Raw genomic sequence first — 230,686 nt, 5'->3', positions numbered from 1 at the left:
CGCGCCGCGTGTCGGCAGGCTCGAGAAAAATGGGCGTCCGCCATGAGCAATCCTGCAAGGGCCGAGACCGTGCTTGCGCTGCAGCGCTTCGGCATGGGGCCGCGGCCGGGATCGATCGCCGCAATGGGCTCGGACCCGCGCGGCGCGTTGATCGCCGAGCTCGACCGGCCGCTCACGCTGACCGCCGCCGCTGGGCTTCCCACCAGCGCCAAGGCCTTTCGCACCGTGGCCGACGCCAACGCCCGCCGGACGGCGCGGGTCAAGCAGGCGCAGCAGCAGGCCAAGAAGCAGCAGATGGCGGCGGCCGCGCCGGCGATGTCGGAAGACCAGGCGCAAGGTCAAGTGCAGGACAAGGACGCCGCCGAGATGGCGGCCAAGCAGGCGGCCGACGCCGTTCCCGATCCCGGACGTCCGATGTACTTGCAGGAAGCCAAGCTGCGCACCGAAGCCGCGCTCGCTGCCGAGATCGGTTTTGCCGAGCGGCTGGTGTGGTTCTGGTCCAACCATTTCTGCGTCTCGGCCAACAAGATCCAGAGCATGTCCGGCGCCTATGAGCGCGAGGCGGTTCGCGCCAATGCGCTCGGCCGTTTCGTCGATCTGCTGCTCGCCGTCGAAGGCCATCCGGCGATGCTGTTCTATCTCGACAATCTGGAATCGATGGGCGCCAACTCGATCGCCGGCATCAATCGCAGCCGCGGCCTCAACGAGAACATCGCGCGCGAGATCATGGAGCTGCACACGCTCGGTGTGCGCACCGGATACACCCAGGACGACGTGATCAGCTTCGCCAACGTCATGACCGGCTGGACGCTGGTGCCGCCGGGCGCCGATCCCCAGCACGGCGGCGAGTTCACCTTCAATCCGCGGCTGCACGAGCCAGGCGGCCAGACCGTGCTCGGCAAGCGCTACGAGCAGGAGGATGCCGAGCAGGGCCGCGCCGTGTTGCGCGACCTCGCCGCGCATCCGGCGACCTCAACCCACGTCGCGACCAAGCTGGCGCGGCACTTCGTCGCCGACGAGCCGCCGCCGGCTCTGGTCGAGCAGATGGCCAAGACCTTTCGCGACACCGAGGGCGATCTCAAGCAGGTCGCAATCGCGATGGTGTCGTCGGACGAGGCGTGGCGTGGACCGCCGTCGAAGCTCAAGCGTCCCGGCGAATGGGTCGTCGGCATGGTGCGCGCGACCGGCATCACGGTCGTCGATCCCGTCCTCTACACCGGTGGCCAGCAGCTGCTCGGCGAGCCGCTATGGCGTCCATCATCGCCCAAGGGCTATCCGGACGACGAGGCGAGCTGGATCGACGGTGTCGGCCGGCGGCTCGACGTCGCCAACAATTTTGCCGAGCGCGTCACCGGCATGGCCGATCCGCAAGTCATCATCGAGGACGTCTTTGCATCGGAGATTGCGCCCGAGGTGAAGCAGGCGGTCGACCGCGCCGAGAGCCGCCAGCAGGCGCTCGCGCTGCTGTTCATGTCGGCGGATTTTCAGAGGAGGTGAGCATGGGCCTTGATCGTCATCTGCCCACGCGGCGCGAGCTTCTGGCCGGCTCCGGGGCGCTGTTCGCATGGAGTCAGATGCCGCGGATCGCGCGCGCGGAAGGGCGCGATCCGCGCCTGCTCGTCGTCATCCTGCGCGGCGCGCTCGATGGCTTCGGCGCGGTGGCGCCGGTCGGCGATCCCGACTGGGTCGCCCTGCGCGGCGATCGCGCGCTGCTGCTCGACGGCAAGCCGGCGGCGCTGCCGCTCGATTCCTTCTTCGCGCTCAATCCGGCGATGCCGAACCTGCATCGGCTCTACAAGAGCGGCAAGGCCGCGATCGTCCACGCCACCGCGACGCCCTATCGCGAGCGCTCGCATTTCGACGGCCAGGACGTGCTGGAGAGCGGCTTCACCAGGCCCGGTGCGACCGCTTCGGGATGGCTCAACCGTGCGCTGCTGGCGATGGAGTCCGGCGGGCGGGTCGATCCGCGCGGCAGCCGTGCGCTCGGCATCGGCTCGGTGACGCCGCTGGTGGTGCGCGGCTCCGCGCCAGTGATGACCTGGGTGCCGCAAAAACTCCTGCCGGCGAGCCAGGATACGCAGAACCGCCTGCTCGATCTTTACCAGCACACCGATCCGAAGCTCGCGACCGTGCTGCAGGCGCGCATGAAGCTCGCCTCGCTCGACGGTGCGAGGGGTACGGGCGATCCGATGTCGGACGATCCGACGCTGGCGCCGCCGGGCATTGCGCGCGTGCGCGCCTATTTCACTGAAGCCGCCGGCACCGCCGCGCGCTATCTCGCCAAGCCCGACGGCCCGCGTGTCGGCGCAATGGGTTTCGTCGGCTGGGACACGCACATCGCCGAAGGCGCGGCGTCGGGCCAGCTCTACAATCTGCTCGGCGCGCTCGACGGCGCGTTCGCGGCGATCGAAAGCAACATGGGCGAGGTGTGGCACGAAACCGTGGTCGCCGTCGTCACCGAGTTCGGCCGCACCGCGCGCATCAACGGCACGCAGGGGACGGACCATGGCACGGGCACGGTTGCCTTCCTCATCGGCGGCGGGCTCGCCGGCGGCCGCGTGATCGCAGATTGGCCGGGCCTGAAGGCGGCGCAACTGCTCGACGATCGCGATCTCAAGCCGACCACGGATCTGCGTGCCGTGCTGAAGGGCCTGCTCAGGGATCATCTGCGTGTCGAGGAGAAGGTGCTCGCCGAGACGGTCTTCCCTGATAGCGCCGAAATCAAACCGATGGGAGGCCTCGTGGCCTAAAGAGCGATGTGCACATTGACGCAACGCGAACTTGATTTTCTTGCCAGTCTGAAGACCAGCTGGCGACAGCTCTATTGGCGTGAATTCGCGCGCATCCTTCGAGAGAGCGCGCAGTCGGGCTACGCCAGCGCCGAAATTTGCTCGGCGCCGCGACAGGGGTGACGGGAGACTTCGAATGCGGCGGCGTCAATTCATTTCACTCCTCGGCGGAGCCGCACTCGCGCCGTTCTCTGCGTTGCCGGTCTACGCGAACCCGCCGGAAGGCTGCGGTGGTCCGCTCGATCGGGGCGACGGCTGGCCGGTCGGCTCCGTCAACGACAACAGTCTCGTCAATCGCGAGGCGCTGTGCGGGATGGCGGATCGCCTCGTCTCCAGCGATGCCAACATCCATGCCGTGCTGGTCGCCCGCAATGGCAAGCTGGCGTTCGAGAGCTACTTCAAGGGAGCCGACGAAATTCCCGACTCGATCTACGGCCGCCGTGTGGAAACTCTCGCCTTCGATGCCGACACGCTGCACAACGCGAAGTCGGTCTCGAAGAGCGTTGCGTCACTCGCCGTCGGGATCGCGATCGATCGCGGGCTGATCCGCAGCGTCGACGAACCGATCTTCAGCTTCTTCCCCGAACTGTCCGACCTGCGGTCCCCCGAAAAGGATCGTATCCGGTTGGTGCACGCGCTGACCATGTCGATGGGCCTGAAGTGGATCGAGGCGACTCCTGCAACGGGCGACTACGACAACGACGAGTCGCGCATGCATATGGCATGGGATCCGTGTCGTTACGTTCTCGGTCTTCCCGTGACGGCCGCGCCGGGGCAGGAATTCTTCTATAACACCGGCGCACTCACTCTGGTGTCGGCCATCATCCGCAAGGCGACCGGACGTCCTCTCGATGAATTCGCGCGTGAGGCGTTGTTCGAGCCTTTGGGGATCACCAGCACGACGTGGGCTCGGTACCGTGGAGACACCGATGCGGGAGGAGGGTTGCGACTGCGGCCGCGCGACATGGCAAAGATCGGCCAGCTGGTCCTTGCGGGCGGCCGCTGGAACGGCCGCGGGATCGTTTCCAAGGCCTGGATCGACGCCTCGACTGCTGAGAAGATCAAGGGGACGGACAATCAATCCTACGGATATCTGTGGTGGCTCGGCCAAGCGCGCGTCAACGACCGGAAGATCAACTGGATCGGTGCACTGGGGCGCGGCGGGCAGTCGATCCGCATCGTGCCGGAGCTCGATCTCGTCGTCGCCGTAACGGCGGGCTACTACCAGGACTACAGCTCGCAAGCGTTTCGATTGCAGTTCGGCGTTTTCAGGGACGTCTTGCGCGCGATCCCCCCTCCGGCCTGAGCCGCAGCTGCCGACTCCGGCGGCGGGTTCTGTCCCGATTCAGGACAGTCACTGTGGTGGAATCGTCACAGCTGGCGCGAAACGGCCGCGGCCCCAGAGCCGCTTTTGTTCCGACAAGGTTCTGCCCTCATTCCCCACGGAAACTTGGGGTTGTTCGGAGGGCGCATCATGTCTCGCATTGCAAGTGCCGAAACTGCCCGGATGTCGCTGGCTAGCTCGAGCCGGCTATTGCTCGCGGTCCTGGGGGCCGCATCGCTCGCCGCCTGCGCGCAATCGCCGGTCGGCCGTCAGAAAGCCGATCTCGCCGGAACGACCCGGCAAGCCGCGGTGGAGCGCCCGCACAGGGTGGCGGCGCTGCATCCACGTCCGATCAGCCGGGCGCGCAGCTCCGAGGGTAAACAGACAGCTTCGCACGGCGTCGCGAGCTTCTATTCGGATACGGAGACCGCGAGCGGCGAGAAGTTCGACAAGAACGAATTGACCGCGGCGCATCCCACCCTGCCGTTCGGCACCAAGCTGCGCGTCACCGAGACCTCCTCCGGCCGCTTCGTCACGGTCAGGGTCAACGACCGCGGGCCCTTCGTGCGCGGACGCGTGGTCGACATCTCGCCTTCCGCCGCCGAGGCGCTCGGCATGGTCGACAAGGGCATCACCAATGTCAGGCTCGAGGTCGTGCGATAGGGCACGCGTTGCGAACGATGCGGCGCGCTTAACCGGCTGTTAGCGGCTTTTCGAGCACCATGGCTGTCCGCACAATTCGGGGCTTTGGGGGAGGCGGCGCTTGAACACGATCCAGCATCTCGAAGATCAGGCTGCGCGTGCCGAGCGGCTCGCCAAGCGGATCACGGATACGCTGACGATCGAAAAGCTGCTGACCTTCGCCGGCGAACGCCGCCGCGAGATCGAGGTCATCGCCGGTAAGCACCGCCGCAACTAAGTCCCGCGTTCCATGCTCCGATCGCATCCGCCCTCGCCGGAAGGCGCGGAACTTCTCCTTTTTCCCGGCGTCATTCCGGTGATGCAAGAAGGAGGAGGACATCATGGGTTTTGGACGAGGTGCTTTGCTTTGGTTGCTTGGCGTGCCGCTGCCGATCGTTCTGCTGCTGGCATTGTTCTGGCACCACTGAGGTGACGACACGAAAAGCGCCGCGGGAGCGGCGCTTTTTTGTTGGGCGCGATGTGCAACGTTTGAGGTGCGATGCGCCCTCAGCTATGGCTCTCGACGAAGTCGCTGAGATAGTCGGGCAGCTCTATGCCATAGATGTCGCAGCGTGCCTTTATCGCGCCGGCGACCTCGGTCGAGATGTCTTTGATCCAGTGTTCGAGCGTGTTGAACGAGATCACCTTGACGGGATCGTTGAAGCAGCCAGCGACGAACTCGCCGATGGTGGCTTCGAGATCGCTGCGCTCGATGCGGATTTCAGTCGCAATGTCGAGACGGTCGACGACGACGAAGAGGGTTTGGTCCGCGCCATAGGGCACGACGGGAGATGCAACGCCAGCTTCAAGCATGTGAGGCGCTCACGAGTTGACTTCCGATCTCCGACAACGGGAAAAACCGGAAGAAGGTTCCTACGCACGTGCTTGTGAAGGCCGTCAGAGAAATTCCCGCCAGCGTGATAGTTCGATGACGTGTTCGGGGGAGAGAACGGCGGTAACCAGCGGCGGCTGCGGCGCCGTGCGGATCTCATAGAGATGCCGGGTCGCCGCCGGCTTTTGCATGAAGGCCGAGATGCATTGGTCGAGCGTCCCCTCGCTCACCTGGTAGGGCTCGCGGTCCGGTCGGCGCTGGTTGCCGAGTGACGGCCATTTATGCAGCGCCGCAAGCGCGCCGAAATCGACTTTTGACTCCGCAACAACGTCCCCCATCGCCCTGCCTCACGCAAAAGACGACCCCAGCACACGTGCTCGCGTGCCGGGGCCCATACACCTGTCGCTGCATCTCAATGCCACCAGCCCCAACGCGGCATCCGGGAAAAGGTTCCCGGCTCATCGGCTACGGGGAAGGGCTCAAGCGCTCGTGATCTTCGGAATTTGCAATATCCAGCCGACAAACGCCATTACGCGGGGATCTTTGGCCATTGCCGCGGGCCAGCGCACGATTTGAGCCTTGCTCGACGGCAAGTCCCACGATTGCGGAAGCACCCGTACCAGCCTGCCGTCCTTGAGTGCATCCTGGACCAGCAGCGAACGCGCGAGCACGATCCCGTTGCCGGCGAGGGCCGCGGCTATGGCGGTGGCTATCGTTGCAAAGCGTATCTCGGCGGGTGGCGGGCGGCCGAGACCCAATCGTTCGAACCAGGAGGTCCACGACCATTCGACCCCGCGGTCTTCGCCGATCCGGCCCTTGTGCAGGAGCGGCAACGATTTGAGGCGCGTCACGTCGGTCAGCGGTTGCTGGCCAGGCAGCAGGCGTGGGTGGCAGACGGGGTAAACATGCTCGCGAACCAGCAAACGCTGCGTCGACGTTGGCCTCAAGCCCGCTGCTGGTTGCCACACCACCGCGACGTCAAGATCGGTCGACCTCGCATGTGCGTCGGCGTCACGTACGGCCAGCTCGACCGGTATGCCGGGATGTGCTTGCGCAAAATCGGGCAAGCGGCGCACGAGCCAATAGTCGGCAAGCGCTGCACCGACGCCCACTTTCAAGGCCGGAGGCGGAGCGGCGGCGCGACAAAGCGCACGAAAATCCGCCATCCTGTCGAGCAAACCGGCCAACTCGTTCGAGAGGGCAATGCCGGCGGGCGTGGCGCACAAGCCGCTCGGCTGCCGAACGAGGAGGGGCGTCCCGACGAAGTCCTCGAGCTTGCGGAGCCGATGGCTGACCGCGCTCTGCGTGAGCCCGAGCTCCGCGGAGGCGCGCGTGACGCTCGCATGTCTCAAGGCTGCCTCGAACGCAATCAGACCGTCGAAGGGAGGAAATGAACGCATTGCATCATCATGAAACATTTTCATGCCGATGTGAATGCATTGCATTGGCGCAGGCTTCGCCCCGGCATGCATATCGGTACCAGACGCTTTCACGATGGGGCAACGATGATCACGCCTGAACCCGACATGCAGTCCCCACGTCGTTGGCACGACCTGCTGCCAGCGATGGTGCTCGGCATGGCGGCCTTTCTGACGCAATTCGACGTAACCGCGGTTGTTGTCGCGATGCCGGCCATGGCCGCCGAACTCGGTTTCGGCGGCACTGCCTATGCCTGGGTGATGGATGCCTACAGCCTGGCATTTACCGGCGGGCTGCTCGCCGCGGGCGCGCTGGCCGACAAGTATGGACGCCGACGCGCTCTGCTTGGCGGCAACGTCGTGTTCCTGGTCGGATCGATAATTTGCGGCTTCGCGGCGGGTGGTCCGATGCTGTGGGGCGCGCGTGCAGTTCAAGGCCTCGGCGCGGCGTTCGTTATCACGGGAGGCATTGCGCTGCTTGCGAATGCCTATGCCCGGCCTGACGAGCGCGCCCGCGCCTTTGCATTCATGGGCGTGCTCTCGGGCACCGCCATGGCGCTCGGACCAGCGCTCGGGGGACTTGTCTCGGCCTGGTTCGGATGGCGCTGGATCTTCCTGGCCAATATCCCGCTTTGTCTGCTCACGCTTCTGGCCGTTCCGCGGCTGGTCGCAGAATCGCGTGATCCTGCCGGCCGCCCGCTGGACTGGAGCGGCGTCGTGCTTCTCACGTTTGCGCTTGGTCTTGCGATCGAGAGCCTGCTGAGGGGAGGTGCAATGCCGGCCCGGATTGCAGCGGGCCTCGGGCTGAGCGCGTGTCTGCTCGCCATCTTCGTGATGCAGCAGCGGGGCCGGCCCGTGCCGATTTTCGACCCCGCCGTGTTCATTCGACCGGTCATGGTCGGCATTTCCTCGCTGCTGATTGCTGTTTCCGTTGGATACTGGGCGGTTCTCGTCTATCTGCCGCCGTTCCTGAACGCAGCGTTCGGCTGGTCAGGTCCGTCCGTTGGCTTCGCAATGCTCTTCGCGACGTTGCCGATGCTTCTGCTGCCGCCCTATGGCGCTCGCCTCGCAACACGCTGGGGCTGGCGCCGGCTGTTCGCGACGGCGATGCTGGCGCTGCTGGCGGGCGATCTCATTCTGGTCCTGGCCGCGAGCGGCTGGCTCCCGAACGCGCAAGTCGTTCTCGCTGCTGCGGCAACCGGAATGCTGTTGGCCGGGATTGGCGCAGTCCTCGCGCATCCGCAACTGTCGAGCGCGGTCGTTGCGTTGGTGCCTCCGGACCAAACCGGCATGGCCTCGGCGGTCACCGTGGTCATGCGGCAGGCCGGATTTGCGCTCGGCATCGCAATGCTCGGTGCGATCCTATCGGACGAAGCATCGGCTGCCGGTTACGCATGGCCCTGGCTTGTTGCGGCGATTGGATCAGCAGGCGGCCTCGTCGCCGCATCGATGTTGCTGCCTGACCAGCAGCCGTAGCTGTATCTGGTGGAGACAGCCGGCTGCCGGGGCCACACCAATCGCCACGCCGGCCGGGAAACGGTTCCCGGCCGCGCCGTTTTCCGGTTCAGCTCGCGGCCGCCGCGATCCTGTGCCCCGGGCTGTCATGCTCCTGGCTGCTCTCGCCGCGGCGGACCTCCGGCGGCAGCCCGGCAAAGCGCCGCAAGGCCTCCGCCATCTGCACCCGGCCCGACACGCCTGTGATCACCACGTCCACCATCGCAAAGGACGAGTGGAAGTGGCCGCGTGCCTTGAGCTGCTCGACCGGGACGCCGGCGGCCGCCATTGCCTCGGCATAGGCGACACCCTCGTCCCGCAGCGGATCGAACTCGCAGGTGACCACGAGGGCCGGCGGCAGGCCGGCGACCTTGCCGCGCAGCGGCGAGACCCGCGGATCGGTGCGGTCGGCCGGTGAGCAATAGAGGTCCCAGAACCAGTACATCAGCGAGCGCGTCAGGAAGTAGGCGGTCCCATTGTCCTCGTAGGAGGGGCGATCGAAGCTGCAGTCGGTGACCGGGCAGACCAGAAGCTGGCCGGCGATGGCAGGCCCGCCGCGGTCGCGCGCGAGCTGGCAGGTGACGGCAGCGATGTTGCCGCCGGCGCTCCAGCCGGCAACCAGAACCGGGCCCGGCTTGCCGCCGAGTTCGGCGGCGTGCTCGGCGATCCAGCGCGTGGCCGCATAGCCGTCTTCGGCGGCGGTCGGGAAACGATGCTCAGGTGCGTGGCGATAGCCGACGCTGACGAACATCATGCCGGTCCGCCGCACCATGTCGCGGCAGAACGGCTCGTCCGATTGCTCGTCGCCGAGCACCCAGCCGCCGCCATGGAAATAGACCACGACCGGATGCGGTCCCGGCGTTGCGGGCTTGTAGACACGGTAGGGCAACACACCGTCGGCAATGGGCAGGGTGCCGTCGACGATCTCGCCGATTGGCCGCCCCGCGGGCCGGCCCTTGTTGAACTCGTTGACGAAGGCGCGTGCGCCTTCCGCGCCCATTGACTCGATCGGCGGCAGGTTGAGAGATGCGAGCAGGTTCAGCACCAGCCGCACGTCCGGCTGCAGGCGCACCACCTCGCCGTCATTGCATTGCGCGGCGCCATTGGGGCCGGTGAGCTTGAAGCCGAGCATGCCGCGGCTGACCACCTCGTCGCAGATGCTGCGGTAGGGGCCGACGCCGCCGGTGTAGGGCATCAGCCCCTGCACCTTGCCGGGCACGTTGGCGCCCGTGTACCAGGTGTTGGCGAGCCGGTGCAGCGTCAGCATCGAGCAGTCGGCCATGTGCCTGTTCCAGCCGGCCTGAGCCGTCTCGGTCGGCTCCATCGTGGTGAAGCCGGCATCGCGCAGCGCGGCAAGGCGATCGACTACCCAGTCGGCATGCTGCTCGATCGACACCGCCATGTTCGACAGCACCGATGGGCTGCCGGGGCCGGTGATCATGAAGAAGTTCGGAAAGCCCTCGACCGTGAGGCCGAGATAGGTCTGCGGCCCCTGCGCCCAGACATCGGACAGCGACTTGCCGCCGCGCCCGGTGATCGGATGCACGGCGCGGATCGCGCCGGTCATCGCATCGAAGCCGGTTGCGAACACGATGACGTCGACGTCGAAGCTGCGGCCGTTGGTGGAGATTCCGCTCGCGGTGATCGCCTTGATCGGCTCCTTGCGCAGATTGACCAGCGTGACGTTCGGCCGGTTGTAGGTTGCGTAATAGTTGGTGTCGAGGCAGGGGCGTTTCGCGCCGAACGGATGGTCGTCCGGCATCAGTGCCGCGGCGGTCTCGGGGTCCTTCACCGCGGCGCGGATCTTCTCGCGGATCAGGTCCTGGACGATCTTGTTGCCGTCGAGGTCGACGGCCTGGTCGGCCCAGAGCTGCGTCAGGATGTGGACGAGGTCGCCGGCGGCCCAGGCGCGTTCGAACCGCTCGCGACGCTCGGCATCGCTGAGCTGCCAGCTCACGACCGTCTGCTGCGGGTAGGGCACGCCGGCCATCGACTGCCGTGCCTGCTCGCGATAGGCCGCGCGGTCGCTCTGCAGCAGGCTCATGCGGTCCGCGGGCGCCGGGCCGTTATGCGCCGGCAATGCGAAATTCGGTGTGCGCTGGAAAACGGTCAGATGCGCGGCCTGCTCGGCGATCAGCGGGATCGACTGGATCGCCGACGAGCCCGTGCCGATCACGGCGACGCGCTTTCCTGTGAGATCGACGCCGTCATGCGGCCAGCGCCCGGTGAAATAGACTTCGCCCTTGAAGTCCTTGACGCCGTCGATCTCCGGCGGCTTTGGCGCGGAGAGGCAACCGGTGGCCATGATGTAATGGCGGCATGAGACCGGCGCGCCATGGTCAGTGGTGATGAGCCAGCGCTCCGACGCTTCGTCCCATCTGGCTTCGGTGACCTTGGTCTTGAAACGGATATCGCGGCGCAGATCGTAGCGATCGGCGATGAAGCCGAGGTAGCGCAGGATCTCGGGCTGGGTCGCGTACTTTTCAGACCAGGTCCAGGCGGTCTCGAGCTCCGGATCGAACGTATAGCTGTAGTCGATGGTCTGGATGTCGCAGCGCGCGCCCGGATAGCGGTTCCAATACCAGGTGCCGCCGACATCGCCGGCCTCGTCGAGCCCGACCGCCGAGAACCCTGCCTTGCGCAGGCGATGGAGAAGATAGAGGCCGGCAAATCCGGCGCCGACCACGGCGACATCGACCTTTTGAGCGGTTCCGCGCTCATCGGAGGCACGTGTGGCGACCATTGCGTCAGGCATGGTGTTCCTCCCGTAGGTTTTGTTTTGGCGGCAGGCTATCGCCGCAGGCTCAGCTTGTCATCAGAGCAAGTGCAATCTTAGGGTGGTCGTTTGCGGCGGCTTCGTGACCGCGCGAATGTTGCGGCACCACACGCACCGCGATGCACAATGGCCGTGATAGCCCGGGGTAATCAGCCATCATCCTTCTGTGTATGCTTGCGCTTACAAGCCACGCGTACCGCCCGGGCGTCATGACAGAGTTGAGTGAGCGAACCAAAGCGAACATGGACGTCGTTCTCGAGCAGACGTGCCGGCAACTGCCGCATGGCGGCGATCACGACAGCCGCAGGTTCATCGCCGAGCGCCTGATCGAGGCGGCGCAATCCGGCCACTCCACGCTGGGCGAGCTCGGCATCGTCGCGCGCCGCGCGCTCGCCGAGCTGATCGGCAAAGGCGGCTAGGCGCAGGCGCGAGGCTTGCCTCGCCGACGGCTCCGGACATAACCTGCCGGAATCCTTCATCGAGATCGTTTCGAAGATGCGGGCCCTGCTTGCATTCGTTGCGGCTATCGCAGTCCTGTGTGGCGTCGGCTCGGCCGTCGCCCAGTCGGTCGGACAATTTCCATTCGCGCTGACGCGGGAAGGGCAGATGCTCGGCGCCGTGGAGGGCGAGGTGGCCTCGTTCAGGGGGCTGGCTTACGCGGCGCCGCCGGTCGGGGCGCTGCGCTGGCAACCGCCGCAACCGACGACCGAAAGCTCGGAGATGCGCACCGCCTACGACTACGGCGCGCCGTGCCTTCAGCCGGCGTTGCCCGTGGCGAGCGAAGATTGCCTGACGCTGAACGTGTTCCGTCCTTTCGGGGTCGATGGCCCATTGCCGGTGATGGTGTTCATCCATGGCGGCGCGTTCGCCACGGGGACCGCGAACGATCCGCTGTTCGATGGCGCCAAGCTGGCGCAGGCGGGTCTCATTGTCGTCACCGTGAATTATCGCCTCGGCGCGCTCGGCTGGCTCACGTATCCCGCGCTGTCGAACGCCGGCTCCGGAAATCTCGGCCTGATGGACCAGGTCGCCGCGCTGCATTGGGTGCACGACAACATCGCGGCCTTCGGCGGTGATCCGGGCAACGTCACTCTGTTTGGCAGCGATGCAGGGGCGACATCGATCGCGCTGCTGATGCTGTCCGCGCCAGCGCGCGATCTCTTCCACAAGGCCATTCTGCAATCGGTGCCAGGCCGCGCGCGGCTGCGTTCGGCAGAAGAGGCGGAGGCCATCGGCCGGCTCTTCGTGGCCGCGCTTGGGCCGAAGACGGATCTGCGCGCAGTCGAGCCGCGGCGCCTGCTGGCCGCCGAACAGCAATTGCTGGAGAAATCACCGCGCAGCTTTGCACCGATGATGGATGGACGTCTCGTGACCGAGGACCTCGCCGCAGGTTTTGCGGCCGGACGCCAAAGCCGCATTCCCTTGATCATCGGCTCGAATGAGGACGAGACCGGCTTGGAGAACGAGACCGCGATCAAGGAGGAGCTTGCGCCGCCGGGCACGAGTAGCGAGGAATTGCGCAAGCTCTATCCCGATCTCACCAGACCGTCGGATCTCGCGGCAAAAGTCTACACCGACAAGGTCTTCTCCGAGCCGGTGCGGCTGCTGGCCCGCCTGCACGCGGCAAGCGGCGCGCCGACCTTTCGTTACCGCTTCGCCTATGTGCCGGAGGCGCGCCGCGCCAATCCGGACATCGGCCACGGGCGCGAGCTGCAGTTCATCTTCGGCGCGGAAGGCGTGCCCGGTGCGGGCATCCTGTCGCGGCGCGACCGCGAGGTCGCAAGCCGCATGCGCGCCTACTGGATCAACTTCGCCCGAAGCGGCGATCCCAATGGCCCTGGCCTCAATGGTCCCGACCTGCCGCGCTGGGACGCGGCGGGCGGCGATCGCCTGCTGCTGATCACGAACGACGGCATCGCGAGCGGCGACGATCCGATCGCGGAGCCGTCTCGACCGGCTGGCAAATGAGGGCAGGAGATGAATCGGATTTAAGCCGCGAGCTCGACGCGCGGCGCCGGGCTGAGCCGGTCTTCCTCCAGGTAATCGATCGCGCCGTCCTTCTCGACGGCATAGAATTGCAGGCCATCCCGCGACTTGAAGGCGGCGCGGACGACACCGCGGCGGCCCTTATCACTGTTGACGACGTCCCCCAGCGCAAACTTCCTCATCGCACGTCTCACTTGTCTTCAAGCCGACTGCTTCGGCCCCGCCGGGGATTCTGGGCGGCAAATCGTTAACGACTTGCTAACCATGCTGCTTTGCCTATGCTCATCGCCAATCGTGCGGACCGTAAGCACGCGCCTGTTGTCAACGAGACGAGCCCGATGACGCGATTTCCGACCCTGTTCCTGTCGCATGGCGGCGGCCCCTGGCCTTTCATGGAGGACAGGCGCGTGCAATATGCCAAGACCGCCGAGGCGTTCGCGAACTTGCCGCAGCTTCTGCCCGAGAGGCCGAAGGCCGTGCTGGTCATCACCGGTCACTGGGAAGCCGACGCCTTCACGGTGTCGACCTCGCCGCACCCGCCGATGGTCTACGACTATTACGGTTTCCCCGAGCATACCTACCACCTCAAATATCCCGCGCCGGGCAAGCCCGAGCTCGCTACGCAAGTGAAGGCGCTGCTCACGCATGCCGGCCTCGATTGCCGCGCAGATCCCGATCAGGGTTTTGATCACGGCACGTTCGTTCCGCTCGGGCTGATGTATCCGAACGCCGACATGCCGATCGTGCTGCTGTCGCTGAAGTCCAGCTATGACGCGGCCGAGCACGTCAAGGTGGGGCAGGCGATCGCATCCTTGCGTGACGAAGGCATCCTGATCGTCGGCAGCGGGCTGACCTATCACAACATGCGCGGCTTCAACCGTCCGGAGTCCAAGCCCGTCTCGTATGATTTCGAAGCCTATTTGAACGAGGCGATCAGCAACCCCGATGCGACGCGCCGCAACGCGATGCTGGTCGATTGGGAGAATGCGCCGAGCGCACGCCTTGCGCATCCGCGCGAGGACCATCTGCTGCCGCTGATGGTGGCGGCCGGTGCGGCCGGAAGCGACGTCGGACGCCGCGTCTTCGTCGACGAGGTCGCGCATGTGGCGATGGCGTCGTACGTGTTTGGATGATCTTCTCCCTCTCCTCGCAAGCGGGGAGAGGCGAAGAAAGCCTCACCCGTATCTTAGCTTCATCACCAGGATGCCGCCGGCGAGCAGCATGGTGACGGCGTTCGAGGCGATCAGGGGGCCATCGCCCGAGAGCAGGCCGTAGATCAGCCAGAGCGCGAGGCCCAGCACCATCACCAGGAACATGCCGAGCGAGATGTCGCCGGTGGAGCGGGTCTTCCATACCTTGATGGCTTGTGGCGCGTAGGCGACGGTGGTGCAGGTGGCGGCGGCAAAGCCGATCAGCTTGGTCAATAGCGGGTCCATGCGCGCTCTATAGCATGGATTCGGCCATGCCTGGAGCTTCGTTCCGATTTCATCGGAACGAAGCTCCCATTCTTGTTCTGACGCGTTTTCTTGACGCGAACCGGTGCCCGCCTCGCTCGAAAACGCTACGCCCCGCGGGCCGCCATGAGATTTCGATACAGCGCGGCATAGTCGCCGGCGCGGTTGCGCCAGGAGACGTCGGTCGCAAGGCCGCTACGTTGCAGGCGGCGCCAGGTCAGCTTGTCGTGAAAGGCGGTGTTGGCCTTGCGCAGCGTGCCGGCGAGGGCATCCGCCGTCACGGGGGCGAACTTGAAGCCGGTGGCATCGCGGCCGGACGCGTCGGCCGCGCCGATATCGACGATGGTGTCTTCGAGGCCGCCGACGCGGGAGACGATCGGCACGGCGCCATAGCGCAGCGCACAGAGCTGGGTCAGGCCGCACGGTTCGAAGCGCGACGGCACGATCAACGCGTCCGAGCCGGCCTGGATCAGATGCGCCAGGATCTCGTCATAGCCGATCACGACGCCGATCCGGCCGGGATTGGCGCGGGCCGCGGCCTGATAGCGATCCTGCAGATCGCGCTCGCCGCTGCCGAGCAGCGCGAGCTGCATGCCTTCGCGCAGGATGGTTGGGATGGCTTCCAGCAGGAGATCGAGCCCTTTCTGCCAGGACAGCCGGCTGATGACGCCGAGCAGCGGTGCTTCGTCCGAGGAATCGAGGTTGAACTGCTGCTGCAGCACCGCCTTGTTCGCGGCCCGGAATGTCAGGTCCTCCGCGCCGAAGCGATAGGCGATGTGCGGATCGGTTTGCGGATTCCAGACCTCGATGTCGATGCCGTTGAGAATGCCGCTCAGCACGTCCGACCGTTCACGAAGCAGCCCGCCGAGCCCCATGCCGCCTTCGTCGCTCTGGATTTCCTTCGCGTAGGTCGGCGACACCGTGGTGATGCGATCAGCAAGGCGCAAGCCGGCCTTCAAAAAGCTGATGCCGCCAAAATATTCCAGTTCGTTGACGTTGAAGGCGTGCCAGGGCAGGCCGATCGATCCGATCAGTTCGGGCGCGAACTTGCCCTGATAGGCCATGTTGTGAATGGTCATCACGGTGCCGGGCCGCGGACGATTTTCGTAGTGCAGATAGGCCGGCGCGAGCCCCGCCTGCCAATCGTGGGCGTGCACGACGACGGGCACGAACGCCGGCACGAGGCCATGGCCGATATCGGCCGCCACGCGCGACAGCGCAGCGAAGCGCACGCCGTTGTCCGCCCAGTCGACGCCATCGGTGGTAACATAGGGGTTGCCCGGCCGTGCATAGAGATGCGGCACGTCGAGGACGAACAGGTCGAGCCCGGCATGCGAGCCCGCCAGCAGCCGTCCGGGGCCGCCGAAATAATCCGGCCAGCGCCGCAGCTCCTCTGTGCCGGACAAAAGGCGCATCACGTCGGGATAGCCCGGCAGCAAGGTGCGCATCTCGACGCCATGCGTCTTCAGCGCAACCGGCAGCGCGCCGGCGACATCTGCGAGGCCGCCGGTCTTGACGAGGGGGTAGACTTCAGAGGCGACCGCAAGGACGCGAACAGGCGTCATGTATTGAGCCTGTCGATCATCGGCTGGGTGATCAGCGAGATGCCCTGCTCGGTGGTGCGGAAGCGCTTTCCGTCGACCTCGGGATCCTCGCCGACGACGAGGCCTTCCGGAATCTCGACGCCGCGGTCGATCACGACGTTCCTCAAGCGGGCGCCGCGGCCGACACTCACGTAAGGCATGATCACGGCATTCTCGACATTGGCGTAGGAGTTGATGCGCACGCCGGTGAACAGCAGCGAGCGGCGCAGCGAGGCGCCGGAGATGATGCAGCCGCCTGAGACCAGCGAGCTCACCGCCTGGCCGCGCCGGCTCTCCTCGTCATGGACGAATTTCGCCGGCGGGGTGATCTCCGCATAGGACCAGATCGGCCAGGCGCGGTCGAACAGGTCGAGCTCGGGCACCACGTCGGTGAGGTCGATATTGGCGGCCCAATAGGCGTCGACCGTGCCGACGTCGCGCCAATAGGCGCGGGTGTCGCTGCCGGAGCGAACGCAGGAGGTCGAGTATTGGTGCGCCATCGCGCGGCCGTTCTTGACGAGGTAGGGAATGATGTCCTTGCCGAAATCGTGGTTCGAGTTCGGGTCCTCGGCGTCGCGCTTGAGCTGGTCGAACAGGAATTTCGCGTCGAACACGTAGATGCCCATGCTGGCGAGCGAGACGTCGGGCTTGCCCGGCATCGGCGGCGGATCTTTCGGCTTCTCCAGGAACTCCTGAATCCAGCCGTTCTCGTCGATGTGCATGATGCCGAAGCCGGAGGATTCCGACCGCGGCATTTCGAGGCAGCCGACGGTGACGTCGGCGCCGCTCTCGACGTGCTGGCGCAGCATCACCTCGTAGTCCATTTTATAGATGTGGTCCCCGGCCAGCACCACGATGAAGCGGCAGGCGTGGGATTCGATGATGTCGATGTTCTGGTACACCGCGTCCGCCGTGCCGACATACCACATGGTCTCGGAGACGCGCTGGCTGGCGGGGAGGATGTCAAAACTCTCGTTGCGTTCGGGGCGGAAGAAGTTCCAGCCCATCTGAAGGTGCCGGATCAGGCTGTGCGCCTTGTATTGGGTCGCCACCGCGATACGGCGGATGCCCGAGTTCACCGCGTTCGACAGCGCAAAATCGATGATGCGGGACTTGCCGCCGAAATAGACCGCCGGCTTGGCGCGGCGGTCGGTCAGCTCCAGCAGACGGCTGCCGCGTCCTCCGGCCAAGACAAATGCCAGCGCTTGACGGGCAAGCGGCTCGGGTCTCGCGGCACTCATGTGATCCTCCCACAATTCTGGCGCTCGCCAGAAGCCTCCCCGGCCGCGCACATGGAACCGATAGTAATGGCACGAATAGTAAATCGTGAAGGTGGTTGTTGGTTGCGAATGCACGGGAAGCTTAATGCTTTGCCGGGTGATCGGACCTCAGCCACCGTCGTGCGGGTGTCACAGGCGACGACGTCGCCCGGCACCGGGTTGATCAGAACGGAAACAAGCGTCTTGTGCGGTGCACGCAAGCTCCAGGCTTTGAAATTCTACGCTTTGACTTGGCGCAAGGATGCCCGATCATGACGCTGCGATCCTTTTCCAAGCGAAAGGACAGACAGGGAGTAAGACGATGAGGATCTGGAAGACGGCAATTGCCTGTTCGCTGGCCGGCGCGGTCGTGGCGGCCCAGATCGGGCAGGCCACGGCGGCCCCGATGCCGACCAATGTCGCGGCGATGAAGGCTGCGGCCGGCGACAACGTCGCGCAGGTGCATTGGCGTGGTGGCGGATGGGGCTGGGGTCTTGGCGGTCTCGCGGCCGGTGCGATCATCGGCAGCGCCATCGCCGCGGGGTCTCCTTACGGCTATTACGGCTACGGCGGCCCTTATTACGGCGGCTACGGCTACGGATATCCGGGCTACGGCTATGGTTATGCCCCGGCCTATTACGGCGGCTACGGCTACGCCCCGGTCTATCCGCGATATTATCGGCCCTATCGCCCGTACTACAGCTATGGCTACTACCGGCCGTACCGCGTCTATCACCGTCACTATTATCGCAGATATTGGTGAGACCGCGCGGCTAGAACGAGAGCCAAACGATCAGGCTCATGCATGCGGCATGCATGAGCACGATCGCGGCGAGATGCAACGGGCCGGGCTCGAGGCGAAGCCGGTGCATCCCGCCGCCTCCGCCTAGTTCGATCCTGCGGCCGCAGCCGTAAAGCTGCGGTCGACGGCTTTGCTGACGTCGAGCTTCTTCGGCAGGATGCCGTAACGCGTCGAGCGGTCGGAGGCTTCCTGTACCTCCTTGATCACATTCTCGTCGATGACGATCGGGCTGGTGCGCTGCGCGGTGTAGGCCGACAGCAGCACGTCCTCCGGCAGTTTTGTTAGTTCGGCCGTGTTCTTCGCGTAGTCACCGAGATGGTCGAGTGACCATAGCCGCGCCTTGTTCAGCCGCTGCACCAGGTCCTGCACCGCGGCGCGCTTGGTGGCGATGGCGTTGTCGGAGGCGACGATGAAGGTGATGGTCGGCGTCAGCCCTTCGCCGTCGGCGATGACGCGGGCCTTGTCCTTCAACCTCGCGAACGAGACGTAGGGCTCCCACACCGCCCAGGCGTCGATCGAGCCGGCGAGCAGCGCGATCTTGGCATCGACCGGGCCGAGCGGCGCGAAGGTCGCGTCCTCCAGCTTGATCTCTGCCTTCTCCAGCGTTGCGTCGATCAGGAACTGGCCCCAGCCGCCGCGTGTGCCGGCGAGGCGCTTGCCCTTGAGGTCGGCCGCCGATCTGATCGGCGAGTCCTGGCGCACCAGAATGGCCTGGGTCTTCGCATCCGAGCGCGTGCCGCCGATCGCCTTGATCGGCGCGCCGGCGGCATAGACCGAGAGGAACGAGAGATCGCCGGTGTAGCCGACGTCGAGCGCGCCGGCATTGAGCGCTTCGAGGATCGGCGCGGCCGCGGGGAATTCCGACCACTCGATCTTGTAGGGCAGGTCCTTCGCATAGCCGGAGATTTCGAGCAGCGAGCGATTGCCGCCTTTCTGGTCGCCGACGCGCAGCACGACGGTGTCGGCGGCGAGCGATGCGGCAGCTGACGATAGCATGATGGCAGCGGCGAGCAGCGATGTGGCGAGCCGGCGCGTGATGGAATGGTCGTGAGAGTTGATGCTCATTGGATCCGTCTTGTTGCGTCGCTCACGATGCGTGAGCGGACGATGCAGCGAGACGCTCGAGTCTATGAGCGCGCGGTACGCCGTCAATGAAATGGCCAACCGTATTGTGCGTGCTTCAGGCAATGACGTTTCAGCGGAGCGTCGCTTTCGAGAATGCGCAGCGTGCGCGGCCGAAGCTGCACAGAGCTGCGGCAGCCGATGGGGTCGCGGTTTACCTTGCGTGCCGATGTATCCGCGAAAATCCTTTCATCGCTCCCGCATGCGCGGGTGGAGAGAATGACTTCCCTTCGCGCAACATTCGAAAATCCATTTCATTGACGATGCAGCGAACGCGCCGCATGATTTGCCCATCGCATCAACGCGGCGCGGGAAGCGCCGACGGAACAATTTTCTCTCAACGCAGCTCCGCACGGAACATGCGCAACGCGACCCGTTGCGCACACGGCGGAGCCGTGCCAGCAGGAGCCAGGGGCAGATGACCAACGACAACGAGCGCAGCGGATCGACACTCGACCGGCGCCACCTGCTTCAGGCCGGGCTTGCGGCGGCTTTCGCAGCGCCGCTCGGCGCGCTGGGCGCGCAGGCTTTTGCGCCGCGCGGCATCGCGCCGGGGATCGACCTTTCCGAGTTTCCGCTGTGCCGCACGGCCTCCGACGCGCCCGCGCTCACCGGCGCGCCGCGCAAGCTGAAGCTGTCGTGGAATGCCGGTGCCGTCTGCCTCGCGCCGGTGCCTGTCGCAATCGAGCACGGCTTCTTCCGGAAGCGCAATCTCGACGTCGAGCTCGTCAACTATTCCGGCTCGACCGACCAGCTGCTCGAGGCCATCGCGACGGGCAAGAGCGATGCCGGTCTCGGCATGGCGCTGCGCTGGCTGAAGCCGCTGGAGCAGGGGTTCGACGTCAAGATCGCCGCCGGCACCCATGGCGGCTGCATGCGCGTGCTGTCGCGCGCGGATTCCGGCGTCTCGAAGCTCGCCGACCTCAAGGGCAAGATCGTCGCGGTCGGCGATCTCGCCGGTCCCGACAAGAACTTCTTCTCGATCCAGCTGGCCAAGCTCGGCATCGATCCGGTCAAGGACGTCGACTGGCGCGCTTATCCCGGCAACCTGCTCAATGTCGCGGTGGAGAAGGGCGAGGTGCAGGCGTTCCTGTCGTCCGACCCGCTGGCTTATCTCTGGCTCAAGGACACGCAATACAAGGAAGTCGCTTCCAACCTCGACGGGGAGTACCGCGAGAAGAGCTGCTGCATCCTCGGCCTGCGCGGCTCGCTCGTGCGCGAAGAACCTCAAGTCGCGCGCGCCATCACCCAGGCGCTGCTCGATGCCGCGATGTTCACCGCGCAGAATGCGACCGTCGCGGCGAAGTCGTTCCAGCCCTATGCGCCCAAGGCGGCGACGCTGGCCGATATCGAGGGCATGGTGCGCTACCACACCCACCATCATCATCCCGTCGGCGACATCCTGAAGCGCGAGCTCAAGGCCTATGCCGACGATCTCAAGAGCGTGCAGGTGTTCAAGCAGAGCACCGACACCGCCAAATTCGCGGAGCGCATCTATGTCGACGTATTCGCTGTCTGACGGACTCGCCTCCGGCGCGCCGCGCACCTCGCGCGCGCCGCTGCTGGCGAGCTGGATCCGGGAATCCGGCACTGGCGCGCTCGCCAGCATCGCCTGGATCGCCTTCGGGCTATCCTGCCTGTGGTGGCAGGATGTCGGCGACTGGTCGCGCACGCATTCGCTCGGCATCGCCGCCTTCATCATCGCGGCGATTGCGCTGTTCGGCACCGTCGGGGCCGACTATCTGGGAGCGGCGGGACAGGCGTTGCACAAGCGCGCGCCGTGGCTGGTCGCGCTCGGGGTGTTCCTGACGGTCTGGGAGGTCGCGACCGCAAAATTCGCCTGGCTGCCGCTGCCGTTCTTCCCGCCGCCGCAGGCGATCATCGAGGTCTATACCGACGATCTGCCGAAGCTGCTCGACAGCGTGTTCGCGTCCGTGAAGCTGCAGCTCGGCGGCTATCTGATCGGCGCGACGGTGGGCTTTTTGACCGGCGTCTCGATCGGCTGGTCGCGCGCGGTCGGCTATTGGGTGCATCCGGTGCTGCGCTTCATCGGCCCGCTGCCGGCGACCGCCTGGCTGCCGATTGCCTTCTTCACCTTCCCGTCGAGCTGGAGCGCCTCGACGTTTTTGATCGCGCTGGCGACCGGCTTTCCCGTGACGGTGCTGACCTGGTCGGGCGTCGCTAGCGTCAGCAACGCCTATTACGACGTCGCGCGCACGCTGGGGGCAAAGCCGTCGTTCCTGGTGCTGAAGGTCGCGATCCCCGCGGCGCTGCCGCACGTCTTCGTCGGCCTGTTCATGGGGCTCGGCGCGTCCTTTGCCGTGCTCGTTGTTGCCGAGATGATCGGCGTCAAGGCCGGGCTCGGCTGGTACCTGCAATGGGCGCAGGGCTGGGCCGCCTATGCCAACATGTACGCGGCGCTGATCGTGATGTCGCTGCTCTGCTCCGGCGCGATCACGCTGCTGTTTGCGATCCGCGACCGGCTCCTGGTCTGGCAGAAGGGGACCGTCAAATGGTAGCCGCAGCTCTTGCCGAAGCCGTAACGCATCCCGCCGCCGGCGCCGCGCTCGATATCGAGCAGGTCAGCCACGCCTTCGATATCGACGGTGCCGAATTGCCCGTTCTCAGCGATGTCAGCATCTCGGTGGAGCCCGGCGAATTCGTTGCGCTGCTCGGCCCCTCCGGCTGCGGCAAGTCCACCTTGCTGCGGCTCGTTGCCGGGCTCGACAAGCCCAAGGCAGGAAGGCTGCGGGAGGACGAGGCGCGCATCAGGAGTCCGCATCCTTCGCGTGTGGTCGTGTTCCAGGATCCGACGCTGTTTCCCTGGCGGTCGGTCTGGGACAACGTCGCCCTGGGCCTCGAGGCCCAGGGCATTTTGAGGAGCCAGCGCCAGCGCGTCGATGACGCGCTCGACCTCGTCGGGCTTTCGTCGTTCCGCAACGCCTATCCGCACCAGCTCTCCGGCGGCATGGCGCAGCGCGTCGCGCTGGCGCGGGCGCTGGTCAACGATCCCAAGATCCTGATCCTGGACGAGCCGCTGGGAAAACTGGACTCGCTGACCCGCATCACCATGCAGGCCGAGCTCGTCGCGCTCTGGCAGCGCAAGGGCTTTACCACGCTGCTGGTGACGCATGATGCCGAGGAGGCGCTGGTGCTCGCCAACCGCGTCATCGTGTTCAGCGAGCGTCCCGCGCGGGTGAAGGCAGACATTCGCGTCGATCGTCCGTATCCGCGCCATCGCGGCGATCCGTATCTGGCTGACCTGCGCCGCCAGATCCTTGGCTTGTTGGGGCTGGACGCCACATGGTGACCTCCATAGCCAAGGGCCGCACGGCTCACAGCGAGCCCGACTACATCGCCGGCGCAGCGACGCTTGCCACAAGCTTTGCCGCGCGCGCGGCCGAGCACGACCGCACCGGCGGCTTCCCCTTCGAGAATTTTCGCGAGCTGTCGGAGGCGGGCTTGCTGTCGCTGACCGTGCCGGCGGTCCATGGCGGCGCCGGTGCCGGCGCGCGGTATGCCGCGCGCGTGCTCGGCATCCTCGGCAAGGCCGATCCGTCGACCGCGCTGGTGCTGTCGATGCATTACATCAATCATCTCGTGATGGCGCGTAGCCCGAATTGGCCGGCGCGGCTGTCGCGCAAGCTCGCGCGCGAGAGCGTCGAGGGTCTTGCACTCATCAGCGCGCTGCGCGTGGAGCCGGAGCTCGGTTCGCCCGCACGTGGCGGCCTGCCGGCGACGATCGCGCGGCGCACCGAAACTGGCTGGCACCTCTCCGGCCACAAGATCTATTCGACGGGATCGCCGATCCTGAAATGGTACCTGGTCTGGGCGCGCACCGACGAGGCCGAGACGCGGGTCGGCCAGTTCCTGGTGCCCGCCGGCCTGCCGGGCACGCGCATCGTCGAGACCTGGGATCATCACGGCCTGCGCGCCAGCGGCAGCCATGATGTCATCTTCGACGACGTCGTGATCCCGCTCGATGGCGAGGTCGATGTGCGCAAGCCGGCGGACTGGCGCACGCTCGACGTCACGCAAGCGACCGTCCACACCGTCTTCGTCGCCGCGATCTATGACGGCGTTGCGCGTGCCGCGCGCGACTGGCTGATCACGTTTCTGAAGCAGCGCGTGCCCGCCAGCCTCGGCGCGCCGCTGGCGACTTTGCCGCGCGCTCAGGAGATCCTCGGCGCGATTGAGGCGCGGCTTGCGGTCAACGCGCGGCTGATCGACACGTTCGCCCGCGACTTCGATGACGGCGTCCAGCTCGCCGCGAGCGAGTCCAACGTCATCAAGCTCACCGTGACCAACAATGCCGTTGCCGTGGTCGAGGATGCGCTGTCGCTCACCGGCAATCACGGCCTGTCCCGCGCCAATCCGCTGGAGCGGCATTATCGCGACGTGCTGTGCGGCCGTGTGCACACGCCGCAGGACGATTCCACGCGCATCGGCCTCGGCCGCCTCGCACTGGGCCTCTAGGACCTCAACAGGGAGACGATCATGTCGATCGAGTTCATCGGCTTCATCAGCAACAACAATTCGTCGGAAACCGTCGTTCGCGAAGGGCCGGTCCTCAATCCCACCCACATCGAGACGGTGGCGAAGGCGCATGAGAATGCCGGCTTCGATCGGGCGCTGCTGGCATTCCATTCGACCTCGCCCGACGCGCTCCAGGTGGCGCAGCACGTCCTGAACACGACGTCCCGGCTCAACGTGCTGATCGCGCAGCGGCCCGGCTTCACCGCGCCAACATTGCTGGCGCGGCAGTTCGCGGTGCTCGATCAGTTTTCCCGCGGCCGTGTTGCCCTCCACGTCATCACTGGCGGCAACGCGACCGAGCTGCGGCAGGACGGCAACACGCTCGACGACAAGGACGAGCGCTATGCCCGCACCTCCGAATTCCTCGACGTGCTCAAGCTGGAATGGACCAGCGACAAGCCGTTCACCTACAGGGGCAAATATTACCAGGTCGAGAACGCGTTCTCGCAGGTGAAGCCCTATCGTCCCGAAGGCATCCGCGTCTATTTCGGCGGCGCCTCGGATGCGGCGATCGACGTCGCCGGCAAGCACGCCGATACCTTTGCGCTGTGGGGCGAATCCTACGCGCAGGTGCGCGACGTGACCTCGCGCGTCCATAACGCGGCGGTGCGGCAGGGGCGGCCGACGCCGCGCTTCAGCCTGTCGGTGCGGCCGATCATTGCGCCGACCGAGAAGCAGGCCTGGGAGAAAGCCGAGGAGATTCTGGCGCGGGCCACTGCGCTGCAGGACAAGACCGGCTATCGCAAGCCCGCCGACGGCCATGCCACGGCCGGCGCCCGGCGACTGCTCGCGCTCGCCGACCAGGGCAGCCGGATCGACAAGCGGCTCTGGACCGAGATCGCAAAGCTCACCGGCGCCAACAGCAACACCACGGCGCTGGTCGGCACCCCCCAGCAGGTGGCGGAGATCTTCGGTGATTATTATGATCTCGGCATCAGCCATTTCCTGATCCGCGGCTTCGATCCGCTGATCGATGCCATCGACTACGGCCGCGAGCTGATCCCGCTGACGCGCGAGCTGGTTGCCAAGCGCCAGGCGGTCCGCGGCGAGGCCGCAGAATGATCCGCCTCATGCTGGCCGGCGCGCTGCTGTTCGGTTCATTCGAGCTGGCGGCGGCGCAAACCACTCTGCGCGTCGGGGACCAGAAGGGCAATGCGCAGGCCGTGATGGAAGCGGCCGGCGTGCTCAAGGACGTCCCATACAAGATCGAGTGGAAAGAGTTTCCCGCGGCCGCGCCGCTTCTGGAAGCGCTCAGCGCCGGCGCGATCGAGACCGGCCTCGTTGGCGATGCGCCCTTCACCTTTGCCGCCGCTTCCGGCGCGCCGGTGAAGGCGATCGCGGCCATCCGGCAGACGCGCGAGGGGCTCGCCATCCTCGTGCCCGAGAACTCGCCGATCAAGAGCTTTGCCGATCTCCGGGCTAAGAAGATCGCGACCGGCCGCGGCTCGATCGGCCATCAGCTGATCCTCGCGGCGCTGGAGAAGAACGGCTGGAGCGCGAGTGACGTGCAGATCGCGTTCCTGGCGCCGTCCGACGCCAAGATCGCCTACACGCAAGGCTCGGTCGATGCGTGGTCGACCTGGGAGCCTTATGTGAGCCAGGAGGAGGTGCTGTTCAGGTCGCGCCGCATCATCACGTCGGAAGGGCTTACGCCAGGGCTGAGCTTCCAGGTGGCGCGGCCCGAGGCCATCCGCGACAAGCGCGCGGAGCTGACCGACTTCATCCGCCGCCTCACCGCGGCGCGGGCGTGGTCGCTGAACAACATCGACAGCTACGCCGCGACCTGGGGCAGGCTGATGAACATCCCGACCGCCGTGCCGCAGAACTGGCTGTCGCGCGCAAAGATCCGCATCGCGCCGATCGACGACGGCGTGATCGCGGACGAGCAGGCGACGATCGACCTCTATTTCCGCTGGGGACTGATCAAGCAGAAGCTCGATGCCGCGGAGATCGTCGATCGCTCGTTCACGGACGCGATTGCGAAGGCGGGGTTGTAGCCCTTTTTCTCGGTGGCAACGCCGCTTCTTCCCCTCTCCCCTTGTGGGAGAGGGTGGCTCGCCGCGTAGCGGCGAGACGGGTGAGGGGTCTCCCTCCGCGTGCTCACCTCTCACAGTCGAGTTCACGGGTAGATACCCCTCATCCGGCGCTTCGCGCCACCTTCTCCCACAAGGGGAGAAGGAGAAACGCTCTCACGAGCACCTCAAGGACTCGTGAGGAGAGGCGATGGTTTCCAGCGCAATCGCCTTCTTCGAAATATTCCTTCTGCATTCTCTCCGCCCGACAACACTCTCATTGCTATTTGCACCGCACCTCTTGCGGCACGGTGCGCTCCCGCAAAAATCAATCCGACGACCACATCGGGAGACCGGCCATGGGCCTGCAAGAAACAAAAATCGAATCGCTTCCCTTCGTCACTGCCGAACTCAACTATCTCGCGCCAATCGACGGCAAGCCGCGCACTTACGCGTTCGATCCGCCGCCGGGTGAGCCGAAAAGCACCTCGCTGCCGGAGCCGCACCAGGTCCCGATCTTCGATGCGCGGCTGATCGCACAGAATTTCTCGCTGGACCGCGAGGGCTTTGCGCTGGTGCGTCACCCGACGCAGGTGAAGGATTTTTACAACGACGAGGACATCCGCAGCGTTTACTATCCAGCGGTCGAAGCGTTCCTGCGCGCGACGCTGAAGGCCGACCGCGTCTTCATCTTCGACCACACCGTGCGCAAGCGGGTCGAAGGCGCGCCTGATATCCGTGACGGCGGGCCGCGCCAGCCGGCCACGCGCGTCCATGTCGACCAGACCGCAATCTCCGGTGCCAACCGCGTGCGCGAGCATCTGCCCGACGAGGCCGAGGAGCTGCTGAAAGGCCGCGTGCAGGTGATCAATCTGTGGCGGCCGATCCGCGGCCCCTTGCGCGATTCACCGCTCGCCATGGCCGACGGCACGACGGTGGCGCCGGAAGACCTCGTCGCTTCCGACCTGATCTATCCCAACCGCCGCGGCGAGACCTATTCGGTGAAATACAATCCGAACCACCGCTGGTTCTATTTCCCTGAGATGACGCCGGACGAGGCGCTGCTGCTGAAGTGCTACGATTCCGCAACCGACGGCCGCACCCGCTTCGGGCCGCACACCGCGTTCCTCGATCCGACCACGCCGGCCGATGCGGCGCCCCGCGAAAGCATCGAGGTCCGCACGCTGGTGTTCCACCGGCAGTAACAAAGTGTGATGGCATTGCCGGGCATCGCCCGGCAATGCTCCCGGAACTTTGAGGAACAAAGCGACGTTTGCAGGGCCGGGCAGGGAACCGGGAGGGTGCCGTGCAAGCGCAGACGACGCTATTGGTAGCTCTGGCCAGCTTTTTGCTTTTTGCCTTTTCTGTTGCCCACGCTGAAAGCGGGCTTGCTTCTTACTACGGATACGCAAAAGCCGGCAAAGGCGGCGAGCTGACCTGCGCCCACCGCACGCGCCCGTTCGGCACCGTGCTCAGGGTGTCCTACAGCGGACGCACGATCCAGTGCCGCGTCAATGATCGTGGCCCGTTCATCCGCGGCCGCATCGTCGATCTCTCGGTGCCCGCCGCCCGCGCGCTCGGCATGATGAGCGCCGGCGTGGTGCGCGTCTCGGTGGATTAGGCCTCCAGGCGCGCTATAGTGCCGCCCATTGCAAAGGGGGCGCTATGGCCAGGATCAGGGTGGGACTCGTCGGCTGCGGCTTCGTGTCGGAGCTGCACATGTATGCGTTCCGGCGCGTCTATGGCGTTGACGTCGAGGTCGCGGCGGTCGCTGCCCGCGGCGACAAGGTTGTCGCGTTCGCCCGCCATCACAATATCCCGCGTGTTTACCGCAGCTTCGCCGAGCTGATCGCAGACCGCGATCTCGATGTCGTCGACATCTGCACCCCGCCCAATCTTCATGCCGAGATGATCGTCGCCGCCATGCAGGCCGGCAAGCATGTCATCTGCGAAAAGCCGTTCGCCGGCTATTTCGGCCGCGAAGGCGATCAGCAGCCGATCGGCAAGCACGTGCCGAAGGCGCTGATGTATGAGCGCGTGATCGAGGAGATGGACAGGACGCGCGCCGCAATCGAGCGCACGGATAAGCTCTTCATGTATGCCGAGGACTGGATCTATGCGCCGGCCGTGACCAAGACCGCCGAGATCATCAAGGCGACCAAGGACAAGATCCTGTTCATGAAGGGCGAGGAGAGCCATTCCGGCTCGCACGCCGCGCATGCTGCGCAATGGGCGATGACGGGCGGCGGCTCGCTGATCCGCATGGGCTGCCATCCGCTCTCGGCCGTGCTGTATCTGAAGCAGGTCGAAGCCAAGGCGCGCGGCGAGCGCATCCGTGTCGCCAGCGTCACCGGCGATGTCGGCAACGTCACCGCCGGCTTGAAGCCGGAGGAACGCAGCTACATCAAGGCCAATCCCGTCGACGTCGAGGATTGGGGTACGCTCACCGCAACCTTCTCCGACGGCACCAAGGCCACCGTGTTCTCCGGCGACATGATCATGGGCGGCGTGCGCAATCTGATCGAGACCTATACGAGCGGCGGCTCCCTGTTCGCCAACATCACGCCGAACAATCATCTGATGAGCTACCAGACCAGCGAGGAGAAGCTCGCGAGCGTCTACATCACCGAGAAGGTCGACCGCAAAACCGGCTGGCAATATGTCTGCCTCGAGGAGGAATGGACGCGCGGCTATTTGCAGGAGATCCAGGACTTCATGGAGTGCGCCACGACCGGACGCCAGCCGCTGTCGGATCTCGCGCTAGCCTATGAGGCGATCAAGGTGAACTACGCCGGGTATTGGGCGGCGGAGGAGGGGAGACGGGTGGTGTTGTAAATCACCACGCACGCCGCGAACCCTTCTCCCCTTGTGGGAGAAGGTGGCGCGAAGCGCCGGATGAGGGGTTGCTTCAGCGAATGCGAAAGCGAGAGGGTTCACGCGCGGAGACAACCCCTCACCCGTCTCGCCGCTACGCGGCGAGCCACCCTCTCCCGCAAGGGGAGAGGGTGTACCCCGCCCGTGCCCCCCCTCACGCCCCGTAGGTCGAGCCCTTCGGCAGCGGGAAGACCGGGTCCTGCGTACGAATGTTCGTCGGCCACACCACGGAGATGTGCTCGCCGGCGTTCTGCATCACGACCGGCGTCGAGCGTTCGTTCTGGCCGGAGAGCGGCGTGCCCGGTGGGAAGAATTTCACGCCATAGCCCTGGATCGTGCCGCCGGCGGGGATGTCGACGTCGAGCGCCGCTTTCCGGATCGCCTCGGGCTCGAAGCTGCCGTACTTCTCCTTGGCGACCGGCAGCACGTGGTTGAGCAGCACCCAGGTCTGGTTGAAGCCCATCGAGCAGTGTGGCGGCACGTCGGTGGCGCCGGTCTTGGCCTGGTAGCGACTGACCATGGTCTTGATCAGATCGCCCATTCCGGGCGCGAGCTTGGCGGGATCGAGCAGCTGCGCCGGCACCGGGTCGATGTTGCAGAAATTGTCGATGTCGGCGCCGAAAGTGGCGCGCAGCTTGTCGAGCTGGCTGTAGCCGGCGCCGGCTCCGAACAGCATCTTGAAGCGCAATCCGCTCTCGCGCGCCTGGCGCAGGAACAGGGTGATGTCGGGGTTGTAGCCCGCATGCGAGATCACGTCGGCCTTGGCGCGCTTGATCTTGGTGACGAGCACCGACAGGTCGGGCGCAGAGGCCGAATAGCCCTCGCGCAGCACGACCTGGATGCCAGCCTCCTTGGCGTAAGTCTCGTCGGCAGAAGCAACGCCGACGCCATAGGGGCCGTCCTCGTGGATCAACGCGACCTTGACCTCCTTCGGGTCCATGCCGAGCTTGGCTTTGGCATGCTCGGTGAGGAAGCTTGCAAAGGCTTGGCCGTATTGATCCGAATGGATCTGCGCGCGAAACACGTATTGCAGGTTCTTGTCCTTGAACACGGCGGTCGAGACCGCGGTCGTGATCCAGAGGATCTTCTTCTGCTGCTCGACCTTGGCCGCGAGCGGCACCGCATGCGAGCTCGCATAGACGCCGTTGAGGATGTCGATCTTCTCCTGGCTGATCAGGCGTTCGGCCTCGTTGATCGCAACGTCGGGCTTGCTCTGCGAATCCGCGGCGACCGGAGCAACCTTGTATTTGCCGCCGACACCGCCCTTCTCGTTGACGAGATCGATGGCGATCTGCGCCCCGATCGACGAGGCGACCGAGCCGCCGGCGGCGAAGGGGCCGGTGAGGTCGTAGATCAGGCCGATGCGTAAATTCTCGGCTTGTGCCTGGGCGCGTGTCCAATCGAGGCTGAGTGCGGCGGCGGCAGCCGCCGAGGTCTTCAGCAGCTGCCTGCGTGAAGTCGGCATCCTATCCTCCCTCAAAACCGTCGTTCGATCTTGTTGTTGTTCGCGAAGTATGGGGAGCGGGACGGTGGAAAGTCAACATCGCGAAAGTCGGGGTCCGTCTTCGACGGCGTGGAACGCAATTGCGAAATGACCGCGAGGGGACCATGCCGACGATCGCTGCGCGCGCTATTGCGCCAGGCGCCGCGCCAGATAAGGCGCGGTCTTCCCGCCGGCCTTGGCGACCTGCTCGGGCGTCCCCGATGCGACGACACGGCCGCCTTCGTCACCGGCGCCAGGTCCGAGATCGATGATCCAGTCGCTGTGCGCCACGACGTCCATGTCATGCTCGACCACGATCACGCTGTTGCCGCCGTCCACGATGCGTTCGAGCTGTGCGATCAGGCGCTCGACGTCGCGCGGGTGAAGGCCGGTGGTCGGCTCGTCCAGGACATAGAGCGTGTGGCCGCGTTGCGGACGCATCAGCTCGGTCGCGAGCTTGATGCGTTGGGCTTCGCCGCCCGACAGCTCGGTCGCGGACTGGCCGAGGCGGATATAGCCGAGCCCGACCTCGCGCACGACCGACAGCGACCGGTTCAGCGCGGAATCGCCCTCGAAGAACTCGAAGGCCTCGTCGACGCGCATCGCCAGCACGTCCGCGATGGATTTGCCGTTGATCTTCACCTCCAGCGTCTTGTCGTTGTAGCGCGCACCCTTGCAGGTCGGGCAGGGCGCGTAGACGCTGGGCAGGAACAACAACTCGACGCAGACGAAGCCCTCGCCCTCGCAGGTCGCACAGCGGCCCTTGGCGACGTTGAAGGAGAAGCGGCCGGCGTCGTAGCGGCGCGACTTTGCCTGCGGCGTCGCCGCAAACAGTTTTCGCACGTGATCGAACAGGCCGGTATAGGTCGCAAGGTTGGAGCGCGGCGTGCGGCCGATCGGCTTCTGGTCGACGACGACGAGGCGGTTGACGTGGTCGAGGCCGGCTACGATCTTGCCGCCCAGCGTCTCGACGGTCGGCGCCAGGCTGTCGTCGTCGCCGTCGGTGGCAAGCGAATGGCCGAGATGCGCGGCCACGGTCTCGACGAGGAATTGGCTGATCAGGCTGGATTTGCCGGAGCCCGATACGCCGGTGATGCTGGCGATGATTCCGAGCGGAATGTCGACGTCGAGGCCGCGCAGATTGTTGCGGGTCACGCCCCTGAGCTTCAGATGTCCTTCCGGCTCGCGGCGGACCGTCGGCAGCTTCTTGCGGGGATGCGCGAGATAATGCGCGGTCCGCGATTGCGCGATCGCGCCGAGCCCCGCCGGGGGCCCGCTATAGAGAATGAGCCCGCCGCCGTCGCCGGCGTCCGGGCCGACATCCACGAGCCAGTCCGCGTGCCTGATCACTTCTATCTCATGCTCGACCACGAAGATGGAGTTGCCGACACCTTTCAGCCTGTCCAGTGCGCGCCGCAGCGCCTCAGTGTCGGCGGGATGCAGGCCGGCCGACGGCTCGTCGAGCACATAGACGACGCCGAACAGGTTGGAGCGGACTTGCGTCGCCAGACGCAGCCGCTGCAATTCGCCCGGTGACAGCGTCGGCGTGCTGCGTTCGCAGGCGAGATAGCCGAGGCCGAGATCGAGCAGGACGGCGAGGCGCGCCGACAGATCCTCGCAGATGCGCCTGGCAACAACGGTCTTCTCCGATTTGTCCGACGAAGCTCTCGCAAATGGCTTGATCACCTCGTGCAACTGCTTGAGCGGCAGGTGCGACATCTCGGCGATGTTGAATCCTGCGAACCTCACCTTGAGCGCCTCGGGCTTCAGCCTTGTGCCGTGGCAGGTCGGGCAGTCCCGCGTGATCATGAATTGCGCGACGCGGCGCTTCATCATCGCGCTCTCGGACTTGGCGTAGGTCTGCATCACGTAGCGCTTGGCGCCGGTGAAGGTGCCCTGATAGCTCGGTTCCTCCTTGCGGCGTAGCGCCCGTTTGACCTCGGCGGCATCGTAGCCGGCATAGACAGGAACGGTCGGCTGCTCCTCGGTGAACAGGATCCAGTCGCGGTCCTTCTTGGGCAATTCGCGCCAGGGCTTGTCGACGTCGTAGCCCAGCGTCGTCAGGATGTCCCGGAGGTTCTGGCCCTGCCAGGCACTCGGCCAGGCCGCGACAGCGCGCTCGCGGATCGTCTTGCTGTCGTCGGGCACCATCGATTTCTCGGTGACGTCGAGCATCCGGCCGATGCCGTGGCAGGTCGGGCAGGCGCCCTCCGGCGTGTTGGGCGAGAACGCCTCCGCATAGAGCATCGCTTGGCCGCGCGGGTAATCGCCGGCGCGGGAATAGAGCATCCGGAGCAGGTTCGAGATGGTGCTGACGCTGCCGACCGAGGACCGCGTCGTCGGCGCCCCGCGCTGCTGCTGCAGCGCCACCGCCGGCGGCAGGCCTTCGATGTCGTCGACCTCGGGGATCTGCATCTGGTGGAACAGGCGCCGCGCATAGGGCGACACCGATTCCAGATAGCGCCGCTGCGCCTCGGCATAGATCGTGCCGAAGGCGAGCGAGGATTTCCCGGAGCCCGACACGCCCGTGAACACGACGAGGACGTTGCGCGGAATGCGGACGTCGACATTCCTGAGGTTGTGCTCGCGCGCCCCCCGGACCCGGACGAACCCGTCATCCTGCGTCAGGCTTTCGGTCTGCTTTGGTCGATCGTCCATCTCGCGCCTCTCATCCAAACAGGGGTAACGGCAAGATCGCAGGATAGGTCCTCCCATGCCAGCGTGGCGCCTGCGGTCTGCACGAAGCGAAGGCCCGCCGCGGTGATCGCGGCGGGAGCGATGCGAGGCCGGCGGTCTCACCGCGCGTCAGATGATGAAATCCGTGGCCTTGAGATCGGCGGCGTGGATTCCGGTCAGCGTGATCGTGTCATCGCTCGTCAGGTGGATCACGGCGTTGCCGGAGCCGTCGTTGCCGATCAGGCTCCTCAACGCGCTCCATCCCGCAAGGCCGTAATCTTGCAGGTCGATGACGTCGTGCTCCGCTGCAGTGCTGCCCGCAGCCGCGTTGCCCTGATCGAAATCGTGGATCACGTCCTCGCCCGAAGCCGTGTTGAAGACGAACAGGTCGTTGTTCGGTCCGCCCCAGATCTGATCGTTGCCGCCGCCGCCGTTGAGGACGTCCCGGCCGCCTGCGATCGAGCCGCCCACGGCGGGGGCGTAGGTGCGCGCATCGCCATAGAGCCAATCGCCGCGATTGCTCCCGTAGAGGATGTCGTTGCCACCTTGTGCGTTGCCGGACATCTGCGAGGCATCGCCGACCAGCGCGATGGAGATCGAATCGGGATTGCCGTCGACGGTTGCGATCGGGACGTCGTCTCCGCCACGTGTATTGTCGCTCATGTAACCGCCATCGCCGAGAAGCGATGCGCCGCCGGACCGCGTGTCGACAGCGGCCGTATAGATCAGCATGTCATTGCCGCCGCGCGCATTGCCGATCATGGATATCAGGGCATCACCGGACATCGAAACGTTTCCAGAGAGGCCGGCCTGGACCACGCTGATGACGTCGTTGCCGCCTTGGGCGTTGTCGCTCATGAGCGATCCGGAATCGCCGCTGAACGCACCATACGATCGGTCGCCCATCTCTGCCGTGATGAGGTCATTGCCGCCCTTGGCTTCACCGGTCATGGCGATTTCGGCGTCCCCCGAGAGGTAGACGTTCGCAAAGGTCGCGCGCGTGGCCTCGACATGCAGCACGTCGTTGCCGCCGTGGGCCTGGCCGGACATGATCTGCGCGTCCCCGTCAAGGTATGTATAGGTCAGGCGACCCTGGACGGTCGCGACGAGAAGGTCGTTACCGCCATGCGATCGGCCTTCCAGGATCGTCTCGTCACCGACGAACAGCAGGCTGCTGGGCCCGTCATCGACCGTTGCGATCATGATGTCGTTGCCGCCGTGGCCGTCGATTTGAAGTCCGGGGTCTCCGAACTCGATCACGAGTTCCTGGCTTCCAACGCTGACGATGATCGTGTCGTTTGGCATGCGGCGCATTGCGCAACTCCCACTTCATGCCCGAGGCCGGCTGGAGATAGCGTCATGCTTTCACGCCGCGCCACGGTTCTGCTGCGCGACCTATCTTCGTTGCTATGATGGCGGAGATTTGCTCGACGGTCGGGAAGCGACGGTCGGCGTGTCGCGGTATCGTCACAAAACGCAAAGACTCCGCGCCGGCGCTTCACGCCGGCGCGCTCGCTCGTGGAGGGGTGCCGCTCAGCCCGGCCCGGCGCCTTGCGTCGCCGTGTACACGGCGTAGAGCGATTGGCTCGCGGCCATGAACAGGCGGTTGCGCTTGGGGCCACCGAAGCAGACGTTACCGCACACTTCCGGCAGGCGGATGCGGCCAAGCAGCTTGCCCTCCGGCGACCACACCGTGACGCCGCTGTAGCCGACCGCGCGGCCGGCATTGCTGGAGGCCCAGAGATTGCCGTTGACGTCGCAGCGCAGGCCGTCCGGTCCGCATTTCACGCCGTCGATCACGCAATCGCTGAACCTCTTCAGGTTCGACAGCTTGTTGTCCGTGCCGACGTCGAACACGAAGATCTCGCCCTTGCCGCCAGCGCCGGTGTCGCCCGGCCCTTTGCCGGTCGAGGCGATGTAGAGCTTCTTGTAGTCGGGCGAGAAGCAGAGCCCGTTCGGGTCGGGCACCTGGTCCTCGGTGACGACGAGGTCGATGCGGCCGGAGGGATCGATGCGGTAGCAATTGGTCGGCAGCTCGCGCTTGCCCGGCACGAAGCCGGCCGGCTGGCCGATCCGCGGATTGAGCTTGCCGCCCGCATTGCTCGGGCCGCCCGCGACGTCGGGCTCGCCTTCGTAGAGCTGGCCGCCATAGGGCGGATCGGTGAACCAATAGCTGCCGTCGGGATGCGCGGCGATGTCGTTCGGCGAGTTCAGCTTCTTGCCCTGATAGGACTCGGCGAGCACCGTGGCGGTACCGTCATGCTCGTAGCGCGTCACCCGCCGCGTCAGGTGCTCGCAGGAGAGCTGGCGGCCCTGGAAGTCGAAGGAGTTGCCGTTGGAGTTGTTGGAGGGCGACCGGAAAACGCTGACGCGGCCGTCATCCTCGGTCCAGCGCATCTGCCGGTTGTTGGGAATGTCGCTCCATAGGAGATAGCGGCCCTGCGCGCTCCACGCCGGGCCTTCGGCCCAGAGCAGGCCCGTATAGAGACGCTTGATCGCGGTGTTGGGCTGGGCGAGGTCGTTGAAGGACGGATCGACCGCGATGATGTCGGGGTCCCAGAAATAGGTCGTCGGCGCGCCACCAGGGCCGAAATCGCGCGGCGGCGTCGTGATCGTCGTCGGCGGTGCGGCAGGCCCGGTCTGGGCCAGCGCGGGGCCCGCCAGCGTGGCCGCGGCGCCGAGCGCCAGTCCCCCGACAAGCGTTCGTCGTGAAAGCGCAGCATTCTGCGCACGCTGCTCCTGCTCAGGAGCCTCCTGGCGTGTCATCGTATCCTCCCGGTTATGTTCGGCCGGCCGGTTGATCCGGCCAAGCGAGGCGGAGGTTAGTCCGGTCCGCGTCCGGTTGCGAGGGGTTGACTTGAAACCGCTGAGTGATCGCAGGTCGCAATTTCGTCACCTTCGAGTGCGTTTGGAGTGCAGGGCGCTAGGGGGATAAAGCTGGAGCTCATTGTGCAAGCCGTCGTCCTGGTTGTCCTTGTCTCGTTCGCATTTGCGGCTGGCTATTTCACGCGGGACCACGTCTCGCGAAAAAGGCGGGCGGAGGCACGCCGCTGGCGCGAGTACACGGAGCCGGACTGGCTCGCAGCCCATGCGCCGGCCAACACCAACGAGATCGTGAAGGCCGGCACTGCTGCTCCCGTGGCGACCGGCGAGCTCGGCCAGATGCTGAACCGCTGGGAGAGTAGGGCGCGCGCCCGCCGCACTGGCACCGCGTAGGCGTCTCCCTCGCAAATCTTGCAGCCTGGATGGAGCGGAAGCGAAATCCAGGACCGTGTTCCCGCATTGCGCGTCGCTCCATGCGGGCTGCGCCCTCGTGCAGCGGCCGTCGAGCTATTAGGTCACGTATGTTGACCATCTTTTGGCGTTGCAGTTGCGGCCATTTCTCGTCTAGAAACGGGCGCATCGAGCCTCCCGGCAACCAACCGTCAACGGTTTTGACCGAGGATTTGAGGCTCAAACGGGTCCGGCAATGCTGATTCGCGGCCAAATCGAGGGGATTTCGGGGGAGGTGGCTCAGGCCGCCGCCACGATCCCGGCCGCGTCGCTGCCCACCCTCCTTATTGGCGGCCTTCTTCTTACTTGCCCCTGAGGGCCGGCTGGGCGCCATGCGCCTGGGCGCTCAGGGGTTGGTCGAGATCACCGGACACCTCAAGCGCCAAGGAATGAACGGCGCAAACGCTCAAAAGGAAATCTAGGAATGGCCACCGTGAACAAGTCCGAGAAGGACCGCGTCATCATTTTCGACACCACGCTGCGCGACGGCGAGCAGTGCCCCGGCGCCACCATGACCTTCGAGGAGAAGCTCGAGGTCGCCGAGCTTCTGGATGATATGGGCGTCGACGTCATCGAGGCCGGCTTCCCCATCACCTCGGAAGGCGACTTCCAGGCCGTCAGCGAGATCGCCCGCCGCTCCAAGAATTCGGTCATCGCCGGCCTGTCGCGCGCCCATCCCGCCGACATCGACCGCTGCGCCGAGGCGGTGAAATTTGCAAAACGCGGCCGCGTTCATACCGTGATCGCGACCTCACCGCTGCACATGCGGGTGAAGCTGAACAAGACTCCGGAGCAGGTGATCGAGACCTCGGTCGCCATGGTCGCGCGCGCCCGCAACCAGATCGACGACGTCGAATGGTCGGCCGAGGACGGCACCCGCAGCGAGATGGATTTTCTCTGCCGCATCGTCGAAGCCGTGATCAAGGCCGGCGCCACCACGGTGAACATCCCCGACACCGTCGGCTATACGGTGCCGGAGGAATACACCCACTTCATGAAGACGCTGATCGAGCGCGTGCCGAACTCGGACAAGGCGGTGTTCTCCGTGCACTGCCATAACGATCTCGGCATGGCGGTGGCCAATTCGCTGGCCGGCATCACCGGCGGCGCGCGCCAGGTCGAGTGCACCATCAACGGCATCGGCGAGCGCGCCGGCAACGCCGCGCTCGAAGAGATCGTGATGGCGATCAACGTGCGCAACGACAAATTCCCTTACTGGAACAAGATCGACACGACGCAGCTGACCCGCGCCTCGAAGCTGGTGTCGGCGGCGACCTCGTTTCCCGTCCAGTACAACAAGGCGATCGTCGGCCGGAACGCCTTCGCGCATGAGAGCGGCATTCACCAGGACGGCGTGCTGAAGGACGCTTCGACCTACGAGATCATGCGCCCCGAGATGGTCGGCCTGAAGCAGTCATCGCTGGTGCTCGGCAAGCATTCCGGCCGCCACGCCTTCGTGCACAAGCTGGAGGAGATGGGCTACAAGCTCGGTCCGAACCAGCTGGAGGATGCGTTCACGCGAATGAAGGCGCTCGCCGACCGCAAGAAGGACATCTACGACGAGGACATCGAGGCGCTGGTCGATGAGGAGATGGCGGCCTCGCACGACCGCATCAAGCTGACCTCGCTGACCGTGATCGCCGGCACCCATGGCCCGCAGCGCGCGACCATGAAGCTCGACGTCGACGGCCAGATCAAGATCGAGGAAGCCGAGGGCAACGGCCCGGTCGATGCCGTGTTCAACTGCATCAAGCGCCTGGTGCCGCACGAGGCCAAGCTCGAGCTGTACCAGGTCCACGCCGTCACCGAAGGCACCGACGCGCAGGCGGAAGTGTCGGTGCGGCTGGCGCAGGACGGCCGCTCGATGACGGCGCGCGCGGCGGATCCGGATACGCTGGTGGCTTCGGCCAAGGCCTATCTCGGCGCGCTCAACAAGATCGTCATGAAGCGCCAGCGCGACACGGTGACGACGGCCGCGGCGAGCTGACGAACGAAGCTGCGAGTTGTTGCACCTCTCCCGCAAGCGGGAGAGGGGGCGCAGAGGTGCTCGCGGCGTGCACCATGAATGGCTGCCCTGCTAAGGGCCAATAGCGAGCGTGCAGGCGAGCCGCTATTGATGCAGCCGGCATAAGATTGGCTACCCGGCACCGCCGGGCGGCCCAAACAAACAACAGGGAGAAACTATGCGCACCTTGGCGATCGCTGCGTCCATCGCGGCTCTGGCACTTGGCTTGAGCGGGCCGGCACTGGCCCAATCACCGATCATCATCAAATTCAGCCACGTCGTCGCCACCGACACGCCGAAGGGCAAGGGCGCGGAGAAGTTCAAGGAGCTCGCCGAGAAGTACACCGGCGGCAAGGTCAAGGTCGAGGTCTATCCGAACTCGACGCTCTACAAGGACAAGGAAGAGCTCGAGGCGCTGCAGCTCGGCAGCGTGCAGATGCTGGCGCCGTCCAACTCCAAGTTCGGGCCGCTCGGCATCCGCGAGTTCGAGGTGTTCGATCTGCCCTACATCCTTCCGGACCTGAAGACGCTGCGAAAGGTGACGGAAGGGCCGCTCGGCACCAAGCTGCTCAAGCTGCTGGATGCCAAGGGCATCACCGGCCTTGCCTATTGGGACAACGGCTTCAAGCAGATGAGCGCGAACAAGAAGCTGATCACGCCCGCGGACTACCAGGGCGTCAAATTCCGCATCCAATCCTCGCGCGTGATCCAGGCCCAGTTCAAGGCGCTCGGCTCGCTGCCGCAGGTGATGGCATTCTCGGAAGTGTACCAGGCGCTGCAGACCGGCGTGGTCGACGGCCAGGAGAACACCTGGTCGAACATCTATACCCAGAAGATGCACGAGGTGCAGAAATACATCACCGAGACCAATCACGGCTACATCGGCTACGTCGTGATCGTGAACAAGAAGTTCTGGGACGATCTCCCGGCCGACATCCGTGGCCAGCTGTCGAAGGCGATGAAGGAAGCGACCGATTTCAGCAACGCGCAGTCGCAGAAGGAGAACGACGACGCGCTGGCCGAGATCAAGAAGAGCGGCAAGAGCGAGATCATCAAGCTCACGGCCGAGCAGGACGAGGCGATGCGCAAGGCGATGGAGCCGGTCTACAAGGATGCCGCCGGCCGCGTCGGCCAGGCGCTGATCGACGAGTTCGTGAAGGAAGCCAAAAGCACGACGAACTGACCGCCACCGGCGGCCAGGGAGGGCTTCCGCGCACCGCACGGAAGCCCTTTTTTGTTGCAAATCGTTTCAGTTTGCATCTGAACGGGCATTCACGGCGGTACATTTCTACAAGAGCGCGCTTCCTGTCCAAGTTGTAAGTTGCGCGACAGCCTGCTCGCGCTCATCCTCGCGGGCATCCTTCCGGAGGAGGCCAAGATGAAGAAATTCACCATTGCCGCCATCGCCGTGCTCAGCATCGCCGGCTCGGGCGCGGTCTATGCCCAATTTCATCGCCCGTGGATGGAGCACGTCCGCCACATCCGCATGAACCCCGAGGACCGCGCCGCCTTCGTCGATGCGCGGATTGCCGCCGTCCATGCCGGCTTGAGGCTCAACCCCGAACAGGAGAAGCTGTGGCCGCCGGTCGAGGCGGCCGTGCGGGAGTTCGCCAAGCTGCGCATCGACCGTGCCAATGCGCGGATGAATGCCGCACCCGACGACGCGTCGAGGGATGCCGATAGACCAGAGGATCCGATCGCCCGCCTGCGCCAGCGCGCCGAGGACATGGGGGCCAGCTCCGCCGCCTTGAAGAAGATCGCCGATGCCGCCGATCCGCTCTACAAGACCCTCGACGAGGGCCAGAAACGGCGCCTCGCCGTGCTGACCCGGCACCGCGGCCCGTTCGGCGGCGGCGAGGACGGCCCGCGCCACCACCACTTCATGGACGGCATGGACCGCATGATGGAACGGGGCATGGACCACTTCCACCATGACCGCTTCGACCGTGACCGCGGTCCCGACCGGGACCGGGAGGGCCGGCTCTGAACGGACCGGCTCTCGCGCCGTGAACCCTGGCGAAGCCGCTGGAATCCAGCGGCTTTTCGCATTTCCGGTCCTCTGGACGAGACCTTGGAAAACTTGCGTCCGATCGCTTGCCAGACCCGGATCGCTTTGCTAAACGACCGGCCTCGCAAGGCATTGACCGCCTTTCGGGCGCATAGCTCAGTTGGTAGAGCAGCTGACTCTTAATCAGCGGGTCCCAGGTTCGAGCCCTGGTGCGCCCACCACTCTCAAGGCATTGGCCCGCAAGGGCTTTTTTAATTTGCGCGACGGAACAAACGGGCTCTCGTGCGACGCTTTTAGTGGTCGTACGTCGCACGCCGTGCGACGAGTCGGATAATTGGGAGCGTTCTTGCCGGGCGCGGGCGATGGTAGATGGCAAACCCCGCGCGTTTACAGACGACCCAGTGCCGAAGCGCTCGGCTCGTTGAAGGAATGAGTCGAAGCACAGAATGCGAGATTGGCCGCGCGCTGCGCGACCTTAGGCCGGAGCCCATGCTCCGCTGAAACACCAGCCATAAGGCCTACTGGTCTCTGTTCAGCCTTTCATGCCTTCCTTACGGACCTGCAATTCAAGTCTGTCGATGCCGGAATCGGCGCGAGCCGCATTCCGGGCGCGGTAGTGCTTCACGATGGTCTGCGCGCTTCGGTATGAATGCCCAGTGATGTCGCAAATCGTCAGCAAGTCGCAGCCAGCTCGATCGAGAAGCATGACGCAGGTATCGCGCAGATCCTGGTCGTGCTTTTGGTCGAGTTCGCCGGCGCCGTTTACAAACATCAGCGCAGGACAGGGCTTCAGGCGCCATGCCGTCTCATCGCTATTGCTGTCGCGTGCGGCCTGCGCACCCAGCCATTCCGCTAATGCGCTCTTGCGCTGGTCGACCGCTCGAGCGCGCTGCGCCTTATTCTCCTCGTCGAGAGGAAAAGGGGCGAACAGCCTATCGACATCTTTAATCAGTTCGGCGCTCAGTCGCTCTGCGCGTACAATTGCCTGGCGCGCGCTGTCGCGCGCGAGAAAGCCAAAGATCGCGACGGCCCGGGCGGTCGACACCCAACGGCGATAGGTGCTCTCGTCATAAGGCTCGCCATTGTCCTCATTGACCACGAGTTCAGGTGGCACCTTATCCAGTTGAAGCCGAAGCTTGAGCTCTTTTACGCGTGCACGCGAGGCATTCAGCCGTGCGCTGAGTTGTGGCGCCTCTTTGATGTCGACAAGTTCGCCAGTCTTGCTCTGCCGGAACGCGTGACGGCCCTCAACGTCGCTCTCATTGCGCATAATTAGACGGTCAGTCTGGCGCTGCCCGGTGAACAACGCCAGATGAAAGCTATCGCCGACCGAAGGCCGTTCGATCGCATCGGCTGCGGCGACCCATGCGGTGAATTCGGGCATCGTAACCTGGACGATGCGTCCCTCTGGATGATCGAACTCCATGCCTTCTCGCGGGTTGGGTCCGAGACGCCACAAGGTGCTTTCTTGCCCCCAAGTGAACGCCGCTGAGAGCGTCGCTATCATAGAGAGGGCCATATGATGGCCGCGAGCCGATTTCGCATAGTTATAGAAGGCGCGGAATTCCGGTTTGCCGATTGACGTCGGAGTGGCAGTCGCGATCGCCTCGAGTTCTCGTACGGGCTCGGCCAAGCCGAGCAGCCTGGCGGCACGGATTTCGGCGCGCATCTTCGCCGCGGATTCGCGTGATTGCGGTCGGTACAAGATAGCGGAGATACACTTGCGATAGGAAGATTGCGAGGCGGCCGACAACGATTTGAACTCAACCGACTTGCTCCAATCGTCCAGAAGATCTTCGATCGTAGAACGCTTCCGGATGGTAATTTTCTTCGGTAGCTTGCCGGCGCGGCGCGCCGCCTCGATCTCCGACTTTCGCTTGTCTGAAAAGTCTGAGGCTTCTTGGAGATTGAACCAAGCACCGACCGGACGGCCTTTTTCATCGTACGGCGGATGGCGCAAGTCGGCATCGACAAAGCCGAGAGCTCTGGCATAAGAGCCGTGCGACGAGCGAGGACGGCCATTACGCCACTTCACATGGGGAAATTTGGGATCGGCCATAAAAGCCTCAGTGCCAGTAAGAGATGGCACCCATTGGAATCTAGCGCGATCTAGTCTGTCAAGAGTCGTACTGGCGGTAAGCTCTCCGCAGCCGCTCGCGGTGATCCTCGTCGCTTGCTGCTGGCGGCGGCGCGAATGCGTCATTAGCAATTGTCTTTGGGCGCATAGGATGATGTCGCGTAAGCCAAGCATCGAAGCCGGTGCGTTCCCATTTCAGCGGTCCTCGCTCGCTGATCGGCGAAGGCAAGCCATCCCGCTCGTGCCTGAGGCGGCGCGTGCGATAGAATGTATCCAGAGAGACGCCAATCGCCGCTGCGACCTCGGTCGAAGAATAGGGTGGCTGCATGTTCTCGGGGCGCAAATGCATAATGCCTCACCGCTCTTGGCCTTTTGACCAGAGCCTTGGTGAAGCAAAATGAGCAGATAAGACTAGAACAGAAAAGCATTCCCCATCGCGCGGAGGGAATTCGGCTTCTTTGGAGTACGAATAGGATGCCCCGGTGCTAACATGTCCGACATTCGTCCGTCGCTTTCGCGGATTCTTGTAACTGCTGCGGCGAACGAACCGCGCAGCACGAGGGCGCCGACTTCACTGGCCCGGTCAGCGGGCTCGAAAGTCCATCGCTAGACTCATCAACGATGATCAAGCGGATCGACTTTTCCCTCTCAACGCTGAAACAGGGGTTCGATTCCCCTAGGGAGCGCCAGAAATTTCAATGACTTAGATCCGGTTTGCGGAAGTCGTCGAATATCCGTTGAATAAGCAATGGCGAACGTTTGCGAACTTCGACACGCTAACCAGTAGCATATTCCTGCTTTCATCGCTGGTGAGAGTTCACTGCCTTCGACGCGCTGCCTGTGGAACAGGAGGTCGGTGGTTCGAGCCCACCCAACTGTACCACCACTGCTGATCCCCCTGCAGTTCCAGTATGTTGCTGATAGACCAGACGTTTTTGCGCCTTGCAAAATACAAAAGGCGCTACAAATGGCATTGCGTATGGCTGGTCTGGTTAGAGCGAAAGGTGGCGGGTTCATTGCCCGCAAAAGTATCCCCGCTGATGTCCGTGATGAATATGCGCGGCTGTACAAGGTGCGATGGGAGAGCTGGCTCCGGAAATCTGGACAGGGCGATAAGTGGAGTTTCTGCCTGATGGCGGGCAAGATTGACCCGCGAATCAGGAGAGACGATGAGCAGACGAACCCGTCGGCACCACGCACCGGCATTCATGAATGCCGGTGCGTGGTGCCGACGGGTTCGTCTGCTCATCGTCTCTCCTGATTCGCGGGTCAATCTTGCCCGCCATCAGGCAGAAACTCCACTTATCGCCCTGTCCAGATTTCCGGAGCCAGCTCTGGTCTCAGTTTTTTGGAAGCCGCCCACATCAAGGATGTTGTGTCCATACTTCGATGGCATGAAAATCCGAGAGACCAGATCGCCGCGTTTCGGACTCTCATACTCTTAGATGGTGTTGGCAAAGCCACTGCCCTTCGAGTTTTGAACGAATTCGGCGGGATGTCCCCGCACAGGTTATTGAGGCGCGCAGATGTGCCTGGAACGGCCCAAAAGCAGGTCCGAGTTCAGGCGGCTTTTGACAAAACTATCGGAGTCTGAATGGCCTACATCTTTGACTCGCACGCTGAAATGGTACCGCGGCCACCTCAAGCAAAAATGTGAGGACAGACTAGAAAGCAAGCTCACAGACCTTGAACAACTGACAGTTCTCGGACGTCAGTTCGGATCCTGCCGAGAATTCTTGGCTGACTTTGTGTTGGATATCCCTGCGGCTGCTGAGAGACGGTTTTCGGAGGGCAACCCTGACGACGTTTTGACTCTCTCGACAATCCACAGCGCAAAAGGAATGGAATGGAGGTCCGTCACAATTCTCAACATGATGGAAGGCTGTATTCCATCCGTTCGGGCGAAAAGTAGGGCGGCTCTGGAGGAAGAGCGTCGTCTTTTGTATGTCGCCATGACCAGGGCCAGAGATAGGCTCGAACTGATCTACCCGAGACGAAACTTCCAAGTTGGTCCTCGAAACATACCCACGGCTATAGTGTTTTCTCGCCCGTCCCAGTTAATGGGAGCGGTCGGTCAGCCATCATCCAGATCACGGTACTCGAGTTCCTTTCGCCGGTACATCTGGAATGTATCCGAGCTGCTGCTCGAGAGCGGCCAGGGCCTGGCGAGCTCCGTCTAGCGTCGCAGTCGCCTCGTTAAAGAGCTGCCGCGCCTCATTTAATTGAGTGACCGCTCTTGCGCCAGCATTAAAGAGCTTTTTCCTTGTTGATGGAGGTCGATCCTCGAGTACTGCGCGCTCTAGGTCTGGGAGCATGCTCATGAGCGCTCGATGTGTGCGTGCTTGCGCCTTTTCAGAGTTCGCGGCAGCGGCTAGCGCGTTACGATAACGCCGTACCGCCTCGATGGTCCTCTCCTCAAGATGGGAATCGTCGCTCAATGGCTCGTTCTCGCTACTTGCACGGTCGAAGCCGCATCGGGCGTCATGCTGGTTCGATGACAGATCGCTCTCAACCTCCTTTTGGCCGTACAATCTGACGCTACGTGCGCTTCAAGCTTGTTGGGTAATTATTACTTTCGTCGCCCTTCATCAGATTGCGCATTGGCGCTAGTTGCTAACAGCGCAGACCAGCGGGCATCGAACTTCGAACATTGCCCCCTCAGCGCTAGACAACATGAGCGTGCACGAAGTGCCTGATGAGCCTCTTTCGCATTGGGCTCGTAAACACTCATCCCGAAGTTGATCATGCATCCAATCGGACGATCCGCCCAGCCGACCACCTCCCGCACCGATCTTGGTCCGATTCGTTTCGTTAGAGCTCAGCCGCTCTGCTTGGCTGATAACCTCGTTGTCACCAGAAACCCGTGAGAAGGTGTCGAAACATTCGGTATCAGCTGGAGAGCTGGCCGGATTGTTCGCGCTGTTTCCGAAGCTGCGCGAAAAAAGCCGTGCTAAGACCTGGCATAACTATCCGATCGTCTTGATTCAGCAGGCCGGCCTTGACGGCTTCTGGGTTCAGGTGCTTGAAAAAGAAGGGGTTTCGAAAACCACCCGAGAATTCATCCTCCGATGAGGCAGTGCGAGTACGGGCCGCAGAGCCGCTATCATGCGGATTGCGCGGCTCGTCGTGATAGACCCAGTCCGCGACCTGCCGCGCGACAGCACCTGCCCGACCACGAACTGGAATGCTCAAGGAGGAGTCATTGATGGCAATTTACCTGATCGACAGTATCGCAACGAGGTCCCTTCCTTGATTGTCAGTTTAGAACGCTCTCCGCTTAGACGTGTGTGTGGGACGAACGAAGAGTACGTTGCGGCTGCGTGGGCGGCGGGAGAGCCATGCGCTCACGGCGTAAATTGTGCCGATGATAGCGAAAGCGATCGACAGCAAAAAGAAGAATAGCATCGCGTGAACCTCTTAATTGTTGAAGGTTGGTCTGGCTGCATGTGTGGACGCGACCCGCGCAGCGCCGAATTAAGCCAGAGGCCAATCTCTCATACAACGTGACGTAACGTCAGGTTCAAGCGCCGGGCGAGAAAAAGGACGTCATGGCGGTTCGTCTTCGCCTGATCGTGCGGGTTCCTGGGACTCAGCAATGGCGACAACGCTGTCATGGCCGAGCGAGCGGATCAGGCGAGAAGGCAATAGCGAGTCGGATCGGGCCTCGTAACAGTGAAGTGGACCCTATGCTGAGGACCACCGGGTCTGGTTTCTTAAGTGGAGCTTGCTGCCGTTCGTTCTTGCCAATACTTTACGCTACAGTTGCTTGCTGCTGTCCTGGCTGTGGGGATGTGGGCAACGCGCAGCGTTGTCCAAGCTTCTCGCTTGCGAGAAGCGTCATATCCACAGCCTCTTCGCCGAATGCGCCGGTGACACCTGCCCACCAGACCGCCATCCGCGCGCGGTTTTCCAGCGCCTGATGGGGGCGCTGGAAATTGTAAAACTCGATCCATCGGGCGATTCCGGCTTTGGCCTCGTGGCCATCCGAATAACCCTTGAGATAGATGTCCTCGTATTTGAGCGAGCGCCACAGCCGCTCGATGAACACGTTGTCCATCCAGCGGCCGCGACCGTCCATCGAGATCCTGCCGCCGGTGGCGGCCAGCGTGCCGGTGAAGGCGGCGCTGGTGAACTGGCTGCCCTGGTCGGTATTGAAGATCTCAGGCCGGCCGAAGCGCGCCAAGGCCTCTTCGAGCGCAGACACGCAGAACGATGTGTCCATCGTGTTCGACAGGCGCCAAGCCAGCACCGCACGGCTCGCCCAATCGATGATCGCCACCAGATGTAAAAGGCTGGCCGATCGGCACATAGGTGATATCGGCCGCCCCCACTTGATTTGGCCGGTCGATCACCATATGGCGCAAGAGATACGGGAAGATTTTGTGTCCCGGCGCCGGCTTTGTGGTTCTGGGCTTTGGTCCCAGCGCCGCGATGCTCATCTTGCGCATCAACCGCTGCACGCGCTTGCGATTGATGCGACAGCCTTCGCCATTGAGCATCGCCGTCATCCGCCGAACGGCCAGGCCGTGAACAGCTGGTCGATCCGTCGCATCAGCTCAAGGTCGTTGTCATTGGCCGGCCGCGGCGGCCGATACGCTCGATCGCGCAACGCTCAGCAGTTGGCATTGCCGGCGGATCGATAGATTCTCATGATCGCGCTGAAGCAATCCTCGGCGACCCGGCGCGCTCATCTTCCGGACCTCCTGGCTAAGAAATCTCGCTCGACCGTCAATTGTCCGATCTTGGCGTGGAGCTTCTCGACCTCCAGTTCGTGGGCCGCCTCGCCATCACGACCAGTGCCCGGGTCGAACGCCCAAACCGCTTGATCCTGAAGCTGTTTCTTCCAGGCATAAATCTGGTTCACATACACACCTGGTAGCGCTGCGCCAGATCCGTCACGTTGATTGTTCTCGCAGCGCCTCCAAGGCGATCTTTGCCTTCAGCGCCGCATCGATTGTCCGTCTCGTCTTCTTCATGGTCCGCTCCGTTTATCAAAACGGAACGGCATCCGCACCACCTAAGCCGCCGGTGCAAAATCCGGCGTCCACTTCAAGGAAGTCTATGCGTCCAACCGCCGGGACAATCTTCCGCCCTGATCCCGTCGCGGCAGATCCCACGCGCACGATCGTGACACTCATTCACGGCAGCCTCCCAGGCCGCCAGATCACGCTTCCGGACGGCACTAAGATCGATGAGAGTAGTCATCGCCCGATGCCCGCCAGGGCATCGCTCTCGATCGATCAACGCTGGCGGACTGGGTTGTACATTGAGAGCTGCCACTGGTCAGCCATATGGATGTACAGTTGCAAAGTGCGGTCAGTTGCGGCGTCGAGTTTGTGTCAGCAACCAGTCCTGGTAGGTGCGTCGCGCGTCTTCCAAGAGATAGAATCGCTATGTGCCGGGGCTGGCCAGCCGCGGCTACGAGTATCTCAAGTCTTAGAGAAGCAGCGGATGCGAGCTCCCCAAACGATCCAATTTCTCTTTGGGCCTACAGTTGGTCGGACCGTCAGATTTTGTTGCAGTGGCCAGGCAGTCGCGCACAGGATAACTCCGAGCAGGCACGGGACAGGGTGCTCGCTTGTCCATTCTAAATGTCTCACGATGTTAGCGCTCGATCAATATTCCCAGAGAGCTCGTTCTGAACCGATGGTGTGATACGACTATGCTGCCCAATTCTCAGCAGGCCCGAGATGCGGCCTATCAGCTCCACGCCTACACAAACGCGCGGTCGCACCAACAGACCGGACCGCACATAATTGACCGCGGCGAGGGCCCCTATGTCTTCGACACAGCGGGAAAGCGCTACCTCGATGCGATGGCCGGTCTCTGGAGTGCGGGACTTGGCTTTAGCGAGAAGCGGCTCATCGAAGCCGCGCATCGCCAGATGCAAGTCCTCCCTTTCTATCACACCTTCGCATCACGATCGAATGGGCCTTCCATTGAGCTCGCCGAGAAGCTCGTGAAGATGTCTCCAGTGCCGATGAGCAAGGTGTTTTTCACAAACTCCGGTTCGGAGGCGAACGACACGGTACTGAAGCTGATCACTTATCGTTCGAATGCATTGGGCCAGCCTCAGCGCAAGAAGGTCATCAGCCGGCTGCGTAGTTATCACGGCGTAACGATCGCCACGGCCAGCCTAACCGGATTCTCGGACATCCACCGTTCTTTCGATCTACCGCTGCCCAACATTCTGCACACTGGCTCCCCGCATTTTTACAAAGAAGGGCGTGCCGGAGAATCGGAGGAGGCCTTTGCGACGCGCCGAGCCGAGGAGCTCGAGTCACTGATTCGGCACGAAGGTCCCGATACCATCGCAGCATTCTTCGGCGAACCGGTAATGGGCGCGGGCGGCGTCATCGTTCCGCCGCCAAGTTACTGGGACAAGATCCAAAAGGTACTAAAAAAGCATAGCATCCTTTTGGTTGCCGATGAGGTGATTTGCGGCTTTGGCCGGACCGGCAAAATGTTTGGTTGCGAAACCTACGACATCGCGCCCGATGTGATCGTAGTTTCGAAGCAGCTCACGTCCAGCTATTTTCCGCTCTCGGCGATCATAATGAATGATTACATGTTCGAACCAATCGCGGACGAGAGCAATAAGGTTGGAGTGCTCGCTCATGGATTCACAGGCGGCGGTCACCCGGTCGGAGCCGCCGTCGCGCTCGAAACTCTTAAACTCATCGACGAGCGGGGGCTGATTGCGAATGTCGGCCGAATAGGCGCCTATATGCAGGAACGGCTGCGTACGCTCAGTGACCATCCGCTCGTTGGTGAGGTTCGCGGCGTTGGCCTTATTGCGGCAATCGAGCTAGTGCTGGACAAGGAGAAGAAAGTCGCCGCTACTACTCCGGGCGACGTCGGCAGGATCGCGGCCCGGTTGCTGCACGAGCGAGGGATTATCTTGCGGAATGTAGATGATACGTTGGCGATGTGCCCACCTCTAATCGTCGATAAGGACCAAATCGACGAACTTGTCGATGGGATCGCGGGCATGCTCGACGAGCTTAGGGCGACCGTCGTCAATCTAGGGCGAGCCTGACGAGCCTTCACCCGATCCGTTTATGCCGTCTCAAGTCCAATCGCCTGGAGGAGACGTCTTGCAAGCTCTGACAGGATACGTCGGAGTCGGCGCTGCCGGAGCAGTCTGTGCCGGCGGCTTATGGTTCGACACATTTACGGCAGCCGCACTCTCTTGATCTGCATCTGGGATCGCTTGCCCTCGCGACTCCTGCTTAGGCTTGCGAAAAACATCAACTTAGTCATTCGCTTGCCGAGGTCTATCTGACGATCCCGAAGCTACGAAGGCAGGCCGCATACTCCAGCATACGCTCGCGCTGACGCACGTACGCTCGCAGTTCGGCAATCTGCCCGTTCGGGCTGAAAGCTGGCACGCCGCAACCGGAACGAGCCGCTGCTACCATTCCGCGTCGCTCACATCGGTCCTGCGCCCCAGCACGTGCTTGCATCGCACGCGTTGACAAGCAACATGGTAACGCCCGTGCCACCGAAGCATGTCGGCCGCTCCCTTCCGGCCACAGTCTAGAAGTTACTCGTTTCTATCCTACAGGGGGCGCAGCGCCGCGTTGTTCGCCATTAGGTCCTGTGAGACAAATTGAAGGATTTCGCCGAGGGAGGATTTCTGGTTCATCGTAGCCGCCAGGAGCGAGGATGAAGCAGAAATCCGGACGGGGCAAAGCGCCGGCAGACCAAGTGCTAAACGACATTCGGCGCCAGACCCGCCGGCAGTATTCGGCGGAAGAGAAGATCCGCACTGGAGGGTTGCGCGGCGAGGAGAACATCTCCGAGCTTTGCCGCCGAGAAGGTATTGCCGCCTCGATGTATTACGGCTGGTCCAAGGAGTTTCTCGAGGCCGGCAAGCGCCGCCTGGCCGGCGACACGGCGCGAGCTGCGACCTCCGGCGAGGTGAAGGACCTCCGCCAAGAGGCTGCCGCCTTGAAGGAGGCCGTGGCCGATCTGACCCTGGAGAACCGTCTGCTCAAAAAAAGTATGAACGGAGATGGGGAGGACGAGGCATGAGATATCCCGCCTCCGAAAAGGCCGAGATCATCCAGCTGGTCGAGCAATCGCATCTTCCGGCCAAACGCACGCTGGACAAGCTCGGTATTCCGCGCGCCACATTCTATCGCTGGTATGATCGCTACCGCGAGGGCGGCGTTGAAGCGCTGGCCGATCATCGGTCTCGACCAGACCGGGTCTGGAATCGCATCCCCGACGATGTGCGGGGCCATATCATTGACCTGGCGCTGGAGTTACCTGAGCTGTCGCCACGCGAGTTGGCCGTGCGGTTCACCAACGAACGAAAGTACTTTGTATCCGAGGCGTCAGTCTATCGGCTGCTGAAGGCGCATGATCTCATCACCAGCCCGGCCTATGTGGTGATCAAGGCCGCGAACGAATTCAAGGACAAGACGACGGCCGTCAACCAGCTCTGGCAGACCGACTTCACCTACCTCAAGATCACCGGATGGGGGTGGTACTATCTCTCGACCGTGCTTGACGACTTCTCGCGCTACATCGTGGCCTGGAGGCTTGGTCCCACCATGTGCGCTTCCGATGTCACAGCCACCCTCGACCAGGCACTCGCCGCCTCCGGTCTTGACCACATCGCCGTCGCGCACCGGCCAAGGGTGCTCAGCGACAATGGTTCGAGTTACGTGTCGGATGATATGGCCGAGTGGCTCGACCAGAAGGGCATGCAGCACGTGCGCGGCGCTCCGTACCATCCTCAGACTCAGGGAAAGATCGAGCGCTGGCATCAGGCAAGGTCATCGCGAATCTCTCACCGGCGTAGTTGGAATAATGCAAGGCAAGACAGCCACGGTTTGGTGACCAACTTCTGGCCGCTGCTGGACGCGATGCATAGGCAATGACAGCCTGCGCCTAGTGCGAAGGTGGTCGGCTTCACGCGCGGGCACCATAAACCTTGGTATCGTTCCATGCCCCCTTTAGATGCCCGGCGTTTCCCTACGTTCAATTGAGCCGCCGATGACGATTGTCTTATTTTCAGGGTGTGCGGTAGCGCCCCGCTATCGCTGCCCTCCTTGGGCGTTCCTCCCTAGACTTGGGCCGCTTGCGGCAACGTAGGCGGCCCTTCTTTCTTAAGCGCTAAGTTGATGCCGTCAGGCGGCGTGGTTCCACGACGTAAGCGCGTCTGCGCGGCGGCGATCAGGGTGAGACTCCAGCGACAATCAGGATGAGACTGCGCCGATGGGGACGGACCGAAGCGAGGGCGTAGCCCGACCAGAGGACCGTCCCCATCGGCGTCGCGCGTTTTTGGACCCGTCTGGCGGCCGGGTGCGGCTGGTGCAAGCTGTTGATTCGTCTCGACAAGAGGGAATCGATGCCTTGCCTGGCCTCCACATCACCGACCACCAGATGAGATGGGATGGTTGCCGCCCTCCCCAGATGGCATCGTAATGTGCCAAGAACGCAGTGTTTGAACCACGAAGCGAAGAGGACGGCAAATTGATGGATACGGTGATCGGAGTGGATCTGGCCAAGAATGTGTTTCAGCTCCACGGGGCGTCAATGGCGGGACACTTGAAGTTTCGAAAGAAACTGTCGCGGCTTCAGTTTCGGAAGTTCATGGCGGGGCATCCATCGGCAGTGGTGGTGATGGAAGCCTGTGGCAGCGCCCACTATTGGGCACGGGAGATGGTCAAGCTCGGCCATGAAGTGAAACTGATCGCTCCCCAATATGTGAAGCCTTTTGGTGCGCCCCGACGGCGCGTATTACCAGTGGAGGAAGGATCCACCCAGAGAGTTGTCGATTGATCTGGTAGCTGACGAGCGGTTTGGACGAGCAATCGGACGGATCGAAGCCTCGTGACAAAGGTCGCTTTAGGCGGCCGAGCAATCCAGCGGGCCGTAACGTGAGTGAAGCCTGAGCACGCCTCGAAAGTTACGATGTGGGCCGACCCGATCGTATGGCGGGGAAGGCCGTGCGGACAGGGAAGCAATCGACGCACGCACCTGTCTGGTTCACCGGGGTAATGGGCATGGCACGTTGGAAGGGTAGTACGGGTAATCGGGGGAGACCCGTCTGGTCGAAGGTCGCGCCTTCAGCATTGAGTAGTCGATGGACCGGACGGGAGTCGGACAGGGTCAAAGGTACCGATGACACCGGGTAATTCCGGCGGAGGAAAGGACCCTGACTTCAGGTGCGCTTTTGAAGATGGCGAGGGAAAGGGTAGATTGGCGATGAGCCTTGAAACGCCCGATAAGATCAGGAGCCTTCAGAGAAAGCTTTATTGCAAAGCGAAGGCGGAGCCTGCCTTCCGCTTCTACGTGCTGTACGACTGCCGCGAGGACATTCTGAGCCATGCCTACAAGCTGGCCCGCGCCAACGCGGGTGCGCCGGGAGTGGACGGAATAACTTTCGAACAGATCGACGCGTCGGGACTCGAAGCATGGTTGGCTGGCCTGCGCGCGATGAACTCGTCACGAAGACCTATCGGCCCGATCCGGTGCGGCGGGTGATGATCCCGAAGCCCGGCGGCGGCAAACGTCCGCTCGGTATCCCAACAATCCGGGACCGGGTCATCCAAGCTGCTGCAAAGATCGTGCTGGAACCGATCTTCGAGGGGGATTTTGAGGACGGAGCTTATGGATATCGCCCGCGCCGCAACGCGGTCGATGCCGTCAAGGAAGTGCACCGGCTTATGTGCCGGGGCTACACAGATGTTGTTGACGCCGATTTGTCGAAATACTTCGACACGATACCGCACTCGGACCTCCTCAAATCGGTGGCCCGACGCATCGTCGACTGGAATGTGCTGCGGCTGATTAAGTTATGGCTGCGAGTACCGGTCGAGGAGCGGGATAGCAACGGGAAACGGCGCATGAGCGGCGGTAAGAGTAACAAGTGTGGCACGCCACAGGGCGGTGTCATCAGTCCGCTGCTCTCTGTCATCTACATGAACCGGTTCCTGAAGCATTGGCGTCTCAGCGGTCGGCGTGAAGCATTCCATGGCCAGATTATCTCCTATGCCGACGACTTCGTCATTCTCAGCCGCGGCCACGCGGAAGACGCATTGACGTGGACGAAAGCGGTGATGACCAAGCTTGGGCTGACACTCAACGAGATTAAAACCTCCGTGAAGAATGCCCGATTGGAAAGCTTTGACTTCCTTGGGTACACGCTCGGACCCCGTCACTTCCGCAATGGGGGGCGGTGGTATCTTGGCGCGGCTCCGTCGAAGAAAAGCGTGCTGCGGATCAAGAGGAAGGTCAGCGAACTGCTGACGCCGGGCAACAAGGGCGCTTGGCCCGAAGTACAAGCACGACTGAACCGCCTTCTGCGCGGCTGGTCCGCTTACTTCAGCTATGGCTCGCTTGCTACGGCTCATCAGGCCGTTGATCGACACGTCTTTGACCGCGTGCTCGCCTTTCTGCGCAGACGACATAAGACGCCAGGACGTGGCGTCAGACGGTTCTCTGATCAGATCTATGGGAACCCTGGCGTACTTGTGCTGAACCGCGTGCGCAAAGTGTCGCCGACGTGCGCCTTGTGACGAAACCTGTCGGAAAGCCGGATGCGGGAAAACCGCACGTCCGGTTTGATGAGCGGGGAGAGGAAACGGAACGCGCAACAAGCGCATCACCGCGCCTCTCCTCGACTCTACTACGAAGAGGAGCTAAGAATGACGCCGCTGACGCGGCCGCGATCTGCGAAGCGGTCACCCGTCCCAATATGCGGTTCGTTCCAATCAAGAGCGTCGAGAACCAGGGCTTCTTGATGCTTCATCGTGCAAGAGGCTTGCTGGTCTGCCAACGCACCATGACGGCTTGCGCCATTCGGGCTCACTTTGTTGAGTTCGGAATCATTGTCGGGCAAGGCCGGCAACGGGTGGATGGTCTGGTGGGTTTGTTGGATGACAAGGAACTGACGCTACCGGCCCACGCCCGCATCGCACTAGCCGTCCTTGTGAACCAAATGAAGGAATTGGACCGGCAGGTCGAGGCCATCGAGCGCGAGCTGGCTCAGATCCAGCGAGTAAATCCGATGGCGAAGTTGCTGTCCTCGATTCCCGCGATCGGTCCCATAACGGCCACCGCTCTCGCCGCGACCGTGCCGGACGCGACAATGTTCCGCTCCGGGCGGGAGTTCGCGGCCTGGCTTGGCCTGACGCCTAAGCAGCATTCCACCGGCGGGAAGGATCGGCTCGGCCGAATTACGAAACAGGGCGATTCCTATCTCAGGCACTTGCTTGTCATCGGAGCACGTAACGTAGTTCGGTACCCAAAGGCACGCTCCCGGGTTGGAGGCGGCTGGATCGAAGCCCTGCTTGAACGGCGTCGGCCCATGGTCGTCGCCATCGCCGTTGCCAACAAGTTGGCCCGGATCGTCTGGGCGATGATGACGACCGGGGAATTCTATCGGCCTAAGCTCGCGGCCTGACTTTCCGCGTACGTTGGCCACCTTATGGTGTGAGGGCAAATGACAGCATGATGGACATTGGCGGAGCTGGGGATCGAGCAAGCCCGAAGAGCTTTAAGCGCAACAAGCGCGACCCGTTGATGAGGCCTCGATCCGCGATCTCCATCAGGGCCAGCGGCCATGGCATCGGTCGCATTAACAGGCCGTATACATGAACGCACCCGACCGGTATCCAAAGTGCTGTAAAAACCTCTTGCACCCGCGGGGCCGTCTATACATGAAGCTTTCGATGAAGCCATTCTGCATGGGCTTGCCCGGAGCGATATAATGCCAGGCGACGCGGCTCCGATCGGCCCAGGTCAGGATGGCGTTGCTGGTAAGTTCGGTGCCGTTGTCGCTGACCACCATCTTTGGCTTGCCGCGCTCCATGACCAGCCGATCCAACTCCCGCGCCACCCGGGCCCCGGAGAGCGAGGTATCGGCCACCAGCGCCAAGCACTCGCGGGTACAGTCATCGACCACGGTCAAGATGCGGAAGCGGCGGCCATCCGTGAGCTGATCGGAGACGAAGTCCAGTGACCAGCGGTCGTTCGGTGCCATCGGCACCGTCATCGGCGCCCGGGTCCCGATCGCCCGCTTGCGGCCGCCACGGCGGCGCACCACCAACTTCTCTTCCCGGTACAGCCGGAATAGCTTCTTGTGGTTGATCGCAAAGCCCTCCCGCTTGAGCAGAACATGCAGGCCGATAGCCGAAGCGGCGGCGCTCCTGGGCGATCGCCTTCATGCGCTGGCGAACGCCGGCATCATCCGCTCGGGTCGTCCGATATCTCATGGTCATGCGGCAGCAGCCGATGGCTTTAGCGCCCTTCGACTTTTCAAAGAAAGCCAAGAAGCCCTCCTCGATGACTTGCCGATGGAGCACGACATCACGCGCTTCATCCGTCTTCACCGGCCCCGCCTCGGGCGTCACGTGCAGCACCCACAGCTTGCCTTCGCGGCGAAGGTCTTCCTTGCGAATCTGGATCATCTCGCCCACGCGGGCGCCCGTGAAGGCGCACAGCCACGGCACCGACCGCTTGGCCGCCCCCAGCTTCGGGGCTTCCCGGCCGGGCACGAACTCGCGGGCATGCTTCAGGATGGCGATGGCCTCCGAATCATAGAACCCCTTGGACCGGAGCTTGCGCGACTTGCCGACCTTGATGGTGATCCCTTCGGCCGGATTGCTGGGCAGCCGACGATTGACCACCGCCCAGCCAAACACCGTCTTCATCCCCGCAGGTCGCTGTCCTTCACGGTCTTCGGGCTCACCACGACGTAGCGTCGCCCTCGTGCAAGCGTTTCGGAAGGCGAATCTCCAAACAAAGCTCGATAGTTCCCCGAAAATTCACCCACATTCCAGACGCCCTGGGCTGACGCAACTGACTCGACGGTCTGCCCGGATAGCCGCTTGAAAATGTCTGCGGACGAACTGCATCGTTTTGGATCTGGCGTAACGATGCAGACTTACCCGTGCATGGCACAAGCCGCGGAATGCAAGGTACGCACCGAGACGTTCAAATTCTGGGCCAAGGCTTCACTATCTAGCAGCTGGCCACCCGCGGTTGCTGCAATTCCGTCCAATAGATCGCATCTGCATCGAGCGCAAAGTGATCCAAGCCAATTTTTCTCGTCCACGACGGGATCAGAAGTGGTCGATGTCCAGAAGCCATAAGGGCGCATCGGATTAGCTCTCCCCAGTTCGAGAGTTATGTCGCGCGCTAGCTGCGATGAGCCGGACCTGGAGTCTTCGATGAGATCCAGCTCTCTACCAGTTCGCTCAGGATTCCCAGCGGGAGCGCGCCGCTGCCGAGAACGACGTCATGGAATTCGCGGATTTCGAACGCCTGACCCAACTCGGTGCCGGCCTTGCTTCTCAAGGCGAGCAGGCGCTGCATGCCCACTTTGTAGGCCGTAGCCTGGCCAGGCAGGACGATATAGCGCTCCACACCGCCGATGATTTCTGACTCGGGGTTCGGGGTGACTTTGCGCAGGTAGTCGATGGCCTGCTGGCGTGTCCAGCGCTTTGCATGAATGCCAGTATCAACCACAAGGCGCGTAGCGCGCCACAGCTCAAGTACAAGCCGACCGAAGTCGGACATCGGATCGGTATACGCGCCCATGTCCTTGGCGAGCGCCTCCGCATACAGTCCCCACCCTTCCGCGTAGGCAGTGTACGAAGAAAACTTCTGGAACGTGGGAACGCCGGTCAGCTCGCTTGCAATAGCCAATTGCATGTGATGTCCCGGCACACCCTCGTGATAGGCGAGGGCTTCGAGTTGAAAAGTCTTCAGTACCTCCATTCTGGATAGGTTTATATAATAGATGCCGGGCCGGCTGCCATCTGTCGCCGGCGGCTGATAGAAGGCGAGACCCGCCGACTCCTCGCGGTAAGCTTCAACGCGCTTGACCACAAGAGGCGCCTTGGGAAGCTTTCCGAAAGAACGGTCGAGCTTGCGGTACATATCGTTCATGACACGTGTCGCTTCACGGAGATAGGTGCTCCGCCCCTCTTCTGTGTCGGGATAGACGAGTTTGGGATCCTTCTTGACGTGCTCGAAGAAAGCGCCGAGGTCACCGTCAAAGCCAAGCGCGTCCTTTATCTTTTCCATCTCTCCGTGAATTCGGGCGACCTCCTGCAGGCCGTATTCGTGGATCTCCGTCGCCGACAGGTCTGTGGTGGTCATGTGCTTGAGTGCCAGTGCGTAGAACTGATCCCCGTCGGGATGCTTCCAGGCGCCATCGTCCGTACTTGCCAAAGCCTCGAGCCTGACCGATGCCGTGATCAGGTCAACATAGGCAGGCTGGACAACCCTGATCATCGCCCGGATGGCTGCATCGATAAGCCGGGGCTTTTTCGCATATGATATAGGGAGCGCCGCAACCTTTGCGCGGAAATCCGCAAGCCATGTCGAGTCCTGCCCTGAAGGGTGAAAGGGCACGCCGCTCAGGAGATTGCGACAATCGCGGATGACCTTGTCGTAAACGAACCTCGGAGCGAAGATTCCCTTGCGCGCTCGCAGTTCGACGCCATCTATGACTTGCGCGACTAACTTGCGGACGCCCTCGAGGCGAGAGATGTAAGCCTCGGCATCCTCGATCGCGTCGATAGGATGGTTGTTGAGCAGGAAAGCCGGGATGGACGATTGCCAGCCTTCCATTTGGTTCAGCGGGTAGCTGTGGTGCCGGAACTTGCTGGCCTCTAACTTCGTCACGCAGTCGTTCTCGAACAGCCAGTAGCTCAACCGCGCCGCCTGCGGCAATGACTTCGGATCGAAGTCAGCGCGCAGGCGCTCAAGGTCCCGACCTACCTCTGCGATCGCGTCATTCTGCGCGGCTTCATCGATCTCATCCCAGAGATGCTGGCGATCCTTTCGAGCGAGCAAGGCGGCCTCATTCGTCGGGCTGCGCCGGATTTGCCGTTCGAAAGCCTGTTCGAGAAAGGCGCTGAGTGCGTCAGTTTGCGGATCGGCGTCAACGGACTGGGGCAGGGCGGGCTTGCTCATGCTCACGGCTCCTCGCTGAAGCTGCGCAGAGTTGACGTGGGACGGGCGAGGCCTTTGCCAGCCTCAGCGCGTGCCTCAACCAAATAGGTGCACAAGTCATCGACCAGACGCTGCGCATCATCAAGCTCGACCAGCGGGTTCGTGACCACGATGCGCAAGGCCCCGATGTCGACGATGTCCGATTCGGGCTGGTTCGGATCGTTGCGGACTTTAACTGCCGAAAGGTGCCTGTCGATATTCACTAGGAACTTCGAGCGCTGGAGTACCTTCTCTCGCACCGCCCGAACCAGGCCGTTGACATCGCGTCGCGTTTCGCTGTCCTCCGGGAACGGTGCGACCGCCATGGCGTTCAAATCGACGCGATGGAGGACTTGGAATTGTTTACTCGTAGCGAACGCCTTGTTCAGCTCGCTGGCAAACTTCAACAGATGATTGACCATCTGCTTATAGCCATCGACACCGATCGTCTTCAGGGCGAACCACAACGCGGCACTCGGCCCGCCTGGCCGCGAGCCCTCAAGCGTCGGCGCAAGCGGACCGAGGTAAGGCGCTTGATGATAAATCTGCTCGCGAAAGCCTCGATCACGGAAGACAACCGCACCGCATGGATAGTGAAGGAAACCCATCTTGTGCGGATCGATGGTGAATGAGTCGATCGCGTCGAGCTTGTTCATTTTGGTCTTGACGTCGTCGCTAACGAAGGCAAATCCGCCGGTGGCAGCATCGACATGGATGTACACGTCTTCTTCCCGGAGCAGATCGACAGCCTCGGTGTCCACGCGCTCGATCGTTCCTGTGTCCGTCGTGCCGAGCGTAAGGATGCTTGCTATCAGTGGCACGTCGAACTCGAAGCAGGAATAGAGCGTCTTCATGATGTCCGATCCGAGGGGTTGCAGGCCGAACGGATTCTGCTTGCCACTGTAGAAGTCTACGAGCTCGGCAGCGCCGAGCTTGCGATCGGCAGCCACGGCTGTATGCAGGCGGCTGCGCCACGGTTCGTGACGTACTCCTTCCAGAAAGCGCTCCTGCCTGAAGGCTTCCGCCGCCATGGCCTCGTCGTAGCAGACGGGCACGCGAACGAGATCTTCGTGGCCGAGGCCGAGGAACCAGAGTGCCTTCTCAATCGAGTAATGACTTGCCGCCGTTCCGAGCACAACTCCCGGCTTGAGCCCGGCAATTCCTCGCGAACCGACGCGGCTAGGGCGCGGCCGATTCAGCTTGTCGTAGGTGTAGTCTCGCGCAACCAGCAGCGCAATCATGTTAGCAACCGTTCCGCCCGATACGACATTGCCCAAAAACCGCTACTTTCCACCAGACCGAAGAGATTCTTCGCCATCCATGCGACGGCCTCGTGCTCCATCGCAGTCGTCGCCTTGGACACCTCCTCCACGATGTTGTTCGGGTTCTGGATTGACGCCACGAAGCTCGCGAGCGTCGAGGGGACGAACGGGCCTGGGTGAATATTGACGTAGTTGCGCCTATTGAAGCGCAGACCCTCAGCAAGGCGCCTCAACAATTCAGGCAAATGCTCGTAGCTAGGCGGAAGCGGCGACTCGCTGGCGCGCCTCAAGATGGCCGCTTGAAGCGCCGCAATCTCCTCGGCAGTCGGGATCGCACCATCCGGATCCCACCAGCCGGATAGAAAGGGCAGAACATGCTCCTTGAATACTTCGTTAAGTGCGCCAAGGGCCACGTTGGGATCATCGCCAAGGAACGCTGTCGCTTTATCCATGTCTCTCACTCATCTACATGCCTGCGCGCTACCCGACTGAAATGCTAGAGCCTCACCGCGATAAATGTCGCCACGAGCCCCGCGGGTCGGACCTCGCCGTTTTCAATGTAAGATGCTGTCCTGATGACAGAGCCGACAATGGCGGGGCGTTGATCAACGCCGTGTGGCCAGGCAGGGACGAGATATCCCGCATAATCATAGACCCAACCCGGATTGTTCGCGCCGGTACCGGTCGCTTGCATACGCACGGCTGCTGGAAACCCGAAACCGCAGCTGCCTCGGAGCCGGACTTCGTAGCCATCGCCGAAAGTGCCGGTCCCCTCAAGGCCAAGTGGGCAGGCCCGCTCGATCCTCAGCTCGCCCTCGCCAAACAATAGCTTGTTTAGGTCATCCAGCTTTTGCGGCTGATTGTAGAAGCTGCGATACTTCCACGACCCGACGAATGGATTTATCTCCATAGCAATTCTCTTCTAACGGCACTGAGTACGCGCATAGATATGATGAATGACGCCGCTCTTTTGCACCACGCTCACGGCGTGCTCGAGCTTTTGCGTGTAGTGAGGGTCGCCGTGGTGGTGACCGTGATCGTGCGCGTGCTCGTGTCCATCACCGCCGTCGTGATGATCGTGGGCGCAGGCAAATGATGCGAGCGCAGGCCCGGTCGGCAGAACGCCGTGCCAAGTTCCCAACCAGTGCGGCTCCACCCTAGAAGTATGAAAACCGATTCTTATACCATTGGCGATCATCCAATCCGAGATTCGATCATCGACCCAGCCGTGAATGCGCCAGAAGATCGGGTTGACGTGTGCTGCATAGCCGTCTGCGAGGAAGTCGTACATGGGATCGTCCCATTTGGGATCGATCCTGATAACCCCGCCAGTGCTTCCGTCCCCCGATGTGTCGGGACGAATACCGCCACTCGGCTTGGCGGACCAGCGCATGTGCATGGCATCGTGGATGGTGGCTTCGATCATACTGCCGAACCGGCCAAGGCTCACCGAGCGCAGGAAATCGGGATCGCGAAACATGCGCTCCTCTGCCAGATGGCGTTGACCGTCCTAATCATCTGCCTATGCATGAACAAGAAGTCTTCGCCGGCATGGTTGTCGAGCACGACATTGGTTTCCCAATCAAGATGCGACGCGCGGCGGCATCCACCCAAGTTTATCGAGATCGGATCGCGTGGCAGCCGGATAGCGAGCCCAACCGTTTCGTGTTTGATGCCAAAGATAGTGATGCATTCTGTGGGCTCTGCTCGCCATCACGGTGATGACCTCACTAGGCAAGGCTACGTTCTGCGGTACTTTTAACATGTAGCGCTCCCGCTGGTATGCTTAGACACTTGGTAGTTGACAGCCGTCTCAGTTGACGATGCAGCTGCAAGCTGCCAACGCGCCTGCCGCTTCTGCTGGAGTGCCTACATTCTGGCTACGACGGCATAGATGTCGAAAGTCACAGCCTCCGCGCGAGGGGGCGCTATTCCCGGTCTACATCAACACGGTCGGGGGCATTCGCAATGCCGACCCCAAGCTGATCGAGCTTGGAAAATCCTACGGCCTCGGGCGTTCCGAAGTGGTTTTATCCATCATCCTTCCGGCGGCGCTTCAGCCGATCCTGGTCGGTATGCGCTATGCACTTGGTGTGGCCTGGCTCACGCTGGTGGTGGGTGAAACCATCGCCTCACGTGATGGCGTCGGCTACCTGGTGCAGAATGCCCGTGAGTTGCTGCGTATCGACAGCATCGTGCTGGCCATCATTCTCTATGCCATCGCAGGCTGGCTGTCGGATTTCATCACGCGGCTGATCGAACGTCGGCTGCTGCGCTGGCATCCGAACTATGCTGACGGGGTGAAGGCATGAGCGGCGCCAGCGTCAGCCTGCGTTCGGTCAGCAAATCATTCGCCGGGCGCAAGGTCCTTGAGAAAGTCGATCTCGACATCGCGGCGGGCCAGTTCGTTTCGATCATCGGGCCGAGCGGCGCCGGCAAGTCGACGCTCCTTGGTCTTGTGGCGGGGCTGGACGCGCCCTCGCGTGGCCGCATCGAGCTCCGGACGACCAGCGGCGGATGTGCGGCTGATGTTCCAGGAGGACCGTCTGCTGCCGTGGCGGACTGTGCTCGGCAACGTGTTGCTGGGCATCAGGGGCCGAAAGCACGAGGCCGCGTGCATCCTCGAGGCCGTCGGGTTGCAGGGGCGCGAAGGTGAATTTCCGGTCGGGCTGTCCGGCGGACAGCGCCAGCGTGTGGCGCTGGCGAGGGCGCTGATCCACGAGCCGGATCTGCTGCTGCTGGACGAGCCGTTCGGAGCGCTCGACGCCATCACTCGCGCTGCGATGCAGTTGCTCTTGGGGCAGTTACTCATTGCGCGGCACCGGACCGTCGTGCTGGTCACGCATGACGTCGAGGAGGCGTTGCTGCTCTCCGATCGCGTGCTCCTTGTCAAGGACGGCGGCATCGCGCGCGATCTGATCTTCGACCAGTCGCGTCCGCGGCATCGTGGAGCCTCGGTGATGTCGGCTCTGAAAGAGGAGCTGCTCGACGGCCTGCTGACGGCCGAGCGCGATTTGGCCACTGTTGCATAATAAAGCGAAAGGATGACGATATGACTTTTGGTGGTTCGACGCGCCGTCGCAGTGCTGTCGATCGGTGCGGGATTTGCCGCGGCCGCGACCGGTGCGGGTGGAGCACCGCGAGCGAATGCCGCCCACGCCGTGCCGCAGCAACTGACCGTCGCGGTCATCGGCGACGGCCGCACCGGCGTCTGGGCATCGCTGCGGGCGGGCGTGGGCGGCCGCAATCTCGAGCAGGAGCTCGGCACCAAGGTCGTCTGGCAACCCGGCTTCACTGCATCGCTGCCGGTGATGGAGGCGATCAAGGCCGGTTCGGTTGACTTCACCTTCGCGACCGCTACCGCAGTCGTGAACGCTGTTCCGGCGCGCGTTCCGATCGTGCCGCTTGCGGCCTACCCGTTGCCGGTCGATGAGGTCGACTTCCTGGTGCAGGCCAATTCCTCGATCAAGACCGCGGCCGATCTCAAAGGCAAGAAGATCGCCCATCAGAACGGCACGACGGGCACCTACAGCCTGATCAAATACCTGGAGACCGCCGGCCTCAGATTGTCTGATGTGCAGGCCGTCAGCCTGAGCGGGGCGGATGCGTTCACGGCTTTCGCGCAGGGAAGCATCGATGGCTGGATTCACTGGCAGCCGGCCACGGCGCTGGCGCTGACAAAGCTCGGCGGCAAGGCCCGCCTGCTGCCTGATGTGAAGACCTACGATTACGCCTTCTACGTCGCGCGCAGTGACGTCGCGGTGAAGTATCCGCAGCTCTTCGCCAAGTTCGTGAAGATCATCCGTGAGACCCAGGCTTATATCTTCGCGCATCCGGCCGAATCCGTCGCGCTATGGGCCTCGCAAGGCGGCTTTCCGCCGAACGGGACTGAGCAGGCCGTCTACGAGAAGCTTGTCCGCGATGCCAGGCTGTCCGAGTCGACCGCGGTTGCGCTCAAGCCGATCGATGAAGCGGCGGCAGCATCGACCCAGGATCTCGCCGACAATTTCCACGCGCTCGGCGTGCTCCCGAACAAGGTCGACGTCCGGTCGTTCCTGCTTGGCACGCAGTTCGACACGGCGAAGAAGGCCGTCGCGCTGGAGCTCGGTGCCTAAGCGTCGACGCTGATAACACGAGGGAAGCATCATGAACGCTCAGACGGGCGAGACGGTGTCGATCACCTCTGCCACCATCGGCCAGTTCGGCCGCTATTTGCTCACGGCAAGGACGAACCATTTCGTCTCGGACCAGCGCGTGGCCGTCGGGGGCCCCGGCGAGGCGATCAACGCCGGCGAATTGCTGCTGTCCTCGCTCGGCAGCTGCTCGCTCGGGCTGATCCAGAAGACAGCGAAAGAGCAGGGGATTGTACTGCGGGAGGCCGGATCCGAAGTCTCGTTCCGCCGTCACGCGACCGATCCGACGCAATACGAATGGATTCGTATCGCGGTGCGCCTGTCCGGCGTGACGGCGGGCGAGGCCGAGACGCTGGTCGCCGGCTTCACCGCCAACTGCCCGATCTACAATACGTTGAAGCGTGGCGGTCCCGTCGAGATCTCCTGGACTGTGAGCTGATCATGCCTGACAAGAAACTGCACCTCGCCGCCTTTGTCTCCGCAGGTCCCGTCTCCGGCAGCCATGCCGGATGGCGGCATCCGGAAGCGAATGGCGATCTGTTGTCCGCTGCGTACTATCAGAATATCGGCCGGCTGCTGGAGCAGGGGCGCTTCGATCTTCTGTTCATCGCCGACATCCTCGCGATCCCCGACACGCTGGGCAGCAGCCTCGACAGCCAGCTTCGCTATGGCGCGCTGGGCGCGCTGCGGCTCGATCCGCTGGTCGTGCTCTCGATCATCGCGGGCGCGACCAAGCATCTCGGTCTCGGCGCCACCATTTCCACGACCTACGCCCAGCCTTATGTGCTGGCGCGCGCGCTTGCGACGCTCGACCATCTCAGCGGTGGCCGCGCCGCCTGGAACATCGTCACCTCGTTCCAGGAGGCGGAGGCGCGCAATTTCGGCCTGACCGAGCAGCTTTCGCGCGAGGGCCGCTACGAGCGCGCCGACGAATTCCTCGAGGTTGTGACCAAGCTGTGGGATTCGTGGGAAGATAGTGCGCTGGTCCGGGATCGCCAGACGCCGCTGTTCGCCGACCCTGCGCGGGTGCACCGGATCGATCATTCCGGCAAATGGTTCAACGTGCAGGGCCCGCTCAATGTCAGTCGGCCGCCGCAGGGGCGCCCAGTCTTCATCCAGGCCGGCGCCTCGGATCGTGGTCGCGATTTCGCGGCGCGATGGGCTGAGATCATCTTCGTGACGCCGGGCCTGATCGATGTCGCTGTCGAATTCCGCAACGACCTGCGCGCCCGCGCGGCCCGTTTCGGCCGCGACCCCGATACGATCAAGGTGCTGCCCGGCATCGTCCCGGTGATCGGCGACACGGAGAAGCAGGCCAAGGCGCTGCACGACCAGCTCCACGAACTCTCGCATCCCGTGTCGGGCCTCTCGACCTTGTCCTATCATCTCCGCGTCGATCTCTCGCGTTTCCCGCAGGATCAGGTCCTACCCGAGAATCTCGACGTTCCCGGCGTCGAAGGGCATTACCGCGAGGTCTCCGAACTGGCGCGGCGCTCGGGCCTGAGCCTCGCCGAACTAGGACAGCGTTATGGCGCGGGGCGAACCACCAGCGGCTTCGCCGGCACGCCCGGTGCGGTGGCCGATCGCATGCAGGAGTGGTTCGAGGCCGGCGCCTGCGACGGCTTCATGTTGCAGGTCCCATATCTTCCGCGTGGGTTGGAGGTGCTGGTCCACAGTCTCGTGCCGGAGCTGCAACGTCGCCGCTTGTTCCGGACGGAGTACGACGGCTCGACCTTGCGAGATTCGCTCGGCCTGCCCCGCCCGGCGGGCTGAGGGACTGCTTTGCATACTCGACAGCGTCGAACGTTCACCCGGCCGAGTTCCAGAATGATTCTTCTTTAATTTGAGCAACTTGGCAGACTACGCTTTGTTTCCTATCGGACGCCGCGCGTTGGCTTGCTCGTCGGATACCACCTCTTCCGAGCCAATCCCGCAGCGCGCCCTCTTGGCTTGTCGACGGGCCTAACGCATCAAATACGGCGCTGCTGATCGCCTGCTGCTGGCTGCGCAGATGATCTTCGAGAAGTTTGTGCCGCGTAATGTAGCCGGCGTTTACCCCGGGAATGGCATGGTTCATCAAGAGCTTGGCGTCGACCTCGGATACGCCGGCCGCGGTTGCGAGCGTACGGAAGTTCTGACGGAGGTCGTTGCCCCACTTCGATAGCATTTCCCGGTCCTCTTTTGTTTCCGCCAAATGCCCCGATGCGCTGTCGGCGGGAAACACCCACTCTTGTGCTTGCAGAGGATAGATGTGCCGAGCAAATCGGATTGCGCGGACGAGGCAAAGGATCATCTGTCGCGACAGGGGAATATCGAAGGCCTTCTTCTTGCCACCCTTCGGTTTGGCGATGTGCAGAGTGCGGCGCCGAAAGTCGATGTGTTCCGGCTTGGCTTCCTGGAGAGCGGTAGGCCTCGAACCGCATAGGAGAGTGAAGAGGTGGAACTCTCTGCGGATCGGGTTGTCGAAAGTGGCGAGCTGCGCAAACCAGCCCTTCAAGTCAGCCGATCCCATGCCGGTATTGCGGCGCTGCTCGACATTCCAGTCGACCGCATCGGCTGGATTATCTGACGGCAGCGACCTGTTCGTCTTCCGAGCATGATTGTAGATGGCTCGCAGGGTCCGCATGCTTCCATTGGCAATGTAAGGCCCGTTATCTCGTGTGACTTCATCGTGCTTCTTGGCCACCCGAGCCGGATCGGTTGCGAGCTCATGGAGGGTGGTATCGAGCCATTCCGCAAAAATCCGTTCGACGTGATCGCGTAGCCCTCGATGGTCTTTTCGCTGCGGTTCTTCCGGATAAGATGCGCATCGAGATACCGTTCCCAGGCCTGCCTGAGAGTGATACTCGCGACCCTCCCGCCAATTGCCATCGCCGGATCGGGATGCGGTGCTTCGGTTTGTTTTTCGTCCTTTGGGTGCCGTCCGCGGCTAATCTGGGCCAAGTACTCCTTGGCAGTGGCGCGCGCAGCGCGGGTCGACATCTCACCAGCATCGCCAATGGAAACCCTAATGGATGAAGCCCGCTTGCCACCGCGTCTCAGGTCACCTTGGACGGTAAAGGTTCTCCGTCGCTTTCCAATGACCACGAAAAAGCCCTTCAGTTCTGTATCACGCGCTAGGTACCAGCCTTCTTTCGGAGCGGGTAATTGAGCGATTGCCTTGTCGGTGAGAGAAATTCGAATATCGGTCATTACGAGAGTCCACGGCCGCCAAAACGGTTTTCAAACGGTGTTGGCGGATTGAGCAGTTGGGAGGTTTGAGTTCGACGGAGCGCGAAACTATGCGAGAAACACCTACAAACAAAGGGCTTCTCCAATACTCATCGTAGCGGCGTACATCTAGAAACTGTGGCGAAGGGATAGTACTGAACTCTTAATCAGCGGGTCCCAGGTTCGAGCCCTGGTGCGCCCACCAAACAAATCAAGCACTTACTAAGACAAACCGTTTGAGAAGGCCGAACTAAAACGGTTTTTCAAACGGTGTTTTTCGGAGCCTATTTAACAGTCGGCTCTCCACAATGTGACCGGCGTAGGAGCGCACGGATCCCTGCGAGGTCTCAGTAAGAGCTTCTTCCGTCGAACTTACGATTTTTCAAACGGGTGGGTCGGCCCTCTCAAGGCTGAAACAGGGGTTCGATTCCCCTAGGGAGCGCCAGAGATTTCAACGACTTAGCACTTGCATTGAAAAGTCGTCGAATATCCGCTGAATAAGCGCCGACGAACGTTGGCGAACTCCGCCACACTAATTCACGGAGCCGACCACGCGCAGGTTCGCGCGCACGATCCGACAGCTCCGTGCGCAATTTCGAGCGACGGTGATAGCCGCAACGATGCAATCCGCCACAAAGCACACGAAGTGCTCGCACCTACTTGGCTGCGCTCCACGCGTTGAATGCGCGATGTTTACGGTGCGCAAATGCAAATGAAGTTCGCATCTTCGGCGGAGCAACCGAGTTCGCAAGTCCCGCGCTGACGTGGCTGGCCATGTTGCACTGGCCGGCGGCAAAAAATCCCGGCTTGATGCCCGGCGGAGCGTCGTTGGGCGCGCCGGTCGCCCGGATTATTTCGGCTTGGACTCCAGATTGAGGCTCACCGTATCACAAGCGCAGCGCAGCGACATCGGTTTGTGGCGTGGCGTCACAAACAACCAGCTTTCGCAGCTCTCACATCTGAAGCATTCAAGCAGCTCGCGAAAGGCGTTAGCGACCGGCGCGAAGTCGCGCTTGCCGAAATTCTCCCATTCGTTGTAATGCACGGCCTTGTTGATGGCCCATTGCTCGACCGAGGACGCCGCGTTCGACGCGGAGAGCTTGGCCTTGAGCGCGGTCGCTTCGGCCTTCCCCTTTTCATTTCCCCAGGACTGCGCGGCGTCGGCGGCCTTTGCGCAGATCGTCTTGAAACGCGCAAGCACCGGCGGGAGAAGATCGTTCAGTTCGTAGCCGCCATCGCCGCGAAACACTACCGCGGCGCCAAGCTGGTCGGCCAAGTGCCTGGAGACGTATTCGAGATGTCGCCGCAGAGCCGCGGCCGCTACCCCGACTTTGTTCTTATCGAGCGCGGTCTTGATCTCGTCCCAGACCTCGACGTTCGACTCCACGAGCGGACCGGTATCGATGGTCCAGCTGTGAAAACGGAGTGAGGTCTTGCCGGTAACGAGGCCGGCGGACTTCATCTGTTCCGCCCAGGTGCGGTCGTGCGTGGTAATGACGAACTGCGTGTCCCTGAAATGCGTCTTCAGCAGCTTGCAGAACTGATAGCGATGGCCGGTATCGACGGACATCACAACGTCGTCCAGCAGGGCGAAGGTGAATTGATTGCCGAACAGGCGCTTCATCAGGGCGAGGTAGAGGCACACGCCCATACTGTCCTGATGGCCTTCGCTGTGAAAGGCGCCCGGCGGATAAAGGCCGCGCTCGAAAAAATTGACGTCGAGGTCGAGCTTGCCGGCGCTGGGCGAAAGCTTTGCGGTAAACTCACCCTCGTCATCTTCGTTGATGAGCCGATAGAAGGTGCTGAAATCCTGCTGCACGTTGTCGTACAAGGCCTCCAGCTCGGCGTCCATGACCTCGCAATAGGTCGTGTAGGCGCACGTCGCAGCTGCGACCGCGATGTCGGCGGCCTTGTCCGCGCGCATGGTCTCGCGGAAGTCGGCGAGCCTGATTTGCGCGGTGCTGAGAAAAGTCTGAGCATCGACTGTGGCCGTTTGATCGGGTAGCTCTGTGACCATCTTTGCGAAGCCGGCCGCGGCCTCGTCAAAACCTTCCGGCACCGCATGCCACCCGCACGCGAGGCGTTCGCTGATGCTGCGAAGCCCATCGAGTGAACGGAAGCTGCCCTGCAGCGTGGCGAGCTCCGTGGTCCACTGGTCGATCGCGGCGGCGAATGCCTCATCCTCAAGCGTCGCGGCAAGTCTGCGGATCGCCGCGAGCTGCGAGAGCCAGCCCGACACGGCATGGTCGAGAACGTTGGCGTTGGCGAAGAGATCTTTCTGCAGGCGTTGCGCTTCGTCGGATTTCTCGAGCTTGATCGCGAGGTGATTCCGCAGGTGCCGTTCGCTCTCCCACGAGCTATCGCAGAGCGGGCATTGCGGGCCGTCGATCAGTTCGATGCCTTGCTCGACAAGGGTCCGGCGGCGGAGCGAAGTCAGCAGCGCCGGATCGCCCGCGAGGGTGCTAATGATCGCGAGCAGGGCGGCGACCTCGCCCTTGGCAAGCTCGGGAAGCTGCCTGCGGGTGGCGGCCATCGCTGTAAGGTCGCGCAGGGCCGATTGCTTGTTGAACGCTGGCGTGGGGTGACCCGAAGTGAGCCCGGCGTCAAGCCTGGTATCTGGCGTCAGCTGATCGAGTAGGGGCAGACCGAGAAGCTTGCGGCGCGCGTTCGCGGACGCGAGCAGATCATCGATCTTGACGCTCGGGATCTGCATATGGGTCAGCAAGCTGCTGCGCGCCGCCTGAAACTGGGCCTCGGCTGTTCGCTTTAGCGCATTGACCCGGTTCTGCGCGCTATTGAGTACGGACCGCTTCTCGCCAATCTCCTCGAGCTTGAGGATGGTTTGGACCTCCTCGGCGCGCCGCGACGGCTCGACCAGGATGAAGCGCAAGATGTCTCGGCGGGACAGCGCGATCTCGGGATGGTCGGCAAGCTGCTCGAAGGCGGCCTTGATGTCAGGGTCAGCCGGTTCGATTTTGGGCTTTTTGGGTGCTGAGACCTTGCGGGTGATCGTCGCCGATTTCTTGAGGGCCGGGAAATAGACCTTGAGCTTGACGAGTGCTGCGTCCGGAAAACGGACGCGATCGACATGCGGAGCATGCTCGGCGATGGAGAGCGATTTGGTACCGGTGCCGGTCAATCGGCTGATACGGCCGGTCAGGCCAAATTCGACGGCGTCGATGACGCCGCTCTTGCCGGACCCGTTCGGGCCGGAAATGGAGAACGTCTTTTGATCGAAAGCGATGTCGAGGTTGCGGATACCGCGCATCTCCTCGATATGCGCGTGTTCGAGGCGGATCACGTGATGTCGCTCCCGGCCGGCGTGGCGAAAACCGTCACCAGTTCATCGGTCTTGATCTTTTTGCCGGAGGCGAAAAGCTCCTCCAGCTTCGCGATCATTCCAGCATCCACGTCCTTCGATTGACGCAGCTTCTCGAAATATTTGGATGCGATGATCGCTTGCAGCGTCGGCACGTCAATGCTCCCTTTCGGTCCGATGATCGACGGTCGATTTATTAGCGAGCCGTGGCCCAAACTGCCAGAGGAAGAATTGCTGCGCAGCAACGAGAGCGGGCGGTTCTTGCGAGGATAGGGTACGGAGGCTCGCATAAACTTGGCCGCCGCATTGTGAGGGATGCCAGGCTGGTGTAGGGCACGAGGTCAGATCTGCATCCTGGAAGAGAGCAAGGCAAGGCCGGCAATGGCAAGAAGAGCGGTGATCTCGTCGGGTGTCCTGAAAGGATATCTTCTCGAAGAAGTCGTCGCTTCGCTGATCAGGAACGCAGGCTATCGCCTTCTGACGAGGCCGGAAGATGACCCGCACGACCTCGCCCTTATGGGCAATGGGCTCCAGGTGCGCGGCCGCGGCGGATTTCATCAGGCCGACGTACTGGGCGAATTGACATGGGCTCCGGCGTTCGGAAATCCCATTCGCCTCTTCATCGAGGCGAAATGGAGAGGGCAGGGACGGGGAAAGGTGGGCATCCCCGAGGCACGGCACGCTGTCGGCATCCTCCAGGACGTCAATCAGATGCTTGTGACGGTGCAGGCGCGATCAGTCGGAATCGGTTCGGGGCGCACAAGCGAAGACGTCACGAATAGCGGGAGAGGGTTCTGCTACAGCTATCGATATGCGCTGTGTTCCACATCGGGTTTCACGCCGGGTGCACAAGCCTATGCCCTTGCCCATCAGGTCGCACTTCTCGACCTGTCCCACCACGAATACGACGAGTTGCGCTCGGCGATCGATACCGTTGGGGATGCCCTGCACGATTACATCGAAAGGATGGAGCTCGCCGGCATCGCGTCGGCTACGCCACGTGGACAGCTTCTCAGAAGGATACGCGCGACACTGAGACGTGAGCTTTGGGATCTGCCGCTAGAGGAGGCCGACGGAGGATTACTGCCGGTGCTCCGGCCGCTGCTCGAAGCCGCCTGGAATATCGGCGAACTGTTCGTCGGTGTATCGGCAACCGGCTTTGTCGTTCTCCTAAAAGCGGATCATGCCGATCGGATGATCCGCCATATGCAGGCTCCGGCCGATCCGTGGACCAGCATCCACTATCAGCTAGACGAGGACGGCGCCTCAAATTGGCGGTTGACCGTGACCAGTCCGGGTGACGAAATCGAGCCTTGCCGACTGTTCTTCGTTTTACCTGATGCGATGCTCCGCGTCCTGGACGAACAGGCCGAGAGTAGCCGGCGCCGCGCGGCCGCTCTGAACCTCAAGGCTCAACATTTTTCTCGGATCACCGTTTACAGAATCACAGATGAAAAGAGCTTGATCTGCTCGCTCCGCCTGGATGAGGGGTGGCTGAGGGAGGCCCGCCGACGGCTTGAAGGCCGTGCGCCTAGGTAAGGCAATTGCACGACGCCTACTAACAGTAAGGATCCGATTGCCACTCGGTATCATTGATGCAGTCATGCGAGCATATGCTTAATGTATTGAGAAATAAGTAATTTATCGCGATGGCGATCGCTCAATCTGAAATCCAGTCGTAGTAGCCCCGTATTCCCAGCGAGACGGTAAGCGCGTAGAGCGGGTGTGGACGATGAAGCGCTCGTAGGGGATATCCCGGAGTATAGTGCTGCCTCCGCCAATGCCGAACGGGAAAATCTTGCTAAAGTTAGCTCGCCGAATCAGGTTGCCCCGGCTGACCGAGACGCTGCCGATGTAATTTCGACGGCAGCGTAGCCGGCCCGAATACTAAAAAACATTGCATATGCAAACGCCCGCCTCGCCAAAGCGATGCTCCATCCGAGCTCATAGTTGATGCCGAGCACATTGAAGAAACTGCGGCCGTTGGCGGACCAGTTCGACCTTGGGGATCAATACCTCTCGGCCCCCGGCGCTGAGCCGCTCAAATCGGCGATCATATCGGCCCACGACAAGCGCGAGGACCAGCCCGTAGTGCTCAAATACTGGCAAAAGACAGGCTCGGCTGTCGACGATGATCTTCGTGAAATCTGGCAGCATGAAATGCGTCAGGCCGAGCGTGTGCTCGCCTATCCAGGCGCCAACAAGGTCATCGTCGAGCTGCTACGTTATGGCGAAGCGTCAGACGCCTTCTTTCTGGCCATGCCGAGGGACCTTACGCCGCTCGATAACATGATCAGGCACGCGCGCTCCGATCATTGGCTCAACAATCTTGATGTCCCGCGCTCGCGCATCGTTCTCTGGCGAAACGCCGAGCGCCTCGCAAAAGCGCTCGAAGCCGTGCACAATCAGGGGCTGGTTTATGGCCGTCTGGACAGCTCCTCGGTATTTACGGCATCTGCCACGGCGCCCGACTTCCGGCTTGGCAGCTTTGAATGGTGCGTCCGGTTGTCGGAGGCGGACAAGGCCCCGGTTGTCGTGTTTGCGAAGTCAGCTGACGCGCCGATCATCATGTCGTTCCTCGACGACTGGCGCGCGCTGGGCCTATTGCTCGCAAGCCTCCTGAAGCTCGACGTCTCGCGCCTCAGCCGCGGCCTCTCCGCCACTGAGGAGATCGACGCCGGCGGCGAGCGACTCGCCGTGCTGGAGGCCGGTGAGCGGGACATGCTCCGCTGGCTGATCGAGCCTGCGCGCCATCGGGCGGTTGACGCCGAGATCGTTTGCAGGCGCATCGAGCGTGTCATCCTGGATCTGTCCGCTTCCGCACTTGAAGACCGGGGGCGTTACCTTCTCGCCATTCGGACCGGATCCACATTGCTCACCCGAGCGCTCCGGGACGCTTCAGGTGACCTCTTTGATGCCGACGACCACAGTGCGCAAATCAATTTCGTCGACGCCGACATTGCCGGCGGCGCTGATCTCGTCCGAACCGCCGACGGTAGCCTGATCGTCATGACCGAGCTGTTCGGCTACAGCCTGGCGGGATATTCGCCCGATGGTTTTGCCGAGGCTGATTGGCGGGTTGCCACATGCGATCACGCCCGTCCGCGAAAGGACATATTCCTCGGCCGGCACCGTACGGTCGAGTTGCCCGCGCACCGCATCGAGGTGATCCGCTACGGAAGCGCGGGGCGGCGTCTCCAGGAGATACGCAGGGATGCAATCGACTGGCGTACCGCCCTCGATGACCTCGGCGACCATGATGACGAGGCACTCGAAGCAGTGCAGCATGGTCTGCTGTTGGCCCAGCTGACCGAGGCGCTTTTCAGGGCCGCAGAAATCATCCCGGTCCGTGCCAGGCGACGGCGCCTCCCGGGCGGTGAGGAGCGGATCCTGCTGTCGCCGCGGGCCGACGACCGGCGCAGTGCCCTCGTCGAGGCCCTCGGCGTGGACAGCCCGGAGCGCACACTGTCCCGCATGTTCTTGGAGGAAGAAGCCGATATTGATGCCAAGTGGCTGGTATCGGACTCTGGCTCCCTCAGTGATCTCGGCCGTGCGAGCGTGACGGTCCGCTTCATTGAGCCCGTCCGGTTGGACAACGAACGCGTCTACGCATTCAGCGCGGCCGGCGAGCTCCCGCCCACGGCCGATCTGTTCCTGCGGCAGATCGATGATGCCGGGACGGAAGGGGCCATCAACCGGCGGCTCCGCCTGCTCGGCGCCCTTGCCACGCAGGAAGAGCTTCTCTCCATGCTTGCCGCGCCGCGTAAGCGGCTCCGCCGCTATCATGACGAGTTGCAGGAGGATGAAGATTTCAGGGACCTGGATGCGTCCAAGCAGCAGGCGCTTCGATCGATCTGGACGACGAGCCCGACGCAGCTCGTGGTCGGGCCACCGGGCGTAGGCAAGACCAAGCTCGTCACTGAGATCGTGCGCCGCGTGCTGCAACAGCAGCCGAGCGCGCGCATCCTCCTCAGCGCGCAGGCGCACCAGGCCCTCGATCAGCTCGCGGCGGGCGTGCAGAAAACCCTTGCCAAAGCTGCCATCGACCCGGAACCGCTCCTGGTCCGATCGCGCGCCGACAATGTCGCCGAGTTGTCGGGGGCGCAGACGACCGACCGGGTCAAGCAATATCTTACCGCGCTCGATGGCAGCCCGCTGGTACGTGGCGCGCCGATCGAGGTCGCCACTGCCATCCGCGCGATGAAAGATGATGCACGGCAGGGACGCAATGCCTCCGATCACGAGTCGCGGCGGCAACGTCGCTCCTTCGAATCCCTTGTGTTGCGATCGGCCAACATCCTGTTCTCTACCGCCAACTCTGGGGACCTCGCCCGGCTTGTGAACGACCATAACCAGTTCGATTGGGTTATCGTCGAGGAAGCTGCCAAGGCGACGGGCCCCGAGTTGATTGCGCCTTTACTTCTTTCCATGCGGCGGTTGCTGATCGGCGATCACAACCAGCTTCCGCCGTTCGATACCGATCGCGTGCTCGAATTCCTCGGCAACCAGACCAATGTGAAAAACGCCGTGCTACAGAGCGGCGGTTTGGTCGGGGGTATCTTCTACGACTACGGGCTCGATGAGCTCATCGACCTGATGGAGGACGATGACGCGCTCGGCCGGACCTGCCATGCAGCGAAGCGCATGATCCGCCTGTTCGAGGCCCTCGTGGAGCCTGAACTCGAATGGCGAAAGACCAATCCCACGCGGCTGCAGGCCGCAACCGAGCTTCTGGATCAGCACCGGATGCATCCGGTGATATCGACCGTCATCTCCGAATGCTTCTACGGTGGCCGGCTAAAGGACGCCGACAAGGTCGCGAAGAGATTCCTCGAAGGCACGCCGCCGGTTGCGCTAGCAGCACACCTGCCCAAGTCGCCGACGTGATCGTCAATATGCCTTACGTCCAGGAGGAGGACGGTGCCAACGAGGAAATGCCCGCCTATCACAATCCCGCCGAGATTGACGCGGTCCTAAAAACCATCGCCGGGCTGACACCGCTGCAGAATGAGAAGGGCGAATGGCCGTCGCTCGCGGTGCTGTCCCCCTATAATGAGCAGGTGACACGGCTAGACCTCGCCCTTGAGAATGCGCGCGGCGAACTCCCGCATCTGGCGCGGTTCGAGAAACCTAAGAAGCGCGGCGGGTACGAAGGCACGGTCGACTCATTCCAGGGCGGCGAAGCCGACGTCGTCATTGTCTCCCTCGTCCGTAACAACGGGCACTCCGGGATGGGAGCGCTCGGCTTTGTCCGCCGGCGCCGCCGGATGAATGTTCTGTTGAGCCGCGCCAAATGGAAGCTGATCATCGTCACCAGCCTCAAATTCCTGCGCGTCCATGCACGCAGCTATTCGGGCGACAAGCGCCTGGCCGATGAGGACCGCGAATTCCTGCCGTTGCTGGTCTCGGTGCTCGATCGCCTGAAGGGCGAAAAACTAGAGGACGGTACACCCAAGGTCTCGATCGTCGAGTGGGCCGAACTGCGGGAGGCCTCGCGATGACGGTCCGCGTCGCGGTGCCTGTGCGCGCCGCCCGGCTTCGGGTGTGGGTTGACAAGGGTAACGACTGGAGCGCGGTCGACCGCCTCGTCCTTTGGGCGCTGTCGGTCAAGCCCCGCAACTCAAAGGAGCTGGCGGATGTTGCCAAGGTTCCTGCGCGACTCCTGAACGGATTGATTCTGCGCCTGATGCGGGCCGGGTGGGTCGAGCTTGCCACCAACAGTGAAGGAGCGGCCTTTCGCACCAGCGCCGCTGGCAACGACGCCCTTGCCAACGCCGAAGCGCTTCCGAGCGTTCCACGGCCGGGCTCCCGCCTGCTCTCCTTCTGCGTCGAACCCTTCACGCTGCGGGCCTTCGGGCAGCGTGAGCTGAAGCCGTACCGGCCAAACGATATTGCGAAGATCCGCAAGGAGCACGACGTACGCGAGGTCCTCGTCGAGGAGGCGTGGTCAAATTTGCCGGGATGGAAGCTGCACGAGACCGCAGAGACAATACTTGGCGATGTCGCCGGCGACGAGGAGCTGACGCAAATCGACTTCAACAAATCGACTTTCGCGCCGGCCTACGCCCTCTTTACCGTGTCCGGCAACGAGATCGGCGGCTTGCCGCAGGATGCACCTGGCGACCTGATTCGGGCGATCAGGCGCGCGGCGGCCGAAACGAAACGAGGCGCCTCGGTGCGTCTTCGTACGCCGAAAATCCCGGCCATCGCGGGCGTATCGGTCGTAAGCCCGCCGATCGACCGCAACGACATCCTCCTGACAGGGCCCGAGCATGAGAAGCAATTGCTGGCCGTTCTCAAGAGAGCCCGTTACAGGGTCGTCATTCATTCGACGTTCCTCGACAGCGCCGCATTCGTGAAGCTCCAGGATGCGTTTCGGGAGGCTGCCGACCAGGGCGCCAGCATCGATATCTTTTGGGGCGCGGCCCGCGACGCTGCGACAACCAAACGCAATTTCGAGCAGGCCATCGAGATCAACCAGGTCATCCAGAAGGATCCGGCCCTGAGGGACCGGGCGCGCGTGCACATGGTCTGCACGCGCTCGCACGCCAAGCTCCTGATAGCCGACGACGGCTCAGTCGGCCGCTACGTCGCGATCGTCGGGTCCTGCAACTGGCTCTCGACCAAGTTCAGACGCATTGAGGCGTCGGTCGTGCTGCGGCATGCCCACGCTATCGCCCATTGTGCCCAGGACTTTGCAGATCTCATCCTGGCAGCCATACCCGTATCAGAGACGGTCGGCGAGCTGACCAAACTGGCGCGGGGGCTGCGCAAGCTCTCGGCCCCGAGCGGGGCGAGCCGGATCAGAATGGTCCGAGGCGATATGCACGACGAGGCAATTCGTTTTGCGCGGAACAACGCCGCTCACCGGATCATGGTGGGCGGCGACCGGCTCGGCCGGGGAGCAGAACCCAAGACCCTCATCCCGCTGGTTTCGGCATCCAAGCGTAAGGACGTCGAAGGTACGATCTACTATTCACGCGTATCGGCACCCGTCAGCAAGGCTGACGCCAGTGCGTTGAAGCGCGAGACCGAGGGAACCGGCGTGCGTCTTATCGAAGTGCCGGATGGCGATCTTCATGGCAAGTTCCTCTTATGGGATGACGACAATATCATCGTGACCAGCCTGAACTGGTCGTCGGCTGATACGCGCCGCGATGCGCCGTACGCTGAAATCGGGGTCCATCTTACAGGTCCGGGTCTGGCTAAAGATATTGCTGTTCGCTTAGAGCAGTTGTTTCAACGCGCTCAACATGAGCGCCGGGACCACGGCTCAGGAGGGGGCCGACGACGAAGACGTGAAAAGCATTTGCCGCGGGATCGGGATACTGCGGAGCGAAAGTGAGGCTTTCCTTTGGAAAGACAAGATGTACGCTGCTTGGCAGAAAGGTAGTTGGCGAGGTTGCGCTATTGCTTGCAGTTATCTTTATCGTGGTTAGTTCTCGGGTGTCTCTGAACGAAGCGAGACGGTTAGGCTCATCGCTTGTCGCCCTGGACGGGTCCTTTTTAGTGCTCATAGCGGTGCGACTATCGGCGTGCCTATATGCACCGATACGGCACCGTTGAATTGATGTGGTAAAGCTGACAGCGTGCGTGAAAAACGAGTTTCTGAATTGAGCGTGGCTAGGGTGACGGAGATCAAAAAATTTTGTTGCGCGTCTTCCGGTGCTGCCGGAGCAATCCATGAATGAGCCTTCTTCCGTCTTGCATAGGCCAGACGAGCTTTCTCCTTCCAGCGGCGGACGATCGCTCGAAGGCTATGTTTATCAGCTCGACGTCTCAATACTCACTGCGCTCGATCTAACTCTTGCCAAGAAGGTGGCGAATGAGATCGTGCTCGAGCCGGCAACCGAGGAAGATCTTGAAGCCGACATCGAACAAGAACCGGGCGCGCTGTCACAGAGCGTTGTGCTCGACGGCTACCGCTTGGTTCTTCAATGCAAGCTGCGCAACACGGGGCCATGGAAGCACGAGGATCTAAGCCGTCTTCTCGCCCATGGTACAAGGCGAAAATCTGCTCGCGACCGCCTGGCTGACCCCAGTATCCGCTATCTCCTAGTCACTAGCGCCGACCTGGACGGTGTCGCTCGCCAGCTCAAAGTTGAGACACTTGGCGTTTGGCCGCCGGCCAGCGCACTGCCCGCCGACATGTCGAAGAGTTTGCCCGCAGATGCAGGCGGCCGGATCGCCATTCTTGGGGCAATGGACCAGGAAAAGATCAATGCGCGCACGGAGCGATTGCTAAGCGAGCGCTTTCGCGTACCCCATTCAAATCTTCGAAGCTGCCGTGAGGCGTTGCGTAGTGAAGCTCTTTTGCGCATGCGTGGTGCGGCGCAAGGTGTATGGACGCGCTCTGACGTTGAGCGCCTGATAAAGAGCGCGGGAGGTTATGCGGGAGAATCGGCCGATTTGGAGGGCTTCGTTCCTCCGACGAATTGGGACGATTTTAAAGCTGCGATCAACAGGAAGCACGCGATCGTCATCGCTGGTGCGTCAGGAACAGGCAAGACGCGCACGGCCAAAGCGCTGATCGCTCACCTGCGTGATCAGATACCAGGCATCAAGCATGTCGTCGTCCATGGTGGTCCTGAGAAAATAGCCGATGATTCGGCATTGCGGCCCGTTGTCTATGAGATTGAAGACCCTTGGGGCCGCTTTCGGCTGGAGCCAACTTCCGCGCCCTGGAACGGCGCCATTGCCGAGATACTCCAATCCGCCGGTCCCGAGAGGAAATTCGTGATCACAAGCCGGTCGGATGTGCTGCACGAGAGCAAGCTACGGCTGAAAGACAAATGGATTATCACGCTCGAAGACGAAAACTACGGCCCGGACGAACGAGCGAGGCTTTTTGAGAACCGGTTGCCTAGCCTTCCGCCGGATCTTCAACCCATCGTGTTGAAGTCTCGGACTGAGGCTATCGATCGGCTCGCGACGCCGCTTGAGATGCACCGGTATTTCGCCGTTCTCTCTGACGGGCTGGAGAAGGACGAGAACAGTGGTCAGTATATCACGCGTTGCCTGTCCGACGCCCATCAGAATTCGATAGAATCTGCACTCATTCATAATGTTCGACAGCGTGGAGCATGGGCGTGGGCAGCCATTACTTGGGGTCTCTTCAAGTCAGGCGCGCGTCAGACATTCAATGTCCTTCCCTCCATCCAGGCAGGCCTAACGAAACGCGCGAGCGATCTTGAAGACGGCCTCGAGCCGTACCTGAATTTCTTGATTGCCGGGCGGAACTTGCGGCAGTCAGAGGCGACGCTGACCTATCAGCATCCCCGCGTTGAACTAGGTCTTGAAGAGGCCCTCAAGGAGAAGCCGGGCCTCGCGGCTCGGGTCCTGTCCTATCTGGTCGAAGTGCTGATCGAATTGGACGAAAGAACGGGGACGGACTGGGGAACGGAGGGGGCGGCTCAGCTGGTTTACGCTGTACGAGAGCGCTCGATCGTTCAACTTGAACTTCCAGCAGAGCGGCAGTTGCAACTGGATGCCTGGATCAATGCGCGATTGGCAGAGACCGGGCCTAATTTCAGAGAGGATCTGAAGCTCGCTGCATCCGTGGGCTCTGCAGATTCGATCCCAGCAGAGCTTGCCAGGTGGCTTACACATCAGAAGAAAGACAAGGAATATTGGTTCTTCGACAAGTGGAGTCCGCCAGATCGGTCACTCGATTGGTTCCAAAAAGTTGCGGCCGATCACAGGACGCGAGCAATTTGTTTCGCCTTCATCACACGCGAAATACCTCACCACAATCCCTCTTATCCCGCACAGTTTGCCGGCCAAGTCTCGAAACTGTGCATTGATCTGACGCCGGCCTTTATGGATGCGGCGCTTTCAGTTGTTCAAGACGGCTACAACCCGAATGCCGATTTGATTGCTACAGGTGCGCTCGCCGATCTCAATGGTTTTGAGGAGGTTGTAACGCAGGCAATTTCATATCGCAGCGAACTCGCCGGAAAACCCGATGATGAATTCAAGCTTAAGCTCGCTAACGGCGAGTACGACGGTGATTACGGCGATCATTATTATGAGAGTATCTCCGAAGAAGGTCAGACGGCGCACGAGTTTCTTGAGTCTTATGTTGCGGAGAAACGAGAGAGGGACGGATGGAGCGCTATTCGCGATCACGCGCATGCTTTGGATCTATTGTATTTCTGGATAAGGGCTGCCGAGCGCGCTACGGGCGTCACGATTGACGAATGGCGCGCCATCGCACGAGCCGCTTTGGACAGGGCGGAAGAGCGTGATTTTTGGCAAGCCATGCAGAAGGCGATGCCCGAGGAGTTTTTGGAGCCTCTAAGGGAGCGACTAATTGCGGGGAGTGCCATCCGGGAAGTCAGGCTTGAGGTGCTGGAAACGGCTCTGTGCGCCGCGCCATCTCAATTATTCTCGGCGCTCGAAGTTCTCGTCGCAAATGGCGACGTCCGGCGGGTAATTGAATTGGTGCTCGAGTTTGTCGACGTCAGGGATGCGAAGCTTCAACGGAACAACATCGACTTCGACGCTCTCCGCCTCCAATTTCTCGCTGCCTTTCCTAACGCATTGGCGGAAGCGGCGAATGCCGTGTTCGCATCCAGCTTCGACGGGTTGAGTAAAGATGCGCTGTTGCTATTTGAACGGTTGGACACGCGCGGAAATCTCGAACTCAAGTCCGTGCAGGCGGAAGCGCTTAGCAGGGCTGGCTTTAAGGTAGATCATCTGCTGAAAGAGATCCTTAGCTGGCCTAAGAACGACGGCAAGTCTATCGCGATTGCCGTGTGCGCGGTTTCTATAGCCGCTCGAAGTCAAATGTGGCCGCTCGTCGAAGCCGCCTTGGGCCACCGGTTTGCAGATGTGCGTGAAGTGGCTCTCAGCTCGCTTGCTGAGCAGTCCCCCGGTCCCCTTTCCCCCCAGTTACGTAACCTAGCGAGCGATAAAGGGCACCGGGTTCGTGAGAAAGTGCTCTCCCTGCTGCAAGAGCGTCCAAACGCCGATAATATGGATGCAATATTGAAGCTGGCCGCCGACACATGGGAGCCCCGACAACCGCAACATGAAGAGGAGCGGGACTTCCGCATTGCCTATGGCGCTGCTTATCTCTTGAGTCAGCCGCCGCAGATCGATGATGAGTATGTTTCCGAAATTGGTAAGATACTATTCCAAACTGACGATCGCGACGTCAAACTGATGTTGTTGCGAGCTCTCGTCCGCAATGGCTCGAGCGATGCGCGTAAGAGAGTCTTGAAGCTGGCGTTGAAAACTGGCAATCCGCCTCACCACCGCTTGGCGGCCGAAGCACTGTGCTTGGAGCAACAATGCGTCGATGCGGCGCTTGCTGCGGCAGTTTCAGACAAGCAGCTTCTGGTTCGGGCAGCGCCAGTCGCGCTTCCATTGACGGTCGTCGTTGGAGCTTGCGCAGACCGTCCTCAGGTTGTTGCCGCCGCACAGTCGTTGGCGGCAAAACCCGATCGCAGAGTGCTGCTCATTCCGTTGGCGATCACGGCTTTTTCCCGCGACCGCGAGTTGGCTCAGACGATTATAGAGCTCTTGCCGACCACGACGGGGTCTGCGCTCTCCGACATGCTACGTGTATCCGGCAAGCTTTCCTTAGAGGATCTCGACTATCTGGGTGACGTCCGAACGCTCCAAGTGGTGAAGCCGTGGCTATCGGCCGTCATGAAAGGAGCCGGCAGCTGATTTGGTTCGAGGATAGCGATACGACGTAAGCCGTTCAGCATGCACCTGACCGGCATGCGACGCCTGCTGGCCTTCGGCATCTCGCCGCTCGAATATCCTCACCTCTAACGGCGTACACGAAATCTTCCTCACGGCACGACAAGTCCAAGAGTTTCTTCCAGCCGACATGCCGCGGTCCCTCGGGCTCGCTCCAAGGATCGCAGTCGTCCGCCTTGTGACGCCAGGGGGGTGTGCTCTCGACGGGCATGACGGCGGCAAGCGGGCCGCCGCAATCTCGGCACGTCGTCCGTTCCCCTTTTGCGACCGGAGCGCGTTTCTGATCCCCGACTCAAGCGCAGCGCATGAATGCGGTTCCCCTATACGGATCGGCTGCCAGTCCTTGACTATACGCACATAGTGCTAACCTGAGGATGCTGCGCCGACGAAACCCGCTAGGCGTTGTGCGAGCGCAGGATCGGAGGTTTCGCATTCCCAAATCACGAGGACACTCCACCCTTGCGAGATCAAATCTTCCTGGTGGCGCGCGTCGCGGGCCTGATTGCCCGAGATTTTCGGCAACCAATATTCGGGCCGCGCCCGCGGGCGGCGCAGCCCCTCGCGGCAATCATGTCCATGCCAGAAGCACCCGTGGACGAGGATCGCCTTCTTTCGTCCAACGAAGGCGATATCGGGTTTCCCGGGCAAATCCCGCCGATGCAGGCGGTAGCCGGTGAATCCGGCTTGGCGCAAAGCGTGTCGCACGGCGAGCTCCGGCTTTGTGTTTTTTGCACGGATGGCTCGCATGTTGGCACTGCGGCGCTTTGGATCCAGCTTGTCCATGCAGACCTAGCGGAGGCGATTTCGATCGCTCATTGAGTGGAGAGAGTGGTGAGCCACCGCTCTAGGCTAATCAGGCGGCCGCTATCGATATGTTCGATCACACGTCTGCGCGAGTCCGTTGCGCGGCCGCCGTCTGCCGGCAATTCTCCATAGGCAGCCCGGATTCCATCAGTATTGATGTGAACGACATGATCGAACATGAGATTATTGCGGAAGAGCACTTCGCATGAGCCACTCGACAAGGGGCTGATGGGCACGCTGCTGCGCTATCCCTACGAAGTCCGTTCCGCGGATGAGTATTTCGACGATATCCAGGATGTCAAAGTCACCAAGGACATGCTTGATCTCGCGAAGCACATCGTCAATCAGAAGGCGGGCCATTTCGAGCCGGACAAGTTCGAAGACCAGTACGAAGCCGCCCTCATCGATCTCATCAATCAGAAGCGCGCCGGCAAACCCATCACCGCAAAAGCGCGTCCTCGAGGTGAGAACGTCGTGGACCTGATGGACGCGCTGCGCAAGAGCATCGGAAGAGAGGGGGCGGCCGCGACAGAGCCGCCGAAGAAACCAGGCAAGAAGCCGCGCAAGGCGGCGGCCGGGCAGAAGGAAATGCTGATGCCGATCGCAGGCAAGAAGCCGGCGAAGGAGACCGCAGCGAAGAAGCCGGCGGCCAAGCCGCAGCGGAAGTCGGCTTAGGAGTCGTGAAGCATCCGGTGATGCCGAAGGCCACTACTTCGCCGTCCGCGGCAGCCCGGCGAATGGCGATTCCCATCTCGACGACGTTATACGAGGTCATCTCGTCAGCCGCCTAATGGCGGCCCGGTCGGTGCGCAACGCCAGAACGGCGGCGGACCGCGAGGCCGAAGCAACCGCGCATAGAGCCGTCGACCTCGCGATTTGAAATAGCGTCTTGTGCGCTTTGCGCGCCGCTGGGAAGTTTATCAATTCGCGTGATTTTCCCTTGGGAGTGTTTGGTAGCATCGCCTTCAGCCCAATCAGTTCGATTTTGCGGGCTTCGACCTGCAGAGGCAAGCCATCGGCGCGGTACGCAACCATGGGTGCAGCGCACCATCGGCAAGCTTAACATTCTTGAATCCTCAAGCGTGCGAAACCGCGCTAGGATTAGATTTTCCCTCAGGGGGCAGCTTATGTTCGACTTGGCAACCACGGCGCTTTTGCGCGCGATTCTCGATGAAGTCTGTGAAAGCGTCTCGCACCGCGAGATCGGGGCACGTACCCACGTCGCGTCGAAAATCCTAGAGGCTGCGACGAGAGGCGAGATCTCTCCCGAAGGTCTCAAACAGGTTGGTCGCGACGCCCTCTCGCACGCGCCGACGATGTGGCGCTGATCGCGGGGCGGGCGTGAACTTTCAAGTCACCGTCCTGAAGATTTTGGTAGCTTATCCGGACGGCTTTGCCGTTATGGAAGACCTCAAGAGGGATATGGCCATCCTGGCAACGAGTGGCCGCGACTGGGCGGACCGGACCAGGCGCCTCGCGGCCAGAGTGCCCGACCTCGACATCTTCTCACAAGGACTGGTCGAACGGATAAGCGGAGGATGGAAGATCACGTCCAAAGGACGGGCGTTGCTCGAATTGATGGAAGCGCGGCCAACGGCCTTGGAAAGGGCCGAGGCGCCTCCAGTTGTGGAGACGAGTGCGACCTCGCCGGCGCCCGTTCCTCCGCTGCGGCAGCCCGCCGATCGAGCCAAGCGACGGCGCGAAAGACGTGAACGTCGGCGCGAGGCGCGCGAACGGGCAAGAGCAAACGCGCCTTGAGGTAGCGACTGAGGGAAGAAAAATCTGCCAAATGGGAGCAGCGGTTTGATAGTCCCGGACTGTCGATTTGCCTCCCCAGCCCCAAGCCGACCGCCGGTACCTTGTTAGCGGCCATGCCGGCCCCGATCTACTCGGGACGGCGACTGAGCACGGGTCCTTCTACCGAGCCGGCGAGCGACAACATAGCGAGGAAATGGAGGCCGAACCCGCGCGGGAGAGCTGGCCGGGTTCCTTTTGAGAGGGCGTTGCGCGGTCGGTGAGGCGGTATAGCTACTTCAGACAATCGCCATAAAGTTCACCGACACGCTCCCACAGTCAGTCTCCACGAAGGCCGCGATGTCCCAGTATTCTCTCGATGTGTTGCGTCAACGCTATGTCGTCGAGAAAAGACCGCTCGAGGCCAGCGTCGAGCAGATCTTGCGGGCCGACACCCGCGCCGGAGCGCGTGCCATCCTGGCTTCAATCGATAAACGCCACTTCGAAAATAGGTCGGAAGGGCAGCGCCTCCGCAAGATGCTCCGCTTCGAGGCATCTCTCTGGGAAAGCGGCCATCATGCCGTCGCAGGCGTGGACGAGGCCGGAATGAGCCCTCTCGCCGGTCCGGTCTCCGCTGGCGCCGTGATCCTGAAACCAGGCACGCGGATAGTCGGAATCGACGACTCGAAAAAACTCGACGCCGCGGCTCGCGAAGAACTCGCCAAGGAGATCAAGGAAAAGGCTGAGAGTTGGTGTGTGGCGTTCGTCGAGGTCGAGGAGATCGACGCGATCAATATCTATTGGGCGGGCATCCAGGCTATGCAGCGTGCGGTCCGGGGGCTGGGATTGCCGCCGCAGCACTTGCTGATCGATGCGAAACGGTTGAAGGAAATCGACATCCCTCAGCAGGCCATCATCAAAGGGGACGCCAAGTCCGCCAGCATCGCGGCCGCCTCCATCCTCGCGAAAGTCGAGCGCGACAGGGTCATGCGGACGCTCGACGTGCGACACCCCGGCTATGGCTTCGCGGATCACAAGGGCTACCCGGTGCCGGCTCATTATGAAGCGCTCGCCAGACTCGGCGCATGCGCAGCTCACCGGCGGTCGTTCGGACCGGTACGTAAGGTTCTCGGGTTGCCGCCCTTGCCGCCATGGCCTTCGGCATCTGAGCGCGACGCCGGCTGAACAGGTCTACGCTTCGTCTCGGCGGCGCTATTTTCGCGACCACTTCTTTTCGCGTACGACGTCCTTCGCGTTTTTGTCGGACCGCAGCCCGAGATAGACCGGCTGGCGCAGCTCGCCGTTGCTGGTCCACTCCGCGAACTTCACTTCTGCGACCAACGCAGGACGCACCCAGGTCGTGACCTGCTCATCCTTCACCTTTGCAGGGAACGGTGACTTTGCGGTTTTGAGCTTCATGAGCTCGCCGTGAAGCTCTTCGAGAACTTGGTGGCTGAAGCCGGTGCCAACGTGGCCGATGTACCGCCATGCATCCCCTTCGCGTACCGCGAGGACGAGAGCGCCGAAGAAAGGCCGGGTTCGCCTCGGCGCCGTGAAGCCGGCGATCACGACCTCTTGCCGCTGCGCGGTCTTCACCTTCAGCCAGTCGGCGGTCCGGCGTCCGGACGCGTACGGGCTATCGGCGCGCTTGGCCATGATGCCTTCGAGATGTCTCCGCTCGGCATCTGCGAAGAACTTCGTTCCCTTGCCTTTGCGGTGGTTGCTGAACGCGACGAGCTTGTGGCGCGGAAGGATGGCCTTGAGCCGCGTCTTGCGCTCGAGGAGCGGCAGCGCACGCAGGTCCTCACCGTCTGCGAACATGAGGTCGAAGGCGCAATACAGGAGCTTCGCCTCATGGCGCAGCGCGTTTTGAAGCAACTGGAAATGCGAGACGCCGTCCTTTCCGATCGCGACGAGCTCCCCGTCGATCACGGCATCGCCCTTCACGCCCTCCAGCGCTTTGGCGACCTCGATATAGCTGCGGCTGATGATCTTGCCATTTCGGCTGTAGAGCGCAACCTTGCCTCGCCGGATTTCCGCGATCATCCGGAAGCCGTCATATTTGTCCTCGAAAACCCAGCCGGGATCGTCGAACGGCGCGTCGGTGAGCGTAGCGAGCATCGGCTGCAGGCGCTTGGGCAGGGTCGACGTCCGGCTCATTCGAGGCCAATCCTTAAGAGCACGTTGCGAAATGCATGGACGTCCTTCAAGGATTAGGGAACGCTTCGGGGCCGCGTCGTGTTCCGCAGGCTCCGTGGCATGCGACGTTGGCGCTCGATTAAGGAGGGCGAATCAGACCGATGGCGAGAAAGCTGAAAACCTTTCAGACTTCGCTGGGCTTCTTCGATCTGGCGATCGCCGCTCCCTCCATGAAAGCGGCCCTGGAAGCCTGGGGCGCCAACAGCAATCTCTTCCACCAGGGCGCGGCGAAGGAAAGCGACGATCCGGACGTCATCGCTGCGGCCATGAAGAAGCCGGGCGTCGTTCTCAGGCGCCCGGTCGGATCCAACCGATCCTTCAGCGAGCAAGCCGAACTGCCCACCGATCTCGGCGGGGACAGAAGATCGACGAACGCGCCGCGCAAATCGAAGGGCCAAATTGCGAAGAAGCCTTCCTCACGTCCCGTCGACAAGACGGCCGAGCGGAAGGCTGCGCTTGCCTACGAACGGGAGGAGAGGCGCCGGGAAGGTGAGCGGGCGAGGGAAGACGCCGCTAGGCAGAAAGAACGTGAGCGCCGTCAGCAGGCGGTCGACAAGGCGCAGGCTGCGCTGGACAACGCGGAGCAGGAGCACGCGAAGCGGGCTGCCGCCATCCAGGCCGAGGTTGAGGCTCTCGCGAAGAGATCGCAAACCGAAGACGGTCGCTGGAATAAGGAGAGGGAGCGATTGGAAGCTGCGCTGCAGCGTGCACGGAGTTAGTTTCTTGGCAGTTCTTGCTCGGCGGCACCGAGGGAAGGCAAAGGGTTGCCGTCAAGCGATCATCGTTCGGGGTCTGGTGCGCGCGCTGCGGCTCGGTTCACCGTGGTGCGGTCCCCTCGGTCCTCGGGAGCGAGCTCCATGACCGCTTGATGCAGCTCGGCCGGAATCGTCAGCGGACTTTCGGGGGGCTTGTTCGCCCACTGCCAGAAGCGATCGAACGCATCCATCACAGGTCCTCCCGCAGGCCCCGGAAAAATGGATGGCGGACCTTTCCCTCGGCCGACTTTGCGCGATACTCTATCTCAGCCAGAAGCTTCGGTTCGACCCAGATGCCCTTGTGGTTGATACGCTTGGCATAGGGCTGGGTTCTTCGGATGAGGGGTTTAAGCCGCTTCTGCAGATTTGCGGCCGAGACCCTATCGAAGCCGTGGTCGACTTTGCCGGCGTAGACCAGATCGTCGCCCTTGCGCCGGCCGACGTAGATGCCGTCCCACTTCGTCCCATCGAGTGCGAAGCCGGCAATGGTCAACGTCTCACGCTGTACGCAGGTCTTTTTGACCCAATCATTCGTGCGTCCCGTTGGATAGGCGCTGCCCCGGACCTTCGAGACGACGCCTTCGAGGCCGAGCTTGCAGGCGTGCGCGAACATCTCGCGCCCGTCTATCTCGAAGCTTTCGCTGAACTGGATGTCGGTGCCGCTTAGAATCTTCTTGAGTTCGGCTTTGCGCTGAAGGAGCGGTAGCTTCCGGATATCTCGGCCGTTCAGATAGAGCAGATCGAACGCGACGAGCACGATGCTCTTCGACTTGCCCTTGAGCTCGTTCTGCAGAACCGAGAAGTCGGTCGTGCCGTCGGCGGCAGGTACCACGATCTCGCCGTCCACCACCGCCGAGTTCGCCTTGATCCGCCAGGCATCATGAGCGACCTTCTTGAAGCGATGCGTCCAATCGTGGCCGCGCCGGGTGAAGATCTTCGCCGTCTCGTTGGCCAGATGGACCTGAACACGGTAGCCGTCGAACTTGATTTCGTGAATCCAGCGCTCTCCGGACGGCACCTTCTCGATCGAGGTGGCCAGGGCCGGTTCGATGAAGCCGGGGAAGGGCGCCTTGACGCCGATGGCCGCCGGCTTTTTACGCTGAGACGCCACAGAAGAACTCCACGCTATAGTTGATTCAAATTGGCACAGTTCGAATCGTTCCGGAACCGCCGAATCCTTGTTGCGTTGCCTCGACGCCACGAACAGGAGGTATCCATGGCGGCAGCGAAGAAGTCGAAGACGGCGCGCGGGCGCAAGCAGGACCGGGCACGGGTGGCCGGCGGGCAGGACTACGAAGTGCAGTACGAGGCGAAGAAGACGGGAAAGTCGGCGCCGGCGGTGAAAAAGGCTGTCAAAAAGGTCGGCAACGCGCGCAAGCGTGTGGAGAAACGGCTAGGCCGCTGAGTAGGAGACGGGCTGGCGTCGATGTTTAGCGTCGGTCCTCCTCGTCAGGGGCGCATTCTGGGCAGCTATCACCAATCGAGTCCAGCACGTCGCGAATTGCGGCCTCCGCTGCTTGAGGGGAGACGTCTGCTGGCGGGTCCTGACGCGCGATATCGAAGGCGCGCTCTCGTGCATGCGGATCGGTGCGGTCCTGCATCCAACCGTGCTCCTCGCACTCGCGGATGGCGCCGGCTTCGTTCAGCACGTTGATCGCCCAACCGCGCAGGGTACGGATCGCCGGCCGTCTCTGCTTGGTCATCAGCATTGAAAGGTTCTCCCACGCTGAGACGAATCGTTTAGTCCCGCAGACGTTCCCCATCACTAACACACGACTGGGATTCGGGATCGTGGGATCTCGTGGTTTTTCGAAGGCTGAATTTTCCGCCCGGCCAGATGCTAGGCTGGGCAAGAACGAAGTGAAGAAACCATTTCCGATACTTCAGACGTTCGAACTCAGGTGGTTGCTCCTTGTATTTGCGCGTGCGGCTGTCGCCGCACCGGGCTCGCGTGAACCGAGCCGCGTAGCGTCTCGGCCTTGCGGCTTCGATCCCTCGCGCACGAGCAGATCACGCCCTCGCGGCAGAAACGAAAAACCGGACCTTTATGCAGCAGCCACCTGCACAAAGGTCCGGCCTTATCTTAGCGTGCCGCGATACCAAACGGCTGCAAAGGACGCTTCATATCCTTTGGGAGGTCTCGCTCTTCATCCGGGTTTCGCCCCGGAGGCGGCAATAAATCAGCAGCCGATATGGCTACTTCTTTTTCTTTGAAGTCTTCTTTGCCACCTTCTTGGTAGCTGCCTTCGCGGTCTTCTTTGCCTTCTTCGCTTTCTTGGCCATGTCGTCCTCTGTAAGAATTGGCTCTCAGTGAACATGCCCACGCCGTGCATAGACATGCACACGAGTGAGACGATATCACAAAAGCAAAATTGATACCAAGCAGACGTAAATCCGCATTGAGTAGCTCGCCGGAGGCACTCGCTCTCGGGTCCCGCCGTCATTGCATTCCGGCGTCGCTATCACTGCCCCGAGCTAGGGTGCCTTTTAACCGGTCTCGCGACTGCACTCGGTCCCGGGTCCCGCCGCTACGCATCGGCGCCATGCTGACCCTCCTGCGGGTGCCTCTTCCGCGTCCGCGAGTGGTCTTCGCTGTCGCTCCGCCCACAGGCCTCTCTTCCATAATTGTGAGACTCTGTGAAAATGTCGGAGGGTTCTCGTATTCATTGTCTGTATCACGTTCGCTCAGGTTTTGGCGCGTGCGGCCAGGGCCGCACCGGGCTCTCGTGAACCGAGCCGCGCAGCGTCTCGGCCTTGCGGCTTTGATCCCTCGCGCTAGAGCTTTGGTGCTCCTCGCCGGGGGCACTCGGGAAAGGGGCTCGCCTGCGGCGATCGCTATCACTGCCCCGTTCCCGGGTGCCGCTATTGAACCGGTCTCGTCGCTGCACTCGGACCCGCGTGCCCCTTCGGGTCGCTATGCTCACGCTCTCCGGGTGCCATTTCCGTTGCGGCGATGCGCCCTTGGGCGCACGCCTGATCGCGAATGAGGCCCTCGGTAGATGGCGCAAGGGCTGAGAGTAAGAGTGCAGGCTGGTTTTTCCGTGACGGGTTAGAAGTTGCGAGAGAGGCTCGCGGCGCCCGTCGCGGAGACCCGCGATGTCAAACACTACTGCTCGGGCGCGCGCCGGCCAGGACCGGGCAACCCTCTATAACGAAATTACCGACAAGATCATTGCCGAGCTTGAGGCCGGACGCGTCCCCTGGGTTCAGCCCTGGGGTACGTCCGCGGCGAAAGCGCCGCTGGCCATGCCGAAAAATGCGTCGACTAACCGGCAATACAGCGGCGTTAACATCCTCATACTCTGGGGCGCCGTGATTGAGCGCGGATTTTCCGGTCAAAGTTGGCTCACCTTCCGTCAGGCGCTCTCGCTTGGCGGCCACGTTCGCAAGGGAGAGCGCGGCACCACTGTTGTCTATGCAGATCGTTTCGTGCCGAATGACGAAAAACGACGCGCCGCTGAAACTGGCGAAGACACGCAGGCGATTCCATTCCTCAAACGATTTACCGTTTTCAACTCCGATCAGTGCGAAGATCTGCCCGACGGCATTGCCACCGCTGCGCCGCCACCGCCGGCTGGCCTCATCGAACCCACGGTCGACGCCCTGATCAAGGCCAGCGGAATTCCATTTCGGATCGGTGGAGATCGCGCATTCTACGCAACAGCCGAAGACTATGTGCAGGTCCCGCTGCCGCAGGCCTATTTCGAACCCATCAACTGGCACCGCACGGCCTTGCATGAACTCGGTCATGCGACTGGGCATCCCTCGCGCCTCAACCGCGACCAGAGCGGATCCTACGGTACGAAGAAGTATGCCTTCGAAGAACTGGTCGCCGAGTTGAGTTCCGCGTTCAGCTGCGCGTCGCTCGGGATCGTCCCGACCGTGCGCCATGCCGACTATATCGGCTCCTGGCTTGAAGTCCTGCGCGAAGACGTCAGGGCCATCGTGCGTGCCGCTTCGCAGGCGAGCAAGGCTGCGGACTATTTGCTCGGCTTCGTACCCGGGTCCATTGAGCCCGCGTCGCTGGATTCGGTTGTGGCCGATCATGAGGCGGCGTGATGCTCCGCCTCGCGCGAGAGTGAGAGGAGGAAAGGCTGTTCGCGACGGGTTGGAAGCCGAGAGAGAGTCTCACGGCCGCCCGTCGTGGAGAGCCGAAATGATGAAAGCCGTACAAAAGATCACGCTGTCGCCTTCCCGGGACATTCCGTTTAACAAGCTCGTGCTCAGCCAGTCGAACGTTCGCCGCGTCAAGGCCGGTGTCTCGATCGAGCAGCTAGCCGAGAGCATCGCACAGCGTACGCTTCTGCAAAGTCTGAGCGTCCGGGCCGTTGTTGATGCAAATGGCAACGAGACCGGCATGTTCGAGGTGCCAGCGGGCGGCAGGCGCTATCGCGCTCTCGAGCTCCTGGTGAAACAAAAACGCATGTCAAAGACGCAGGCGGTGCCGTGCGTCGTCCGCGAAGGGGGCATCGCCGAGGATGATTCGGTGGCGGAGAACGACGAGCGGGTCGGCCTGCATCCACTGGATCAGTTTCGGGCCTTCCAGACGCTCCGCGACCTCGGCATGAGCGAGGAAGACATCGCCGCCCGGCACTTCGTGAACCCTGCGATCGTGAAGCAGCGGCTGCGGCTGGCGTCGGTGTCGCCGAAGCTGCATGAGGCTATGCCGAAGACGGCATGACGCTCGAACAGCTCATGGCGTTCTCGGTCACTGCGGATCACGCCCGCCAGGAGCAAGTCTGGCAGAACGTCAGCCGTTCCGGTTATGACGAGCCATACCAGATCCGCCGCATGCTCACCGAGAACACCGTGCGCGGGTCCGATCGGCGGGCCCAATTTGTGGGCCTCGATGCCTATCAGCACGCGGGTGGCGGCGTTCTGCGGGATCTGTTCGAGCACGACGACGGCGGCTGGCTCCAGGACGTCGTGTTGCTCGACCGCCTCGTAGCCGAAAAGCTCAAAGCCGAAGCTGAGGCGATTGCTGCCGAAGGCTGGAAGTGGATCTCAGTCGCCGTAGAGTTCCCCTACGGTCACACCCAAGGCCTACGAGAAATCGAGGGCAAACCTGTCGATCTCTCGCCTGAGGAGCAGGCCACCATCGATGCCCTGCACACCGAGCAAGCCAAGCTGGAAACCGATTATCAGGATGCAGACGAGCTGCCCGACGAAATCGACCAGCGTCTCGGCGAAATCGAGGCGGCACTGTCGGCATTCGAAAACCGGCCGATGCTCTACGATCCGACCGAGATCGCCCGAGCTGGTGTCTTCATCAGCATCGATTCCGAGGGGCGCCTCTCCGTGGACCGGGGTTACGTCCGGCCGGAGGACGAGGTGCCGGCAACTGATTGTGACGTCGGGCAGGACGCCGGTGCGTTGTCGACCGAAGGTCAAGAAGAGGGCGCGTCCGTCCAGCGCACGGTGATCGCGGTCGCGGGTAGTGCTCCCGATGCTGAAGAAGATGATGAGGATGCGGCCAGGCCTCTGCCGGATCGGCTGATCACCGAGCTGACGGCGCATCGTACGCTGGCATTGCGGGATGCACTGGCAGGAAATCCTGCGATCGCGTTCCAGGCGGTGCTGCATAACTTCGTGCTGACGGCCTTTTACCGGTTCGCGTCATCCGGAAGCTGTCTCGAGATCGGCCTTCGCACGCCGAACTTTCCAACTCAAGCTCCGGGGCTGAGAGAAAGCGTCTCCGCCAAGGCCGTCGAGGCGCGGCATGAGGCCTGGAAGGCACGGTTGCCGCAGAGCGAGAACGATCTCTGGGATGCGCTGACGGCGCTCGATGGTGGTGCACAGGCGTCGCTGTTCGCCCACTGTGTATCGTTTGCTGTCAATGCCGTCTATGAGCCGGCCAACCGCTACAATCAGGGCCGTGTCTCCGCTCACGGTGTCCGCACCCGTCTCGAGCAAGCTAATGTGCTGGCGCGCGCAGTCGGGCTCGACATGGTGCAGGCTGGCTGGCGGCCGACCGTCGACAACTATCTCGGCCGGGTCACCAAGCCGCGAATTCTGGAGGCGGTGCGGGAAGCCAGGGGCGAGTCGTCGGCGCAACTGATCGACCATCTGAAGAAGGTCGACATGGCCAAGGAGGCCGAGCGTCTTCTGGATGGCTCGGGCTGGTTGCCGGAGCCGCTGCGTCTCGTTGATCCCGATGCAGCGCCGGTGGGGCAGGAGGGCGAAGCAGGTCCGCTGCCGGAATTCCTCGCCGACGAGGAGGATCGGGAGAACGCCGGCGACGACGACCCGCAGCTCGATGCGGCTGAGTGACACAGAACGGGATGGCTCCGGCTATCCCGCAGTTGCTTGGGGACCGGGTGTAACGCCGGTCCCCATTTTTTATGGGCGAGCGCTGAGAGGGAGAGTCGGGTCGGGAAGGGTTTGAATCGCCGTGGTCTTAAGGAGAGCGCCGGGCGATTCGACCTGTTCCTGCTCTCCCGAGAAATCCTGTCATGACCGAATCTCTTGCGGGCGGCGCTGCCGCCGCGCCGCTCTCGATGCGTGCCGCTGCCACTCTCACCTCTGCCGCCCTCAAGGCCGCCCGGCAGCTCTTGACTGATCTCGAACGCGGCCGTCGCATCGATGCCGCCGTCCTGCGCGGCGCCATGGAGGCTGCCTTCGGTGCCTCGGACGCGGCCGGGGCCTGGAACTGGAAGACGGCGTATGACGTCTGCGAGGCGGCAACCGTTCTCTTCCTGCGCAAATTCGGTCCGGCCATGCGCGCCAAGGCTGGCTCGACGGCTGCCATGCTGCCAATGCTCGCGAGAATCGCGAGCTGTCTGCCGACCCATACGCGGCGCTCCGAGGACAGTCAGGCGCTCCAGCAATTTTCGACGCCGATCCCGCTTGGGCTGGCCGCGTGCGCCGCGGCCGGCATTACGCCCGCCGACCGCGTTCTGGAGCCCTCCGCGGGGACCGGCTTGCTCGCCATCTTCGCCGAGCTCGCCGGCGGCTCTCTGATGTTGAACGAGTTGGCCGAAGGCCGCGCGGCGCTGCTAGATCATGTGTTTGCCAACGTTGAGGTCACGCGGTTCGACGGCGCGCAGATTGATGATCACCTCGATGCGAGCGTGGTACCGAGCGTCGTTCTGATGAACCCGCCGTTCTCCGCGGTGGCGAATGTCGATCGACGAATGGCGGACGCCGCTTTCCGGCACGTCGCTTCGGCGCTCGCGCGTCTTTGCGACGGTGGACGCCTCGTCGCCATCGCTGGCGCCGGCCTTGCGCCGGATAATCCGGCGTGGCGAGAGGCCTTTGTTCGCCTCCAGGAGCGCGGACGGGTCGTGTTTTCTGCCGCGATCGACGGCGCCGTCTACGCCAAGCACGGCACTCAGACTGACACGAGGCTGCTTGTAATCGACAAGTGGCCCGCTGCCGATGCGAAGGCCTTTCCCGCTTCAGTGGGCATGGCGAGTGATGTCGCCACCTTGCTTGGGTGGGTCACCCAGCATGTGCCTCCGAGGCTGCCCGTCGCCGTGCCGGTTATGGCCGACATCGTTAGGCGCCCGGCAATGCCCCGATCGGCCGGCGTCATTGCACCAAGCCCCTCATCCACTTCGGGGAGCGTGCCGGAAGGTGTGGAAATTGCGTACGAGACCGTCGAATGGTCGCCGCCGGAAGGCGCCCGCCTCACCGATGCGCTATATGAGGAGTACGGATTGCAGTCGATCCGTATTCCCGGATCGTGCGCACATCCGACCAAGCTCGTGCAATCCGCGGCGATGGCGTCCGTTGCGCCACCGAAGCCGTTCTACCGTCCGCATCTACCTTTAAGTCTGGTGGCAGACGGAGTTCTGTCGGACGCCCAGCTCGAAAGCGTCATTTATGCGGGCGAGGCGCATTCCGAATTTCTCGCGGGCTCCTGGACCGTCGATACGACGTTTGACGTTGTGGCGGCCGCGCGCGACGACGCAGAAGATGCCGTCCGCTTTCGCCGCGGCTGGTTCTTGGGCGATGGCACCGGCGCTGGCAAGGGACGGCAGGTCGCAGGGATCCTTCTCGACAATTGGCTCAAGGGCCGCCGCCGTGCGGTCTGGATCAGCAAATCCGACAAGCTGATCGAAGATGCTCAGCGCGACTGGTCCGCACTCGGCATGGAGCGGCTGCTTGTTACGCCTTTGTCCCGCTTTCGCCAGGGCACACCGGTCCGGCTTTCGGAGGGCATCCTTTTTGCCACCTATGCCACGCTACGCACCGACGAGCGTGGCGAGAAGCTTTCGCGTGTCAGGCAGATCGTTGAATGGTTGGGCTCCGACTTCGACGGAGTCATCGTCTTCGACGAGAGCCACGCCATGCAGAATGCGGTCGGGGGCAAGGGCGAGCGCGGCGACCAGGCGGCCTCTCAGCAGGGACGTGCAGGCCTGAGGCTCCAGCACGCCCTGCCGAATGCTCGCGTGGTTTATGTGTCGGCGACAGGCGCTACCACGGTCCACAACCTCGCTTATGCCCAACGCCTCGGACTTTGGGGGGGCGCCGACTTCCCGTTCGCCACGCGCGCCGAGTTCGTCGAGGCAATCGAGCAGGGTGGCGTCGCGGCGATGGAGGTGCTGGCGCGCGATCTCAAGGCGCTCGGCCTCTACGCTGCTCGCTCATTGTCCTACGAGGGCGTCGAGTACGAACTCGTTGAGCACCAGCTTACGCCGGAGCAGGTTCGCATCTACGACGCCTATGCAGATGCGTTCAGCATCATCCACAACAACCTCGACGCGGCGATGCGGGCCGCCAACATCACCGGCGAAACCGGAACGCTGAACGGGCAGGCGAAATCCGCGGCCCGATCCGCCTTCGAAAGCGCGAAGCAGCGCTTCTTCGGTCATCTGCTGACATCGATGAAGACGCCGTCGCTCATCCGATCCATCGACTGCGATCTCGACGCCGGCCATGCCGCTGTCATCCAGATTGTTTCTACGGGCGAAGCGCTGATGGAGCGCCGGCTCGCCGAGATCCCGACCGAGGATTGGGGCGACGTCCAGGTCGACATCACCCCGCGCGAATATGTGCTCGACTATCTCGCCCATTCCTTCCCGGTCCAGCTCTACGAGCTCTTTACAGACTCGGAAGGTAACCTCTGCTCTCGGCCTGTCTATCGCGATGGCCAGCCGGTCGAGAGCCGGGAAGCCGTCGCACGACGCGGCCGCCTCATCGAGAAACTCGCCTCGCTGCCTCCGGTACCCGGCGCGCTGGATCAAATCGTCCAGCGCTTCGGCACCGAGATGGTCGCCGAAGTGACCGGGCGCTCGCGCCGCATCGTTCGTAAGGGCGACCGGTTGGTGGTCGAAAACCGCGCCGGTTCGGCCAATCTCGCTGAGACATCGGCCTTCATGGACGACGTCAAGCCTATTCTCGTGTTCTCCGACGCGGGCGGCACGGGGAGGAGCTACCATGCCGAGTTGTCGGCGCGAAATCGCCGCTTGCGGGTCCATTATCTGCTCGAGCCCGGCTGGAAGGCGGATGCCGCGATTCAGGGGCTCGGCCGCACAAACCGGACCAATCAAGCGCAGCCGCCGTTGTTTCGGCCCATCGCGACCGACGTGAAGGCTGAAAAACGCTTCCTCAGCACAATCGCGCGTCGGCTCGACACATTGGGGGCCATTACGCGCGGCCAGCGCCAGACCGGAGGGCAGGGGCTGTTTCGGCCCGAGGACAATCTCGAAAGTCAGTACGGGCGTGACGCGTTGCGTCAACTCTACACGTTGCTGGTGCGAGGCCGGGTCGACGGATGCTCGCTCGAGAGGTTCGAGGATGCGACCGGCCTGAAATTGACGGATGCCAATGGGCTCAGGGATGACCTGCCGCCGATCACGACCTTCCTGAACAGGTTGTTGGCGCTCACCATCGATCTGCAGAATGTCCTGTTCACCGCCTTCGAACAGCTATTGATCGCCCGGATCGAGGGCGCTGTCGCGTCGGGCACCTATGACCTCGGGCTGGAAACGCTCCGCGCCGAAAGCTTTGTCGTCAGTGGTCGGCGGACGATCTATGTCCATCCGCGCACAGGTGCCGAGACACGGCTTCTCACCATCATGCAGCGCGAGCGTAACCATCCCGTTGGTTTGGATGACGTCCTTGCTCGGCTTTCCAGTCATGCCGTCCTGCTGATCAACGAGCGTTCGGGAAGGGCCGCCGTGCAGGTTCCGACCCCGAGCATCATGCTCGACGACGGCGAGATCGAGCGCCGCGTCCGCCTGATCCGGCCTATGGAGCAGCACCAAGTCCCCTTGAACATGATGGTGGAGAGCCATTGGGTTGAAGCGGATCGTGAACGTTTTGCCGAGGCCTGGATGGCTGAGCTTGCCGAGGTGCCTGAGTTCACGGAAAGCACGATCCACGTCGTTGCAGGACTGCTGCTACCAATCTGGAAACGATTGCCGAACGAATCGACCCGCGTCTATCGGCTCCAGACCGATGCGGGTGAACGCATCATCGGCCGCAAGGTTTCTGCCGCGTGGGTTGCAAACGCCTTCTCGGCGGACGCGCCTACGCTGTCGCCGGACGCTGCCTTTGCAGCGGTGATGGAGGGACGCACCGTCCTCGACCTCGCGGAGGGGCTCCAGCTTCGCCGCGTCCGGGTCATGGGCGCTTGCCGCATTGAGCTGTCGGGATTCAACGACACGATGCGCGATCGCCTCCGCGCTTACGGCCTCTTTGGAGAGATCATATCCTGGAAGCTGCGGATGTTCGTGCCCACGGACGCAAGCGGCGTCGGGATCCTGACGAAGGTGCTCGATACCTATCCGGTCGTGCGCGTCAATGAGCGGGAGGCCGCGTGATGGCCCCCGATGCCTCCGAATTGGCACGCCGCCTCGCGCGCGAGGCCGAGGCAGTGTGCCGATACTATCTCTCCAATGGCAAGCGGGCGGGGCGGTACTGGGTGGTCGGCGACGTTCACAACACGCCGGGCCGCTCGATGTTCGTCCGGCTCCAGGAATCACCCAAGGGCCCTGCCGGCAAGTGGACCGACGCTGCGACCGGCGAGCATGGCGACCTCCTCGACATCATCCGCGAATGCCGCGGTTTGCCCGACTTCAGCGGGGCCGCCGAGGAAGCGAGGCGGTTTCTGAAGCTGCCTCGTCCTGAGCCGCTAGCGGCCTCGAAACCCGTTCGTTCGGTGGCGCCGACTGGATCGCAAGAAGCCGCCCGCCGGCTCTTTGCGATATCCAGCCCGATCGAGGGGACCGTGGTCGAAACGTACTTGCAGCGCCGCGGGATAACCCACATCCATCATGGGGCCAGCCTCCGCTTTCACCCACGTTGCTATTACCGACCGGATGAGCATTTGCCGACCGAAACCTGGCCGGCGATGATAGCCTGTGTCACCGGCCTCGATGGACGGATCACCGGCGTACACCGCACTTGGCTCGATCCAGACGGTTTTGATCGCGTGCGGCTGGGCAAGGCTCCGATCGACACGCCACGACGGGCCATGGGCGACCTCCTCGGCAACGCCGTCCGCTTCGGCGTGGTGGACGACGTGCTCGCCGCCGGCGAGGGAATCGAGACCATGCTGTCGCTGCGTTACGTGCTGCCGACCTTGCCCATGGCCGCCGCACTTTCGGCCAATCACCTCGCAGCCATGTTGCTGCCGTCTGGCCTGCGTCGGCTCTACATCGCCCGCGACGCCGACGCCGCCGGAGATGCCGTGCAGGCTGCCCTCACCCAGCGTGCGGTAGACGCCGGCGTTGAAGCGATTGCGTTGTCGCCCCGGCTAGGCGATTTCAACGAAGACCTGCACATCTTCGGTCTCGGGACCCTACGAGCAGAGTTAAGGCTTCAACTCGCACCAGAGGACGTCGTCCGCTTCCTGCATTCGTCGATGGCAACCGCGGATTAGCCCCGTCAATTCGATCGGCGTCGACAGGTCGGTCGCTGTGCGGCCACTGCCGGAAGAGGACGCGACCACGGCCTTCTAGAGGGCGATCGGACGGCAAGCGGCTCGGGCCGGCAATGGCTGCGTCCGGCTATTTTCCGCCGCGCGCCGGCGACGAGAAGACACATTAGCCATCTGGCGAGCGCGCTTTGCATCGCGAAGCTAAATAGCCGGCCTCCGCCATCCTCCGCTGCGCTTCGGCCCTCCGGCTCTGCTCCGGGTTCTGGCCCGTTCCGCCTGCCGTCTGAGTGATCGCCACGAAGGCCGCGATGGTCGCGGCCGATCCGGCAAAGGATCGCCTCAATGACCGACCACGACGACATCGAACCGCCGCACGCCGCATCTGCGACTGAACACGTTCTCACCGAATTGCAGCTCTTCGGTTACCGCCCCTTCGACGACCAGCCCGATCCACGGCCGCTTCCCGAGGGCAGGACCATTACCGGTGCCGTCGCTGACATCTTCGATGCCTTGGTCGCCACGTTGAGCGACACGCGGCTCGAGCCGGACCTCGACGATCTGCTCTGGTCGACCGTCAACCTGTTCCATCGTGCCGTCGACCGCATCGGTCGCCAACTCGACGACAACGAAAAGGCGCAACAGAAGGGTCAGCGCGAGCAGGACGGTTCCGAAGTTCGATCCGTCGAACTCGAACGCATCACGGCGGAAGGCATCACGCTGATTGAGCGCCGCGACTGCCTAGAACTCTTCCGTGACCAGGCCATCGAGCGCTTCGAGATTCACACCGGCTCATTCTGGCGCCCCCGATCGGGATCGCTGGTGAACCACCGCACCCTGACCGCGGCGATGATCGACTCCCGCGACTTCATCGCAGCCAAGCGCCGTGCCGAGACCGAGGTCATGCTGCCCTCAGGGCCGAAGATCGCGCTCACCGGAGGGCTTGATTTCAATGATCATCGCCTGATCTGGGATCGCCTCGACAAGGTTCACGCCAAGCATCCCGACATGGTCCTGCTCCACGGCGGCTCCCCGAAGGGGGCCGAACTGATCGCCTCCAAATGGGCAACCACCCGCAAGGTGCCTCAGATCGCCTTCAGGCCCGACTGGACGAAGCACGCCAAGGCAGCACCGTTCAAGCGCAACGATGTCATGCTCGAACTCCTGCCGATCGGCGTCATGCACTTCCCGGGCACGGGCATCCAGGACAACCTCGCCGACAAGGCGAAGCGGCTCGGCATCCCCGTCTGGAGGTTCGGCGGCGCGTGAGCGCCGTCTTCTCGACCTGAAGTCTTCGAGGCGAAATTGCTCACGCCGCAACTCCGCCTCGTTTCGGTCTCTTATTCAGAGTTGCGCCGTGGTGGTGGTGGAAGGCGCAACTGGTTTATCTATGCACATGGAGCCACCACCATGCTCGCTATTGGGCTTGTTCTCAACACACTCGGCATCGGCCTATTCTGCTGGGCGATTTTCGCGCTCGCAGTGTATGCCCTGCCGTTTTTCGTCGCGCTGAGTATCGGGATGACGGCGTTTCAGAGCGGTGCCGGCCTCATCGGCGCGCTGCTTATCGGAACGGCCGGCGGCGCTTTGACGCTCGTCCTCGGCCAGGTCGCCGTCGCTATTACCCGGTCCTTGGCCTTGCGCATCGCGATCGCGACGGCATTCGCTGTTCCCGCCGCCGCCGCCGGCTATCAAATGGTGTTCGCCCTGTCCCAGATCGGGGTGCCTTCGCTGGCTTGGCGTGAGGTCTTCGCTTGCCTGGGCGCGGTTTGCATTGGCGTTACATCATGGACGCGCTTGATGGTTTTGGCGGAGACCCGCCCGTTGGAGCCGGGCGCGGTGGTGGAGAACCCGTCCTAAGCAGTTCTTACGGCCGCATTGGCCGAGCGATGACCGTTTGCCGCCTTCATCGAACAGGTGCGTAGATCGGCGCGGCGAACGGGAGATGATCGAAACCTGAGCGCGGGAGAGGCAGTCCTCCTCGGAACTCCTCAATCAAGCTGCCGGCATTCGGTCCGGCCCACCCAGCCGCGGCAGAGCGATGTTACCTCGATCGGTTCTTGGGAGACGATGCCGCCTTTTGCAGGAGATTGTTTCTCTTTCCGCGCTGAATCGTTCCGGCCTCTTGTTCATCAAAACCGAGATAGCCACGCTTCTCCAGAGATTGTGGTTCAGCACGCGGACGCACGTGGCCTCGTTGATGGCTTGATCTGGCCGAAGACCGGCTTCGCCTCGATCGTCTGAGCCGCAACGCCGTTGATGCGACTTTCTTCCCCTGGGCTTCGCCCATTCCTCGCGAGACAAGAAAGTCGCCACACGACGTCCTCCGCTGCGCTCCGGCCCGAGCGGGTGCGTCGCCGATCGTCCTCAGCCCTAGATCGCCATCGAGGCCGCGGTGGTCGCGGGCTCGAAACACAACAGGAGAAGTGACATGGCTAACATCGGTTCTTTCAAGAAGGTCGGTAACGAATTCCAGGGCGAGATCGTGACCCTGAGCCTGAAAGCCAAGGGCGTCCGCATCGTCGCCGAGACCAACCGATCCAACGACAACGCTCCCAGCCACCGCATCTATGTGGGTCGCGCGGAGATCGGCGCGGCCTGGTCGAAGCGCTCCGAAGAGGGCCGCGACTACCTCTCGCTCAAGCTCGATGACCCCTCGTTCAACGCGCCGATCTACGCGAACCTGTTCGACGACGAAGGCGGTGAGGGCTACACCCTTCTGTGGTCGCGGCCGCGTAAGACCGGCGAGTAAGAGCGCCCTCCAAGCCCCGTCCGGTCCGCCGGGCGGGGTTTCTTAAGAGCCTAGCCTTAGCGCAACGCCACTTCGCAGATGCCTGACCTTCCGCGAAACTGCGCTCTGTCTCTTAAACTCGTTGAATCAGATAGAAAAAACACGGAGTGATGATAGAGATTACGACAAGTGCGGGCAGGGCACCTCGGTGGGTCAGCCGATTATTTCTGCGACCGCAACCGGGTGTAGGTCGCCTTGATGAGCTCGTCCAAGGCTGCTGCGGCGTCCTGGTTCAGATTCGGGTCTTCGCGCAGAATGGAAGAGATCTGTGTCAACGGGCTCGCCGCGCCAAAGGCCATTTTCCGGTGCCCCATGAAGCGATCAGCCGGCAGACCCAGCCACTGCGTCAAGGCAGCCAGACTGTCCACGTCGGGACGCTTGCCTTGAGATAAACGAGTTAGCGTCGAGGCACTTACGCCCGATTCCGCCGAGACATCCTTCCAATTCAGCCGCCGGGCAATCCGCTCCGCGTCGAGCGCCGCATGCAACGCCGCCACGTCAAACTGGGCCGGTTCAGATTTTTTCGATTTCACTCTTGAAATTCCCCATCTACAATGCAATATTGATTTCACACTAGCAATTCGATTTCATCTTCGCAAGGAGATAGTGATGTCCAACAACGAAGACAAGGACCACCCGGGGGGCGGTCGGGGCCTGGGCGGGAATCCCGGTCAAGGTGGCGAGCACGGCGGCGGCGATGATCACGGCGGAGGGCCGGACAAGACGGTCAACCTGTTCGTCAACGAAAAGCCGGTCACGGTGCCGGACAAGAAGCAGACCGGCCTGAGCATCAAGCAGGCGGCGATCGCTCAGCATGTCCCGATCCAGCTCGACTTCGTGCTGAGCATCGAGCGCGGCGGCGGCAAGACTGAGCTCATTGGCGACGATCAGAAAATCACGGTCCACGACGGCGATCGCTTCCTCGCCATTCCGAACGACGACAACTCATGACCGCGATCACGCCCGTCATTGAGAAGGCGATCGCGGATATCCGCTCGTCCTTCCCCGAGTGCCAGGTCGATGCCGAGCCGGACGGTTCGAGCGGCGCGCACGTGATGGTGCGCGAGATGCCGCTCGGACCGCCCTACGCTCAGCAGACGATCTGGGTCGGTTTTCAGATCACTTTTCAATATCCCTATGCGGATGTGTATCCGCATTTCACCTGCGCGGATTTGAAGCGCGCTGACGGACGCGCCCTTGGTGAGGGACTCGCGCCTGCGTCTCATCGCGGCAGGCCGGCGATGCAGATTTCGCGGCGCTCGAACAAGCTCAACCCGGCGACCGACACCGCGGCGCTCAAACTGCTGAAAGTGATGCAATGGCTTCGAACCCATCCATAGGCCCGTGGCGTCTGACTCTGGCCGAGGGCATGTACCAGGCGCTGACGCGGCACCTCTTCCCTGGCGATCATGACGAACATGGCGCGATCATCCTCGCCGGCATCTGTGAATCCGATCGCGGCCTACGCCTCGTCGCGCGGGAGCTGCATCTCGCCGTGGATGGCGTTGACTACGTGCCTGGCAAATACGGTTACCGGATGCTGAAGGCGCAATTCATTCAAAGCCGCATCTTGCGCGCGCGAGATTTGAAGCTCGCTTATCTCGCCATTCATAATCACCGCGGAACGACTTCAGTCGACTTTTCGCCGGCCGACATGGCCTCGCACGAGCGCGGTTATCCCGCTTTGCTCGATATCGCGCGCGGCATGCCGGTAGGCGCGCTCGTCTTCGCGGATGAAGCGGTCGCGGGCGATCTCTGGTTTCCGGGTCTGAGCCGCGCGCCGCTCGCGAGCGCCGCGGTCATCGGCAGCAAGCGCCTTGAGCTCTTCCCGCAGCCGCCGGCCTTGGCGATGCACATGCCGGATTACGACCGGCAAAGCCGCCTGTTCGGCGACCGCGGTCAAGCGATTCTCGGCCGCACGCGCGTGGGCATCATCGGCCTTGGCGGCGCCGGATCCGTCCTGGCGGAATTGCTCGGCCGCTTGGGGGTCGGCGAGTTTGTTCTCGCCGATCCCGATAAGGCCGAAACCACTAACCTGCCTCGCCTCATCGCTGCCCTGCGCACGGACGCGTCGCCGCCGTCATGGCTGCCTGCGTGGATCCGCGAGAAGCTGCGCAAATACAAAGTCGATATGGCCTCCCGGAACATCAAGCGGGCCAATCCCAACGCAAAGGTGCACGCCTTGCCGCGCGACTTCCTTGATGCCGACGTGGCGGCGCGGTTCACCGACTGCGACTATCTGTTCCTTGCCGCGGACACGATGGGCGCCCGCTTGCTCTTCAACGCCGTCGTGAATCAATACGGCATCCCCGGCGTGCAAGTCGGGGCCAAGATTCCGGTCAGCGCGGCGGGCGAGGTCGGCGATGTCTTTTGCGTTGCGCGCAGCGTGCGGCCGGGCCATGGCTGCCTGTGGTGCAACGGGCTCATCAACCCGGCGCGCCTTCAAGACGAAGCCGTTCCGGACGCGCTCAAGAAGGGCTACGCCTATCTCGACGATCCGGGCGTAACGGCGCCGAGCGTCGTAACGATGAATGCGATCGCCTGCGCGCACGCCGCCGACGATTTCTTATTCCACATGACCGGCCTCAAGAATGACGATGCCGAGACGGCCTGGTTCCGGTGGAATTCGCGCAAGAACCGGGCGAGCTATGATGTGCCGCGCCAGGACCTGGAATGCCTCGAATGCTCCGGCATAGACCAGAGCCGGTTGGGGCGCGGCGATCATTTTCCGCTTCCCGTCCGTCCGCGCTAGTGCATGAAGCGCTTCTCGCGACATTCGTAGAGGCCGTCGTCCTTGATGGCGAAGACCTTCTCGTCTTTACCCGGGTCGGCATCAACATCGCGGACGATGAGCATGCCAGGCAAATGCAAGGACAGAAGACCGGCAGCATCTTTGCCGGTCGAAGTCGCGTCGAGAATGCTGTGACCGTACATGCGGCGCAAGCCCGGTGAAGCCTGGTTGTAAGAATCCACGGTCGAGATTTCCGTGATCCAGGTGAAATGAGGCAGGTGCATGCGCATCAGCAAATCCTTGAGCCCGCCGGAGGCGGAGGACTGAGCGATGTGGGTGCGGTAGCCTGACGCGGAGCTCAGATAGGTGCGCATGACGATGCGGTTCTTCTTGTGCGCCTCGATCAGTTCGTTCAAGAGCCGATCATTCGCCTGCACCCCCTGCTTGGCCAGTTTGGCGCGAATGGCCTTCATGTCGTTCAACGTCGCGTTCAAGCGGCCCCACGCGGTGCGCTCGGCCGCGCCCGCGGTCGAGAAAGCGCGCACGGGCATAAGCACGACGGCGAAGACGGCGTGGTCCGCCATATTGAGATCAATCTGAGCCAAGCCATGCAGGCGATGCCGCACCAACTGGTGGGTGTCGAATTTGTGTTCGGCGGCTGCCTTGCCGTCTTTGGGCAGCAGCATGTAAGGCCCGGCCTGATCATCATGCACGATGTAGGCCGGGAAATAATCGGCGAGCTGATGGCTAGGCGTCTTTTGCTTGCCGAAGACGCGGCCGATCACGGTGACGGCATGGCCGAGCGATCCGGGGTTCTTCTTATCCTGAAGTCCGAGAATGACCGGCAGGCCGGATTCGACATACGGAAGAATGGCGGCGCCGATGTTCGCGCCTTCGAGACAGAGCGGCTGAAATCCCATCTCGTGGATGGCGCGGATCATACGCCCCGAGGTGAGAAAGTCAGATCCTGCGGGAAGAGAGGTCGCTTCTTCGGCCGTGGTCGGCACGGCCAAGCGCGTGATATCGGCGACCGAAAGCCAATCGTATTTGTGCCTGTGATGCATATGCCGCGCGCCGGTCCAGATGGCGACTTGCGCGCAAGCGCCGACGCGAGAGTCCTGCTGCATGAAGCAGGCGCCCACCACGTCGAGTTCGGCGCCGAGCAGATTGGCGCGCACGCTCGCGCGGCAGGTCACGACGGATTCAAGATCGGCGCCGGCCGGCCCGTCGCCTCGCAAAGCAGTCCGGCCAATCGGTGCGTTTGGCAATGGCCGAACCACGCAAAACCCAAGATAGCTGCGTTTGCTTGTGTTCTGGAGCGCCTCGGTGCGCTCAACCCAGTTCTTCTTCGCGCCGAAAGATTCAAGGTCCTCAGCAAAGAAGTGCACGCGCTTGCAGTGCCGGTCGTAGGTCCTGAAGGTCTGCGCGTAGAAGCGCCGGTAGTCGGACGAATAGTCGCGATCGATGTAGCGGGATTCGATAAGGTACGATTTGGCGCCGATCACCATCAAGTGGCGGACGATGCTGCCGACGACGCGGTGGTTTCCGCCAAGACACTCAGCGAGTGTCTTCCAGTCATTCTCGTCCTTTAGCTGCCCTACAAGATAGTCGACGTTCATTGGAAATCGCTTGGATGTTTGGCGCAAAATTCATGAAAAATCCCGAAGCTCAAATAATTGATGCGACTTTATCGCAGCGCGAATTTCTTGCTCGCCTGCGCGGCGCGCACCGCCTCTTCCTGAATCTGATCGATCTCGATGAGCGTCTTCTCGTCGGTCTTGAGCGTGACGCCAAGCGACTGGGCGGTAAGCTCAACGGACTCGGATGTGGGAATGAGGCTTGAAGGCATCGTCTGCGGCTTGTCGGGCATGTGGGGCTTTGGGGTTTGCGGTTGGGAGATCCAGGCTTGCGAGCCACCACGATCGGACGTACGGCCGATGGAAACGCAACCGAATCCAGTATCCACTATTTAAGCCGCGGAGGGCGGGACCGTCAATTGATGCAAGTCATCCAACGGGGGATTTTCGTCCGCCGCCGCGGTGCTTGGCGCTGCCGGTTCCGTATTCGTTCTGCCGCCGTTTGGATCGCTCAACATTACGAAAATGCCGGACCTGGCCTTAGCCGTGCAAATGCTGGCTGCGCCGTAAGGCGCAGCCAGCGATGGAGCTGTTCCGAAGCGACATAGTGTCCGGCTGCAAATCAATCACCGCCGTTTGCCTAGTCTTGGTCGCTCGTCTCGTGCCTCATCATCTGGCAGGACTAGATCGACATGACTAACGCCCAACGTGCTGGCGAGCTCGAATAGAGTGACGACAGTTGGATTGCGACGGCCACGTTCGAGGTCACTGATATACTGTTGGGTGAATCCGGACGCTTCGGCGAATTTCTCCTGCGTGAAGCGCTTCTGCTTCCGCAGTCTTGCGAAATTCCGGCCGACCAACTTGCGCATGTCCATCGACGCAAATTGGAGCTTTACATACTATGAGGTTTATCTCCTATAGTATGTATTTCGAGCTGGTGGCTGGTCGGCTAGTCCGCAAGGACGCTACAATGAGACGTGCGGACGATCTCGGCCAACCAGGGAGATTAGAATCATCGCTGCTTGTTGGGACCCTTATGAAAAAGCCGCAACTAGATCCTGACGTCGCGGATGTCGCGCCGAGCGAGCCGAGGCTGACGGCATATGACGAGCAGCATGTTGTCACGTACGTTCGTCTTCTGCAGGCCGAAGGTGAGGGTGCGGACTGGCGCGAAGTGGCTCGAGTGGTCTTGCATATGGACCCAGAGCGAGACCCGGATCGTGCGCGGCGCGCATATCAGAGCCACCTTGCGCGTGCTAAATGGGTAACTGAACAGGGCCGCTTATTGCGTGGCACTGACACCAAATAGAAGAAAATCGCCGGCTGACGACTTGCAGGCAGAACTATTTTCTTTTGCTGATGGGTGGTCATTCCGGTGCACCACGTGGTGCCAAAGTAGGGGCTTCCTACAACCGCCTCGTTCATACCTATTGCGGCGCAATCCTTGTTAGCTGCGTGCAATGGGGCGGAAGCAATGCCTGAATTCGACTGGCGGTCGCCGGAATCCTACAAGAGCCTACAAGACGCTGAAATCACCGACATCGCCTGGGAATGTCTCCGTCGTAACGCGGACTATCGACGCGAGTACGAAGCGATGATCGCAAGCAGCCCAGATGGTGAAGTGACCGAGGAGTTCAGGAGGAAATGGGGTATCTGCTTTCGCCCATGACCCGCAGAGGTCATTCGACGAGCAGACGATCTTTTGGACGCCTGAGGTTCTAACGGCGGTCGTTCCGGTCAAAGTTGCCTGGGCCGGCGATGGCCATTCAGCGTCTCAACCGCTGCTTGACCTTTCAGCTGGCGAGGTGCGCCGCGCCGTCGATGGCTGGCATGCCGTGCTGCGCATCGGTGCGGTAGATCACCGTGTCTGGTTCAAAGAGCCGCCGGTGCTCGGCGCGTCATATGCAGCCGACTTGCCGTTCGACGGCGATTTCGACGCGCGTGCGTATGCAGCCCGACGGCTGTGGCGCGCGATGAATGGACGCGCGCCAGGTCCTGCCTTTCATGAGCTGTCGAAGCAGCGGCGCGAGCGCTTGAGGGCCGCGATCCGTGCGCTCGACGCGCACGGCGCGGGCGCAAGCTATCGCGTCGTCGCAGAAGTACTGTTCGGCAAGAAGCGCATCCCCGATCGCGCCTGGAAGACGCATGATCTGCGCAATCGAACGATACGCTTGGTGCAAGCCGGGCTTGCGTTGATGCGCGGTGGTTACCGCAAACTTCTGCGGCCCGGGCGCAAAGACGAGTAGCGCAGTCCGCAAGGGGTGCCGAAAACCGCCCCCTCCATATTCGGCATCCCCCTCCGAGATCTTGCTCCTCCATGATGACCGCACACACGCCGGCTTAGCCAAGCGTGGTGTGCTGTCCCTCTGGAGTTCTCAAATGCCCGATTCGATGGCCGGTCTCCCCCCGCGATTCCTGCGTACACCTGAGGCCGCGCGTTACCTTGGCCTCTCCGGCCGCACGCTGGAGAAGCACCGGACGTACGGTACTGGACCGACGTATCGGAAGATCGGCGGACGTGTTGTCTACGCCGTCGATGACCTGAAAGCGTGGGCCGACCGCGGCGCCAAGACGTCGACATCCGATCCCGGCAAGGGGACCGTGCTGCCCGCCAAGAAGCATCCGGCCCTGCGTCCCTACGCAGGTCAGGAACGGCGCTGATAGCCGCGTGAGAGCAGTGACTATGCGGCGCAAACACCATTCCGAGCGCGAGCAGCTTGAGCTTTTTCGGGCGCTGCCCGGCGATCTCGCGCCGCGCGACGCGCAGGACCTCATGGCTTATCCGTTCTTTTCCCTGGCAAAGACCAAGCGGATCGTGCCGATCGATTTTCGTGCCGGTGCGATTGCAATTCGTGTCGAAGCCGTGCCGGAACACGGCATGGCGACTATTTGGGATGCAGACGTTCTGATCTGGGCTGCGTCTCAGATCGTCGAAGCCCGTGACGCCGGCTTGAAGACGTCGCGCCTAATGGCTGCAACGCCTTATGAGATTCTGACGTTCGTCGGCCGCGGCACCAGCGCGCGCGACTATGACCGGCTCAAGGCGGGCCTCGACCGACTTCAGTCAACGACGGTGCTGACGTCGATCCGTCAACCGGCAGAACGGCGCCGGCATCGCTTCTCCTGGATCAACGAGTGGAAGGAGACAGCCGATGCAAATGGCCGTCCATTTGGGATCGAACTGATCCTGCCGGATTGGTTCTACGCCGGCGTCATCGATGACGCGCTCGTGCTGACGATCGATCGCGCCTATTTCGATCTGACGGGCGGACTCGAGCGGTGGCTTTACCGCCTTGTACGCAAGCACGGCGGTCGGCAGGACGGAGGCTGGAGCTTTGACCTTGTGCACCTCCATGCCAAGTCGGGCATCCTCTCGCCGCTCAAGCATTTTGCGTACGACATACGTCAGATCGTCCAGCGTCAGACATTGCCGGGCTATCAGCTCGTGCTCACGCGCGATCCTGATGGCACCGAGCGGCTGAACTTCACGCAAACGCCTGTCGATCCCTTAACGGCACGCCTGCGTCGGCGCGGTCTCATTCCAAATTCGGAGGACAACCTGTGAATCAGCTCGTGCTATCGGGGACCGCAACCCTCGTGCTATCGAGGACCCGATCCTCGTGCTATCGGGGACCGGAATCGAGCTTAAGAGCTTGTTTCTCTGCGCGTTCCAGCTCCTCTAACTTTACTAACCAGAAATCCTTCGGATTTCTTTCTAACGGAACAGACCGCAACTTGCATGGGAGGTGGCCGGCAAAGCAGGCCCTTCCGTCCTGCTCGCCTTCACAAGCCGTACACGCACTTCCCCGCCGCGAAAGCGAACGGCTCCGAGCTCGAGCGTAGGGGAGCCACCGCATGAGCGATCTTACCGAAGTAGAAGTGCTGTGGCTCGAAAAGCGTATCGAAAACCGCGTTCGGTTCGGTCGCGTTGTCGAGGAGCGGAAGATCGATCGTCACCGGCGTGTCCTTTCATTTGCTCCAGGCAGCATCTTTGCTTTCGTTCGTTGGACCTCCAACGACTTTGGGACAATCATTTCGCGGATCGACATCTTGCGCGCAGTCGCACCGGGACAGCGCTGCTCGACCGTCCCCTATGTGACGCCCGGCGGGGAGATTTTGCTTCGGCTCTCCGGTTGGCCGAAGGTCGAACGAGTGTTGCAGATGACCGATGCCGTTGAGGCGCTCGGTATTGATCCGGCTGATGTCGCGCCTGATCATTGGCATCACGTTCATAACCGCCTGTCCGTCAATGAAAACCCGCGCTCTTACACGAAGGCGCGCCATCAGGCCTGGCTCCATCGCCAAAGGGTGATGCGATGAATGGCTCCCTGAAGATACTCATCGCGATGTTTGGAACTGCTGCTGCGCTCATCGCGACGATCGTCCTGGAGCCGCTTCCTCTTTACATCTGGAACGCATCCGCAAGCGTGCCGATCGGTCTCTACCGCCTCCGACCGGCGGACCAATACCAAGTGACTGAATTGGTCGCCGTGCAGCCGCCGGAGCCGCTCGCGACCTTCCTCGACCTTAACGGCTATTTGGCCATTGGCGTCCCCATGCTGAAGCGCGTGCTCGCCCTTCCGGGGCAGAGGGTTTGCAGAGCCGGCCTCACGATTTCGGTCGATGACATTGCAATGGGCGAGGCACGAGACCGCGACGGACGCGGCCGGCCGCTGCCGAAGTGGCAGGGCTGCCGCGTCGTCGGAGACGGCGAGCTCTTTCTCATGAACTGGCAGTCCCGCGACTCTCTTGATGGCCGATATTTTGGATTCTTGCCGGCGTCGGCAGTGATCGGCCGTGCGCTGCCCGTGTGGACGTGGGAGGAGTGATCGTGCGTGTTCCACGCTCTTACCGCGCCATTCCTCTGTTCGATCGATCGCGGGACCATTCCTCTGTCCCGACCAACGCTTGCAGGGCCGACGCGCGCCGCGTCAGTCCAGGGCGGCCGCATGGCCGGCGCGAAGCGGCTCTACCCTGGACGGGCGCGAGCGCGACGGCATGCTTGGCTCGGTCGGGCGTGCGTACCTGGGCTGTCGTGTCGCTGCTGCTTGTTTTCGCTGCGTCGGACAGTGCTGCTCTAGGCGAGAGTGGATCGGCGTCGGTTCAAGCGGTTACTCGGGCAAGCAACCCGTTTTCTACTTTCGTCGACGAGGCCTCGCAGCGTTTTGCAATTCCGATGATACCTGGATCGGTTCGGTCATCAATATCGAAAGCACTGGAGACGTGCACGCCAAGTCGCCCAGAGGCGCAATGGGCCTGATGCAAATCATACCGGCGACCTGGGCGGAACTTCGCGAGCGCTATAATCTCGGGAATGACCCCTACGATCCGCACGACAACATTCTGGCCGGCACGGCCTACTTGCGCGAACTGCTCGATCGGTATGGCTCGCCTGGCGTGTTTGCGGCGTACAATGCGGGACCAGCTCGCTACGAAGAGCATCTCGCAGGCGGTTCTCTGCCAGACGAGACGCGAGCATACGTCGCAAAGCTTGCAAGTCAGCTTGCCATCGAACTGCCGCCGGGGTGGACGTCCAGCGGCCAGTCATCGGCAGCTGCGAGGCTATTCGTCACGCGATCTGAATTCATGAATGCACGCGACCGGTTGCTGACGATCATGCCGTCGAGCGGTGTCATGACCGCAATCTCGGCGCCAGATGTTTCGCCCATGGTCGCCCGGTCTATTGGCGTGTTCGTCCCTCGATCGGATTCGGGAGCATCGCAATGATCAAGTGTGCGGGTTCGCAATCTGGTGGCGTATGGGCGATGCCTTCGGCCCGCGCTCTACTCGTCGCTTCGCTCCTCACCGAGCCACCCTTCGGGTGTCTCGGCCCTTCGGGTAACGATCGCTATCGCAAGCGCTCGGAAGCAGTGGGGGCTTCGCAAGTTGGCTGCCAAGTCGCGGCGGCTCTTTGGGGAACCGGCGACCGGGAGACCACGACGGCAGGACGGCGAGATAAAAGAGGCTCGCCGGTCGAACCGCAAGCCATTGGCATGGCTTGGGTTCTGGCGTGCCGGTCGGTCGGGACGCGTGCCGCGCCATGCGGTTTGAGCAATGTAATCAAAGGCGTTCTCGGCACAGTGTGCGCTTTTGATCGTTGGGAGGTCCTGCCGTGAGCGTGCGCGACAGCGATCTGCGTATCCGGCCTGGGCGCATCCGCAGTACCCGTGCGCCTAAGCCCCGGAGCTTCATCAACCAGGTGCTGCGGGCGGCGAAGAAGGCCGGGCACACCTCGGGTCAGACGGCGGCTGGCAGGCGTTCGACGGCCTATGGGCGCTCCACGTTTGGCCGCGGGCGCCTTGCCTTTAGCCGCGCCAGATTGTTCAGCCCGACACGGCGCGTTGTAGTGAAGGCGCGCGTGGTTCGTCACAAAGGGCGAGCCTTCCGTTCGGCACCACTGACCGCCCACCTCGCATATCTGAAGCGCGACGGGGTGACCCGGAGTGGTGAACGAGCCGAGATGTTCGATGCCGCCGGTGGCCGCGCCGATAGTGCGGCTTTTGCAGAACGCTGCAAGGACGACCGCCACCATTTCCGGTTCATCGTTTCGCCCGAAGACGCCGGCGACATGACCGACCTCAGGGCTTTCGCCCGCGATCTCGCGAGGCAGATGGAGACCGACCTCGGCACGCGGCTCGATTGGGTAGCTGTCGACCATTGGAATACCGACAATCCCCACGTCCATCTTCTCGTTCGGGGAGTAGATGAGGAAGGGGCGGATCTCGTGATCTCCCGCGACTACATCAGCCAGGGCCTGCGCTCACGCGCCGAGGAACTGGTCGGCAGCGAACTGGGTCCAAAGCCGGAGCACGAGATCCGCAATTCGCTGGAGAGGGAAGTCACGGCGGAACGATGGACGCGGCTCGATCGGGAGATCCGGCTGGGGGCTGATGAGACCGGCTATATCGATCTTCGCCCCGAGAATCCCGGCAAGTCCGATCCCGAGATCCGTCGCCTTATGGTCGGTCGCCTTCAGCATCTGGAAACGATGGGCCTTGCCACCTCCGCTGCACCGGGGGAATGGATGGTCGGGCTCGAGGCCGAGCATAGCCTGCGCGACCTCGGCATCCGCGGTGACATCATCAAGACCATGCACAGCGCCTTTACCGCGCGTGGGGAAGTGCGCGGCGTTGCTGATTTCGTCATCGAGGGCGGCCAGCCGACATCCCAGCTTGTCGGACGACTGGTCGACCGGGGACTGCATGACGAACTGACCGGCGAGGCCTATGCCCTGATCGACGGAACAGACGGACGGGCGCACCATGTGCGCTTTCGAGGGCTCGAGGCTCTCGAACATGCACCGCCGGTCGGCGGCATCGTCGAGGTTCGACGCTTGGGTCCACCCGGCGATCCGCGCCCCACGGTGGTGCTCGCCACCCGTTCCGATCTCGATCTCGGTGGGCAGGTCACTGCAAAAGGGGCCACCTGGCTCGACCACAGGCTGGTCGAACGCGACCCCATGCCGCTCGCCATGGGTGGATTCGGCCGCGCGACCCGCGACGCCATGGAAGCCCGTACCGAGCATCTGATCCAGCAGGGCCTGGCGCGGCGGCAGGGCCAACGCATCGTCCTGCAGCGCGATCTCCTGGATACGTTGCGTCGACGCGAACTGGACGAGGTGGCCGCAAAAGTTTCGGCCGACACCCGCCTACCTCACGTGAAGTCTGAGTCGGGGGAGCATGTGGCCGGCACGTATCGGCAGCGGCTGACGCTCACGTCGGGACGCTTCGCCATGATCGATAACGGACTCGGCTTCCAGCTCGTGCCCTGGTCGCGCGACCTCGAAAAGAGACTCGGCCAGCTTGTGACCGGCGTCGTGAAGGATGGCGGCGGCATCGAATGGGGCTTTGGCCGCAGGCGCGACCTCGGCCTCTCGCGGATTCCGGGTGAGGGGGACCCTCCGCGAGTCCGGCGCCGTAAAAAATCGCAAATTCTGGTGAGAAATCGGGCCGAAGCGGACTTGTCGCGCCGAAGCCTTGGCGAAGGCGGAAGCTTTAGCGAAGGCGGATTGACTTACCCCCGCCCCCTTCCTTATATGCCGCGCGTTCGCGAGATCGGCCTTATTCGCCGCCGCGATCCCTGTGGCGGGGTAGCTCAGCTGGTTAGAGCACGGGAATCATAATCCTGGGGTCGGGGGTTCGAGTCCCTCCCCCGCTACCACCTTTCCCCACACTCCTTTGACTTTATTTGGATAGGCCTTTTCGCCGAGCAGGGAGTTCAGCCGGCCTGCTATCTCGACGGCTAAACCACCTGGGCGTCCCGGTTGGCGGAGCACGGTGACCGTCTCGACCAAGTCTCTAATGGCTTCCGCGGCCTCTCCGTCGCCCGCACTGACACCTTTACCCACTGCTTCTTCAAGCCGACCGAGTTGCTCCTCATATCGTTTTAGGATGGCCGGATGCAGCGCAATTTCGTTCGGGGCGGGTGGTTCGCTTTGCAACTCCTCAGATATCCGCTTTCGTTCGGCATCTAAGGCAGTCGATCGCGGCCCGAGAACAGACGGATCGCCATGTCCCTTCGCGATCGCATCGACCAGTCGTTCGATTTCTCGAGTCAACTGCCCTAGCTGCTGCTCGAGGCGGTGTCGCTTTGCCTGTGATGTAGCTAGGAGGCGCTTCCGCTCCTCCAGATACGTTCGTACGTATTCCGAAAACACCTTCGGTGCACGCAGTTCGGCCCTGAGCCCGCTGAGGACTGCACTCTCGACCGCATCTAGATAAAAGGTCTTTGCATCAGAACATGTGCCGCTCTCTTTCGACGCGGAGCAGCGAATACGAGTGCGCCCTGACTTATCGCGTCCATTGGTTGCCATACCCGAACCGCATGAGCCGCACCGGAGCAGTCCGGATAGCATCCGACGAGGCCGACGTTGGTGGCTGGGGTGGATGTGACCGCGCTCTTCCTTGCGTTGCTGAGCAGCCGTGAATAGCTCTGGATTGACAATTGCAAGATGCGGCACTTCAGCCATCTGCCAGTCACTCTTCGGATTAGGTCGCGACAGGCGTTTTCCCGAGTCGGGGTCCTTCACCATCCTGACCTTGTTCCAGACAAGGCGCCCCACATAAAGTTCGTTTAGTAGAATGCCGGCGCCCCTCTCATGATTGCCATTGATTGTTGACGCATTCCAACCTCGTCCCCGCGGAGGAGATACCCCCTCGTTGTTGAGATCATGCGCGATTTCCCGAGGCGTACGGCCGTCCACGTATTCCTGAAAAATGCGCCGGATCACTTGTGCCTCGGCCTCGACAACCACTCGTTCACCACCTCTTCCAGGGACCGCTGCGTATCCGTACGTCAGGCCGCCACCAGCCAAACCTTGCTTAACCCGCCCCGCTTGGCCGCGACGCACCTTGTGCGCATTGTCCTCGCGATAAAGTTGTCCGACCAAGCCGCGAAGGCCCACCAGCACAGTGTTAACGACGCCCTCGTGGACCGCCCGGATCTCGATCCCGAGAAATGACAGCCGCTTATGAATGCCAGCCAGATCTTCCATGTCGCGAGAGAGGCGATCGAGCGCTTCGACGATCACTACGTCAAAGGATCTTTCCCGCGCCTGGTCCAACATCTGTAGCAGGCCTTCGCGGCCCATGACAGACCCGCCCGAACGAGCCCGATCTTCATGGGTACTGACAACAATTAATCCTTCACGCTCGGCATAGCTTTGACAAAGTGAAAGCTGATCCTCAATCGATCGCTCGTTCTGAAGATCGGTTGAGAATCGAGCATAGATCGTCGCTCTTTTCCTCGTTTCGATCGATGAGCTGTCTTTCATGATCCTCCCTCGCGGCCACACGGGCAAGTACTCGCGCGAGACGTAAGATCGCCTTGTCTGGATTCGTCGGCAAGGAAAATTTGCAATCGGCCTCCCCCACGATCGAACCTCTAGGTTATCGCGCAGCTCAACGAGGTGCACGCACCTGCGCTGGCGCCAGTCGACAAGACGACGTGGGGCGAACTGATCATCTCGAGCATCCTTGCTCGGATCATGACCAAGTGTAACGCCCTCCATGAGCTCGTCGTGCAATCGGATGCCCAGGCGAAGAAAAAGATACGAGCGAACGGCGTTGCATGGAACTGATACTGCTAGGAACCGCACAACCTCTCCATTTAGCCAAGACCGAAGTGGAAATCCCGGGCTTCGCCACAGGGCTCTATTTCCGCCGTCGAATTCGCCACCAGTTCGGCCGATTGGAGTACTTAGCTAGACCGTGGGCGAGGAGGCGGTGGATGGTTCAACCGTCCTTAGGCAGGTCTACCTAGCGAGGGGAAATGGCCTTCGCCGTTCTCGCAACGTTCAGACATACTGCTATGGCTCGACCTATGGCCTGGATATTGCGTCTTTGTCTCCAGGTGCGCTCCAATGATGCTGAAGTCGGGAATCGGATCCGTGGCTAGGGTGAACAAGCCAGAAGCTCATTGCCCCCTCGCGATAAGCGGCTTCAGGATTGGGTGCGGGGGCAGGGGTGGTCGGCACAACGCGTCAGTTTCTCCCTCGCAAGCCAGCTCAGCCGACCAAATCTGGCAGGTGCCTTGCGGGACGTCTCGGCGATAAAAGGCAGGGCGCCCCGGGCAGCCGCCCAAGGGTGCGAGGTGGCAGCGTTGCAGTACCGCGGCGCTGGCGAGCGAAGTTAGTGGCGCACGTGATAGAGACAGCGCTTTCCGAGGGCCTCTTTGACGAGCGCCGAGTCACATCGTCATTTAACTCCGCTGGCAGCGCGGAGTTGGCGGTTTCAGAGCTTTGAACAGCGCGGAGAGCCGGCCCGCGCTGCCTCCCCTCTAACTCTAAACCTTCTGGGCTCGGAATACCTCAACACACCAAAGGGTGAGCCATGCCCGATCCTGACCGTCGATTGCTGTGAGCCAGAACCTTGCGATGTTCTCGCGATCTGCTGCCTAAGCCGGCGGACACGTTCCCTGGCAAGCGTCAGCATGAGTCGAGGCGGCTGCCCCATGTCGAGCGCCGCTGAGATCGCATTTGTCACCAATGGACGGTTTCTCTAATCTGGATCAGAGACGTCGATTGGCGCCTTCTCTGCAGAGAAGGCCGAATTATCCTGGTGCCGCGAAACGCCGCCGATTGCGGTTCGGCAGGCGCCGGATCTTTACCGCGCGTACGAGACATCGCAGTTTTTGGCGAGAGCGAAGAGGCAAGCGCGTAAATCAAATGCCTATCTGATCATTGCGCAGCTACAGGGTCCTTTTCGATCGTCTTCGCCGAACAGATCATGGCACGCCGCTCAACGACGGCGGCAGCACTTCTCTTCCGCACGTATTTGCGCAGCCGATCCCGCACATTCGCACTCTTCGATGTTGCGAGTTGTTCCGCCGAGTCTCGGCGAAGCAAAATGGTGGCACGCCGTTGAGGAACCGGCAGACGCGAATTCAATGCTATGCTGAGCACAAATAACATCAACGCTGATCGCCCGCAGCCTCACAGGTTGAGGCCGCGCGTTCTCGGGGATCCATCGCGAAAGATCCTGCGGGAATTCGGAGCCACGCGCTCACTGTACGCCAGAGGCGCGACTGCACTGCGGCACGCACAGCCGTCATTGCGTTGCTCGTGTGGCTTCATTTTGGGAACGCAAGCCGTTTGGTCGCTCGCGAGAGAATGAATCGACCGATGCTTGGTGAAAGAAGAGCATGCAGACGCTTGCGCCTCTACAAAATCAACCTCTGCCCGACATCGAGCTGTTCGGCGCGAACTTTATCGCGCAACTGCGCTCCAAAAACGGCAGGAAGCCTGCCGCAGACGCTAGCCCGAGGGACAAACGCCTGGAAGCCAACGCTCGCCGCCGCAAGCCGTGCTGGCCCTACCTTGGTCTCTCGCAAAGCAAGGGCAGCGTAGAAGCGCTGGGCTACGAGACCTTCGCCAGAATGGCGAACAGCGCCCGGAGCTATATCGGGGACAAAGGCCGCGGTGTAGTGAGGGAGCTCCAGTGCTTATACGCAAAGACGCTCTGGATAACGGCGTTACGGAGCGACCGATACCGCCGAACCCCGCGAAGCCTGCTGCCTTCATGCAAGGTAGTTCAACGCGGCGTGCTTGCTCATTCGCGCCGCCGTGCTGTGCATGACTACCAATGCTGGTAGGTTACCCGAGCCCACTCTCTCTCTAAAGTCCCACTGTACCCTGAGGCGGCGGGCCTCACGGGAAAGCCGGGTGGGTTAGCCTTGTGATCCCCCGAGGCTGACTACTGAGCCAGCGGTACGTGATAGGGACAGCGCCTTCCTTCCTCCAATGGGGGGTGCCGAGTCATGTCGCCCCCAGCGTTCCGGCGAAGCGGATGCGACAGATAGCGCATTTATCCACCCTCCCTGGTGGACATCGGCGCCGAGTCGCATCCGCGCTCTTTCTCTCGAACTCGCTAATTGCGTCTAATTTTCGCGCCTGACAGGGAGGTAGGCTGACGAGCTCATTAAGCATTTTGACGAATCGAAACCCAATCGTCCTCCACACGCGAACCCAGCGTGGAGCACGAGCCGGTAACGGCGCGAGGTATTCGAATTCGAAAGCAAGTGTGCGCAATCCGAATGGCCAATCCTGCATCGAAGAGCCCACGAGCCAGGGGGCGTGAAGTCATACGGCGATCAGTCATTAAACGCGCGGTGGATTGGCTGAGTGTCAATCCGGCGCGTGGTCCCAATGCGGTTGCCGCTCATCGCAAGCGCGCCGAATTGCTGATCTGAGGCGTAACGGCGATATCGCTGCCAGCGGCAAGCGGCCCGCGCCACATGCTCGCCTTCATTATTTGATTGCGCAGGTCTGTCAGCTTTCGGTAAGCCAGTCCCGATAAAAAAGCGTTGGGTTTAACGGGGCTTGGCAGGGACAGCGCATGAGCTGAAGGACCACCATGTGCCGAGTCACGCTTCCGTTAAGCTCATTGCATTGCGGATGCGGCAGAGTGGTGCCTCATGATGCCCCCCCAGGCTGCCAGGCGCCGAGTCGCGTCCGCAATGCTCACAACTCGCAGGTTAGTTCTCCTCTCGATTTCGATCGTTTTTGCAAGCAATCAGCTTCTTGCCGCCGCTTAAAGCTCAGTTTGGAGCAGTTAGCTGGGTGGCAGGGAAAGCGTTGCCAACTGCATGCGTGGCGAAAAAGTGCTGATTCATGTTCTGCTAGTTCAACAAGGAGTCCGGGCGGGGTAGGGACAGCGTCTGCTCCAGCGCAACCAAACGGCGCCGAGTCGCACCCACACTGCTTCCGATCAATTTTCGCCAACACTCAGGAAGGGAAAGGAGAGTGCTTTGGCTTAGTCCGGTGCGCTGTTGTCTTGATGCAATTGTGTCCGCCACGTGTGGCAACGACGACGCCCGCAGCGTCGTCGATTCTTCAACGCGGTACTTCCTGTCGCGGCTTTCAAGGTCTCGGATAATCTTCTCATTCTATCACGCTTCGTCTGGACTTGCCCTGCCAACATTCTTGCGCCTCTCATGTGCGTTCGGCCTGACATTGTCTTTTATGCACTGTTTTCTATCTACGCCCACGTGTCTGGTCATGCTGGTGTCTCCAATCGCTTTAAGGCAAAGGCCCAGTTTAGAGGGGCGACGATGAGATGGGGCCGACCTATTTTGGTAGGTGCCCTTCATTACTTCTCGCAGATATAACTTAGTCACCCTTGAGAATTTGAGCCTCATGGGAGCAAAGGTGGCCAGCCCCAGTCCTTGTGACCGGGTTGGCCGCCAGCGCTTGCGACACCATGCCCAAGGCAGCTACAGGCCAAAAATGCATATATTGGAGCGGCATATCACCACCCTGCGGTCGCAAGCGCTTGCGGTGCTTGTAGCCAAGCAGGTCCGTGCCTCCGATCAGTCTCTAGGACTATCAGATCGCAAGGTTGCCACATTGAACATGGACGAAGTCCAGGCAATGCTAACCATACTCGATTGCATGAAACCCAACCTGCGGCCGAAGGAAGCACGGCAGATCGCTGCGCGCATACGCGCGCTTTTAGAGGGGGCGCATGAGTGTCAGCCGGTTCGGGTAGCATGTCTGTGAGCCCCCTAGTGTGAGCTCTCGGTAGGTTGTCCAACAGGTCGTGAACGAGGAAGCTGGAGTTAGCGAAGCTTTAGCCCACTCCTGGAGAATTGATAGGCACGCATAAGGATGCGGCTCTGACGCCGAGAGATCGGGAAGCCATGGTCCCGAGCGTGAGAGCCTGACAAAGGCCAACCGCGCTGCAATTCGGGCCAAGTCCGTCGCCAAGTGGGTCAAGCGTTCCGCAAGGGCAGGTGTCAATAGCGTGATCGCTCTACAAGGTTTCTTTGAACGCCGAGCCAAACTCTGCCTGCCACATGCGCCGAAGTCGGAGTGCGACGACCGCGCTATGCCGATTGCGCAGCTTGATCCGGCCGAACCGGTGCGGCGCTATGAACGTGAGCATCCCGTGAGCTGACACATCGATATCAAAAAGCTGGGCAAGTATAACTGTGCCGGCCGGTTGAAAGAGCAGCCTGCGGGTACGCGGCGAAGAACCTGGCCAGGACTATGTCGACATCTGAATCGAGGATGCCTCAATACCTCCAGCAAGGCGATGAAGAGCGATCGTCAGGGCTGCGCCGCGGCCGTCCTCAAGGCGAGGACGCCACAAGCGTCGGCGTCAAGACCAGCAAGTCAGGACCGACAACGGACCCCGCTACGAACCTTTGCTTCCCGCTAAAGCGGGCGAACGCCTCGGCCTCGAGTAAATCGGCACCAAGTTCTATTGGGGCTCTTTAGCGACCGAGATCTGCTGCTGCGGTGCTTGGAAATGCGATCTTTGTCAGGCCGCAGTATTGCGCACCTTGGCGGACCTCAAGGCATTCTACACTGCGCATCGTCGATCCAGCCCGTGAGCTGCTCTAGAGCAGACCGGATCGCTTGCCTACAGAGGCAGCCGGTAGGCGAATCGGCGGAAGCCGACGCACGCCTGCATTACTAACAGACAAGCGAAGAAAGTCTCGCGGCGATGATGGCGCAACCAAAAGGATTTTCATCCATTCCCGGGCCATTTTTGAGCCGTCGATTTCTTTTTCTCTTGTGCAAGTTGACAATTTTCTTCCCCGCTCCCTAGGAAGTACCGTTTGCGCGGAAGGCTGAATTTCTTCAAACGAGAACAGTATACGCCGCGAAGCATGAGACGGAGGCAATCTTCATTACCACGGCTCCATCAGCCCTCGATCCACCCCCTTATCTCGCAGCGGCCCTCCACCAAGGAGTTCGTAAACATCCGCAACAAGAACTCCGGGACGCAGTCAGTTAAGCTAAAGCCGAAGAGGTTCACCTGCGTTTCGCAGCAACTAGACTGCTGATCACCCGACATATTCGATCATCTCGTCGCTGTGGATAGCTATGACTTCGGAGTCGTTGACGAGTTAACCGAAGTTCAAGCTTTGCCACATTCGCACCTGCAAAATCGAGCTGAGGTCCAAATGAGCCACGTTTCGGAGAAGTCGACCGATCGCATCACAATTCCCATGCTGCAGCGGTGGAAGCAGGACGGTCGGCGTCTCGTCATGACGACTGCCTACGACGCGGTTGCGGCGCGTATCGCGGATCCGTCCGTCGACATCATTCTTGTCGGTGACAGTGTGGGTAACGTTTGCCTTGGATTCGAAAATACGCTTCCAGTGAGCGTTGCGATGATGAACCATCATCTGGATGCGGTGGTACGTAGCAAGCCTCGTGCTTTACTCGTCGCCGATATGCCGTTTCTAAGCTTCCACGTCAGCGTCGAGGAAACGATACGCAATGCTGGCGGATTCCTGCAGCGAGGCGCAGCTGCAGTGAAACTCGAGGGCGGTGGCAAGAGAATCGAGATAGTACGGGCGCTCGTCGATTGCGACATTCCTGTGATGGGTCATCTCGGTCTTATGCCTCAGAGCGTCAACGTGATGGGCGGCTTCAAAGTGCAGGGTCGGAAAGCGGATGAAGCGTTGCGTTTGCTCGATGATGCTCACCTTCTGCAGGAGGCCGGCTGTTTCGCCTTGGTCTTGGAGGGCATTCCGGCCGAGCTTGCTGCTCGAGCGACCAAGTCCTTGACAATACCGACAATCGGGATCGGCGCCGGCCCGGACTGTTCAGGCCAGGTGCTCGTGTTTCACGACGTACTGGGCCTCACTGGAGGTCATCGCCCCAAATTCGTTCGCGCCTATGCAGAAGGCTTTCAGCATTTGCATGATGCGCTCTCGCGCTGGGCCGCGGATGTCCGCGGTGGTGCATTCCCGGGACCGCAAGAGTCCTATAGGCTTCCCGAAGACGTCGGAGAGTCAATTGCCACCTGGGCGCCGTCCAACCCAACTTGATATAGAGCTACACATGCAAACAATCACGACGGTCGCTGAACTTCGCCGTACTCTCGCTAAATCCCGCGGCGCCAATCGACGGGTCGGATTGGTGCCGACAATGGGCTATCTTCACGATGGCCACATGGCGCTGATCGCAGCGAGCCAGGCGCAATGCGACCTCACGGTCGTCAGCATCTTCGTCAACCCCACTCAGTTCGGACCAAACGAGGATCTCAGCAGCTATCCGCGCGACTTTCTACGTGATGAGGAACTGTGCCGTGATGGCGGTGTTGCGATCCTCTTCGCGCCGGATACACAGGAAGTTTATAGGAGCCATTTCGAAACCTTCGTTGAACCGGGCGACCTCGCCAAACCTCTGTGCGGAGTCTTCAGGCCTGGGCATTTTCGCGGTGTGGCGACCGTCATATGCAAGTTGTTCAACATGGTGCAGCCCGATGTCGTATTTTTTGGGCAGAAGGATTTTCAGCAATGCGCAGTCGTGCGTCGCATGGTGATTGATCTCAATCTCCCGATCGAGATGGTCACTGTACCAACCGTTCGCGAACGCGATGGGCTCGCAATGAGCAGCCGCAACCGCTATCTCAGCAAAGAAGAGCGTCAGCGGGCCCTTGCGATCAACCGGGGACTATCCGCCGCGCTCGACGAATTTCGCTCGGGAGAGCGCAACGTAGAAATGCTGATTGCGGTCGCCAAGGGGCATTTAGAGGCAGTTGACAGATTGCAGTATCTTGAACTTGTCGACGGTGACACGCTCAAAACCGCCGATAGTCCACTGCGGCGCCCCGCGGCGCTTTGTGCGGCAGCCTACGTTGGCTCAACGCGTCTGATCGACAACGTCTTACTGGGTTGCCAACTCGGTAGCGAAATGCGTAGCTAAACCGCGCGCAGCATATTGAGTGGCAAGAAATGCTCAAAGCACCTCCGAAAGGCGCGTCGAGCTGGCAGCGAAGGGCCAACTCCAACGCGACTTTGTTTAGCGACTTAGCGAGGATAGGTAGCCGGTGCGTATGGAATATTGTGGGACCTAAAACTTTGTGTCTGGCAACATCACCAGATTTGCTCTACGGCGATCAGCGATCAATTCGACAAACCTTCGTATAGTGCTCTATAGCTCAGGCTATATCACCCATTTACCTTTGTAGAGTTGAGCACCCGTCACGTCGCGTGTACTTTCGACGTCGAACCTCAATCATTGGTCTGCGGGTCAGTGCGAAACCTGAGCTGCTGCCTTGCTATAATTCGTTAAGCTCCAATCAGTCGTTACGACGAACATCTGGAGTCAGGACCTCCGGCTGAGAAGACAGGGGCTTTATAGCAGGCGCCGATCATCGAGATGGGGATTTAGCCATCAGAGCAGCGGAATAACATTCACTCGAGCGACGAACATGGAAGCGAAGGATAGTGCGTCCGCACCCGCGAGCACGTAAGCTCTTAGAGTAGCCAATAGCGCGTCCCTCGTACCGGGGGCTAGCACAGCCGCAGCATTGGTGATCATTGCCGCTTTATAAGTTGCGGCGAATCTGCATCCCACTCTTGATACATGAGTCGATATGGCATTTACCGAGCTTTTCATCAAACGTCCGGTATTGTCTATCGTCGTCAGTTCCTTGATTTTGCTGATCGGCTTGCGCGCGGCCACCGTACTGCCGATCCGGCAATATCCCAAGCTATCTAATACGGTCGTCAATATCACGACGTCCTATCCTGGCGCTTCTGCCGACATGATCCAGGGGTTCATCACCTCTCCCCTGGAGCAGGCTGTCGCGTCCGCCGAGGGGGTTGACTACATTAGTTCCTCGTCTGTGCTTGGTACTTCGACCATCAAAGTCTACATAAAGCTCAATTTTGATCCCAACGAAGCGCTCACGGAGGTGCTCTCCAAGGTCAACTCAGTCAAATACCTGATCCCAAAGGAATCAAGCGATCCAGTTGTTACGAAGTCGACGGGGCAGAAGACTGCTGTCATGTACATCGCCTTCTCCAGCGAGGAACTGGCGGCAAGTGCGATCTCCGACTATCTCTCACGCGTTGTGCAACCGGTTATCTCAACGGTCGACGGCGTTGCAGCGGCAGACATTCTGGGCGGCCAGAATTTTGCGATGCGGCTATGGCTCGATAGTGCGAAAATGGCTGGCTACGGCGTGTCGCCGGCTGAGGTTTCGGCTGCAATCGCCGCTAACAACTTCCAGGCCGCGGCGGGGCAGACCAAGGGCTATTTCACTATCTTCGATGTCACGGCAAACACGGATCTGCGGAGTGTCGAAGATTTCAAGCGCATGATCGTGAAGGCCAATGACGGTGGCTTTGTGCGCGTGGAGGACATTGCGGTAGTGGAGCTTGCCGCGCAGACTGCTGACGTTAGTGTCGCGATGAATGGCGAGCACGCGGTCTTTGTCGGCGTGCAGGCGAGCCCGCAAGGAAATCCTCTAAACATAGCGCGAGGCGTTCGAGGGCTGTTTCCAGAAATCGAGCGTAACCTGCCGCCGTCATTGAGAATGAAAGTAGCCTACGACTCCACCAAATTTATTCAATCATCGATCGATGAAGTTGAGAAGACGCTCATTGAGGCCGTCGTGGTCGTTGTGGTCGTGATCTTCCTGTTCCTGGCCTCGCTGCGCTCGGTCATCATTCCTGTTGTCACTATTCCGTTGTCGCTCGTGGGTGTCTGCAGCATGATGCTCGTGCTGGGGTTTTCATTCAATCTCTTGACCCTCCTTGCAATGGTACTCGCTATCGGTCTCGTAGTCGACGACGCGATAGTGGTGGTAGAGAACATTCACCGCCACTTAGAAGAAGGTGCAACGCCGCGAAGGGCTGCCACAGCGGGAGCGCGCGAGATCGTCGGCCCCATTGTCTCGATGACGATTACTTTGGCTGCGGTGTATGCCCCAATCGGATTTCTGGGCGGCCTCACCGGTGCGCTGTTCCGCGAGTTCGCGTTTACGCTAGCTGGAGCGGTGATCGTCTCGGGCGTGATCGCTTTGACGCTATCGCCGATGATGTGCTCGCTCCTCCTGAAGCGCGACGAGGGGGGACGGTTTGCACGATTTGTGAACCGTGGGTTCGCCGCCATGACACAGTGGTACGGCCGCAAGCTCGACCGCTCGCTTGACTATCGACCGGTTACGGGCCTGTTTGCGCTAACCATGCTTGGCCTCGTCGGCTTTCTCTATATGCACACTTCCAAAGAACTCGCCCCCGAGGAGGATCAAGGGATCGTATTCGCTTTAACGAAGGCGCCGAAATACGCCAACATCGACTACCTCGACTATTACGGCACCAGGCTCGAAAACGCGTTCCAGAAATTTCCAGAGACTGACTTGAGCTTCGTGCTCAATGGCGTTAGCGGCCAGCAGAGTGGCCTCGCGGGCATGCTGCTCAAGCCCTTGGACGAGCGCAAGCGATCATCGATTGTACTAAAGTCCCTCGTCCAGGCCGAGCTGTCAAAAATCGAAGGCATCAACGCGTTTGCCTTTAGCTTGCCTCCGCTTCCGGGCGGTTCGGACGGGCTACCAGTGCAGATGGTGATCAATTCGACCCTCGGCTTCCAATCCATCTATGAGCAGATGTCAAAGCTGAAGGATGCGGCGCGTAAGAGCGGCCTGTTCATGGTGAGCGACTCCGACCTGGAGTTCAATCAGCCGGTGGTACGAATCAAGGTCGATCGATCCAAGGCTAACGAGCTTGGCATAACCATGCAGACCATCGGGAATGCGCTTGCCACATTACTGGGGGGAAACTATGTGAACCGCTTCAATTTGCAGGGCCGCTCATACCAGGTGATCCCGCAGGTTCCCCGAGGGGAACGTCTGGTGCCGCAAGCAATCGGGAGCTATTACGTAAAGAACGCGACAGGCTCAATGCTTCCACTGTCTACCGTAGTCTCCATCGAGACCGCCACCGATCCGAACGCGCTCACCCACTACAACCAGCTCAATTGCGCGACTTTTCAGGCAGTGCCGATGCCCGGCGTCACGATCGAACAGGCTGTGGATTTCCTGGAAGCCGAGGCGAAGAAACTACCGGCAGGATTCAGCCACGACTTCCTGGCCGACGCGCGCCAGTATGTGCAAGAGGGTAATCAACTGGCCATTACATTTGCATTTGCACTCATCATCATATTCTTGGTGCTTTCGGCTCAGTTCGAAAGTCTGCGCGACCCGCTCATCATTATGATCAGCGTGCCGATGGCAATTGTCGGCGCGTTGATTCCGCCGTTCTTTGGCTGGGCGACCATGAACATCTACACCCAGGTTGGACTGTTGACACTTGTCGGGTTGATTTCTAAGCACGGCATCCTGATGGTTGAGTTCGCCAATGAGCTGCAGCTCAAGGAGAGATTTGACCGTCGCTCGGCTATAGAGATGGCGGCGCGCGTCCGATTGCGCCCAATATTGATGACCACGGCGGCGATGGTCACGGGCTTCATCCCCTTGTTGACTGCAACGGGAGCTGGAGCGGCGAGCCGCTTCTCGATCGGGCTCGTCCTCGCCGCCGGCATGTCTGTCGGCACTCTGATCACGCTGTTCGTTCTCCCAGCCCTCTACGTGGCGATCGCGTCCGATCACCGTGACGACGCGAGCGCCGACCACGCGAACCTAGCCGAGCTCGACTTCACCGGCACTGCTGATGCCGAGATGGCTAGGTAATGACATCAAATAGATGTGGGTTTGCTCCGTGGTGCGCGCGAAGGAGCCTAGGACCGCTTCAAGTTACTGGGGCGTCGAGACTTCGCGCACTTGGCGCCGAGCTGGGCGCCTCATCTGCTCGGAGAAGAATACTTCGGTGGTCCGCTGGTGGCTGCTAGGCGAAGCGGCGCCGGATATTCACGGCATCGGAACCAAGCTCGACCCACCGGAGGGCGGCAAAAGACAGTTGGTGCTCTCTTGATAAAAAGGTGGATTTACCAATCATCGTGAATGGCTCGGCCCGCCATTCGGATCGTTGGTGGGGTTGCTCTAATCCGTGATGCAGGCGTCCTTTTCGAGAACAAGCCGATCACTCTTGTGCCCTCGATCGCTCTCAATGCGAAACGCCCGGTATGCCAGCTGAATGCCCTCCTTGAGCGAGGTGGTGGCGCGCCAGCCGAGCCCGGATAGCCGACTGACGTCGAGCAGCTTGCGCGGCGTTCCGTCGGGGCGCGACGTGTCGAAGCTGATCTCACCGCGAAAGCCGACGGCGGCCGCAACCATGAGTGATAACTCGGCGATGCTGATGTCCTCGCCGGTGCCGATATTGACCGGTTCTGGCGAGGAGTAGGTCTTCATCAAATGGATGCAGGCGTCGGCGAGATCGTCGACGTAGAGAAATTCGCGGCGCGGCTTGCCGGTACCCCACACCACGACGTTGCTTCCGCCCGCAATCTTGGTCTCGTGGAAGCGGCGGATCAGCGCGGCCATGACGTGGCTGTATTCGCGGTGATAATTGTCGCCAGGCCCGTATAGATTGGTCGGCATCACGCTAATGAAATCGGCGCCGTACTGCCTGCGATACGCCTCGGCCATCTTGATGCCCGCGATCTTGGCGATTGCATAGGGCTCGTTGGTCGGCTCCAGCGGGCCGGTCAGCATCGAGTCCTCTCGCAGTGGCTGCGGCGCCAGGCGTGGATAGATGCAGGAGGAGCCGAAGAACATCAGCTTCTCGCATCTGTTGGCATGGGCAGCCTGGATCACGTTGCTCGATATTGCGAGGTTGTCGTGGAGAAACTCGGCGCGCAGGGTGTTGTTGGCGACTATACCGCCGACTTTGGCTGCGGCGAGGAACACGGCCTGCGGCCTCTTCGCTGCAAACCAGGCAGTCACCGCGGCTTGGTCACGCAGGTCAACCTCGCTTCGTGACACCGTCAAGAGATCGACCTGCTCGCGTGCCAGTCGGCGCATCAGAGCCGCGCCGACCATGCCGCGATGGCCGCCGACGAAAACGGTCTTGCCTTTCAGCTCAAACGCCGCGATTGCCATTTGCTGCGTCCTGTCTGGCTTGGACGAGATCGCTGGCGACCATTTCCTTCACCATTTGCGAGAACGACGTTTTCGGCGCCCAGCCGAGTTTTTCGCGCGCCTTGCTGGCGTTCCCGATCAGAAGATCGACTTCGGTTGGACGGAAATAGGTGGGATCGACCTGTACCAGGGTCTTGCCAGAAGCCTTATCAACGCCGACCTCCTCGACGCCCTTGCCACGCCATACGATGCAGCGCCCGACCTCGGCAAACGCCAGCTCGACGAACTCGCGGACAGACCGCGTCTGGCCGGTCGCAAGCACGAAGTCGCCGGGCTCGTCCACCTGCAGGATCCTGTGCATGCCTTCGACGTAGTCGCGGGCATGGCCCCAGTCGCGCTTGGCGTCGAGATTTCCGAGATAGAGCTTGTCCTCGAGGCCGACCTCGATGCCGGCGACGGCGCGGGTGATTTTTCGAGTGACGAAAGTCTCGCCGCGGGTAGGACTCTCATGATTGAACAGGATGCCGTTGCTCGCGAACATACCATAGGCCTCACGGTAGTTCACCGTGATCCAGTAGCCATACAGCTTGGCGACGCCATAGGGCGAACGCGGATAAAATGGCGTGGTTTCCGTCTGTGGCACCTCTTGCACGAGGCCGTAAAGCTCGGAGGTCGAGGCTTGGTAGAAGCGCGTCTCCTTTTCCATGCCGAGAATGCGGATAGCTTCCAACAGGCGCAGCACACCGATCGCGTCGGCATTGGCGGTGTATTCCGGGCTCTCGAAACTGACCTGGACGTGGCTCTGTGCGGCCAGATTGTAGATTTCGGTCGGCCGAATCTGCTGCACTAGCCGGATCAGGTTGGGCGAATCGGTCATGTCTCCATAGTGCATTAAGAACGGCACATCGGCGGCATGCGGGTCCTTGTAAAGATGATCGACGCGCGCGGTGTTGAAGGAGGACGACCGGCGCTTGACCCCATGCACGGTGTAACCGAGACCGAGCAAATGCTGGGCGAGATATGCGCCATCTTGCCCGGTGACACCAGTAATCATCGCGACGCGCCGGTTTGAATTGTGAGCCACCATGATGTCTCGCTTACTTGCGCCGAAAGAGTTCGCTATGAAAAGCCATTGCGTAGTCGCTTCCCGAAAATCGAGATGCGCACGCGCGCGCCAATCTCACTAAAGGAGCGCGATCGTTAGCCCCTGTCATACACCTCATGAAGGAATACAACACCATATACGTTGATTTATAGATGGACCTGCCAACACATTGAACTTAAGGGGATGAAACTCAGGCGACGTCGCAACGGCGATGATCCTAGGCAGGTGAGATGAATTGTAAGCGCCGGTACGCCCGCTCGGGCGCGCTTTCCGGCTGGCTATATTTCCAATGAGACAGATGGCGTCCATCTGTGAGGCTTATCTGTCCTCACCCGCATGTATGCATCCGCGCGCTCTCAGGGAGGCGCAGAGGAGCGGCGGGTTGCGGCTTCCGAATAGGAGACCCAGTCTTAACGGTCGGCATAACAACTATAGTCCCCGCCGGTCCCAAATAGCTGGTTTGCAGCAGGCGATGCACAGCCGACGTAAAACAAAATGAGAAGGACTGGCAAACGTTGGTATAGACCGTCGAACGTTTCGATAACGAAAGTTTACGTTAGTACAATGGAGCTTCGACGCCGATCCTCTAATCTTGACTGAACGTAAGTTGCCTCAGTCCCAGTATGACAAGTCTCTTGAGCCCGCGCCTGAAATTCGTTCTCAGGAGAACTAGACAATTCAAGCTAGAGCCGCCGCGCAGGTATATCACCAGCAGACCATGTAGAGGATGTGGGCAGTGTCTGAGGCGAGCCGAGACAAAACGTGACCGCTCTCTCGACTCGATCCTGAGACGCATAGACTCAGTTGTTGCGCATCAACTTCATCGCGGGGGGCGGTGTCGCTGCTCCTTGTTTTGGAAACTTAGAAGGGGGGTCGTGAGATACTCATTAGTTCGGGTGAGTCTGTTTGTGCCGAGCTGGATGTCGGCGCGCAGGCGCAACTGCACGTTCGGCTCTCGTCGAGGCGGTCACGGCGTTGGCGACACCATCGCAGCATCTATTCGACTAGCTAGCTAAAGGAAGAAATGAAGCGGATGGCTGGAAAAAGATCTAAATCACGCGGGCGAATGCAGATGCGATAAAGGCGCCCGCGGAAGATTCGAACTTGAACCCCGTTGTTGTCGGGCAAGCGAGTTCTATCACGGGCTCCTATAGCGCGGACGCCAGACTCCTCGAAGTTGGGCTGCATGGATTGATATGTGTGGAATTATTGGCATTTTGGGACGTGGTCCGGTCGTTGAGAAGCTGGTCGCGTCGCTCAGGCGACTGGAATATCGTGGCTACGACTCAGCGGGTCTCGCGACTCTCGAAGGTCTCCGTATCGAGCGCCGCCGCGCTCAAGGTAAGCTGAGAAACCTTGAGGAGCAGTTGCGCTATAGTGCCCCTGTAGGTCAAAGCGGCATCGGTCACACCCGCTGGGCGACTCATGGAAAGCCGACCGAGAGCAATGCTCATCCGCATGCGACGGAAAATGTCGCGGTCGTTCATAATGGGATCATTGAGAATTTCCGCGAACTCCGAGCTGAGCTGGAACGAAATGGAGCCGAGTTTTACTCAGAGACGGACACCGAGGTTGTGGTGCATCTCGTCGAGTTCTACCTCAAAAACGGCTACTCACCGCAGGATGCGGTGCAGGCGTCGTTGCCGCGCTTGCGCGGTGCCTTCGCGTTGGCATTCCTTTTCAAGGACCACGACGATCTTTTAATCGGTGCGTGCAAGGGGTCGCCTCTTGCGATCGGACATGGTAACGGCGAAGTGTATCTAGGATCTGATGCGATCGCGCTCGCGCCTCTGACCAATACCATTACCTATCTTGAGGACGGTGACTGGGCCGTGCTTACGCGCGCGACGTGCGCGATCTATGGTGCAGACGGCTGTGTCGTCCGACGGGAAACATCAAAGTTTGCTGTGTCGTCTCTCCTTGCGGAAAAGGCTAATTATCGCCACTTCATGGCTAAAGAAATCCACGAGCAGCCGACAGTGGTCGCGCAGACATTGGCGCATTATCTCGATGAGGCGGCCAAGCGGGTAGCGCTGCCGCTCGCATTCCCCTTCGACTTCAATTCCATTCAGCGCATTTCAATTACTGCGTGCGGTACCGCAAGCTACGCCGGGCACATCGCCAAATACTGGTTCGAACGGCTGGGGCGCTTGTCTGTGGAGATAGATGTAGCCTCTGAGTTTCGATATCGGGAGGCGCCTCTGCGCCGGGGCGATCTCGCGATCGTCATCTCGCAATCGGGCGAGACGGCCGACACACTAGCTGCGTTGCGATACGCCAAGGGCCAGGGCCTGCATACGATATCTGTAGTTAATGTCCCGACGTCGACGATTGCGCGCGAGAGCGAATCCGTTCTGCCGACGCTGGCTGGGCCGGAGATCGGCGTCGCTTCCACCAAGGCATTTATCTGCCAGCTGATGGTACTGGCGGTGCTTGCCATCGCAGCAGGGAGAGAGCGAGGTAAGCTGTCTGAAATCGATGAATCGAAGCTCGTGCAAGAGCTCATCGAAGTGCCGCGGTTGGTCGCTGCGGCCTTGTTAGTCGAGCCGCAAATTGAGAAGCTCGCGCGCTATATCGCCCGCGCGAGGGCGGCACTCTACCTCGGTCGTGGCACATCGGCTCCGCTGGCGTTGGAGGGCGCGCTCAAGCTGAAGGAAATTTCGTATATCCACTCAGAAGGTTACGCCGCCGGCGAGCTTAAGCACGGGCCGATCGCACTGGTCGATGAGGCTATGCCTGTGGTGGTGATCGCGCCTTACGATGGCGTTTTCGAGAAGACCATTTCGAACATGCAAGAAGTGGCGGCTCGCGGCGGCAAGATCATCCTGATCACCGATGCGAAGGGCGCTTCGGAAGCGACGGTGGACACGCTCGTGACCATCGTTCTGCCAACAATGGTCGCAAGCTTTACGCCGATGGTCTATGCTATTCCGGTCCAGCTCTTGGCTTACCATACCGGCCTCATAAGCGGCGCGGACGTGGATCAGCCGCGCAATCTCGCGAAATCCGTCACTGTGGAATGAGACTGCAGTGTTGCTATCGAGGCGTCAGGTTTCGGCGCCGACGCGTTCGGTTTGCGGCTCCTTTCCTCGGTTGGTGGGTCATGGATCTCGACAAGTTCCCAATCCGGAGTCGCTGGTAGCTGCCGTGGGGTCTCGCAACCTCGAGCGATGCTACCGTCAGCCCGCCTCAGTGTAGTAGGTTCGGCCACCCTATAGGCGGCTTTGGGTGCCTGTCGGCCTGCAAGGTGCTGGCGAAGCCGTTCAGGAGCCATTTGCAATCCGCCACAGGAGCCAAGAGTTCCACCTTGATTGGCCTGATGATGCTCCAAACCGTATGCTGGGATTGGACGGGTCGCGATGCTGCCGTCATGAAGCGCGCGCTCTACAATGCGCTTCTGCCCAGTATCGCGATCGATGCAAAGGATCCAATTGGCATCGGCAGTGAATCGTGGATCGACCGTTCCAACGGAGGAGGATCCTCGCACTGCTCGCTTCTCATTCAACCTAGTGAATCAATGCGCAAGCGCGCCACGTTCCACTAGAAGCAGGCCCTGCGTCAGCTAACGTGAGGGCGGCCGGCAGCATCACGTCAGATTTTCGTAAGCCTGAGTCCCTATCTGCGCCGCAGGGCCTAGCAAGCCTGAACCAGACGTGGAAATTCATGCCCGACCGGAGCACCAATTGCATGTATAATCGGATCAATGGCTCGTCCTATTTCACATCCTCTCCCCTTGACGAGACTGATGAGCAAAATGACGCAGACAGTTTCGCGGATGCGTTTCGGCAGCTGCGTTTAGCCCCGTCAAACTCCAGCGGCACTTCGTCTTCGACAACACGGCCCTATTGGCTTGATTCAAGCCCGCCTATCGTAGAGCTCGATAAGCGGTCGTTCAGAATGGCGGCACAGGGCTATCACAGCGACGAAATCAGGAAAATCGCCGATAACCCACATGAATATTCGGACTTCGTCTCTCGGAAAGCGGCACGAACTGCAGAGCTTGCACAGAAATATGGAACAGCTTCAGATTCTGATAACGCGCGATACTTCAGCTATCAATTAGGAAGCGAGAGTGTCGGCCTTCTACGAATGGAAGGGGGCGACAGCATGACGAATTTCGAGGTCGAAAACTGGCAGGAGCTGTTTCCCGGCCGATCTGGGACGACTGCTACTGTAGATCTTCAGGTCGTTCATCCGCTTGTCGAGAACGCTGGCGATATTCTGCTGGAGCATCAACTTGGAATCGCCGGTGAGCGGCCACTGCTAAATTTGCGTCCGGCGAATCCGGAGGCAAGAGCCCGTGCTGCAAAGATGGGGTTCGTGGAGGTTGACGCCGATAACATGGTCCTAGACCCAGCGAGGTCAGACAAGTGGGTGAGGAATGGCGAGGGCAAGTGGCAGCGAGAAGGCACCGCTTCGCGGTATCTTCGCAAAGCTGACGACAGCCAAGATCGTAAAATCGAGATGCCAGCGAGTGCTCCAACATACGATTATGAAGATGATTTCATGTGACCATGGAATCACCGGGCATTAGGCCCCTGGTGATCTAGCCTGCTCCGCACTTCCGTGCGGCGGGCGGCGGTTAGCCAGAGTACCGTGCTTAGCTCAGAATGCTCTCTCCTCAATTCTCCTTGGCTGAGCAGTTGCTGATTGTTCGCGCCTGCGAAATTAGGGGCCTATTGAATAAGCCTATTGCTGAGAATGCCCGCCTGCGGCGACGACCTGTTCTGCCCCCCGCCAACCGGGGGGCGGGACGGGTGGCGCCGAGCACGTTGGACGGGCTTGAACCACAAGTCTTCTGCAGTTGAAGCTTGCGAAGAAATAATGGCGTGGACGCCGGACGAGAGTCGGTCGCAACAATGTACAGCGAAGCGGCTGCCCAATGGACGACCCGGGCCCGCTCGACGTAAGGATCTGGTGAGCACGAGGATCGTGCAGAACACTCTCACCAGAGAAGCGGTGCGTAAGACATGAGGGGCTACAAGCGAAGCTCCATTCTCGTCGTCACCGGGTAGGGCTGAGCATAGCCAATCTCGTGCGTGCCGGGCGCACGCGGGCAACTCCGCTCTGCAATGGAATAGATAACCTCGCTCCAGATGGAGCTAAGAAGTGCTTAGGCGCAACGACGGCTCTGTATTACCATGAGCGTAGGCGTGGAATGAGCCGGTGCCAGCGTCTCTCGCAGGATAGTCTGTTCTGCAGCCGCCCAAATCCGTAAAGCCTGGAGGCGCAAGAAATTGCTGGCCGTAGCATATTTGGAGTAAGCCGGGGTTCGAACTGAGAACGTTGCCAGCCGACTTGATTGTTGCCCACGAGCTTTTAGATCGGACATCAACTCAAGCTGCAGGTTGGAATCAGATACCGCCTCGGGCGCTATATGCCTTCAGTGCGTTGTCGAGGCACTTAAGTAACTCTTGTCCGCCAAATGGTTTGGCGAGGAAGCCAATTGCGCCCGCCTCCAGGGCTGACGTGCGCACTCGCTCGCTGGGGAACGCTGTAATGAAAATGAATGGTGCTTCGTAGCCACGCGTCCGCATTTGCGCCAGCAGCTCCAGCCCGCTCATGGCCGACATCTGCACATCGGTAATGACACAGGATATCTCGTTCAACTGCGGCGACCGCAGGAGCGCCTCGGCCGACGCAAATATCTGCACGACGTAGCCACGCGATTTCAAGAGGTTCCCTGTCGCCGCACGGACTGAGGCGTCGTCGTCAACGACGGAAATCAAAGGCGTGGGCAAGATGAGCTCTCCTGACGCAGGAACAGTGGCTGCCAAAGTGTTAGCCACCTTCGGCGAAAATGGGCTGGAGAGATGAAACTGTAAAATCATACTTGCGTTTGTTCAGGATGATTTGCACGAAGTCCCAGCGTCTCGCTCATCCTGATCAGCTCGGCCAGCGACCGGGCACGCATCTTTTTCATGACGTGACCCCGGTAGATCTTGACGGTGATTTCGGCAAGCCCAAGTTCGGCGGCTACCTGCTTGTTCATCAGGCCGGCCGTGACCAGTTTCATCACCGCCTGCTCTCGCGGGCTTAAGGTCCCAAATAGAGACTGCAAGTTCGTGACGGTTCGCTGAGTTTCCCGCCTCTTGCGATCGCGTTCGGTCGCCGCAACCACGGCATCGAGCAATTCCTGATCGCGGAACGGCTTGCTGAGAAAATCGACCGCACCTCCCTTCATGGCCCTGACGGTCATGGGAATGTCGCCATGACCGGTGATGAAAATGATCGGGATGTGTATGTTCAGCCTGGCCAGCTCGGTCTGGTAGTCAAGGCCGCTGAGGCCTGGCAGCCGGACATCAAGAACTAAACAGCTTGTGACGTCGGGAATTGTGCTCTGCAGCATTTCCCGGGCCGATCCGAACGCAACGACCTCCAATCCTACCTGGCGGAAAAGGTTAGTAAGCGAGCGGCGCACCGAGATGTCATCCTCAACGACAAAGACGATCGCCTTCGTCGAGGCCTCGGCATTGCTCCCCTCACTTGGCGAGTCAAACGGTCCTGTCACTGGAGGGCCTCCTTATGCACTGGCAAGAAAAACTGAAAGGTCGCGCCCGGTTCATCTTTATGAAGAAGCGATAGCCTCCCTCCGTGAGCTTCCACGATAGATCGGCAGATCGAAAGTCCCATTCCAAGGCCACTCGACTTGGTGGTGAAGAAGGGGTCCAACACGTGGTCAGCGTCCTTCTCAGCGATCCCGACGCCGCAATCGGCCACGGCAAGCTGCACGCGCCCCAGATCGTCCTTGGATGATTGAATCAGAAGTTCGCGCGGCCGGTCTGTAATTGCGTCCATCGCCTCGATTCCGTTCATTACCAGATTGATGATCACCTGTTGTAGCTGAATTCGGTCCCCGAGGATCCTAGGCAGAACGGCCGTTAACTCGGTTCGCAACGTCACCCGGTGGCTCACCAGCTCTCGTGTTACCAGCGCGACGACGTCCCTGACGACATCATTAATGTCGAGCGGCACCATCTCAATCTCGCCTTTCTTCGCGAGTGCGCGAACACTACGGATCACCTCGCTTGCACGGATCGCGTCTTCGATGATCCATTCCACTGAAGCGCGCGCTTCGGCAAGATCAGGAGTTTCGCGAGCCATCCATCCGAGGCACGCATCGGCGTTGGTGAGAATAGCGGCGAGTGGCTGGTTTATCTCGTGGGCGATGGAGGTTGTCAGTTCTCCTAACGTCGTTACACGCGTCACATGGGCAAGCTCCGCCTGTGCCTTTCGCAGGTCTTGTTCGGTCTGATCGGCGCGAATAATGGCTGTGATGTCAGTGCTGACGCCACGGTAGCCCAGAAAATTACCGTTTCCGTCGAAGAAAGGCTTGCCACTCGTGCGGACGTAGATCGGAGATCCCATCCGATTCACGGTACGGTAGACGAGATCCCGAAACGGCTGACGCGCCTGCAACGTCGCCCGATGTTGCCGCCACTTTTCGGGCTCCTCTTCGACGTCGCACGCAATCTCCCAGCGAGGCAGGTCCATCAATCCAGTGGCCAAAATTCCTGCAGTGCTGGTGTGCTCGGATAAGCGGGTCACCCGATGATCTGGACCGGTCTCCCAGAGCCAGTCGGAAGCTGTCTCGGCGTAGTCGCGAAAGCGCTGTTCGCTTTCGCGCAGCGCGACAAGCGTGTTTTCCAGGCGTTCCCTAGCTGCGTGTTGATCGGTGACATCCATATGTGTTCCGATCAGCTCGCTGACCTTACCATCACTAGCGGCGACAACATGCGCAACCGAGTGTATGCGCCTTGTCCTGCCATCTGGCAGAAGGATACGGAAATCATATTCGAACCGCTCCTGCTCCTTTTCTCTCGCCTGGCGCTGCACCTCCTGTAACCGTGGCAAGTCTTCCGGATGGATGCGCGAGCGAATGGTCTCTATCGATACCGGCTCTTGTGGGTCAAAGCCGAACAATCGGTCAACTTCCGCGGACCGATAAACGAAATCTAGCCCGTGGACGTCCCAGGACCAGCTGCCTGTGTGGGTGAGATGCTGGGCCTCGGCCAGATAGGCCTCGCTGCGTCGCAACTGCTGTTCTGCCCTCCTCGCTGCCGTAATATCGGTAGCTGCCCCAACAAACTCGATTTCACCAGAAGCGCTTCTCGTGAGCCGTGCCTTAGCACGGATGTGCTTCACAGAGCCGTCTGGTAGCAGCAATCGATACTCGTGCTCGAAACCGCTCAAGTCTCGCATCGCTCCATCGATAACTTCTTTAACCGAAGCCCTATCATCTGGGTGAGTGCGATCAACGACAAGCTGCGGCGAGGGGATCGTTTGAGGATCTAATTGGAAAATCCGAAATGTTTCCTTTGACCAGAATGCCTCGCCAGTGGTGGCGTTCCAGCTGAAGCTGCCTGTATGACTCAACTCCTGCGCTTGAGCCAAATGTGCTTCGCTCCGCTGCAGGGCGAGTTCGGTCCGCTTTCGCTCCGTGACATCTTCGCAGGCGATAAGGACAATGGGCCGGTCGTCCGCCCAAAGCATGGCTTTGGCGTTTTCACGTACCCACAACACGGAGCCGTCCTTCCTGACTTTCTGGACGTCCCACGTGCGCGATTGTCCAATATCCTCAAGGCACGCCCGAATGCAGTTGTGAACGAATGCGCGATCCTCCTCAAGAAATATGCCGAGCACGGAGTGGCCGATCAGATCTGCAGGAGCATAGCCGAGTTGTGTCGCGCCGAATGTATTGACGTTAAGGACAGTGCCGGCTTTATCGAGCATGAAGTACATGGCCGGATTGTGCTCGAAGATTGCTCGCCACCGTTTTTCACGATCCTCCAAATCCGCCGCGCTGCGCTGAAGCTTGACCGCAGCTACACGCGCAGCCTCTCTTTCCTGGCGGAGCTTTCCGATCAGGTACGTTCCTACAATGGAGACAAGAAAGAATGCGACAACCACTGGAAGATCGCGGGAGTCGTCGATTTGCAGGCTAAACGCCGGCGGCGCAAAGTAGTATGCGAGAGCAGCGATTGCCATGATGCAAAGCGCGGACGACGCGATGAAGCTGCCCATCAATGAAAATAGCAAGACTACTAACAAATAGGCGAACGCCGTCGCGGCGAAATGGGCATTGAGGTATACGCAACTTAATGTAACAGCGGCTAGCGTTATGCCGCCGAAGGTCAACTGAGGGGCTGAACGTTTAAGACTGCTTATCTGGATAGACATTTTGAGACCGTCCGGCCTGTCTCCGGCGGGAGAGCTATAGCATTTTAGGCAAAAATGGGGCAATCCTCGTCGCTTGGGTCGAGCGTGCCCGAGATTGATCACCTGCTGCCGAACTCAGCACGTGCGGGGAAAAAACGCATTATAAACATGCGTATAGTTGTCCTAAACTTTCGAAGAGGTGCCGCTGACGGGCAGCACTCGAAGCTGAAATTTCTGACTTTCCGCCCTGCCGATAGCCCTCCCGGCATTCGTTCGAGCCTGCCCCGATGCGCCCTCCTTACGCCCCCCGGACCGAGGACCGAGGATCTAGTTCAGCCGAGAGGTTGAAGCTAAACGATCAGGCGCGCCTCCGAACCGGCAAAGAACAGAAACAAGCGGCCGCCCCCGGCACAGTCTGCGAAGGAAAGCACAACCTTCATGTGCCGAGACAGGAACGAAAAGTTGCGCGAGTGCTACCGGTGCGATTGGGCCATCGCGCCTAGCTGCTCGGTCAAGGATACCTCCATCTGAACTGCGGCGAGCCGCCCACGGCACCGTCGGTTCGGTGTCATGCCGCGCTGGATTCCAGCGAAATCCACCCTGAAGAAGCCGCTATTTCTTTGATCGCGTGCTTTTCAGGAGGACCTGCCCGGCCGCGACGCGGGCGCAAGAGCGGTGCACTGGAGAGCGCATGAGAAAGTGCCAGCTCGCCTTAAGTCGGCTTGGCCGATTCGAGTCAATTCGTGTTCGGATGGTGGCGGTTAAGATCCGGGACCTACTTCATTGTGCTTGTAGGGTCGATAGTGGTCGAAGCTGTGGGCTGGTTGAGTCGAGCCTGCAGCGTCCCGTGCTCTAGCTCGTCTTCCCACCAGGATACGAACACGGCCGCGATACCATTGCCGATGATGTTGGTCAGGGCGCGAACCTCGCTCATGAATTTGTCGATCGAAAACACGATTGCCATGCCCGGCACCAGCGCTGGGTTTACCACCGACAATGTCGCGGCGAGGGTGATGAAGCCCGCGCCGGTGACGCCGCTTGCTCCCTTCGACGTTAGCATTGCCACGAGCAAGATCGTGAGCTGCTGGTTAAAGGAGAGATCGACCCCGAGTGCCTGGGCAATGAACAATGTTGCAAGTGTCATATAGATGTTAGTGCCGTCGAGGTTGAAGGAATAGCCAGTTGGCACCACCAGTCCGACGACCGTCTTGGAGCAGCCCAGCCGCTCGAGCTTCTCCATCAATTGCGGCAGCGCGCTTTCGGAGGACGACGTACCGAGCACGATCAGAATCTCGTCTTTGATATAGACAAGGAACTTGAAAATTGAAAAGCCGACGAGGCGCGCGATCAGGCCGAGTACCACCACAACAAACAGCGCGGCTGTTGCGTAAAACAGCGCGATCAGACCGATCAAATTACCGAGCGCTGCCGGCCCGAACTTGCCGACCGTGAAAGCCATGGCGCCGAAGGCGCCGACCGGGGCCGCTTTCATTACAATAGCGATCACGCCGAACACGGCTTGCGCGACGTCGTCAATCATGCCGCGCAGCCGCTCCCCACGCTTTCCCAGCGCCATCAGAGAAAAGCCGAAAAGGATCGCGAACAGGAGAACCTGCAGAACATCCCCGCGAGCGAAGGCGCCGATCACGCTATCGGGAATGATGTTGAGAAAAAAGTCGACGGACTTCGAAGCTTCCGCTTGCTTGACGTAATTGGCGACCGCCGCAGCATCCGGCTTGACCGTAAGGCCATGGCCGATTTGGACGAGATTGCCCATAACAAGGCCCAACAGCAAGGCAAAGCTGGACACGATCTCGAAATAGAACAGCGCCTTGACGCCGACGCACCCGACTTTCTTCGCATCCTGAATATGCGCAATACCAGATGTGACGGTGCAGAAAATAATCGGCGCGATCACCATCTTGATAAGCTTGATGAACCCGTCACCGAGAGCCTTAATCCAGTCGTTGGTGGCTAGAGATGGCCAGAGGCAGCCGACCACGGCGCCAATAATGATCGCGATCAGCACTTGAACGTAGAGTATCTTATACCAAACTTGCGACGCGCGTGCGGGCGCCGCAGTTGCCATGGTGGTCATGACGCTTCCTTCCCGAATATACTCGAATGCGAGCCGCCGCGCCCTTCAGAGGCGGCAGCGTCATACGAGACTCATCATTTTAGCCGTGTCCGATTGAAGACGGTTCCGGGAGCCGGCGCGTCCTTCCAAAGGCAGGCGCTTAGTTACGTTGTCCATTCTCCTTAAGCAAGATATGCACCAGATGCCTAAACTCCGGCCGATTGATCAGTCGTGGACAAGTCGTCTGCCCCGGGCGCATCGGCTGAGTCGAGCGCGGACCGCATCCGTAAGATCGAACAAAATAATTGCAGCGTAGCGCCGCCTTGGCGGAGTTACGTCTCGCCTGGGAGCGTTAGCGTGATCGATATGCACACACTGCTGAGATCGATGCAACAACACGCGGCATCGGTAAAATCGATAGTTTGGATCGCACGCATTTGTCGGATGGAAGCGCCGCTTGGGAACAGATTGTTCTGAAAAGCCTTTGATGGATGAACTGCGTTGTGGCTAGCGACAAAGCTCGCTGTGCACGGGGGGGCGTTTGTCTCCAGGCCTTTGCTTACGATGCATTGGCTATGTCGACCACGAGGCGGCCTTCGCTCGCGGCTCCTCGGGCCTTTGCGACCTCGCAGAGGCAGCGTTACAACGAGTTCTCGGCTAACCGTTCGTGTTGCGGCCAAACGGCGAGCTTGCTTCCGCCCGCTACACTACCGCCGCGGCGAGCCGTCGACCAACCACATAGGATCCTCTTCGGCCGGCAAAGTCGAACGCTTCGTTGCGGGGCCGTCGCTGTTTGCTCGGGAACAATGATGCCGAAAACCTGACAGAGTGTTAGGTCCACTCCAAAGTGACGTCGCCTTCCACTCGACTGTCTCTCGCATTGAGCATGGAGCTGCCACTGTTCGCACCCGGCACAGGAATTGCTGACGACAAATGAGAAGTTGCCCGGTCATATGGACCGAAGCGGACCTGCCACAGGAGTTGTCGATGAGGCTTGCGATGCTGCTCTTGCTCGCACAAAGGAAGCGCGTGAATTTGGTGGCCGCCGCGAGCCGCCGCGCGACCAATTGGCCATTCGCGCCACCTCCCCGTGTGAGCCGCACGTGCAGGCTATCACTGTCAGGATACGTCGGCCCACACTCTCTGGCGGGCTGACGCAGATGGAAGTGGTTTGGGCAGAGATTTCGCAATCCCTTGCGCTCACGATTGAGCTCGCCAGTGTGACGACCGTGATCCTTCTCTTGATTAGTGTGCCCCTCGCTTGGTGGCTAGCGCGCTCAAAGACCTTTGCGAGCGAGGCGGTGGCCACGATGATCGTCCTGCCGCTGGTGCTGCCGCCAACGGCTCTCGGCTTTTGCGTCCTCGTTTTGCTCGGCCCCCACGGACCGGGTGGCGTTCTCGCCTCTTTCTGGGGCGAGCGTACGCTAGCCTTTACCTTCGCCGGAATCGTCGTCGGATCGGTCCTCTCGGCGCTGCCGTTGGTCGTGCAGCCGATCCGTAGCGCCTTTGTTGCGATAGGCGATCTCCCCTTGGAAACGAACGGGCGCGTTCCGCCGTTCTACGCCTTCATTGCCGTCACCGCGCCACTGGCGCGACTGGAATTCATTAAAGCCGCCGTGGTTGGCTTTTCTCATACGATCGGCACATTCGGCGTCGTGATGATGATCGGCGGCAATATTCCTGGACGCACCAAGGTGTTGTCGGCCTACGTCGTAGACTTCGTCCAGGCGTCGCGCTGGCGTGAGGCAGGTGTGGTCGCCGGTGGTATGGTGATGTTCGCCTTGGCGACAATCTTCACTTTGGCGCTCATCGACAGACACTGTGCCAGGAGGGGCACCGAATCGTCTTAGCGCTGCGGCCTGACATTCCGATAATGCCGGGCAGCAGTCTAGCAAACTGGGCCCAGTCCGAGGGTACAATGAAAAAGCTTGCTATCGCCACGGCAGCTGCTGGATTCGCTCTCAATTCGGTGCACTCCGCGCCTCTGCCCGAAGCAGCGGCCGATGAGGTAGGCGTTTCTCAGCAGCGCATTGCCAAGCTAGACGACTTCTTCGCTCGTGAGATCGCAAGTAAACGCGTTCCAGGCGCGGTGGTTGCAATCGCAAGAGACGGAAAGTTGATTCACTACAAAGCGTACGGCCAACTCGACCCCGCAAAAGGAAGGCCGATGCGACTCGATGCGATCTTCGCGCTTGCTTCTATGACCAAACCGATGGTGGCCGTTGCGGGGCTCATCCTCATGGAGCAAGGTCGCCTACCTCTACAAGCCAAGCTTACTGATTACTACCCGGAATTCGCAAACATGAAGGTGGCAGTGCCACAGCATGACGGCTCATTAGAATTCCGAACACAGAGTTCTGCGATCTACATCCACGATCTTTATCGCCACACATCCGGACTCACCTATGGTGCGCCGGGCAGCTCAGACCAAGTGGTGCGTCTCTATCCCGGTTTCGCCGATCCGCCCCTAAGAGGCGATAAGCAGGCTTTCATTGAAGCGATTACCAAGCTGCCGCTAGCGCACCAACCGGGGACTGAATTCGAATACGGCTTCTCGACCGATGTGCTGGGTGCTGTCATTGAACAGGTCAGCGAACACCGATTGGGCGACTATCTCACCCGGAACCTATGGAAGCCCATCAAAATGCAAGATGCCACTTTCCATTTGTCGGAATGGCAACGCGACCGCCTCGCGCGTCCATTTTCGGAGGACCCCCTGACGGGAAAGCCGCAAGACATCGGACTCCTCGAAAGCCAGACGAAGTTTGACTGCGGCGGAGCCTGCGCATTTGCGACAGTGGGTGACTACGTGCGCTTTGGACAAATGCTGCTCAATGGCGGGGAGCTGGACGGGCAGCGAATTCTTGGTCCGAGGACGGTGGGCCACATGATCTCCAACCACCTTGGGCCAGAGATCAAGAATAAAGTCGCCAATGTCGAGCCGCATCGTGCCGGCTTCGGCTTCGGGCTTGGAGTGGCTGTACGGCTAACCGGGGGGCTCTCGGCGGTTCCGGGCAATCCAGGAGAGTTCACCTGGACCGGCGCCTACGGCACACAATTCTTCTGCGACCCAAAAGAGCGTCTGGTCGTGGTGGTCGGAACGGCAGCGCCCGGGGAAATCCGGAATACTACCGCGAACAAGTCCAGTATATCGTCTATGCTGCCATAATCCGATGACTCTCCGCCAAAAGGCTCGATGATCCGTTTTGGGTAGTAGGTAGGCAGTGTTGCTAGTACCCATGGATTTCGACTGAGTCTTGCCGTTGCCATCTATCCGTGTCGGATGGATCGTACCGATGCGTCAAGACGCGATCGCCTTCCGAAGAAGCCCCTGCAAGCCGGTGAGTGTCGCGATGCGCCCAGACGTCGCGCCTTGCCAACGATGGGCTTGCGTGATGAAGGCTTCTTGATGATAACTTTAAACGTCCGGTCTCTTGCCCACAGCGCCGTAGCGATCACGTGCGACCTGCCGCTATTACCAAAGTCAGATCGAGTCGATCCAGACTGTAAAGCAACGTCAGCGGGGCGCATCGCAGCTCGGTCCATTGCCGCCTCTCTTCCTCGCTCGACGGCCGCTTTTGGACGGGCTGCCTGTGCAGTCGCGAGCATCAGAGCTTGAACGCCTCGTTGGTCAGCAATCGGCAAGCCTGATTGGGGGAAGGCAGTGCAGTGCCCGTCAACTGCACCAATTCTATTCGACAATCGGACTGATGAGCGTAGCGATTGTAGGATAGTCTGCGTGCAGAGGTGAGCCATCGTACTGATTTGTTGATGTGCTCACATCTTCGAAACTGAACACCATTAGCATGACAGATCCATGGCAAAGCTACTGGTGAGTGGCTGGGTTCACAATTTCGAAAATCTCAGCGATCGATTGATGTCCTAAGTCTTTCGCTTCGCTGGCCTGGTTCTTGCTGAACCATCAGCAATTCGTAACGGCCACGGCTACTCACTTGGAAGGTTTCATGGATGATGCAACGGAAACGTTCTACAGCGTGATCAGACGTCAGGGTATCACGCGTCGTAGTTTCCATAAATTCTGTAGTGTGACGGCCGCGAGCTTGGGGCTTGGTTCGCTCACCCCAAGCAGTATTGCCCACGCCCTGGAAACCAAACCGCGTGTGCCCGTCATCTGGTTGCACGGGCTCGAGTGTACCTGTTGCTCGGAAAGCTTTATCCGCTCGGCCCATCCCTTGATTAAAGACGCGCTGCTGTCGATGATTTCGCTCGACTACGACGATACGCTCATGGCGGCGGCTGGACATCAGGCTGAGGCCATCCTGGAAGAAACCCGTGCCAAGTACAAAGGCCGCTATGTGCTCGCAGTGGAAGGCAATCCGCCGTTGAAGGAAGGGGGCATGTTCTGCATTGATGGCGGCAAACCGTTCGTTGAAAAGCTCAGGTGGATGGCGGAAGGGGCCATGGCGATCATCGCTTGGGGCACGTGTGCGTCCTGGGGATGCGTGCAAGCGGCCAAGCCCAATCCGACTGGCGCGGCGGCGATCGATAAGGTGATCACCGACAAGCCCATCATCAAGGTGCCCGGGTGTCCTCCTATCGCAGAGATCATGAGTGGTCTCGTGACTTTCATAGTCACGTTCGGAAAACTTCCGGAGCTCGATCGCCTAGGACGTCCAAGTATGTTTTACTCCGAGCGCATTCACGACAAGTGCTATCGGCGTTCCCATTTCGACGCTGGCCAATTCGTCGAAGAGTGGGACGATACGTACGCCCGCAAGGGCTATTGCTTGTACAAGATGGGTTGCAAGGGGCCAACCACCTACAATGCCTGTTCGGCCGTTCGGTGGAACGGCGGCGTCTCATTTCCCGTTCAATCCGGTCACGGCTGCCTCGGTTGTTCCGAGGACAGCTTCTGGGACAAAGGTTCGTTTTACGACCGACTCACAACCATTAAGCAGTTCGGAATCGAGGAGAACGCCGACAAGATCGGCATGGCCGCTGCCGGGGTGGTCGGGCTAACGGTCGCTGCTCATGCGGCGGTCACCGCCGTGAAGCGGTTGACCCACAAGCCGGATCGCGCGGCCGATAAAGGCGACCCGAGTTGAGGAGAGACGAAGGTGGCCGTCCAGACGCCGAATGGGTTCAGTCTCGATCGTTCCGGTAGGCGAATCGTCATCGATCCGCTGACGCGGATCGAAGGCCACCTCCGCGTCGAAGCCAATCTCGATTCCGACAATGTAATTCGCAATGCGGTCTCAAGCGGGACGATGTGGCGTGGCATCGAAGTCATCCTGCGCGGGCGCGATCCGCGCGACGCCTGGGCGTTCACCGAGCGGATCTGCGGGGTCTGCACCGGCACCCATGCGCTCGCCTCCGTGCGCGCGGTTGAAAATGCACTGGGAATTGCGATTCCGGAGAATGCCAATTCGATCCGTAATATCATGCAGTTGTGCCTACTCGTGCATGATCACCTCGTACATTTCTATCACTTGCATGCGCTGGATTGGGTCGACGTGGTTTCCGCGCTCAAGGCCGATCCCAAGTCAACCTCGGCGCTCGCGCAGTCTATCTCGCCCTGGCCGCTGTCATCCCCCGGCTATTTTAAAGATTTGCAGATCCGGCTCAGCAAATTCATCGGGTCAGGGCAACTCGGTCCGTTCAAGAATGGCTATTGGGGGCATCCGGCCTACAAGCTACCACCGGAAGCAAACCTGATGGCGGTAGCTCATTATATGGAGGCGCTCGACTTCCAGAAGGAGATCGTCAAGATCCAAGCTATCTATGGTGGCAAGAACCCGCATCCGAACTGGCTGGTCGGCGGCGTCTCCTGCGCGATCAACATCGACGGAATCGGTGCGGTGGGCGCGATCAATATGGAGCGACTGAATATCGTATCTTCGATCATCGACCGCTCAATCGAGTTTGTCGAGCAGGTCTATCTGCCCGACATTGCTGCAATCTGCTCGTTCTATAAGGACTGGCTCCACGGCGGTGGCCTGTCGAGCAAAAGCGTGATGTCCTATGGCGACATCCCCGAAAACGCCAATGATTGTTCTGAGAAAAGTCTCAAGCTGCCGCGCGGGATCATTCTTAATGGCAATCTCAATGAGATACTGCCGATCGACCATGGTGATCCCGAGCAGATCCAGGAATTCATCGCCCATTCATGGTATAAATACCCCAGTGATAGCGGTGGGCTCCATCCCTGGGACGGCATCACTGAGCCGAGTTTTAAACTTGGGCCAGAATTCAAAGGCAGCAAGACAGATATCAAGGAACTCGACGAAGGCGGCAAGTATTCCTGGATCAAAGCGCCGAGGTGGCGTGGCCACGCCGTCGAGGTCGGGCCGTTGTCGCGATACATCATCGGTTATGCGCAAGGCAAAGCCGAGTTCAAGGAGCCCGCCGAGAGACTGCTCAAGGGGCTCAATCTCCCTCTGACTGCGCTGTTCTCGACGCTTGGCCGTACAGCGGCGCGGGCGCTCGAATGCCAGTGGGCGGCGCACCAAATGCGTTATTTTCAGGATAAGCTCGTAGTCCAGCTCAAGGCAGGCAATACGGCAACTGCCGACGTTAGCAAATGGGGCCCGGAAAGCTGGCGTAAGGAGGCCAAGGGCTACGGGTTCACTGAGGCGCCTCGCGGTGCACTCGGCCACTGGATCAAGATCAAGGACGCTAAGATCGATAATTATCAATGTGTCGTTCCGACGACGTGGAATGGATCTCCTCGGGATTCCAAAGGCAATATTGGCGCGTTTGAAGCTTCGCTGATCGGTACCCCGATGGCCGATCCGCAGCGGCCCCTGGAAATCTTGCGCACCATCCATTCCTTTGATCCGTGCTTGGCTTGCTCGACGCACGTGATGAGTCCTGAGGGCCAAGAAATGGCTTCAGTCAAAGTGCGTTAGGTCCATGCTGGATAGGGCTCAGAAGCTCCTCGCCGCCGACGGTGCGGCACCGACTGATCGCAGCATTGGCACTGGCGTCGCCTACGTTTATGCGCCGGTGCGACTGTGGCATTGGGCTAACGCGGCGGCCATTCTGGTACTAAGTTTAACTGGCTACCTTATTGGGATCGGCACACCAGCGATGAAGGAAGAGGCAAGCGACGATTTCCTGTTCGGCTATATCCGCTTTGCCCATTTCGCGGCGGGATATGTGGCCAGCGTTGGCTTTCTTCTGCGCATCTACTGGGCCTTGATGGGAAATGCGCATGCCATGCAGATCTTTTGCGTGCCGCTCTGGCGCCGGTGCTTTTGGCGGGAGGTGTATCAGGAGATTCGTTGGTATGCGTTTCTTACAGGGGGGCCTGAGAGGCGCCTCGGGCACGACCGCCTTGCTCAGCTCGCAATGTTCTTCATGTTTACACAGACGATCAGCTTCATGGTCGTCACAGGCTTTGCACTGTATGGGCAAGGTGCCGGTACTGACAGCTGGCAGTACAAGGTGTTCGGCTGGGTGTTTTCAATCTGGCCGAACAGCCAGGACGTCCACACCCTGCATCATCTCGGCCTGTGGGTCATCGTGATGTTCGCGCTGGTCCACATCTACGCGGTGATCCGGGAAGACATCATCTCGCGCCGCAGCTTCTTTTCCAATAGATCGGCTGAGCGCGGGTTTGGCGATTGACCGGGAAGCGAATGCTCAATCCGAAAGACAAAAAACGGATCCTCGTGCTCGGCATCGGCAATATCCTGTGGGCCGATGAGGGCTTCGGCGTGCGAGTGGTCGAAGAGTTTCATCGCCGCTACACCATCGATAATAATGTCACCGTTCTCGATGGCGGTACCCAGGGACTCTACCTCGTCAGTTTTCTTGAACAGGCCGATTGCCTGGTCGTGTTCGATGCCATCGACTATGGATTGCCGCCCGGGCAGTTGGAGCTTGTACGAGATGACGAAGTGCCGAAGTTTACTGGTGCCAAGAAAGTGAGCCTGCATCAGACCGGTTTTCAGGAGGTCTTGAGCGCGGCCGATTTTCTTGGCCGCGGCCCGCGAGAGCTCGCTCTCATCGGCTGTCAGCCGTTGGACGTGGAGAATTGGGGCGGTCCTCTGACCGCGCCAGTGCGCTTTCAGATTGCGCCTGCGATTGAACTGGCTTGTAAGCTTCTCGCGCGGTGGGGCTCGCCGGTGAAACCGCGGAGCGCGCCGCTGCCTGCATCAGAACGGCTGTTGGCAAACAATATTGACCATGCGAGTTATGAGATGAGGGCGCAGCCCGTCTAGCGACCTGCGACTGACAATGTGCCTTGGCTTGCCAATGACGATTGCCGAGACCGACGGTATCACGGCGCTGTGCAAGTATGGCAATGAACAGCGGCGCGTCTCGGTCATGCTGCTCCCCGATGTCACGGTCGGCGCCAAGGTGCTCGTCCATATCGACAGCGCGGTGCGGGTTTTGGACGACGATGAAGCAAGGCTGATCTCGGAAGCACTTGACGGGCTTGAGGCCAGCCTCAACGGCCAGGACAGCAATCGATTCTTTGCGGACTTGATCGGTCACGAGCCACAATTGCCAGAGCACTTACGGTAGCCGTTCCGCCCACTTGCGCCGAGTGAGGGTTCTCACAAATCGAATTCCAGTCGCACGTAACGTTTGCCTCGAAAATATCAGGCGCCTGCCGTTGGCCCGAGCGTGATCCGAGGCCAGACGATGATTGGCATGCGCCTTGCTAACGGCCTGCTAGCAGAACCGAACATCGTCAGAAAGGCGTTTGATGAAATTGCAGCCGGCGCAGCATGGTTCGGCACGACGCCCCCCGTCTGACGTGGAGGGCGTCAGCGGCGTCGATGCGCGCATAGCCGCGCACGCTCAAGTGACGGTGACTGTGATGCCGCTGTCCGCGTCAGAGCTCCGGATCATCCAGCTCGCATTCTTCCTTCCTGAAGTTGTCAAAAAGTTTCGGCAAGGCATGCAAGACGCAGTGGTTTCCCGCGGCGTTAGTGGCACACGGGTCGGCGGGCTTGGCCGACGTAGACCGTCGATGCGGACCCTATGCCCTAGGCACGATGAAGTCTGCCTGTTCAGCGAGAGATCGGACCGTTTGCTTGGGATCAACCGCATCTCCGTACCGATCATTCGGGCACACGCCGCCAGCCCTTGCGTCGGCAAGTGCATTGCCGCTCGGTGCAGACAACGGAGCATCGCGTCATGAAACGAGCGACCCCCGTTGTATCCGGCGGCGCTGAGCGGGCGACGAGCGAGCTTGCCATTGGCTCTGCGAGTCTCGATGTATTCCATACCGGTCTCGTGAGTGCGCTCGCCGGCCCCGCCTGGCGCGACGCGGACGAGCGTGGAAGTCACTATCCGAACGCCACCTTGCTGTTAGCAAACGCCGCTGCTGCCGTTCGCGGTCAGAGAAGCGGTGCTCGGACACAACTGTACGGACTCGCGCATCTCGGCGATGGCGAACGCAAGTTGATTGACGAACTGCTCGGAGAAGGTGAGGTGGTCGGCGTGGCTGCGCTCCCGGATGGCTCTTTGGCGCAAATCCGGGAGTCTGTGCTTGCGGGAATCTGGCGCTTGCGCATCGGCACTGAGCCCGCGCATGAATATGTTGAGGTCGGGTCGATTCCGCAGATTGTCCGGCGTGCTGCAACTGACCTGACGTCGGCCGATCTTGTGATCGGCTCGCCGCCGAATGGCGCGATGAACGTTCGACCGGTGCTGGCCGAAATACGCGAGCGGGCGAGGGTGTGGCAATTGGGCATGCACGCCCATGTTATCAATCTGACGTCACTGCCAATGAGCATTATCGACTTGGCATTCCTACAGCAAAGCTTGGGCAATGGACCGGTCCAACTCATGTTGCACGGCTACGGCACCTGCCGAGTACAAGCGACCAGGATTAGGAATGTCTGGTCCGTGCAGTTCTTTAATTCTACCGACGACATCATCCTTGATACACTGGAGGTCGGCGGCGTGCCGGTTGCTACGTTGGCTGCCGATGAGGATTTACAGGCCTCAGCCGAGCGCATGCAGGAAATTATCGGGGCGTACTTCACATGAAGAGCTCTCTCGGGCATTCGGCATCGGCTGGGACCCCGCAGACGGCGCATGCGCGTGGACTATAGCTTGCGCGGGATGATGGCGGAGTGTTGCCCATGAGTCTCGTTGCCCGCAACAAAATCGATGTCCGCGTATTGCTAGCTGCCGACGCAGTCGCCTCGGTCGAGATCCTGCCGCGAGTCCGGCCGCCGCTGGCGCGGATGTTCGTCGGAAAGGAGCCCTCGACAGTGCTCAACGTGCTGCCGCGGCTTTTCGCGTTGTGTGTCGCTGCGCAGCAAACTGCATTCTTGTCCGCGATCGAGACGGCGCGCGACGAGGTGATCACCCGCGCAACAAGGCGGCAGCGTATTGCACTTATGGTTACTGAGCGCATCGCGGAGTTGGCCCGGAGCCTTTTTGTCGGACATCTTACGTTAGATGTCGCCAGTGCGGCGACGATCCGCTCCCTGATGTCGGAATTGTCAGCGTTTGTCCGCTCCGCACAGCCAGCCTGGAGTTCCGCTCAACGCGAAGCAACCGGCCGGATTGTCGCTGCGCTTGCCGTGCTCGGTCTAGATGAGGGGGAGGCGCTGAGGTCTGGTAGCCCGCTGGCGGTTCGCGTTGCGGCGCTTAATGACGTCGACGTGAAGTCAATTCCGGTGGGGCACTCATTCCTGTCTGTTGCTGACGACCCCAGCATCACGAAACGATTGCTCGGGGATGACTCGACGTTCTGCTATTGTCCCGATGTTGACGGAAATGTGCCCGAGACGGGTCCATGGGCGCGCCAGATAAGCCGGGATCGGGTCCCGCTGGGACCCTTCGGTGCGGCCGAGCGGCTGATGGCCAGATTTAATGAAATCGTCCGGTTATGTGCCTGGCTTAAGGCCGGCGCTCAGATTGCCGCCGCGGAGCATGGGATTATCGAAAGATATAAACTAGGGCCGCGCCGTGCAGCGGCCGCGGTCGAATGCGCCAGGGGCCGTCTCTATCACGCGGTTGAACTCGACGCTCAGGGTAGAATATCCCGCTTCGAATTTCTTGCGCCGACGGAGTGGAATTTCCACCGGCGCGGGCCGCTTGTACGGAACCTGCAAGGCGCGGTGCTGACGGCTCGAAGACGCGGAGATGCAGTCCATGCGGTGATTGCATCCCTCGATCCGTGCGTCGCGTTCACCCTCAACGTTAGCGAAGTTCGCGATGCATGAAATGGCGATTTGTCTTAGCATCATTCAGATCGTCGAGGAGAAGGTACACGAGCGATCCTCTTCGCGGGTGCGGAGCATCTGTCTGGAGATGGGAGCACTGAGTCATGCGGCGCCTGAAGCGATCAGGTTTTGCTTTGCTGCCGCTGCAACGCGGACCGTTGCCGAGGGCGCGGCTCTTAATATCGTCGAGCTGCCAGGCGTTGCTTGGTGCATGAGCTGTTCGAAGAGCGTCGAAATTGCTCGGCGCGGTGAGTGCTGCCCTTGCTGCGGCAGCTATCACTTGCAGGTGACCGCGGGCGAACAGATACGGGTGAAGGAGCTGGAGATCGATTGATGTGTACTGTTTGCGGCTGCCACGACGGGACGCCGTCCACAAAACGCGCCGAGGAGAATGATGCGGAGAGCCATGAGCGATCCATTCAGGGCGATCGCGATTGCCATTCTGCGCTTCCGCCGGGCGACCGACGGCCGCCGCCGTCAAATCACGCTGATGATAGCTATAATCGCTGTCCTCGCTCAGCCAATTACCAGGCGGATAACGCGCAGGCGCTTCCGAGCGGCCTCGATCCGCCTGATTTGAGGGGCTGTGGCAGGAGCAGAAAACGGCTCGTTGAGATTGAGCGCGATATCCTGGACAAGAATAATGGACTTGCGGCGAACAATCGCGCGCTCTTCGCAGCCGATGACCTGCTTGTATTTAATCTTTTGTCCAGCCCCGGTGCCGGTAAAACGACGCTGCTCGTCCGCGCGGTGTCCGAGCTCAAGTGCAGCCGGTGGGTCGGGGTCATCGAAGGGGACCAGCAGACCTCGAACGATGCCAGACGGATTCAGGCCGCCGGCGTGCCAGCCGTTCAAATCAATACCGGCAAGAATTGTCATCTCGACGCTGCAATGATTGGCGAGGCTTATCGCCGCCTGCCGCTGCTCTCAGGCGGTATTCTCTTCATTGAAAACGTGGGTAATCTGATCTGTCCCGCCGCCTTTGATCTTGGCGAAGCCTGCAAGATCGTAGTGTTCTCGATTACTGAAGGTGAAGACAAGCCGCTCAAGTATCCCGATGTGTTTGCCGCTTCGTCGCTCATGGTGATTAACAAGATTGATCTAGCGTCGGCGCTCGAATTCGATTTGGGCAAGGCCATCGAATACGCCAGACGGGTCAACCCGAAGATCGACGTGATTGTAGTTTCGGCTCGGACTGGCGAAGGTTTTGCCGCGCTCTACGCCTGGATCGATAGACAGGCGGGCCGTCTGAGACGCGCCTTCCAGGACGCAGGGCGATGAGCGCCGCAGCCACCCGCGACGGAACACGGCTGCGCGTCATCGTGAGTGGGGCAGTGCAAGGGGTCGGCTTTCGTCCTTACGTCTATGGACTTGCCATTCGGTATGGATTGGCGGGCTTTGTCATCAATGGCGCTGAGGGCGTTATCATCGAGGTTGAGGGCCACCGTGCGTTGGAGTTTGTCGCCACGTTGCCGCTCGAGGCGCCTCCATTGGCACGCATAGTCGACATCTTCGTTCGCGAGACTGCCGCGCTCTCGGAGAAGGGCTTTTCGATCGGTACGAGCGAAGCCGGGAAATCGTCGACGCAGATCGTCGCTGATGCCGCGGTCTGCCAGCACTGCCTCAAAGAGCTATTTGATTCAGAAAATCGGCATTATCTTTACCCTTTCATCAGTTGCTGCCATTGCGGCCCACGCTACACCATCGCCGAACGGCTTCCGTACGATCGTCGCAACACTGTGATGAGGGCGTTTAGTTTGTGCGCCGCGTGCGTGGCTGACTATGCCGATCCGGCAAGCCGCAGGTTTCACGCGGAGGCGATCGCATGCCCAGCATGCGGTCCTCGGCTCAGCCATGCGATCAGCGATATTGTCGCGGCAATCGCGCGGGGGCAGATCGTGGCGATAAAGGGGCTGGGCGGATACCAGCTTCTTTGTGATGCGCGTAACCAGGACGCCGTGCAGCGTTTGCGCAGAAGAAAGCACCGCCTTCAGAAGCCGTTCGCGGTTTTGGTCGAATCCATCGAGCGCGTCAGCGAGATCGCGGAGGCGAACGCGCCGGAGCTAGCGCTGCTAGAATCGGTAGCACGCCCCATTGTCCTCCTGCCATCGCGCCACAATCTGGCGCCCGCCATAGCTCCCGGTTTATCGCGAGTGGGTATCATGCTGCCGGTAGTGCCGCTGCATCACCTCATCTTCCATGCGCTTCGTTCGCGAGGTGTGCGTGCGGGTTGTAGCCCGGTCATGGTGGCCACCAGTGCCAATCTTTGCGGCGAGCCGCTGTTGATTGACAACGCGCAGGCGCTGCGGCGGCTCGACGGAATCGCCGATCTTATCGTGACCCATGATCGCGATATCTTGGTGCGTGCTGATGATTCCGTGGTTTCGGTGGTGGCTGGCCGGCCGCAATTCGTTCGTCGTGCTCGTGGCTATGTTCCCGAGCCGATCCGGCTTGCGAGATCTGTCCCGCCCGTGCTCGCCGTCGGCGGCGAACTGAAGTCGACCATCACAATCACCCGGGGCAACCAAGCGTTCGTCTCTCAGCATATTGGCGATCTAAATACGGCCGAAGGCATCCGTGCGTTCGAGAAGACGATCCGACATCTCACATCGATCCTCGACGTGGAGCCTGTCGCGTTCGCCCATGATCTTCATCCCGAAATGGCTTCTACCAGGTTTGCGGAAGCAAATGCTCGCGCGCTGGTCGCGGTCCAGCATCACCACGCACACGCTGCCGCGGTAATCACCGAGCATGGCCATACGGGGCCAGCGCTTGCCCTTGTGCTCGATGGCCATGGCTTCGGCGCTGACGGCGGTAACTGGGGTGGCGAACTGTTGTTGTGCGAAGGGACGTGGTTCGGACGCATAGGGCACTTAGCGCCCCTGCAGATGCCCGGTGGAGATCGTGCAGCCCGCGAGCCGTGGCGTATGGCGAGCGCAGTATTACACGGGCTCGGCAGGGGTAACGAAATCGGGCACCGCTTTGCGGCGCAACGGCAAGCGGGGTGTGTGTCGCACTTGCTCGATCAGCCGGGCGGGACCACCACGACCAGTGCGGGACGGTTATTCGACGCGGCAGCGGCGCTGCTGGGGATTGCGCATGTGCAGAGCTATGAGGGCGAAGCAGCGATGAAGCTCGAAGCGCTGGTGCGGCGGGCAACGATTCTCGAACCCGGCTGGACGATCGACGGCGGCGTGCTGTCGCTTCGTCCGCTGTTTTCGCGCTTGATTGCTGATGACATTGACGCCGCAGGTGGAGCGGGGCTGTTTCATGGCACTTTCGCCGCCGCCTGTGTCGACTGGGTCACGCGCGCTGCGCGAACAACCGGCGTCAATACCGTCGTTCTGAGCGGCGGCTGCTTCCTGAACGCGGTGCTGTCGGACGAGATCCCGCGCGGTTGCAGCGCAGCCGGTCTTACACCATTGGTGCCGCGGCGGCTGCCGCCCAGTGATGGCGGTTTGAGCCTTGGCCAGGCCTGGATTGCCGCTCTACAGATTGCTCAACAGTCGTCCGCCACGGGAGTAACTGCCTGATATGTGTCTTTCGGTTCCGGCGAAGATCGCGAAAATTCTACCCAGCGACATGGCTCTCGTGTCTATCGATGGCATCAGCTTGGAGATATCGATTGCTCTCGTCGACGAGCTCGATGTCGGCGATTGCGTCCTCGTCCATGCCGGCTATGCGCTCGCTAAGATCGATCAGGCGGAAGCCAAGCGCACGCTGGAGCTCCTGCAGGAGCTAAGCACCGCCGAGCAGGAATGCCGATCATGAAATATTCTGATGAATTTCGCGACAAGAGCATCGCGCAGGGACTTGCGCGTGCGATTGACGCTGAGGTCAGTTCGCAAAGAACCTATCGGTTCATGGAATTTTGCGGCGGACACACTCATGCGATCTCCCGCTACGGCCTCGAGGATCTGCTGCCCGCGAACGTCCGGATGATCCACGGGCCCGGTTGTCCCGTCTGCGTTCTGCCCGCGAGCCGAATCGACATGGCGATCCGGCTCGTCGAGCGACCAGAGGTCACTCTCTGCGTCTACGGCGACTTAATGCGTGCTCCCGGGTCGCAAGGACAGTCTCTGTTGCGAGCCAAAGCGCTGGGCGCTGACATTCGGATGGTTTACTCGACGCTGGACGCTATCCGGCTCGCCGAACAGATACCGGGCCGCGAGGTGGTCTTCTTTGCCATCGGTTTTGAGACCACGACGCCCCCAACGGCGGTCATGATCCGGATTGCCGAGAGCAAGCGGTTGGATCGCCTGAGCGTGTTCTGCAATCACGTGCTTACACCCTCTGCGATGCACAGCATTCTCGAGAACCCGAAGATCCGCAACGCCGGCGGCGTCCCAATTGACGGCTTCATCGGGCCTGCGCATGTCAGCACTATTATCGGTACGCAGCCTTACGAGCCGCTGGCAGAACAGTTCGAGAAGCCGATCGTAGTCGCGGGATTTGAACCACTCGACGTGTTGCAAGCTATATTGATGCTGGTGCGGCAGGTGAATCAACACCGCTACGAGGTAGAAAACCAATACCGCCGTGCAGTGACACGCGAAGGCAATCTGCGCGCCAAGGGCGAGGTGTCGCAGGTATTCGAACTGCGTGATCAGTTTGAATGGCGTGGGCTCGGGCTCGTACCCAACAGCGGACTGAAGCTGAAGCGGTCTTACGCAAAATTCGACGCCGAGACGCGTTTCGCGATCCATGACATGCCTGTCGCAGACAATCCGGCGTGCGAGTGCTGCGCGATCCTGCGTGGCGCCAAACGGCCGGCCGATTGCAAGTTGATTGGAAAGATCTGCACGCCGGAAACGCCCATAGGGGCCTGCATGGTATCATCAGAAGGCGCTTGTGCGGCGTATTGGACCTATGGCCGAGTTCGCGGTGAACAGGTGAGGCAAAGGTCATGAGCATGAAAGCCTATCCACGTAAGCTCGACGTAAAGAGCGGGCGCGTTGAACTGTCCCACGGATCCGGGGGGCGTGCCATGGCACAGCTGATCTCCGACCTTTTTCACCAAGCCTTCGGTAATGAATGGCTCGCTCGCTGCAATGACCAGGCGGCGTTTGATGTTTCGGCAGGCAGGATGGTGATGACGACGGACGGCTATGTGGTTACCCCACTTTTCTTTCCCGGTGGCAATATCGGGTCATTGGCTGTGCACGGCACGATTAATGATGTCGCGATGTCCGGTGCGCGTCCGCTCTATCTGTCAACCAGCTTTATCATCGAGGAGGGTTTCCGTTTTTCGGATCTGAAGACGATCGCGGATTCGATGGGCGCGGCAGCTCGCGGGGGCGGCGTTCACATCATTGCTGGAGACACCAAAGTCGTCGAGCGCGGCAAAGCAGACGGTCTGTTCATCTCTGTGGCCGGGATCGGGTTTGTGGCCGATGGGCTGGATCTGTCCGCCGACAAGGTAAGGGTCGGCGATCGTGTGCTGGTGTCCGGAAGCCTCGGCGACCATGGAGTGGCGATTATGTCAAAACGTCAGAACGTCGCTTTTCAAACCGAAATCGTCTCGGACTCAGCCGCCTTGCATGATCTCGTAGCGGTCATGCTTGCCGCCGGCCCTGGCGGCATCCGCGTGATGCGCGACCCCACGCGCGGCGGGCTCGCTGCGGCTCTCAACGAGATTGCGCATCAATCCGACGTTGGGTTCCATTTGCAGGAATCAACCATTCCGGTGAAGCCTGCGGTTGCGGCTGCCTGCGAACTTCTTGGACTAGAGCCGATCCATGTCGCCAATGAGGGCAAGCTCGTTGCGATCGTCGCGCCTGAATCGGCCGATGCCGTGCTTGCTGCCATGAAGGCGCACCCGCTCGCGTCCGATGCAGCTGACATTGGCGAGGCGGTGGCTGACGATCACAAGTTTGTGCAGATGACCACCGGTTTCGGCGGCCGACGCGTCGTCGACTGGCTGTGGGGCGAACAATTGCCTCGGATCTGTTGAAGAGGGGCGTATTCTGCGGCTGACGTCGTTTCAGAAACCTCCACTGATGAAATTCCTTCACGCCTTCGACCTCCACGGCCTCGGCGGTGGCCCGCAAGACGTGGCAGCGAAGGTGCTCGCTTCCGACCACACCCACCCTCCTTTGGTCGAGTGGAAGGATTCGCATGCCCGCCGCAAGGCAAACCGGGTCATTCATGATTTCACCGCCCTGCGAGCGAGGCTATCTGAAACTTCTACGCGGCGTGTGGACGCCCCAATCCTCAAAGCCATCGTCCCGATAAGTTAACCCGCGCCCGCGGGTAGCGCTTGGCTTCCCATGGTTGCGACCCTGTTCCTCGAGAAGGCGCTCGAGCGGCACAACGCTGATCGTGCACGGCCAGAACTTCCACGAGCAGCAACCGAATCCGCCTAACTGCCGCGGTCTCCCATACAGCCAGTCTCAGCAGAAGAGGCCGAGCGGACGGTCGTCGCCCGCAGAACGAGCGTAACTCTCGAGAGCGAGCCTGTGGCTGCCAACTTGCCGCCACAGGGATGATCCACGACTGCACGGAGGTCCGGCGAGAAGTTCGCCTGTTGGATATCGGCTCCAGCTCCTAATAGCGATACGGGATACGGTTGATGGCGAAGACCAAAGGCATGTCTGAAGCCTGGACGTATACGCGTCGTACGATGCTGTTGGGCAGTAGCGTCTTGGGTAGCGCGTTGTTCGGGGGCGTTACGCTGCCTACCCCAATCGGCCGCAGCGCAAGGTTGTCATGGTGTTGAAGGCCGCCGACTCTCCCTTCGTCGTGGGCTGCACACAAGACGGCATTACTTCGTTGCGTTATCGTAACGATGCGTATGACACGGATTATGTCCTGCCTGGAGCCGTGCTGGGGGCGGCTCACGCTAGAGTTCGGCGTGCCGGATCCGAGTGGCATACGCTTCGAACCGGCGCTGATGCAACGAGGCCGATGCATAGCGCGGCCCTTGAACTAGCAGCCCGCGATGCTGGCGTCCTTCTCACGACCCGCCTCGCAGTCAATGAGGCTGGATTGACGTGGGAGATCATGCTGCGGAACGATGGCATGGCGAGCGTGGAGGTTGGCGACCTATATTTACCCATGCCGATGAACACCGAATTTCCGGCAGGACAACCGGTATCGGTGGCTGTTTTGAAGCACAGCTTCATCTCGGGGCATGGATCGCACATCTTCTGGATTCGCGGCAACAGCATCGGTCCCTTCCTCATGCTCTTACCGGAAGCGGACACGTCACTGGAATACTGGAATGTCCATAAGGATTCGGCCGAAGCCAGTGGGACGTGGTGCGCCTACATCTTAGCCGGGGCGGCCGCCGGCGAGGCAGGGGCGGGCGGGACTCGCTGGCGCCAGCCGACCCATTCCCTGTTCCTGTCGCCGACCGAGCAACGGCGTTACCGTCTCCGCTTCCAGTGGGTTGCCGATTACGAGGCGGCGCGCAGGGCTATCGCAGACGCCGGTCTGGTGGACGTGGAAGTAACGCCGGGCATGACGGTTCCCAACGACCTGCATGTCGACATCGCGCTCGCGTCCTCCATTCCGGTGGAGCGAATCGAAGCGGAATTTACCGGCGATACGATGGTGCAACGGTTGCCGGATCGGGCTGGCAGGCGACTGTGGCGGATTCGCTTTTCGCGATTGGGAGAGAACCGGCTGACCCTGCACCAGCCGGGTGCGCGCCAGACCTTTCTTGAATTCTTCGCTACCGAGCCCGTCGAGACGATGATGAAGAAGCGCGCAACCTTCATCGTGAAGCGGCAGCATCGTGACCCGTCCAAATGGTACGACGGTTTGTTTGGCGAGTGGAATATGGAGACGCAGGTCCTGCTTGGCCCGGACAATTACGACCGGATCAAGGGCTGGCGCATCTACGAGGTGACGTGCGACGATCCCGGGCTGAGCAAGCCCGTCTATCTCGCGACCAAGAATGCCGAGCATCCTGATGTGGCGGAAGTGGCGGCGCTAGATCGGTATATAGATACGTTCGTCTGGGGCGGGCTGCAACGTACTACACAGGAGGCATACGCCTACAGCCTCTATGGCATACCCGATTGGAAGCAGAACAGGGAGAGCAGCGATCCCGGCCCAAAGGGCCGCCTGCATATCTGGCGGCCTTATGACTATCCGCACATCTTCGCAATGTATTTGGCCATGCACCGCATCGCGCGTGACCATCCCGCGATACCCACCCGCCAGAGCGCACGAGATTATTTGATACGCGCCTACGGTACGGCGCTGGCCATGTTCACGGTGCCGATGCGCGTGGTGATGTGGTCTGCCTACCGCACCGGCATCTGCAACGAATGTGTGATCCCCGAACTGGTTTCGGCGCTCACGACGGCGGGCTTGACGCGCGAGGCGACGACGTTGGAGGCGCACTGGGCACGTAAGGTGCGCGCCGTCGTCGATCCGAAGGCGGACCTGTTCAAGTCTGAATATCCGTTCGATTCCACAGCCTTCGAATCAACGCAGGCACTGGCGCGCTCGGCCCTTGACGACCCTGTCTCCATGGGGGTTTCGAAGGCGGCAGCGCGTTCCTTCGCGGAGCGTCAGATCGCTGCAAATCTGTTCTGCCGTGGCTGGCTGGAACCTGCTTATTACTACCTGGGCAGCGATTATCGCCGCACTGCGGGCGACGCCTATACGCTAACTTACATGGCGCAGATGGGTGGCTGGGCGCTGCTTGATCATGCGCTGAATGATGCAGACGACCCGCATCCGCTCCTTCGTCTCGGCTATGCGTCACAACTCAGCGCGTGGGCTTTGCTGAACAGCGGCCCGGCGTCGGCCGGTCATGGCTACTGGTATCCGGGCGAGGAGAATGACGGCGCGGCCGGTGGCGGCTTCGAGCCGGCGCCGAGCGGGACCACATGGCTCGGTCAGTCGCATCACCGTGGAGCGTGGTATTACTCGTGCGAGATCGACCTGGGATTTTGTGGGGCGGTCCGCGCTGCTGCGACGATCGTTGCCGATGATCCCATCTTTGGGCAGGTTTGTCACGGTGGCATCATGAAGACGCTCGCTCACACCCTGCGTATTTGGCCACATGATGGCGTGCGTCGACGGCTCAACGTGCGGCTCCAGTCCTTCCGATTGGACTTGGTGCTGCTCGACGCCCGATTCCGAGCGGATCGACCGATCATTCTGAATTTGGGGGAGGGGTGGATCAGCCTTACGCCTGAGCCCTTTACCCCGTCTGCATCGAGAGTGACGTTCGAATTGCGGTACGATGACGGAAGAAAGCGCAAGGAAGTCGTCAACATCACGGACAGCCAGATCGTCATCCGCTTGCCTGCGGCGCGCTTACCGCGGGTTCAGGTCTGCTAGTGATGCCGATTATCCGGTGCGATCGGCACTTATGGCCTGCCGTTCCAAGAGGCTCCCGAGGCGATGACGATCATCCCCGCAAATTCCGAGCATCTCGGCGCACGTATCCGCATCACCACGGTGCTGCATTCCTCGGGTACGGCGATGAACCACCATCCGCAGATCCACATGATCGTACCGGAGGGCATCGACGACAAATCCAATATCCGTTGTACATATGGGAAAGAGTGAATGCCGTGGCCGCCCTCTCCTGAGAATAGCCTCTAGAGTCAATCGGCACTGGAATCGCACCCCCACCGGCGTCCAAAAGGGGCTCTGATTCATCTTTGGAACGGCCGGCTGCAAGATCTTTCTCTGGTTGAACAAGGGACGACGGTGCGGTCATATGTTCGGCCTGTAAACGGGGCGCTTGGCCGCTGGCCACGACGATATCCGCGGAAGCAATCGCCCAATCAATTTCTCGCGCTCGAAGCGCAGTGAGTCAGGGGTCTGATCGCTACAAACGCGCATGCGTGAGTGCGAGTAATATGCCGATTTGCTACTTCCCTCGTTTCTTTGCCCCGAAATGCAGCCCATCACGCCGGAAAAATGCGTTCTTCTCTAGAAGCAGCCGGATTGCTGCTCTGAACTCGGAGCGCTGTCACACTTGAGTTTCTAGAGTAAGGTGATCGTCCCACGATGGCGACCGGCTATTTGCCATTGACTAGGATCATAGCATAAAATCCGAATCCTCTATCCTTCGGCAAGAATTAGCGGAGGCGAGATCATGCGCAATCTTCTGTTTATCGGTGTGCTTGCAATCCCCATCGTCGTCAGCTTTGGATCGGCTTCGAGCGCGGCTTCGCGGGGGCGCTCGTACATCCCCTCGGCCCCGCAGGACGTATATTGTCTGCAGGGACGTACCTGGGGATATCCGGGCAATTGCCAGTTCTCGACCTATGAGCAGTGTATGGCCACTGCATCCGGCACCTACGCCTATTGTGGTATCAATCCGGTCTACGCGTTTGCGCGACAGAGAGCGCAATCGCGCTAGCGTGCGAAGGTCGAGCAGTCTGAGGCATGCTTAGATAAATGGACCGACTGTGCCGGGTTGAGGGACCTGGCCCTGCCGTCCGATCCGGACCTCCCCCGTTCGAGCATCGAGCGCGCCACGCGATGCGTCGCCTCAGATGCGTCGGACGCAAAGCAAAAGCATTAGGCTGCAGTGGTTCATCGGCGTCACTGCAGCCGGGCGTCGCTCTTTATTCAATTCAAGAAAAAAGCAACGCGAAGCGTCAAACAGACATCTGCTTGTTGCGTCTTGTCAGCTTCCTTTTCCATGATGACCGCTTGACTAATCTACTTTGAGTAGTGTTTGAAGTGAGGCTTCCCAACGCGAAATCTACGCTAGCTGCGGAAAATGAGGGAGATCGCCAGATGTTGGATGACCCCAGCACTGCCTCTTACCCGTGGTTCTCGACGAAGTCTGCAAGAACCTTCCGCACCGAGCCGGAACAGCAATTCGGAACGATTTATCACTATCGCGCGTGTCGACGCGTTAAGTTCAGGGAGCAAGCTCCCACGGTCCGCTCGGCACCCGTGGGTTTGAAATCCTGCGAAGCCTGTCAATTATCGCTGAATTCCTGCAGGATTTTATCGGCTGCGTCGCGATATCGCTGCTCGCTTCCGATATGAAGGGCGCGTCAGGCAGGGAGTTTTCAAATGAAGGTCGGAGTCCCAAAGGAAATCAAGGCGCACGAATATCGCGTGGGCCTTACTCCTGGAGCTGCCCGGGAATACGTGGCAGCAGGCCACAGCGTGATGATCGAGACCAATGCGGGCGCTGGCATTGGTGCAACCGACGACGATTATCGCAATGCTGGCGCAACGATTCTAACTTCCGCCGTTGAGGTATTCACCTTAAGCGAGATGATCGTAAAGGTCAAGGAGCCTCAGCCGTCCGAATGGTCTCAGCTGCGTGAGAATCATATCCTCTTCACTTATCTGCATCTGGCTCCCGACCTGGACCAGGCTACCGGCCTCCTGGAATCTGGATGCACCGCGATCGCTTATGAGACGGTAACTGATGCGCATGGTGGTCTTCCACTGCTGGCGCCGATGAGCGAGGTCGCGGGTAGGCTTGCGGTCGAAGCGGCGGGTAGCGCCCTAAAGCGGAGTACAGGCGGACGAGGGCTGCTGATCGGTGGGGTGCCCGGTGTTCAGCCTGCCCGAATCGTGGTGATCGGAGGTGGCGTCGTCGGTACGCACGCGGCACGCATGGCGGTCGGTCTCGGCGCAGAAGTGACCATCATCGATCGTTCGTTAATCCGGCTCCGCGAGCTGGACGAGCTATTCGAAGGACGCGTTCGCACCAGGTTTTCAACCATCGAGTCCGTAGAGGAAGAGTTATTTGCGGCCGATGTGGTGATTGGTGCCGTGCTCGTTCCAGGTGCGAGCGCGCCGAAGCTGGTCCGCCGGAGCATGCTGAGCTCGATGCGCAAGAGGGCGGTACTCGTGGACGTCGCTATCGATCAGGGCGGCTGCTTTGAGACATCACACCCAACCACTCACGCTGATCCAACTTACGAAGTAGATGGCATTATTCATTATTGCGTGGCCAATATGCCCGGCGCCGTTCCGCTGACGTCGAGTCAAGCACTGAATAACGCAACTCTGCCGTTTGGTTTGGCTCTGGCCAACAAGGGGTTTTCCGCCGTACTGGACAATCCACATTTGCGCGCAGGCCTCAACGTCCATCGGGGCCGGCTAACTTACAAAGCGGTGGCCGAAAGCCTCGGGCTGCCCTTCTCACCGATCGAACAGGCTGCGGCGTGATCCCAGAGGCCCTCATGGCTGTTCCCTCCGTGACTAAGCCATCTTTGGGTGGCTTTTTTTTCGCCCACATTAATCGGCTGACCGCTGCCGGCATCTACTCTGACCGCGAAGCGTAACGGAGGATCACCAGACGAACACCTGGCTTCAGCCGCCCGCGCGAGGGGAGAAAGTGTACTTTTGCCCCATAAAGCGCATGTGAATGCCGGTTTACCGGCAATACGGGGCAACTGAAAATGCGTCCCGCGGGCCCCGAGAGGGACGCGCATCACGGGTGTGATTGTATCTGGAGCGGCCGCCGCGGCCTTCTGACTGGCTGTGGCGAGGCGGACTGGTGAGGACCTGCCGGTTGTTGCCCGTGATGCTGTCGCGTAAGCGGCGGCTGTCCCGGTGAGTGGAATCAACAAGATGCGCTCTGGGTTAGACGGGCGGGGAACTCTATGATGCCGCGCGGCGCATCGATCTTAGCCGTGGCACGGCGGGCGTTGGGGAGCATCTCAGATCGTTCCGCTGAGTCTGGCGAAGCTGGTTCATCTGATCCCTAATTGATGTGAATTGACCATGCGCAAGTCAAAGCATCGAGATCAAGCCGCCACGCCCTTGTAGGATTTGCGACAGCGTGTCGAGGCCGCGATTTGCGTTATCGAAAATACTCCAGACGAATCAAGCTCAAACTGTCTGGCACAAGACTTGATAGCAAGAAGCTGTCCCGCACCTTTTTTATGGAATCGCAGTGATGGCTTACAAGATAATCGCATCCCAGTGCACCGTCTGCGGTGCGTGTGAGTTCGAGTGTCCCAATGCTGCGATCAGCCTGAAGAACGACATATATGTGATCAATCCGTCCCAGTGTACCCAATGTGAAGGGCATTTTGACGCGCCACAATGCGCCGTCGTTTGCCCGGTGCCCGATACGTGCGTGCCGGCAAAGGTCGGGTAGCCGACGAGAGAAGCTCCCGCACGAAACATAATGAAGACGCTATCGACACAGCCGCCTTTCCTATCCGTCTCCTGTTTTTCTCACTTGCTAGCCTCGAGTTCGTGGTGACTTGCGCGAGCCGCTCGTAGAGTGTTGCGACGTAACGAGCGCCGCGCCCCGAGACCCCGGCAAACGGACAGGAGTGGGCTTTAGTGCTTCTAAATTTTTCTGACAAAAGTTCATCACGACTAAATACAGCCGTCGCCACATTGTTAGAGTGAGTCCGCTTTTCACTATGACAGAACCACGAGGCGCGAAGCCCGAGGCTGAGATGATGCATGGGAGAGCGACATGGATGGTCGCGGCTATACCAACGGCACCAAGGACGCTTCCACGATCGAAGCTGACGATGCGGTGGACCAGCGCCTGGGTGAAACCGTGCGGCTGCTGCGGCAGCGCGCTGGCCTCTCGATCCAGGACGTCGCCAACAAGACCGGCCTGTCCACCGGCATGATCAGCCAGCTCGAACGCGCACGCGCCATGCCGTCGATCCGCACGCTGCGCCTGCTCGGCATCGCGCTCGACGTCCCCATCTCCTATTTCTTCGAGAGCAGCGATCCCGCCGATGGGCAGCGCTATATCGTGCGCAAGAGCAGCCGGCGGCTGCTGCGGCTCACCGCCAGCGGCGTCGTCAAGGAAGCGCTGACCACGGAAGGCAAGGGCCAGCTCGAGCTCTACGAGCTCACGCTCAACCCCGGCGCCTCCTCCGGCACCGACTTCCTGCAGCACACCGGCGAGAAGGCAGGTTACATCCTCTCGGGCAGCCTGCGGCTGTGGCTCGACAACCAAGCCCATGTGCTGGAAGCCCGTGACAGCTTTCGTTTTCCGAGCGTCGTACCGCACATGTTCGACAACCCGACCCAACAGGTGGCGCGCGTGATCTGGGTGACGACGCTGCGCCAGACCGATTCGCCGGCGGGTTGAGGCGCCAAGGCGTGTTCCTGGCATTCTAGTATCCTGTCGAGTTTCCGGCGTGACTACAATGAACTTCCTGCGGGGGGCATTGAACGCCCAGGGCAAGGCGCGCGGCGAGCAGGAATTCTCCACCCGCGCCCGAGAAGATACTGGTTGCTTACCCGGAGGAGGGGCTCAGGCCATCAACTTCGTGCGCATGATCGGGACGCCGGCCGAGAAGGGTCGATCATTTCGTTTGAAGTGAAGAACACATGCGCATGATATTGCCACCATCCTTGACCTTGCCGGTTTAGCCGTGCGGGCCGGGGCGCACTGTGCGATGCCGCTGCTCAAGTGTTTCGGCCTGCTGGCGACGTGCCGTGTGTCCCTTGGGCTTTACAATACACGCGAAGAGATCGATGTGCTGTGCGTGTCCTTGTCAGGGCGCGGCAACTGCTCGCGTCACCTGGCGAGCGTTCACGTGGCAAGGCAGCTCGCGTTGAGCTCTGCAGCTTCGGATCGTACACGTCATCATCATCGCAGCAAGCGAGCATCTGTAGGTAAGTATAGAAGCATTGGTAAGCCTGTGCCGGCCAGCCGGCCAGCCGGCCTTGCTGCCGACTTTCTTCAATCGCAGAGCACTGCAATCGCGCATAGGCTCCAGAACCGGGTGGGAGATTTCAGGCAGAGCTCGCCTTGTTCAATTTCGAACGGGGCCACACCAAGAGTTCTCTGCGAAAGCGCCATGTCGGATTCGCAACAACGGCCTTGTCACCGCACGAGGTGCGGTAAGTAGCTTTGATTGTTGCGGTTTTGGTGCTCAGGAGACGCTGGCATGCTGGTTGCAAAAGTCTTGGATCAAGAAGCCGCCCTCGCAACAGCTAACCTTTGAAGGACATCAGATGAGTCTCGCCACGACCCAGAGCATCGCAGAAATCAGGACTCGCAACAAAGAGCTGATCGAGGAGGTGCTGAGGGTCTATCCGGAGAAAACCGCGAAACGGCGTGCCAAGCACCTCAATGTTCACCAGGCCGGAAAGTCAGACTGCGGCGTCAAGTCCAACATCAAATCCATACCCGGCGTGATGACGATCAGAGGCTGCGCCTATGCGGGGTCAAAGGGGGTGGTCTGGGGACCAATCAAGGACATGGTTCACATCAGCCACGGCCCCGTCGGCTGCGGTCAGTATTCGTGGGGCTCGCGTCGCAACTATTACGTTGGCACCACAGGTATCGATAGCTTCGTGACCCTACAGTTCACCTCCGACTTCCAGGAAAAGGACATCGTATTCGGCGGCGACAAAAAACTGGTCAAAATTCTTGATGAAATCCAAGAGCTGTTTCCGCTCAACAACGGCGTCACGATCCAATCGGAATGCCCGATCGGATTGATCGGCGACGATATCGAAGCCGTGTCACGAGCAAAATCCAAGGAGTATGGAGGCAAGACCATCGTGCCGGTCCGTTGTGAGGGCTTCCGGGGCGTGTCGCAGTCACTGGGCCATCACATTGCGAACGATGCGGTGCGCGATTGGATTTTCGGTCATCTCGAGGACGATGCCAAACCCAAGTTCGAGCCGACGCCGTACGATGTTGCGATTATCGGAGACTACAATATCGGCGGGGACGCCTGGTCATCCCGAATTCTGCTGGAGGAGATGGGTCTGCGGGTAATCGCGCAGTGGTCCGGCGACGGCTCACTCGCTGAGCTCGAAGCAACGCCGAAGGCAAAGCTCAACATTCTGCATTGCTACCGTTCAATGAACTACATCTCACGCCACATGGAAGAGAAGTTCGGTATTCCGTGGTGCGAGTACAATTTCTTCGGGCCATCAAAGATCGCAGAGTCATTGCGCAAGATTGCGGGCTATTTCGACGACAAGATCAAGGAAGGCGCCGAGCGGGTAATCGAGAAGTATCAGCCGCTCGCGAGCGCGGTGATCGCTAAATATCGGCCTCGCTTGGAGGGCAAGACCGTGATGCTGTACGTCGGCGGGCTCCGTCCGCGTCATGTTATCGGCGCATATGAGGACCTGGGGATGGAAGTCATTGGCACCGGATACGAGTTCGGTCACAACGACGACTATCAGCGCACAGCTCAGCACTACGTGAAGGACAGCACGCTTATCTACGATGACGTCAATGGCTATGAGTTCGAGCGCTTTGTCGAAAAGCTCCAGCCTGACCTTGTCGGGTCGGGTATCAAGGAAAAGTACGTTTTTCAAAAGATGGGTGTGCCGTTCCGGCAGATGCACTCTTGGGACTATTCGGGTCCATATCACGGCTATGACGGATTCGCGATCTTTGCCCGCGACATGGACATGGCGGTCAATTCGCCGGTTTGGAAGAAAACGAAGGCCCCCTGGAAGGAAGCTTCGAGCGCCAAGCTCCAGGCTGCCGAATAAAGCAAATCAACGCTCGGGAAAGCCGAGGCGATACCAATCTCGACGACAGTGAAGGATTTCACCAATGGCGCAGAGTGCCGAGCACGTGCTCGATCATGTCGAACTGTTCCGCGGTCCAGAATACCAGCAGATGCTGGCCAAGAAGAAGATATTCGAGAACCCTCGCCATCCTGCCGAGGTCGAACGTATTAAGGAATGGACGAAAACCGCCGAATATCGCGAAAAAAACTTCGCGCGGGAGGCGCTAGCGGTAAATCCAGCCAAGGCGTGCCAGCCGCTTGGCGCGGTATTCGCCTCTGTTGGCTTTGAGCGTACGTTGCCCTTTGTCCACGGCTCGCAAGGCTGTGTGGCCTATTACCGCAGTCATTTGTCGCGGCACTTCAAGGAGCCTAGCTCCTGTGTCTCTTCGTCAATGACGGAAGACGCTGCCGTATTCGGCGGTCTGAACAACATGATCGACGGGCTCGCAAACAGCTACAACATGTACAAGCCCAAGATGATTGCGGTTTCCACAACCTGCATGGCCGAGGTGATCGGCGATGACCTCAACGCCTTCATCAAGACTTCGAAAGAAAAAGGCTCAGTTCCGGCGGACTTCGACGTGCCCTTCGCCCACACGCCGGCGTTCGTCGGTAGCCACGTGACGGGCTATGACAATGCGCTCAAGGGCATTCTGGAGCACTTTTGGGACGGCAAGGCCGGGACAGCGCCGAAGCTTGAGCGTAAACCGAATGGGGCGATCAACATCATTGGCGGCTTCGATGGCTATACCGTTGGAAACCTTCGCGAGATCAAGCGCGTCTTGGAATTGATGGGCATCCAGCATACGGTTCTCGCCGACAACTCGGAAGTGTTTGATACTCCGACCGACGGCGAATTCCGGATGTATGACGGTGGTACGACGCTGGAGGATGCGGCGAACGCGATTCATGCCAAGGCGACTATCTCGATGCAACAATGGTGCACGGAAAAGACGCTGACATTCGTTGCGGAGCATGGGCAGGACGTCGTATCCTTCAATTACCCGGTGGGCTTATCTGCAACGGATGACTTGATCGTCGCGCTGTCACGCCTCAGCGGCAAGGAGATTCCCGAGCAACTTGCGCTAGAACGTGGCCGCCTGGTGGACGCCATCGCCGACTCCAGCGCGCATGTTCATGGCAAGAAGTTCGCGATCTATGGCGATCCGGATCTTTGCTATGGGTTAGCTGCGTTTCTGCTCGAACTCGGCGCCGAGCCGACCCATGTGCTGTCTACCAACGGCAACAAGGCATGGCAGGAAAAAATGCAGGCGCTGCTTGCAAGCTCGCCATTTGGACAGGGCTGCCAAGTCTATCCCGGCCGAGACCTCTGGCATATGCGCTCACTCCTATTTACCGAGCCGGTCGATCTTCTGATTGGCAACACCTACGGGAAGTACCTGGAGCGCGATACCGGAACGCCACTGATCCGCATCGGCTTTCCGATTTTCGATCGGCATCATCATCACCGCTCCCCCCTATGGGGCTATCAGGGCGGCCTGAACGTGCTGGTGAAGATCCTGGACAAGATCTTCGACGAGATCGACAAGAACACCAACGTTCTTGGCAAAACGGACTACAGCTTCGACATCATTCGCTGATGAGCGACTGCGCGTGCCATCGCTCAAGCAATGGGCGATGGCACGGTCGCATGGTCGTTGATTTTGCAATTTGTTCGCCCTGAGAGGAAACAGCATGAGTTCACTAGCGGCCAGGGTCCAGGATATCTTCAACGAGCCGGGCTGCGCCAAGAATGGCAGTAAGTCGGAGGTTGAACGCAGGAACGGCTGCACCAAACAGCTGCGGCCAGGTAGTGCTGCCGGCGGCTGTGCTTTCGATGGTGCCAAGGTTGCGCTGCAGCCGTTCACCGACGTGGCTCACTTGGTACATGGTCCGATCGCGTGCGAGGGAAATTCCTGGGACAATCGGGGGGCAGCGTCGTCCGGCTCGGATCTGTGGCGCACCGCATTTACAACCGATTTGAGCGAAACCGATATTGTATTCGGAGGCGAGAAGCGGCTTTGCAAGGCGATCAAGGAGATCATCGACAAGTACGATCCGTCCGCAATCTTCGTTTATCAAACCTGCATCCCGGCGATGATCGGTGACGACATCAACGCAGTCTGCAAGGCGGCATCTCGAAGATTCTCAAAGCCGGTGATCCCGATCAATTCTCCGGGCTTCGTCGGTTCGAAGAACCTCGGCAACAAGCTGGCCGGCGAGGCCTTGCTCGACTATGTGATCGGTACACGAGAGCCGGACTACACCACCCCGTACGACATCAATCTGATCGGAGAATACAACCTTTCGGGCGAGCTCTGGCAAGTGAAGCCACTACTAGACGAGCTTGGAGTACGAATTCTCTGCTGCATCTCAGGCGACGGCAAATATCGCGAAGTCGCTTCATCTCATCGCGCACGGGCGTCGATGTTGGTGTGCTCAAAGTCCATGATCAACGTCGCACGCAAGATGGAACAACGCTACGGGATTCCATTCTTCGAGGGGTCTTTCTACGGTATTCAAGATTCAAGCGAATCGCTACGGCAGATTGCCCGCTTATTGGTTGAACGCGGCGCCCCGACAGATCTGCTGGGGCGCACCGAAGCGGTGATCGCGCGCGAGGAAGCGTGGGCCTGGGGTGCGATCGAGCCGTATAAGCCACGGCTCGAAGGCAAAAAAGCATTGTTAATGACCGGCGGCGTCAAGTCATGGTCGGTCGTTGCGGCACTCCAGGAAGCCGGGCTTGAGTTAGTCGGTACCAGTGTGAAAAAATCGACCGAGGAAGATAAGGAGCGCATTAAAGAGCTCATGGGGCATGAAGCCCATATGATCGAGAATATGACGCCGCGCGAGATGTACGAGATATTAAAGAGCGCAAAAGCGGACATCATGCTATCGGGCGGCAAGTCGCAGTTCGTCGCGCTGAAAGCGGCGGTGCCTTGGCTCGATATCAACCAGGAGCGTTGCCACGCCTATATGGGCTATGTCGGAATGGTCAAGCTGGTGGAGGAGATCGATAATTCGCTCTCCAGTCCGATGTGGAGGCAGCTACGTCGACCGGCGCCATGGGAGGCGTTGGCCAAGGCGATGGAGCAGATGCAATCGCCCGCGACCGCGCTCGCCGATCCGGCGCTCGCCCAAGAGTCGCGCCGCGCCAGGAAGATCTGCATGTGCAACAAGGTCGATCTGGGCACGATCGAGGATGCAATCTACGCGCATCGCCTGAGGAGCGTCGAAGCGGTCAGGGAGCATACCAATGCGGTCGGTGGCTGCTGCCAAAGACGTATCGAGGATATCTTGGCGTCCGAGCCATCTGCCATGCGACAGGCCGCAGAGTAGGGAGGCGTCATGGCCATCGTCACGGCGCCAACAAAAGCCTGCGCTGTCAACCCGCTGAAGATGAGCCAGCCGATCGGCGGCGCATTCGCTTTCATGGGGCTGGGCGGGGCGATGCCGCTTCTGCACGGCTCCCAGGGGTGCACATCCTTCGGGCTCACGCTCTTTGTCCGGCATTTCAAAGAGGCTGTACCGCTGCAGACCACCGCGATGAGCGAGGTCACGACGGTACTTGGTGGTTATGAGAACCTCGAGCAGGCGATACTAAACATCTACAAGCGAGCTAAGCCAAAGATCATCGGAATCTGCTCGACTGGTGTCACCGAAACCAACGGCGACGATGTGGATGCCTACCTCAAGCTGATCCGGAGCAAGCATCCGCAACTCGCAAAGTTGCCGCTCGTTTACGTCTCGACACCTGATTTCAAGGGTGCGTTCCAGGACGGCTGGGAGAAGGCTGTCGCGCGCATTGTGGAGGTGCTGGTGGATGGGCCAAATGCCAGTCGCCTGAGGGATCCATCGAGGGTGAATGTTCTGCCGGGATGTCACCTCACGCCCGGCGATCTTGATGAACTCCGTGTCATACTGGAGGATTTCGGGTTGTCACCGTCCTTCCTCCCTGACCTGGCGGGATCGCTCGATGGGCATATCCCCGATGAGTTTACGCCAACGACCATCGGTGGCATCGGCGTTGGCGAAATTGCGGATATGGGCCGCGCGGGCTGGACGATTGCAATCGGCGCGCAGATGCGGCGAGCTGCAGAGGTCATGCAGGCAAAGACCGGCGTGCCTTTTCGTGTCTTCGAGCGGCTGTGCGGTCTCTGTCCGAATGATAAGTTCATGACGTTTTTGAGCGAGATCAGCGGGCGCCCGATACCCTTGAAGTATCGACGCCAGCGCAGTCAGCTCGCAGATGCCATGCTGGATGCACACTTCCATATTGGCGGTCGCAAACTCGCAATCGGTGCTGAGCCAGACCTTCTGCTCGATTTGTCCGACATGCTGAGCGAAATGGGCGCGCAGGTGACCGTTGCCGTGACGACTACTCAGTCGGAGGTGATCGAGCGGATCCAGACCAAGGAGGTGATCATTGGCGATCTCGAAGATCTGGAAGACCTTGCCAAAGAGAGGTGTTGCGACCTGCTGATCACGCATTCGCATGGAAGGCAAGCGGCGGCGCGGCTGAAGGTGCCGTTCTATCGTGCAGGTTTTCCGATATTCGATCGACTTGGCGCGGGACACCAGCTGTCAGTAGGCTATCGTGGTACCCGTCATCTGATCTTCGAAATCGCCAATCTCGTGATTGCGCATCGCGACAAAAACGATCAGCCTACGCCAGATAGGTGGCGAACTGCGCGCGGACTGCCACTATGCCCAGGCTATCGCAGCTCCGCTGGCGCGACTGAGAGGTCGGTTGCATGAAAGTTGCGTTTGCCACTCAGGACCTGAGACGCGTCGATGCTCATTTTGGTTGGGCAAAGAATATCGCAATCTACGATGTCGCTCCCGGCGGGCACGTGTTTGTTGAAGCGATCGAATTTGAGGGCGATCTTAAGGAAGACGGCAGCGATGATAAGTTGGCGCCAAAGATCGAGGCCGTCAAGGATTGCGCAATCCTCTACGTCGCTGCCATTGGTGGTGCAGCGGCTGCGCGAGTGGTGGCCAAAAAAATTCATCCTATCAAGGTGAGTAAACCAGAAAATATTCTGGTGTTGCTAGAAAAACTTGAGCGGGTGCTGAAGGGCACACCACCTCCCTGGCTGCGCAAGGTCATGGCAAAGGACCAGCGGAGAACGTTCGACTTTGATGAATGAGGTGATATGACCGCAAAAATAGAGCAGCAGGCCAGGCTTGTCGACGCGCCATTCCTCATCGATTTGGTCAAGATTTGGCGTGCTCAGGATACCAACGGAGCCTGGGAAGGGAAGAGCGATCGTGATCTGCTCGAACCCTATATCCTGAACATGGAAAAGCGGCGCGCATTGCCGATTATCGGTGATCCCGATCAAAAAACACTGTGGCGGCTTGAGCTGTTCTTCAATGCAGTTGCGCTGTCGGTAGAGAGGGAGACTGGCGTCATGATTCAGCCGATTCTGAAGCTGCATCATGAAGGCTTCGGGCGCATAGTGCTCATCGCAGGGCGGTTGGTCGCCGTAAACAAGCAGCTGCGCGACGTGCATCGCTTCGGATTCGACAGTTTCGTCAAGTTGGCGCAGGAGGGGGATAAATATGTCAGGGACGGAATCGACCTGATTCGGAAGTTCCCGGACGTGGCAAACTATTGAGGATACTCACTCATGGGCGATCGTGAAACACTGAAGGCCGAACTGAGGAAAGTGTCCGCCAAGGCGATACAGGCCAAGATGGATTTGCACGATCTTTCGGAAGAATTACCCATCAACTGGACCTCGATCATGGTGGTCGCTCAGAAAGCGTACGAGTCTTACGCCGAACTTGATCGCACGAGCCGCGCGTTAAAAGCGCTGGAGAATACCTAGAGGGGGCAATGCATGTCGTTTCAAACGCGAGACGGACGCGACTGGACGCCACAATACTTGGTCACGATCGATGCAAAGAAATGCATCGGTTGTGGCCGCTGTTTCAAGGTGTGCGGTCGAGATGTCATGACCTTGAAAGGAATCAACGAGGAAGGCGAACTTGTCGACCTCGACAATGACGAGGACGATGAGGTCGAGAAGAAGATCATGGTCTTGGACGATCAGGGTGCTTGCATCGGATGCGGTGCGTGCGCCAGGGTTTGCCCGGCCGACTGCCAGACCCACGTTTCAGCTGCAGCCGAAGCTGCATGAGCGAAGGCGCTCTCCGGGCCGTTTAAGTGCAGCAGGCCCGGCTCGGATTAAAGGAGACGATTTGCAGGAACAGCTGGGCCGCAACGATATCACGTCCTTGGTAGGTCTTCAGGTTACTCAACCGCGTCGAGAACGCGGGCGAAGTGTGAAGAACGAGAACGACGAGTGGAAGCGGGTCGACGGGCCTACGAAGTCGTCGTCCGTGCTTTAATCGCGGGTACGGTGTCAACCTCGATAGTAAACGTGATCCACTGCCGAGTTCATGGCTTTTTTGGCGGTCGTCTCCACAGGGGGCCGCCGCACGATCGCGTTCAAGAGGTGTGCATCTCGACGTGGAGAGTGCGGCGCGTAAAGCCCGCAGGCACGACTTCAAGATTGCCACGACCTTCGTCCCGGCAGGGACGCTTGTTCCGCCGAAGGCGCATCTGGCGTGGTTTAAGACTGCCTCATCCGGCGCGCACCTGTGGCCGGAACTCAGTGCCATCGGCGGTCAGGAAGAGACGCCAAACAGTTTTCAGCCAGGCGTGCAAGGTGCCCCCCTGCCGCTGAGAGCCGCCTGTGGCTGTGTGGCCGATGCTGGCCGCTCGAAACAAGCTCGTGGAGCTGCGGCGCGACGGCTGTTCTCGCTGTACAGCGGCGGATGTCGATCCAGTCCCAATCGACCTTGGTGGTGAGCTGAACCGCGAGTGCTTCATATTGATGATCTGGTCCAGCCTCGCCCGGAACGGATTGTCTGGACCCGTCGTCCTGTGCTTCGTCGGCCGCATCGCCACCTCTGATGCGACGACGGAATTATGGCTGTCGATTCGACGGAATCCTGAAAATGAAATTCCAAGACTTCCATGCCTGGTGTACCAAACCGTGCATTCGCAGCAGTCCACAACGACGAGATGGGGGTCTAGCTCATTTGCTTAACCGTTCTTCACTCACCAGGAGTTAGCTTCCTCTCACAAAAGCCGGCGACAGATGCTCAACCTCGGCGCGTCAGCTCGTAGTCAGCTAGACATCTTACAATCCTCGGTAGGGCTCGAGCAACGCGAGCTCAGCACGAAACCGTACCGACAGGAGAGCGATCCGATGTATGGCCGAATTGTTGGCTCATCTAGCCAATCCACAAGCGCTGCCCAGGGTGATGAAGCAAAGCATTCAGATGACGAGGGCTTTGCGGAAAGGCTTGCAGGCATGGCCCCCGATGCTGGCCCAAGTTCGTCTCAGGCAGCGACACGGCCGTACTTCGTAAGTTCCCAAGCTCCGATCGAAGAGATCGACATCGATCAGTTCGGGGAAGAAGTGAAGGCCTTCTATGGTGAGGACATCAAGTACATTGCCGAGCGTCCACTGGAGTACTCGGATTTCATATCCACGAAAGCTCAGCGCGCGGCAAACGTTGCTAGAACCTATGGCCACACCGACGAAGATACGGACCAGGCGCGATATTACGCCTATCGCTTGGGTGACAAAACTGTCGGGCTTCTGAGGACAGAAGGCAAACTTCGGGTAGGAGGAAGGCGATTCAGCGCCCAGTTCCCCGGTCGAAACGAGGTCACATCCCAAGTAGATCTTCGGGTTACTCATCCGCTCGTCGAGAACGCTGGCGATATCCTACTCGAACATCAGCTTCGGGAAGACGGCGAACAAGCATTGATTATGTCAAAACCTGCGCTCCCAGGCATCGAGTCCCGCCTGGCTCAGATGGGCTTTGTTCCTGTGAGTGATAAGAATCACTGGGTACTTGATCCTCACCAGCATCCCGACAAGTGGACGCATAACGACGAAGGTAAATGGCAACGTGTAGGCAAACCTGAAGGATATCTTGCCGCCGAGAGTAGTGGTGCTCAGGCAAACATCAAGCGAGCTTCGAGTGAAGCAAGTGATGAGACAGAGTCGTCAGGCGACGACACGTCTTGGTACTTCGAGCGCCTAAATCTAGGTCCGGGGTCGGCTGCAGAATAGTCGCTGTGGACGAGGTCGGGCCTGAAACCGGTGGCTACTTGAGCTCATCGAGGATGTTGCTGCAGAAATGGCTCGCCACTTCAACACGCGCCGGCGTCAGGCGGCGGGATCGCGCCCAGAGTGCTGCACCGACGCAGCGCGGGGCCGCTCGCCGCCAACGCGGCTTAGCCCTCAGCTGCCTGCCCTTGCGCTGCGCAGCCCGGTGCTCCACCACCGCGTTGGCTAGGGGGCGGTCTATCGACCAATCCTGCTTGAGCGGACATCTTGATGCCGATCGACGACATCGGCAATGCACCAAAGCAGAGCCCGTAAGAGGCGGCGGGCGCTCAAAAAGAGCCGGGAAGTGATCATAAAGCCGATCGAGGATAAGGTCTCTCTGCGGGACGGTCAAACCTAGCCGCGAGCCTGGTCAAGGATCGCGAAACCCTGCTGGCCTTCTACGACTTCCCTGCCGAGCATTGGGATCAACTGCGAAGCACGGATGAGATAGACTAGCGATTTCTTCATGGTGAGACGACGATTGCGGCGATCATTCGACTCCCCGTCCGCATCTGGCGCGGTATTGTTCGCAAAGACGTCGATTGCCGCTGCGGGCGGACGTCCGCGTCGGCTCCCAATAGACCTGGCGCGAATCCCTCCTGATGGCGGCTGGCACCGAGAGCGGCACCTTGTCCAAGATATTGGCGGTGTTGTGCAGCACCTAGCATCGCAGGTGTCGGGTCCGGGAAGCCTTCCAAAAGCCGAGCGCGCCGGCGCCGACGGCAATTTCCGGGCCCATCCGGCAACACGCGCTTTGCTTGATGTCGATCAGGAGCTCGCGCCTGATGCAACAGTATTGGTTGTGTCATTCACTGCGTATCGCTTGCTCGAGAGGTTTTGGCAGGCTTAGGGGCCACTTTTGCAGGGTAAAGTGGCTGCAACAGCAGCAGCGGGCCAGAAGACCGACATTTCGCCGTTCCATGCGCGGGCGCAAGGGCTAGCCTAAAGGGGGCGCATGTTCGCGGCGTGCGCCCCCCGTTGCGGGGTGGGAGCGAGCGTTCACCTTGTGGGAAGGCACTTGCGATGCCGCGATGGATACGCGATCGCAGGGCATTGCAACCGGCCTTCCGCAGCGTGGCGATTGGCGAGCAGCAAAGACCAGTTGTCAAGTTTAGCAGTTCTGCAAATGGTCCAGAAAGGTTGGAGCTATGCTGGGCAGCTAGGCATGGAAAGGGCAGCAAGGCTCAATGCTCCTGCGAATTGTTCTGAATTTTGCGCGCAAGCGAAAGAAATTGGTATGCTGCGACGGCGAAGCTTTCGATTGGATTGCCGGAAACACGTTCCGGCACTTGTACACTTCTTGCACGGTGATTGCACAACGACAATGAAAAGCGCCTTGCAACAACCGGGTGATGAATGCAGCCAAATCCCATCTATGCAATTTGCGGCTTTAACGACATTCCGAGCCGCCAAGCCATGGGATTCCATCTTATGGTCGTCGAAGATGACGGCAAGCACCGGCCGTGGTCCATCATCGTGGTGCGCTGGGGCAAAAAGGTGCTTGGCTATGTCAATAAATGCCCGCACAACAGCGTCAAATTGGACTGGGAACAGAACCAATTCCTCGATTCTTGCGGCACCCGATTGATGTGCGGCAAGCACGGTTCGACCTTCGAACTCGGCACCGGGCGGTGCGTCGAAGGTCCATGTGAGGGTAGAGCGCTCACGCCGATCGCGTTGGCAGTTCTGGAAGGCGATATCTGCATCGTTGGTGTGCATCTTGTCGAAGACGATGCATGGGCAAATAACTGAAGACTGCGCTTAGACCGGCCGGTTCTCGTTGCGGTTTTTCACCGCTTCCATCCTCTTTAGCCCGTCGTCATACGAGATCTCCTCACACGACAGATCGAGATCCTTCGTGGCATCGAGGAGGCAATCAAGCTTACCCCGCGGATCGAGCTTCTTGATATCATCCTTGTTCAGCCCGACCAGGTCCATCATCTCCTTCCAAACGGTGGATTCATCGCAGGGTAAGACGTGGAAGTTAATATCGCCGAACTTCACTCTGTACTTCGCCAGCAAATCGATGTTGTTGCAAAACATGAAGTAGCCGCCGGTTGGGCTTAAGGTGCCGTCAAGGACGGTCGCGACGTCAGCAAGATATGCAAAGGAATGTAGGTAGCCGGCCAGCACCGGAATAGTGCGCTCTCCGTCCTGCGCGAACGTCAGAACCTGCTCGATCGAATAGTCTGGCGGTCGCTTCTCGTCCGCGACCTGAGTCTGGAACTTCAGTGCGACGTCGCCACGAAAGCCGAACCGGCCCGGCTTGGTAGTCGCACCTTTGAGTACGGCGTTAAGCAGGCGGCCCTCCTTCTCAAGTCTGCCAAGTGCGGTGTTCTCGATTGCAGTCATAAAATGCGTCCTTGATCTAAGCTCTTCACCGACCTGTTGGTCGGTGCCAGATCCGATGCAAATTGCCTGCCGCCGCAGCGTTGCGGCCCACCCTAAGAAGACAACGCGTCATTGGCTGGCACCGCCTAGAGTAGCCTTGTAGGAAATCCGACGCCTGTTCCAAAGCCAACGTGCGAAGGTGCGCATCATTAAGTGTCTGCGCGCTGGCACGTGGCTTGCTCTTAGCTACGTTCAAGCTGATGAGGGAAAGACGTGATCAACCTGACCGATAGCGCAGTGAATGCGATCAAGAGTGCGATATCATCGTCCACGCGCCCGTCCGGCGGTCTGCGCGTCATGATTGAAGCAGGCGGCTGCAGTGGCTTCAAATACAAGATGGGTCTGGCCGAGGAACCGAAGCCTGACGACACCGTGATCGAATGCGATGGGCTGAAGGTGTTCGTCGATAGCAAGAGCTGCGATCATCTAGTCGGTACGACCATCGATTTCGTCGTGGCGCTGGAGGGCTCTGGATTCACCTTTCACAACCCGAACGCCACCGCAAACTGCTCCTGCGGGAAATCGTTCTGTTGATGAAAAACATTGTTCAGGTGATGAGAAGAAAACATCGAAGCGCGCCGGCCGAGCCAAAACAACTGAGGCAATCGTCGTCCACTACGACAAAGCGGGAGCGTCGCATTCGCGACGCGCTCGAACTTTTCATGCCTCATTCTACAACTCCACGGTGGCGGCTGGCAGCTGATCGGCATCGATGGCAGTCTGTTCATGGCTAGGCTGGCCGGTGCCTGTACGTCGTGTAAGCGTTCGAGGGCGAGCGTGGGACGTACGCACGTGGCTCGTGGGTAAAATCCCCGGATTTGGTCAGCTAATCCTCGTTTCTGGTACTGGTGGGGCAGTGGATTGAGCGAAGATCGAGCGCCGATTTACCTCGATAACAATGCAACGACACGGACTGATCCGTCCGTCGTGCAAGCGATGTTGCCGTTCTTCACTGAGAATTTCGGCAATGCCTCATCCAGGCATACCTTCGGCAACGACGTCGCAGTTGCTGTGAGGCAGGCCCGGCGAAGCCTGAGGGACCTGTTAGGTAACACATACGATCATGAAATCGTCTTCACCTCGGGAGGGACCGAAGCCAATAATGCCGCCATCCTCTCTGCTCTGGCGACGCAGGAAGATCGAGACGAAATTGTCACTACTTCGGTTGAGCACTCCGCTGTACTTGCGCTAACTCAGCAATTGGCGACAAGGGGAGTCAAGACGCACATAGTACCCGTAGACGCTTGCGGCAGGCTCGATATCGAGGCGTTTCGCTGCGCGCTTGGGCCACGCACAGCCGTTGCCTCCGTGATGTGGGCCAATAACGAGACCGGAACGTTGTTTCCTGTGGAGTTTCTGGCAGGATTGACGCGTGAGGCGGGCGCGCTGTTTCACACAGATGCGGTCCAGGCAATTGGGAAGGTGCGTTTGAACCTAAAGGAAAGCGCGATCGACATGCTGTCGCTATCCGCGCACAAACTGCACGGCCCCAAGGGGGTCGGCGCATTATATTTGCGCAAGGGGACTAAATTCCGGCCGCTAATCTGCGGCGGATCACAGGAACGAGGGCGCCGCGGCGGGACCGAGAATGTTCCCGCGATCGTCGGCCTGGGAAAGGCTGCCGGGCTTGCGGCGGAGCGGCTTGAACCCGAGCGCGTTCGCATTGGCGCTTTGCGCGACCGCCTTGAACGTGGAGTTTTGCGCAATGGGGAGTGCGTTGTGCTCGGTGACGTCAGCAATCGGTTGGCGAACACGGCCAATATTGCCTTCGACCACCTCGAAGGCGAAGCCATCGCCCACCATCTCGATCGGGCGGGCATAGCCGTGTCGCTCGGATCAGCCTGCAACTCCGGTTCAATGAAGCCATCGCATGTTCTGTGTGCTATGCAGGTGCCGACGTGGCGGATGCACGGCGCCGTGCGCTTTTCTCTGTCGCGTGAGACCTCGTTGGCGGAGGTCGATGAGGCCGTGTGCGCTGTGTCCGACATTGTGGCTCGCATGCGCGCCATCTCCGGCGCCACTGTTAGGGAGTAGACCTCGTGAAGATCATGATCCGCCGGTCTCCGGAGGGCCTGTCCATCTACGTGCCAAAAAAGGATCTCGAAGAGAAAATCGTGGAATCCGAGTACGAGACTCTATGGGGCGGCTGGATCAAAGTGGCTAATGGCTGGGTGTTCGATTTGCCTGAGATGGCGAGCGACACCCGGTTGCCGATCACAATCAATGTGAAAAAGCGGGACGAGACCGGGCACAATCCGTGAAGACACTCCCGCAGATCGACTTTGTCGTTGCGGCGGGCCGCGTGGGGCGCTCTCGTGGTTTGAGGGCCCCGAGCATCGTTCCATATCGTCCTGGCCACGCTGAATGGCGGAGATCCGTTCTGCCGACCACGCCAGACCGAATGCTCGGCTTCTTGGCCAGCAAGTTTGCGCCGCCGCGGGAAGTTAGGGGCAATACGGTCAGCGGCGACCCAGCATATCGAAATTAGCAAACATAGCGCCGTCGCAACGGAATTGACGACGCAGACAATCGCTCGCTCAGTTGAGCCGAGGCGGTTACACTCCATCCTGCGCCCCGTCGTTGGGCGTCCAGCAGGATCCGTGGTAGCCACTACTGGCCTTGTCGAGCCCGGATCCCCCCGCGTGTAACGGGCTTGCGAGAGCCGCAACGCGGCAAACGCGTTAGATGGAGCGGCGTTCGGGGGAGCTTAGCGCGAGAATGAATGCGCAAGGCATAGAGCTCTGGGTGAGAATAGCGACGTATCTGTCGTTTTGCTAACAAGCTCATCATGGCTGTTGTTGCATGCGCCGGTGCTAACGTAGCACTAACTCGATGGCCTGCTGCTGCGATTGCATCATTCTGGCCATGGCATGCAAGTTGCTACCTAGCTTTATGAGGCTCGCTCACGGATGGTCCTGGGAGAGCGACGATGTCTCCAGGGAAAAGCGAATGAACGCGGTCGTCGGACGCGGAACATATGTCAAAGCTGCAGTAAATCACGGCAAGATTATGCAGCCCACCACCGATCATAAGGGCAGCTGCGCTTCGGCCAAGACCGGGCAGGCGAGCTGCGGCTCGAAGGCCGGCCAAGGCGATCTGCCAACCGAAATCTGGGAAAAGATTAAAGACCATCCCTGCTATAGCGTAGACGCGCACCATCATTACGCTCGCATGCATGTCGCGGTCGCGCCTGCCTGCAACATCCAGTGCAATTACTGCAACCGAAAATACGACTGCGCCAATGAATCGCGTCCGGGCGTGGTGAGCGAGAAGCTCACCCCTGAGCAGGCGGTCAGAAAAGTGCTCGCGGTCGCGACCACCATCCCTCAGATGACAGTGCTTGGCATCGCTGGACCGGGCGATGCTCTGGCCAATCCAGCAAAGACGTTCAAAACGTTCGAGCTGGTCTCCAAGGCGGCTCCCGACATCAAGCTTTGTCTGTCAACCAACGGACTCGCACTGCCGGACTATGTTGATACCATCGTCAGGTCCAAGGTCGACCACGTCACCATCACCATAAACATGGTTGATCCCGAAATCGGAGCCAAGATTTACCCGTGGATCTTCTTCAACCACAAGCGATACACGGGCATTGAGGCGGCAAAGATACTCACTGATCGCCAGCTGCAAGGCCTCGAGATGCTTAGCGAACGGGGTATTTTGTGCAAGATAAACTCGGTGATGATTCCCAACATCAATGATGACCACTTGGTCGAGGTCAACAAGGCGGTCACGTCGCGCGGTGCCTTCCTTCACAATATCATGCCGCTGATCTCCGCACCCGAGCATGGCACAGCATTTGGCCTCAGCGGTCAGCGCGGCCCGACCGCGCAAGAACTGAAAGCGCTGCAAGATGCTTGTGAAGGGCGGATAAACATGATGCGGCATTGTCGCCAGTGCCGCGCCGACGCGGTTGGTCTACTCGGGGACGATCGAGGCCCAGAGTTCACCACTGATCAGGTGATGAAAATGGACGTCCAGTATGACTTAGAGATGCGCAAGGCTTATCAGCAAAGAGTAGAGAATGAGCGCGTCGCCAAAGCCGAGGCGTGCCAAAAGGAGCTTGAGAAGCTTTCCGGAGAGATCAGCGCGATCACTCTTCTGGTGGCGGTTGCAACCAAGGGCTCTGGGTTGATCAACGAGCACTTTGGGCACGCAAAAGAATTTCAAATGTACGAGCTCTCTACATCAGGCGCCAAATTCGTTGGCCGACGCCGTGTGGAGGTTTACTGCCAGGGCGGTTATGGCGAGGAAGATAGACTTTCCACCATCGTGCGCGGCATCCGTGACTGCCATGCGGTCTTCGTGGCCAAGATCGGCGGCGGCCCGAAAAGCAATTTGATCAAGGCGGGCATCGAGCCGGTCGATCAATTCGCCTATGAGTTCATTGAGAAGTCGGCGATCACTTGGTTTAGGTCATATCTCGACAAGGTGAGGCGTGGGGAAGTCCAGCATGTAGAGCGCGGCGACGCCGCGATTCCGCTAGGAGCTCGGATCTCTGCGGCGTAAGGGGGAATATGTGCCGTTCAAAATCATCGCCTCGCAGTGCACGGGCTGCTCAGCCTGCGAACCCTTATGCCCGAACGTTGCTATATCGGAGAAGGAGGGGAACTTTGTCATTGAAGCGGCGAAATGCACCGAATGCGTTGGCCATTTTGACGAGCCGCAATGTGCAGCCGCCTGTCCGGTCGACAATACCTGCGTGGTTGACAGGTCCTCGCCTCGGTATCAAGCGCCAGAGTAAAGCGTGAGGTCTCATGAGCGGCAAGGTAAGACCTGGTGCTGAATCCGTCGCCCTCGTCGCAGGCGCCGGGTTCGCGCCCTTCGGGACGGCAACCGCTCTGCATTGTCCTGCGGTGGTGCTACTGGGTCGGCAGCACGGCCTGGCGGCATCTCAGCGGTGCGAGGGCGCTTCGTGGTACGAGAGCGCCCTCCGAGGCAGCCCTCCCATCGTCGATGCGATTGACGATCCGGCGGGTGGGCACGAAATGATGCAGAGTGTTGCCCGCGTAGGCTAGGCGGCTTCTCTGCATCTGAAGAGGGAGCGGCGCATGAGGAGGGGTATATGAGCAGCATTGTTCGTGACAGCGACATCGTCGAGCTCAGCGACCCACCCGCCTTCAGCTTTGGCCAAAAGCTCCGAGCCAATCGCGCCATCCGAAACGATGGCACCTATCCCGGCAAGGAGATTGGTGACGTCTTAGTCAAGAAGGGGGAGGTGGGTTACGTCGTCTCGATCGGCACTTTCTTGCAGCAATTCTACATCTACGGTGTGGCATTTCTGGACAGCGGCCACCGGGTTGGCATGAAACGCAAGGAACTAGAGCCGGTGGAAACCTGCGAGGAGATCGATGATCTGCCGTTGCCGGAGGAGTCATGACTCAGCAAGCCGTTCCGAAATATCGACGGGGCCAGCGAGTCAAAGCCGCAGTCGACCTCACCAACGATAGCTCATTTCCGAACGCGGAGCCCGAGGGAGTGTTGCTCACTGCCGGAGCGACCGGCGAAATCATCAAGGTCGCTATCCACACCGAAGCGAACGTGCCGGTCTATATTGTCGATTTTGGTGAGGCGCTGCTGATCGGCTGTCTTGAAGAAGAAATAGCAGTGCTTTGAAGGAGGCTTTCGCCATGAATGCCGCGCTGATGAGGAAAGCAAAAACGGGGTTGCTGCCTCACCCAAACGAGCTCGATCGCAAACGAATTGAGCGCGGCTTGAGCGCGCGCAAGCGCTATCTTTACGTCTCGCCGAAAGTTGGGCCGGTGAGAGGGGGCTACCTCGTCGAGAGCCCTTGTTGCTCGCGCAACATCGACACGGATGGCGCTCTCATCGATGTCGCCCTAATTCTTTATGATACCGTGAGCGGGATCTGGAAGCTTTTTCGCAAGAATCATGCCCAGGGAGTCTGGGAATGTTACAGCCTTTACCTCCGTTTGCCTTCTGCAATCGACGAATTGAACGCGGATCCTGAGCGCCTGTTCTGGCAATAAGGGGCCAGCCTTTTAGTTGAAAAGAAGCCACGATGGCGCTCACTGCGAAAGAATTGATCGAAATCGAACGACCAGCTTGCTGCGGATGGCGCTGGCTTGAGCCCGGTGCCAGTTGCAGATTTATTGGGCCGCTGCGATGCGTCAGGGGATCAAATCAGCCGTTCCGACAATTTCATTGTCTCGATCTTCATATGCTCGATCGATCGGATCGCAGATTACGGCCGACCCAAAGCGACCGACTAGCGTACAGTTGGCGCGAAAGGAACGTTGTGCGGTGAGCACTGAATTTGCGAAGTGTCAGCTGGATGAGCGCACACCTGTTATCGCAAGAGATGAGCAGGCGGGGATACGTGCTTTATACATCGTGACCCGCGCTGGAATGCCACCGGCGGCATGTACTCGTTCAGGAAAGGGGGAAGAAAAATGTTCCAGGCGAGGGCGGAGAAGGCCTGCTCAATCATAACCAGTATCGGCGTCAAAGGCTCGCCTTGAGGCCTGCGCCGAGTGCCCCAGGGCAAGCACGCTATCATCGAGATCGTTGGTCTCTTCGGCCCGTGATCGTGAGTGTTACCAAATAGGGATCGTATGAACTCGCAAGAAATCGTCATCCACGTCCGCTTCGCCCCGAACGGGAGGGTGATACAAATCAGCGAGCGTCCGGCCAGGCTTACGCCCGACCAATGGTTTGATGTCCTCAACACCCGGGCCAGCTCGGCTTATCGGCCGCTCACTCGTGGCCGCGGGGTTTTTCGGCTGAGTCGGACTGCGGTCGATGTCTTCAGGCAGGAAACTGCGAGGCCGAGATGAGCGAACAGCAAACCGGCGGGACCTGATGAGCGAATAGGTCAGAGGGTTTGGGGGTCTTTCCGGCCGATGCCATTGACCTGAAAGAAGCCGTGGGGCTGTTAGCCGGTTGGGGACCGCTGATAGAAGCGAGAAGACGACGACAGATCGCTTACTTCGGCAATACTTGCGAGGCGCGCTGCCCTAAGCAAAGGATCGTTGCAGAAGTGAACGTTGCACACTGATGTGATACTTAGTTGACTTGGATCGAGAATAAGCGACGGGTGGATAAACAGATCGACATGACAGGAGCGAGCTTGAAATTGATCAATAGGCGGCGCCGGTACGCGCAGGTCCTATCGCGCTTCTTTGGCGACGACAACCACTATGGCGCTGGCTCATCGCGCCTGTTCCGCAAGCGCGACTGGGAATTATGGTACGTTCAATCGCAAGAGACTACTGGGCATTACGTGCTCGCACCCCGTTTCTTCAGCATCAACAGAGGATAGGCGCATGAACTCAGAAGAAGAAATGGAGCTTCCGCAGCTGTATCGGCATCATGTCTTTGCCTGCAACACGCAGCGTCCATCAGGACATCCGCATGGCAGTTGCGGCGCCTCAGGCGCGCAAACCCTGTGGGATCGAATGGGCAAGGCGATCGAAGCGCAAGGCCTCAACGATATCGGTTTCACGATGGCGGGCTGCCTTGGGTTTTGTAGCTCTGGTCCCTTGCTGGTAGTCTATCCCGGCGGAATCTGGTACCGCGTGACCACGCCTGAGGACGTTGACGAGATCGTCAAATCCCATCTCAAGCAGGGCAAACGGGTCGACCGCCTTGTGATGGTGCTCAAGCGAAGTTAGAGGCGTCCTGGCGACCACTTGACCGGACCCGCAAGCATGGACGGCGTGCTCGTCCAGGAGCTGCTCGGCCGCTCGGAGCTCGGATCGTCTGAGGTTGACCATCCAACCCGAGGTCATTGACATGTGCGCGGCGCATCCCCTCTTCTGAGGCCAAATAGGCAAAGTTTGTCCTTTGCAACGCGCGCCCACGCAGTAATGGAATTATAACGCGCCCATCTGTTCGTATCGTCACTTACGTGCCGCCCGATTCGTAGCTCACAGCGAGAGCAATGCTGGTAATGATTGTCTACCTCTGGCCAGCTGACGCGGCGATGACGTGTCAGCTAGCTTCCCACTGCACACGGTGAGGGTAGGAGACGCGCTTGACGCGCTCGTAGCGTCCGAGTCGATAACGGAGTCTCCTTGACGCTGTTCTCGCCCTCAGAACCTGTAAGCGACGCCGCCGCTGACGAGCCATGGGTCGATATTGGCGCGCCCGGTGACGGCAACCGCATCGTTTACGGTCGCGGAGTACTCCGGCCGCAGCAACAGCTTCTTCACGTCAAGGTTGAGGCCCCAGTGACGGTCAAGCATATAATCGAAGCCGAATTGGACCGCCGCGCCGAATTGGTTTCTGATGTGTAGATCCGTGACGTAAGACCGCCGAACGACAAATTGGCTGCCGATTGGTTGAAGAATGCAGTGTAGTTGATGCCCGCGCCGATATACGGCTTTATCGGGCCGAAATCGGTGAAGTGATACTGAAGGGTTAGTGTTGGCGGCAATAGCCAGGCGGTGCCGATATCGAGCCCCGTGAGTGCGCCATTGCCGCTGATGTGATGGCGAGTCGCGCCGAGAATAAGTTCAGCGGCTACGTTTTCTGTGAAGAAGTAGGTGATATCGAGCTCTGGTATGGCTCGCTCGCTGAGCGAAAGCCCTGAACTCGGTGACGACAGCGATGGCGTTCCAGCAACGTTGACTGAGCTACCTGCGGTATCCGGAAGAACGCCGAGCACGCGCAGGCGGATCATCCAGGGACTGGAGGCCACAGTTGGAGGCGCTTTATAGTAGACCGGTGCCGGGCCCAGATCCGCACCTTGGACCGAATTGCTAGCCAACGAGCTCGCAAGCGCGAGGACCGATGCCCTCGTCAGAACTGCTAGTACTCTCATCTAAGTCTCCATTCCAAAACTCGCGCGAGCAGCCGCGCGAGATCTCTGTCACACATGATGAACGTAGTAGTATTTGATACCGATCAAAAACAAAGCGACCGTTAGCACAATTGTCCCGCTAAGTTGCTAGGATCACGGCCACGAAACATGTTCTGTTTTGATCGTAATAATCCAGTAGTCAGTTTGAACGGATCCTTTGACGAATCTGCTTCGCGGCGTTAGGCCGCGGAGGTCGCGCGTGATAAAGGTTACAGAATGCGGCTACGTCTCTCACACGTTACAAAGCGGCGAGCGCGGCACTCAGTGCAATACCGGCGATGCCGCGCTACGAGCAATCACTCGCGCGCCGTCTTGGCGGAGGTTCCCGCGGTTACTTCGCGTGAAGCAAGCCCGAAGTGAAAAACCACTTGTTGCCTTTCTTGTTCGCTGGCAGGGACGCTCAGCGCCTTCACGCCTGCCGGCAGGGCGTGCAGTGTCCTTCGTGCAAGCATACCTCGAGATCATCTTGCGTCTTGCCGCCAATCAGCGACAGCGCTGGCTCACGATCGCGTCCGGCACTTCGTGCCCCGTCTATGTCGATCAGCGGTCGTCGTATCAGGAGCGGATCCCCTACCATCAATGCGAGTGCGCTTGCCGCGTCGAGAGCATCGGGATTGACTTCGCCTGACTTGATACGGGGCGCGGCTCGGTTGAACCAGGAGTTAACGGGCATATTGCGAAAGAAGCCGCGCAGTTCGTCCGCATGCCATGGCTGCTTCAAGATGTCTTTCACGACCACGTCATGGCCGGCGGTCTTGAGCGCTTGAATCTGGCGCGCGCTATTTGCGCAGCCGGGTTTCTGATAGACGATGATTGTCGCCATGGCCGACCTATGTAGGGGTGCTGAGCTGACCAAGTGGCAGGCCGCTGCGGCTACCCGCGAGCCCATTTGAAGTTCTTCGGTCAACCCCGCTATCTGCGCACCAAGCGCCATTCCGCATTTGCAACACTCGCCGCTGGTTCGCCAGGTTTCGAGCCATCCGGCATATTCATTCTCCCGAAATCGCTCGGGTTGCGAGAGGAACAGCAAGCTCCGTTCCACAATTGGAGAGATCGGAATAGATCCCGTGATGCCGGCTTTTGTCGTTGATGTTTGTGGTTGTTTGTTTGTTTTCCGACAGGCCGCGCAGAACCCGTCACATCCGCAACAGCCAACGATCACGCGCCGGCTGGTTGGATTGTTTCTGTGTAATCAGAAGTTTAATGTGAGTTCAGGCGCTGGCACGGCTGTTGCTAATGAGCTGCAGCAACACTGAGTGAGGGCTGAGTGCACGCCGACGCCCAAGGCGAGCGATGCGCTCCTTCCCTTGAACCCGTGTGCCCCCGCTTCTGTGAGAGAACCAAGCTCGCACAAGAAGCGCGCAACGTTTGGCAAATCGGTTGATGGAGAGCAACATGTCTTCACTGAGACAAATCGCGTTCTACGGCAAAGGCGGAATCGGCAAGTCCACCACTTCGCAGAACACGCTGGCGGCGTTAGCCGAGATGGGTCAGAAAATCCTGATTGTAGGATGCGATCCGAAGGCGGACTCGACCCGCCTGATTCTGCACGCCAAGGCGCAGGACACGATTTTGAGCCTTGCCGCGAGCGCCGGCAGCGTGGAGGACCTAGAACTGGAAGACGTCATGAAGGTCGGCTACAAGGACATTCGTTGCGTGGAGTCCGGTGGTCCTGAGCCAGGTGTCGGCTGTGCCGGCCGCGGTGTCATCACCTCGATCAATTTTCTGGAAGAGAACGGCGCTTACGAGAACATCGACTATGTCTCGTACGACGTGCTTGGCGACGTTGTTTGCGGCGGCTTTGCGATGCCAATCCGCGAGAATAAGGCGCAGGAAATCTACATCGTGATGTCCGGTGAAATGATGGCGATGTATGCCGCGAACAACATCTCCAAGGGCATCCTAAAATACGCGAACTCTGGCGGCGTGCGGCTGGGCGGTCTGATCTGCAACGAGCGGCAGACTGACAAGGAGCTGGAGCTAGCGGAAGCGTTAGCCAAGAAGCTAGGCACTCAGCTGATCTACTTCGTGCCGCGCGACAACGTGGTGCAGCATGCAGAATTGCGCAGGATGACGGTTCTCGAATATGCACCCGATTCCAAGCAGGCTGATCACTATCGCAATCTTGCAACCAAGGTTCACAATAATGGCGGCAAGGGCATCATCCCCACCCCGATCTCCATGGACGAGCTCGAGGACATGCTGATGGAGCACGGCATTATGAAGCCGGTGGACGAATCCATCATCGGCAAGACCGCCGCCGAACTCGCGGCCTCGTAAAGGCGCGCGACGGATGCCGGTCTCCTCGACGCCCATCCCGGGAGGCCGGCATTCTGACGAGCGAACCCTGATCAAAACCAGGTTGCGGCGCGCAAACCTGACCATTTTGGAGACCCGCAAAATTATGTCTGACGCGCACTTGCTTCCGTCGCTGGCTGCTTGTGCCGTTGATATCAACAGCCAGATGCATAGGGGAATTGCAACCTACCGCATGCTCACCGGTGTGCATCCTGCAGATGCCGATATTACCATTGACAGCAAATTCGATCGCCATGTCGTGGCGTCTATCCTGGCGGCTGCCACAATGGATGATGGCTCCCTTCCCGAGAAGGCTGGCCTGTCCGGCCTTGAACTGGTGGCCTTGCTGGAGCAGTACTTTCCCACGCTTGAGATCAAGCTCGCGAAGCAGCTTTCGGCTTTCAACTGCGAAGAGGACGACGAGATCGCAATGCTGCGCGATCTCTTGCTCAAGCAACGATCGACGGAAGGGGATATCGGCCGCTGGCTGGCTTCGATGATCGCGCGCCGCGCGATAGAGCCGGACCATCTGTGGGAAGCTCTCGGCTTGCGCGATCGTGGCGAACTCTCTCGGCTGCTGAGCCGTCATTTCGCGCCGCTCGCCGCGCGCAATTTCAACAATATGCGCTGGAAGCGCTTCTTCTACCGCATGATTTGTGAGAATGAAGGTCTCGTGATGTGCACAACACCCGTGTGCAATCAATGTAACGACTTCAACATCTGCTTCGGTGAAGAAAGCGGTGAGAGCCGGATGGCCGTGCGCCGGCGCGATTTTCTGTTGTAGGCGGCTCGGCCGGTGGTTGCCGGCGACTGGCCATCTGAACTGCCGCAAAGGTCCGCTATCGCCCAGTCATCCGAGAAAGCCTCGCCGGATTTGGTAAGCCGCGCGGGACGTTGAGCGCGCGGCTGGCGCCGGTTCCATGTGAGCGAGTGAACATGTGTTCAAGGCCGCGGCGGCCCCCAAGTCTCGGCGACAATTCTCACATCCTGGCGAGCCGCAATTGCTAACGTTCGAACTCGAAGTAACAACAGGCAAGGCGTCCGCTTCATGACCTGTCGCATTTGCGACAATTCATTTGCTCAAGAAGGTCGAGGGCGGAAGCGGTAGGGTCATCAATGGGTTGGCCGGTACGGCAGGCCGGCATGCTGTTTGCTGAATCGTAGGTAGGTCAAATAATAAGGAGCTCTCGCGTGAGCGCCGCCAGCACCGCCGCCAAATCGTTTCGGCCCGACCAGGTGCGCGCCAAGCCGACCGTGCTCAACGACACGACATTGCGCGACGGCGAGCAGGCACCTGGCGTTGCGTTCACCACAGAGGAAAAGCTGGCTATCGCGCAGGCGCTGACGCGGGCCGGAATCACGGAGATCGAGGCGGGAACCCCGGCTATGGGCAACGAGGAGATCGCCGCCATCCGCGCCACTGTCGAAGCAGATCTTCCGGTGACCACCATAGGCTGGTGCCGGATGCGGGAATCTGATGTCGACGCGGCGATCGAAGCAAAGGTGTCCATGATCAATATGTCGATCCCGACCTCCGATGTCCAGATTGCGGCCAAGCTAGGTGGTCATCGCGACCTGGCGCTAGAACGGGTGAAGCGATTGGTAGGCTATGCCCGTGAGCGCGGACTTGAGGTCGCCGTCGGTGGTGAGGACTCCTCCCGCGCCGAGATCGATTTTCTCATCAGACTGATGGCGACTGCAAAAGCCGCGGGCGCGCACCGCTTTCGTATTGCAGATACGCTCAGTGTGCTCGATCCCGACGCAACCTACGCGCTGGTCGGAAATTTGCGTGCGACTACCGATCTCGAACTTGAATTTCACGATCACGATGATCTAGGACTCGCAACCGCGAACACGCTCTCCGCTATCAGGGCTGGCGCGAGCCACGCCTCAGTGACCGTCATCGGGCTGGGCGAGCGGGCCGGAAATGCACCGCTCGAGGAAATTGCGGTCGCACTCAAGCAGCTCTACGGGCGCGAGACCGGCATCATTCTCCCGGAGCTCGAGAACGTCGCCACGGTGGTAGCATCCGCGGCCGCACGTGCGATTCCTATGAACAAGGCGACCGTCGGACAACATGTATTTACGCACGAATCCGGCATTCATGTCGCTGGCCGTTTGAAGGATCAACGCACTTATCAATCGCTTGATCCCGTTTTGCTTGGCAGGTGCAACCGCTTTGTGTTCGGCAAGCATTCCGGACTTGCGGCGATCACCGCGTTACTCAATGAATTGCAGCTCGTCGCCAGCGACGATCAAGCCAGGCAGATCCTGTCGCAAGTCCGCAAATATGCCATCGAGCACAAGCTGCCGGTCGAGCGCGAAACCGTGGCGGCGATCTGGCGCGACGTGTGCGGGTGCTGGCAACCCACCCCGCGTGAAGAGCCGTGTCCAGCAACGTTTGCGTCGACCCTTCAAACCGACGCGCCGCAAGGACAGTGTCCGATGTCGCTGATGACGCGATCGGAGGCCAGCTTTGGCACGTCAGATCCCCTGGCACGATCTCACCTCCAGATCTTACTTCCCGTTCCGCCATGCATGCCGTGATCTCCTACGCAATGACCAGACACCCCCGGTCTGCCAATCGGCATCTTTTCGCGCGGCTAATTTCTGGTCCGACGACCGTCCGGACGAGCGTCAACCTAGATCGTGGTTTGGTCATTGATTCCGGATGTTCATCGCGACTGGCTTCGTCACCGGCGGACCTGCCGATCTGGGCAGCGAAGTTGAGAGCACCCGCTTTCCGGAGTCAGGCCGTGGCGATGCGCACCAGCTGTGCGAGGCAGGACGGCAGCAGTCAAGAGGCGCCACCCCATCTCATTGACTGTCCAGAGCAAATCCGAAGGAGAAAGTTTCGATGATCAGCTCATCCATGCCAGCCGGTATCCTGGATCGGCTCAGCAAGGCCTCGTCGGCAGAGGAGATTTTCTCGCTGCTCGGCGTCGATTACGACCCCAAAATCGTGAATGTCGCCCGCCTTCACATCTTAAAACGCATGGGACAATATTTTGCTGAAGAGCAATTTACTGGCGCCGAAGAGCCGGAAATCAGAGCTAGGTGCAAGGCGATACTGGAGCAAGCCTATGCAGATTTCGTGACATCGTCACCGATCGATCAGCGAGTGTTCAAGGTTTTGAAGGATGCCGTCGCAGACCCTAAGAAGGCCGCGGCCTTTGTCCCGTTGAGCGAGTTGGAGTGACGCTGTAAGCGAATTGCGACCGACCGGCGCCGAGGCGATCCGATATGGGGCCTTCTCTTTCGTGCTCAACTATCTGAAGCAATGACCGGAGCGGCGGTTGTCGTATTCCCGACCCATATCTGGACTGCTCGCGTCAAGGGCATCAGCCGTTCGTTTGAATTGTGTCGCAGGGCATTACTTTCGACTGGCTTTCAATGGTCTTTGCAACTGGTACGACACTTGCTGTTGTCCTGCCATCGGTGCCGACAGATGGCAGTCGACCGCATGAGTTTGAAGGAGGACCTATGATGCTGCTTTTACGACATGCTGAGATCTGCGCTACCATTCCGAGGCCCATAATCGCGTTAGCTTCCTTGGATACGGGTTTTGACGCGATCAGAGCTCTGCAGCGTAGGTCAGATGCTGGTCAATGGTAAGTCGTCGCTTTGCGTTACTCCTGCAGTCGGTATGCATAACAACATCTGCATCAAAGCGGTCCCCGATCCCGCTCAGATCGGTGCCCATCTCTTGGCGGATGGGAACTGTGCCACGAACAGCGCCAGCTTCGGCCCATACGGAATGCTTTCGTTTGAGGGGCGGGATGGATTGCGTGACAGAAGTGTTGCCAGGATCGCCCTCGTTTTCGCCGCCAATCTGGAGTCGTTGGGCCGAACTGGGTCGCAGGTACTGCGCAGCGTACGAACTCGCCCACTCAGGTATCGAAGCTATCGGTTAGAATCACCATGGCGCCTTGCCGAGCCGCGGTGGCGCTCGTCGAACCCGGCGAGTAACGGTTCGGTTTGGCAGAGCCCTCCAAAATCAGTCGGACGGGTGCTTCTTTTGCGACGACGTGTATTGTTGTCCGGCCGGTCCAAGCGCGCAGGCGGGGCAGAGCAGCCAGCCACTTGCTAACCGAAAGTGATCTTCAGTTGACGAAGCGAACAAGCAACCCGTGGCGCCGGCGCCCCTATCGTTGAGGAGGAATTTGAAAGTATGAGCAACGTCAGCAGAACGGCCATGCCAGCGGCCGCCGGCCGCGCAGCAGCCAAAAAAGAGCTGCCGGAGCGCTTTAAGTCGTACAAGCACGTCTGGGTCTTCGTCGAGCTTGAGCGTGGTCAAGTGCATCCCGTTTCCTGGGAGCTTATGGGTGCAGGGCGCGGCCTTGCCGACAGGCTAAAAGTGAATCTTGCCGCTGTGGTTATCGGTCCGGAAGGGCAGCACACACGTAACGCCGCGCTTGAAGCCTTTTGCTATGGCGCCGATCTGGCCTATCTCGTGAGCGACAATGTTTTATCGGATTACCGTAACGAATCCTACACCAAGGCGCTAACCGAACTCGTCAACACCTACAAGCCCGAGATCCTGCTGTTGGGTGCGACGACGCTCGGTCGCGATCTGGCAGGTTCCGTGGCGACGACCTTGTCGACGGGGCTCACTGCCGACTGCACCGCGCTGCACGTGGACGCCGATGGGTCGCTTGCGGCGACGCGTCCGACCTTTGGTGGCTCACTGCTCTGCACGATCTACACCCTGAATTATCGTCCGCAGATGGCCACCGTCCGCCCGCGGGTCATGCCGATGCCTGAGCGTGTCGACCGCGATGCCGCTCGTATCGTTGTTCATCCGCTCGGCCTTTTCGAAGAGGATATTGTCACAAAAGTATTGTCATTCCTGCCCGACCGCGATGCACAAACGTCCAATCTGGCCTATGCCGATGTCGTGGTTGCGGGCGGCCTAGGACTAGGATCGCCTGAGAACTTCCGGTTGGTGCGCGAGCTCGCAACCCTGCTTGGGGCTGAATATGGCTGCTCGCGTCCTCTCGTGCAAAAAGGGTGGGTTACGTCTGACCGGCAAATCGGCCAGACAGGCAAAACCATCCGGCCGAAGCTCTATATTGCCGCCGGCATTTCCGGTGCGATCCAGCACCGGGTTGGTGTCGAGGGCGCGGATCTGATCGTCGCCGTCAATACTGACAAGAACGCTCCGATCTTCGACTTCGCCCATCTCGCGATCGTCAGTGATGCCATTCAATTGCTACCGACGCTGACGGCTGCATTCCGCGCGCGGCTTTTGCCAGAAGCGCGCGCCCGGATCGCGGTCTAGAGGAGATGAGCATGATTGAAGAGAAATTCGATGCGATCGTAGTCGGAGCCGGTATGGCCGGGAACGCGGCGGCATTGACGATGGCCAAGCAGGGCATGAAGGTGCTGCAGCTCGAGCGGGGCGAATATCCCGGATCGAAGAATGTGCAGGGCGCCATCCTATATGCCGACATGATGGAAAAGCTGATCCCCGAGTTTCGAGAGGAGGCGCCGCTCGAACGCCACCTGATCGAACAGCGGTTCTGGATGATGGACGACCGCTCCCATGTCGGCATGCACTACCGTTCGGAGGACTTCAACGAGGAGCGGCCGAACCGCTATACGATCATACGCGCTCAGTTTGACAAATGGTTTTCTTCCAAGGTGCGTGAAGCTGGTGCGATCGTGCTGTGCGAGACCACCGTCACCGAGCTCGTACGGGACGATCGTGAAAGGATCGTCGGTGTTCGTACAGATCGCAGAGACGGGGAAATACATGCCGACGTCGTCGTCCTGGCCGAAGGGGTCAATGGCCTGCTCGGCACGCGTGCAGGCCTACGCGCGCGCCCGACAGCCGAGAACGTTGCGCTCGCGGTTAAGGAAATGCATTTCCTGCCTCGCGAGACTATCGAGGCGCGATTCAATCTCAGGGGCGATGAAGGTGTTGTGATCGAGGCGGCCGGCACCATTTCTCGTGGCATGACCGGGATGGGTTTCATCTACGCCAATAAAGAGTGTATTTCGCTCGGCATCGGTTGTCTCGTCGGCGACTTCCAGCACACCGGCCAAACGCCGTACGGACTGCTCGATCAATTCAAGAGGCATCCCTCTGTGGCGCCCCTGATAGCAGGGTCCGAAGTCAAGGAATATTCGGCGCATCTCATTCCCGAAGGCGGTTACAAGTCAATCCCGCAGCTTTTTGGGGAAGGATGGGTCGTAGTGGGCGATGCGGCCCAGCTCAACAATGCCATTCATCGTGAGGGATCCAATCTCGCGATGACCTCCGGCCGTATCGCCGCGGAAGCGATAGGTCTGGTCAAATCACGCGGCGAACCGATGAGTGCAACAAATCTGTCAATTTACAAGAAGATGCTGGACGATTCGTTCGTCATCAAAGATCTGAGGAAGTACAAGGATTTGCCGCCCCTAATGCATACTCACTCCCAGAACTTCTTTCTCACCTATCCGCAGCTCATCTCCAAGGCGATGCAGAACTTTGTGCGCGTCGATGGTACGCCCAAGGCTGAAAAGGAGAAAGCGAGCCTGAAATCCTTTGTCAAGGCGCGGTCATGGTCAGGTCTGTTCGGCGATGCTTGTCGTCTTGCGCGGGCCTGGCGCTGACCGCAACAGTGTGAAGTCCAACAATGGAAGGCCAAAGCATGAGTTCCGAACCCGCGGTGCGCGTCGAAGACAAGCTGTATTACAACCGCTATCTTGTCGACGTCGGAAACCCTCACGTCAAGGTCCGTGCGCACACAACGCCATCGCCGCAGCTACTTGCACTTTTGAAAGTCTGCCCCGCGCGGTGCTACGAACTCACCGACAGCGGCCAAGTCGAGGTAGCGGTTGACGGCTGCATCGAGTGCGGTACCTGTCGGGTTATCGCTGAGCCGACCGGCGACATCCAATGGAGCCATCCGCGCGGCGGGTATGGTGTGCTGTTCAAGTTTGGGTGATTGTGAACGAACGGCCATCGGCGACCGAGGCTAGGCGATGGGAAGTCGTCCTATCCGTGGCGCATCGCGTGTCATTTGCGGGACGGCGGGAATTCGACCACGACGCTCTTCATAAGGACGCTGCGCAACATGACTTGCCGACGTGCCCCGCCGTGACGCTCGTTCGGGAGCCGCAAAGGCCTTGTTGTGGCGCCACTGCGTGGCGCCCCAACTGCGTTGATCGAATGGCAGAGTAGAGATCAGCCTCTCGCCTGAGCGGGGACGGGCCCAGCGGCCTCGATATCGATCGCCACTGACTGCGTGATCGCAGCAAAGCGCACGGCGGTGTGTATCGCTTTGGAAGAGACGCCCGCGGCCCTCAGTGTCTTCTCATGGGAATCAATGCAGACGCCGCAACCATTTATGACGGAGACAGCAAGCGACCACAGCTCGAAATCTGTCTTGTCCACCCCGTGATTGCCGATCACGTCCATACGTAGCCGTGGCGGCATCGTCTTGTATTCCGGGTCGGAAACGAGGTGAGCGAAGCGGTAGTAGACGTTGTTCATTGCCTCCACAGTGGCGGCTGCCTTCGCTGCGGCGATCTCTACAGAGGTCATCACGGCGGACGCCGCGGATTCCAGCGCGGCCACCAGCGCTGCATTGCGGGTGGCAGCCGCACTCGCCAGCAGCAGCCCGTATTTTCGTTGCAGCGAAAACGCCTCATCGGACACCACTGAGATCAAGTTAAGCCGGACATCCTTCGCGAAATCGGGAATCCTTATTTGTTCGATCCACGGCATGCTGCCTCAAGCAACTTTCAAGGTTTCGCCGCCGATTTCGCGGTTGCAGGGACAGAGCTCGCCGGTTTGCAGCGCGTCCAGAACGCGGAGCGTGTCCTTAGGACTGCGCCCCACACTGAGATTGGTCGCATAAACGTGCTGGATCGTGTTTTGGGGGTCAACAATGAAGGTGCAACGATAGGCGACCCCTTCGGGTGAACGCACCCCAAGACCATCGACGAGCGTTCCCTTTGTATCGGCAAACTGCCAGATTGGTAGATTGTGCAGGTCGACATGCGAACGCCGCCAAGCAAGCTTGCAGAACTCGTTGTCGGTCGAACCACCCAGTACAACCGCATCCCGGTCAGCGAATTCCTTGGAAAGGCTGGCAAATTCGGCGATCTCTGTCGGGCAGACGAATGTAAAGTCCTTGGGGTAAAAGAAGATAATCTTCCATTTTTCCGGAAAGCTCATTTCGGTCAGCGTCTGAAATGCACTCTGCCCTTCTTCTTCCTGCGCATGAAAACCGGGCTTCACGCCTGTGATGTCGAATGACGGCAACTGACTTCCAATTCCGAGCATGCTGTCCTCACAAACTTGCTTTTTGTAGATCGTGACCTCACTGATGGAGCAAACTATATGCCACCCGTTCTTAGGTCCGGAATGGGTGCAACAAGGCCAGCCCAGCGGCTTGGATCCGGGCATGCTCGCGCGCTTGGTGGCTCGATCAGCACTAAGCTGATGGTCATCTAACGCACCAAAGATCGCACAAGGCGTTGGCGCCAATCTGCAAAACACCGCTATACGTCAGCAGAGCAATAGCGACGGTCGCGCTGCCTTTGAGCTCGACGGCACGCGGGCGCTGGTCAGGCGCTTGGCGGGAAGATGGCAGACCTGAACCGTAGCGGTCTCGTCATTTGACCAGCAGGCACTGCAAAGCCGACTATGGACTTAATGTCGGCTTGCGTTATTTAGCGCGCGCGACGTCTCGCCATTGAAGGTCCACAATCGGTACATTTGCAAGACATCAAGGTGGCCAGCAGCGGACGCCGTAGCTAAGGTGGCTTCCGAAATGGCGAAGAGTTCGATGGACGATCGCGGAGCCGACCTGCTCGGCGGCCCCACTGTCACGTTAAGGTCGGCCGGTATCGTTGTAACCAAAAAACCGCAGCTCGGGTTGAAGGCCCGGCCGCGTGGCACGATCAAGGCAGCAGCGTGCCAAGTCCGCGGTGAGGCTCCCAGTCGGCAGTTCACGAGCGCTTCGCAATAGGACCGATCGCCTCCCCATCAGCAAATTCGCCAAAAGAACGAGAAGCAGCTGGTCGGGCCGAGGGCTGCGGCCTCGGCAAGCCTGTTTATATCAAGACAGAACATTGCTCTGCTGCCGGGTGGTTGCGAAATTGAGATCTTTTCTCCCCTGGCAACATCGATTGCGAGTATCATCTGCGTGCCATTTGCTCGCCTCGACTGTCGCTGCACCAGCTGCCGATGCGTACGTTTTGGTGCGCGACGTCCTGAGCCAGATCGGTCAGTAGCCGATCGAGATCGTTTTTAAGGCGAAGAGCTACCCGGAACATTATTCGGACTATCTTATGTAGACTGTCGATCACGGCCGGGATCTTGTTGGTGTTCTTCTCGCATCGGGGCATAGCTGTCGAAGGTGCTCATGCGGATGTGGCAGGTGTTGCAAGCAACCGCTCGGCCCAAGCGGAACGGCGCGCGCGACCTCCGCGAATACTTCCCCTCCATTGCTAAGCCGTAGCGCATCAAAGGAGCGGCGTGTGATGCGCGCCAAAAGCGGCACGCCAGATCGGCCGGTTTCAACGGTCAGAACCAAGGTGACCTCAGCCTCGCCGTGCGGCAGAGAGGCTTTTATGCGTGCTGGAAAAACATTGAGGATAGAGCTTGCTCGCCGTGGCTCGCGCGCGATGCTGACGTCGTCGGCAGCGATGCGTAGCCGCAGCTGCGCTCCCGGTGTAAGCGGCACTCCAGGTATCAGAAAGCGCACAGCTTTGAGGCGAAGCATGATCAGCCCATAGCGCCCGTCATAGCCGCCGACCGTAGTATCAAGACAGACTGCCGCTTCGCCGCGCTGGGCCAGCGCCGAATCACTCTGAAGGACACTGAGCGGACCGGCCGTAGCCACGGCGCCATCCTTCATCATGACGAGATGATCGGCAAAATGCTCGATATCAGCGATGTCATGGCCGAAGTAAATCATCGGCAATGGAAGCGTTTGCCGCATGCGCTCGAGAAAGGGCAGGATCTCGCGTTTGGCGGAGCGGTCGAGCACAATGAGTGGATCGTCAAGCAAGACTAGCCGAGGCTGGCCCAGCAGCGCACGGCCAAGAGCGAGTCGCAGTCGCTCCGCTCCGGAAAGAAGTGATGGCAAACGCTCGAGCAGTGGCGCCAAGGCGAGCAATTCGACCACACCATCAAAATCGATCAGTGTCGGTTCCGATTTGGACGCGTTGTATAAGAGTATGCGTCGGACAGACAAATGAGAAGAGAGAATCGGTAAGCGAAATACATATGCGACGTGACGCAGATGAGGCGGTCGAAATATAGTCTCATCCTGCCAGATCTCCCCGTCAATTGCACAGAATCCATTCGGCAGGCGCTGGACCCCAGCGATGCAGCGCGCGAGCGTAGTTTTGCCGCACCCGGGTGGACCAGAAATCGCTGTGACGCCTTCGGCTGGTACGCTGAATTGCGTATCTAGCGGAATGCTTCCGAGAGAGCCGTTGAAGGCAACTTCGATACAGCCCTTTTTGGCTTCTCTAATGAAGCTTCGCATGTTCTGCATCTTCTCATCTAAATCAGGAGGCCAATGGCAGCAGTGGAGCTGATGGCCATGCTTTCGACGATGCCGTTTATGGCGCGGCAGCGGCAGCACGGCGTTTCCGCTCACGTGAGGGGCCTTGCGTGGGAGGGCGGACTGCAGATTTGTATCAAGCTCTTGTTAGCAGCTCCGCGCCGCTAGGAGTGTGGCAACCGGACGTTGCCCGCTGCGCTTGCCAATCAGAGGTAAAGCGCCATTCCAGCAGCGCAAGGTTGTCAGTCTGCTTGGCGGGCCGAGGGCTTCTAATGAATGTTGGAATGGCGCGGCTTGAAAGGCTTGGCAGTGAAGCTGTCGGAACACGCCGGAGCCGGATACTGGCTCGGGGCCAGAATTCGGCATCACGGATCCCACAGCTTTCCGAGCCGATTTGAAATTTGCGTCGGTCGCCACAATGTTGGCCTTTGCACTCTCAGGTGCGAGTAGCATCAAGGCTAGGTCGATCAGGATGAATCGAATAAACCTCATTGGAATCCCGGCTCCGCCGCGACCGCTTTCTTCGCGGCAACTTACTGATCCTTACCCAGCAATCGGCGTGCCGTTTTAAGGAATATCTGGCCGGCTATTTGGCAAGGGAGGCTTTGCATCGGCCTCCACCCTGCGTCTTAAATCGCCGCATCGTATTGTAGGACCTTGGACGTTCAACGTCGCCAACCGTACATGCAGCAGCTATGAGATGGCACCTGAGGGTGAACCATGCCTCTCGCGTTGGAGATGGTGCTTCGGCGAATGTGCAGCCACGCGTCGGTGATGCACAAGTCCCTGCCTCCGGCCGACGCACCTTCCGATCTGCGCGAAGGGAGGTCGGCAGCCGCTCGCTGGGAAAAAAGCGCTGATATGAGACGATATCCGCTGCCCGCTCGCTCAAAGTGCTTGAATCGATCGTAACGTCAGGATGTAGGCATTGCGAAGCAGAACGCCGTATTGGAGCCAACATCGGCACACAAGCGCTAAACGGCCGATCTCCGTGTGATCCCGGTCTTCGCAATGCGTGTTGCGCCTAGCGGTACGATGATTTCCGAGCGCCGGTATCATTGCGGCGCCCGGAACAGCAAGCCAGTGGCTGCCGAGGCGCTTCAATCCGGTAAACAGATCAGCCTGGCGGGGCAAAGAAAAAAGCAGTGAAGTATATGCGGTTTAAGAGAGGTTTGGTGAATCAAGCGCGACGAATAGGCGGGACTTGCAATGCGCATCGCTATGCAGCCGTCCTTGCTACGATCGCGATAGCAGCGAGCTGGTGCACAGGATACGCTTGCGCGCGAGATCGTCGGGCCGAGGAAGTGTTAGTGTCGTGCAAACCAGACGTGATCCGCTTCTGTGACCGCTTTACAGGCCGTAACGAAGCTGACGTGGCGATGTTTTGTCTAACAGAAAATTTCAAAAATTTACGCCGCGAATGCCAACGCGTTATGCCGACCGCCGCCGCGGGCAGAAACGACCGGTCGAGACAATCTCTCAACAAGCGTCCAGTAGTCCTTTATCGAGAGTGAGGCACGGCAATTGCGAACTCGAACAATAGTGAGATGTTCGGCCTGACCGGGCCTCCGGCTTTGGCCAGCTCGGTGGTTGCAAGTTGATCGGACTGGAGCATCAGCCAGCCGACGCGCGGCTCAACTATCTGAGGACTGATCCGCGGACCAATTGGCAGCAGTCGCGCTTCAATCAGCGCTGCAGCCATTCGGCGACTTCGAGGCTTTCGTGATTCGCGGTAACGGGTCCGATCGACAACTGTGTCAGCTGAGGGAGGAGGAATTGCCGGACATATGCTGGAAATCCGTACTCCGCACCAATCTATACTGTTTGTGGCCGGCGATTAGGTGCTTTTGGGCAGGGGCTATGGGGTAGTAACAGGCAAAAGAGTCCATTTGCGTTGGAGGTTTGTTTCATTGCGGTTTCCCTTGGCTTCTCAGCTTGGGGACTACCTTGGGCTGGACTGCCTGGCTCAAGGTAAACAAAGTGAGGTAGCAAAACCGCTTTTGTTAGCCGCTGATCGACTTCTCGAGGCATCCGCTTGATGCCATTGCGGCGTTCTCGATGGGCGCTTCAGGGGAGTCGCTTCGCCCGATCCTGGTGCTCTTGACCGAATACACTTTAGAGCTCAGGGCTAATGGGAACGCCGTCGACAGAAGTCTCTCAAAGGCAGAAAGCTGTTCATGCAGACGCTTCTCAACGGCCTCCCGCTGCGCGCCAGGCAGTTCAGTGCCAAGTAATCGACGGCAACGCCAGATTTCGTTTCGCAACCATCTGATCTCATTTAATGTATCATCAATCGAAGTCATCACAGATATTCGTTCCTGGAGTAACAAGCATGACGATCGTCTGAGCGGCCGTTGCTTGGCTCCGCATTTCTGCCGAATAGTTCAGCCGAGGCCCGCCCGTTCGTCCCCGGAGGCGGCGAGCAAGATATGTGCAACTCTTGCCGGTCAATATCACCCTACATCGGGCGTGTGACGGCAAATCGCGGCAGAACTTCGCGGTTTCACGGCGTCCCGATCGTGTGTCCTGCACAATTTCAGCGCTCCACAAGATCGGTTGGCCGACGGGCAGTTAAGTAGATCCGGCCTGCTATAGGCATTCACAATCGCCTACCCGATAAACAATCTACGGGCGAGGTGGAACTTATCAACAACATGGGAAAGTCATGAGAACGAACTTTGAGGAGGGCAGCGATCCACGGCATGCGCCAGCTGATCAAAGAAGTGAACGCGGTTGCGGTTGGTAGTACAAGACAAAAATGTCGATGGACGCAGGGTCGAGGCAGTTGAGCATTCCACAGACGGTCAATGCCGTCGACATCCGCTGCGCACCCCTCTGAAGATCGATTGAATAGCTTGGATCGCACGCTGCACCAGGTTGTACCGTTGCTGATGCGTAAAAGATCAAGGCTCACATGGCAGGCGTTGACGTCCCATCCCAAACGGAGATCACGACGACGACCTGCTAGTTTCCAGTTTGCTTGCCTGCGGGCGATGGCCGGGAAAGCCATTTAAGATGGACGGCACGGAGCGCCCGGCCGGCATCATCACTACACTTGCCGGTTGGAGCGGCGAGACAGCGTCGATGATGGAATGAAGCGGGCATTAAAATGTGTCTGACCCAGCCAAGCTCCGCCTTTCCATCGCGCCGGGATCCGTCAGCTTACCGACAGCTAACTTTCGTATCATGAACGTCGCTACTCCTTGCAGGCTCGGCTCAAAGGGCGCAGATCTCGCAGGCGAGACCGGGGCAGATTCCGATATCAACCGATCTGCGAGCGACACGTCGCCTCGTCCGCTGCACTGCTTGCAGTTGCTCAGCGGCACTTGCGCAGGCGTATTCGCGTCAGTCGTGCGGAACTGCCCGGTTGTGGGATTGCACCTCATTTCGGTTGGCTGGTGGAGCGTCAGCCATAGTGGGGGATTACCAGTTGTAAGATGCGCCGCCCCGGCGCGTTCGCTCCATTTTGACACGCAAGAAACGATATCGATGAACGCAGAACAGCTCGGGGCTGGTGCCCCTTCCGTAACTTCCGATTCAGAAAGCTCCGAACCCGCCTCCGCCGCCGCATCGCAGTGGGGCGAGGCGTTGAGGGACATGCACGGGTCCGGCGCCGAGGGGGCCGCCCGGCCCGAGTTGCTGGCCGACTGGGCTGCCGAAGACGGGCAGGGGCAACATGAGGATCGGCAAGTGGCAGTAAGTCGAACGAGAGCTTGGCGCGGTACGGGTGATCTCAATGAGCTGCTAGATCTATCGTCCCTCTCCCTGACCGCCTTATCTGCGCCCATTCTGGCCGGAGTGCGCCGCCTGAATGTCGACAACAATCAGCTGGCAAGTCTGCCCGAACGCCTTCCAGAAACGCTTCAGGAGTTGGACGCGAGCGGTAACCGCCTGACCCACCTGCCCCGCCTTCCAGCCGGGCTGCAGAGTCTGAACGTCGATCACAATCAGTTGGCGGGCCTGCCCGAGCCTCTCCCGGCCGCGCTCGAATGGCTCAGCGCCAGCTACAACCGGCTGACCAGACTGCCTGAGACGGTCCCGCACCATCTGATATGGTTCGGTGCCAGTGACAATCTGCTGACCAACGTGCCCGAGACTCTGCTGACGCAGCTAGGCGGTGAGTCGAGCGTTAATCTGGAGAATAATCCGCTCGCCGATTGGGTGCAGGCCGGCCTGGCAGCAGCGATGCATGCCGGACACTATGCCGGCCCTCAGGTTTTCTTCTCGATTACCCCTGGAGCGGTGCAACTTCAGCCGCGGTCCCTGCAAGAGGTCGCCGCGGACTGGCTTGAGGGCGAGCCGACGGCAATGTCCACTTGGCAGCACTTCGCCCATGAGGCGGGGGCCGCGGACTATGCACGCTTCCTCGATCGGCTCCGGGGCACCGTGAACTACCATCATGAGGCGTTCCGTCAGGCGGTTGCTGATGACCTGCGGCAGGCAGCTGTCCGGCCGCGTTTGCGTGAGCAATATTTCGAATTGGCTTCGGGAGCGAACGCGAGCTGCGAAGATCGCATTACTTTGGTCTGGAACGGCATGCAGACTGCACGCCTGAACGCTGATGTCGAGGACGGCGTCTATGACGGGCGACTGGGCGAATTGCTCCAGAACGGCCGCGTCATGTTTCGCTTGGAAGCGCTTGATGGGATCGCGCGCGAGAGGGTCAATTCACTTCGTCGTGCCGATCCCGACGTCGATGAGATCGAGGTCTACCTTGCCTATCAGACCCGGCTGCGGGACGCCCTGGAGCTGCGGCACACGGCTCCTGACATGCGCTTCATGAATGTCTCTCACGTGACCGAGGGCGATGTGGCCAGGGCCGAGGTATTAGTGCGGGAGCAGGAAGCGGCGGAATTTCCGGACTATTTGGCAGCGCGCTGGCAACCATGGGAAAGCGTGGTGAGGCGCATCGCACCCCAAGACTATGCTGACATGCAGGAGCGGCTCCTCGACGCGATGGGCGTACAGTTTGAAACCCGCTTGGATGAGCGGCTGGCCGAGCATGGTCTGACAGGCGACGCCGATGCCGAACGGGTCCTCGGCGCCCAGATACGAGACGAGATCGCCCGCGAGATCAAAGGCGCGGTCATGCATCAGGTGCTCGGCAAATTCGGCCTGAAGCTATGAGCGCTCCCGAAGGAAGACCTCGTCTATCCGCCTAATCGCTCACAAAGTCAAAGTGGTCATGGTTTCTTCGAGGATGGGGCTGTCTGCATCAGCCATGGCTAATGAGCTGCTGTCGATTGCCCCTCGCGCTGTCCGTGCGCACGATTGTAAGGATGGAGATCCAAGCGAAAAAATCGTATACGCGCAATGCGTTCGCGACGAACGCCATTGAAGTCAGCGGTCAACGAACCACTCATAGGCCGGACGAACAGATGGTGATCAGGCCGAACTCTTAAGTAGCCCTTGTGCAACGTAGGCTATCGATATCCGTTCCCCGTCGACGGTCAGACCTTCGCAGCGTCACATTCGAATCCAGATCGCGAAACATGCTGTAATTGCGTCGAATCCATTGATGCAGCTCGGTGGACCAATCCTTCTCGTCGCGCAGATATCCAGTGAAGGAAAAGCTAAGCCGGTCTATATATCGTTTAAGGAACAGGGGAAGTGCGGAAATCCGAATCACCCGCTCGTGATCCATCACTTCCGGTAATTCGCCACGCAGCACGAATTCATTGTGGACGGTGATCAGCGACGCCGGCGGAATTCGCCGCCGTAGCATTTCATAAGCGCGAAAGGAGATGCGGTCTGCTCCCGCGACGAAGAGGATGATAGGGGCGACATAGCAGCGCGCTGTCTCCTTCATGAAGCCAATTTCCTCGCACATCTTGAAGAATTCGTCGAAGACGTGAAAGCCGAGGTCAATTACCTTGGGTACCCGATCGTGGATGATCAGAGGGTCCATCAGCTGCATCTTGCCGTAAGTGTCGATCACATCAGCGGTCTCCGTAATGTTGGGGAGATAGTCGAGCAATGAAGGCTCTTTCAAGTTGACATCGAACGATAGCGCTGTGCCGTTTTTCAGCAGCAAGAACTCGCTCATCGCCCGAGCGATGAGGGTTTTACCGACCTGCGGGCTAGGAGAGCAGATGATGTAGATGGGGGTCGCTAACATAGCCAGCAGATCAATTTCGTTCCGTACGTAGGCCCGACTGGAGCTCGCCGGATATGCCGCTACTTTTCGCCGGCCCGGGTGGCGGACTTGGCCCCCGCCAATTCCGTCAAGTTGATGCGATCAAATTCGCTCCAGACATTTGCCAGCCAGTGCCGGACATAGCCGCGCAGGACGAAGGAGTTGTTCGCGGGTTCATCGTTGCGTCCCTTGTTTGCCACGAAGTCTATGAACGGGACGGATGCGACTTCCACCTGCTCATAGGCCATCTCGTTGAGCTTCGGTATGGTCAACTCAGTCGCATGTTTGATGCGGTGAAAATAGGAATTATACGTCGCTTGATCCCACTGGAAGAATTGAGTGTCGTTGATGAAGTTCTTGACCAGGTAGTACTTTGCGCCGCTCATGAAAGTCGCGGTTTCCGCGATCTCGTCTAGCGAAGCGATGGATGATCCCAGGATGTGGAACACGGCAAATGTGATCTGGCCCGACCGTGCTGAGTCCAGAAAGCCGATGTCGCGCAAGGAAGCCAACGCAGAGGACAGTAGGCCTGCCCGAGCATCGATGACGGTGACGGATAGCCCTGAGTTCAAGGTATCGAAGATCTTCATCTGGTCCGCCGTCGTGGTCATATCGACGATCTCAGTGATCCCGGGATAGAAGCGCTTCAGCGTTCCGCGGGGCGACTCTGTGTCGAATGCGCGTGTTTGCACGTTGTTGACGCTGAAGTAGTCCAGTAGCGTTCGTGATACGGTCGTCTTGCCGACTCCTCCCTTGTCCGCACCGACCACAATTACAACTGGCTTAACCATCAACATCTCCTGAGACACTCGTTATTGCCGCGCGCAAGGTGCGCAATCGGCACGTCTCTGCTTTTGGGTGCGATCATGGCAGAAAGAAGGGGCAATGAACCTTCGATGCTGGAGCTCTGCAACTGATAAACGTTTTCAACATTGAGCGAGAAACATCGTCCGATGATGCAGCCGGAGAATGGGACTAATCGCTTGTATTGGTGATCTACGTCAGGTTTGTGGGTAATTGGAATGCGCGGGCAAGAATCAACTGTCCGCCTGTTGTGATCGTTGTAACGACATAGGTTATCCATAGATGCCGTTGCTGTTGTTATCTACTTTTCATGAGGCGACGGAAACTAACGTGGCGTCAGATTGTGAGCTCGGATCAAAGCGCAGATCAAGGCGATGCGATGCGGTGCGCCTATGGCTTGGCAGACCACAAAGGTCTGCTGGATCAGATGGTCGTCTTTTCGGCAGAGAGCGAACCGGCTGGTTAATTTCTGAAAGATGACCCTGAACGACCGAGCTCTCACTCTGCTGATGAATGTCGGGATACGCGAAAGGTGGAGCGCGTGGGACACAGAGTCGCCCAGCTACGTCCTACCGGTCAAGGAGGTTCTTAGTGGAATGAACGATGACCATGGCACTCTCGTTGGCCGCTTCCTTGAAGCGGCAGACAGTGCACGCTCCGGCTTTAAAGCGCTTACTTTGGCTAACCCGAAGATCCAACGCGGATTGTCGCCTTGTTCAAACGCGTTTGCGCAAAAGCCGGCCTCGAGCGGCCGCATGGTAGCTGCCTCGCCCTGGAATATCTCCACAAGCTAAAGGCGGGTGCTAGATGCACTCTGCACGCAAGAGCGATGCGCTTGCTAAGCGGCCAGCCCTGCTAGAAAGTTCAATTGGGAGGCGTTGTCGCCCCGGCGTCTGGCTGATCGGCGCCTGGCTGGGGTGTGGTCCCCGTTGGCATGGGGCTGCACTACGCTGCGTCGTTCGAGGAGCGGCCGACGATAATTGTGAGCAGACCCTCGCCCCACAGCCGCTGCGCTGCTCTTTTGGCGTCCTCCAGCGTCACCCCATCGATCAGGGCATTCTGCTTTTCGAAATAGTCGATGGGCAGCTTGTCGATCTGATTCTTCAGTAGCGTTCGCGCAAGCTTTGATGATGTGTTGAGAGCCACCTGGTGCGCGCCCTTCAGGTAAGACTTTGCGTCATCGAGTTCCTGCTGAGTAGGTCCTTCCTCCGCGATGTGGCGGACCTGCTTCTCGATTTCCTCAACCGTCTGACCGGCACGATCTGCGCAGGTGCCGCTGCTGCCGAGAAAAATGGCTGAATGGTCCAACCAGACAAGGTGCTCACGGACGAAATAGGCCAGTCCGCGCTTCTCGCGGACTTCGCGGAACAGGCGAGACGTAAGGCCGGCGTCCCCGAGAATGTGGTTGACGATGTAGGCGGCCATGAAATCCGGCTCGCTCCGACGGACGGCCGGCCCCCCAAAGGTCACAACTGTTTGCGGCACATCGACCGGAATGAAGACCCGCTGTGGCGGCTTTGCTGCGATGACTTCGGTAACCGGCACCGCTTCTGCGTTGCTCGGCAGGCCGCCAAATGTCTTGTCGAGCAGCTTGCAGACGACCGCTGGATCGACGTCGCCGACAATAGCGATTTTGAGCGTGTCTTTTGCGATCACGCGTCGGACATAACCCTTGAGATCCGCGACCTCGATCTTCGGCAAGCTTTCCAGCGAGCCCTCGGCTGGGCGAGCATAAGGATGATCCCCAAACGCGACTTCGAGAAACTTGCGATGGGCCAGAGACGAAGGATCGGTCGAGGCGTGCCGAAGGCGCGCAAGCACAGTAGCACGGGTCCGTTCGACGTCGGCCGAGTCGAAACGCGGTGAGGTTAGCGCCGTCCGTAAAAGCTCGAAGGCCTCGTCCGCGTTGTCTTGGAGCGTGCACAAGGCACCGCGAAAGTGATCAGGGGTCACATGAAAACCCAACTCAATGGCACGACGGTCTAGCCGCTGATGAAAGGTCTTGAAGTCAAAGTCGCCGGAACCTTCCTTGAGCAGGCCAGACACCATGTGACCGACGCCAGGTTTTTGAGCGGGGTCCTGAGTCGCGCCGCCGGTGAAGGCATATTCCATCGTGATCAATGGGACGGTAGAATCCTGCACGAACCACGCCTCTATACCGCAAGACGAAACTAGGCGCTTGATCCTGGTTCGGCCAAGTGAGCTCACGGCGGCAACTGAATTTGGCGAAGCGAGCATAGCGATGGAGAGCGACGCTCCGCGGAGAAGGATCCCACGTCGTGTGCAAGGATAAATCACTAGAGCTTCTCCCAGTGTCGTGGAGTAGACTCTTTTATGAGATAGCCGGTCACCGCTCGTTTCTTGTCGAGCCAGTTCCGCACTGCTTCGTGCACCTGCCGTGCACCGACAGCGCGGATGTCCTCCGGCCAGCGTTCAATGTCCTCAATGCATAGTCCCGTCGTCAGGCCGCGGCCATACCGGTGCGCGAGCATTTCCTGACTGTCCTGGGCATAGGTGACTTGCGCAATCAGCCGCGTCTTCGCGCTCTGCAGATCTTCGGTGCTCACGGGATTACGGGCAATGTCGGCGATGACCATCGTCGATGGACTGCTCGATCAGGCTGAGGTGGACACCAGGTTTTGGTATGGCGGAAATCGTGAATAGCGAGGGATCGAGTGCGGCAGATTGGTAGCTCGCTCTGGCAGTGACCGCGAGCTGCTTTTCGACAACAAGCGAGAGATAGAGATATGAGTTGACACCGCCGCCCATCAACTGCTCGAGCACCTCGAGCGCCGGACCTTCCCCAGCGGCGGCGGTGCGAGCCGACGGTACGAGATAATAGCGGTGCAGGGCTGGCTGCTCGACGCGGGAATCGGCCAACGTCACTCTGCGCTGCGCGGCCGGCGTCGGCTCCTGCGGCCGCAGGCGTTGCACGGGAATCGACGGTTGCGCGGGGATGCCGCCAAACGTCTCCTTCACCAGCGAGAGAATTTCCTTGGTGTTTACGTCGCCAGCGACAATCAAGATCGCGTTGTTGGGTGCATAGTAGCGCTTGTAGAAGCTAAGCGCGTCCTCTCGGGTAAGCGTTTCGATTTCCTGGCGCCACCCAATAATGGGGTGGCCATAGGGATGGTTAAGGTAAAGCGCCGCCATCATCTGCTCAGCAAGCCGGTTACCTGGTTGGTTGGCGACGCGCATATTGAATTCCTCCAGCACGACGTCGCGCTCGGACAGCACATCCTCGTCCGTGAGAATGAGACCGTTCATGCGGTCGGCTTCAAATTCCATCATCTTACCGAGGTGCTCGCGAGGCACGTGTTGGAAGTAGCTGGTGAAGTCGAATCCGGTAAAGGCGTTCTGATAGCCGCCGGCGCGCATCACAGCCTTGCGGAACTCATCCGCCGGATGTTTGGATGTGCCCTTGAACATCAGGTGTTCGAGGAAATGCGCAAGCCCCGATTTGCCAGGCGGTTCGTCCGCGGAACCGACCTTATACCAAATCATCTGAGTCACGACGGGTGTGCGATGATCCGGGATCACGACGACCTGTAGGCCGTTCTGAAGTGTGAAGCATGCTGGTTGATCTGATTTGCCTGGGTCGGCAAAGACGCTGGCCTCGTCAGGAAGGTATAAGCCGGTGCCACTCTCCGTTTTGCGCTCGACCGCCGGGGCGGTGCGCGTCGTCGACTCCGACCCTTCAGCGGCGGTGCTTGCCGCCTTGCCGGTGACCGAAAGCCGGTTCTTCATGGCATCGCCTTTCGTTTCATAGTTGTCACTATCGTAGAAAATCCGACACGGCGGGGAGCCGCGCCTCGTCTTGGCAAACAGTGGAGCAAAATCCGGACCAATCGCCGGATGGCGCCTCGCGTACGCAACGGCACACAGCGACCTTGCGCGCAACGCGTCAGGAGAACTTCGCGTCCAATCGAGAATTCAGGTCAATCGAGCACGATGTGACGTCAGCACAACACCCGGCAGGCTCGCCATCACACGTCTCGCTCTAGACGACGAGTGGCTTGACAATATTTCTCACGGCCCCAAGGTGGCAGTCGGCGAGCAGCTCCTTGGAGTACATTGCGCCGAAGTAGTGCAGGACGAAGGTGCCAGAATAGCGGAGAGTTTCGGTCGCGCGGATTAGGTTATTCGGTGCGAGCCTGACCTCACCAAAGTCGATCTGGCCAATCGCTCTTGGTAGTTCGTGTACGCTCTACATAAAGTTATAGTCATCATCATACGGATCGTTCGTGGGCATCGCCACGCTTTCGGTACACTTGGCATTGCTGCTGTAGTCTTCTATCGCGGCAAGATACAAAGGCGGTCTACCCGTTCGCTGCCATTTGCCGTCTTTGTTCTTCCATTTGTCCTGGTGCTTGTCGGGATCAAGCACCATGATCGAGTCACCTACCTCAAGAAAGCCCAAGGCTGCTGCGCGGGAGTTCGCTTCGGGATTGAAAGAGTGGGAGAGCACAAGCGGTTTGTTACCGTCGATCTGGACCTGATGTTCAAGCAAGATATCGCCCGCGCTATCGACGAGCGGGTGGGTAACCTCGCGGTCGGCAAGCTAGCATAAGCGTCGCTATCTCCGCCTCCCTCTTCATCGCCACGCTTATCTTGAACGAGCCAATGCGTTCCGGCCGCCCGCCTGCGGTGCTGAGCTGGCATCTCCGGCCTCCTTCTTGCCTTCAAGGGCGAGGGACAGTCCGAAATTGTTGCGCAGCATCGGGTTTGCGGGTTCCGCTGCGAGAGCTTGGCGGTATAGTTCTTGGGCCTCCTGATGGCGGCCCTCGTGATCGAGAACAACCGCTTTGGCATTCAATGCGCGCAGGTCGCCAGGGGCTGCCAATAACACGCCGTCGAGCACCTCGAGCGCATCATTCGGACGGTTGCGGGCCAGCAGGGCTCGCGCAAGAGGAATCGCCGCATCGATGTTGTTCGGCTGTTGCTTCAATGCATCGCGCAGAGCCCCTTCATCAGGATCCCGGCCGAGCGCATACGAAATGCGCTCGCGCACCGCGGGATCGATGTCTTCGTTGTGTGCGAGGCCAGATGTCGACGTCTGCTGCGGTGAGAGGCTATGTTTATCTGGGGCAGCGCAGCCAGCGAGCAGCACAATAGCCAGCATCGCAAGCAGAGCGGGCCGCGGCCCTGGACTGGCGGAGCACAAATGCCGGCGGCACCTGGTTTCATTTTGTTTCATCGGCTACTCACGGGGAAGTGCGGCGCATTCTAGTTTGCAGCTGCTAGGAGCCCTCCTGAGGAAGGCGCCTTGGGAAGCTTGACGGATCCAATCGGTTGGACCGTGAAGTCGGCGGCGAGATCTTGATAAGACAGAACAGGCAGGTCGATGCCGTTGCGCGTGAGAAAACCACGTACGAAACGGCGGATATCCATCGACCCAAGGACGACAGGTTGGCTCTTACTTTGCGCGATGGTGGCATGGATCTGACGAAATTGTGCAAGCAGCTTTTCGCTCTGCCATTCATCCAAGACGAGGTATGGGCCGACGGCAGTTTCCCGTACTGCGCCGCGGATGATTTCCTCGCTCTCACGCTCGATGATAAAGGCGACCACGACGCGATGAGCGTTAGCATACCGAAAGCAGATTTGTCGCTTTAAGGTAGCACGAACATATTCGGTGAGCAGGACGGCGTTTTGCTCGCGCTCGCTCCATTCTGCCAATGCCTCCAGGAGCAAGCGGGTATTGCGGATTGGAATGCCTTCATCGAGCAACCGGCGCAGGACCTCGGCGATCCGAGGGACGGTGGCCGTACGCAGCACCTCCTTCACTAGGTCAGGATATTCCTGCTCCATCCGGGCGAGCAATTGGCGGGTTTCCTGGATACCTACCAGGCGCTGTGCATAGCGTGTCAATGTGGAATGGAGACGTAAGGCAAGAACTTCGCTCAGGCGATGATATCCGATTCCAGCGGCCTTGAGAGCCGCTGCATGCCGTTCTTCGATCCAGACACGATTCGTTTCCGGGTCTTGCTGAAAGGGGATGCCGCTCAACTCGATGTTCGCCACATCGTCGTTGAGCGCCAGGTGCCCGGGATTGATCACATCGCGCTCAACTGGCACACTATCGACATCCACCCTGAATTGCGACGAGGACAAGCTCTCGCCGATTTGGGCCGGGATGCGCGGAATGGTGATGCCAAGGTCCGCCGAGACCAGCCTTGAAACACGCGAAATGCTCTCTTCCAGCTCGTCTTTGTCGATCGAATCCGTCAGGTTCGGCGCAAGGAACAACGCGATCGGAAGTGCTTCCGCATGTGCGGTCTGCTTCTGGGCCGCTGCCGGAGCTGGCGCCGAAGCAGCGGCGCTTGCTCCAATTTTAGCGGCAGGCTTGTCGCCTTTGGCGCCGATCTTGACGAAGCTGGCCGCAGCGAACAGGACGGCCAGCACGACAAACGGGAGCAAAGGAAAGCCGGGAACAAGCCCCATGAATACCAATACGCAGGCCGCTAGCCTAAGTGCCTGCGTACTTGCGGTAAGTTGGTGAATGATATCGGCGCCGAGTTTGAGTTTGGAGGGCCCGTTGACGCGCGTGACAATGGTCGCGGCGGTAATTGACAGCAGCAACGCCGGAATCTGCGAAATGAGCGCATCACCGATCGTCAAAAGGGTATATTGATGCAGCGCGTCATCGAGCGACATACCCTTTGAGAGCAGACCGATGCTGATTCCGCCCAGCATATTGATGCAGATCACGATTAGTCCGGCGATCGCGTCTCCCTTAACGAACTTCATGGCGCCATCCATCGCGCCATGAAGTTGACTCTCTTGCTCCAAGGCGGCACGTCGGCGGCGTGCTTCGTGTTGATCAATGTGGTTGTTGCGAAGTTCCGCATCGATCGCCATCTGCTTGCCTGGTAGCGCGTCAAGCGTGAAGCGCGCAGAAACCTCTGCGACGCGTTCGGCACCCTTGGCAAGAACCATGAACTGCACCATGGTCACGATCAAGAATATGACAATGCCGACCGCGATATTCCCTGAAATGACGAAGTCACCGAAGGTGTGAATGATGCTGCCGGCGTCGCCCTCAGCAAGGATCAGCCGCGTTGTTGCAATCGTTAACGCCAGTCGAAAGACGGTGGAGATCAGGATGACGCCCGGTAGCGACGAAAAATCAAGAGGTGTGGTGAGATAGAGCGCAACCATCAGCAGCAATATGGCAAAGCCAAGATTGAAGCCGATCAGCATGTCGATCACGATGATTGGGATTGGCATGATCATCATGCCGATCGCTAGAAGCAGCATCAAGGCAACCATGAAATCCGGGTGGGCCGGAGCGCGCACGATGAAGTCACGCAAGACGTTGGCCATGATAGATCCCTATTGCTTTTTGATGAGGGCGGCCCTGCTCGCGCGCAGTGACACATAGCGCTGGAAGACCTCGCGAGCCTCGGGCATGCGGCCAGCGTGCCGCAGGGCGTGACTGCGCAGCAGCGTCATCGGTATGCGGGAAGAGGGTTGCGTATCGAGTGCGTCCAGTCTGTCCAATACGTCGAGTGCTTCATCACCAAGGCTCTCGGAGATTAGCGCGTAGGCGAGAATGCGGAGTAAACCGATGTCGTTAGAATGCTCGCGAGCTGCAATTCGCAACAGAGCCAGACTTTGTGCGCTCTGCCCGCACGCGAGATGTACATACGAAAGCGCGCAAAGCAGGTCGCGCTCCGGCCCGGAGATCGACAGAATATCGCCGGACTTGGAGACTTCTGGAACCAGGGGAGCGGGCCCATGCTGCAATCCATCAGGATCGGCCATGGCTAGCCCTTGATTAAGCTGTTTTGATTTTGCCGGAGCATTAATAACCGCTGTAGTTCCTGCTGCAGGATTACCAAACACTCTCGTGCCGTATTGTCATCCGGTGTCGCCTCCAACGTCCGCGTCAAGCGCTCCAAAAGAGCACCATGCTTGTCGGCGCGCAGTACGTCCGGATGACGGAGGCGTGGAACGACGAAGGAGAGTAGTCCGCGGGACAGATTGGGACCATAGAGCAAAGCCAATACCGCGCGTGGATCTAGCTCATTTGCCCCTGCTTCGCTTTCGAATAAAGTGACGCGAGAGATGGCGCCGACGGAGCTGACCTCGAGCGTCGCTTCGCTCGCAACATCAATTGGCAGATCATGCGAAACCGTATCCCGCCACGATGCGCGCTTCGCGCCGCTATCCGCATGGGCGCCTTCGAGCTCGAGTTTATCACCTCGCGAGGGAGACGAGCCGATGACCGGTGCGTGCTGGCCCGCATCTAATCCCTGCGATCCGGTGCCGGGCCCTACGGAGTGCTGGGGCAGCCTAGCCATCGCCTTCTCCTTCTTTCTTGCAGGCTAGAGACCTCAATATGGCAAAGCGGCAGATCGGCCGTTGCGACTGAGCAGAACACGTCCATCCTCAATTCGATCAACGGTCCATCCATTGCTTAAGAGCGCACCGACGAAGTACTTCTGCCCGGCAATAAGCAGATAAGGTTCGCTTCCGCGCCAGACGGCTTGGACAGCAATTGAAGACGGCATCTTCTCCTCTTTCACCGTGACAGCATTCACAAGGGTCGTGGTGCCGTTGGTTTGACGATCGAACCATTGCTGGATCTCTTTCCATTTTACGACGAGGTTCGGCGTAATTGTGCCTTCCGCGGTCACAACGCCGGGGCCGCGCCCGATCTTAACGTCAAGAAGGCCCGCTCGTTCGATCTCTTGCCGCAGCGATACGGCCATTTCATCAGCAGCTCTCGGATCAGAATGATCAACGGTTGGCTTAGTGGCAATCTCGACCGTGCGCGACGACTGTGTACTTGGCACCACCGCTCTATCGCCTGGGGCGAAGATAGTTGAGACGGTGCCGATCACGACAGAGCTGAGCAGAACCAGGCTGAGTGCTAAGGTCAAGCTGCGGGAGCGCTTGCTCGAAGAAACCGGCTGGACATCCTCTGTCGACCAGCGGATGGACATCGCGCCAGCATGAACGACCGCGGGGAGGGGCACTCTGACGCGCTCACCTGAAGCGATGCTCGCGAGACCGTCTATGCTGATATTGGCGGCGAGCGCCTCGACCTCGATCGAATCGTGCTGCGCGATGACACGAAGGTGATGCGGCTCAAGCCCTTGTTCAACGAAGATCATGTCTGCATCGAAGCCACTGCCAACAATGCTGTCGCCGCCCGCTGCCTTCCCCTTGAGCCCGGTATAGAGTCCCGAAAGCACCTCGAACTCGAGCGAAACAGAGCCCTTCACGACAACCTCCTGAATAACGAGAGAAGCCGTACGGCAGTGCCGTACGGCTCATCCAGATTTCGTCATTCACAACTCGGCGACGGTAGCAACGCGGTGAGCCACCCGTCTCGCAGAATTACTGAACGCGTTCGTCGGCGACCTTCTTCTCGGACGAGAGCTCGGTCGTGATTCGACGCATTGCCACGGCCTGGGCCTGAACCTTCTGGCTAACACGCTCGAATTCAGCCATCTGGTTCTGGAAGCCCGTATCGCCCGTCGGCTGCGCACCAGCAGCGCCGCCATTTCCGCCAACATTGTCAACTGCCATATCTACTTACCTTTCTGTTGGGATAACCTTGGTTCTGACTTGTTACGAGTTGTGGGCCGGCGAGATGATCGCGGGAATTGAGAGGACCATGGGCGTACCGCCGAGCGTGCTGAGCCCAAGGTTCAGCTCCGGGCTCTTGCAGAGGGTATCGGACTTGGGTTGTACCTCGCTCTTGTCGCCGGCGTCTTTGTCGTCTGCGGCCTTATCATGGCTACCCTCGTCGGGCACCAAGGTGTGGACCACCTTGTCAAAGACCTTGTCAACGCTCCCGCCCAGTGCCGAACCAATGGCCGCTCCGGCAGGCCCGCCAAGGTATCCGCCGGCAGCACTTCCGATCATTTCTCCGATCATCGCATTCTCCTATCCTCGTCTTGTTGCGCTCAATAGACGACTGCTCGCCTAGATTTCAGCGGCCTCATGCTAGGGGCGCTAGCTTTCGAAAAGCTGACGAGCCTCATGTTGAGGCGAGTGGGATGATCTTTTGCGGCAGCGTTGCACCTGCTCGCAATCATCGGCTCGCCCGGGCCGTCCCAACCCGTCTATAATCGGCTTTGCTCAAGGCCCTGTGGGTGGTGCTTAGCTGCGCGTTCAGGAACGAGTTTACCTTGCGGAGCCTGCGCAGGCGCGTGGCTTGGCGGATAGAGTGCGGAAGCGGGATAAAGTCATGGAGTTGTGCGGGTCTCAGCCCGCGCTAGACTCGTTTGGTCAACATGGGCGGCTTGTGCAAAGTCAGGTTCCGCGAAGATGCTCTGGTGCCGGAGGGACTGGTCCGCGCGCGTGTTCAACCCATCGACGCTCCTCGCAGATGATGTGCACGACCGGCGGGAGCGCTGATTGCGCGGTGAGGATGGGATGACTGGTTGATAACCGGCAGACCTCGCGTATCGCGAAGACATAGGGCACCTCTGATAACAGCCGTTTCGTGCGAAGAGGAGGGTTGAAGGTTGCGATACAGCTTGGCGAAGGATGCGTCTCGGACATTCGATCAATGTCAAAGTGGATGCGGCTTCGCTCGCCCATCGTCGTCAGCTTTTCGACAGGTATTCGGGCTACGGTCGTTGTGAGTTAAATGGGCGTGATGTGATCGTGCAGCACTTAGTGTGGTGCGACGAAAGGAAGATCTCATTAGGGCTGCTGGTCTGGCAAGAGAAGTAGTCGTTCGTCCGGATGAGCTAATGGTGCGTTCTCGTGCAAATCGAAGCAGCGTACCTTGGTTGACTATGCGCGCAGCGCTCGCGGTTTTACAGATTTCGTCTATGCAACAGGAGTAAACTAAATGCCGTATCTTCCCGTGGCTGGCCTTCCGGTGGTGGGCGCGTCCGATTCGATGAACGGAGTGGTGCCAGAAGGCGCGGTTGTCACTCCTGCCTTCAACGCCTTGTTGGGACAGTATGCTCCGGCGAGCTACCAGTACCTACCGGTAGCCTCACCAGCCCTCGTCAGTTCGGTCGCCGTTCCGGTCGTGGTAACGCCAGCCGTCGTTACGACCCAAGCTTACATGATGGCGCCTCCTCCTCCCACCATGCTGATGAGCCAGCTGAATCAAAGTTCTGAGCCTGCTGTGGATCCGGTGTGGACGCACGAGGTCAAGGATGGCAAGGCCACGATCAACCTTGGGGACAAGTATACGATTACGGCCAATGAAAAGGATGGCACCTGGACAGTTCGCAACAACCAAACCGGGCATGTCACCGTAATTCATGGCGACCCCCACGTTGATGCCGACGGAGACGGCAAAGATGACTTCGATTTCAAGAAGGATATGACGTTTGAGCTCGACGACGGCACGAAAATTACTGTCAACAATGTTGACTACGGTAATGGTCAGGCCATCTCTTCAAAGCTTACCATTACCAACGGCCACAACGCGATGGTTGTCGAGGGGCTCGGCGACGACAAGGATGGAAAAAACAATCTAAGGGTGACCCAGTCCAATGCTGGCATGACCCTTGACGAGTTGACGTCCGATGGTGCCCAAACGATCCATGAGAGTGGCCAAGGCTGGGTCGATGGGGCCGGACGCGCGGTGAATCAGGCGAGTATCGATGCAGGCGAACAAGGGCGCGGCCCCGGTAATTACCAGTATGGAAGCGCAGCGCGTGCCTCTACCGCCCCCGTCTTCTTCGTTCCTCCTCCGCCGCCGCCTCTTGCGATGGTGCCTGTTGCGGTCACCCAAACGCCCACGCAGTCGTCTCAGCCGGCGCCAATCTGGTCGCATGAGGTCAGGGGCAGCAGGGCTGAGATCAAGCTTGGTGATAAGTATTCGATGCTCGTGGACGAGCATGACGGAACGGTGCTCATTCGCAACAATCAAACTGGCAAGATCACAGCGATCAAGGGCGACCCCCACGTCGATGCCGACGGTGACGGCAAGATCGATTTCGATTTCAAGAAGAACATGACGTTCCAGCTCGACGACGGCACGAAAATTACCATCGACACCGTTGATATTGGCAACGGCAGAACGATGGCCTCGAAGCTGACCATTACCAACGGCGACAATGCCATTGTCGTCGAAGGGCTAGGAGACCGCTTCGACGGTAAGAACAATCTTAAGGTGACGCAGTCGAATGCAGGCCGTACGCTTGATCAGCTGACTTCAGATGGAGCCCAGACGATTTACGAACAGCCAGGCTCGGGCTGGGTTGATCGGTCTGGACGCCAGGTTAACCAGGCGATCATCGACAGCAATGAGAATCCAGGCACACCGTCGGACGCTTGAGTTGGCCGCAATCCTGGCTGGTCCTGCGAGGCGATCCCAGCTTATCGGGTAAGTCACTGAAGCGGGCGTTAGCGCCCGCTTTTCGTGTTCGGCGGCGCCAATCGTACCCACAGGCCCGCCATGACCCACGGATCAGGTACCCGCAAGATTTTTCGATGCTGTTGTCAGCGGACCGGGAGCTGCGCAGGTATCTGCGCGGCGAGCGCCGAAGCTACCGAGGTTACGATCTCACAGGATCTCTCTGGCACGCCATTTCGCGGGCGGCTGCAGTACCGATCCAGCACAGCCAGGTGACGGAATTGATCATAAAGGGAGAAGCGGTTGGTTCCGCGTGAAGCGTGCTGACTGAAAAGCGTGATGAACCCTCACTGAGGAGTGCGGCGCACGGCCGCGTAAGCTAGTCGCTGCGGCGTTTTCCGAGAGTTCCAAGTGCGATCGGATTGCGACCGGCCGCACCGCCCACCTGGAGGATCACCTAAGACGCATCTGGCGGCTGGTTTGGCAAGTCGGCGGCTGCGCCAGGTCGTTCTCGGTTCGGCTTGCCTTCCGAAGGTCCTTCCCTGTGGGCCTCTGATAATCCGGACCTTCACCCATCATCTAGCTCGCTCATCGCGTCATCCATATCTGACTGGGAATCGCTTATAACCTGGGTGGCGACGGCAACTAGAGCCTTTTCGAAGGCTCGCTGCAACAATGCTGCGGGCGAGTTTTCGCCGCCGTTCTCGGCGTTATCGGTGTTTGCGCCAGCTTCTGGCGCCGTTGCTGCGATATCGGCTGCGGCTGTGTCCATGTCATAAAACCAAGCTAGCGGCGGTGCCGCGAGATGACCTATTCCAGCGGTTCTAGCAGGCACAGCTTGCAAGAAGCTGACGAAGAGTGAGGCTGGATTGATACCGTGATTCCCTGTGCTCAGTGACTCGGTGGCTCCGCCCTTGGAGTTTGATGTGCAAAGGACGGTGCCGGTTGGAATCATTCGGCCGCTGCGTGGTTACCGAAAATCAACGCGTTCGGTTCGACTCCAGGCGCGGCTGAGAGCCAGTGGATCGGATGGGCATCTGCGTTGGCTGCAATAGAGAGCTGGCCTCTATCTCACGATACGAGCTAAGAAAGCGCACTAGGGAGGTGTGCCTTTGCGCGGCTTCTGAAGCAGGCCATCGCGCCGAAGCAGCTGCCTTCGGCGCGGGCTACAAAAAGGAGATGAAGACCTTGGGGGGCGGGCAGAGTTTTCGCGGATCAATCCGGCGATCTTGATGATATTTATGCTTCGGATGATCCGGGGAATACTCTCTGAGAGCTGCTATCCGCAGGCCATTAACGCCAGATGCTAGAGTCCTCGCTTTGCCAAGGAACGAGGACAAGCGGCAGCGTAAGCAGTTCGATGTTGAACGTGCCCAGGGGGCGGTCATACCCTGACTCTCCTGATCCGGAACGCCCTTACCCTCGTCTCGACGCACGATCGCCTCGCGGTGCTCCTAAATCGCAGCGTGACTCGCGGGGCTGGCACGCCAGTTCTGAATTCGCAGCTAAATTGCAATGTTCTTTCTCCGCGGACCGTTGTGTTCTCAGCGAACATATGAAAAGCCATTTCATGCATCCGGCTCGCGCGGTCTTTGACTAGGCCGCTGCCCCTCGCGAGCTGGTCTGGCACTTATGAGTGGCCGGAAAAGAGAAGAGTGACCGCGGAATACCCCCGGGGCGCCTCTCACCAGGTGTCCTGCCATGTCTAAGTCTTTGTTGGCCGCGGGGAGATCACCCTGCCGTGGCACGGCTGCAGCCGTTAGCGGATGGGCGGATCTTCCGCTTCTATAGGTTGGTCTTGCTCTAACTCTTCAGGCCAAAGGGTCGCATCCAGCGAAGGTGTGAGACGAATGAAGTCCTCCTCTCTCCATTCGGCCGTGTGAGGCACACCGAGCATGGCGAAAACTGTTGTCGGGTTTTCTTTGCTTGGCTTCACTCCGCTGCGCTCCAGCATGTCGATCTGAGCGCCGGTTGCTGTTTGAGGCGTAAACACCCAAACGTCCTTGGCGAGATGTCCGTCCCACATGCGGAACTCGGAAAGTTCTGACGGAGCTGCGGAAGACCCAGGTTGGGGCGGTCCCGCCTGCAGTGGCCGGGCATGGGATGGGCCGGCGTGAGACGGCTCACCCTGAAAAGGGGCAGTGTGCGATGGACCTGCATGCGATGGTCCCGCTTGTGGCTCACCGTGCCGCGGCTCGCCATGAGACGGGTCGGCATCCAGATTCTGCCATATCACATCTTGATCGAAGCCGGGATGTTTCTCGATCGCCTGAGCGATGGTCTGGGGCGAGAGATGCTGCCGGCCATTTTCCTGCCCAGGCGCAGCATATAGATTATCCTGCCAACCCGAGTCTGGCGAATGGGGATGTGCTAAATCCTCGTAAGGCGGATTCAGGTCTCCGATATCAAAGTATGGAGAGTAGGGGTGGCCCGCGTTCAGATAGGGTGAATAAGCCTCGCCCTGCAGCACTGGATGGGCGACGCTCTGCGCCAAAGCGGGAGCCTGTGCGCCGCTGAGCTGCTGCTCGAATTCGGTTGCATCTGAAGCCGGTTGTCCTGTGTCGGGCTCCTGGCTCGTATTCGCTGGGGCGACTGCATTGAAATCCACCCTGTTCCTCCACTGATCACGCGCATCGAGTTACGCGAAGCCTCAGCTTTCTTGGAAGCTCGCGTGCGGAGGCCGCATTGATCTCTAATACCTCGCGCCGCCTGCAAAAACGGCACTACCTAATTTCCCTTGGGCCTCTGGGTCTCTGGTCCCTCTATCAGGGTTGCTGCAAGCAAGGCGGCCGCCCAAACCTCGCATGCTCAAGCTGGGGACCGTAGCTTTCGAAAAGCTGACGATCGGATGAAATAGCGTACGCCGGACCGACTTTGCTCGGAGCGGTCTTGCATCTTCGACCTCACTTCTGGCCTGGACCGGTTTCGCGCAAAACGCCCTCATGGTGCGGTGTTTCGGGAGAACCTTCCGGCCGCCCGTCTCGCAAGACCGTGCTCGATGAGCCGCGAAACAACATCAAAACCGACTCGCGTTGTGGCCTCTCGGCTGCGACGGGACTGCGCCGTGCCTGCGCTTCCGCCGCAAGGCCTTTAAGGGTCTGATCCACCAGCGCAACAAATCGGGGTGGGCCAGAAGCAAGGATGAGGCCCTCTCCCGGAGCTGGTTTCACGATATAGCGCTCATCCGAGATATTGAGGGCGTCGAGCGCGGAGTTGAACGCATCGAAGCTGATCGGGTTCAATACGATGAGCCGGCTTTGCGCCTCGTGGGCGGCGGAGATGTAAAGGACAAGCCCGTCGTAATACCACTGAAGATTGTACAGGGAAGTCAAACGGTCAAGGAATTCTCGGGGCGGCAAGTCAGGCATTCGCCCGCGAATCCGGCCCCTGACCTCGGCGCTGACATTGACCCTGATATTGAGATTGTTGCCGAACTCCTGCAGCGCCGCAGGAAGATCCTGATCGAGAACGGTGTAGCTATAAGGGGCAGACGGCAGGGAAAGGGATGCAGCAGACGAGCGCATTATGCCGATACAGATTAAAACGCCGGCACAAAGAGTTCTTTTTAGAATATGTACCATCGTAGATCGCGCGAGCATTCCCGGACGCCTTCCGCTCATCATCAAGTTGGAGTTTCGTTCTAGCTTGAAAACCAAAAGTGATCTTTAGATGACGCAGTCAGAACGATCTCCGTCAGGTTTTCGTCAGCTCGCCAGCCTATGAACTTGATCGGTTCATCGGTTAACGCCTAGGTCTCATCACAACAGCACAATGACTCATTCCATGTTGTTAGGCGCAACGCCGATCTCTCCCAGTTCGGCTGACTGTCTTTCCAGTACCTGCTCGCCCGCAGCTGCTGGCGAGCAGGCGCGCTTCGAGCAGTCCCTGGCGCAAGTAGCTGCAAATCACGGATCTGCTCTCCCGCCCGCGGATCGGCCCGTAGCGGCTTCGCCGATATTGGAGGTCCAGCGTACGAATGTGCTGGCAAGTCCGCCGGGTGACCGAATCCTCCAAGCCCTTTCCAGTATGTACCAGGGCCGCGCTGTTCCTTCGGCGGTTGCGTCGGCTGCCGTGACTAGTGTGCAGCCTGGGCCGGCTACGCAGCCGCTTTTGCAGACGGATAACGTCGGTGCACATGCGAGTGGTAAACCGGTTGGAGCCGATTTTGAATCGATGATGACGAATCTGCGAGACGTATACAGGGACGTTATTCAGGTTTCTCTTGTCTCCAAGGGCACCAGCGCTGTCAGTTCGTCGCTCAACAAGCTGCTATCGGCCGGCTGAGTAAGCTGATGACTGGCGATATGAAAAGGGGTAGCTGTGGCGGCCGTCAATCGTGGCGGCGGCTTCGCATGTGTCTTGCGATGCCCCTTCTCCTCTCGCTGATCGGCTGTAAGGCTGATCTTTACACCAAAATTCAGGAGCGCGAGGCTAATGAGATGCTCGCGCTTCTCCTTGGCAAGGGCGTTGATGCTGCCCGTGTGGTCGCCAAGGACGGAACCAGTACAATCCAGGTCGAGGAAAAGCAGCTCGCTTATTCGATTGACCTGCTAAATGTCGAGGGGTTGCCGCGCCAATCCTTCAAGAATCTCGGCGAGGTGTTCAAGGGATCGGGCCTCGTTGCCTCGCCGATCGAGGAGCGGGCACGTTACGTTTATGCTCTAAGCGAAGAATTGTCGCGCACGATCAGCGATATAGATGGCGTCCTTTCAGCACGCGTCCACGTCGTTCTGCCGAAGAACGACTTGTTGCGACAAGATGCGACCCCGTCCTCAGCCTCGGTCTTCATTCGCCATGGCTCCAGCGCGAAGCTCTCGGCACTGTTGCCGCAGATCAAGATGCTCGTCGCAAACAGCATTGAAGGCCTGTCCTATGACAAGGTCGCGGTCGTCTTCGTGCCGGTCGAGCGCGCTCCAATCGAGCAGTCTGCCGCGCCGGTAGTCCCTACGGCGCAGTCAGCGAGAGCGGGCTCAGCGCCGTTACTTCCGCTTGCTGTGGGAGGCGCCGGAGCGCTATTCGGCATCGTATCTTGCGTATTGCTGGGCCCGCGCATGCGTCAGTTTGGACGATCATCGCGCAAACTGAGCATGTTTGGTAGGGGCTCGCGCGTGTCTGCTGAGCAGGCGACGGACAAAAAGTTGATTGCTGATGCGACATAGTCTGGACGCTCATGTCGGCATCAATGTCATCCACAAAACTCAATCATTCGTTCACGCTCGCAGTCGATCGGCTGCGCGAGCTTGCTGCCTCGGTCGATCCCGATCGTTTTGCTGGGCTTCTTGACCCGCTGCTTTCGTCTTCCACGTTGGCTCGGCTACAGCAGAGTGCCAGGCTGCAGCCAAGGCTCGCCGAACTGCTGCTGGGCAGCGAGGTGGAGGTGAGCTGCGCCGACTGGGACGAAGATGCTCTCCTTGGGCATGATCCGCGGCGGGCTGCGCTGCTCGCGGGCAGCATCTGGCATGCACGCTCCATCCTCAAGTTGGTTTCCAGGCACGATCTGACGATATTAGTGCAGGTGATCGGTGCCGAAGCGCATGCGTTCGCAGTCCGGCATTTATCCAGTGCCGTCGCAATGACCCCGATCGTCGAACCGGAGCAATTGTCGCGACAAATCGAATATGATGGGCACGCTTGTCTCGGCGCCTGGCTCGAACAGACTTCATCGCTTGGTCGTATCCGCGTGCTTCTACGCTTGCCTGTTGGGACGGCGGCCGAGAGTCCAACTGCTGAACACCGTAGCGCAGCGGGCCCGCTGCTTTCGCTCGTCATGGCGCATTTGCGTACAGAGGCTGCCGGAGTATGACGGCCGATGACCCCGCATCACCCGCGGCCCCGCAGATTCGGCCACTTGGACCGCTGATCCCAGCTGCGCAGCTTGAGATCTGGCACGATGCCGTACGGGCGCGAGCCGCTGCCGAGCGGCATCTGCAGCGGGTTCGCGGGTGGGCACGCCAGGCTTATGAGCGGGAACGGGCGCGGGGTCGCGCCGAGGGTGCAAAGGCTGGCGCAGAGGAAATGGCGCGGCTGATTGCGCAGGCGACTTTTGAAGTGGCCCAGCGCAAGGCGCGTCTGGAGCGGGAATTGCCGCAACTGGTCTTCGAGATCGTTCGCGATCTGCTTGGCGCGTTTGACCCGGGTGAGCTGCTGGTCCACGGCGTTCGTCATGCCATCGAGCAAAGATACAAGAACACGGAGGTTTGCCTCCATGTACCCCCCCTGAGGGTCGACCTGCTCGCCAGTGAGTTCAAGGACTATGACGGACTTGAGGGCCGGCCGAAGGTCAGGATTGAGGCGGATCCGGCGCTGAGTGCGGACCAATGTGTCTTGTGGAGCGAGTTTGGTAATGTCGATCTTGGACTTGCCGCGCAGCTCCGCGCGCTGCGTCTCGGGTTTGGCTTGTCAGAGGAAGCTCAATCGTGACTGTGCAGCGACCAACCTACGATGCCGCCGCCACAGAAGCTACTGTAGAGGCCGCACTCTCGTCCTTGAGATCTTCCGCCAAGCACATCGATACACGCGCCATCCGCGGCCGGATCACGCGGGCGGTGGGCACGCTCCTGCACGCCGTCTTGCCGGAGGCTCGGGTCGGAGAGCTATGCCTATTGCAGGATCCTCGTAGCGGATGGTCGCTCGAGGCCGAGGTTATCGGCCTGTTGCCGGACGGGGTGTTACTCACGCCCATCGGGGACATGGTGGGGCTGTCCAATCGTGCGGAGGTGGTGACGACCGGGCGAATGCAGGAAGTGGCTGTCGGCCCAGATTTGCTCGGCCGCGTCATCGACAGTTTTGGCCGACCGCTCGATGGCAAGGGCCTGATAAAAGCCAGCGAAACCAGACCGCTACGCGGCAGGGCGCCGAATCCGATGAAACGGCGCGGGATTGAACAGCCGTTCCCGCTAGGCGTTCGTGTCCTGGATGGCCTTCTGACATGTGGAGAAGGTCAGCGGATCGGAATCTATGGCGATGCGGGTTGCGGCAAGTCGACGCTGATGTCGCAAATCGTAAGAGGCGCGGCGGCCGACGTCACCATCGTTGCGCTGATCGGCGAGCGCGGTCGAGAGGTGCGTGAATTCATCGAACGTCATCTTGGCGAAGCCCTCCACCGTTCCGTCGTTGTAGTGGAGACCTCTGACCGTTCGGCGATGGAGCGGGCCCAATGCGCCCACATGGCGACAGCACTGGCGGAATATTTTCGGGATCAGGGGCTTCGCGTCGTTTTGATGATGGATTCGTTGACGCGCTTTAGCCGCGCCATGCGTGAAATCGGCCTCGCCGCAGGAGAGCCGCCGACCCGGCGCGGATTTCCGCCCTCCGTTTTCGCGCTGTTGCCGGGCTTGTTGGAGCGCGCCGGCATGGGCGAGCATGGCTCCATTACGGCCTTCTATACGGTGCTTGTCGAAGGTGACAGCACCGGCGATCCAATAGCGGAAGAATCACGCGGCATCCTTGATGGCCACATTATTCTGTCCCGCGCGCTGGCCTCTCGGGAGCATTTTCCGGCTATTGATGTGCTGTCAAGCCGCAGCCGTGTCATGGATGCGATCGTGTCGGTGCCGCATCGCAAGGCGGCATCTTTCTTCCGTGATCTGCTCTCACGCTACGCTGAGGCCGAGTTCTTGATCAAGGTCGGTGAATACAAGCAAGGCTCTGATCCGCTGACAGATCGAGCAATCGCCTCAATCGAGCAGCTGCGGGCCTTTTTGCGCCAGGGACAGGGTGAGGCGTGCAGCTTTGAGGAGACGGTCGCATGGATATCGCGTCTAACGGCCTAAGTCCCGCTCACGCCTCAAAGCTGCGGCTCGTAAAGGATATGCGGGAACGAAGCGCCCTTCGTGAATTGTCCAACATGGAAGCCAAGCGCCACCTCGCGGTTCAAGCTGTCCAAGAAGCTTGCGAGCATCTTGCACATGCCGAAGAGCGCCGCGCAAAGCTCGAGGCGGAGCTCTATCGGGAAATGCTAGCGGCCGATGCGATATCTGTGTGCGAATTGCAGCGACGCTATCATCTCATCATCGGGCGACTCACAGACGAGATCAAAGCGGCGCAGCGGGCTCTTGACGAGGCCCGTGCTGCTCAAGAGCAAGCTGAGGCTGCGGTTCTTGAGGCCCGATCCGTTTGGACCAAGCGTTCAGCGGCGAGCCAGAAATGGCGTGAGATCGATCACGACGTTCGGCGCATCACGGATGCACATTTCGAGGCTGCCGCCGAAATCGAAGCCGATGATGAAGTCTTGCTCCGCTACCGGCGAGGCCGATCAGGGCAGACGGGAGGTGAGCGAACATGATTGCAGATCCTCTCCCGCGCGAGCTAGGGGCCTGCGACGCGGAAGCCGCATCCGCGCCATATCGGCCGGCTGAACGCGCAGCCTTCATACCGACGATGATCCTCTCGCGCGCCGTGACCTCGTGGCTCAACGAGATCGCAGCGTCGCGTGCGCCTCTGCAAGCGCGCCTCGGCGAGAAGCCGATGTCTGTTCGCGTGAGCCGAACCGTCTGGCAGGTGGAGCCGGCTGTGACGTCGATGCTTGACTGCGTCTTCGACGTAAATGGCGAAACCTTGATTCTGTCCTTGCCAGCTCCGCTTGCGGAAGCGCTGATTGCGACCGTGCAGGATGGCCTTACCTTACCTTCTGAGCCGACGCGTTCGCTGGTCCTGGAACTTGCGCTGGAACCCTTGCTTGCCCCGCTGGAAAGATTGATGCAGCGCAAACTGCAGCTTGTTCGCACCGAGGAGGCGCCGAATATTAGGCCTTATCTTGAATTTGACGTCGCCTATGGCGAGCTCGCCAGCCAGGCGCGGCTGCTTCTATTCTCGCCACTTGACGGTCCCGTTCCGCCGGCTTTCACCGCGCTCGGCGAGCTGCTCGGCCGATTGCCGCGACAAACGGCCAGGCTGCCCTCCGAACTCCCGGTCATCGTTGCAGGTCAAGTCGGTTCGCTTCGCGTCGCGATCGGCATTCTTCGCCGAGCAGAGCAAGGCGACGCGCTGCTCCCGGACGTAATTCCACTCGCGCGAGGCCAGATCATTCTCGCTGCAGACCGATTGTGGGCCCCTGCAGACATCGGTGGCGACAGGCTGGTACTGCGAGGACCATTCCGCTCGCGATTCCACCCCCTAACAAGTGAAAACATGATGCCCCAAAGCCAGGTGCAACAGCAGCCTCCATCAGAGGCGGATATCGACAGCATCGAGATTACACTCATATTCGAATGTGGCCGCTGGCCGATGCCCTTGGGAACCTTGCGTACCCTCAACGAAGGCCACGTGTTCGAACTTGGCCGGCCTCTGGATGGGCCGGTGGATATCCTTGCCAACGGCCAACGTATCGGCCGGGGCGACATCGTGCGGATTGGGGACGAGCTGGCCGTCAGGCTGCGCGGCAGGTTGACGCTTAATGACTGAGGTTCAACCCAGCATCCTTGCGCTTCTTGCGATCACCGTCGGCCTTGGCCTGCTGGCCTTTGCAGTCGTGACAACGACCGCCTTTATCAAGGTCTCGGTTGTTCTCTTCCTCGTGCGCAATGCGCTGGGGACTCAATCGATACCGCCGAACATCGTGCTTTACGGAGCGGCACTGATCCTGACCGTGTTCATCAGCGCTCCGGTGTTCGAGCAGACCTATAACCGGCTTACCGATCCGCAACTTCGCTACCAAAGTTTCGATGACTGGGTGACGGCCGCCAAGGAGGGACAGGAGCCGCTCCGAGCTCATCTGAAGAAATTCACTAATGAAGAGCAGCGCCGCTTCTTCCTGTCCTCAACGGAACACGTCTGGTCGGAGGACATGCGCGGCAGCGCCACGGCAGATGATTTTGCGATTCTCGTGCCGTCGTTTTTGATCTCCGAACTCAAGCGTGGATTCGAAATCGGCTTTCTTCTCTATCTTCCCTTCATCACGATCGATCTCATTGTAACGACGATTTTGATGGCAATGGGTATGTCGATGGTATCCCCCACGGTGATATCTGTCCCCTTCAAGCTCTTTTTGTTCGTCACGATCGACGGCTGGTCACGTCTCATGCACGGGCTGGTATTAAGCTACACGACGCCAGGAGGTTGACCATGAACGAAGCCAGCATCCTTACACACCTGAGTCAATCTCTCGTGCTCTTCATGATCTGGGTTCTGCCGCCGCTGCTCGCAGCTCTCATCTCTGGGCTGATCATTGGCCTCATCCAGGCGGCAACTCAGCTCCAGGATCAAACCCTGCCACTGACGGTCAAGCTTCTGGTTGTCGTCGCCGTGCTCGCCGGGTTTTCTCCCGTGCTCAGCGCTCCACTGATCGACCAGGCCGAGCACATCTTCAGTGAGTTTCCAGCACTTACCGCAAGATACTAGCAGAGGTTGGATGGCTGGCCTGTCACCCGCAGAGGCGCAAGCTCTCGTTCAGGGCACGATCGAGCTCGTGGCCGCAGCCGGCCTGAGTGCGGCCCGCGCCCTCGGCATCATGCTGGTGCTTCCCGTATTCACCCGGCCGCGCATCAGCGGTTTGGTTCGGGGAAGCCTGACGATTGCGATCGGCCTGCCGTGCCTCGCTCACATCAAGCTAGGTCTGCAGGCCTTGGACCCGAACACGCGCCTAGTCAGCGTCACCATGCTTGGCCTGAAGGAGGTGTTCGTCGGTCTTATGCTCGGCATCCTGCTCAGTATTCCACTATGGAGCATACAGGCAGTCGGAGACATCATCGATACACAACGAG

184 protein-coding genes, 3 tRNA genes and 15 pseudogenes (1 of these 202 cut by a window edge) are annotated in these 230,686 nt (G+C 60.3%); 138 read left to right on the top strand and 64 right to left on the bottom strand.

Annotated features, from left to right (window positions below):
- Positions 1–42 precede the first annotated feature (42 nt).
- From DCG74_RS33605 to DCG74_RS33585, 5 genes are all read left to right on the top strand, one after another.
- On the top strand, positions 43–1,497 hold the full coding sequence (locus DCG74_RS33605) for a DUF1800 family protein (RefSeq protein WP_172787414.1): 1,455 nt from the start codon (positions 43–45) through the stop codon (positions 1,495–1,497).
- Positions 1,498–1,499: 2 nt separating this feature from the next.
- Positions 1,500–2,750, top strand: coding sequence for a DUF1501 domain-containing protein (locus tag DCG74_RS33600; RefSeq protein ID WP_172787413.1), 1,251 nt, complete (start codon positions 1,500–1,502; stop codon positions 2,748–2,750).
- 175 nt (positions 2,751–2,925) lie between these two features.
- Entirely contained in the window at positions 2,926–4,095 is a 1,170-nt protein-coding gene (locus DCG74_RS33595; RefSeq protein WP_172787412.1) for a serine hydrolase, read from the top strand.
- Positions 4,096–4,263: 168 nt separating this feature from the next.
- On the top strand, positions 4,264–4,776 hold the full coding sequence (locus DCG74_RS33590; RefSeq protein WP_172787411.1) for a septal ring lytic transglycosylase RlpA family protein: 513 nt from the start codon (positions 4,264–4,266) through the stop codon (positions 4,774–4,776).
- A 100-nt stretch (positions 4,777–4,876) separates the two neighbouring features.
- Positions 4,877–5,032, top strand: coding sequence for a hypothetical protein (locus DCG74_RS33585; protein WP_172787410.1), 156 nt, complete (start codon positions 4,877–4,879; stop codon positions 5,030–5,032).
- A 269-nt stretch (positions 5,033–5,301) separates the two neighbouring features.
- Here DCG74_RS33585 and DCG74_RS33580 read toward each other — a convergent pair whose 3' ends face one another.
- The 3 genes from DCG74_RS33580 to DCG74_RS33570 form a co-directional block, all read right to left on the bottom strand.
- On the bottom strand, positions 5,302–5,607 hold the full coding sequence (locus DCG74_RS33580) for a hypothetical protein (protein ID WP_172787409.1): 306 nt from the start codon (positions 5,605–5,607) through the stop codon (positions 5,302–5,304).
- Positions 5,608–5,691: 84 nt separating this feature from the next.
- Complete coding sequence (locus tag DCG74_RS33575; protein ID WP_172787408.1) at positions 5,692–5,964, bottom strand: hypothetical protein; 273 nt, start codon at positions 5,962–5,964, stop codon at positions 5,692–5,694.
- 141 nt (positions 5,965–6,105) lie between these two features.
- Positions 6,106–7,026 (bottom strand): LysR substrate-binding domain-containing protein, encoded by a 921-nt coding sequence (locus DCG74_RS33570; RefSeq protein WP_172787407.1) that lies wholly within the window; start codon positions 7,024–7,026, stop codon positions 6,106–6,108.
- 105 nt (positions 7,027–7,131) lie between these two features.
- Between DCG74_RS33570 and DCG74_RS33565 the strand changes: the two genes are divergently transcribed.
- Complete coding sequence (locus DCG74_RS33565) at positions 7,132–8,520, top strand: MFS transporter (RefSeq protein WP_172787406.1); 1,389 nt, start codon at positions 7,132–7,134, stop codon at positions 8,518–8,520.
- An 88-nt stretch (positions 8,521–8,608) separates the two neighbouring features.
- Here DCG74_RS33565 and DCG74_RS33560 read toward each other — a convergent pair whose 3' ends face one another.
- Positions 8,609–11,293, bottom strand: coding sequence for an alpha/beta hydrolase fold domain-containing protein (locus DCG74_RS33560; RefSeq protein ID WP_172787405.1), 2,685 nt, complete (start codon positions 11,291–11,293; stop codon positions 8,609–8,611).
- A gap of 191 nt (positions 11,294–11,484) precedes the next feature.
- Between DCG74_RS33560 and DCG74_RS33555 the strand changes: the two genes are divergently transcribed.
- Positions 11,485–11,733 (top strand): hypothetical protein, encoded by a 249-nt coding sequence (locus DCG74_RS33555; protein ID WP_172787404.1) that lies wholly within the window; start codon positions 11,485–11,487, stop codon positions 11,731–11,733.
- Between the two features lie 76 nt (positions 11,734–11,809).
- Positions 11,810–13,295 (top strand): annotated as a pseudogene (locus DCG74_RS33550) (carboxylesterase/lipase family protein).
- A 7-nt stretch (positions 13,296–13,302) separates the two neighbouring features.
- On the opposite strand, the gene DCG74_RS33545 reads toward DCG74_RS33550, so the two are convergent.
- Positions 13,303–13,482 (bottom strand): hypothetical protein, encoded by a 180-nt coding sequence (locus tag DCG74_RS33545; protein WP_172787402.1) that lies wholly within the window; start codon positions 13,480–13,482, stop codon positions 13,303–13,305.
- 156 nt (positions 13,483–13,638) lie between these two features.
- On the opposite strand from DCG74_RS33545, the gene DCG74_RS33540 reads away from it, so the two are divergent.
- Entirely contained in the window at positions 13,639–14,433 is a 795-nt protein-coding gene (locus DCG74_RS33540; RefSeq protein ID WP_172787401.1) for a class III extradiol ring-cleavage dioxygenase, read from the top strand.
- Positions 14,434–14,475: 42 nt separating this feature from the next.
- On the opposite strand, the gene DCG74_RS33535 is transcribed toward DCG74_RS33540, so the two are convergent.
- The 3 genes from DCG74_RS33535 to glgC all read right to left on the bottom strand — a co-directional run bounded on the left by DCG74_RS33535 (position 14,476) and on the right by glgC (position 17,578).
- Positions 14,476–14,736 (bottom strand): SemiSWEET transporter, encoded by a 261-nt coding sequence (locus DCG74_RS33535; RefSeq protein WP_172787400.1) that lies wholly within the window; start codon positions 14,734–14,736, stop codon positions 14,476–14,478.
- Between the two features lie 125 nt (positions 14,737–14,861).
- Entirely contained in the window at positions 14,862–16,319 is a 1,458-nt protein-coding gene (gene glgA, locus DCG74_RS33530) for a glycogen synthase GlgA (RefSeq protein WP_172787399.1), read from the bottom strand.
- Complete coding sequence (gene glgC, locus DCG74_RS33525) at positions 16,316–17,578, bottom strand: glucose-1-phosphate adenylyltransferase (RefSeq protein WP_172787398.1); 1,263 nt, start codon at positions 17,576–17,578, stop codon at positions 16,316–16,318. Before glgC ends, glgA begins: the two co-directional genes overlap by 4 nt.
- Before the next feature lie 340 nt (positions 17,579–17,918).
- On the opposite strand from glgC, the gene DCG74_RS33520 reads away from it, so the two are divergent.
- Entirely contained in the window at positions 17,919–18,359 is a 441-nt protein-coding gene (locus tag DCG74_RS33520; protein WP_172787397.1) for a hypothetical protein, read from the top strand.
- A gap of 123 nt (positions 18,360–18,482) precedes the next feature.
- Here the strand turns inward: DCG74_RS33520 and DCG74_RS33515 are convergent, their stop codons facing one another.
- A complete protein-coding gene (locus tag DCG74_RS33515) occupies positions 18,483–19,463 on the bottom strand; it encodes an ABC transporter substrate-binding protein (protein WP_172787396.1) in 981 nt (326 codons plus the stop codon).
- 475 nt (positions 19,464–19,938) lie between these two features.
- Here DCG74_RS33515 and DCG74_RS33510 point away from each other — a divergent pair, with 475 nt between their 5' ends.
- The 9 genes from DCG74_RS33510 (at position 19,939) to DCG74_RS33470 (ending at position 28,903) form a co-directional block, all read left to right on the top strand.
- On the top strand, positions 19,939–21,039 hold the full coding sequence (locus tag DCG74_RS33510; RefSeq protein ID WP_172787395.1) for an ABC transporter substrate-binding protein: 1,101 nt from the start codon (positions 19,939–19,941) through the stop codon (positions 21,037–21,039).
- Complete coding sequence (locus tag DCG74_RS33505) at positions 21,017–22,039, top strand: ABC transporter permease (RefSeq protein WP_172787394.1); 1,023 nt, start codon at positions 21,017–21,019, stop codon at positions 22,037–22,039. The genes DCG74_RS33510 and DCG74_RS33505 overlap by 23 nt, the downstream gene beginning before the upstream one ends.
- Positions 22,033–22,830: an ABC transporter ATP-binding protein gene (locus tag DCG74_RS33500; protein WP_172787393.1), complete on the top strand. Its 798-nt coding sequence runs from the start codon at positions 22,033–22,035 to the stop codon at positions 22,828–22,830. The genes DCG74_RS33505 and DCG74_RS33500 overlap by 7 nt, the downstream gene beginning before the upstream one ends.
- A complete protein-coding gene (locus DCG74_RS33495) occupies positions 22,824–23,996 on the top strand; it encodes an acyl-CoA dehydrogenase family protein (protein WP_172787392.1) in 1,173 nt (390 codons plus the stop codon). The genes DCG74_RS33500 and DCG74_RS33495 overlap by 7 nt, the downstream gene beginning before the upstream one ends.
- 21 nt (positions 23,997–24,017) lie before the next feature.
- On the top strand, positions 24,018–25,118 hold the full coding sequence (locus tag DCG74_RS33490) for an LLM class flavin-dependent oxidoreductase (protein ID WP_172787391.1): 1,101 nt from the start codon (positions 24,018–24,020) through the stop codon (positions 25,116–25,118).
- Complete coding sequence (locus DCG74_RS33485) at positions 25,115–26,053, top strand: ABC transporter substrate-binding protein (RefSeq protein WP_172787390.1); 939 nt, start codon at positions 25,115–25,117, stop codon at positions 26,051–26,053. Before DCG74_RS33490 ends, DCG74_RS33485 begins: the two co-directional genes overlap by 4 nt.
- A 374-nt stretch (positions 26,054–26,427) precedes the next feature.
- Complete coding sequence (locus DCG74_RS33480; protein WP_172787389.1) at positions 26,428–27,273, top strand: CmcJ/NvfI family oxidoreductase; 846 nt, start codon at positions 26,428–26,430, stop codon at positions 27,271–27,273.
- A 101-nt stretch (positions 27,274–27,374) separates the two neighbouring features.
- Positions 27,375–27,689, top strand: coding sequence for a septal ring lytic transglycosylase RlpA family protein (locus DCG74_RS33475; protein ID WP_172787388.1), 315 nt, complete (start codon positions 27,375–27,377; stop codon positions 27,687–27,689).
- Positions 27,690–27,733: 44 nt separating this feature from the next.
- The gene (locus tag DCG74_RS33470) at positions 27,734–28,903 is read left to right on the top strand and encodes a Gfo/Idh/MocA family protein (protein WP_172787387.1); all 1,170 of its coding nucleotides are present in this window, start codon (positions 27,734–27,736) and stop codon (positions 28,901–28,903) included.
- Positions 28,904–29,096: 193 nt separating this feature from the next.
- Here the strand turns inward: DCG74_RS33470 and DCG74_RS33465 are convergent, their stop codons facing one another.
- The 4 genes from DCG74_RS33465 to DCG74_RS33450 all read right to left on the bottom strand — a co-directional run bounded on the left by DCG74_RS33465 (position 29,097) and on the right by DCG74_RS33450 (position 35,867).
- Positions 29,097–30,407, bottom strand: a complete 1,311-nt coding sequence (locus DCG74_RS33465; protein WP_172787386.1) for an ABC transporter substrate-binding protein — start codon at positions 30,405–30,407, stop codon at positions 29,097–29,099.
- A 165-nt stretch (positions 30,408–30,572) separates the two neighbouring features.
- Entirely contained in the window at positions 30,573–33,083 is a 2,511-nt protein-coding gene (gene uvrA / locus DCG74_RS33460) for an excinuclease ABC subunit UvrA (RefSeq protein WP_172787385.1), read from the bottom strand.
- Positions 33,084–33,230: 147 nt separating this feature from the next.
- Positions 33,231–34,415, bottom strand: coding sequence for a hypothetical protein (locus tag DCG74_RS33455; RefSeq protein WP_246708903.1), 1,185 nt, complete (start codon positions 34,413–34,415; stop codon positions 33,231–33,233).
- 219 nt (positions 34,416–34,634) lie between these two features.
- Complete coding sequence (locus DCG74_RS33450; RefSeq protein WP_172787384.1) at positions 34,635–35,867, bottom strand: SMP-30/gluconolactonase/LRE family protein; 1,233 nt, start codon at positions 35,865–35,867, stop codon at positions 34,635–34,637.
- Between the two features lie 180 nt (positions 35,868–36,047).
- On the opposite strand from DCG74_RS33450, the gene DCG74_RS33445 reads away from it, so the two are divergent.
- The 5 genes from DCG74_RS33445 (at position 36,048) to DCG74_RS33425 (ending at position 40,608) form a co-directional block, all read left to right on the top strand.
- Entirely contained in the window at positions 36,048–36,317 is a 270-nt protein-coding gene (locus DCG74_RS33445) for a hypothetical protein (protein WP_172787527.1), read from the top strand.
- Between the two features lie 481 nt (positions 36,318–36,798).
- Positions 36,799–38,361, top strand: coding sequence for a 2-isopropylmalate synthase (locus DCG74_RS33440; RefSeq protein ID WP_172787383.1), 1,563 nt, complete (start codon positions 36,799–36,801; stop codon positions 38,359–38,361).
- A gap of 196 nt (positions 38,362–38,557) precedes the next feature.
- Positions 38,558–39,562, top strand: coding sequence for a TRAP transporter substrate-binding protein (locus DCG74_RS33435; protein WP_172787382.1), 1,005 nt, complete (start codon positions 38,558–38,560; stop codon positions 39,560–39,562).
- Positions 39,563–39,757: 195 nt separating this feature from the next.
- Positions 39,758–40,366, top strand: coding sequence for a Spy/CpxP family protein refolding chaperone (locus tag DCG74_RS33430; RefSeq protein WP_172787526.1), 609 nt, complete (start codon positions 39,758–39,760; stop codon positions 40,364–40,366).
- 166 nt (positions 40,367–40,532) lie between these two features.
- Positions 40,533–40,608 (top strand) — tRNA-Lys (locus DCG74_RS33425).
- 311 nt (positions 40,609–40,919) lie between these two features.
- On the opposite strand, the gene DCG74_RS33420 is transcribed toward DCG74_RS33425, so the two are convergent.
- Positions 40,920–42,446, bottom strand: a complete 1,527-nt coding sequence (locus DCG74_RS33420; RefSeq protein ID WP_172787381.1) for a hypothetical protein — start codon at positions 42,444–42,446, stop codon at positions 40,920–40,922.
- Positions 42,447–43,990: 1,544 nt separating this feature from the next.
- On the opposite strand from DCG74_RS33420, the gene DCG74_RS39085 reads away from it, so the two are divergent.
- Positions 43,991–44,644 (top strand): 3'-5' exonuclease, encoded by a 654-nt coding sequence (locus DCG74_RS39085; RefSeq protein WP_373569502.1) that lies wholly within the window; start codon positions 43,991–43,993, stop codon positions 44,642–44,644.
- A 667-nt stretch (positions 44,645–45,311) separates the two neighbouring features.
- On the top strand, positions 45,312–45,536 hold the full coding sequence (locus DCG74_RS33415) for a hypothetical protein (RefSeq protein WP_172789069.1): 225 nt from the start codon (positions 45,312–45,314) through the stop codon (positions 45,534–45,536).
- Between the two features lie 832 nt (positions 45,537–46,368).
- Here the strand turns inward: DCG74_RS33415 and DCG74_RS33410 are convergent.
- Positions 46,369–47,440: pseudogene (locus DCG74_RS33410) on the bottom strand (IS3 family transposase); the annotation flags it as partial.
- A gap of 686 nt (positions 47,441–48,126) precedes the next feature.
- On the opposite strand from DCG74_RS33410, the gene DCG74_RS33405 reads away from it, so the two are divergent.
- From DCG74_RS33405 to DCG74_RS33380, 6 genes and pseudogenes are all read left to right on the top strand, one after another.
- A complete protein-coding gene (locus DCG74_RS33405; RefSeq protein WP_172789068.1) occupies positions 48,127–49,503 on the top strand; it encodes an aspartate aminotransferase family protein in 1,377 nt (458 codons plus the stop codon).
- Positions 49,504–50,132: 629 nt separating this feature from the next.
- Positions 50,133–51,262, top strand: a pseudogene (locus DCG74_RS33400) (IS3 family transposase); the annotation flags it as partial.
- A 691-nt stretch (positions 51,263–51,953) separates the two neighbouring features.
- Positions 51,954–52,196 (top strand): annotated as a pseudogene (locus tag DCG74_RS33395) (IS110 family transposase); the annotation flags it as partial.
- 483 nt (positions 52,197–52,679) lie between these two features.
- Positions 52,680–52,964 carry a hypothetical protein gene (locus DCG74_RS33390; protein ID WP_246709020.1) on the top strand — a complete coding sequence of 95 codons (285 nt, stop codon included), beginning with the start codon at positions 52,680–52,682 and terminating at the stop codon, positions 52,962–52,964.
- On the top strand, positions 52,895–53,998 hold the full coding sequence (gene ltrA / locus DCG74_RS33385; protein WP_246709019.1) for a group II intron reverse transcriptase/maturase: 1,104 nt from the start codon (positions 52,895–52,897) through the stop codon (positions 53,996–53,998). The genes DCG74_RS33390 and ltrA overlap by 70 nt, the downstream gene beginning before the upstream one ends.
- Entirely contained in the window at positions 53,995–54,885 is an 891-nt protein-coding gene (locus DCG74_RS33380) for an IS110 family transposase (protein WP_257187460.1), read from the top strand. The genes ltrA and DCG74_RS33380 overlap by 4 nt, the downstream gene beginning before the upstream one ends.
- Positions 54,886–55,143: 258 nt before the next feature.
- On the opposite strand, the pseudogene DCG74_RS33375 reads toward DCG74_RS33380, so the two are convergent.
- From DCG74_RS33375 to DCG74_RS33350, 6 genes and pseudogenes are all read right to left on the bottom strand, one after another.
- Positions 55,144–55,723, bottom strand: a pseudogene (locus tag DCG74_RS33375) (DDE-type integrase/transposase/recombinase); the annotation flags it as partial.
- Positions 55,724–56,621: 898 nt separating this feature from the next.
- Complete coding sequence (locus DCG74_RS33370; RefSeq protein ID WP_172789067.1) at positions 56,622–58,406, bottom strand: DUF885 family protein; 1,785 nt, start codon at positions 58,404–58,406, stop codon at positions 56,622–56,624.
- 2 nt (positions 58,407–58,408) lie between these two features.
- Positions 58,409–59,665, bottom strand: a complete 1,257-nt coding sequence (locus tag DCG74_RS33365; RefSeq protein WP_172789066.1) for a pyridoxal-dependent decarboxylase — start codon at positions 59,663–59,665, stop codon at positions 58,409–58,411.
- Positions 59,662–60,138 carry a hypothetical protein gene (locus DCG74_RS33360; RefSeq protein ID WP_172789065.1) on the bottom strand — a complete coding sequence of 159 codons (477 nt, stop codon included), beginning with the start codon at positions 60,136–60,138 and terminating at the stop codon, positions 59,662–59,664. Before DCG74_RS33360 ends, DCG74_RS33365 begins: the two co-directional genes overlap by 4 nt.
- A gap of 44 nt (positions 60,139–60,182) precedes the next feature.
- The gene (locus DCG74_RS33355; protein WP_172789064.1) at positions 60,183–60,596 is read right to left on the bottom strand and encodes a hypothetical protein; all 414 of its coding nucleotides are present in this window, start codon (positions 60,594–60,596) and stop codon (positions 60,183–60,185) included.
- A 12-nt stretch (positions 60,597–60,608) separates the two neighbouring features.
- Positions 60,609–61,166, bottom strand: coding sequence for a hypothetical protein (locus DCG74_RS33350; protein WP_172789063.1), 558 nt, complete (start codon positions 61,164–61,166; stop codon positions 60,609–60,611).
- A 343-nt stretch (positions 61,167–61,509) separates the two neighbouring features.
- Between DCG74_RS33350 and DCG74_RS33345 the strand changes: the two genes are divergently transcribed.
- The 6 genes and pseudogenes from DCG74_RS33345 (at position 61,510) to DCG74_RS33320 (ending at position 65,592) form a co-directional block, all read left to right on the top strand.
- Positions 61,510–61,998 (top strand): ABC transporter permease subunit, encoded by a 489-nt coding sequence (locus DCG74_RS33345; protein ID WP_246709024.1) that lies wholly within the window; start codon positions 61,510–61,512, stop codon positions 61,996–61,998.
- Positions 61,995–62,129, top strand: a pseudogene (gene ssuB / locus DCG74_RS38880) (aliphatic sulfonate ABC transporter ATP-binding protein); the annotation flags it as partial. The gene DCG74_RS33345 and the pseudogene ssuB, both read left to right, overlap by 4 nt.
- A gap of 85 nt (positions 62,130–62,214) precedes the next feature.
- Positions 62,215–62,718, top strand: coding sequence for an ABC transporter ATP-binding protein (locus DCG74_RS38875; protein ID WP_274069620.1), 504 nt, complete (start codon positions 62,215–62,217; stop codon positions 62,716–62,718).
- Between the two features lie 30 nt (positions 62,719–62,748).
- Complete coding sequence (locus DCG74_RS33330) at positions 62,749–63,801, top strand: ABC transporter substrate-binding protein (RefSeq protein WP_257187458.1); 1,053 nt, start codon at positions 62,749–62,751, stop codon at positions 63,799–63,801.
- Positions 63,802–63,832: 31 nt separating this feature from the next.
- The gene (locus DCG74_RS33325; protein ID WP_172789062.1) at positions 63,833–64,258 is read left to right on the top strand and encodes an OsmC family protein; all 426 of its coding nucleotides are present in this window, start codon (positions 63,833–63,835) and stop codon (positions 64,256–64,258) included.
- A gap of 2 nt (positions 64,259–64,260) precedes the next feature.
- Complete coding sequence (locus tag DCG74_RS33320) at positions 64,261–65,592, top strand: LLM class flavin-dependent oxidoreductase (RefSeq protein WP_172789061.1); 1,332 nt, start codon at positions 64,261–64,263, stop codon at positions 65,590–65,592.
- Positions 65,593–65,626: 34 nt separating this feature from the next.
- Here DCG74_RS33320 and DCG74_RS33315 read toward each other — a convergent pair.
- Positions 65,627–67,011: pseudogene (locus DCG74_RS33315) on the bottom strand (tyrosine-type recombinase/integrase).
- 396 nt (positions 67,012–67,407) lie between these two features.
- On the opposite strand from DCG74_RS33315, the gene DCG74_RS33310 reads away from it, so the two are divergent.
- Positions 67,408–67,474, top strand: a tRNA-Glu gene (locus DCG74_RS33310).
- A gap of 405 nt (positions 67,475–67,879) precedes the next feature.
- On the opposite strand, the gene DCG74_RS33305 is transcribed toward DCG74_RS33310, so the two are convergent.
- Both DCG74_RS33305 and DCG74_RS33300 read right to left on the bottom strand, forming a co-directional pair.
- A complete protein-coding gene (locus DCG74_RS33305; RefSeq protein ID WP_172789060.1) occupies positions 67,880–70,330 on the bottom strand; it encodes an ATP-binding protein in 2,451 nt (816 codons plus the stop codon).
- A complete protein-coding gene (locus DCG74_RS33300) occupies positions 70,327–70,503 on the bottom strand; it encodes a hypothetical protein (protein ID WP_172789059.1) in 177 nt (58 codons plus the stop codon). Before DCG74_RS33300 ends, DCG74_RS33305 begins: the two co-directional genes overlap by 4 nt.
- Positions 70,504–70,729: 226 nt before the next feature.
- On the opposite strand from DCG74_RS33300, the gene DCG74_RS33295 reads away from it, so the two are divergent.
- From DCG74_RS33295 to DCG74_RS33275, 5 genes are all read left to right on the top strand, one after another.
- A complete protein-coding gene (locus DCG74_RS33295; RefSeq protein WP_128943120.1) occupies positions 70,730–71,887 on the top strand; it encodes a hypothetical protein in 1,158 nt (385 codons plus the stop codon).
- A gap of 414 nt (positions 71,888–72,301) precedes the next feature.
- Positions 72,302–75,235 carry an AAA domain-containing protein gene (locus tag DCG74_RS33290; protein ID WP_172789058.1) on the top strand — a complete coding sequence of 978 codons (2,934 nt, stop codon included), beginning with the start codon at positions 72,302–72,304 and terminating at the stop codon, positions 75,233–75,235.
- Positions 75,232–75,849: a C-terminal helicase domain-containing protein gene (locus DCG74_RS33285; protein ID WP_172789057.1), complete on the top strand. Its 618-nt coding sequence runs from the start codon at positions 75,232–75,234 to the stop codon at positions 75,847–75,849. Before DCG74_RS33290 ends, DCG74_RS33285 begins: the two co-directional genes overlap by 4 nt.
- Positions 75,846–77,693, top strand: coding sequence for a phospholipase D-like domain-containing protein (locus tag DCG74_RS33280; protein ID WP_172789056.1), 1,848 nt, complete (start codon positions 75,846–75,848; stop codon positions 77,691–77,693). Before DCG74_RS33285 ends, DCG74_RS33280 begins: the two co-directional genes overlap by 4 nt.
- A 338-nt stretch (positions 77,694–78,031) precedes the next feature.
- Positions 78,032–82,024: a hypothetical protein gene (locus DCG74_RS33275; protein WP_172789055.1), complete on the top strand. Its 3,993-nt coding sequence runs from the start codon at positions 78,032–78,034 to the stop codon at positions 82,022–82,024.
- 399 nt (positions 82,025–82,423) lie between these two features.
- Here the strand turns inward: DCG74_RS33275 and DCG74_RS33270 are convergent, their stop codons facing one another.
- On the bottom strand, positions 82,424–82,843 hold the full coding sequence (locus DCG74_RS33270; protein WP_172789054.1) for a very short patch repair endonuclease: 420 nt from the start codon (positions 82,841–82,843) through the stop codon (positions 82,424–82,426).
- Positions 82,844–83,071: 228 nt separating this feature from the next.
- Here DCG74_RS33270 and DCG74_RS33265 point away from each other — a divergent pair.
- The 4 genes and pseudogenes from DCG74_RS33265 to DCG74_RS33250 all read left to right on the top strand — a co-directional run.
- Positions 83,072–83,539, top strand: a pseudogene (locus DCG74_RS33265) (Ku protein); the annotation flags it as partial.
- A 452-nt stretch (positions 83,540–83,991) separates the two neighbouring features.
- On the top strand, positions 83,992–84,192 hold the full coding sequence (locus DCG74_RS33260) for a hypothetical protein (protein WP_172789053.1): 201 nt from the start codon (positions 83,992–83,994) through the stop codon (positions 84,190–84,192).
- A 13-nt stretch (positions 84,193–84,205) separates the two neighbouring features.
- Positions 84,206–84,622, top strand: a complete 417-nt coding sequence (locus DCG74_RS33255; protein ID WP_172789052.1) for a hypothetical protein — start codon at positions 84,206–84,208, stop codon at positions 84,620–84,622.
- 336 nt (positions 84,623–84,958) lie between these two features.
- Positions 84,959–85,783: a ribonuclease HII gene (locus tag DCG74_RS33250; RefSeq protein ID WP_172789051.1), complete on the top strand. Its 825-nt coding sequence runs from the start codon at positions 84,959–84,961 to the stop codon at positions 85,781–85,783.
- A gap of 27 nt (positions 85,784–85,810) precedes the next feature.
- On the opposite strand, the gene ligD (DCG74_RS33245) is transcribed toward DCG74_RS33250, so the two are convergent.
- A complete protein-coding gene (ligD, locus tag DCG74_RS33245) occupies positions 85,811–86,758 on the bottom strand; it encodes a non-homologous end-joining DNA ligase (RefSeq protein WP_172789050.1) in 948 nt (315 codons plus the stop codon).
- Positions 86,759–86,898: 140 nt separating this feature from the next.
- Here ligD (DCG74_RS33245) and DCG74_RS33240 point away from each other — a divergent pair, with 140 nt between their 5' ends.
- On the top strand, positions 86,899–87,516 hold the full coding sequence (locus DCG74_RS33240) for a cell envelope biogenesis protein TolA (RefSeq protein WP_172789049.1): 618 nt from the start codon (positions 86,899–86,901) through the stop codon (positions 87,514–87,516).
- Between the two features lie 59 nt (positions 87,517–87,575).
- On the opposite strand, the gene DCG74_RS33235 is transcribed toward DCG74_RS33240, so the two are convergent.
- Positions 87,576–87,743, bottom strand: coding sequence for a hypothetical protein (locus DCG74_RS33235; protein ID WP_164936065.1), 168 nt, complete (start codon positions 87,741–87,743; stop codon positions 87,576–87,578).
- Positions 87,743–88,663, bottom strand: a complete 921-nt coding sequence (ligD, locus tag DCG74_RS33230) for a non-homologous end-joining DNA ligase (RefSeq protein WP_172789048.1) — start codon at positions 88,661–88,663, stop codon at positions 87,743–87,745. Before ligD (DCG74_RS33230) ends, DCG74_RS33235 begins: the two co-directional genes overlap by 1 nt.
- 105 nt (positions 88,664–88,768) lie before the next feature.
- Between ligD (DCG74_RS33230) and DCG74_RS33225 the strand changes: the two genes are divergently transcribed.
- A complete protein-coding gene (locus tag DCG74_RS33225) occupies positions 88,769–88,957 on the top strand; it encodes a DUF3606 domain-containing protein (RefSeq protein ID WP_006022625.1) in 189 nt (62 codons plus the stop codon).
- Between the two features lie 25 nt (positions 88,958–88,982).
- Here DCG74_RS33225 and DCG74_RS33220 read toward each other — a convergent pair whose 3' ends face one another.
- Positions 88,983–89,261 (bottom strand): hypothetical protein, encoded by a 279-nt coding sequence (locus tag DCG74_RS33220; RefSeq protein ID WP_172789047.1) that lies wholly within the window; start codon positions 89,259–89,261, stop codon positions 88,983–88,985.
- A 1,387-nt stretch (positions 89,262–90,648) separates the two neighbouring features.
- Here DCG74_RS33220 and DCG74_RS33215 point away from each other — a divergent pair.
- The 7 genes and pseudogenes from DCG74_RS33215 to DCG74_RS33185 all read left to right on the top strand — a co-directional run bounded on the left by DCG74_RS33215 (position 90,649) and on the right by DCG74_RS33185 (position 102,128).
- Positions 90,649–91,611, top strand: a complete 963-nt coding sequence (locus DCG74_RS33215; RefSeq protein WP_172789046.1) for an ArdC family protein — start codon at positions 90,649–90,651, stop codon at positions 91,609–91,611.
- A gap of 97 nt (positions 91,612–91,708) precedes the next feature.
- Positions 91,709–93,822 (top strand): annotated as a pseudogene (locus tag DCG74_RS33210) (ParB/RepB/Spo0J family partition protein).
- Positions 93,823–94,004: 182 nt separating this feature from the next.
- The gene (locus DCG74_RS33205) at positions 94,005–98,321 is read left to right on the top strand and encodes a strawberry notch-like NTP hydrolase domain-containing protein (protein ID WP_172789045.1); all 4,317 of its coding nucleotides are present in this window, start codon (positions 94,005–94,007) and stop codon (positions 98,319–98,321) included.
- Positions 98,321–99,382 (top strand): toprim domain-containing protein, encoded by a 1,062-nt coding sequence (locus DCG74_RS33200; protein WP_172789044.1) that lies wholly within the window; start codon positions 98,321–98,323, stop codon positions 99,380–99,382. Before DCG74_RS33205 ends, DCG74_RS33200 begins: the two co-directional genes overlap by 1 nt.
- Before the next feature lie 339 nt (positions 99,383–99,721).
- Positions 99,722–100,645, top strand: a complete 924-nt coding sequence (locus DCG74_RS33195; protein ID WP_172789043.1) for a DUF2493 domain-containing protein — start codon at positions 99,722–99,724, stop codon at positions 100,643–100,645.
- Between the two features lie 36 nt (positions 100,646–100,681).
- The gene (locus DCG74_RS33190) at positions 100,682–101,236 is read left to right on the top strand and encodes a hypothetical protein (RefSeq protein ID WP_373569501.1); all 555 of its coding nucleotides are present in this window, start codon (positions 100,682–100,684) and stop codon (positions 101,234–101,236) included.
- Between the two features lie 571 nt (positions 101,237–101,807).
- Positions 101,808–102,128 carry a DUF736 domain-containing protein gene (locus tag DCG74_RS33185; protein WP_006018714.1) on the top strand — a complete coding sequence of 107 codons (321 nt, stop codon included), beginning with the start codon at positions 101,808–101,810 and terminating at the stop codon, positions 102,126–102,128.
- Positions 102,129–102,328: 200 nt separating this feature from the next.
- Here DCG74_RS33185 and DCG74_RS33180 read toward each other — a convergent pair whose 3' ends face one another.
- Positions 102,329–102,700, bottom strand: coding sequence for a helix-turn-helix domain-containing protein (locus DCG74_RS33180; protein ID WP_172789042.1), 372 nt, complete (start codon positions 102,698–102,700; stop codon positions 102,329–102,331).
- Between the two features lie 76 nt (positions 102,701–102,776).
- Between DCG74_RS33180 and DCG74_RS33175 the strand changes: the two genes are divergently transcribed.
- The 3 genes from DCG74_RS33175 to DCG74_RS33165 are packed head-to-tail and all read left to right on the top strand — an operon-like array spanning position 102,777 to position 104,919.
- Positions 102,777–103,118 carry a multiubiquitin domain-containing protein gene (locus DCG74_RS33175; protein ID WP_210268527.1) on the top strand — a complete coding sequence of 114 codons (342 nt, stop codon included), beginning with the start codon at positions 102,777–102,779 and terminating at the stop codon, positions 103,116–103,118.
- Positions 103,115–103,507 (top strand): hypothetical protein, encoded by a 393-nt coding sequence (locus tag DCG74_RS33170; protein ID WP_210268526.1) that lies wholly within the window; start codon positions 103,115–103,117, stop codon positions 103,505–103,507. Before DCG74_RS33175 ends, DCG74_RS33170 begins: the two co-directional genes overlap by 4 nt.
- Before the next feature lie 29 nt (positions 103,508–103,536).
- Positions 103,537–104,919 carry a ThiF family adenylyltransferase gene (locus DCG74_RS33165; protein ID WP_210268525.1) on the top strand — a complete coding sequence of 461 codons (1,383 nt, stop codon included), beginning with the start codon at positions 103,537–103,539 and terminating at the stop codon, positions 104,917–104,919.
- Here the strand turns inward: DCG74_RS33165 and DCG74_RS33160 are convergent.
- The 3 genes from DCG74_RS33160 to DCG74_RS33150 form a co-directional block, all read right to left on the bottom strand.
- Positions 104,916–106,517 carry a hypothetical protein gene (locus DCG74_RS33160; protein ID WP_172789040.1) on the bottom strand — a complete coding sequence of 534 codons (1,602 nt, stop codon included), beginning with the start codon at positions 106,515–106,517 and terminating at the stop codon, positions 104,916–104,918. The two genes, DCG74_RS33165 and DCG74_RS33160, sit on opposite strands and share 4 nt — an antisense overlap.
- A 68-nt stretch (positions 106,518–106,585) precedes the next feature.
- A complete protein-coding gene (locus tag DCG74_RS33155) occupies positions 106,586–106,768 on the bottom strand; it encodes a hypothetical protein (RefSeq protein WP_141340103.1) in 183 nt (60 codons plus the stop codon).
- A gap of 333 nt (positions 106,769–107,101) precedes the next feature.
- Complete coding sequence (locus DCG74_RS33150) at positions 107,102–107,353, bottom strand: helix-turn-helix domain-containing protein (RefSeq protein WP_172789039.1); 252 nt, start codon at positions 107,351–107,353, stop codon at positions 107,102–107,104.
- 161 nt (positions 107,354–107,514) lie between these two features.
- On the opposite strand from DCG74_RS33150, the gene DCG74_RS33145 reads away from it, so the two are divergent.
- The 10 genes and pseudogenes from DCG74_RS33145 to DCG74_RS33100 all read left to right on the top strand — a co-directional run bounded on the left by DCG74_RS33145 (position 107,515) and on the right by DCG74_RS33100 (position 114,638).
- The gene (locus DCG74_RS33145) at positions 107,515–107,787 is read left to right on the top strand and encodes a DUF2285 domain-containing protein (protein ID WP_246709018.1); all 273 of its coding nucleotides are present in this window, start codon (positions 107,515–107,517) and stop codon (positions 107,785–107,787) included.
- Between the two features lie 165 nt (positions 107,788–107,952).
- Positions 107,953–108,147: a transcriptional regulator domain-containing protein gene (locus DCG74_RS33140; RefSeq protein WP_172789038.1), complete on the top strand. Its 195-nt coding sequence runs from the start codon at positions 107,953–107,955 to the stop codon at positions 108,145–108,147.
- A 136-nt stretch (positions 108,148–108,283) separates the two neighbouring features.
- Positions 108,284–108,724 (top strand): DUF2285 domain-containing protein, encoded by a 441-nt coding sequence (locus tag DCG74_RS33135; RefSeq protein ID WP_257187457.1) that lies wholly within the window; start codon positions 108,284–108,286, stop codon positions 108,722–108,724.
- 133 nt (positions 108,725–108,857) lie between these two features.
- On the top strand, positions 108,858–109,139 hold the full coding sequence (locus tag DCG74_RS33130) for an AlpA family transcriptional regulator (RefSeq protein ID WP_172789037.1): 282 nt from the start codon (positions 108,858–108,860) through the stop codon (positions 109,137–109,139).
- 22 nt (positions 109,140–109,161) lie between these two features.
- A complete protein-coding gene (locus DCG74_RS33125; RefSeq protein WP_172789036.1) occupies positions 109,162–110,043 on the top strand; it encodes a replication initiator protein A in 882 nt (293 codons plus the stop codon).
- Positions 110,044–110,333: 290 nt separating this feature from the next.
- Positions 110,334–110,798: a DUF2840 domain-containing protein gene (locus DCG74_RS33120; protein WP_172789035.1), complete on the top strand. Its 465-nt coding sequence runs from the start codon at positions 110,334–110,336 to the stop codon at positions 110,796–110,798.
- Positions 110,795–111,307 (top strand): S26 family signal peptidase, encoded by a 513-nt coding sequence (locus DCG74_RS33115; RefSeq protein ID WP_172789034.1) that lies wholly within the window; start codon positions 110,795–110,797, stop codon positions 111,305–111,307. The genes DCG74_RS33120 and DCG74_RS33115 overlap by 4 nt, the downstream gene beginning before the upstream one ends.
- 169 nt (positions 111,308–111,476) lie before the next feature.
- Positions 111,477–112,205, top strand: a complete 729-nt coding sequence (locus DCG74_RS33110) for a lytic transglycosylase domain-containing protein (RefSeq protein WP_246709017.1) — start codon at positions 111,477–111,479, stop codon at positions 112,203–112,205.
- Between the two features lie 385 nt (positions 112,206–112,590).
- Positions 112,591–114,351 (top strand): annotated as a pseudogene (locus tag DCG74_RS33105) (relaxase/mobilization nuclease domain-containing protein); the annotation flags it as partial.
- Between the two features lie 210 nt (positions 114,352–114,561).
- Positions 114,562–114,638: transfer RNA gene (locus tag DCG74_RS33100), tRNA-Met, on the top strand.
- Here the strand turns inward: DCG74_RS33100 and DCG74_RS33095 are convergent.
- Complete coding sequence (locus DCG74_RS33095) at positions 114,595–116,250, bottom strand: recombinase family protein (RefSeq protein WP_172787783.1); 1,656 nt, start codon at positions 116,248–116,250, stop codon at positions 114,595–114,597. The two genes, DCG74_RS33100 and DCG74_RS33095, sit on opposite strands and share 44 nt — an antisense overlap.
- A gap of 5,636 nt (positions 116,251–121,886) precedes the next feature.
- On the opposite strand from DCG74_RS33095, the gene panB reads away from it, so the two are divergent.
- From panB to DCG74_RS33080, 3 genes are all read left to right on the top strand, one after another.
- Positions 121,887–122,759 carry a 3-methyl-2-oxobutanoate hydroxymethyltransferase gene (gene panB / locus DCG74_RS33090; protein WP_172787773.1) on the top strand — a complete coding sequence of 291 codons (873 nt, stop codon included), beginning with the start codon at positions 121,887–121,889 and terminating at the stop codon, positions 122,757–122,759.
- A gap of 13 nt (positions 122,760–122,772) precedes the next feature.
- Positions 122,773–123,639: a pantoate--beta-alanine ligase gene (panC, locus tag DCG74_RS33085; RefSeq protein WP_172787772.1), complete on the top strand. Its 867-nt coding sequence runs from the start codon at positions 122,773–122,775 to the stop codon at positions 123,637–123,639.
- 673 nt (positions 123,640–124,312) lie between these two features.
- Positions 124,313–127,411 (top strand): efflux RND transporter permease subunit, encoded by a 3,099-nt coding sequence (locus DCG74_RS33080; protein ID WP_172787771.1) that lies wholly within the window; start codon positions 124,313–124,315, stop codon positions 127,409–127,411.
- A 309-nt stretch (positions 127,412–127,720) separates the two neighbouring features.
- On the opposite strand, the gene DCG74_RS33075 is transcribed toward DCG74_RS33080, so the two are convergent.
- Positions 127,721–128,719, bottom strand: a complete 999-nt coding sequence (locus tag DCG74_RS33075) for a GDP-L-fucose synthase (RefSeq protein WP_271501821.1) — start codon at positions 128,717–128,719, stop codon at positions 127,721–127,723.
- A complete protein-coding gene (gene gmd / locus DCG74_RS33070; RefSeq protein WP_172787770.1) occupies positions 128,700–129,785 on the bottom strand; it encodes a GDP-mannose 4,6-dehydratase in 1,086 nt (361 codons plus the stop codon). The genes DCG74_RS33075 and gmd overlap by 20 nt, the downstream gene beginning before the upstream one ends.
- Before the next feature lie 1,214 nt (positions 129,786–130,999).
- Between gmd and glmS the strand changes: the two genes are divergently transcribed.
- The 3 genes from glmS (at position 131,000) to DCG74_RS33055 (ending at position 134,315) form a co-directional block, all read left to right on the top strand.
- Complete coding sequence (gene glmS, locus DCG74_RS33065) at positions 131,000–132,826, top strand: glutamine--fructose-6-phosphate transaminase (isomerizing) (protein ID WP_172787769.1); 1,827 nt, start codon at positions 131,000–131,002, stop codon at positions 132,824–132,826.
- A gap of 284 nt (positions 132,827–133,110) precedes the next feature.
- Positions 133,111–133,347, top strand: coding sequence for a hypothetical protein (locus tag DCG74_RS33060; RefSeq protein WP_172787768.1), 237 nt, complete (start codon positions 133,111–133,113; stop codon positions 133,345–133,347).
- 143 nt (positions 133,348–133,490) lie between these two features.
- Positions 133,491–134,315 (top strand): Effector protein NopP, encoded by an 825-nt coding sequence (locus tag DCG74_RS33055; protein ID WP_172787767.1) that lies wholly within the window; start codon positions 133,491–133,493, stop codon positions 134,313–134,315.
- 842 nt (positions 134,316–135,157) lie between these two features.
- On the opposite strand, the gene DCG74_RS33050 is transcribed toward DCG74_RS33055, so the two are convergent.
- From DCG74_RS33050 to dctA, 4 genes are all read right to left on the bottom strand, one after another.
- Positions 135,158–135,544, bottom strand: coding sequence for a response regulator transcription factor (locus DCG74_RS33050; protein ID WP_246708936.1), 387 nt, complete (start codon positions 135,542–135,544; stop codon positions 135,158–135,160).
- Positions 135,545–135,630: 86 nt separating this feature from the next.
- The gene (locus DCG74_RS33045; protein ID WP_172787765.1) at positions 135,631–136,314 is read right to left on the bottom strand and encodes a response regulator transcription factor; all 684 of its coding nucleotides are present in this window, start codon (positions 136,312–136,314) and stop codon (positions 135,631–135,633) included.
- Positions 136,311–138,983, bottom strand: coding sequence for a PAS domain S-box protein (locus DCG74_RS33040; protein WP_172787764.1), 2,673 nt, complete (start codon positions 138,981–138,983; stop codon positions 136,311–136,313). Before DCG74_RS33040 ends, DCG74_RS33045 begins: the two co-directional genes overlap by 4 nt.
- Positions 138,984–139,737: 754 nt before the next feature.
- Positions 139,738–141,060, bottom strand: a complete 1,323-nt coding sequence (dctA, locus tag DCG74_RS33035; RefSeq protein WP_172787763.1) for a C4-dicarboxylate transporter DctA — start codon at positions 141,058–141,060, stop codon at positions 139,738–139,740.
- A 1,139-nt stretch (positions 141,061–142,199) separates the two neighbouring features.
- Between dctA and DCG74_RS33030 the strand changes: the two genes are divergently transcribed.
- From DCG74_RS33030 to fdxB, 32 genes and pseudogenes are all read left to right on the top strand, one after another.
- A complete protein-coding gene (locus tag DCG74_RS33030; protein ID WP_172787781.1) occupies positions 142,200–142,889 on the top strand; it encodes a molybdenum ABC transporter permease in 690 nt (229 codons plus the stop codon).
- A 68-nt stretch (positions 142,890–142,957) separates the two neighbouring features.
- Positions 142,958–144,216 (top strand): annotated as a pseudogene (locus DCG74_RS33025) (serine hydrolase domain-containing protein).
- A 788-nt stretch (positions 144,217–145,004) separates the two neighbouring features.
- On the top strand, positions 145,005–146,105 hold the full coding sequence (locus tag DCG74_RS33020; protein WP_172787762.1) for a hydrogenase small subunit: 1,101 nt from the start codon (positions 145,005–145,007) through the stop codon (positions 146,103–146,105).
- A gap of 12 nt (positions 146,106–146,117) precedes the next feature.
- Positions 146,118–147,908, top strand: a complete 1,791-nt coding sequence (locus DCG74_RS33015; protein WP_172787761.1) for a nickel-dependent hydrogenase large subunit — start codon at positions 146,118–146,120, stop codon at positions 147,906–147,908.
- A 4-nt stretch (positions 147,909–147,912) separates the two neighbouring features.
- A complete protein-coding gene (cybH, locus tag DCG74_RS33010) occupies positions 147,913–148,629 on the top strand; it encodes a Ni/Fe-hydrogenase, b-type cytochrome subunit (RefSeq protein ID WP_172787760.1) in 717 nt (238 codons plus the stop codon).
- A gap of 11 nt (positions 148,630–148,640) precedes the next feature.
- On the top strand, positions 148,641–149,225 hold the full coding sequence (locus tag DCG74_RS33005) for a HyaD/HybD family hydrogenase maturation endopeptidase (protein WP_172787759.1): 585 nt from the start codon (positions 148,641–148,643) through the stop codon (positions 149,223–149,225).
- A gap of 16 nt (positions 149,226–149,241) precedes the next feature.
- A complete protein-coding gene (locus DCG74_RS33000) occupies positions 149,242–149,532 on the top strand; it encodes a HypC/HybG/HupF family hydrogenase formation chaperone (RefSeq protein WP_172787758.1) in 291 nt (96 codons plus the stop codon).
- A 618-nt stretch (positions 149,533–150,150) separates the two neighbouring features.
- Positions 150,151–151,008 carry a hydrogenase expression/formation protein gene (locus tag DCG74_RS32995; RefSeq protein ID WP_172787757.1) on the top strand — a complete coding sequence of 286 codons (858 nt, stop codon included), beginning with the start codon at positions 150,151–150,153 and terminating at the stop codon, positions 151,006–151,008.
- Between the two features lie 95 nt (positions 151,009–151,103).
- Positions 151,104–152,195 (top strand): hypothetical protein, encoded by a 1,092-nt coding sequence (locus DCG74_RS32990; RefSeq protein ID WP_172787756.1) that lies wholly within the window; start codon positions 151,104–151,106, stop codon positions 152,193–152,195.
- A complete protein-coding gene (gene hypA, locus DCG74_RS32985) occupies positions 152,188–152,529 on the top strand; it encodes a hydrogenase maturation nickel metallochaperone HypA (RefSeq protein ID WP_172787755.1) in 342 nt (113 codons plus the stop codon). Before DCG74_RS32990 ends, hypA begins: the two co-directional genes overlap by 8 nt.
- Positions 152,529–153,476 (top strand): hydrogenase nickel incorporation protein HypB, encoded by a 948-nt coding sequence (gene hypB, locus DCG74_RS32980; RefSeq protein WP_246708935.1) that lies wholly within the window; start codon positions 152,529–152,531, stop codon positions 153,474–153,476. Before hypA ends, hypB begins: the two co-directional genes overlap by 1 nt.
- A complete protein-coding gene (gene hypF / locus DCG74_RS32975) occupies positions 153,473–155,728 on the top strand; it encodes a carbamoyltransferase HypF (protein ID WP_172787754.1) in 2,256 nt (751 codons plus the stop codon). The genes hypB and hypF overlap by 4 nt, the downstream gene beginning before the upstream one ends.
- Positions 155,729–155,777: 49 nt before the next feature.
- Positions 155,778–155,966, top strand: coding sequence for a HypC/HybG/HupF family hydrogenase formation chaperone (locus DCG74_RS32970; RefSeq protein ID WP_257187456.1), 189 nt, complete (start codon positions 155,778–155,780; stop codon positions 155,964–155,966).
- Entirely contained in the window at positions 155,963–157,105 is a 1,143-nt protein-coding gene (gene hypD / locus DCG74_RS32965; protein WP_172787752.1) for a hydrogenase formation protein HypD, read from the top strand. The genes DCG74_RS32970 and hypD overlap by 4 nt, the downstream gene beginning before the upstream one ends.
- Positions 157,102–158,148, top strand: coding sequence for a hydrogenase expression/formation protein HypE (hypE, locus tag DCG74_RS32960; protein WP_172787751.1), 1,047 nt, complete (start codon positions 157,102–157,104; stop codon positions 158,146–158,148). The genes hypD and hypE overlap by 4 nt, the downstream gene beginning before the upstream one ends.
- Before the next feature lie 46 nt (positions 158,149–158,194).
- On the top strand, positions 158,195–158,434 hold the full coding sequence (locus tag DCG74_RS39080) for a hypothetical protein (protein WP_337993361.1): 240 nt from the start codon (positions 158,195–158,197) through the stop codon (positions 158,432–158,434).
- 748 nt (positions 158,435–159,182) lie between these two features.
- Positions 159,183–161,495 (top strand): DUF5695 domain-containing protein, encoded by a 2,313-nt coding sequence (locus DCG74_RS32955; RefSeq protein ID WP_246708934.1) that lies wholly within the window; start codon positions 159,183–159,185, stop codon positions 161,493–161,495.
- Positions 161,496–161,558: 63 nt separating this feature from the next.
- Positions 161,559–161,726 carry a transposase gene (locus DCG74_RS32950; protein ID WP_172787750.1) on the top strand — a complete coding sequence of 56 codons (168 nt, stop codon included), beginning with the start codon at positions 161,559–161,561 and terminating at the stop codon, positions 161,724–161,726.
- A gap of 535 nt (positions 161,727–162,261) precedes the next feature.
- Entirely contained in the window at positions 162,262–162,528 is a 267-nt protein-coding gene (locus DCG74_RS32945; protein ID WP_172787749.1) for a DUF3551 domain-containing protein, read from the top strand.
- Positions 162,529–163,196: 668 nt separating this feature from the next.
- Positions 163,197–164,309, top strand: a complete 1,113-nt coding sequence (gene ald / locus DCG74_RS32940) for an alanine dehydrogenase (protein WP_172787748.1) — start codon at positions 163,197–163,199, stop codon at positions 164,307–164,309.
- A 733-nt stretch (positions 164,310–165,042) separates the two neighbouring features.
- Positions 165,043–165,246 carry a 4Fe-4S binding protein gene (locus DCG74_RS32935; RefSeq protein ID WP_036014930.1) on the top strand — a complete coding sequence of 68 codons (204 nt, stop codon included), beginning with the start codon at positions 165,043–165,045 and terminating at the stop codon, positions 165,244–165,246.
- A 330-nt stretch (positions 165,247–165,576) separates the two neighbouring features.
- Complete coding sequence (locus DCG74_RS32930) at positions 165,577–166,209, top strand: cupin domain-containing protein (RefSeq protein ID WP_172787747.1); 633 nt, start codon at positions 165,577–165,579, stop codon at positions 166,207–166,209.
- A 5-nt stretch (positions 166,210–166,214) separates the two neighbouring features.
- Positions 166,215–166,333 (top strand): annotated as a pseudogene (gene sufC / locus DCG74_RS32925) (Fe-S cluster assembly ATPase SufC); the annotation flags it as partial.
- Between the two features lie 162 nt (positions 166,334–166,495).
- Entirely contained in the window at positions 166,496–166,975 is a 480-nt protein-coding gene (locus DCG74_RS32920) for an aminotransferase class V-fold PLP-dependent enzyme (protein ID WP_257187455.1), read from the top strand.
- A gap of 106 nt (positions 166,976–167,081) precedes the next feature.
- On the top strand, positions 167,082–168,584 hold the full coding sequence (gene nifD, locus DCG74_RS32915) for a nitrogenase molybdenum-iron protein alpha chain (protein WP_172787746.1): 1,503 nt from the start codon (positions 167,082–167,084) through the stop codon (positions 168,582–168,584).
- Positions 168,585–168,648: 64 nt separating this feature from the next.
- The gene (gene nifK, locus DCG74_RS32910) at positions 168,649–170,205 is read left to right on the top strand and encodes a nitrogenase molybdenum-iron protein subunit beta (protein WP_172787745.1); all 1,557 of its coding nucleotides are present in this window, start codon (positions 168,649–168,651) and stop codon (positions 170,203–170,205) included.
- 94 nt (positions 170,206–170,299) lie between these two features.
- The gene (gene nifE / locus DCG74_RS32905) at positions 170,300–171,943 is read left to right on the top strand and encodes a nitrogenase iron-molybdenum cofactor biosynthesis protein NifE (RefSeq protein WP_172787744.1); all 1,644 of its coding nucleotides are present in this window, start codon (positions 170,300–170,302) and stop codon (positions 171,941–171,943) included.
- A 9-nt stretch (positions 171,944–171,952) separates the two neighbouring features.
- Positions 171,953–173,362, top strand: coding sequence for a nitrogenase iron-molybdenum cofactor biosynthesis protein NifN (gene nifN / locus DCG74_RS32900; RefSeq protein ID WP_172787743.1), 1,410 nt, complete (start codon positions 171,953–171,955; stop codon positions 173,360–173,362).
- Positions 173,359–173,754 (top strand): nitrogen fixation protein NifX, encoded by a 396-nt coding sequence (gene nifX, locus DCG74_RS32895; RefSeq protein WP_172787742.1) that lies wholly within the window; start codon positions 173,359–173,361, stop codon positions 173,752–173,754. Before nifN ends, nifX begins: the two co-directional genes overlap by 4 nt.
- A 6-nt stretch (positions 173,755–173,760) precedes the next feature.
- Positions 173,761–174,225: a NifX-associated nitrogen fixation protein gene (locus DCG74_RS32890; protein WP_172787741.1), complete on the top strand. Its 465-nt coding sequence runs from the start codon at positions 173,761–173,763 to the stop codon at positions 174,223–174,225.
- Positions 174,226–174,237: 12 nt separating this feature from the next.
- Complete coding sequence (locus DCG74_RS32885) at positions 174,238–174,438, top strand: CCE_0567 family metalloprotein (RefSeq protein WP_172787740.1); 201 nt, start codon at positions 174,238–174,240, stop codon at positions 174,436–174,438.
- 12 nt (positions 174,439–174,450) lie between these two features.
- Complete coding sequence (gene fdxB / locus DCG74_RS32880) at positions 174,451–174,750, top strand: ferredoxin III, nif-specific (protein ID WP_172787739.1); 300 nt, start codon at positions 174,451–174,453, stop codon at positions 174,748–174,750.
- Between the two features lie 613 nt (positions 174,751–175,363).
- On the opposite strand, the pseudogene DCG74_RS39075 reads toward fdxB, so the two are convergent.
- A pseudogene (locus DCG74_RS39075) lies at positions 175,364–175,517 on the bottom strand (IS5/IS1182 family transposase); the annotation flags it as partial.
- Between the two features lie 310 nt (positions 175,518–175,827).
- Here DCG74_RS39075 and DCG74_RS32875 point away from each other — a divergent pair.
- On the top strand, positions 175,828–176,703 hold the full coding sequence (locus tag DCG74_RS32875) for a host specificity protein (protein WP_210268423.1): 876 nt from the start codon (positions 175,828–175,830) through the stop codon (positions 176,701–176,703).
- A gap of 1,395 nt (positions 176,704–178,098) precedes the next feature.
- On the top strand, positions 178,099–178,494 hold the full coding sequence (locus DCG74_RS32865; protein ID WP_172787738.1) for a Rieske 2Fe-2S domain-containing protein: 396 nt from the start codon (positions 178,099–178,101) through the stop codon (positions 178,492–178,494).
- Between the two features lie 9 nt (positions 178,495–178,503).
- Here DCG74_RS32865 and DCG74_RS32860 read toward each other — a convergent pair whose 3' ends face one another.
- Positions 178,504–179,094, bottom strand: coding sequence for a hypothetical protein (locus DCG74_RS32860; RefSeq protein WP_172787737.1), 591 nt, complete (start codon positions 179,092–179,094; stop codon positions 178,504–178,506).
- A 252-nt stretch (positions 179,095–179,346) separates the two neighbouring features.
- On the opposite strand from DCG74_RS32860, the gene DCG74_RS32855 reads away from it, so the two are divergent.
- From DCG74_RS32855 to DCG74_RS32810, 9 genes are all read left to right on the top strand, one after another.
- Positions 179,347–179,667, top strand: coding sequence for an iron-sulfur cluster assembly accessory protein (locus DCG74_RS32855; protein WP_036031955.1), 321 nt, complete (start codon positions 179,347–179,349; stop codon positions 179,665–179,667).
- A gap of 327 nt (positions 179,668–179,994) precedes the next feature.
- Positions 179,995–181,167: a cysteine desulfurase NifS gene (nifS, locus tag DCG74_RS32850; RefSeq protein ID WP_172787736.1), complete on the top strand. Its 1,173-nt coding sequence runs from the start codon at positions 179,995–179,997 to the stop codon at positions 181,165–181,167.
- Positions 181,168–181,172: 5 nt separating this feature from the next.
- A complete protein-coding gene (gene nifT, locus DCG74_RS32845; RefSeq protein ID WP_172787735.1) occupies positions 181,173–181,394 on the top strand; it encodes a putative nitrogen fixation protein NifT in 222 nt (73 codons plus the stop codon).
- 688 nt (positions 181,395–182,082) lie between these two features.
- Positions 182,083–183,642: a nitrogenase cofactor biosynthesis protein NifB gene (gene nifB / locus DCG74_RS32840; protein WP_172787734.1), complete on the top strand. Its 1,560-nt coding sequence runs from the start codon at positions 182,083–182,085 to the stop codon at positions 183,640–183,642.
- Positions 183,643–183,652: 10 nt separating this feature from the next.
- Positions 183,653–183,877 carry a 4Fe-4S binding protein gene (locus DCG74_RS32835; protein ID WP_172787733.1) on the top strand — a complete coding sequence of 75 codons (225 nt, stop codon included), beginning with the start codon at positions 183,653–183,655 and terminating at the stop codon, positions 183,875–183,877.
- 321 nt (positions 183,878–184,198) lie between these two features.
- Positions 184,199–184,513, top strand: coding sequence for a nitrogen fixation protein NifZ (locus DCG74_RS32830; RefSeq protein WP_172787732.1), 315 nt, complete (start codon positions 184,199–184,201; stop codon positions 184,511–184,513).
- Positions 184,510–184,749, top strand: coding sequence for a nitrogen fixation protein NifZ (locus DCG74_RS32825; protein WP_172787731.1), 240 nt, complete (start codon positions 184,510–184,512; stop codon positions 184,747–184,749). The genes DCG74_RS32830 and DCG74_RS32825 overlap by 4 nt, the downstream gene beginning before the upstream one ends.
- Before the next feature lie 14 nt (positions 184,750–184,763).
- Positions 184,764–185,123 (top strand): DUF3024 domain-containing protein, encoded by a 360-nt coding sequence (locus DCG74_RS32820; protein ID WP_172787730.1) that lies wholly within the window; start codon positions 184,764–184,766, stop codon positions 185,121–185,123.
- A 1,296-nt stretch (positions 185,124–186,419) separates the two neighbouring features.
- Positions 186,420–186,767, top strand: coding sequence for a ferredoxin (locus DCG74_RS32810; RefSeq protein ID WP_172787729.1), 348 nt, complete (start codon positions 186,420–186,422; stop codon positions 186,765–186,767).
- A 420-nt stretch (positions 186,768–187,187) separates the two neighbouring features.
- On the opposite strand, the pseudogene DCG74_RS32805 reads toward DCG74_RS32810, so the two are convergent.
- A pseudogene (locus tag DCG74_RS32805) lies at positions 187,188–187,918 on the bottom strand (OmpW family protein).
- Between the two features lie 448 nt (positions 187,919–188,366).
- Positions 188,367–189,119 (bottom strand): ArsC/Spx/MgsR family protein, encoded by a 753-nt coding sequence (locus DCG74_RS32800; RefSeq protein WP_337993360.1) that lies wholly within the window; start codon positions 189,117–189,119, stop codon positions 188,367–188,369.
- Between the two features lie 233 nt (positions 189,120–189,352).
- Between DCG74_RS32800 and nifH the strand changes: the two genes are divergently transcribed.
- The 7 genes from nifH (at position 189,353) to DCG74_RS32765 (ending at position 197,190) form a co-directional block, all read left to right on the top strand.
- The gene (nifH, locus tag DCG74_RS32795) at positions 189,353–190,237 is read left to right on the top strand and encodes a nitrogenase iron protein (protein ID WP_027571409.1); all 885 of its coding nucleotides are present in this window, start codon (positions 189,353–189,355) and stop codon (positions 190,235–190,237) included.
- Between the two features lie 13 nt (positions 190,238–190,250).
- Positions 190,251–191,039 (top strand): nitrogen fixation protein NifQ, encoded by a 789-nt coding sequence (locus DCG74_RS32790; RefSeq protein ID WP_246708931.1) that lies wholly within the window; start codon positions 190,251–190,253, stop codon positions 191,037–191,039.
- A 452-nt stretch (positions 191,040–191,491) separates the two neighbouring features.
- Positions 191,492–192,802 (top strand): homocitrate synthase, encoded by a 1,311-nt coding sequence (gene nifV, locus DCG74_RS32785; RefSeq protein ID WP_257187596.1) that lies wholly within the window; start codon positions 191,492–191,494, stop codon positions 192,800–192,802.
- A 310-nt stretch (positions 192,803–193,112) separates the two neighbouring features.
- Positions 193,113–193,454, top strand: a complete 342-nt coding sequence (gene nifW / locus DCG74_RS32780; RefSeq protein ID WP_172787728.1) for a nitrogenase stabilizing/protective protein NifW — start codon at positions 193,113–193,115, stop codon at positions 193,452–193,454.
- A 972-nt stretch (positions 193,455–194,426) separates the two neighbouring features.
- Positions 194,427–195,536, top strand: coding sequence for an electron transfer flavoprotein subunit alpha/FixB family protein (locus DCG74_RS32775; protein ID WP_172787727.1), 1,110 nt, complete (start codon positions 194,427–194,429; stop codon positions 195,534–195,536).
- Between the two features lie 11 nt (positions 195,537–195,547).
- On the top strand, positions 195,548–196,855 hold the full coding sequence (locus DCG74_RS32770) for an FAD-dependent oxidoreductase (RefSeq protein ID WP_172787726.1): 1,308 nt from the start codon (positions 195,548–195,550) through the stop codon (positions 196,853–196,855).
- A gap of 38 nt (positions 196,856–196,893) precedes the next feature.
- Positions 196,894–197,190, top strand: coding sequence for a ferredoxin family protein (locus DCG74_RS32765; protein WP_172787725.1), 297 nt, complete (start codon positions 196,894–196,896; stop codon positions 197,188–197,190).
- Between the two features lie 239 nt (positions 197,191–197,429).
- On the opposite strand, the gene DCG74_RS32760 is transcribed toward DCG74_RS32765, so the two are convergent.
- The 5 genes from DCG74_RS32760 to DCG74_RS32740 all read right to left on the bottom strand — a co-directional run bounded on the left by DCG74_RS32760 (position 197,430) and on the right by DCG74_RS32740 (position 203,069).
- Positions 197,430–197,972 carry a carboxymuconolactone decarboxylase family protein gene (locus DCG74_RS32760; RefSeq protein WP_172787724.1) on the bottom strand — a complete coding sequence of 181 codons (543 nt, stop codon included), beginning with the start codon at positions 197,970–197,972 and terminating at the stop codon, positions 197,430–197,432.
- 6 nt (positions 197,973–197,978) lie between these two features.
- The gene (locus tag DCG74_RS32755; protein WP_172787723.1) at positions 197,979–198,533 is read right to left on the bottom strand and encodes a peroxiredoxin; all 555 of its coding nucleotides are present in this window, start codon (positions 198,531–198,533) and stop codon (positions 197,979–197,981) included.
- 1,024 nt (positions 198,534–199,557) lie between these two features.
- Positions 199,558–200,748 carry a molybdenum ABC transporter ATP-binding protein gene (gene modC, locus DCG74_RS32750; RefSeq protein WP_172787776.1) on the bottom strand — a complete coding sequence of 397 codons (1,191 nt, stop codon included), beginning with the start codon at positions 200,746–200,748 and terminating at the stop codon, positions 199,558–199,560.
- A gap of 1,519 nt (positions 200,749–202,267) precedes the next feature.
- Positions 202,268–202,468, bottom strand: coding sequence for a hypothetical protein (locus tag DCG74_RS32745; RefSeq protein WP_172787722.1), 201 nt, complete (start codon positions 202,466–202,468; stop codon positions 202,268–202,270).
- Positions 202,469–202,769: 301 nt separating this feature from the next.
- Positions 202,770–203,069: a hypothetical protein gene (locus DCG74_RS32740; RefSeq protein ID WP_210268422.1), complete on the bottom strand. Its 300-nt coding sequence runs from the start codon at positions 203,067–203,069 to the stop codon at positions 202,770–202,772.
- A 1,186-nt stretch (positions 203,070–204,255) separates the two neighbouring features.
- Between DCG74_RS32740 and DCG74_RS32735 the strand changes: the two genes are divergently transcribed.
- Entirely contained in the window at positions 204,256–205,893 is a 1,638-nt protein-coding gene (locus DCG74_RS32735; protein WP_172787720.1) for an NEL-type E3 ubiquitin ligase domain-containing protein, read from the top strand.
- A 271-nt stretch (positions 205,894–206,164) separates the two neighbouring features.
- Here the strand turns inward: DCG74_RS32735 and DCG74_RS32730 are convergent, their stop codons facing one another.
- From DCG74_RS32730 to DCG74_RS32675, 12 genes and pseudogenes are all read right to left on the bottom strand, one after another.
- Positions 206,165–206,884: a hypothetical protein gene (locus tag DCG74_RS32730; protein ID WP_172787719.1), complete on the bottom strand. Its 720-nt coding sequence runs from the start codon at positions 206,882–206,884 to the stop codon at positions 206,165–206,167.
- Between the two features lie 59 nt (positions 206,885–206,943).
- Positions 206,944–207,693 carry a hypothetical protein gene (locus tag DCG74_RS32725; RefSeq protein WP_172787718.1) on the bottom strand — a complete coding sequence of 250 codons (750 nt, stop codon included), beginning with the start codon at positions 207,691–207,693 and terminating at the stop codon, positions 206,944–206,946.
- A 958-nt stretch (positions 207,694–208,651) separates the two neighbouring features.
- Positions 208,652–210,004: a M16 family metallopeptidase gene (locus tag DCG74_RS32720; RefSeq protein ID WP_373569500.1), complete on the bottom strand. Its 1,353-nt coding sequence runs from the start codon at positions 210,002–210,004 to the stop codon at positions 208,652–208,654.
- Positions 210,004–211,453: pseudogene (locus tag DCG74_RS32715) on the bottom strand (M16 family metallopeptidase). The gene DCG74_RS32720 and the pseudogene DCG74_RS32715 overlap by 1 nt, the downstream one beginning before the upstream one ends.
- Positions 211,454–211,913: 460 nt before the next feature.
- The gene (locus tag DCG74_RS32710) at positions 211,914–212,216 is read right to left on the bottom strand and encodes a hypothetical protein (protein WP_246708930.1); all 303 of its coding nucleotides are present in this window, start codon (positions 212,214–212,216) and stop codon (positions 211,914–211,916) included.
- A gap of 96 nt (positions 212,217–212,312) precedes the next feature.
- A complete protein-coding gene (locus DCG74_RS32705; RefSeq protein WP_246708929.1) occupies positions 212,313–212,828 on the bottom strand; it encodes a tetratricopeptide repeat protein in 516 nt (171 codons plus the stop codon).
- 104 nt (positions 212,829–212,932) lie between these two features.
- Positions 212,933–215,032 carry a type III secretion system export apparatus subunit SctV gene (gene sctV, locus DCG74_RS32700; RefSeq protein WP_172787715.1) on the bottom strand — a complete coding sequence of 700 codons (2,100 nt, stop codon included), beginning with the start codon at positions 215,030–215,032 and terminating at the stop codon, positions 212,933–212,935.
- Between the two features lie 9 nt (positions 215,033–215,041).
- Entirely contained in the window at positions 215,042–215,473 is a 432-nt protein-coding gene (locus DCG74_RS32695; RefSeq protein ID WP_172787714.1) for a hypothetical protein, read from the bottom strand.
- Between the two features lie 2 nt (positions 215,474–215,475).
- Entirely contained in the window at positions 215,476–216,012 is a 537-nt protein-coding gene (locus DCG74_RS32690) for a hypothetical protein (RefSeq protein WP_172787713.1), read from the bottom strand.
- 33 nt (positions 216,013–216,045) lie between these two features.
- Complete coding sequence (locus DCG74_RS32685) at positions 216,046–216,939, bottom strand: hypothetical protein (protein WP_172787712.1); 894 nt, start codon at positions 216,937–216,939, stop codon at positions 216,046–216,048.
- Between the two features lie 115 nt (positions 216,940–217,054).
- Complete coding sequence (locus DCG74_RS32680; RefSeq protein WP_036014847.1) at positions 217,055–217,246, bottom strand: hypothetical protein; 192 nt, start codon at positions 217,244–217,246, stop codon at positions 217,055–217,057.
- A gap of 42 nt (positions 217,247–217,288) precedes the next feature.
- Complete coding sequence (locus tag DCG74_RS32675; RefSeq protein WP_172787711.1) at positions 217,289–217,597, bottom strand: hypothetical protein; 309 nt, start codon at positions 217,595–217,597, stop codon at positions 217,289–217,291.
- 925 nt (positions 217,598–218,522) lie between these two features.
- Between DCG74_RS32675 and DCG74_RS32670 the strand changes: the two genes are divergently transcribed.
- Entirely contained in the window at positions 218,523–219,968 is a 1,446-nt protein-coding gene (locus tag DCG74_RS32670; protein ID WP_172787710.1) for a DUF1521 domain-containing protein, read from the top strand.
- Between the two features lie 586 nt (positions 219,969–220,554).
- Here the strand turns inward: DCG74_RS32670 and DCG74_RS32665 are convergent.
- The 3 genes from DCG74_RS32665 to DCG74_RS32655 form a co-directional block, all read right to left on the bottom strand.
- Positions 220,555–220,758, bottom strand: coding sequence for a hypothetical protein (locus DCG74_RS32665; protein ID WP_172787709.1), 204 nt, complete (start codon positions 220,756–220,758; stop codon positions 220,555–220,557).
- Positions 220,759–221,745: 987 nt separating this feature from the next.
- Positions 221,746–222,594: a hypothetical protein gene (locus DCG74_RS32660; RefSeq protein WP_246708928.1), complete on the bottom strand. Its 849-nt coding sequence runs from the start codon at positions 222,592–222,594 to the stop codon at positions 221,746–221,748.
- Between the two features lie 295 nt (positions 222,595–222,889).
- The gene (locus DCG74_RS32655; protein ID WP_172787708.1) at positions 222,890–223,567 is read right to left on the bottom strand and encodes a secretin N-terminal domain-containing protein; all 678 of its coding nucleotides are present in this window, start codon (positions 223,565–223,567) and stop codon (positions 222,890–222,892) included.
- Between the two features lie 190 nt (positions 223,568–223,757).
- Here DCG74_RS32655 and DCG74_RS32650 point away from each other — a divergent pair, with 190 nt between their 5' ends.
- The 10 genes in view from DCG74_RS32650 to sctT are tightly spaced (at most 11 nt apart) and all read left to right on the top strand, a layout consistent with a single transcriptional unit that may run on beyond the window.
- Positions 223,758–224,270 carry a nodulation protein NolB gene (locus DCG74_RS32650; RefSeq protein ID WP_306557926.1) on the top strand — a complete coding sequence of 171 codons (513 nt, stop codon included), beginning with the start codon at positions 223,758–223,760 and terminating at the stop codon, positions 224,268–224,270.
- Positions 224,271–224,278: 8 nt separating this feature from the next.
- Positions 224,279–225,145, top strand: coding sequence for a type III secretion system inner membrane ring lipoprotein SctJ (gene sctJ / locus DCG74_RS32645; protein ID WP_172787707.1), 867 nt, complete (start codon positions 224,279–224,281; stop codon positions 225,143–225,145).
- Positions 225,146–225,156: 11 nt separating this feature from the next.
- On the top strand, positions 225,157–225,789 hold the full coding sequence (locus tag DCG74_RS32640) for a nodulation protein NolU (protein WP_172787706.1): 633 nt from the start codon (positions 225,157–225,159) through the stop codon (positions 225,787–225,789).
- The gene (gene sctL / locus DCG74_RS32635) at positions 225,786–226,406 is read left to right on the top strand and encodes a type III secretion system stator protein SctL (protein ID WP_172787705.1); all 621 of its coding nucleotides are present in this window, start codon (positions 225,786–225,788) and stop codon (positions 226,404–226,406) included. Before DCG74_RS32640 ends, sctL begins: the two co-directional genes overlap by 4 nt.
- Positions 226,403–227,758: a type III secretion system ATPase SctN gene (gene sctN, locus DCG74_RS32630; protein WP_172787704.1), complete on the top strand. Its 1,356-nt coding sequence runs from the start codon at positions 226,403–226,405 to the stop codon at positions 227,756–227,758. The genes sctL and sctN overlap by 4 nt, the downstream gene beginning before the upstream one ends.
- Positions 227,734–228,270: a hypothetical protein gene (locus DCG74_RS32625; RefSeq protein WP_172787703.1), complete on the top strand. Its 537-nt coding sequence runs from the start codon at positions 227,734–227,736 to the stop codon at positions 228,268–228,270. Before sctN ends, DCG74_RS32625 begins: the two co-directional genes overlap by 25 nt.
- Positions 228,267–229,388, top strand: a complete 1,122-nt coding sequence (gene sctQ / locus DCG74_RS32620; RefSeq protein ID WP_172787702.1) for a type III secretion system cytoplasmic ring protein SctQ — start codon at positions 228,267–228,269, stop codon at positions 229,386–229,388. The genes DCG74_RS32625 and sctQ overlap by 4 nt, the downstream gene beginning before the upstream one ends.
- Entirely contained in the window at positions 229,381–230,046 is a 666-nt protein-coding gene (gene sctR, locus DCG74_RS32615; RefSeq protein WP_172787701.1) for a type III secretion system export apparatus subunit SctR, read from the top strand. Before sctQ ends, sctR begins: the two co-directional genes overlap by 8 nt.
- A gap of 2 nt (positions 230,047–230,048) precedes the next feature.
- Positions 230,049–230,324: an EscS/YscS/HrcS family type III secretion system export apparatus protein gene (locus DCG74_RS32610; protein ID WP_036014823.1), complete on the top strand. Its 276-nt coding sequence runs from the start codon at positions 230,049–230,051 to the stop codon at positions 230,322–230,324.
- 10 nt (positions 230,325–230,334) lie between these two features.
- On the top strand, positions 230,335–230,686 hold the start of the coding sequence (gene sctT, locus DCG74_RS32605; RefSeq protein ID WP_172787700.1) for a type III secretion system export apparatus subunit SctT. The gene runs 470 nt beyond the window's last position; only the first 352 of its 822 coding nucleotides appear in the window; its start codon is at positions 230,335–230,337; its stop codon lies beyond the right edge, outside the window.

The sequence above is a fragment of the Bradyrhizobium sp. WBAH42 genome (assembly GCF_024585265.1).
In the GTDB taxonomy this organism is placed as follows: Bacteria; Pseudomonadota; Alphaproteobacteria; order Rhizobiales; family Xanthobacteraceae; genus Bradyrhizobium.
Note: the sequence above shows the minus strand (reverse complement) of the source record. Positions and strands in the feature narration are given on the sequence as shown.

Coding starts and splice junctions, on each gene's coding strand:
- DCG74_RS33605 (WP_172787414.1), top strand. CDS start 43: ATGAGCAATCCTGCAAGGGCCGAGACCGTGCTTGCGCTGCAGCGCTTC.
- DCG74_RS33600 (WP_172787413.1), top strand. CDS start 1,500: ATGGGCCTTGATCGTCATCTGCCCACGCGGCGCGAGCTTCTGGCCGGC.
- DCG74_RS33595 (WP_172787412.1), top strand. CDS start 2,926: ATGCGGCGGCGTCAATTCATTTCACTCCTCGGCGGAGCCGCACTCGCG.
- DCG74_RS33590 (WP_172787411.1), top strand. CDS start 4,264: ATGTCTCGCATTGCAAGTGCCGAAACTGCCCGGATGTCGCTGGCTAGC.
- DCG74_RS33580 (WP_172787409.1), bottom strand. CDS start 5,607: ATGCTTGAAGCTGGCGTTGCATCTCCCGTCGTGCCCTATGGCGCGGAC.
- DCG74_RS33575 (WP_172787408.1), bottom strand. CDS start 5,964: ATGGGGGACGTTGTTGCGGAGTCAAAAGTCGATTTCGGCGCGCTTGCG.
- DCG74_RS33570 (WP_172787407.1), bottom strand. CDS start 7,026: ATGCGTTCATTTCCTCCCTTCGACGGTCTGATTGCGTTCGAGGCAGCC.
- DCG74_RS33565 (WP_172787406.1), top strand. CDS start 7,132: ATGATCACGCCTGAACCCGACATGCAGTCCCCACGTCGTTGGCACGAC.
- DCG74_RS33560 (WP_172787405.1), bottom strand. CDS start 11,293: ATGCCTGACGCAATGGTCGCCACACGTGCCTCCGATGAGCGCGGAACC.
- DCG74_RS33555 (WP_172787404.1), top strand. CDS start 11,485: ATGCTTGCGCTTACAAGCCACGCGTACCGCCCGGGCGTCATGACAGAG.
- DCG74_RS33545 (WP_172787402.1), bottom strand. CDS start 13,482: ATGAGGAAGTTTGCGCTGGGGGACGTCGTCAACAGTGATAAGGGCCGC.
- DCG74_RS33540 (WP_172787401.1), top strand. CDS start 13,639: ATGACGCGATTTCCGACCCTGTTCCTGTCGCATGGCGGCGGCCCCTGG.
- DCG74_RS33535 (WP_172787400.1), bottom strand. CDS start 14,736: ATGGACCCGCTATTGACCAAGCTGATCGGCTTTGCCGCCGCCACCTGC.
- glgA (WP_172787399.1), bottom strand. CDS start 16,319: ATGACGCCTGTTCGCGTCCTTGCGGTCGCCTCTGAAGTCTACCCCCTC.
- glgC (WP_172787398.1), bottom strand. CDS start 17,578: ATGAGTGCCGCGAGACCCGAGCCGCTTGCCCGTCAAGCGCTGGCATTT.
- DCG74_RS33520 (WP_172787397.1), top strand. CDS start 17,919: ATGAGGATCTGGAAGACGGCAATTGCCTGTTCGCTGGCCGGCGCGGTC.
- DCG74_RS33515 (WP_172787396.1), bottom strand. CDS start 19,463: ATGAGCATCAACTCTCACGACCATTCCATCACGCGCCGGCTCGCCACA.
- DCG74_RS33510 (WP_172787395.1), top strand. CDS start 19,939: ATGACCAACGACAACGAGCGCAGCGGATCGACACTCGACCGGCGCCAC.
- DCG74_RS33505 (WP_172787394.1), top strand. CDS start 21,017: ATGTCGACGTATTCGCTGTCTGACGGACTCGCCTCCGGCGCGCCGCGC.
- DCG74_RS33500 (WP_172787393.1), top strand. CDS start 22,033: ATGGTAGCCGCAGCTCTTGCCGAAGCCGTAACGCATCCCGCCGCCGGC.
- DCG74_RS33495 (WP_172787392.1), top strand. CDS start 22,824: ATGGTGACCTCCATAGCCAAGGGCCGCACGGCTCACAGCGAGCCCGAC.
- DCG74_RS33490 (WP_172787391.1), top strand. CDS start 24,018: ATGTCGATCGAGTTCATCGGCTTCATCAGCAACAACAATTCGTCGGAA.
- DCG74_RS33485 (WP_172787390.1), top strand. CDS start 25,115: ATGATCCGCCTCATGCTGGCCGGCGCGCTGCTGTTCGGTTCATTCGAG.
- DCG74_RS33480 (WP_172787389.1), top strand. CDS start 26,428: ATGGGCCTGCAAGAAACAAAAATCGAATCGCTTCCCTTCGTCACTGCC.
- DCG74_RS33470 (WP_172787387.1), top strand. CDS start 27,734: ATGGCCAGGATCAGGGTGGGACTCGTCGGCTGCGGCTTCGTGTCGGAG.
- DCG74_RS33465 (WP_172787386.1), bottom strand. CDS start 30,407: ATGCCGACTTCACGCAGGCAGCTGCTGAAGACCTCGGCGGCTGCCGCC.
- uvrA (WP_172787385.1), bottom strand. CDS start 33,083: ATGGACGATCGACCAAAGCAGACCGAAAGCCTGACGCAGGATGACGGG.
- DCG74_RS33455 (WP_246708903.1), bottom strand. CDS start 34,415: ATGCGCCGCATGCCAAACGACACGATCATCGTCAGCGTTGGAAGCCAG.
- DCG74_RS33450 (WP_172787384.1), bottom strand. CDS start 35,867: ATGACACGCCAGGAGGCTCCTGAGCAGGAGCAGCGTGCGCAGAATGCT.
- DCG74_RS33440 (WP_172787383.1), top strand. CDS start 36,799: ATGGCCACCGTGAACAAGTCCGAGAAGGACCGCGTCATCATTTTCGAC.
- DCG74_RS33435 (WP_172787382.1), top strand. CDS start 38,558: ATGCGCACCTTGGCGATCGCTGCGTCCATCGCGGCTCTGGCACTTGGC.
- DCG74_RS33430 (WP_172787526.1), top strand. CDS start 39,758: ATGAAGAAATTCACCATTGCCGCCATCGCCGTGCTCAGCATCGCCGGC.
- DCG74_RS33420 (WP_172787381.1), bottom strand. CDS start 42,446: ATGGCCGATCCCAAATTTCCCCATGTGAAGTGGCGTAATGGCCGTCCT.
- DCG74_RS39085 (WP_373569502.1), top strand. CDS start 43,991: ATGTGCCTGGAACGGCCCAAAAGCAGGTCCGAGTTCAGGCGGCTTTTG.
- DCG74_RS33405 (WP_172789068.1), top strand. CDS start 48,127: ATGCTGCCCAATTCTCAGCAGGCCCGAGATGCGGCCTATCAGCTCCAC.
- ltrA (WP_246709019.1), top strand. CDS start 52,895: ATGGTTGGCTGGCCTGCGCGCGATGAACTCGTCACGAAGACCTATCGG.
- DCG74_RS33370 (WP_172789067.1), bottom strand. CDS start 58,406: ATGAGCAAGCCCGCCCTGCCCCAGTCCGTTGACGCCGATCCGCAAACT.
- DCG74_RS33365 (WP_172789066.1), bottom strand. CDS start 59,665: ATGATTGCGCTGCTGGTTGCGCGAGACTACACCTACGACAAGCTGAAT.
- DCG74_RS33360 (WP_172789065.1), bottom strand. CDS start 60,138: ATGGATAAAGCGACAGCGTTCCTTGGCGATGATCCCAACGTGGCCCTT.
- DCG74_RS33355 (WP_172789064.1), bottom strand. CDS start 60,596: ATGGAGATAAATCCATTCGTCGGGTCGTGGAAGTATCGCAGCTTCTAC.
- DCG74_RS33350 (WP_172789063.1), bottom strand. CDS start 61,166: ATGTTTCGCGATCCCGATTTCCTGCGCTCGGTGAGCCTTGGCCGGTTC.
- DCG74_RS33345 (WP_246709024.1), top strand. CDS start 61,510: ATGCAGCTGCAAGCTGCCAACGCGCCTGCCGCTTCTGCTGGAGTGCCT.
- DCG74_RS38875 (WP_274069620.1), top strand. CDS start 62,215: ATGTTCCAGGAGGACCGTCTGCTGCCGTGGCGGACTGTGCTCGGCAAC.
- DCG74_RS33325 (WP_172789062.1), top strand. CDS start 63,833: ATGAACGCTCAGACGGGCGAGACGGTGTCGATCACCTCTGCCACCATC.
- DCG74_RS33320 (WP_172789061.1), top strand. CDS start 64,261: ATGCCTGACAAGAAACTGCACCTCGCCGCCTTTGTCTCCGCAGGTCCC.
- DCG74_RS33295 (WP_128943120.1), top strand. CDS start 70,730: ATGGCAAGAAGAGCGGTGATCTCGTCGGGTGTCCTGAAAGGATATCTT.
- DCG74_RS33290 (WP_172789058.1), top strand. CDS start 72,302: ATGCCGAGCACATTGAAGAAACTGCGGCCGTTGGCGGACCAGTTCGAC.
- DCG74_RS33280 (WP_172789056.1), top strand. CDS start 75,846: ATGACGGTCCGCGTCGCGGTGCCTGTGCGCGCCGCCCGGCTTCGGGTG.
- DCG74_RS33275 (WP_172789055.1), top strand. CDS start 78,032: ATGAATGAGCCTTCTTCCGTCTTGCATAGGCCAGACGAGCTTTCTCCT.
- DCG74_RS33270 (WP_172789054.1), bottom strand. CDS start 82,843: ATGGACAAGCTGGATCCAAAGCGCCGCAGTGCCAACATGCGAGCCATC.
- DCG74_RS33260 (WP_172789053.1), top strand. CDS start 83,992: ATGTTCGACTTGGCAACCACGGCGCTTTTGCGCGCGATTCTCGATGAA.
- DCG74_RS33250 (WP_172789051.1), top strand. CDS start 84,959: ATGTCCCAGTATTCTCTCGATGTGTTGCGTCAACGCTATGTCGTCGAG.
- ligD (WP_172789050.1), bottom strand. CDS start 86,758: ATGAGCCGGACGTCGACCCTGCCCAAGCGCCTGCAGCCGATGCTCGCT.
- DCG74_RS33240 (WP_172789049.1), top strand. CDS start 86,899: ATGGCGAGAAAGCTGAAAACCTTTCAGACTTCGCTGGGCTTCTTCGAT.
- DCG74_RS33235 (WP_164936065.1), bottom strand. CDS start 87,743: ATGGATGCGTTCGATCGCTTCTGGCAGTGGGCGAACAAGCCCCCCGAA.
- DCG74_RS33225 (WP_006022625.1), top strand. CDS start 88,769: ATGGCGGCAGCGAAGAAGTCGAAGACGGCGCGCGGGCGCAAGCAGGAC.
- DCG74_RS33220 (WP_172789047.1), bottom strand. CDS start 89,261: ATGCTGATGACCAAGCAGAGACGGCCGGCGATCCGTACCCTGCGCGGT.
- DCG74_RS33215 (WP_172789046.1), top strand. CDS start 90,649: ATGTCAAACACTACTGCTCGGGCGCGCGCCGGCCAGGACCGGGCAACC.
- DCG74_RS33205 (WP_172789045.1), top strand. CDS start 94,005: ATGACCGAATCTCTTGCGGGCGGCGCTGCCGCCGCGCCGCTCTCGATG.
- DCG74_RS33200 (WP_172789044.1), top strand. CDS start 98,321: ATGGCCCCCGATGCCTCCGAATTGGCACGCCGCCTCGCGCGCGAGGCC.
- DCG74_RS33195 (WP_172789043.1), top strand. CDS start 99,722: ATGACCGACCACGACGACATCGAACCGCCGCACGCCGCATCTGCGACT.
- DCG74_RS33185 (WP_006018714.1), top strand. CDS start 101,808: ATGGCTAACATCGGTTCTTTCAAGAAGGTCGGTAACGAATTCCAGGGC.
- DCG74_RS33175 (WP_210268527.1), top strand. CDS start 102,777: ATGTCCAACAACGAAGACAAGGACCACCCGGGGGGCGGTCGGGGCCTG.
- DCG74_RS33170 (WP_210268526.1), top strand. CDS start 103,115: ATGACCGCGATCACGCCCGTCATTGAGAAGGCGATCGCGGATATCCGC.
- DCG74_RS33165 (WP_210268525.1), top strand. CDS start 103,537: ATGTACCAGGCGCTGACGCGGCACCTCTTCCCTGGCGATCATGACGAA.
- DCG74_RS33160 (WP_172789040.1), bottom strand. CDS start 106,517: ATGAACGTCGACTATCTTGTAGGGCAGCTAAAGGACGAGAATGACTGG.
- DCG74_RS33155 (WP_141340103.1), bottom strand. CDS start 106,768: ATGCCCGACAAGCCGCAGACGATGCCTTCAAGCCTCATTCCCACATCC.
- DCG74_RS33150 (WP_172789039.1), bottom strand. CDS start 107,353: ATGGACATGCGCAAGTTGGTCGGCCGGAATTTCGCAAGACTGCGGAAG.
- DCG74_RS33145 (WP_246709018.1), top strand. CDS start 107,515: ATGAAAAAGCCGCAACTAGATCCTGACGTCGCGGATGTCGCGCCGAGC.
- DCG74_RS33140 (WP_172789038.1), top strand. CDS start 107,953: ATGCCTGAATTCGACTGGCGGTCGCCGGAATCCTACAAGAGCCTACAA.
- DCG74_RS33130 (WP_172789037.1), top strand. CDS start 108,858: ATGCCCGATTCGATGGCCGGTCTCCCCCCGCGATTCCTGCGTACACCT.
- DCG74_RS33125 (WP_172789036.1), top strand. CDS start 109,162: ATGCGGCGCAAACACCATTCCGAGCGCGAGCAGCTTGAGCTTTTTCGG.
- DCG74_RS33120 (WP_172789035.1), top strand. CDS start 110,334: ATGAGCGATCTTACCGAAGTAGAAGTGCTGTGGCTCGAAAAGCGTATC.
- DCG74_RS33115 (WP_172789034.1), top strand. CDS start 110,795: ATGAATGGCTCCCTGAAGATACTCATCGCGATGTTTGGAACTGCTGCT.
- DCG74_RS33110 (WP_246709017.1), top strand. CDS start 111,477: ATGCTTGGCTCGGTCGGGCGTGCGTACCTGGGCTGTCGTGTCGCTGCT.
- DCG74_RS33095 (WP_172787783.1), bottom strand. CDS start 116,250: ATGAAAGACAGCTCATCGATCGAAACGAGGAAAAGAGCGACGATCTAT.
- panB (WP_172787773.1), top strand. CDS start 121,887: ATGAGCCACGTTTCGGAGAAGTCGACCGATCGCATCACAATTCCCATG.
- panC (WP_172787772.1), top strand. CDS start 122,773: ATGCAAACAATCACGACGGTCGCTGAACTTCGCCGTACTCTCGCTAAA.
- DCG74_RS33080 (WP_172787771.1), top strand. CDS start 124,313: ATGGCATTTACCGAGCTTTTCATCAAACGTCCGGTATTGTCTATCGTC.
- DCG74_RS33075 (WP_271501821.1), bottom strand. CDS start 128,719: ATGGCAATCGCGGCGTTTGAGCTGAAAGGCAAGACCGTTTTCGTCGGC.
- gmd (WP_172787770.1), bottom strand. CDS start 129,785: ATGGTGGCTCACAATTCAAACCGGCGCGTCGCGATGATTACTGGTGTC.
- glmS (WP_172787769.1), top strand. CDS start 131,000: ATGTGTGGAATTATTGGCATTTTGGGACGTGGTCCGGTCGTTGAGAAG.
- DCG74_RS33055 (WP_172787767.1), top strand. CDS start 133,491: ATGTATAATCGGATCAATGGCTCGTCCTATTTCACATCCTCTCCCCTT.
- DCG74_RS33040 (WP_172787764.1), bottom strand. CDS start 138,983: ATGTCTATCCAGATAAGCAGTCTTAAACGTTCAGCCCCTCAGTTGACC.
- dctA (WP_172787763.1), bottom strand. CDS start 141,060: ATGACCACCATGGCAACTGCGGCGCCCGCACGCGCGTCGCAAGTTTGG.
- DCG74_RS33030 (WP_172787781.1), top strand. CDS start 142,200: ATGGAAGTGGTTTGGGCAGAGATTTCGCAATCCCTTGCGCTCACGATT.
- DCG74_RS33020 (WP_172787762.1), top strand. CDS start 145,005: ATGGATGATGCAACGGAAACGTTCTACAGCGTGATCAGACGTCAGGGT.
- cybH (WP_172787760.1), top strand. CDS start 147,913: ATGCTGGATAGGGCTCAGAAGCTCCTCGCCGCCGACGGTGCGGCACCG.
- DCG74_RS33005 (WP_172787759.1), top strand. CDS start 148,641: ATGCTCAATCCGAAAGACAAAAAACGGATCCTCGTGCTCGGCATCGGC.
- DCG74_RS33000 (WP_172787758.1), top strand. CDS start 149,242: ATGTGCCTTGGCTTGCCAATGACGATTGCCGAGACCGACGGTATCACG.
- DCG74_RS32995 (WP_172787757.1), top strand. CDS start 150,151: ATGAAACGAGCGACCCCCGTTGTATCCGGCGGCGCTGAGCGGGCGACG.
- DCG74_RS32990 (WP_172787756.1), top strand. CDS start 151,104: ATGAGTCTCGTTGCCCGCAACAAAATCGATGTCCGCGTATTGCTAGCT.
- hypA (WP_172787755.1), top strand. CDS start 152,188: ATGCATGAAATGGCGATTTGTCTTAGCATCATTCAGATCGTCGAGGAG.
- hypB (WP_246708935.1), top strand. CDS start 152,529: ATGTGTACTGTTTGCGGCTGCCACGACGGGACGCCGTCCACAAAACGC.
- hypF (WP_172787754.1), top strand. CDS start 153,473: ATGAGCGCCGCAGCCACCCGCGACGGAACACGGCTGCGCGTCATCGTG.
- DCG74_RS32970 (WP_257187456.1), top strand. CDS start 155,778: ATGGCTCTCGTGTCTATCGATGGCATCAGCTTGGAGATATCGATTGCT.
- hypD (WP_172787752.1), top strand. CDS start 155,963: ATGAAATATTCTGATGAATTTCGCGACAAGAGCATCGCGCAGGGACTT.
- hypE (WP_172787751.1), top strand. CDS start 157,102: ATGAGCATGAAAGCCTATCCACGTAAGCTCGACGTAAAGAGCGGGCGC.
- DCG74_RS39080 (WP_337993361.1), top strand. CDS start 158,195: ATGAAATTCCTTCACGCCTTCGACCTCCACGGCCTCGGCGGTGGCCCG.
- DCG74_RS32950 (WP_172787750.1), top strand. CDS start 161,559: ATGACGATCATCCCCGCAAATTCCGAGCATCTCGGCGCACGTATCCGC.
- DCG74_RS32945 (WP_172787749.1), top strand. CDS start 162,262: ATGCGCAATCTTCTGTTTATCGGTGTGCTTGCAATCCCCATCGTCGTC.
- ald (WP_172787748.1), top strand. CDS start 163,197: ATGAAGGTCGGAGTCCCAAAGGAAATCAAGGCGCACGAATATCGCGTG.
- DCG74_RS32935 (WP_036014930.1), top strand. CDS start 165,043: ATGGCTTACAAGATAATCGCATCCCAGTGCACCGTCTGCGGTGCGTGT.
- DCG74_RS32930 (WP_172787747.1), top strand. CDS start 165,577: ATGGATGGTCGCGGCTATACCAACGGCACCAAGGACGCTTCCACGATC.
- nifD (WP_172787746.1), top strand. CDS start 167,082: ATGAGTCTCGCCACGACCCAGAGCATCGCAGAAATCAGGACTCGCAAC.
- nifK (WP_172787745.1), top strand. CDS start 168,649: ATGGCGCAGAGTGCCGAGCACGTGCTCGATCATGTCGAACTGTTCCGC.
- nifE (WP_172787744.1), top strand. CDS start 170,300: ATGAGTTCACTAGCGGCCAGGGTCCAGGATATCTTCAACGAGCCGGGC.
- nifN (WP_172787743.1), top strand. CDS start 171,953: ATGGCCATCGTCACGGCGCCAACAAAAGCCTGCGCTGTCAACCCGCTG.
- nifX (WP_172787742.1), top strand. CDS start 173,359: ATGAAAGTTGCGTTTGCCACTCAGGACCTGAGACGCGTCGATGCTCAT.
- DCG74_RS32890 (WP_172787741.1), top strand. CDS start 173,761: ATGACCGCAAAAATAGAGCAGCAGGCCAGGCTTGTCGACGCGCCATTC.
- DCG74_RS32885 (WP_172787740.1), top strand. CDS start 174,238: ATGGGCGATCGTGAAACACTGAAGGCCGAACTGAGGAAAGTGTCCGCC.
- fdxB (WP_172787739.1), top strand. CDS start 174,451: ATGTCGTTTCAAACGCGAGACGGACGCGACTGGACGCCACAATACTTG.
- DCG74_RS32875 (WP_210268423.1), top strand. CDS start 175,828: ATGTATGGCCGAATTGTTGGCTCATCTAGCCAATCCACAAGCGCTGCC.
- DCG74_RS32865 (WP_172787738.1), top strand. CDS start 178,099: ATGCAGCCAAATCCCATCTATGCAATTTGCGGCTTTAACGACATTCCG.
- DCG74_RS32860 (WP_172787737.1), bottom strand. CDS start 179,094: ATGACTGCAATCGAGAACACCGCACTTGGCAGACTTGAGAAGGAGGGC.
- nifB (WP_172787734.1), top strand. CDS start 182,083: ATGAACGCGGTCGTCGGACGCGGAACATATGTCAAAGCTGCAGTAAAT.
- DCG74_RS32830 (WP_172787732.1), top strand. CDS start 184,199: ATGAGCAGCATTGTTCGTGACAGCGACATCGTCGAGCTCAGCGACCCA.
- DCG74_RS32825 (WP_172787731.1), top strand. CDS start 184,510: ATGACTCAGCAAGCCGTTCCGAAATATCGACGGGGCCAGCGAGTCAAA.
- DCG74_RS32820 (WP_172787730.1), top strand. CDS start 184,764: ATGAATGCCGCGCTGATGAGGAAAGCAAAAACGGGGTTGCTGCCTCAC.
- DCG74_RS32810 (WP_172787729.1), top strand. CDS start 186,420: ATGAACTCAGAAGAAGAAATGGAGCTTCCGCAGCTGTATCGGCATCAT.
- nifH (WP_027571409.1), top strand. CDS start 189,353: ATGTCTTCACTGAGACAAATCGCGTTCTACGGCAAAGGCGGAATCGGC.
- DCG74_RS32790 (WP_246708931.1), top strand. CDS start 190,251: ATGCCGGTCTCCTCGACGCCCATCCCGGGAGGCCGGCATTCTGACGAG.
- nifW (WP_172787728.1), top strand. CDS start 193,113: ATGATCAGCTCATCCATGCCAGCCGGTATCCTGGATCGGCTCAGCAAG.
- DCG74_RS32775 (WP_172787727.1), top strand. CDS start 194,427: ATGAGCAACGTCAGCAGAACGGCCATGCCAGCGGCCGCCGGCCGCGCA.
- DCG74_RS32770 (WP_172787726.1), top strand. CDS start 195,548: ATGATTGAAGAGAAATTCGATGCGATCGTAGTCGGAGCCGGTATGGCC.
- DCG74_RS32765 (WP_172787725.1), top strand. CDS start 196,894: ATGAGTTCCGAACCCGCGGTGCGCGTCGAAGACAAGCTGTATTACAAC.
- DCG74_RS32760 (WP_172787724.1), bottom strand. CDS start 197,972: ATGCCGTGGATCGAACAAATAAGGATTCCCGATTTCGCGAAGGATGTC.
- DCG74_RS32755 (WP_172787723.1), bottom strand. CDS start 198,533: ATGCTCGGAATTGGAAGTCAGTTGCCGTCATTCGACATCACAGGCGTG.
- modC (WP_172787776.1), bottom strand. CDS start 200,748: ATGCGAAGCTTCATTAGAGAAGCCAAAAAGGGCTGTATCGAAGTTGCC.
- DCG74_RS32745 (WP_172787722.1), bottom strand. CDS start 202,468: ATGGCTGCAGCGCTGATTGAAGCGCGACTGCTGCCAATTGGTCCGCGG.
- DCG74_RS32740 (WP_210268422.1), bottom strand. CDS start 203,069: ATGACTTCGATTGATGATACATTAAATGAGATCAGATGGTTGCGAAAC.
- DCG74_RS32735 (WP_172787720.1), top strand. CDS start 204,256: ATGAACGCAGAACAGCTCGGGGCTGGTGCCCCTTCCGTAACTTCCGAT.
- DCG74_RS32730 (WP_172787719.1), bottom strand. CDS start 206,884: ATGTTAGCGACCCCCATCTACATCATCTGCTCTCCTAGCCCGCAGGTC.
- DCG74_RS32725 (WP_172787718.1), bottom strand. CDS start 207,693: ATGGTTAAGCCAGTTGTAATTGTGGTCGGTGCGGACAAGGGAGGAGTC.
- DCG74_RS32705 (WP_246708929.1), bottom strand. CDS start 212,828: ATGCTGGCTATTGTGCTGCTCGCTGGCTGCGCTGCCCCAGATAAACAT.
- sctV (WP_172787715.1), bottom strand. CDS start 215,032: ATGGCCAACGTCTTGCGTGACTTCATCGTGCGCGCTCCGGCCCACCCG.
- DCG74_RS32695 (WP_172787714.1), bottom strand. CDS start 215,473: ATGGCCGATCCTGATGGATTGCAGCATGGGCCCGCTCCCCTGGTTCCA.
- DCG74_RS32690 (WP_172787713.1), bottom strand. CDS start 216,012: ATGGCTAGGCTGCCCCAGCACTCCGTAGGGCCCGGCACCGGATCGCAG.
- DCG74_RS32680 (WP_036014847.1), bottom strand. CDS start 217,246: ATGGCAGTTGACAATGTTGGCGGAAATGGCGGCGCTGCTGGTGCGCAG.
- DCG74_RS32675 (WP_172787711.1), bottom strand. CDS start 217,597: ATGATCGGAGAAATGATCGGAAGTGCTGCCGGCGGATACCTTGGCGGG.
- DCG74_RS32670 (WP_172787710.1), top strand. CDS start 218,523: ATGCCGTATCTTCCCGTGGCTGGCCTTCCGGTGGTGGGCGCGTCCGAT.
- DCG74_RS32665 (WP_172787709.1), bottom strand. CDS start 220,758: ATGGACACAGCCGCAGCCGATATCGCAGCAACGGCGCCAGAAGCTGGC.
- DCG74_RS32655 (WP_172787708.1), bottom strand. CDS start 223,567: ATGGTACATATTCTAAAAAGAACTCTTTGTGCCGGCGTTTTAATCTGT.
- DCG74_RS32650 (WP_306557926.1), top strand. CDS start 223,758: ATGACTCATTCCATGTTGTTAGGCGCAACGCCGATCTCTCCCAGTTCG.
- sctJ (WP_172787707.1), top strand. CDS start 224,279: ATGACTGGCGATATGAAAAGGGGTAGCTGTGGCGGCCGTCAATCGTGG.
- DCG74_RS32640 (WP_172787706.1), top strand. CDS start 225,157: ATGTCGGCATCAATGTCATCCACAAAACTCAATCATTCGTTCACGCTC.
- sctL (WP_172787705.1), top strand. CDS start 225,786: ATGACGGCCGATGACCCCGCATCACCCGCGGCCCCGCAGATTCGGCCA.
- DCG74_RS32625 (WP_172787703.1), top strand. CDS start 227,734: ATGGATATCGCGTCTAACGGCCTAAGTCCCGCTCACGCCTCAAAGCTG.
- sctQ (WP_172787702.1), top strand. CDS start 228,267: ATGATTGCAGATCCTCTCCCGCGCGAGCTAGGGGCCTGCGACGCGGAA.
- sctR (WP_172787701.1), top strand. CDS start 229,381: ATGACTGAGGTTCAACCCAGCATCCTTGCGCTTCTTGCGATCACCGTC.
- DCG74_RS32610 (WP_036014823.1), top strand. CDS start 230,049: ATGAACGAAGCCAGCATCCTTACACACCTGAGTCAATCTCTCGTGCTC.